This window comes from Lentzea xerophila (genome assembly GCF_051094245.1).
GTDB classification, from domain to species: Bacteria; Actinomycetota; Actinomycetes; order Mycobacteriales; family Pseudonocardiaceae; genus Lentzea; species Lentzea xerophila.
Window position 1 is genome coordinate 277,663 of record NZ_CP194934.1, and the last position, 229,393, is coordinate 507,055.

Below are 229,393 nucleotides of genomic sequence, written 5' to 3' on the forward strand. Positions count from 1 at the left end.
TGCTCCGGTGCTTTCTCGTACAACGCCAGCTCGTGCACCAGCCGCACGACCGCGTCGACGTCACGCGGTTCCACCCGCCGGATCATCACACCTCCCACGCGGGCACGTTGAGCCTGCGCACCTGCGGGTCGCCCCGCTCGTCGCCCAGCTGGCAGATGCCGGCCGGGTCCAGTCCGAAGTGGACACCCTGGTCGGGCGCCAGTCCCAGCCACGCCGCGATCAGCACGCGGCTGAAGTGCCCGTGACCCACCAGCACGACGTCGCCGCCGGGCAGGATCTTGCGCGCCTCGCCGAGCACCTTGCGGGCCCGGTCCTGCACCTCGGCGTGCGTCTCCCCGTTCGGCATCGGGTGGCTCCACACCGTCCAGCCGGGAACACGCTCGCGGATCTGCGGCGTGGTGATGCCCTCGTAGTCGCCGTAGTCCCACTCGGCGAGGTCCTCGGTCGTGCCGGCGATCTCGAGGCCGGCCAGTTTCGCCGTCCTGGTGGCCCGTTGCCGCGGACTGGTCAGCACGAGCGCGGGCGCCTGGTCCGTGCCCCTCAGCCGGGCGAGCACGGCGCCCGCGCGGCGTGCCTGCTGCTCGCCCTCGGGCGTCAGCTCGATGTCAGTGCGTCCCGTGTGCCTGCCGCTCTCGGACCACTCGGTCTGGCCGTGACGCAGCAGGTAAAGGTGGGTGCTCACCCGTTCGATCCTAAGGAGTGACGGGGAGCACGTTTGGAGCAGTCCACCATCGAGGTACTCCACCCGCCATGACCGCCGAGCACTCCGACCACGGCGCCCCTGACGAGGTAGACGCCCAAGAGATCCGCGAGGCCTTCGGGGTCCGCGTCGCCCGCATCCGCGCGGACCTGACGTCGACGTGGAACAAACTGAGCCAGAACGGACACGACACGGACACCAGAGATCGGTAGCCGTTACGGTTTTCGTCGAAACACACCGAACCGCCGAGCTATTGAGATCGTTCGAATGGCTGGACGGCGGTCCGGCGATCAGGGCCACTTAGTCCAGGGGTTCGTCCAGGGGTTCGGCAACGACAGGCGAACCCCTCCTGGTGGTGCTCACACCGACAAATCCCGGTTCGCTGGGCCGAATGGCGTAATACCCACGGCTGGTTGTCGTTTTGATTGGCGGATTTGCGGCGAAATGACGAGCGTTGTGCTGCGCGGCGCCGATAGAACGGAGTGGATCGTCCTTTTCTGAGGGGGACCCACATATGCGCCGAATAGTCGCGCTTTTGGTACCTGTTGTGCTCGCCGCGGTCATACCGGCCACATCCGCGTCGGCCGCGCCGCAACCACCGTCGTCCGTGCCGGGCTGGAGCGTCACCGGTGGCGAGATCCGGTGGACCGCTCCCGCGCCGCTGCCGGCGTCGGACGCGGGCGTCGAGTTCTGGGAGGGGGACCGGTTCCTCGGAACGGCGAGAGAGTCGGCCAACCTGCGCACCTTCACGTTGAACGCCCGGCTGGAGAACCCCGCGGCGCTCCAGGTGCGTTCGGCCGGACGCCGGTTGGACGTGGCGGAGCCCTCCGCGGCGAGCCTCGGCGTGCCGGAACTGCCCGCGCAACAGCCGCCGGCGGCCGTCGACCCCGGTGAGCCGGGGCCGTACGCCACGACCACCGGCGCGTACGCGCTCGACCCGATCACGCTGCCGGAGTACAAGGCACCGATCGAGATGGAGGCCGTCGTCGTCGCACCCGAGGGTGCGTCCGGCAAGCGGCCGCTGGTGCTGTTCCTGCACGGCAGGCACGCGACCTGCTACAGCAGGACCACCCCGAACCAGGTCACGCTGCAGTGGCCGTGCCCGGCCGGCCTGACCTCGATCCCGAGCCACCGCGGTTACCTCAAGGCGCAGCAGCTGCTGGCCTCCCAGGGCTACGTGACGGTGTCGATCTCCGCGAACGGCATCAACGCCCAGGACGCGATGACCACCGACGCGGGCGCTCAGGCTCGTTCGTCGCTGGTGCGCCACCACCTGGCGAAGTGGGCCGAATGGTCCGCTGGCCGTGGCACGCCGCCCGCCGCGGTGCGGCCCGCCGACATGTCGAAGGTGCTGCTGGTCGGCCACTCCCGTGGTGGCGAGGGCGTCAACCGCGCCGCGACCGACAGCCTCACCCCGCCGCCCGGCGACACCGGGTTCAGCGGACCGGTGCGCTGGAACATCCGCGGCGACGTGCTGATCGGTCCCACGATCTTCGGCCACAACCCGGCGCCGGACGTGCCGTCGGTGACGTTCCTGCCCGGTTGCGACGGTGACGTCTCCGACCTGCAGGGCCAGATGTTCCTCGACCAGGCGCGTGGCCTGGGCCGTGGCGCCGCGTTGCACAGCGCGCTGTACATGGTCGGCGCGAACCACAACTACTTCAACAGCGAGTGGACGCCCGGCCAGGCCGAGGCCCCCGCGAGCGACGACTTCTTTCCGGGTCAGACGCCCGACCCGGTGTGCGCGCCGGGAACCGCGACCCGCCTGACCGCCGACCAGCAGCAGGCCGCGGGTGCCACGTACGTCGCGGCGTCCGCGCGCCTGTTCCTGGCCCGCGACGAGTCCGTGCTGCCACTGCTCGACGGCTCGGGCGTGCGCGCCCCGTCCGCCGGCCCGGCCCGCGTTCTCTCGCACGCCGTCGGTGGCGACCGCAAGCCGTTCGTCGTGCCCGACGCCGCCACCTCCGTGTCGGGTGCCGCCCGCGTCTGCCAGCAGACCGCACGCGATCCCCTGGTGGCGTGCGGTGGTTCCCGCTCGCCGCACTTCGTCGGCTTCCGCTACGCCTCGTCCCAGCCCGAGCGCCTCGCGGTCGCGCTGACGTGGTCGGCCGCGGGACAGGCGGCCGAGATCAGGCCCGCCGAGCCGGTGTCGTTGCGGGGTTCTCGTGACCTGGCGCTGCGCCTGGCCGTTCCGGCCAACACCCCGGCCACCCGGTTCGGCGTGTCCGTCACCGACCACAGTGGACAGAAGCGGTCACTCGGCACGGTGTCGGTGACGGGCCTGCCCGGCAGCGAACGCACGAGTTCCCAGTGGGCGCAGGAAGTACGCGTCCCGCTGCCCGCGGGCCTGGGAGAGATCTCCGCGCTGGAACTGGTCCCCGAGTCGGCGTCGGGATCGGCGTGGCTCATCGACGCCTACGGCTGGGACAAGGGCCTCGTCCCGGTCCTGCCGGCGCGCATCGGCCGAGTCGACGTCGCCACCGCGGCGGTCGACGAGGGCGACTCCGGCACCCAGACCCACAACATCGTCGTCACGTCCGCCGGCAACGGCACCCGCGTCATCCGGCTGTTCTACAACGACGCGGCGAACAAGCCCGCGACCAGGCTCGTGACGCTGAAGCCGGGCGAGCACCGCGTCGAGGTGCCGGTGACCTTCAGCGGCAACACCAAGTGGGGCTCCGACACCCACCACCCCGTCGCGGTGCAGGCGCTCTCCAACGCCGTCGCGGGCGCGGCGGTCGGTGGCCTGCTCGTGCGCGAGGACGACCCGGCGCCCGACGTGTCGGTCACCCCGGTGGCCGGCAGCGTCACGGAGGGCGGCACGCTGAAGTGGACGCTGACCCTGTCCGAAGCCGCGGACACCAGCGTCCTGTTCCAGGCCGCCCCGATCGCACCGGCCGGTGCCGCGGAACTGTCCACAACGGACGTCGACGCCGGGTGGTTCCGGAACAACTCCGGCGAGGAGGTGCTGCCGTCGCGGCCGCTCTCCTCGACACAGCTGTACTTCTTCGTGTACTTCCCGGCTGGCCAGACCTCGCTCGAGGTGTCGGTGCCGACCGTGACCGACTCCGTTGCCGAGGAGGAGGAGCAGGTGCGGTTGAAGTTCGAGGGGCTGCGGCCCGCGGGCGTCGGGTTCGAGGTGACGGGCACGGTGGCTGACGCCGCGTAGTCCCGGTTCCGCGACCTGGTGAACGGCGCCGCTCCCCTGGGCAGGGAGCGGCGCCGTTCGGCGTTTCAGCGTGCGCGGAGACACCGTCCTGGCGGGGTAGCTGATGCGGTGTCGATCAGCGCCGGTGAGGCCGCCGACGACGCCGGAGGCGTTAGCACCTCGGGATGCCAGCTTTGACTTATATAAGTCACGGCTGGCATAGTTCGTGCTTATGCACGCGTTCGACATCCTCGGCGACCCGGTGCGCCGACGAATTCTGGAGCTGCTCGCCGACGGCGAGCGGACCTCTGGCGCGATCACCGACGTGATCCGGGCCGAGTTCGGACTCTCCCAGCCGGCTGTCTCACAGCATCTGCGCGTGCTGCGTGACAGCGGGTTCGCGTCGGTGCGGGCTGCGGGAGCTCGCCGGTTCTACGCCGTCGAGTCCGCGCCGCTGAGCGAGGTTGACGCGTGGTTGGACCGGTTTCGCCGGTTGTGGGATCAGCGCCTTGACGCTCTGGGAACCGAGCTGGCCCGGGGCAGGCGTGCAGCTCGGAGTCCAGCTGGTGAAGAGCTCTCCCCACCAGCCGAATTCAGCCCTGATCCAGACAAGACCGATTGATCAGCGAAGGGGATATGACGATGAAGGATGTACTCGACGAACTGGCCGCCGCCCGCCGGAAGATGGGCACGGCGACCCTGCCCGCCGGTGAGGCTTACACCATGGAGCTGAGGCGTCGCTACGACGCGCACCTCGACGACGTGTGGGACGCCATCACCAGCCCCGAGCGACTGAGCCGCTGGATGAAGCCAATCACCGGCGACCTGCGCCTCGGTGGGGCATTCGAGCTGGACGGCGGCGAGCACGGTGAGATCCTCCGTTGCGAGCCGCCGCGCCTGCTGCGGGTGTCCTGGATGTTCGGGCCTGGAGCCGACGAGTGGCCGGGCACGAGCGAGGTCGAGGTGCGCCTGTCTCCTGGCTCGGCCGGCGACACCGAGCTCGAACTGGTCCACGCCGCGGCCATCGGAGAGCCCATGTTTCCCACCTACGGCCCCGGTGCCGGCGGCGTCGGCTGGGACCTGCACCTCCTCACCCTCGCCAGGTTCCTGGGCGACGGCGAGGTTCTCGACCACGAGGAGTTCCGGGCATCGCCCGCCGGCCACGCGTTCCTCCGCCGCAGCGCCGCCGCCTGGGGCGAGGCCCACCTGGCCGGCGGCGGCGAACCGGACCACGTCGCGGCCGCGGTCGAGGCCACGACCGCGTTCTACGTGCCCACCGGGGACGCGTCGACCCAGGCGAGCGGGTCGACGCTGAGCTGAAGAACTGGCGGATACTGCGCAAGATCCGCTCCCCGCCGCACCTCCAAACTTGTTGCCGCAGTCCAGACCTCATGATCGCCAGCGGCTGATCAGGTTGGCAAAGGCTCACTGGCCAAACGCAGCGCAGCGTCACGACACATCTGGACGCTCACCTGACGCAGCCGCGTACTCCTCCGTGAGCAACTGGCTGAAGAGGTCTCTCGACTCGTAGTGACTCAATGCTGTGTGGTCCAGGCTCGCCAGAACCCTCCGGCATCGAGACGTCGCTGCACCGTCCTGCACGAAAACTCTCGCGACATCGCAATCTACGACGGCCGTGGCAGGCATCTTCTCGTATTCGTAGAGCGTGAAGCCGGACGAGGAAGGCAACTCCTTGCCCGCTGGAACGACGCGAAGCGCCCACGACATGTGCTTGAGCAGCTCCAGCTGATCCATCCGCGTGCGATCGTCATCGAGCTGCGCTCTAACCGCCGCTTCACTCACGTAGAACATGAATGTCGGCCGCCTTGGTGCTCGAAGGATGTCGCGACGTTCCTGCTGGGACTGGACGGCAGACCGGATCTGCTCAGGGGTTGCCCCGCACTGCAGCGTCGAGGATCTACAGGCCGCCGGGGCTCGAAAGGTGCTCGTAGATCTGACGAACACCACCAACTTGTTGCAGTTGATCAAGGCTTAGAGCAGCCGCGTTCAGAGTTTCGTTCTTCATCAAGGCGGCCTTGCGGGGCCGCCATCCAACGCCCCGTCATACCGATGAGCGGATATTCGGCGCCATTTTCAGCCGGTTCCGGCAAGACCGCAAGGTCGCGGCTTCAGGTCGATCGCGCACTGGAGCTGACTTTCTGTGACATCCTCGCGCACCCGCCAGAAGTGACGCGGGTCTGGCGGAGGCGGTGCGCCGCTGGATCGGCGACGCCCCGGTTCCGGCGCATGCCTGATCGGAGCGCTCGCGCGTACCGTGCCAGGAGGAGGCGAGGCCTGGGGAGGCGCCGGATGCGTGGACGTTATTGGCTGCTGCTGTCGTACGTCCTGCTGGCGACCGGGCTGTGGCTCTGGACAGACTACTGGCCGTGGCTGCTCTGGGCGTTCCCGATCGCGCTCGTCTTCACGTTCGTGGTCCTCATGTCCGGGTACAGCAGCGAATTCACGGTCCGGCGGCGGTGGCGCGAGATGCGGGAACTCGCAGAGCGGATTGGCGCGCGCGACGGCGAGCTGGTGTACGAGAGCTGGCGGCGGTGGGCGGCCCTCGGCCACCAAGCTTCGATGTGCCTACAGACCATCCGCTCCGGCACCGTGGCCGAGGTCCGGCGGACGCTCGCCAGCAGAATCAGGGCCGCCGGCTTCGTGCCCGACTCCACCGGGCACTGGTGGACCGGGACCGGCAAGATCATGCTCTCCACAGACGTCCGGACCGAGGAGTTCTTCCGTGTGATCCCCGAGGGCCACGTCTTCACCGAAATATGCATGCGCGAGACGCGCTAGTACTGCAACGGCCGTCAGGCAATTGGGCAGCCGCGGAGTTCGTGGCGACTGAGACGGGGCTTGGTGTGTCGTCGGCGGCGGAAGCATGACCAGGCCTAGACGTGCTCGGCAGCGTCGGCGACACGCAGGTCCGGCCCTCAGTGCGGTAACGGCATTCGGGACAAGTTTGAGACTTTGCACCAGCTGGTGACCTGACGATGTCCCGCTACGGATGAACCCGCAGGATCGCACCCGCCGCAGGTGACAAATAGCGTGGTCCGTCACAGTACTTCTCTGCCTGCTGCCACGTCACCCGCATCCGGACACAATCGCATAGGCGTTCGAATTAGGGGTCAAGTTTCATTCAGGGCGAATCGTCTTGACGGATCGACCGAGGGCTGTCCAAAGTGGACTTACTTGGGCGTCTGGAGGCCGTCGAACAACCCTCAAGGACGAAGAACGACGCTGACCGACGAAAGAGGTTCGCTGGTCAGCGTCGTTCTCAGGGCTCCGAGCTCAGCCCTGCTTGGTCTCCCAGAAGATCTTGTCGATCTGCGCGATCAGGTCCAGCAGCTGCTGGCCCGTCGCCGGGTCCATCGACCCCTTGGTGCCCGACGCACCCGCGGCCTTGGTGGCGCGGTTGAACAGGTCGTGCAGCTCCGGGTACTTCTCGAAGTGCGGCGGCTTGAAGTAGTCCGTCCACAGCACCCACAGGTGGTGCTTGACGAGCTCGCTGCGCTGTTCCTTGATCAGGACGGCGCGCTCCCGGAACTCCGGGTCCTCGTTGGCCTGGTACTTCTCCTGAACCGCCTTGACCGACTCGGCCTCGATGCGGGCCTGCGCCGGGTCGTAGACGCCGCAGGGCAGGTCGCAGTGCGCGGTGGCTTCGACGCGCGGGCGGAGAATGCGCGACACGAGTCGCATCGTTCCTCCCAGAATGGAAAACAGTGGATGCTCCGACAGGTAGGACCTTACTCCGGCGGACCGAAGGGTGATCGTTGAGACCGCGTCTCTCCACCGTGCTCGTGCAGGGTCCGTCGATGGTGCCGGCCCTGCGCCACGACGACATCGTGCTGGTCAGGTGGGGTGCGAGGCCTCGGCCGGGGCAGATCGTGCTGGTGCGGTGGGCCGGCCGGCCGGGCCAGCTCTCGGTGAAGCGTGCCTCCCACGAAGTGGACGGGGGGTGGCACGTGGTGGGAGACAACCCGTACGCGAGCACGGACTCCGGGCAGCTCGGACCTGCGGAAGTGCTCGGAGTCGTCAAAGCTCGACTATGGCCGAGGCCGGGTTTCAGGCTTTGAGGGACGCGTAGAGGGCCAGGCAGTCCTCATAGCGCGGCAGCACGCCGGCCTCGTAGGCCTCGGCCAGGGTGGGCGCCGCCGTGTCCTTCTCCGACAGCAGGAACTCGAACTCGCGCGGCCACGGCAGGTCCAGCGCCGGGTCGAGCGGCGTGAGGCCGTGTTCGCCGGACGGGGTGTAGACCGTCGAGCAGAGGTAGTTCATGGTCGTGTCGTCCTCCAGCGCGATCATCGCGTGGCCCAGGCCCTCGGCCAGGTAGACCGCGTTGCACTTCCCGGACGTCACGAGCACGGCCTCCCACTGGGCGAACGTGGGCGAGCCGACGCGGATGTCGACGATCACGTCGATGAACGAGCCGCGCGGGCAGAAGACGTACTTCGCCTGCGACGGCGGCACGTCCGCGTAGTGGATGCCGCGGATGGTCCCCGCGCGGGAGACGCTGTGGTTGGTCTGGGCGAGCCGGAGGGGGTGCCCGACCGCCTCGACGAAGGCGGCCTCCTGGTACGGCGAGGCGAACACGCCGCGGTCGTCCGGGAACGTCCGGGGAGTGAACTCGAACGCGCCGTTGATTTTCAGCGAACTCGCCTGCATCCCGTCACTCTAAGGCGTCAATTCTTCTTGACCGATCGGGTGCTTCCTGCCTGCAGAAACTGACCGGTCGGTTCAGAAAACCGGACGGACGTCTTGCTACATGCCCTCTGACCTGCGGAAAAAGTGTGATCCCCGCCGCAGACAGCGGCGCGCGACCCTGCCACACTGCCGTTCACCCGCATCACTCGGGCAGTTCTCCGACGCAACTCGTCGGAGGTCGTCGACCGAGTTTTCAGGCCCCGTGCACCCGGCGTGACAACGCTGGGCCGGTGCGCCGTTTGGTGATGAGCCCCAGTTGGGCCACTACGCCGCCCGCACCGCAGGAGGGACGCCGTGACAGCAGTGAACGAAGCCCGTACCGAGAACTCCGACCCGACGCAGCTGACGGACGAGGAGATCTTCAACGCGCACCTGGGCGGGAAGCTCGAGGTCGGCGCGACCGCCTCGCTCGCTGACCCGAAGGCGCTGTCCATCGCGTACACCCCCGGTGTCGCACGAGTGAGCAAGGCGATCGCCGAGGACGCGGGTCTCGCGGCGAAGTACACGTGGGCGCACCGCCTGGTCGTCGTCGTCAGCGACGGCACCGCGGTGCTCGGTCTCGGCGACATCGGCCCGAGCGCGTCGCTGCCCGTCATGGAGGGCAAGTCCGCGCTGTTCAAGACGTTCGGCGGCCTCGACTCCATCCCGCTCGTGCTGAACACGACGGACGTCGACGAGATCGTCGAGACGCTGGTCCGGCTGCGTCCGTCGTTCGGCGCGGTGAACCTGGAGGACGTCTCCGCCCCGCGCTGCTTCGAGTTGGAGCGCAAGCTGATCGAGGCGCTCGACTGCCCGGTCATGCACGACGACCAGCACGGCACGGCGGTCGTGTCGCTGGCCGCGCTCAACGGCGCGAACACGGTTCTCGGCAAGCGCATCGCCGACCAGCGGGTGGTCATCTCCGGTGCGGGTGCCGCGGGCATCGCGATCGCCAAGATCCTCATCGCCGCCGGTGCCGGTGACATCACGCTGCTGGACTCGCGTGGCATCGTCCGCACGGGCCGGGCCGGGCTGAACCCGGTCAAGGAGGAGATCGCGGCGGTCACGAACTCCAGCGGCCTCGAGGGCGGCATCGACGTCGCCCTGCGCGGCGCGGACGTCTTCATCGGCGTGTCGTCGTCGAAGGTGTCGGAGGACCTGATCGCGAGCATGGCGGACGACTCGATCGTCTTCGCGCTGTCGAACCCGGACCCCGAGGTGCACCCGGAGGTCGCCGCCCGGCACGCCGCGATCGTGGCGACCGGCCGCAGTGACTTCCCGAACCAGATCAACAACGTGCTCGCGTTCCCCGGCATTTTCCGCGGGGCTCTCGACTCGGGTGCGCGACGGATCACCGAAGGGATGAAACTCGCGGCCGCGGACGCCATTCTCGCCGTCGCGAAGGATGATTTGGGCCCAGACCGAATTGTTCCCTCGGCATTGGATCCGCGGGTCGGACCCGAGGTCGCGGCGGCTGTGGCCGTGGCGGCGAAGGCCGACGGAGTCGCCTGATCACACCCTTGTAATCGTCACCCTTTCGCATGTTCACGGAGACCGGAACCACGAACGTGGCTTTTCGTTAACCCGTGCAGGGGTGGGCGATGACGCTCTGAAGCGCTACCGTCCCTCTCCTCGGGTGTTCACCCGAGGAGAGGGTTCGTGTTTGCCGCCGTTCGGGTGCCGTTGTCGTGTCCACCTGAATTGCCGCGGGCGGCGAATGCGGGAGAGGGTGGGTCGGTGCCCAAGTGGGTGGGACGCGCGACGGTGGTGAACGGCCGTGCACGGACGGCTGTGAAACCTCCGATGACTCTGGACGGGCTGACCTTGCCCGATGCGCCGTCGTTGCTCGTCGACGCCAAGGGCGTCGTCATGCAGGTGAACCCCGCCGCCGTGGAGCTGGCAGCCGCGCAGGGAGCCGACGACCTCGTCGGTCACCCGCTCGGCCAACTCCTCCTCGGCAACTCGGCTGACCTGCGGTTGATGCGCGCGGACGGCGTGGAACTGCCGGTGCGCGTGGCGCGGCACGCCGTCCCGGGAACGGGCCTGCAGGCCGTCCTGCTGATCGACGTCTCCGACCTCGCCGCCGCCGCGGACGAGCTGCGCGACGAACAGCGCCGGCTGCGCAAGGTGCAGCGGGTCGCCGAGCTGGGCTCCTGGGAGTTCGACCCGCGGACCGGCCTGACCATCTGGTCGGACACGCACTACGAGCTCCTCGGCGTCGAACGCGGCGCGGTCGTCCCGGGAGCGCAGGCCGTTCTCGACGTCGTGCACCCGGACGACTACCACATGGTCGAGACCTACTGGCACGGCCGCGAGATCACCGGCGACCCGATCGACATCGAGTACCGGATCGTGCGCCCGGACGGCCAGCTGCGGTGGATCCGCGGCGTCGCCGAGGCGAGACTCGACGACGCGGGCGGCCTGGACAAGATCACCGGCTACATCCGCGACATCACCGAGGCCAAGCGCGCGGCCGCCGACCTCGCCCAGGAACGGGCGCGGCTGCTGGAGGCGCAGCGCATCGCCCGCATCGGCAGCTGGGCCTACGAGACCGGCACGCGTGACGTGCACCGCAGCGAAGTATTGCTGGAGATGTACGCCGAGCTGGGCATGACCCCGGACGACGACCTGCTCAGCGGCGTGCACCCGGACGACCGCGAGGCCGTCAAGGCGATCCGGCACTCGTTGCTGCACGCCAGCGACCGCGAACCGGTCGAGGTCGAGGTCCGCAGCGAGGTCGGCGACCGCGTCTACATGTGCCGGGCCCGCGCGGAGATCGCGCCGTCCGGCCGCATCGAGCGCTACCACGGCACCATCCAGGACGTCACCGAGGCACGGGCGCTCGAACGCCAGATGCGCGAGGACCGCCGAAGACTGGCGGACGCGCAGCAGGCCGCCCGCCTCGGCATGTGGGAGTGGAACCCGGCGACCGGCGCCGTCGTGTGGTCGGACATGCTGCGCGAGCTCTTCGGCCTGCCCGAGGAACTCGACGGCAGCTACCAGACCTACCTCGACCTGGTGCACCCCGAGGACCGCGGCTGGGTCGACGACCTGTGCCGCCAGCTGGTGGTGGACGAGGTCTCCATGCAGTTCGAGCACCGCGTCGTGCGCAGCGACGGCCAGCATCGCATCTTCCGCTGCCACGGCATGATCGTGCACGACGACCACGGCAAGCAGCTCGCCGTGGGCACCGCCCAGGACGTCACCGAACAGCGCGCGGCCGAGGCCCGCATGAAGCGGTCCTCGCAGCGCTTCACCGACCTGGTCTCCGTCACCCCGGTCGGCATCGGCCTGTTCGACGAGGGTGAGCGCCTGGTCGACGCCAACGACGCGTTGTGCGACCTGCTGGGCATGGAGCTGGAGCAGCTGCGCGGCATGACCGCCGAGCAGCTCACCCATCCCGAGGACACCTCGCCCGGCCTGCAGTGGGCCGCCGAACGCACGCAGAAGATCCCGCAGCGCATCCTCGTCCGCCCCGACGGCGAGAAGGTCTACTGCGAGCTGCACATCGCGCTGTCAGTGCAGGATGACGGCCGCCGCTTCTGGCTGATCGTGTTCCTCGACATCACCGAACGCCGCCGCGCCGCCGAGGCGTTGCGCCACCAGGCCACCCACGACGAGCTGACCGGACTCCCGAACCGCGCGCTGGTGAAGGAGATCCTCGGCAAGGTGCTCGAGGGTCCCGGCCGCTCCAAGGTCGCCGTCCTCTTCTGCGACATCGACAACTTCAAGCGCGTCAACGACTCCCTCGGCCACGACGCGGGCGACGAGCTGCTCGTGGCCCTGGCACGGCGCCTTGAAGGCGGCCTGCCGGAGGGCTGCACCGCGGCACGGTTGTCCGGCGACGAGTACGTGATCATCTCCGAGGACATCGACGCCGTGGGTGGCGTGGACGCGCTGGCCACTCGTGTCGCGTCTCTGCTTCGTACCGCCGTTCCGGTGCACGGGCAGCTGGTCCGGGTCTCGGCCTCGATCGGTGCCGCCGTGCCGAACGGCTCGCGCGCCAACGGTGCCGACCTGCTGAGGTTCGCCGACGCCGCGATGTTCGAGGCCAAGCGCGCCGGTGCGGGCCGGGTCTCGCTGGCGTCGGCGGCGCTGATCGCCTCCGCGGACCGCCAGGTGCACCTCGAGGGCCAGCTGCGTGAGGCGTTGCAGCACGACGGACTCGCGTTGCACTACCAGCCGGTCGTCGGCGTCGACGGCGCCGTGCTGACCGCCGAGGCACTGGTGCGCTGGCCGCACCCCGACCGCGGCCTGCTGCCACCGGACGTGTTCCTGCCCGTCGCCGAGCAGGGCGACCTGATGCGCGAACTCGACCGCTGGGTGCTGCGGACGGCGCTCAAGGAGGCCTCGACCTGGCCCGCGCCGGACGGCCGTCCCGTGTCCGTCGCCGTGAACCTGGCCGGCCTGGTGCCGGGCGACCCGGAGTTCGTCGACATCGTGTCGACCGCGATCATGGAGTCCGGCGTCCCGTGGGAACGGGTGGTGCTGGAACTCGTCGAGACCGCTTTCGTCGACCTGCCTTCGCGGGTCCGTCAGTCGATGGACGAACTGGTGAAGCGCGGCGTGCAGTTCGCCGTCGACGACTTCGGCACCGGCTACTCCTCGCTGGCGCGCCTGAAGGACCTGCCGGCGCAGATCATCAAGGTGGACCGGCGCTTCGTCTCCGGTGTGGGCAACGACTCCTCGGACTTCGCCGTCGCCCGCGCCGTCGTGGACATGGCGCGGGCGATGGGCCGCAAGTGCGTGGCGGAGGGCGTGGAGACCGCCACTCAGTTCCACGTGCTGCGCGGCGTCGGAGTCGACGCCTACCAGGGGTGGCTGTTCTCGCGTCCGGTGCCGCCCAAGGAGTTCCGCGCCGTGCTAGCCCTCGGACCGCTCCACATACCGCGCGCTGGCTGAGATCTCCGGCAGCAGCGCCGCGATCCGGTGCTTCGGCAGGTCGATCAACCTGAGGTCGAGATCGTCCGACGCCACTTCGGCGTTGTCGACGATCTCGGCCGCCTGCCGCTTGGTCAGCACGCCCTGCGACGCGGTGATCAACGCCTCACGCCACACGTTGCGCAGCTTGCCGTGCGCCTTCATCAGCACCTCGCGGACCGTGCGGTCGCCCAGCGACAATGTTCCGGTGAGGACCTGGTCGGCGACGACGATCGTGGTCTTGGCATCCGGGTTGTTGCGCAGGAACTTCAACTTGAACCGCGTGGCGACGAGCTCCTGGAGCTCCTTCTGCCCGGCCTCCGACGACACCGCCGGATGGTTGTTCGGGACCAGGCAGGCCAGGCGGGCCGGAGACGAGGCCAGCAGCGTGCGCAGCAACCACGGCCCCGGATCGGCCGACAGGTCGACGGCCAGCGACGCCGCGCCCTTGCCGACGGGCTCGGCCCAGCCGGCCGCACGGGGCTTCGGCGGCGGCGAGGACTCCGGCCGCGGCGCCAGGTCGGACAGGGCGGCCAGCGCCTCCTTCGACGGCCCGGACGACTCCACGGCCTGCGCGCCGTGCGTGTAGATGCGCGTGCCGCCGGTGACCGCGCGGCGGCCGGTGGGGCGGCAGACGTACAGGTCGGCGGCGGACCCGATGGCCTGGGCGCCGTCGAAGCGGTGGAACGCGGGCAGGATCGCCTCGAACACGAGCCCGAGCTTCTGCAGTTCCTGCTGCACCTTCAGCCCCAGCGCGGGCGTGCGGTCGGAGAACCCGTAGGCCAGCAACAGCCGGCCCGCGGCGATGTCCTCCAACGCCTCCACCGCGCGCCCGGCGAAGAGACCCATGCCCTCCGGCGTGTAGGGCGGGTCGCTGAAGACGAGGTCGAACGATTCGAGCACGGACGACGGCAGGCCGAAACGCATGTCGCAGTGCAACGTCCGGATGTCGAGCCCGCGAGCGGTGGCCCGTGAGTCGACGAACTCCAGCAGGCGCTCGTCGAGGTCTACCACCGTGATCGACACCCGCGGGTTGACCGCGGCGACCGCCAGTGAGGTGAGATCGTGGTCACCCAGGCACAGCAACCGCTTGCCCGCCAGGTCGTACCGCGAGTCGAGCCACACCGCGCGGTTGAGCGCGGTCTCCGCCGTCGCCTGCACGTGGTCCAACGAGGACAACGGCGGCGGGACGTCGGCGATGTCCACGAGGATCTGACGCAGCACGTCGGTGTGGTCGCGCACACCGGAAACCCCGAACTCGGAGCGGTACGACGCCACCAGACCAGGCGCGATGCGGTAACGATCGTCTGAAGACTCGGCGTCGTCACCGAGTGCCCTGAGCAGGTCCTGAACGGTGCGGCGGGGGACAGCGGGCAGGCGCACGAGCTCGGCCAGCGGGTGCCAGTCCTCGCTGAGCAGGGCCAACACTTCGCGGAGCTTGCGGGCGTGCACGCCGCGCTCCGCCACCATCTGCCGAACCTGATCGATCGTCACAAGCGGTAAACCATACGTGCCGTCACATCGTGGAACGCTGTGCCGGGGTACGCCGAACGAGTTAAGGTCTTTGGGATCTACATCCAGGGCGGCCCAATCGGGGAGGCCGTCGCGACCGGAGGGATCCGAGGGTGATCGAGTTCCGGGCCGTAACCAAGCGGTTCGAGGACGGAACCATCGCTGTGGACGAGCTCGACCTCACGGTCGAGGCGGGCACCATCACGGTGTTCGTCGGCCCCTCCGGCTGCGGCAAGACGACGTCGCTGCGCATGGTGAACCGCATGATCGACCTCACGTCGGGCACCATCCTGGTGGACGGCAAGGACGTGCTGACCGTCGACCCGCCCACGCTGCGGCGCGGCATCGGCTACGTGATCCAGCAGGCCGGGCTGTTCCCGCACCGGACGGTGCTGGACAACATCGCGACCGTGCCGCTGCTGTCCGGTTGGGACAGACGAAGGGCCCGCACCCGCGCGGCCGAGTTGCTGGAGATCGTCGGGCTCGACCCGAACTTCGGCAAACGCTACCCGGCCCAGCTCTCGGGCGGTCAGCAGCAACGCGTGGGCGTGGCCCGCGCGCTCGCGGCGGATCCGCCCGTTTTGCTGATGGACGAGCCGTTCAGTGCCGTGGACCCCGTCGTCCGCGAGGACCTGCAGAACGAACTCCTGCGCCTGCAAGCGGAACTCGACAAGACGATCGTGTTCGTCACGCATGACATCGACGAGGCGTTGAAGCTCGGCGAGCGCGTCGCGGTGTTCCAGACCGGCGGGCACCTCGCGCAGTACGCGAAGCCGACAGAGTTGCTCACCGCGCCCGCCAACGACTTCGTGGCCTCGTTCGTCGGCAGGGACCGCGGCTACCGCACCCTCACGTTCCTGCACGCCGACGTGCCCGTGCACCCCGTCGACACCGCCAAGCTCGGCGAGCGCATCACCGTCGCGGACTGGACGCTCGTCGTCGACGACGAGAACCGGCCGAAGGGCTGGTTGTCCGGTGTGGACGGTGAGGTCGAGGTCCGCGAGGCGGACCTGATCTCCGGCGGCTCGCTCTACGACGGCTCGACGTTGCGCGGCGCGCTCGACGCGGCGCTCAGTTCGCCGTCCGCGCTCGGCGTGACGATCGACGACGCCGGCGCGGTGGTGGGCGTGGTCAGGGCCGACGACGTGATCAAGGCGCTCGCGCAGGCCCGCGCGGCCGGTGAGGTCCCGAAGTGACCTGGATCTTCGCGAACTGGGAGAGGTTCTGGGAGGTCACCGAGGTGCACCTCCGGCTCTCCGTGGTGCCGGTGCTGGTCGGGTTCCTGCTCGCCATCCCGCTGGGGTGGTGGGCGAGCCGGTCGCAGACGGCGCGCGCGGTGCTCTTCCCGTTCGCCAACATCCTCTTCACGATCCCGTCCATCGCGCTGATCGTGATCACCCCGGTGCTGATCGGCGTGAAGATCCTCGACGAGATCAACGTCATCGTGCCGCTGGTGATCTACACCGTCGCGCTGATGGTGCGCTCGATCGCGGACGCGCTCTCCGCGGTGCCGGGCAACGTGGTCGCCGCCGCGAACGCGATGGGGTTCCGGCCGTTGCGCCGTTTTCTCACCGTCGACTTCCCGCTGGCGCTGCCGGTGACGATCGCGGGCCTGCGGGTCGCGACGGTGTCGAACATCAGCATGGTGAGCGTGGGCGCGCTCGTCGGGCTCGGCGGCTACGGCCAGCTCTTCACCGAGGGCTACCAGACCGACCACACCGAGAAGGTCCTCGCCGGTCTCATCGGGACGGTCGTGCTGGCGGTGCTCGCGGACGGCCTGCTGTTGCTGATCGGCCGGGTGCTCACGCCGTGGGCACGGGCGGGGAGGTGAGCTGAATGGGTGGCTGGCTCTTCGATCCCGCGCACTGGTCCGGCTCGACCGGGATCCCGGTGCGGTTGCTGGAACACCTCGGCTACACGGTGTTCACCCTGCTGATCGCCGCGGTGATCGCGATCCCGCTGGGCGCGTTCGTCGGCCACACCGGCAGGGGCGGGTTCGTGATCGTCGGACTCTCCAACGCGCTGAGGGCACTGCCGACCACGGCCGTGCTGATCCTCGTGGTGCTGTGGGCGGGTCTCGGTGACTTCCCGGTGTACGTCGCGCTGGTGCTGCTGGCGATCCCGCCGATCATGGCGGGCACGTACGCCGGAGTGCGCGCCGTCGACCCGGTGACCGTCGACGCCGCCAGGGGTGTCGGCATGCGCGAGTCGGGCGTGCTGCTCCGAGTGGAGATCCCGAACGCGCTTCCGTTGATCTACGGCGGTTTTCGCGGCGCCGCACTACAAGTGGTCGCGACCGCCACCATCGCCGCCTACACCGGCGCTGGTGGCCTCGGCAGGTTCGTCTTCGACGGACTCGCCCTGCAGGAGTTCGGACAGATGCTCGCCGGCGCGGTGCTCGTGGCACTGCTCGCCGTTCTCGTCGACCTGGGGTTCGCCGGCCTGCAACGGCTGACGGTCTCGCCAGGGCTGCGTCCAGTGGGAACCGGAGGAAGAAGAAGATGAAGCGCATCGCGACAGTCGTCGCTGCGGTCATGCTTTTGTCTGCGTGCGGCGGTGATCCGCTGACCGGAGGCGGGAACGACAACCCGGCCCCGACGGACACCATCGTCGTGGGCTCGGCGAACTTCCCGGAGTCACGCCTGCTCGCCGAGATCTATGCGGAAGCCTTGGCCCCGAAGGGCATCAAGGTCTCGAAGAAGATGAACATCGGCAACCGCGAGCTGTACTTCAAGGGCGTGCAGGACGGCTCGATCGACCTGATCCCCGAGTACACCGGCGTGCTTCTCAAGCACGTCAACAAGGAAGCGCCCGAGGTCGGCTCCGACGAGGTCTACGCGGCGCTGAAGAAGGCCCTGCCGCAGGGCCTCATCGTGCTCGACAAGGCGGAGGCCGAGGACAAGGACGCGGTCGTCGTCACCAAGCAGATCGCGGCCCAGTACAGCCTCAAGTCGCTCGACGACCTCGTGCCGTACTGCAAGGACCTGGTCTTCGGCGGCCCGCCGGAGTTCCAGAACCGCCCGGACGGCCTGGCCGGTCTGAAGGCCAAGTACAACTGCGAGTTCAAGGAGTTCAAGGCGCTCGACGTCGGCGGCCCGCTGACCGTCGCGGGCCTGAAGGACAACACGGTGCAGGCGGCCGACCTCTTCACCACGGACGCCGCCATCAAGGCCAACGAGTTCGTGGTGCTGGAAGACCCGAAGAACGTCTTCGCCGCGCAGAACGTCGTGCCGCTGATCAACGAGAAGAAGGCGACGCAGCAGGTCCGCGACATCCTCAACGCCATCTCGAAGAAGCTCGACACGAAGACCTTGCTGGAGCTGAACGAGAAGCTCGCGGCGCCGGACAAGCCGGAGCCGGAGAAGGTCGCCAAGGAGTGGCTCGCCTCCGCGGGCCTCTGACCTGACGAACGGGCGGGGCGGGCACCTCGGGTGTCCGCCCCGCTGGCTGTTCAGAGCTTCAGATCGGCCACGGGAGCGCTCAGGTCGACGGTGGTGAGCCGGTCGGTGAAGCCGAGCGAGTGGTTGATCCGTCGCATGTGTTCGTTGACGCTGTTCGTCTCGGTCTCGACGGTCCTGATGCCGGTGAGCTGGTGGAGCAGGTGCGCTTTGACTAGCCGGCCGAGGCCTTTGCCGCGATGCGCGGAAAGCACGCCGGTATACCGTTGGTGGCCAACGGACGGCCGCGAGAGAGTCCGGTGGATCACCGTTACCCCGGCGGCCTCGTCGCCGTGAAGCGCGAGTACGACCCACACGTCGACACCGGCCGCGGACAGGTCGTCCTCTTCCTTCCTCACCCTTTCCCTCGTGTAGGTGACCAGCTCGATCGAGCTGTCGCCCATGGGCTGGTCGCTCGTCGTGTTGAGCGCGTCGACGTAGGCGTCGAGCAGGTCCTCCGGAGCCCGTCCTGACCAGTGCTCCAGGCGGTAGCCGGACGGCACCTCGCCCACCTCGGGCAGCGGGCCGCCGAGCACGAGGTCCTGCAGGGTGAGCGCGCTGACGACGGTGAACCCGCGACGGGTCGCCCAACGCACGCCCTCACTTCCTCCTGGCACCCACGAGGCCTCGGCAGTGTCGCGATTCGCCAGGTGCAGGGCGTGCCGGAGCAGCGCGGATCCGATGCCCCGGCCCCGCCGCCGCTCGTCCACCACGACGTTGCCTACGACGAGATGCGCGTTGTCGGTCGACGGCAGGTATCCGTGCGCGTACCCGACGATCTGCCCGTCCTCCCGTGCGACCACCCATCGGGCCCGGCCCCAGCCGATCTCCGGTATGAGCTGCCGGCGCACCCACCCGTCGAGCTCCGGCAGCTCACGTGGCGGCGGGTAGCTCATCCACCAGGCCACCTGGAGTTCGAACAGGGCGCGCTGATCAGGTTCCGCCGCGCCGGCGAAGTCGAGTTCCTCGATGTCGATTTCCCCCATGCCCACCATGCAAGCAGGCCGTGACGCTCCGCCCAAGCACCTATCCAGACGCCGCGTGACCGCCGATCCGCACCGTCAGCTCCTCGGCCGCCTTGCGGACCTCCTTGGCCAGGTCGGGCCACGTCTGCCCGCAGGGCGTGTCGCACACGTGCCGGAACGTCAGCGTGATCGCGGCGATGGGCCGCTCGCCGTGGTCGAACACCGGCGCCGCCACCGAGGCGAACCCGGCGGTCACGAAGCCGTCCTCGACCGCCCAGCCCTGGCGGCGTTCCAGCGTCAGCAGCCGGCGCAGCGCCGGGAGGTTGTGCGGGCCGCGTCCGGTCCGGTCGACGAACGACGCGACGGACGGCAGCAGGGCTCTGACGTGCGCCGGGGGCAGGTGGGCAAGCATCGCGCGGCCCGAGGCCGTCAGGTGGGCGGGCAGGCGGACGCCGACGTCGGACACGATCGACTGGGGCTGGCGCGGTTGCTCGCGGACCAGGTACAGGGCCTCGGCGCCGTGCAGGACGCCCAGGTGCGCGACCTTCTCCATCCGGTCGGCGAGCTTGCGCAGCAACGGGCGGGCCAGCCGTTCCAGCGGGTCGTGGCGCAGGTAGGCCGACCCGAGTTCGAACGCCGCCACGCCGAGGCCGTAGCGCTTCTCCTCGGGGAAGTGGGTCGCGAAGCCCGCCTCGGTCAGTTCCGACAGCAGGTGGTAGGTCGTTGACCTGGGCAGATTCAGCTCCCGCGCCACCGATGCCGCGGAGACGGGCCCCGGTCTGCCCGCGAGCAGCCGGAGGACCGCCAGCCCTCGCCGAAGCGCGGGAACGTCACTGCTGCTGCCCACGACCGTGATTTTCCCACGTGATGCAGCCCACGCCGTTCCTCCATCAGTGCACACTCAACAGAACAGGCCTGGGCCGCGTCATAGGGGTGTGACGGTTTTGAAGGGGGTCGGGATTGACACCGAGTTTCGATGACTTCGTTGCAGAACAGGTGACCCCGTTGCTGCGCTATGCCACCGTGCTCACGTGCGACCCGCACCTGGCCCAGGACGTGGTCCAGGAAGTGCTGCTGCGTGCGCAGCAGAAGTGGGACCGCATCGGATCAGTCGACCTCCCTCACGCCTACGTCAAGCGCATGGTGACCAACGAGTACCTCTCGTGGCGCAGACGCAGGGCCGCCAAGGACGTCGCCCTCTGCATGACCACCCTGGAGTCCGTCACACCGCCCGTCGGCGACACGACGCACCACTACGACGAGCGGGAAGCAATGTTGCAGCGGATCGGGAAGCTGCCCCGCAAACAGCGGGCGGCGGTCGTGCTCCGCTACTACGAGAACTACGAGGACTCGGAGATCGCACAGATGCTCGGTTGTGCCGAGGGAACCGTGCGCAGCCACATCTCGCGTGCGCTGGCCACACTCCGCCTGGACCACACGCCGGAACCCGCTGGTGTCGGGTTGGGGCTAGGGGAGGGCCTGTCGTGAACGACACCGAACAGCTCATCAAGGACGCGCTCGGCAAACTCGCCGAACGCACCCCGCACCCAGGGCCGACGCTCAACGCCCTGCGGCGCAAGCGCAAGCAGCAGCGGAGCAACATCTTCCTGATCGCCACCGCCGGAGTGGCCGCCGTCGCCGTCCTGATCTTCGCCGGCGCCATCGCGAGTGACAGGTACACCCCGCCCAGCCCCAACGACGCGGCCGCCGCGCTCATGCCGGCGAACGGCGGCCAGAGTGTCGCGATCAAGTACACGCCGCACTGGCTGCCCCAGGGCTACGTCGAGACCTTCCGCAGCGTCGGCGACGAGACCACCCGCGTCTGGGTGCCGGAAGCGGTCAAGGAGCAGGACCCGACGCAGCAGACCGGCGAGCCGCGGGTCAGCCTGCGCAACCTCAGGGCCCTGCCGGACCTGGCCGGGTGGGTCGACACGAGCGTCCGCGGCCTGAAGGCGTGGGTGCGGACGGTCCAGGGCCAGTCGCCCGGCCCGACCACGGAAGTGGTGTGGCAGGCGCAGGACGTGCTCAGCGTGTCCGTGCGCGGGGAGACGAACAGCCAGGAGGCCGCCCTGCGCGTCGCCGACTCGGTGCGTGCCGACGCGAAGCTCAGCTACCTGGCGCCGTTCTCGCTCGACGGCAGGCCGGCGAGCGACATCTGGGGCAGCACGCTGAACCGGTGGACGGCCCAGTGGCGCTCGGAGCAGTTCGTGGTGACCCTCTCGACCAGCGCTCCGGTGCAGACGGAGGGCACGCCGGTGACCGTGCGCGGCAAGACCGGCGCGATCGTCGGTGACGGCTCGCTCGTGGTGCAGGACAGCGGGCTGTGGCTCACCGTGTCGGGTGCCGGGCAGAGCACGGACAGCCTGCTCAGCGCGGCCACGCGGGTGTCGCTGCAGCACATGGACCACCCGGACACGGACTGGATCGGCAAGGGCCTATAGCGCCCAGTCTGGGACTCCAGACACCATCGCGCGCTCCGGGGTCGCTGAGTCGGCTCCGGAGCGCTGTGATGTCTGCATGCGACAACCGGTGGAGCTGGGTCCGAAGCCTCTGACCCTCGAGGACGTTCATGCCGTCGCCCGCGACGGCGCCCCGGTGGAGATCACCGCGGCGGCCAGGGAGGCGGTCACCACCGCCCGCGGTCACATCGAACAGCTCGCCACGGCCGAACGCCCCACCTACGGCGTCTCGACCGGGTTCGGAGCGCTCGCCGTCCGGCACATCCCGCCGGACCGCCGTGCCCAGCTGCAGCGGTCGCTGATCCGCTCACACGCCGCCGGTTCGGGTCCCGAGGTCGAGCGCGAGGTCGTGCGGGCGCTGATGCTGCTACGGCTGCGCACGCTCTCGACCGGCCACACCGGCGTCCGGCTGTCCACTGTGGACGCGATGGCCGGGATGCTGAACGCCGGCATCACCCCGGTCGTGCACGAGTTCGGCTCGCTGGGCTGCTCCGGCGACCTCGCTCCGTTGTCGGCGAGCGCGCTCGCGTTGATGGGCGAGGGCATGGTCCGCAACGCACGCGGCGAGCTCGTCACCGCCGCGGAAGCACTGGGAGAAGCCGGCATCGAACCGGTGCGGCTGGCCGAGAAGGAAGGCCTCGCGCTGATCAACGGCACCGACGGCATGCTCGGCATGCTGGCGCTGGCGATCGCCGATCTCACCAGGCTGCTGGACATCGCGGACCTCACCGCCGCGATGAGCGTCGAGGCGCTGCTGGGCACCGACCGCGTCTTCGAGCCGGAGCTGCACGCGTTGCGCCCGCACCCCGGCCAGAACGTCAGCGCCGCGCGGATGCTCGCGTTCCTGCGCGACTCCGAGATCGTCGCCTCGCACCGCGGACCGGACTGCACCCGCGTGCAGGACGCGTACTCGCTGCGCTGCTCCCCGCAGGTGCACGGCGCGGCCCGCGACACCGTGGCGTACGCGGCGACGGTGGCGGACCGCGAGCTGTCGTCCGTGATCGACAACCCGGTCGTGCTGGCGGACGGGCGCGTCGAGTCCAACGGCAACTTCCACGGCGCCCCGGTCGCCTACGCGCTGGACTTCCTCGCCATCCCGCTCGCGGACGTCGCGTCCATCGCCGAGCGCCGCACCGACCGCATGCTCGACGTCTCGCGGTCGCACGGCCTGCCGCCGTTCCTCGCCGACGACCCCGGCGTCGACTCCGGCCACATGATCGCCCAGTACACCCAGGCGGCGATCGTGTCGGAGCTCAAGCGCCTGGCCGTGCCGGCGTCCGTCGACTCGATCCCGTCCTCCGCGATGCAGGAGGACCACGTGTCGATGGGCTGGTCCGCCGCCCGCAAGCTGCGCAAGGGCGTGGACGGGCTCACGACCGTGCTGGCCATCGAACTGCTCACCGCCGCACGGGCGCTCGACCTGCGCGCGCCCCTCAAGCCCGCCCCCGCGACGGCCGCCGCCGTGGCGAAGCTGCGCGAGACGGTCCCCGGACCGGGTCCCGACCGCCACCTCGCGCCCGAGATCGCCGCCGCCGAGGCCCTGATCCGAAGTGGAGCACTGTGATGACTGTTCGTGCTGATCGAGGTACGTCGCTGACCGCCAAGCAGTGGTCGACCGAGGCCGCGCTGCGGATGTTCCACAACAACCTCGACCCGGACGTCGCCGAGCGTCCCGAGGACCTCGTCGTCTACGGCGGCACCGGCAAGGCCGCGCGCGACTGGCCGTCGTTCGACGCCATCTCCCGTGAGCTCAAGAACCTGGAAGCCGACGAGACGCTACTCGTGCAGTCCGGCCGGCCGGTCGGCGTCATGCGCACGCACGAGTGGGCGCCGCGCGTGCTCATCGCGAACTCGAACCTCGTGCCGGACTGGGCGAACTGGCCCGAGTTCCGCCGCCTGGAGGCCGAGGGCCTCACGATGTACGGGCAGATGACCGCCGGTTCGTGGATCTACATCGGCACCCAGGGCATCCTGCAGGGCACGTTCGAGACGTTCGCCGCCGTCGCCACCAAGCGCTTCGGCGGGACCCTTCGCGGAACGCTCACGGTCACCGCCGGACTCGGTGGCATGGGTGGCGCGCAGCCGTTGGCCGTGACGATGAACGAAGGCGTCGCGCTGTGCATCGAGGTCGACCCGCACCGCGCCCAGCGCCGTCTGGAGACCCGCTACCTCGACGAGATCGCCTCCGACCTGGACGCCGCCATCGAGCGTTGCCTGGCCGCGAAGGCCGCCGGTGAGGCCGTGTCCGTCGGTGTCGTGGGCAACGCGGCGGAGATCCTGCCCGAACTGCTGCGCCGCGAGATCGCCGTCGACATCGTCACGGACCAGACGTCGGCGCACGACCCGTTGGCGTACCTGCCCGTCGGCGTCCCGCTGGACGAGTGGCAGGACTACGCCGCCGCGAAGCCGGAGGAGTTCACCGAGCGCGCCCGCAAGTCGATGGCCGCGCACGTCGAGGCCATGGTCGGCTTCATGGACCGCGGCGCCGAGGTCTTCGACTACGGCAACTCGATCCGCGGCGAGGCGCAGCTCGGCGGCTACGACCGCGCGTTCGCGTTCCCCGGCTTCGTGCCCGCCTACATCCGGCCGCTGTTCTGCGAGGGCAAGGGCCCGTTCCGCTGGGCCGCGCTGTCCGGTGACCCGGCCGACATCGCCGCCACGGACCGCGCGATCCTGGAGCTGTTCCCGGAGAACGAGCAGCTCGCCCGGTGGATCAAGATGGCAGGTGAGCGCGTGGAGTTCCAGGGCCTGCCTGCCCGCATCTGCTGGCTCGGCTACGGCGAGCGGCACCTCGCGGGCCTCAAGTTCAACGAGATGGTGGCGTCCGGCGAGCTGTCCGCGCCGATCGTGATCGGCCGCGACCACCTCGACTGCGGCTCGGTGGCCTCGCCGTACCGCGAGACCGAGGCGATGGCCGACGGCTCCGACGCGATCGCGGACTGGCCGTTGCTCAACGCGCTGGTCAACACGGCCTCGGGCGCCACCTGGGTGTCGATCCACCACGGCGGTGGCGTCGGCATCGGGCGCTCGATCCACGCCGGTCAGGTGACGGTGGCGGACGGGACTCCGCTGGCGGCGCAGAAGATCGAGCGCGTGCTGACCAACGACCCCGGGATGGGCGTCATCCGGCACGTGGACGCCGGGTACGACGAAGCCCGGTCGGTGGCGGCCGACAAGGGCGTGCGCATCCCGATGGAGGGCTGATGCTCGACCAGATCGCGGACGTCGGCAGGGACGCCAAGCGTGGCGGCTACTCCCGCCACGCCTACGCCAAGCCGGAGCTCGAACTGCGGCACTGGTTCGTCGAGCAGGCCGTGCGGCGCGGCCTGAACGTCGAGACCGACCGGAACGGCAACCTCTGGGCGTGGTGGGGCGAGCGCGGCGACGACGCGCTCGTCACCGGCAGCCACCTCGACTCGGTGCCCGGCGGCGGCGCGTTCGACGGGCCGCTCGGGGTGACCAGCTCCCTGCAGGCCGTGGACCTGTTGCAGGCCAAGGGCTTCAAGCCCGCGCGGCCGTTCGCCGTCACGGTCTTCGCCGAGGAGGAGGGCGGCCGGTTCGGCGTCGCCTGTCTCGGAAGCCGCCTCCTGACCGGCGCCGTCTCGCCGGAGAAGGCGCTCAACCTCAAGGACCCGGACGGCATCACGCTGGCCGAGGCCATGAAGGCCGCAGGCTACAACCCCGATCTGGTCGGCAAGGACGACCGCACCCTGAGCCGCATCGGCCAGTTCGTCGAGCTGCACGTCGAACAGGGTCGTGGCCTGACCGTGCCGGTCGGTGTCGCGAGCAGCATCCTCGCGCACGGCCGGTGGCGCTTCACGTTCTCCGGTGAGGGCAACCACGCCGGCGCGACGCTGATCGAGGACCGCCGCGACCCGATGCTCCCGGCGTCCCAACTCGTCCTCGCCGCCAGGAAGGCGGCCAGGGCCGGCGGGCGTGCCACCGTGGGGAGGCTCGTCCCCAACCCCGGTGGCACCAACGTCATCGCGTCCACTGTGGATGTCTGGCTGGACGCGCGGGACAGCGACGACGCGCGCACCCGTGCGATGGTCGCGGAGATCTCCGAGGCCGCCCACCAGGCCGCCAAGGAGGAGGGCTGCGAGCTGACGATCACCGAGGAGTCGTACGGCGACACGGTGTACTTCGACTCCAGACTCCGCGACGACATCGCGGGCACGCTCGGCGGTGTTCCGGCGCTGCCGACCGGCGCGGGCCACGACGCGGGCATTCTCGCCGCGCACGTGCCGACCGCGATGTTGTTCGTGCGCAACCCGACCGGCGTGAGCCACGCGCCGGAGGAGTTCGCCGAGCAGGCCGACGTCGACGCGGGCGTCAGGGCGCTGGCCGCGACGATCGAACACCTCGGCTCATGAACTTCTGGTGCGAGCGGGCCTGGTTGCCCGGCGGGCTCGCCGAGCGCGTGCTGATCAGGGTCGAGAACGGCAAGATCGCGAATGTGTCCACTGTGGATACGATTCCGCTGGGTGTGCGGCGGCTGCACGGCATCGTGGTGCCGGGCTTCGCGAACGCGCACTCGCATGCGTTCCACCGCGCTCTCCGGGGTCGTACGCACGACGGTGGCGGCACGTTCTGGACATGGCGCGAAGGCATGTACGCGCTGGCGTCGAAGCTCACCCCGCAGTCGTACTACCGGCTGGCCCGCGCGGCCTACGGCGAGATGGCGCTCGCGGGCGTGTCGGCCGTGGGCGAGTTCCACTACGTGCACGACCGGTCGAACGAGTTCGGGTACGCGCTGCGCGAGGCGGCGAAGGACGCGGGCATCCGGCTGACGTTGCTCGACACCTGCTACCTTGCGGGCGGGATCGACCAGCCGGTGAACGAGGTACAGCGGCGGTTCTCCGACGGCACCGCGGAGGCGTGGGCGGCCAGGGTCGCCGAGCTGAAGTCCGACGACGTGATGCGCGTCGGCGCGGCGATCCACTCCGTCCGCGCGGTGCCGCGGGCCGAGCTTTCCGTGGTGGCGCAGGCGTTTCCGGACGCGCCGCTGCACGTCCACCTCTCCGAGCAGCCCGCGGAGAACGAGGCCTGCCTCGCCGCCTACGGTCTCACGCCCACCGGGCTGCTGCACGAGGCCGGCGCGCTGTCCCCTCGCACGACGGCGGTGCACGCCACCCACCTGACGCCCGAGGACATCGCGCTCCTCGGCGGCACGGGCACGGGCGCGTGCTTCTGCCCGACCACCGAGGCGGACCTGGCCGACGGCATCGGCCCGGCCCGCGAACTGGCCGACGCGGGCAGCCCGCTGTCGTTGGGCAGCGACCAGCACGCCGTGATCGACCCGCTGCTGGAAACCCGTGCGCTGGAACACAACGAACGGCTCCGCACCGGTCAGCGCGGCCGCTTCTCCCCGGCGGAACTGCTCGGCACCGCCACCCGCCACTCCGCGATCGGCTGGGACGCCGGACGCATCGAACCCGGTGCGCCGTGCGACCTCGTGGTGATCAGCTGCTCGACCCCGCGCACCGCGGGATCGTTGCCGCAACAGGTTCTGCTGTCCGCGACGGCGTCCGATGTGGACACCGTGGTGGTCGGCGGCCGGGTGGTCGCCTCCGGTGGCGTGCACGAGACTCTGGGAGACGTCGGCAGGCTGCTGGCGGACGCGATCGAGGAGCTGTGGGAATGAGCGTGCTGATCACCGGCATCGGTGAGTTGACCACGAACAGCGAGTCCAGCGGCGACGCGCTGGTCGTCGACGGCTCGGAGATCGCCTGGGTGGGCTCGTCCGCGCACGCTCCGCCCGCGGACGAGCGGGTCGATGTCGAAGGCCGCGCCGTGCTGCCGGGCTGGGTCGACAGCCACACCCACCTGGTGTTCGCGGGCGACCGGACCGCCGAGTTCGGCGCGCGCATGGCGGGCAAGCCCTACAGCGCGGGCGGCATCGCCGTGACGGTCGGCGCGACCCGTGCCGCGACCGACGAGGAACTGGCCGCCGTCGTGCGCAGGCACGTCACCGAAGCCCTCAAGCAGGGCACGACGTTCGTCGAGACCAAGACCGGCTACGGCCTGAACGTGGTCGACGAGGTCCGCAGCGCGCGGATCGCCGCCGAGTACGCCGACGAGGTCACGTTCCTCGGCGCCCACCTCGTGCCGCCGGGCGAGGACGCCGACACCTACGTCGACTTGGTCCGCGGCGAGATGCTCGACGCCGTCGCGCCGCTCGTGCGCTGGGCGGACGTCTTCTGCGAGAAGGGCGCCTTCGACTACGACCAGTCGAAGGCCGTGCTGGAGGCCGCCCAGGCGAAGGGCCTCGGCCTGCGCGTGCACGGCAACCAGCTCGGCGAAGGACCCGGCGTGCGGCTGGCCGTGGAGCTCGGCGCCGCCTCGGTCGACCACTGCACGTACCTGTCCGCGGCGGACGTCGACGCGCTGGCGTCGTCGGACACGGTCGCCACGCTGCTCCCGGCGTGCGACCTCTCGACCCGCCAGTCGCTGCCGCCCGCCCGCGCGCTGCTGGACGCCGGTGCGACGGTCGCGCTGGCCAGCAACTGCAACCCCGGCTCGTCCTACACCTCGTCGATGGCGTTCTGCGTGACGACAGCCGTCCTGCAGATGCGGATGAGCGTCGAGGAAGCGGTCTGGGCGGCGACGGCGGGGGGCGCGCGGGCGTTGCGGAGGGACGACGTCGGCGTCATCAGTCCTGGTGCGCGCGCTGACCTCCACGTGCTGGACGCACCCTCGACCACGCATCTGGCGTACCGGCCGGGAGTCCCGTTGACCTACGCGGTGTGGCGTCGGGGCGAACGAGCCATTTGAGACACACCTCTCGTAACCCTCCGTGTGGGCCTGTTGGCGGAGGGTTCAGCGCCGTACGGTGGCACCGTGGTGGATTTCGCCGAGGCCCTGACGAAAGCCGTCGACAACAGTGGCCTCAGTCTCGAACGCATCCAGCACCACCTGGCCGCCCGCGGCATGCAGGTGAGCATCTCGACGCTCAGCTACTGGCGCCGCGGCCGCAGCCGGCCGGAACGCCCCGAGTCGCTGAAGGTCGTCGCGGCGCTGGAGGAACTGCTCGAGCTCGGTGACGGCTTCCTGACCGACCGGCTCGGCGACAAACGGCCGCGCGGGCGGTGGGTCGGGCAGTCGATGTCCCTGGAGGCGATGTGGGACTCGCGGGCCACGGACCTCGGCGAGGTGATGGCGCGGATCGACCGGCTGCAACCGACCGCCTCGACGTACCTCAGCGTGCAGGACCGGCAGGTAGTCGGGCCGGACCGCCGGGAGGTCCAGAACCACTGCACCGGCGTCGTCCAGGCGCTGGAGGACGGCGTGGACAGGTTCCTGGCCATCCAGCTCGCCGACGCCACGGACCTCGGCGTGCCGACGATCGAGGCGGGACCGCCGTGCCGGCTCGGCAGGGTGCGCAGTGAGGACTCCACCGGGTTCCTCGTCGCGGAGATCCTCTTCGACCGGATGCTCAGAGCCGGCGAGACGGCGCTGGTCGACTACACGGTCCGGATGAAGCCCGGTGCGGACAGCGAGGTCTGCGACCGGCGGTTCCTGCGGCCGGTGAACGAGTACACGCTGCAGATCGACTTCCACCCGGACGCGGTGCCGGCGCGGTGCTACGAGTTCGCCCGCCCGTCGCTGCACGAGCCGGAGACCGCTCTGCACGACCTGTGGATCGGGACGACGGCATCGACGCACATCCACGTGCGGAACTCGAAGCCCGGGATCTATGGAGTGCGGTGGGAGTGGGAGTAGGCCGCACTCCCACTCCCACCGCAAGCGCCCCCAGTGGAGATGATGCGTCCGGCCGAGCCGCATTCGGCCAGTGCATCAAGGGCGCCCAGGATGGCCGTCGCCGCTGCAGGGTGGCGGCGACGGCAGGTTTCCTAGACCTTCAGCAGCAGGTTCGGTGAACCCGTCCTGATGTCGGTCAGCTTGTTCGGCGTGGCGGCACCGACCAGGGCGTTGCGCACCTGGGCGGGCGTCGCCGCGGGGTTCGCGCTCAGGTAGAGCGCTGCCGCTCCGGCGACGTGCGGGGAGGCCATCGACGTGCCGCCCATGGACCGCGTGCCGGTGTCGCTGCTGTGCGAGGCCGAGACGATGTCGCTGCCGGGCGCCCAGATGTCGAGGCAGGAGCCGTAGTTCGACGATCCGGCCGACCAGATCGAACGCCTGTCGTTGCGGTCCGACGCACCGACGGTGATCGCCTCCGGCGTGCGGGCAGGGGTGAAGTTGCACGCGTTCTGGCCGCTGTTGCCGCCCGCCAGCACGTAGGTGAAGCCGGCGCTGATCGAGCGCTTGACGGCGTTCTCCAACGAGCTGTTCGTGCCGCCACCACCGAGGCTCATGTTGACGACGGCGGGCTTCTTGCCGTTCGCCGTCACCCAGTCGATGCCGCGGATGATGCCGTCCCACGGGCCGCTGCCGTTGCAGTCGAGCACGCGGACACCGACGACCCTGGCCTTCTTCGCGACGCCGTAGGTCCTGCCCGCGACCGTCCCCGCGACGTGCGTGCCGTGGCCGTTGCAGTCCTGCGCGACCGGGTCGTTGCTGATGAAGTCGTATCCGTCGGAAGCGCGGCCCTCGAATTCGGAATGGGATTTCCTGATTCCGGAGTCGAGAACGTACGCGGTCACGTTCGACGCGGTGTTCGGGTACGTGTACCGCTGGTTGAGCGGCAGGCTCGCCTGGTCGATCCGGTCGAGACCCCAGGTCGGGTTCGACTGGGTCTCCTGGATCGTGGCGAACGTGTTGCGCTCGACGAATTCGACGTCGGGGTCGGCCGCGAGCCTGCGCGCCTGTCGTTCCGACATCCCGGCGACGGAGAACCCGTGCAGTGCCGTGGTGTACGTGTGCCGGACAAAGCCCTGGTAGCGGGACGCCAACGCGCTGGCAGGGGTGCGCGCTCCGTCCTTCAGCACCACGATGTAACTGCCCTCGACCGCCTGTGCGCCCGCACCGGGGAGCACCGCTTCCTCAGCGATCGCGGTGGGCGTCCACATCGCCGTGGAAGCGATGCCCAATGCCGCCGCAATGGCGACATGACGCCGAAGTGCCATGAGTTCCTCCTGGCAGGGAATGAACTGGGGAACACGAAGAAACTAACCCGGCATGTGCGTCGGATAACAGGTTCGAAACTTCGGTCGGCAATACTGTCAAAACTGTGGCGAGTCTCGATTTCGGGTACGCGCCGTGGCGGATGGGCCGAGTTCGCTCACTGGCCGTAGCATTCCTCCATGCGGGAATTCGCCGAGACGCTGGCCAAGGCCGTGGAGGCGAGCGGCCTCAGTCTGGAGCGGATCCAGCACCACCTGGAACTGCGCGGCGTGCAGGTGAGCCTGTCGACGCTGAGCTACTGGCGCCGCAGCCGCAGCCGTCCCGAACGTCCCGAGTCGCTGCAGGCCGTCGCCGCCATCGAGGAGATCCTCAAACTGGCGCCGGGCGAGCTGAGCGGGAAGCTCGGCGACAAGAGGCCGCGCGGCAGGTGGACCGAGCGCGCCGCCGCGCTGGAGGGGATCTGGCAGGAAGCCGCCATCGACCTCGGCCGCGCGATCGCCCGCGTCGACCGGCTGCTGCCGTCGCCGGCGAAGTACGTCAGCGTCCGGGACCTGGCGGTGATCGGCCCGGACCGGCGCGAGATCGAGATGCGGACCAGTTCGGTGATCGAGGCGTTCGAGGACGGGGTCGACCGGATCCTCGTCGCGAGGACCGCCGACGAGACCGACCGCTCACCTGGCGAGATCCTCGCCGAGAAGTCGTGCCGCGTCGGCCGGGTGCGCAGGGACGACGACCACAAACTGATCGTCGCGGAGATCATCCTGGACCGGGTGCTGCGGGCGGGGGAGACCGCGCTCGTCGACCTGAGGTACACCTCCGATCCCGGCGCTGACAGCTGCTCGGCGGACCGCAGCTTCGTTCGCGCGCTGCGCGACTACGTCCTGGAGGTCGAGTTCCACCCCGACGCGGTGCCGGTGCGGTGCTACAGCTTCAGCCGCGCCGAACCTGGCGCCCCGGACGTGGCGACCGGCGAGCTGTGGATCGGGACCACCGCCTCCGCGCACCTCGTCGTGCGCGAGGCCCAGGCGGGCTTCGTGCACGGCATCAAGTGGGAGTGGGACTGACGTTCTCCCCGGCACACGTGACCGGCCGGAAGAGGTCGCGCGGAGGCCCTCACCGTCGAGCCGATGCCCGACGGTGAGGGGCCGCACTTCGGGTAGCGGGCCCTCACTCGCTACGCCGCGACCGCACTTCGGGGTCCCTGTTCCCTACCGCCCGATGTGCAGCAGCCTGTTGGGCGACCCGAACCGGATGTCGCGCAGGTTGGCCGTCGTCGTCGCGCCGTTCACCAGCGCGTCCCGCACCTGCAGGTGCGTCGCGTTCGGGTTCGCGCTCAGGTGCAGCGCCGCGGCGCCGGCCACGTGCGGAGCCGCCATCGACGTGCCGCCCCTGACCTCCGTGGCGTTGTCGCCGTTGCGCGACGCGGCCTGGACGCGGCCGCCGGGTGCCCAGATGTCGACGCAGCGGCCGAAGTTCGACGAGTCGGGCCAGTTGAACTGCGCGCGGGTGTCGTTGTGGTCGGTCGCGCCGACCGTGATCGCTTCGGGGAGCCGGGCCGGGGTGAAGCCGCAGGCGTCGCGGCCGGAGTTGCCCGCCGCCAGCACGTAGGTGAAGCCCGCCCTGATCGACCGGCTGATCGCGGCCTCCTCGGCGGGGTTCTCGCCCTGGGCGCCGAGGCTCATGTTGACCACCGCGGGGCGCACGCCGTTCGCGGTGACCCAGTCGATGCCGGAGAGCACGCTGTCCGCGTCGGCGAAGCCGTTGCAGCCGAGCACCTTGACCCCGACGACCTGGGCCCGCTTGGCCACGCCGAAGGTCCTGCCCGCGATCGTGCTCGCGACGTGCGTGCCGTGCCCGTTGCAGTCGTCCGCGATCGGGTCGTCGCCGATGAAGTCGTAACCGTTCGAGGCGCGTCCCTCGAATTCGGTGTGGGTGGTGCGAATTCCCGAATCGATGACGTAGGCGCGCACGTTGTCCGCCGCGCGGTTCGGATAGGTGTAGCCGCCGTCGAGCGGAAGATTGCGTTGATCGATGCGGTCGAGTCCCCAGGCCGGCCAGCGTTGCGTGTCCTGGGCGGACATCCGGAGGTTGCGCTGGACGTAGGCGATCCTCGGGTCGGCCGCCAGGCGCCTCGCCTGCTTCTCGGACATGTCCTGCACGGAGAACCCGCTGATCGCGGCGCTGTACGTCCGCTTCAGCCTGCCCTTGTACTTGGTCAGCAGGGCCTGCGGGGAGGCGCTGACGCCGTCCTTGAAGACGACGATGTAGCTGTCGGCCACCGCGTCACCGGAGCCGATGACATCCTTTTCCGCGTTGGCGGCAGGGGTGCACAGAACGGTTGTGAACAATGCCGTGGCAATGCAGAAGTTGAGTCTCATCGAGTCCTCCAGGCAAGGTTGAACGCGATGGAACGTAACTTCACGAGTGGGTGAAATGACAGTGCAGAAAATTCGGTCGGCAACACTGTCAAATCTGTGGCGACCTGGAGCAGCTCCACGTGGCACAATGCCGCGCCGCCAGGCAGGGTGGAAGTCATGGAGTACACCCAGCTCGGTCGCAGCGGCCTGTCCGTCTCCCGCCTGTGCCTCGGCACGATGAACTTCGGTCCCGAGACCTCCGAGGCCGACAGCCACGCGATCATGGACCGCGCCCACGAACACGGCCTGAACTTCTTCGACACGGCCAACGTCTACGGCTGGAAGAAGGGCGAGGGCGTCACCGAGAACATCATCGGCAACTGGTTCGCCCAGGGCGGCACCCGTCGCGAGAAGACGGTCATCGCCACCAAGCTCTACGGCAGCATGGGTGACTGGCCGAACGAGACCAAGCTGTCGGCGCTGAACATCCGCCGCGCCTGTGACGCCTCCCTGAAGCGCATGCAGACCGACTACATCGACCTCTACCAGATGCACCACGTCGACCGGGACACGCCGTGGGACGAGATCTGGGAAGCCTTCTCCGTGCTGCGCCAGCAGGGCAAGGTCATCTACTTCGGCTCGTCCAACTTCGCGGGCTGGCACATCGCCCAGGCCCAGGAGGCGGCACGGACGCGCGGGTTCCTCGGCCTGGTGTCCGAGCAGTCGATCTACAACCTGATGACCCGCTGGGTGGAGCTGGAGGTCCTGCCGGCCGCTCGGCACTACGGCCTCGGCGTGATCCCGTGGTCGCCCCTGCACGGTGGCCTGCTGGGCGGCGTGCTGCGCAAGCAGCGTGAGGGTGGCACCTCCCGCAGCTCGTCCGGACGGTCCGCGGACGCGCTGGAGCAGCACCGCGACACGATCGACGCCTACGAGAAGCTCTGCGCCGAGCTGGGTGAGAACCCGGCCAACGTCGGTCTCGCCTGGCTGCTGCACCAGGACGGCGTGACGGCGCCGATCATCGGGCCGCGCACCCAGGAACAACTGGACAACTCGTTGCGTGCCGCGGAGCTGAAGCTGGACGCGGATGTGCTGGCCAAGCTCGACGAGCTGTTCCCGGCACCGGCTCCGAACGGGTCGAAGCCGGCCCCGGAGGCCTACGCCTGGTAGCTCAGTCCTCGAAGTCGTCGTCGTCGCGCGCCAGGAAGGTGGCGAAGCGCTCGATGGGCGTCTCGAAGTCCGGGTTGGCGTCGACGAACTCCCGCAGCTTGTCGGCGAGCCACGCGAAGGTGACCTCCTCCTCGCCGCGCCGCTTCTCGAGCTCCTCGATGCCGCGATCGGTGAAGTACATGACGAAACTCCTGTAGGGGCTTAGAAAACGAGCCGCCGGACCCAAGTGGATCCGGCGGCTCGTCTCGGTCAAACGGTGATCACTCGAACGCGCGGGTGATGATCTCGCGCTGCTCGACCTCGTGCACCTTGCTCGAACCGGCCGACGGGGCGGCCATCGGGCGGCGCGACACGCGGCGGACGGTGCCGAGGTGCTCGGGCAGCAGCTCCGGCAGGGCCAGGCCGTAGAACGGCCAGGCGCCCTGGTTCGCCGGCTCCTCCTGCACCCAGCGGACGTCCTTCGCGTTCGGGTAGCGCTCCAGGGTCTCGGTCAGCTTGCGGGCCGGGACAGGGTAGAGCTGCTCGACGCGCACGATCGCCACGTCGCCGCCGCCGCGCTTCTCCCGCTCGGCGTGCAGCTCGTAGGAGATCTTGCCGCTGCACAGCAGGACCTTCGTGACCGCGTTCGTGTCCTTGATCGTCGGGTCGTCGATCACGGACTGGAAGCGGTCGCTGATGAACTCCTCCGTGCCGCTGACCGCGGCCTTGAGGCGCAGCATCGACTTCGGCGTGAACACCACGAGCGGGCGGTCGACGCCGTCGAGGGCGTGCCGGCGCAGCAGGTGGAAGTAGTTCGCCGGGGTCGACGGCACCGCGACGGTCATGGAACCCTCGGCGCACAGCTGCAGCCAGCGCTCGATGCGGCCCGACGTGTGGTCGGGGCCCTGGCCCTCGTGGCCGTGCGGCAGCAGGATCACGACGTCGGAACGCTGACCCCACTTCGCCTCACCGGACGAGATGAACTCGTCGATGATCGGCTGCGCGCCGTTGACGAAGTCGCCGAACTGCGCCTCCCACAGCACCAGCGCCTGCGGGTTCGCGACCGAGTAGCCGTACTCGAAGCCGAGCGCGGCGAACTCCGACAGCACCGAGTCGTAGACCATGAACTTGCCCTGGTCACCGGACAGGTGCTGCAGCGGCGTGTAGTCGCTGCCGGTCTTGCGGTCGATCAGGGTCGCGTGACGCTGCACGAACGTGCCGCGGCGCGAGTCCTGGCCCGCGAGGCGGACGTTGCGGCCCTCCATCGCGAGCGAGCCGAACGCGAGGAGCTCCGCGAACGCCCAGTCGATGCCGCCCTCGCGCGCCATCTTGGCGCGGCGTTCGAGCACCGGCTTGACGCGCGCGTGCGGCGTGAAGCCCTCCGGCAGGTTCACGTGGGCGTCCGCGATGTGCTCCAGCACCTCGCGGCTGATGCCCGTGGGCAGCTTCGCCGGGATCTGCTGCTCGGCCTCCACCGACGGGCTGACCGTCACCGGGTGCTTCTCGAGCTCGCGGACTTCGTTGAAGACGTGCTCCAGCTGGCTGGAGAAGTCCTGCAGCGCCTTCTCGGCCTCTTCGACCGTGATGTCGCCGCGGCCGATCAGGGACTCGGTGTAGGTCTTGCGGACCGAGCGCTTCTGGTCGATCACGTCGTACATCGCCGGCTGCGTCATCGAGGGGTCGTCGCCCTCGTTGTGGCCGCGGCGGCGGTAGCAGACCATGTCGATCACGACGTCCTTGTGGAACGCCTGGCGGTACTCGACGGCCAGCTTCGCGACCCAGTAGCAGGCCTCGGGGTCGTCGCCGTTCACGTGGAAGACCGGCGAGCCGATCATCTTCGCGACGTCGGTCGAGTACTTCGAGGACCGCGAGTGCTCCGGCGCGGTCGTGAAGCCGACCTGGTTGTTGACGACGATGTGGACCGTGCCGCCGGTGCGGTAGCCGCGCACGAGCGCCAGGTTCAGCGTCTCGGCGACGACACCCTGGCCCGCGAACGCCGCGTCACCGTGCAGGGCGACCGGCAGGACCGGGAAGAAGTCGCCGCCCTTGTCGATCAGGTCCTGCTTGGCGCGCACGATGCCCTCGAGCACCGGGTCGACGGCCTCGAGGTGCGACGGGTTCGCCGTCAGCGACACCTTGGTCTCGCCGTCGCCGAACATGCGGAAGTACTTGCCCTCGGCACCGAGGTGGTACTTCACGTCGCCGGAGCCGTGCGCCTGACCGGGGTCGAGGTTGCCCTCGAACTCGCGGAAGATCTGCGAGATCGGCTTGCCGACGATGTTCGCGAGGACGTTCAGGCGGCCGCGGTGCGGCATGCCGATGACGACCTCGTCGAGCTCGTGCTCGGCGGCCTTGTCGAGGACCGCGTCGAGCAGCGGGATGACGGTCTCGCCGCCCTCCAGCGAGAAGCGCTTCTGGCCGACGTACTTCGTCTGCAGGAACGTCTCGAACGCCTCGGCCGCGTTCAGTTTGCTGAGGATGTACTTCTGCACGGTGGCCGGCGGCTTCTCGTGCGGAACCTCGACGCGCTCCTGGATCCAGCGGCGCTCTTCGGGCTCCAGGATGTGCATGTACTCGACGCCGACGGTGCGGCAGTACGAGTTGCGCAGCACGCCCAGGATGTCGCGGAGCTTCATCCGCTCCTCGCCCGCGAAGCCGCCGACGGGGAACTCGCGGTCGAGGTCCCACAGCGTCAGGCCGTGGCTGAGCACGTCCAGGTCGGCGTGGCTGCGCTGGCGGTAGTTCAGCGGGTCCGTGTCGGCCATCAGGTGGCCGCGCGTGCGGAACGCGTCGATCAGCTCGATGACGCGCGCGGTCTTGTCGACGGCGCCCTCGGGGATGTCGGCGACCCAGCGGATCGGCTCGTAGGGCAGCCGCAGCGACGCGAAGATGTCGTCGTAGAAGCCGTCCTCGCCCAGCAGCAGCTGGTGGATGCGCTTGAGGAACTCGCCCGACTCCGCGCCCTGGATGATGCGGTGGTCGTACGTGGAGGTCAGCGTGATGATCTTGCTGACGCCCATGTCGGTCAGGGCCTGCTCGCTGGTGCCCTGGAAGTGCGCGGGGTACTCCATCGCACCGACGCCGATGATCGCGCCCTGACCGGCCTGCAGCCGCGGCACCGAGTGGTTCGTGCCGATCGTGCCGGGGTTGGTCAGCGAGATCGTCGTGCCCGAGAAGTCGTCCGCGGTCAGCGAGCCGGAGCGCGCCTTGCGGATCAGGTCCTCGTAGGCCTGCCAGAACTGCGTGAACGTCATGTTCTCGCAGCCCTTGACCGACGCGACGACCAGCGTGCGGCTGCCGTCCTTGCCGGGCAGGTCGATCGCCAGACCGAAGTTCACGTGCTCCGGCGTGACGACGAACGGCTTGCCGTCGACCTCGGCGTAGTGCCGGTTCATATTCGGGTACGCCTGCAGCGCCCGCACCACCGCGTAGCCGATGACGTGCGTGAAGGAGACCTTCCCGCCACGCGTCCGCTTCAGGTGGTTGTTGATGACGATGCGGTTGTCGGCCAGCAGCTTCGCGGGCACGGCGCGCACGCTCGTCGCGGTCGGAACGGTGAGCGACAGCTCCATGTTCTTCGCGATCGCGGCGGACGCACCGCGCAGCTGCTTCTGCTCGGGCTGCGCGCCCTGTGCGCTCTGCGTGACCGGCTTGGCCTTGGCGGCCTGCTGCGGCGCGGGCTTGCCGGTCGACGGCAGCGTGGCCGCCGGCTTCGGCTGCTGCTGCGGCTGCGCGGCAGGCTTGGAGGCGGCGGGCGCGGCCTTGCCGTTGTCCGCGGCCGGCGGCGTCACGGTCGCGGTCGTGGTGGCCGTGGAGCCACCCGCGCTGGCCGTGGCGGTACTACCGTTGCCGCCCGCACGCTTGTAGTCGGCAAAGAAGTCATGCCATGCCGGGTCTACGGATGACGGGTCCGCGAGGAACTGCTCGTACATCTCCTCGACGAGCCATTCGTTCGGCCCGAATTGTGACGCAGGACTGCTGCTGGACACGGCTGGCGCTCGCCTCTATCCATCTCGCTCTTGGTGTTGACTCATGCGGTCATCAGGCTAGTCCCCCTGGCCCGGGCCTTCACACGCTGGAGGCACCTGGCAAGGAGTGCTCTGTCACAGGATCGATCAGGACGAGCCCGTAGTCACCCGAAGTTGAGCACTTCTTGATGTGCGTCTCACTACGTCACCTCACTTTTCGGCCCTGTTGAGTGTCTGTTGGAGTGGCATACGCACTGAGCGCAGTGATCAGTTCACGATAGGTACATCCTGTGCTCCGCACGGATCGATCTTGTGCGGCCTCGTGTTCTGCCCCTGTTCAGCCCAGCTGTTCAGCCCAGTGAACGCAGGATCGAGCTCGTCATGGCCTTCACGAAGTTCTCCCTGGTCTCGTCTGACGTTCGGTCCAGCGACAGGTACGGGTTCAGGTCCTCCAGTTCGACCAGCAGGAGGTCCCCGTCCTGCGTGCGGCACGCGTCGACGCGCTGGATGCCGTGGCCGAGGTCGTTCCAGTCGATGAACTTTCGCGCGAATTCCAGATCTTCCCGGCTCGCGTCGTAGTGGGTCAGTGCCCAGCGTTGGGCGGGGTCCGGTGCGTTGAGGGCGTACTGGAAGTCGTGGTCCACGAAGTAGAACGAGACCTCGTACCGGAAATCGATCTTGGGCTGAATGAGAACGTCTTCTTCTTTGTGAGTTGAGTTCGCTTGGGTGAGGTTCTCGTGGGTGAGGTTCTCGGCTTCGACGAACTTCAGGCCGTGCGAGTCGGCGCCGGCTTTGGGTTTCACGACGTACTCGGTCGCCTGCGGGAGGCGGTCCAGGTGCGTGAGGTCGTCGATCGTGGGGATGACCGGGTAGCCCTGCTCGGTCAGGTCGATCAGGTACTGCTTGCCCGCCATGTCGGCCTTGCCGGTGAGCGGGTTGTAGACGCGTTGGCCGGTTGACTTCGCCTGCTCGCGGAAGTGGGCGTAGGCGGCTGGGTAGTCGATCACCGGGCCGCTGTTGCGGACTACGACCGTGTCGAAGCTCGCCATCAGGGGTGTGGCGTCTTCTGGGTGGGTGATGGCCAGGTCGAAGTGCTGGCGGAGTTTTGAGGTCAGGTAGATGTCCTCGTCGCAGTAGCGGCGGCCTCGGGCCGGGTAGGTCAGGTCGGAGACGTAGAGGACTGATGGGCGGGGGCTGGGCGGCATGGGGTCCTCTGGGGGTTGGGTCGGCGGGCTGGCCTGAGTCTGCGGGCTGGGTTGCGTGGGTGGGCTGGACCTGAGTGGGCGTGCTGATTTTGCGTGGGTGGGCGGGTTGGCTCGCGTGGGGCTTGCGGTGGCGGTTGCGTGGGCCGGTTGCGTGGGCCGGTTGCGTGGGCCGGTCGCGTTCCAGCGGAGGGGTCGCCTGCCGTGCGAGCGGTCACCCTGCATAGGTGGCTGGCTTGGGTGCCTTTACCGGGCCGGGTCTATTCATCGCCGCTTCGCGACGATTGCGATTGGGGCTTGACTTCGGGGCCCTTGCGAGATGCTTGATCGGCCTAAAACGGCCAGGCATAAGGAGCCCGGCCGATCTCTTCAACGGTAGCATCTCGCACCCAAAGTCAAGCCCCAATCGCGGCGGTTGCGTTATCACCGCTTGCCCAGCGGAGAATGAGGGAAGACGGCTCGCTTCGCGTCGCCACGGCTTTGCCGGGGAAGTCAGGCGGCGGCATGGAGAAGATTTCTGCGCGGCTTGCGGTTTCCGTCCATCCAGCGCGGCGGGTGGAATGTGGGTATGCCGTGCTCCATTGTCACGTCCCATTCGCTTTGGTGGATGAGCGTGTGGTGGTGACGGCACAGCAGGACGGCGTTGTCGACCGATGTCTCGCCGCCGTCCGCCCAATGGCGCACGTGGTGGCCGTCGCATTGTTTCGGTGGTCTGCCACACCCGGGAAAAGCGCAGCCGCGATCGCGGGCGACGAGTATTCGGCGGATTCCGGCGGGGAAGGAACGGGTTTTGCGGCCGATGTTCATCGGCTGGGACTTCTCGCCCAGTACCAGCGGGATGATGCCCGCGTCGCAGGCGAGCTGACGGACCTGCTCGGCCGGGACACGCTCGCCGTTTTCCAGCGTCGCCTGCCCAACCTGCTCGGCGAGCTCGTCGTAGCGGATGGTCACGGTGAGGGTGACCGGCTCGCCGCCGTGCTCGGGCAGCTGGTCCGCACGCAGCATCAGATCGACCAACTCGGCCAGCGCATCACCCTCACGCTCGGCGCGTGACCGCAGGTCCGGGCCGTCCTCGGCGGTCTCCGGACGCGGCTTGGCCAGCGGATCGAGCAACGCCTCGTACTTCGCGCCAGTGACCGCGTCCAGCAACGCCCTGATCTCCAGCTGGCCGTTCTTCCAGCGCATCACATGCTGGTTGACCTGCGGCGCGGGCTCGGGATCATGCGGCGGCGGGTCGTCCTGATACAGCCGATACGCGAGCTCCTTGCCGAACGCGCGCACCGCATTGGGCTCATGCTCACGAGCGAAGCTCACAACGGAGTCCTCAGCCTCGGCGGGCAGGGCCTTCATGACCTCGGCGACCACCGCGACATGCTCGACCGACAACACACCCTCGGCCGCAACCGACGCGGTCACGGGAAGCTCAGGGGCGAGCTCACTTCCGGTCGGAGTGATCTCGGCGCTCAGCAACCCGGCGTTCGTGACCCATTTCCTGGCTGTGGTGAGATCCCACCGAACCGCGTGCCGCAACACCTGCGGCAAATTCTTGTACCCCAGCTCGCCCGCAGCTCCTCGCCGATCCAGTTCGGCGATCTTCTGCAGGACGGTATTCTCGCGAACCCGAATCTCCGTCACCTCATCGACGAGGCTGCGCAGCAGCTCGTCAGTGGGGAGGAGTCGAGTTTCGATCACGTGTTCTACTATACCGAAAGATCACGAAACGATAACAGTCAAGCGTGAACACGATAGGGTGAAATGCCGGCCAAGCGGTCATGCACAACCAGACGCGCGATTGGGGCTTGACTTTGGTTCTAGATGCTACCGTTGAATAGATCGGCCGGGCTCCTTATGCCCGACCGTTTTAGGCCGAAGTCATCTATGAAGGAGCGGGGCCGGTCAAGTCCCCTCGCGGGGCTTGTTTTCGGGGTTTCGGCTTGCTTGTGGGCAGGCGTGTCCGGCGGTGGGGTCAATGACCGGCCGCAGGCCGCCCCCGGAGGGGGCCGGAGGGTCTTGACGCCGTCGAGGGACATGTCACGCTGTTCGAGCCGAAAACAGGCTCTGCTTGGTGTAGGGGTCGCGTTCACCGTGCCGGGGCCTGTTCCCACCACCGCCTGGGCACACCACACCAACATCAACAACGCTGCGGCTTGACATCCCTAGCAACTGGGATGTCTTCGTCATCGGCCTTGTTGGAACGTTCGCGGTATGTCCGAGCAGCACCGGTACGCCTATAGGCGCGATGCGAAGCGAGCCGGAACGGGCTGATTCTGCGCTGGGTGGCGGTGCACCCCGCGCTGGGCGATCGGGGCTTTACCTTGAGGGGGCGGGATGCTTCCCTGTCTGGGCTCGGCCGGGGCGCTTTTCTCCCCGGCTTTTGAGGCCGTGTCAGCGTCCCGCCAGAGGCTCAAGGTCAAGCCCCAATCGCGGCCCGAAATTCGTCCATGCCTGATGGACCACCTCCGCAAGGTGGCCGTTCGCATGGCAGGTGACCCCTCCGCTGGAACGCGCTCTCTCGCCCGCAAGCCGACCCGCTCGCCTGAACCGCAACCGGCCCGCGCAGCTGAACGCGGCCGGCTCGCCCGGTTCGGCGCGGCCGGGGCGCCGTCCAGCTCCGCGTTAGGCGGCTTCCGGGGTGCCATGGCGCCACAGGCGCGCGTAGGCGCCGTTGGCGGCTAAGAGGTCGGCGTGGGTGCCCTGTTCGACGATGCGGCCGCCTGACAGGACGACGATGCGGTCGGCTCGGGCCGCTGTGGCCAGGCGGTGGGCCACTACGAAGGTGGTGCGGGCTCCGGACAGGTGGTCGCTGGCTGCCAGGACTGCGGACTCGGTGGCTGGGTCGAGGGCCGCTGTGGCCTCGTCTAGCAGGAGCAGGTCTGGGTTGACCAGTTCTGCTCTGGCCAGGGCTACCAGTTGGCGTTGGCCTGCTGAGAGGTGGTTGCCGCGTTCGCCTACCGGTTGGCGGAAGCCGTTCGGGAGGGTGGCGACCATGGGGAGGGCGCCTACGGCTTGGACGGCTTGCTGGATTTCCGGTTCTTTGGCGGTGGGGCGGCCGTAGGCGACGTTGTCGGCCAGGTCGCCGCCGAAGAGGTGGGCCTCTTGGGGGACTACGCCCAGGCGTTGGCGGTAGGCGCTCAGGTCGTAGGTGCGGACGTCCACGCCGTCTACCAGGACGGTGCCTTCGGTGGCGTCGTAGAAGCGGGCTACGAGTTTGACGAGGGTCGACTTGCCCGCGCCGGTTTCGCCTACCAGGGCGACCGTTTCGCCTGGGGTTACGTGGAGGGTGACGTCGGCCAGGGCCGGGTGGTCGGCGCCCGCGTAGGTGAATGAGACGTTGCGCAGCTCCACCTCGCCTCGCAGGCGGGGTGGGACCGGGATCGGGGTTGCCGGTGGCTCGACTGAGCTGGGGGTGCGGAGGAGGTCGGCGATGCGGCGGAGGCCCACTCGGGCCTGCTGGTAGCCGTCGAAGACGCCGGAGAGTTGCTGGATCGGGCTGAAGAACAGGCCCAGGTAGAGCAGGAACGCCAGCAGGACGCCTGGGGTCAGGGTGCCGGTGGCCACGCGGTGGGCGCCTACGGCCAGGACGACCGCTTGGGCGACGCCGGAGAGCATTGCCACGAACGGGAAGTACGTGGCGATGTAGCGCTGGGCGCGCAGGCGGGTGCGGCGGTAGGCGTCGCTGCGTTCGGCGAAGGTCTCGGCCGAGTGGCGTTCCCTCGTGTACGCCTGGGAGACGCGCAGGCCCGAGACGTTTTCCTGCAGGTCGGCGTTCACGGCGCTGACGCGTTCGCGGGCTTCCGCGTACGCGGTGGAGGAGAGGCGCTGGAAGATCACCGTGGCGATCGCCAGGATCGGCAGCACCGACAGTGCGATCAGGGCCAGTGAGGCGTCGGTGAACACCAGGGCCGCGGTGATGCCCACGACGGTGACCAGGCTGATCACGGCCGTCACGAGGCCGGTCTGCAGGAACGTCGAGAGGGCGTCGACGTCCGTCGTCATCCTCGTCATGATGCGGCCGGCCATCTCGCGCTCGTAGTAGTCGAGGCCGAGGCGTTGCAGGTGGGCGTAGCTGCGGACGCGCAGCAGGTAGAGCAGGCGTTCGCCCAGGCGGGCGGCGAGCACGGTGCTGCCCGCCGTCGTCAGCCAGCCGACCACCACCAGGCCGGTGCCGAGGGCGACGGCCTGCCACAACGCCGACTCGGCGCCGCCCACCACGCCGCCGTCGATGCCCAGGCGCACCAGTGAGGGCAGGCCCATGCCCACCAGCGCGTCCAGCACGACCAGGGCGGCCACTCCGCCCAGCGCCCAGCGGACCGGGCGCAGGAGGCGGGCCAGGCGGAAGCCGGGATCGGCGGCCCTCGGGTCTTCGCCGTGCAGGACCGGGACCTCGGTGGCGGGTGGCAGCGAACGGACCTGCGCCAGCAGCTCCGGGGTGGGCGGGCCGCCCGCCAGCGCCGCCATGCCACCACCGCCACCGCCACCACCGCCGCGCCTGCCGGGCGCGGCGGGCGCGGAGGTCTTGGCCTCGGCGATCAGGCGTTCGTCCCTGTCTTCCTGGCTGAGCGACGGCCACAGCTCGCCGGTCCGCACCGGCGCGGCCGACTCGATCGCCTCACCGGGGCCCGCCAGCAGGTCGCGGTAGAGGGCGCAGCGCGCGGTCAGCTCCTCGTGCGTGCCGATGTCGACCACGCGGCCCGCGTCCAGGACCGCGATCCGGTCGGCCAGCGACAGGGTGGACCGCCGGTGCGCCACGAGCAGGGTGGTGCGATCGGCCGTCACCGAGGCCAGCGTCGCGTGGATCGCGGCCTCCGTCGCGTTGTCCACCGCGGACGTCGCGTCGTCCAGCACCAGGACGCGGGGGTCGGAGAGCAACGCGCGGGCCAGGGCGACGCGCTGGCGCTGACCGCCGGACAACGTCAGCCCGCGCTCGCCCACCACCGTGTCGTAGCCGAGCGGCAGGGCCTCGATGAAGTCGTGGGCCTCGGCGGCCTTGGCGGCGCGCTCCACCTCCTCGCGCGACGCGTCCGGGCGGCCGTACGCGATGTTCGAGAACACCGTGTCCGAGAACAGGAACGCCTCCTCGAACACCACGCCCACCGTGTGGCGCAACGACTCCAGCCGCAGCGTGCGCACGTCCGCGCCGCCGACGCGGACGGCGCCGGAGTGCACGTCGTAGAAACGCGGCAGCAGCAGCGAGACCGTCGACTTGCCGGAACCGGAGGTGCCGACCAGCGCCAGCGTCTCGCCCGGCTCCACGGAGATCGAGAAGTCCCGCAGCACCGGCTCGCTGCGGGTGTACCCGAACGTCACCCCGGAGAACGAGACCCCAAGCGGCCCGTCCGGCACCTCGGCGGGGCCGTCCGTCACGTCCGGCTGCGAGTCGATCAGCTCGTAGACCCGCTCCACACCGGCCCTGGCGAGCTGCGCGGACACCATCAGGCTGGACAGCAACCTTGTCGGCCCGACGAGATTGGCCACGTACGTCGTGAACGCGAGGAACGTGCCCAGCGTGACCTGGCCGTGCAGCGCGAGCCAGCCGCCCAGCCCCAGCACCGCGACCTGGCCGAGCAACGGCAGCGCCGTCACCGTCGCGAGGGGTTTCGACGACAGCCGGGCCGACCGCATCCGTTCCGCGAACAGGGACTTCGCGTGCTTCTCCAGCCGCGCGACCTCCCGCGCCTCCTGGCCGAAGCCCTTCACCACGCGGACACCGGTGACGGTCTCCTCGACGTGCTGCGCCAGGTCGGCCGCCCGCTGCTGCGCCGACCACGTGGCGGGGAACAGCGTCAGCCGGGTGCGCCCGGCCAGCCACGCCACCAGCGGCAGCACGATCACCGCGATGATCGTCAGCGGCACCGACAGGTAGAGCATCGCGGCCAGGGCGGCCAGCGCGAACACCACCGTGCCGACGGCCAGCGGCGCCATCATCAGCAGCGACTGCACCAGCTGCAGGTCGGTGATCGAGCGAGACACGATCTGCCCGGTCCGCAGCTCGTCCTGCTTCGCGCCGTCGAGCCGCTGCACCGCGGAGAACACGCCCAGCCGCAGGTCGTGCTGCACGCCCAGCGCCAGCCGCCCGCCCAGGTAGCGGCGCAGGAACGCCGACCCGAACGTGAGCAGCTCCAGCACGACCAGCGCGACCATCAGCGGCCACAGCCGGTCCGTGCGGCCGACCGTCGAGTCGTCGATCGCCGTCTTGAGCAGCAACGGACCCGCCGCCTGCAGACCCACGCCGACGACCGCGGCGACCACCGACAGCACCACCAGGCGGGGGTGCTGCCAGCACGCTGCGGTCAGTCGGCGGATCCAGCCCTTCGTCACGGGACCCACAGTACGGTCGGGGTCCGACAGAAAATCGTGACGTCAGTTACCGCAGGTCAGGTGATGTCCTTGCGGGTCATCAGCGCCCAGCTGCCACCGAACGCGGCGGCGACCCACCCGGCGAAGATGAGCCCCGACAGCCACCACGCCTGCGCGCCACCCGCGCCCGCGAAGGCCCGCAGCACCGCGATGCCCTCTTCGGGGACGACGCCCGCGTTGGCCATGAACAGGTCGACGACGACGGAGCCGGTGAGCCCGTTCACCGACCCGTTCGGCAGGAACCCGACGACGGTCTCCGGCGTGCCCGAGAGCCGGAGCCCGAACTGCAGCGAGTTCTCGACCACCAGGAAGTACATGATCAGCAGCACGGTCACGCCGGCGACGTTCGGGACGAGCGCGCCGAGGCCGATGCCGAACATCGTCATCAGGATCGACGACAGCACGGCGACCAGCGCCAGCATCGCCCAGCCGCCCGCGTCGGGGATCTGGCCCGCATCACTGGTGAAGACGACGCCGAGCGCGATGAACCCGATGATCGCCAGCCCGTAGATGGCGCCCCACAGCGCGTAGACCAGCAGCTTGGCCAGCATCGTGTGCATCCGCGACGGCGAGGTCAGGAACGTCGTCGTGATCGTCCGCCTGCCGATCTCACCGGAGATCGCCAGCGCACCGAAGATCAACGGGAACATCGTGGCGAGGTTGATCGACCGCCCGATGCCGAGCAGGGAGAACTTCCACTGGTCCGGCGTCACGCCGAGCGCGTCCGAGATCTGCTCCGCCTCCGAGGACGAGGTGAAGTCGACGAACGCCTGACCGATCAGGCCGGACAGCAGCCCGCCGCCCAGCGCCACCAGCACGGTCGGGATCAGCAGTCCCCACCACAGGCTGGTCGTCGTGATCTTGCGGAGCTCCGCCTGTACGAGGTTGCCCATCAGGCCCAACCACCCTGCTGTTGCTGCTGGTACGGAGCCGGCGCGTAGCCGGCGTACTGGCCACTGGTGAGCTGGAAGAAGATCCGTTCCAGGTCGACCTGCTCCTCCTGGATGCCGTAGACCGACACTCCCGCGCGCAACGCGACGTCCGCGACGTGCCGGGAATCGACCCCGGCCACGGCGAGCCGGCCGTCCGGGAGCTGTTCGATCGACTGGACGCCGTCCGCCTGCAGCGCGGTCGCGAGCGCGCCGACGTCCGACGGCTGCACGAAGACACGGCGTTGTTGTTGCTGGCGCAGGTGGTCCAACGGCCCGTAGTACATCGTCTGCCCGCGCGACACGATCACGACCTGGTCGACGGTCTGCTCGACCTCGGCCAGCAGGTGGCTCGAGATCAGCACCGTGCGGCCCATGCGCGCGTAGGACCGCAGGAAGTTGCGCAGCCACGCGATGCCCTCGGGGTCCAGGCCGTTCGCCGGCTCGTCGAGGACCAGCACCTGCGGGTCGCCGAGCAGCGCGGTGGCGACGGCCAGCCGCTGCTTCATGCCCAGCGAGAACCCCCCGACCGCGCGGTCGGCCGCGGTGCCGAGGCCGACCAGGTTCAGCACCTGGTCGGCCTGGGCGTCCGGGACGCCGATCGCCGCCCCGTAGACGCGGAGGTGGTTGCGCGCGCTCCGGCGCGGATGGAATCCCTGCGCCTCCAGTACCGCGCCCACCACGCGTCCGGGCTGGCCGAGCTGGTGGAACTGGCGTCCGTTGATCGTCGCCGTACCGCTCGTGGGCGTCACGAGACCCAGCAACATCCGGAGGGTCGTCGTCTTGCCCGCGCCGTTCGGACCGAGGAAGCCCGTCACACTGCCGGGTGACACGGTGAAGCTCAGGTTCTGCACCGCGGTCACCGAACCGAACTGCTTGGTCAGGTTCTGCACCGCGATGAGGCCGCTGCCGTCATGCATGCGGCCCATCCTGCCTGAAGGGTCAGTCCGGCAAGGCGTGCTTGGGACGAGACTCGACGGGCGCGCGGTGCACCGGCGGCGGATCGGCGGCCAGGACCGGCAGTTCGGTGGTCATCTCGGCCGGCGTCTCCTCCGGGAGGTCGATAACGCCTGATCGGGTGAACGGGTTGCGCAACGGCCGCCGCCGCTCGCGGTGCGGCACCCCCTCACCGATCAGGTGCTGGTGCGCCATGTTCCAGACCTGACACGGCCACCGGCGGCGACGCAACCAGCCGGGACACGCCCGGCACCGGCCGTCCTCGTCGGGCTGGTGCACCGTCAGCAGCAGCCGCCAGCCGTCCGCGAGGCGGTGGATCTCCGCGCGGGCCAGCGGAACCAGCGCGTCGGCCTCGCCGTGCTCGGCGACCTTGTCCAGCAGCGCCAGGCGTCGCAGCACCGCGTCGCGCAGGGTCTCGTCCATCACATCTTCGCCGTGGCCTGGTCGAGCAACGAGCCCAGCCGGCGCGTCTGGGTGGCGGACATCACAGCGGTCTCGCCCGGTGGCGTGACCAGCAGGACCCGGTCGTCCTCGACCAGCACGGTCATCGATCTGTCTCGACCGAACGGGTCGTGGCAGTGGATCCATCCCTGTGGTTCAGCCATGGAATCTCCCTTCGAGGGACACCCGACTCCGTCTTCATCGGCCGTCGGCCCTGCTCGCCGCACCGCGCACCGGTGATTTCACTCGTTTGCTGGATGGGTCGAACACGGGCAGTGGTCCACTCGGGGAAACTTTTGGATCGCGTTTCGGCGGGGGCGCTGGGCGCGACGCGCCAAGGCCCGCTATATTTGGAAGCGGCGGCCCCGCTCCCAGTGACCCCCAGGCTGGTTGAGCGCGGCCGCCCTTTAACGAGGCGGGCTCTGGCGCTCGTTGGCCTTCGGCCAACTTCGCCGGAGCCCGCAGTATTTGTCGGGGGGACGACCCCCCGAACCCCCCGAGGGCTCAGGCGCTGGCGCCTTCGCATCCGCTGGGCTCCTTCGCATCCGCTGGGCGCGTTCGCGACTCGCTGGCCACCTCCGTCGAAACCTGCTTGCGCCGCTCGCTCTCGTACGCTGTAAGGTGCTCGTACACCGTAAGGGGGACGAGATGACTTCGACGACCGAGAAGGCCGTGGTGCACCCGCACCCGCAACGCTGGGCCGTGCTCGGCGTGCTCTGCCTGTCCGTGCTGGTCGTGGTGCTGGACAACACCGTGCTGAACGTGGCGATCCCGTCGGTCTCCACCGGTCTCGGCGCGAGCACCGCGGACATCCAGTGGATGATCAACGCGTACTCGCTCGCACTGGCGGGTCTGCTGCTCACGACCGGATCGCTGAGCGACAGGTTCGGCCGCAAGCGCGCACTTCTGACGGGCCTGGCCCTGTTCGGCGTGGGCAGCGCGGTGGCGGCCTACGCGGGCTCGTCCGAGGCGTTGATCGCGGCCCGCGGCTTCATGGGCGCCGGCGCCGCGGTGCTGATGCCCGGCACGCTGGCCGTGCTGATGCAGTTGTTCGACGAGAAGGAACGCCCGAAGGCCATCGGCATCTGGGCCGCGGTCACGAGTCTCGGCTTCGCGGCGGGGCCGGTGATCGGTGGCGCGCTGATCAAGCACTTCTGGTGGGGTTCGGTGTTCCTGGTCAACGTGCCGGTGGCGATCCTCGCGATCGCGGCCGTCGCGACGCTCGTGCCGGAGTCGAAGGATCCGACCGTGCGCAGGCCCGACGTCGTCGGCTCGGTGCTGTCGATCATCGGCATGGTCTCGATCGTGTACGCGGTCATCGAGGTGCCGGAGCACGGGTTCGGTTCGGCGGAGTTCGGCGTGCCGATCGCGATCGGCCTCGTGACGATGACCGGATTCGCGTTGTGGGAACGGCACACCACCGACCCGATGCTGGACCTCGGCTTCTTCTCCGACCGCCGCTTCACCGGTGCGGTCGCGTCGGGCGTGCTGGCGGCGTTCGGCATGGCGGGCTCGCTTTTCCTGTTGACGCAACACCTCCAGGGCGTGCTGGGCTACAGCCCGCTCGAAGCCGGCCTCCGCGTGGCGCCGATGGCGATCGCGTTGATCATCACCAGCAACACCCTGGGGCAGCTGGTGATGAAGCTGGGCGCGGGCAGGGCGATGCTACTCGGCATGACGATCGTCGCGACCGGTGTCGCGTTGCTGTCGATCGGCACGACCTACCCGCCGACGCTGGCGGGTCTGATCCTGATCGGCGTGGGTGTCGGTGTGTCGCAACCGGTCGCGGTCAACGCGCTGATGGGGTCGATCCCGCCGGAACGCGCCGGCATCGCGTCCGGACTGTCCGGAACGTTGACGGAACTGGGGTCCTCGTTCGGCATCGCGGTACTGGGCGCGTTGCTCTCGGCGCGGTTCGTGGCCTCGCTGCCGGACGGCGTTCCGGGGCGGTCGCTGAGCGAGGCGCTGCACAGCGGTGCGGACGTCACGGTCGTGCGCGAGGCGTTCTCGAACGGGATGAGCGTCAGCCTGCTGATCGGTGCGGTCGCCGTGTTCCTGGGAGGTGTTGTGGCCAGCATCCTGTTGCGGCGAGCCTAGGATCGATGGTGTGGACAGCGTGTGGTTCGGCAAGCCCAGGCCCAGCAGCGGGCAGCCCCTCGGCCTGAGTCGTGAGGCGATCGTCCGCAAGGCCATGGAAATGCTGGACGAGCACGGCATGCAGAAGCTGTCCATGCGCAAGCTCGCCGCGGAACTGGGCGCGGCGCCGATGTCGCTGTACTGGCACGTGCCGACGAAGGACGCGCTGATCGAACTCTGCCTGGACGAGGTCTACGGCGAGTTCGGCCTGCCGGACCCCGACGGCGACTGGGAGACCGAGGTGCGCGGGATGATGCACAGGTTGCGTCATCTCGCGCTCAAGCACCCGTGGTGGGTCCGCGGCATCGGTGAGTTCAACACCATCGGCCCGAACGCGGTGGCGTTCGCGGACGCGATGTTCGGCCCCATGCTGCGCGCCGGCCTGTCGACGGCCACCGCGGCGCAGTCGATCTCCACGCTGTCGAGCTACGTCTTCGGGTACTCGTTCGCCGAGGTGAACTTCGTCGGCCGCGGCGGGATGGACTCGCCGCCGCCGGACCTGGCGAAGATCGCCGACCTGTACCGGGAGAAGCACCCGCGCTACGTCGCGATGCTCGACGAGAAGGAGGTGTGGTCGCTCGAAACGCAGTTCGAGTTCGGGCTGGACTGCGTGATCGACGGCATCAAGGCGCGCGTCGCCGCCCTGCGATAGGCGAAACCCCCGCAGCGTGATCGCGTGCGGGGGCCTCATTCATTCAGTTGGTCTTAGACGACGGTCTCCAGCGGCGTGTGCGTGAGGCCGGTCGCCTCGGCCACCGGGCCGTTGGTGAGCAGGCCGGCGTGGGCGTTGAGGCCCAGGGCGAGCGAACGGTCGTCCTTGAGCGCCTTCTCCCAGCCCTTGTCGGCCAGCCCGACGGCGTACGGCAGCGTCACGTTGGTCAGCGCGTAGGTCGAGGTGCGCGGGACGGCGCCCGGCATGTTCGCCACGCAGTAGAACACCGAGTTGTGGACCTCGTAGGTCGGCTCGGCGTGGGTGGTCGCGCGCGAGTCCTCGAAGCAACCGCCCTGGTCGATGGCGATGTCGACGAGCACCGAACCCGGCTTCATCTCGGCGACCAGCGCGTTCGAGACGAGCTTCGGGGCGGCGGCACCGGGGACGAGCACGGCGCCGATGACCAGGTCGGCCTCGCGGACGGCCTGCTCGATGGCGAACGAGTTCGACGCCAGCGTGCGCAGGCGGCCCTGGAACTGGGCGTCGATCTGGCGCAGGCGGTCGACGTTGGTGTCGAGGATCTGCACGTCCGCGCCCATGCCCACGGCGATCGTGGCGGCGTTGATGCCCGCCACGCCGCCGCCGATCACGACCACGCGGGCCGGGGCGACACCGGGGACGCCGCCGGGCAGCACGCCGCGGCCGCCGGAGGGCTTCATCAGCGAGAACGCGCCGACCTGCGGGGCCAGCCGGCCCGCGACCTCGGACATCGGGGCGAGCAGCGGCAGCGCGCGGTTCGGCAGCTGCACGGTCTCGTAGGCGATGGCCGTGGTGCCGGACGCGAGCAGCGCCTCGGTCAGCGGCTTGTCGGCGGCGAGGTGCAGGTACGTGAAGAGGGTCTGGCCTGCGCGGAGACGGGGATACTCCTCGGCGATCGGCTCCTTGACCTTGAGAACCAGGTCACCCTCCGACCAGACGTCGTCGGCGGTCGGGAGGACCTTGGCACCGGCGGCGAGGTACTCCTCGTCGGTGATCGCGGAGCCGAGACCGGCGCCCTGCTCGACGTACACGTCGTGCCCGCGGCTGGTCAGTTCGTGCGCACCGGCAGGGGTGAGAGCGACGCGGTACTCGTGGTTCTTGATCTCGCGGGGAACTGCGATCCGCACGATGACTCCTCCGTTCGGTGGCCTACATCTCACAATGTGGAGCAGTGGGAAGGTCATGTCACTGTGCGGGTTGCACTATCCGGACCCGGTCCGGTTGTTCACCTGGGACAGAGCAACCTGAGCCACACCTGAGTGCCGGTCGACCGTTCCGCGTTGACACTCGGCGGGGACCGCACATAGCGTTCGCCCTCGAGAACTGAAGACCGGCCGCGGCGCGTCAGCGCCAGAACCCGAGTGGGAGAGACCTCGACGCACTGGTCGGGGCGCCGAAGGGGCAAGCTCCCGCACACTCTCAGGCAGCAAGACCGCTCGGGGTAGGCAACTCTGCACGGCGGAGGGGGCGCAAGTTTCCTGACCCGTCACTGCCAGAGGAGTCGCGCCGTGGAGTTCCCCGAGAACCTGCTCTACACCGTCGAGCACGAGTGGGTCGACTGGACGCCGGGCACCCAGGACCCGCTGACCTGCGGAATCACCGAGTACGCCGCGGACGCGCTCGGCGACATCGTCTACGTCCAGCTGCCCGAGGTCGGCGCCAAGGTCGTCACCAACGCCGTCTGCGGCGAGCTGGAGTCGACCAAGTCCGTCAGCGACCTGTTCTCGCCCGTCACCGGTGAGGTGATCGAGGTCAACAGCGCCGTCGTCGACGACCCGGCGATCGTGAACAACGACCCGTACGGCGAGGGCTGGCTGTTCAGGGTCCGCGTCGAGTCGGCCGAGAACCTCCTCACCGCGGCCAAGTACGCGGAACTCACCAAAACCGACTGACATGAGCCTGACTGACCGCTCCACCACCACGAAGGACTGATCAGTGGCGATCAGCGTTTTCGACCTGTTCTCCGTCGGCATCGGACCATCCAGTTCGCACACCGTCGGCCCGATGCGCGCCGCGGCGATGTTCGTCGAGAAGCTCGGCGCACGCGCGTCCGAAGTGGACCGCGTGCACGTCGAGCTGTTCGGCTCGCTCGGCGCGACCGGCCACGGCCACGGCAGCCCGAAGGCCGTGTTCCTCGGCCTCGAGGGCAACCTGCCGGAAGAAGTCGACCCCACCGTCGCGGCCGCCCGCGTCGAGGAGATCGTCAGCACCGGACGGCTCCGGCTCGGCGGCGCACGCGAGATCGACTTCGTGCACGACCGCGACCTCGTCATGCACCGCCGCAAGTCGCTCCCGTTGCACCCCAACGGGATGCGCTTCGAGGCCTACCAGGACGGCAAGTCCGTCGAGCACGCCGTCTACTACTCGATCGGCGGCGGGTTCGTCGTCGACGAGAACGCCTCCGGCACCGACCGGATCAAGCCGGACTCGACGCCGTTGCCGCACCCGTTCCTGACCGGCGACCAGTTGCTCGCGCGCTGCCGCGAGACCGGCCTGTCGATCAGCGAGATCATGATGGCCAACGAGCTGTCGTGGCGCACGGAAGACGAGGTGCGCCAAGGACTTCTGCATATTTGGCACGTCATGCAGGAGTGCGTGGAACGCGGCTGCAACGAGCACGGCGTCCTGCCCGGCGGCCTCAAGGTCCGCCGCCGCGCCGCCGAGATGCGCAAACGGCTGGAGGGCGAGCACTTCGTCACCGACCCGCTGCGGGTCATGGACTGGGTGACGCTCTTCGCGTTGGCGGTCAACGAGGAGAACGCGGCAGGCGGCCGCGTCGTCACCGCGCCGACCAACGGCGCGGCCGGCATCGTCCCGGCGGTCCTGCACTACTACACGAAGTTCGTGCCGGGAGCCAACGACGACGGAGTGGTTCGTTTTCTCTTGACGGCCGGTGCGATCGGCGTGCTGTTCAAGGAGAACGCCTCCATCTCCGGCGCCGAGGTCGGCTGCCAGGGCGAGGTCGGCTCGGCCTGCTCGATGGCCGCCGGCGGCCTCGCCGAGGTGCTCGGCGGCACCCCGGAACAGGTCGAGAACGCGGCCGAGATCGCCATGGAGCACAACCTGGGCCTGACCTGCGACCCGATCGGCGGCCTGGTGCAGATCCCGTGCATCGAACGCAACGCGGTCGCGTCCATCAAGGCGATCACCGCGGTGCGCATGGCGTTGCGCGGCGACGGCTCGCACTTCGTGTCGCTCGACAAGGTCATCAAGACCATGCGGGACACCGGCAAGGACATGTCGGTGAAGTACAAGGAGACCGCGCGCGGCGGCCTCGCCGTCAACGTGATCGAGTGCTGACTCAGCGGGCGTCGTACGCCTGCTGCGCCTGGAGGACCTCGGGCATCCGTGCCTCCAGCAGGTGGATCAACGCGAGCAGCCGCTCGGCCGTCTCGCGCCCGAGCGGCGTGAGGCTGTAGTCGACGCGCGGTGGGTTCGTGGGCTGCGCTTCGCGGTGCACGAGCCCATCGCGCTCCAGCGCCTGCAACGTCTGGGACAGCATCTTCTCGCTGACCCCGTCGACGCGGCGGCGCAGCTCGTTGAACCGCAGCGGGCCGTCCACGAGCACGCCCATCGTCAGGCCGCCCCACCTGCCGGTGACGTGCTCCAGCGTGGGACGTGACGGGCACGCCTTCGCGAACACGTTGTACTCCATACCAGCATACTAACCGAGAGTTAGTGGGTTGATGAGGGGAGCTTTCATAAACCTCGTTTATGAAAGCTCCCCTCATCTCAAAACGGCCAGTCGGCGTTCTGGCCTGCCTCGAGCAACGGCACCATGCGAAACGTCGCGTCCGACAGGCCACCGAACTCGTGGCGGTTCGCCTTGCCGGTCGCGTACGCGGCCTGCCGGTACCCGCCCAGGTTGAACCCGTAGATCGGCACGTGCCGGGGCACGACGTCCGAGACGCCCTTCCCGTGGTACCCGGACACCGTCTGCATGTCCGAGATGATGAACACGCGGTCGTGCCCGTTGTAGGTGCGCTGCAGCGACCCGACGATGTCGGTGCCGTGCCCGACCTCGCCGATCCGCTTCAGGAACCGGTCGACCTCACGGATGACCGACGCCCCGCGCGGGACGTCGTGCCGGAACGTGCCGTCCGCGAAACCGACGACGTCGACCCGCTCGCCCTTCGCGCCCAGCGCGACACCGAAGATCGCCGCGGCCTTGGCCGGGGTGACCTTCGACTTCGCCGAGATCGTGCCGTGCGTCATCGACGCCGAGGTGTCGACGAGGATCAGCGACCGGCCGGGCAGCACCGGCAGGTTGCCGAGCGACGCCTGCAGCGCCTGGTCCAGGGCGTGACCCCAGCGCAGGCTCGGTGCCGCCTCGTACGCCGACAGGAACCGGAACGGGAACTGCCGCGAGCGGGCGACCTGGCCGGGGTCGGCCAGCCGGGTCGCGACCTGCGCCGCGACCTCGTCGGACATGCCCGCCTCGTCGAAGTTCCTGAGGTTGCGGAGCGCGGCCATGTAACCCATGGACGGCGAGAGCGCCTCCCACACCTCCTTCGTCATCGGCCCCTGCAGCCACCCCGCCACCGACTCCCACGTCATCCCCGCCCGGCGCAGCACGTCGGCCGCGTCGGGACGCGAGAAGAGCGCGCGCCGCTGCTCGACCGGCCACGCCATCAGCTCACGGCGTGCGGTGATCGTGCGCAGCTCCGCCGGGATCGCCGCGTCGGGCGAACGGCGGCGGTCCAGCACGTACTGGAAGAGCGAGCCCTGCCAGCCGGCGCCCGGCGAGGGGTGCGCGAGGTTCAGCACGTCGGCCATCCGGTAGCCGCGGGCGTCGCTGTCCCACTTGAGGACCGCGCGCTCGTCGTAGAGCCGCTTCACGGCGTCGGCGATGCCGCGCTTGATCGGCTTGGGCACGCGCCGGCCGTTCTGGCCCGTCCAGTAGGCGAGCAGCTCGCCCGGCTCGTCCGCCCGCTGCAGCACGGAGTCCACGACGGCGCGGTTGGTGACGCCCGCGCCGGACTCGGCCACCAGGCGGGCGAGGACGAACTCTGCCGCGCCGACGAGCGACGCGGTGCGCATGTTCGCCTCGCCGCGCAGCCACTTCAGCAGTCGCGCGGTCCACTCGGGATCGGCGAGCGCGGCGGCGTGCACGAGCTGGGCGAACCGGTTGTCGCGCTCGTGTCCGGATTCGTAGAAGGTGGCCTCGCCGCCCATGTTCGACACGGCGAGCAGGAACAGCTCGGACTTCGTGTCGCGGGCGTAACCGGCGCCGCCCTCGTGGGTGCGGCCGGACGGTGCCGTCGCCGTGGCGACAGGGCTGGTGCCCGCCGGACGTGCGCGAAAGATGTTGAACTTCGCCATCGGCTCTTCCCTCCTCAAGACGAAAAGAAGGGAGCCCACAAACCCCACACGTGTCCGAGATCAAGGTCGCGGAAGGTACGTTGCTGCTCTACCGATTTGAGCTACGACCGGTTTCCCGGCCGGCGAGACTCGAACCCGCAACCCGCCCATTAACAGTGGAAGTAACCCTCTGCTTCGCACCGGACACGTGTGAAGTTGTGTGCTCCCGAGATCAAACCGCCAACGGTGTTTCAGTTTTTGGAATGAAGTAACCGTTGGCTTCGCACCGGGTGCGATTTCAATACAACCACACCGCGCCAGCGATTTAGTTCCGGCCGATGTGGAGTTGTGCGTGGACGCCCGAGATCAAGTCGCGGAAGGTGACGTGCTCACCGAGGTGAGCGAAGACCGGCCGGAGCCGGTTTCAGGAGTCGAACCCGAGGAATCACCAGAAGTAACCCTCCGCTGCGCACCGGGCGCACACTCATACAACCATGCCGCGCCAGCGATTTTTCTACGGCGCCGCCTTCACGAGCCGGCGAAGCAGATAGAACAGTCCGACGGTCAGCAGGAAACCGGCGGCGCTGATCATCACGATCTGCTCCACCGTGTCGGCCTGTGCCCCCGCGAACACGTAGGCGGCACAAATCGGCGCGGTTCCGATCAGCGTGAACAACATGAAAGTCCGGAACGACACCCGTGACACGCCGGCGGACACCGACACCGTCTCCGCCATCATCGGAATGCCACGCGCGACTCCGAAGAACCACGGCCCGAACTGACGGCCCCACCGCCGCATCTCGGTCAGCTCCTCGATGGTCACCACGCGGCGCACCAGCCACGGGCCCGCGAACCGGCCCAGGGCGTACCCTGCGGCAGAGGAACCCAGGGACCCGACGACCGCGAGTGCCAGCCCCAGGGGCAGGCCGAGTGCCGTTCCCGCCAGCACGATGAGCGGAGTGGACGGTACGGGCAGCAGCACGTCCACGACGAGCAGCGCGAAGATCGCCACCGCCGCCCACACCGGGTCGATGCCACGCACCCACGTCACGACCCCGTCGAAGTCGATGAGGTCGAGTGCCTCGAACACGATCCAGCTCAGCAGCACGAAGCCGAGCACGACGGCCGGTATCCACTTCCACCGGACGCCCGTCTCATAACTCATCGGGTGATGGTCGCCCACCTCGATGCGCCGGACAATCCGCCAGTGGCGCAGGTTCCGCGAAGGGACACACATGAGTGACGATCTCGTGCCGTTCCTCGGGCACTGGGTGCTCGATCCGGCACGTTCCGCGTACACCGGCGGCACGCCTCCTCGCAGCGGCCACTACGACCTGCGCCTGGACGGCGACCGGCTGGTCGTCAGCATCGAAGGCGTGCTCGGGTCCGGTGATCCCATCCGCACCGGGTACACATTGGACCTGCGGCAGGACACGCCGATGAGCGTCGGCAAGGTCGACCGCGTGCGCACGGTCGTCGAGCCGCGCCGGTTCTGCACGATCGCCTACGCGGGCGCGCAAGCGGTTGCGCGGGCGTGGCGGATCCTCGGCCACCTCAACGAGATGACGATCGTCCAGTCCGCACCGGACCAGTTCGGCATGTGGCGTGACGACGTCTCGGTCTACCGCCGGCAGTTCTAGGAACGTGGTCGGAACACCGTGACCACGACGCGCAGGCCCAGCAGCACGGAGATGATCAGCAGGTTGTAGCCGATCACCTGGTACAGCCCGATGTCCGGCACCACCTGCGGCCCACCGGACGAACCGAGCAGCAGCACCGCCATCAGACCGGCGGTCGCGCCCAGCACCGTCAGCATCACCTGGTGCAGCAGGCCGGTGATGAACGAGCGGTCGCGCTCGTCGGCGAACAGCCGCATCGACATGCTCAGCCGGCCCTGCTCCATCGCGCCGGTGATCCGGTCGATCCGCCGCGGCAGCCGGCGCAGCATCGGCAGCACGGCCTGGAGCTCCTCGGTCATCGTCCGCTGCACGGACTCCGGGGTGAGCCGTTCGGAGATCTGCTCGGCGGCGAACGACCGCGACTCGACGACGATGTTGAAGCCCGGCGCCAGCACGGCCAGCGTGCCCTCCAGCGTCGCGAGCGCGCGGAACACCGCCGCGATCTCCGGCGGGATGCTCAGCCCGAACCGCGACACGATCAGGAACAGGTCGCCGAACATCTCCACGTCCGGCCGCATGCCCGCGCCGAGGTGCCGTGCCATGAACTGGCCGAGTGAGCGCTCCAGCCGTTGCTCGTCGATGTCCTCCGGCCGTGAGGTCAGCTCCAGCAACGCGTCCGTCAGCCCGGCCGGGTCGCCGCGGTCGATCGCCAGCAGCAGCCGTTGCAACGCCGAGCGCAACGCGGAGTCGATCCGGCCCACCGAGCCGAAGTCGAGCAGGCCGAGGCGGCCGTCGGTCAGCAGCAGCACGTTGCCGGGGTGCGGATCCGCGTGGAAGACGCCGTCGAGCATCACCTGGCGCAGCACGAACCGCAGCAACGTCCGCGCGAGTCCTTCGTCCTCGGCGGCGCCGCGCAACGTCACGCCGTCGAGCCGGTCCATGACGAGCACGCGAGACGTCGACAGGTGGACGTGCGGCAGGCCGACCGAGGAGTCCGACGCCGCCGCCACCGCCGCGATGTTGCGCGCCTCGACCTTGAAGTCGAGCTCCTCGCGCAACGCCGCCGCGAACCCGGCCGCCAGGTCCCGCACGCCCAGCGCCGAGCCCCACCGGGTGCGCTGCAGCTTCTCCGCCAGGCGCGACACGATGTCGAGGTCGCCCTCGGCCGTCGCCCGCACGTCCGGCCGCTGCACCTTGACGACGACCTCGGCGCCGGACTTGAGCACCGCCCGGTGCACCTGCGCGATCGATGCGGCGGCCAGCGGTTCCGGGTCGACCTCGCGGAACGCGTCGAGGCCCACCTCGGCGTCGAGCACCGCGCGGACCTCGTCCCATTTCGCCGCCGGCACCTTGTCCTGGAGCAGGCTCAGTTCCTCGACGAAGTCCGCCGGCAACAGGTCGGCCCTGGTGGACAGCACCTGCCCGAGCTTCACGAACGTCACGCCGGCGTCCTGCAACGCGAGCCGCAACGACCGTGAGAGGCCGGTGGAGGTCCGTTCCCGGCCGCGCAGGTAGGGCCCGAGGCCGTGCCGGAACGCGATCGCGGTGATGCGCGAGTAGCGGCGGGTCCGGGCGATCCGGCGCCGCGCCATGCCCCACCACTCGGTGGGCGGCGGGATCGAGCCGGTCGGCACGATGATCTCGGCGAACGCCAGCAGCCCGATCACCACGAGCAGCGACAGCCCGAGCTGCACCGTGATCAGCGCCGCGGACGGCTCCGTGGTCGTCTCGCCGAAGAGGTCCGACGCGATCGACATCGCCAGCACGCACACGAGCGCGGTGCGGACCAGGCCGATGCGCAGGCCGAGGATGCGGCGCGCCGCCAGGGCCATGCCCAGGACGAGCAGCAGGAACGTGACCGGGAAGCCGATCGTGTAGACGAGAAAGTCCCCCATGATCCGCAGCCTAAGCGCTGCGAGCTGAACGCCACCGGTGTTCCAGCGCGACGGCGGTGCGCTGGAACACCGGTGACGCGGTCACGGGGTCAGAAGTCGAAGACCTTGCCGGTGAACGCGCGCACGACGCACGGGTTCGAGTACACCTGCTGGAAGTCGATCTTCTTGTCGCGCCACTTGCCGCGCAACGTCGCCTTGGTCGGGTTCAGCTCCATCGTGCACATCAGGCCGGTCTCTTCCAGCTTGCGGAAGTCGCCTTCGACGGGGATGAGCTGCTCGCACGCCTGCTCGGCGTTGCGGTGCAGGCCGCCTGCTGGTTCGCAGTGCAGCTGCGTGGTGCTGAGTGTGCCCGTCTCCGGTTGCACCGACAGCACCAGGCCGGATGCGGGGAGGGGCGCTGCCAGTGGTGATGCCGCGGCCGTCCCGGGGACGAGTGGTGCGGCGAGCGCGAGGCAGGCAAACAGAAGTCGGGTCCTTGCCATGCCACCACTCTGGCGCGGCAAGGACCCGGATCTCCATTCAACTCAGCGGTAACACCAGATCGTGTAAACCGTCGTGACGGCGTGCAACTGGACGTCCGCGAGCTCCGTCCGGCCGCGCCGCGGAGCCAGGGCCGGACGTCAGACGCCCGCGAGTGCCGTCCCGGCGAGCGCCGCGGCGACCTGCTTGCCGACCGCCGCCATGCCCTTGGCGTTCGGGTGGACCGGGAACGCGGGGCTGGTCGGCAGGATGCCCTCGACCCACTTGTCCCACGGGGCCGCGCAGGTGTCGCGGCCGAGGCTGATGTCGTAAGGGTTCACGAACGTGGCACCGGCGGCCCTGGCCTGGGCGCCGAGCATTCCGTTGAGCTGTTGCTGGACGTTGTCGAGGTACGGCACGTCGCCCCGGGAGATGGGCACGACCGGCCAGCAACCACCGGACGGGGGCAGGATCCGCAGGTAGCCGACGACGACGATCTTGGCCTTGGGGGAGCGCTGCTTGATGCCGTTCAGCACCGCGGCGACCTTCGGCGCGGTCGCGGCGACCCGCTGGCCGAGGGAGTCGCCGTAGTTCGCCTTGCAGGGCGCGCCGGCCGGGTCGAGCACGCTCTGGGCGGCGCAGGTCAGGATGATGTCGGAGAAGCCGGTGTCGTTGCCCCCGATGGAGACGGTGACGAGGTCGGTGTCGGCTTTGAGGGCGGAGAACTGCGGCACGGACTGGCCGGGGATGCCGCTCTGCACGCCGGCCATGTCCTTGGTCTGCGCGCCACCGCAGGAGATGTCGGTGAAGGCGGCGATGCCGAGCTGCTTCGCGAGCACGGACGGGTAGTTCTGGGTGGACTTGAAACAGCTCAACGGGTCGAGCCGCTGCAGGGGGATGAACGGTCCGGACACGAACGAATCTCCGAGCGAGACGTAGTTCCGGTATCTCGGGGCAGCACCGGCGTGCGGGGCCAGCAAGGCGGCGATCAGGGCTGTGAGCAGGGAAATGACAGTCACTCGGCGCGTCATTGCTACCTCGTTACTGAGCAGTAGGAACGTAGGACGAAGGGTGACCGGACCATTGCGCAGTGTCAATCCCTCGACCAGGCTGGAACGATGACGGGGGTACGCAAAGTCGCCGTGGCATCCGCGGTCGGCAACACGATCGAGCTGTACGACTTCCTGCTGTACGGCACCGCTTCGGCGCTCGTGTTCGACAAGATCTTCTTCCCGCAGTTCGACTCGCGCGTCGGCGTGCTGCTCGCGTTCGCCACGTTCGGCGCGGGGTTCTTCGCGCGGCCGCTGGGCGGTGCGGTGATCGGGCACCTCGGCGACCGGGTCGGGCGCCGCTCGATGCTCGTGATCTCCCTTTCGGTCACCGGTGTGTCGACGGCCGCGATCGGCTTGTTGCCGACGTACGCGCAAGTCGGCATTCTCGCGCCGTTGCTGCTCGTGCTGCTGCGACTCGTGCAGGGCTTCTTCATGGGTGGTGAACAGGGTGGTGCGTCGCTGATGGCCGTCGAGCACGCGCCACCCGGCCGGTGGGGGTGGTACGGCAGCTGGGTGTTCATCGGGTCGCCGGTCGGGCTCGTGCTGGCGAACCTCGCGATGTACCTGTCGTCGCGCGCCTCCGGCCCGGACTTCCTGAGCTGGGGCTGGCGGTTGCCGTTCCTGTTCTCGATCGTGCTGGTCGGGATCGGGCTCTACATCCGGTTGCGCGTCTCGGAGAGCCCGCGGTTCGCTCGTGCCGAGAAGTCCCGGCTGCCGATCGCCGAGGTGCTGCGGACCCGGTGGCGCGTGGTGCTGCTGGGCGCCGGTGTGAACCTCGGCTTCACGATCTTCATCTACGTGCTGAGCGTTTTCATGATCGGGTACGGGCGGACGGCGTTGAAGATCTCCGCGGACGACCTGCTGGTGGCGACGATCGTGGGGTCGGTCGCGCAGGTCGTCGCGGTGCCGGCGTTCGCGCTGCTGTCGGACCGCGTCGGCCGGTTGCCGGTGATGTTCGGTGGAGCGGTCTTCCAGGCCGCGTTCGCGTTTCCGTTGTTCTGGCTCACGGACTCGGGCTGGTTCATGTTCGCGATGGTGCTGGGGTTCGTGGGCTCGGCGGCGTTGTTCGGCCCGTCGGCCGCGTACTTCGCCGAGCTGTTCCGGACTCGGGTGCGCTACAGCGGTGTGGCGCTGAGCTTCCAGCTCGGCGCCGTGCTGGGCGGTGGTCTCGCTCCTCTGGTCGCGCAGTCGTTGCTGCGCACCGGAACCTGGGCCATCGCGCTGTACCTGATCGCCGGCGCGGTGCTGTCCGGCGTCTGCCTGCTGGTGATCGGCTCAGCGCACGAGGCGGAGCCGGCGGGCGGCGAGTCCGATGCTCAGCCGCTGGCCCCAGCCCAGCCGTAGCGCGTCGCTCTCGATGCCGTCGCCGAACGCCACCAGCCCGTCGGACTCGACGTCGACGTGCAGGGCCTCACCGGTGATCTCGCCTTCGGTGTGCTCGATTCCGGTGCTCGGTGACGGCCACGCTTCCCGCACGAACCAGACGAGCCTGCGTTCGGCCGGGTCCGGCAGCGTCAGCGTGCTTTTCCTTTCCCGGTGGGCGGAACTGCACCAGCCCGTCGCCCCCGTGCCGCTGCCGACCAGGATGCCGGACGAGGCCTGGCGTTCGTCGCGGATGCGGTAGCGGCTGGTCTGGTGGCCGGGGTGACCGACGTAGATCTCGTTGAGCGCGTAGAGGGTCTGGCCGTCGTCCGACCGTGCCTCGACCATCGTGCGGTCTTCGGTGTTCTCGGTGCTGTGGAACAGTTCCGCGGCCTCTGCGGGGGCGTGTTTCGCGAGCACGCCCTGCTCCGGGTTGATGCCGATCACGGGCTGGCCGTCGAGGTACTTGGCGACGTTGGCGACCAGCCCGTCCTGCCCGACGATGACGACTACGTCCTCGGGCGCGAACAGGAACCGCGACAGGTCTTCCCTCTCGACCACGCCGCGGCGCCAGTCCAGCGGGATGGCGGCGCTGACCTCTCCCAGCGCTTTGCGGGCCTGTTGGTCACGGTCCACCACCTCGTCCAATGTTCTGTCGCGGGACTTCAGGAAGAACTCGACCTGGCCGCGGGTGCCATGCCGTGCCAGCAACTCTGTCAGTTCGGTGCGCCGGTGCACCAGCACGATTCGCGGCGCGAGGCTCATCGCGCGAGCCGCTGCAGGATCGGCTGGATCAGGTCCGGCGTGAGCGTGAGGCTGCCGATCTCGGGCAGGTTGCCGGCGAGTTCCTTGGCGGCCAAGGCGTAGAGCAACTCCTGAGGGACCTCCTTGTAGGCGTCGAGGCGTGCCTTCTCACCGGCGGCCTCGGCCTCGGCGAGCTTGCGGATGCCGTCGGCCTTGGCGTCGTCGGCGACGCGGCTGGCCCTGGCGTGGTCCTCCGCCTTCCTGAGCGCGTTCGCACCTCGTTGCACCACGAGGAGTTCTTCCCGCTTGGCGAGCTCGATCTGGTTCTGCAGCTCGTTCTCGCTGATCGCTCGTTCGCGTTCGACGGCGGTCGCGCGGCGCTCGTAGGTCGCCTTGTCGGCCTCCTGCTGGACGCGTTCGCGGATGGTGGTCTGGAGCGCCTTCTCCAGGTCGGCGTCCGGGCGGATGGCGACCACGCGGACGTCGATGATCTCCATGCCGATGTGCGCGGCGGTCAGGTTCTCGGCGACCTGCTGCTGCACGCGTTCGACGCCGGTGCGGATGGCGGTGTCGAGGTCGAGGGTGCCGAGGAGCTTGAGGGCGTGCTGCTGGGTGCTCTCGGTCAGGGTGTTCGCGATCTGGCTCAGCGGGTCCTGGCGCCAGACGCCGGTGTCCGGGTCGATCGAGAAGTCGATCCTGCCGGTCGCCGTCTCGGGGTCGGTGCAGCGGTAGGTGACGGTGAGCTGGACCGTGACGTCCTGGTAGTCGTGCGTCCTGGCGTGGAAGAGCATCGGCAGCTCGCGGTCGTCCACGGGCACTTCGGACAGGACGGCGGTCCTGGGGCGGAACCAGAAGCTCAGGCCCGTGCCCTCGTGGACGAGCTCGCCCTTCCTGATGTGTCTGATGTGGACCGTGGGGGCTCCCCTGAGGTGGCGGAGTCCGGGGTAGGTGCTGATGTCGGCCATGGTCTGGGCGCTCCTCGCGTCTGCTTGTCGTCGATCTGACGATAAGCCTATACTCGGTGGTGTGTACTCGCCAAGTGATTTCCCTCCCTTCGCGGTCACGGTCGATCTGGTGGTGCTGACCGTGCGGGCCGACGCGCTGTGCGCGCTGCTGGTGCGGCGCGGGGAGGTGCCGTTCAAGGGGCGGTGGGCGTTGCCGGGAGGGTTCGTGCGCGTCGCTGAGTCCGTTGACGACGCGGCTGCCCGGGAGCTGGCCGAGGAGACCGGGGTGTCCGGGCTGTTCCTGGAACAGCTCGGGACGTACGGCGAGCCTCGGCGGGATCCGCGGATGCGCGTGGTGTCCGTGGCCTACCTGGCGCTGGCGCCCGATCTGCCGGTGCCCGTGGCCGGGACCGATGCCGCCGCGGCGTCCTGGGTGCCGGTGGCCGAGGTGTCGTCGCTGGCCTTCGACCATGCGCGGATCCTGAGCGACGGGGTGGAGAGGGCTCGGGCGAAGCTCGAGTACACGCCGTTGGGGACCGAGTTCTGCCTGCCGGAGTTCACCGTCGCCGAGCTGCGGCGGGTATACGAGATCGTCTGGGGAGTCTCGCTGGACCCCCGCAACTTCCACCGGAAGGTGACGGGGGTGAGCGGCTTGCTGGAGGCGACCGGGGAGACGACCGCCAGGGACGGAGGGCGACCGGCGGCGCTGTTCCGGCGGGGGACCGCTTCGGTGTTGTCTCCGCCGCTGGTGCGCGCCGGATCACAGCCGGACTGAGTCTCCTGTGGTGGCCGACTGCTTGGCCGCCTCGATGACCTCCAGGCCCGTGACGGCGTCCTGTGGTGACACGGGCGCCTCGCCCGCGGCCACGGCGGCGTAGAAGTCCTGGTAGGCGCCCGGCTCGGTGCGGTGCGGCCGGCCGCTCAGAGTGCCCCAGCCGGACTCGGGTTCCTCGCCCCAGCCAGGACCGGCCGGGGTGTCGCCCGCCTTGAGGCGTTCCTCCTGCGGGTCCATCCCGTACTTCACGTACGCGGCGTCGTGGCCCAGGACGCGGAAGCGCGGGCCCAGGTCGGCGGCCAGCGCGCTCATCCAGAGGTGGGAGTGGACACCGCCCTCGTGGGTGAGGGAGAGGAAGACGTCGTCGTCGGCCTTGGCGCCGGGACGGACGGTGGCGATCTCGGCGTGGACGGACAGAGGACGGCCGAAGAGGGCCACCGACTGGTCCACCAGGTGGGTGCCCAGGTCGAAGAGGATGCTGCCGAGGTCGGCAGGGTCGCCCGACTCCTTCCAGGAGGACTTGATCTCGGGGCGGTAGCGCTCGAAGCGGGACTCGAACCGGTGGACCGCGCCGAGGGCGTTGGCGTCCAGGAGCTTGCGGACGGTCAGGAAGTCGCCGTCCCAGCGCCGGTTGTGGAACGGGACGAGCAGCAGGCCGCGGGAGCTCGCGATGGAGGCCAGGGCTCTGGCCTCGGCCGCGGAACCGGCGAAGGGCTTGTCCACCACCACGTTGAGGCCGTGCTCCAGGACCTGGCGGGCGTGGGTGGCGTGGAAGCGGTTCGGGGTGGTGATGACGACCAGGTCGAAGTCGCCGGTCCAGACTTCGTCCAGAGAGGACAGCAGGCGGGTCGCCGGGTAGCGGGCCGCCACCTCGGCCTGGCGCTTCGGGTTGGCGGTGACGACGGCGGAGAGTTCGAGGCCTTCCGTCGCCTCGATGAACGGGGCGTGGAAGGCCGCCCCACCGAGTCCGTAACCGACCAGAGCTGTGCGCATGACGGTCAGCCTAGGCTTTCCACCAGATGGACCGGCTGTCGCGGATCCGGACGGGTCCGGGGGAGCGCGCGGCATATCGGCCACCGCGGCGAGCGGGAGCTGGAGGCCAGGTTCGGCAGGCGGACGGGCGGTTCGAGATCGAGTCCTATGTGGACTACCGCGTGCCCGGGGCGCTCGTCACGGAACTGGTGCCCGTGCGTTCAGGTACTCGTTGAGCCGTGCGGAGGCGGCGAGCATCGCCAGGCCCTGCGCGGTGAGGCGGCGCCGCCACTCGGTCAGGGCGGCACCCAGCGTGTCGGTGCCGCCCGCCGTGCGGATCTGCTGCACCACCAACGCGATGCGCGCCAGCGGATAACCGCCGCGCCGCAACAGGTGCGCGAGCTCGGCGTCGCGGACGTCCTCGGCGCGGAACACCCGATAGCCGGTGGTTTCCCGTGCGGGCACGAGGATTCCGGCCTCCTCCCACGCGCGCAGCGTCGCCGGGGTGACCCCGAGGCGGCGGGCGAGCTCGCCGATGGTGCGCGGCTCGAGGACCGGTTCGAACTCGGTCAGGTCCTGCACGGCCCGGCTGACCGAGTCGAGGGTCTCGCGGTCGCGCAGGAGTTGCTGGTGGCCGCGGTCGATGGTCAGCAGCACGTCGTCCAGCGAGCCGGCGTGGACGAAGTTCATGATCTGTCCGGCACGGGCGTGCCCGAAAGCCGGGATCAACGCGATGAACGCGCGCAACGCGGCGGCGTGGACCTCGGTGTAGAAGCGGTACCCGGACGCGGTGCGGTCGGCGGGCGGGAGGAACCCGGACTGCTCGTAGTTGCGCACCGCCTGGGTCGAGATGCCGTGCTCGCGGGCGAGGTCAGCTGGTCGCACGGTTGAGACTTTAACCGCAGTATCCAGCCTCAACCGAACAGAAGTTTCAACAGAGCTTTCAATGTTACGGTTGAACCACATGAGCCAGGACATTCGCGAGTTCATCAGTCCCTTCACCGAGCTCTTGGCGTTCGGCGAGCCGACGCACCGGGAGCACGCCCACACCTGGATCCGCAACGAGCTGTTCGAGCAGCTGGCCGCGCTCGGCTACCGCTCGATCGCCCTGGAGACCTGCCGCGTCCGGGGACTCACCGTCGACGACTACGTCCAGGGCGGCCCCGGCGACCTCGACACGGTCATGAAGGAGGGTTTCTCCCACACGTTCGGGGAGAACTGGCCCGCCAACCGCGAGCTGGTCGCCTGGATGCGGGAGTACAACTCGGACAAGCCGGTGGAGCAGCGCCTGGCGTTCCACGGCTTCGACTTCCAGACCGAGACGGCCAGCGCGCCCAGTCCGCGCCCGTACCTCGAACACGCCCGCGACTACCTGGGCGAGGACGTCGACCTGACGACCGACGACGAGAAGTGGAGCCGCGACGAGGCCGTCCTGGACCTCACCCAGTCGCCGGGGCGGTCCGAGGAAGCGATCAGGCTGCGCGAGATCGGCACCGGCATGCTCAGGCGGCTGTATGAGCGGCGGACCACCGACGACGCCTGGACCCGCGCGGAGACGCACCTGACGGCCGGACTGAGCCTGCTGCGGTACCACCGGGAGTGCGCCGAGCCGAACCCGTTGGGCGTGCGCCTGAACCGGCTGTGCCAGATGCGGGACGGCGTGATGGCCCGCAACCTGCTGGAGATCAGGCGGATCGAGGCGTCACGGGGGCCGACGTTCGTGTTCGCGCACAACGCCCACCTGCAGCGCACCAACAGCTCGATGGAGATGGCGGGCGAGCGCGTCGAGTGGTTCTCCGCAGGCGCGCTCGTCGCTCCCATCCTCGGTGACCAGTACACCGTCATCGGCGGCACCCTCGGCCGCAACGACACGTTCGGCCTGGGCGAACCGGACAAAGCCACCCTGGAAGGTCAGCTGCAAGGCCGCTTCACGACCTGGGGCATCACCGCGGACAAGCCGGCAGGCCCGACCCGGACCGACACCAGGCTCGAGATGGGCTACTTCCCGCTCGACCAGCACCTGATGGACGGTGTGGACGCGCTGCTGCACGTCAGGGTTGGTCGTCCAGTGACGCGGTGATCCACGGCGCGACGGGCAGGTCGCGCGTCTCACACTCGATCGCCAGCTTCAGGGTCCACCGCAGGGCTTGCAGAACGACCGTCGCAAGCTCCTGCGGTTGCCCGTTGGCCAGTGCGATCTCGATCTGCTCGGAGGCCGCGTCCTCGTCGCCGTGCACCTCGGCCAGCAACGCGCGGATCGCGGTGCGCACCGGCGGGTCCGCGTCGTCGATCTGGACCTCGTTGCCCTCCTCGTCGAAGACCTGCATCTTCACCGGGGTCGCGCCGCCGGAGCCGAGCTCGCTCACCATGCTGCTGCACTCGGCGAACAGCAGGAGCACGAGCTCACGGATCTCCTCGTTGCCCTCGGGCGACCCGCTGAGGTACCCGGTCACGAGGTCGACCGCCACAGCGTCTTCCCCGGCCCTGGCGGCAGCCAGCGCCTCACCGGCCACGGCGGTCAGCCGTGACCAGCGATCTGGATCCTGTGGTGGTCTCACAGGTACTGCCTACCGCGCGGTGTCACGCGTTCGCAATGCCCCATCTTGATCAGAGTGCTACCGCGGTATGTCACTCCGCAGGTCAATGTGCGGATCAGTGAATCCACCTAGCATCGGCTCGTGTTCCGCGCGTTGTACCGGACCGTCCTCGGTCCCGACCGCACCCGAGTGCTCATCAGGTCGCTCGGGCGCTGGCGCGTCCCGGTGCACGCCGCGCTGATCATCTACGCCTTCGTCTGGGCGGTCGTCGCGAGCGCCACGTACGTGCGCCAGGAGGACTCGGACGGCTGGTGGGTCGTCATCTTCCTCGTGACGCTGGGTCCGTACGTGCTGCTGATCTGGTCTCCGCTCTACGCCTGGCGGCTCGCGGCGGCCGGGTTCTTCTTCGTGAGTGTTCTCATGGCAGGCGACGGCACGGCGCCCTTCCAGTACTGGACGGCGGCGCCGCTCCTCACCGTGGTCGCGGCGTTCTACTCGCGACCGATCGTCGTCACGGCCACGTTGATCAGCACGGTGCTGGTCGCGTTCGCCGAGCCCCAGGCAGCGGACAGGGCGCTCTACGTCCCCATCGTCACTGCGGCCGTCTACCTGTTCGGTGTGCGCGGCAGAGCCGAACGCGAGCTCGAGCAAGAACGCGATGCCAAGGCGGCTCTCGAGGAACGTGCTCGCATCGCGCGTGAGATGCACGACGTCGTGGCGCACCACATGTCGATGGTGGTGGTCAGGTGCGAGACCGCGCTCTACCGCATCGAGGGGCTGAACTCCGAAGCCGAGAAGGAGTTCGGCGAGATCGGCGAGGCCGCCAGGGAGGCCATCACCGACATGCAACGGCTGCTGGGCGTGCTCAGGACGAACGGCGAGGCGCCGGAACGCGAACCGCAGCCCGGCATCAGCCGCATACCGGAGCTGGTGAGGCCGGGAGACGAGGCTGAGGTCGACGTGGACGACGTGCCGGAGGCGGTGGGCCTCACCGCGTACCGGATCGTGCAGGAGGCACTCACGAACGCCACCAGGCACGCGCCCGGCTCGAAGGCGTCCGTCCACGTGCACCAGAACGACGGCGCGCTGGACGTCGTGGTGATCAACACCGCTGGAGGGCCGTCGATGGGCGGGGGCAGCGGGCAGGGCCTGGTGGGCATGCGCGAACGGGTCGCGGTGCACGGTGGCACGCTGACCGTGAAGGCCACCGAGAACGGCGGGTTCATGGTGCGGGCGAGAATTCCGTTGGGGGGCAAGTGATCAGGGTGGTCGTGGTCGACGACCAGGAGATGGTGCGCGAGGGGTTCTCCGCGCTGCTCGACGCGCAGGAGGACATCGAGGTCATCGGCGCGGCGGGCAACGGCGTGCAGGGCGTCGCCCTGGCGCGTACGGTCAGACCGGACGTCGTGCTGATGGACATCCGCATGCCCGAAATGGACGGACTGACGGCGACTCGGTTGCTGCTGGACGGATCGGTCGACGTCAAGGTCCTAGTGCTGACCACGTTCGACCTCGACGACTACGTCTACGAGGCGTTGCAGGCCGGCGCGAGCGGGTTCCTGCTCAAGCACGCGCCCGCCCGCGAGCTGCTCAACGCCGTGCGCGTGGTGGCCGCCGGAGAGGCGTTGCTGGCGCCGTCGATCACCAAGCGCCTGATCGAGGACTTCGTGAAGGCCCGCCGCTCCGACCGCGTCCGGCCCGCCCAGCTGGGGGTGCTGACCGAACGCGAGACCGAGATCCTCGTACTGGTCGCGCAGGGCCTGTCGAACACCGAGATCGCCGCGCGGCTGGTCCTCGCCGAGCAGACCGTCAAGACGCACGTGAGCCGCGTGCTCACCAAACTGGGTCTCCGCGACCGCGCCCAGGCCGTGATCGCGGCGTACGAGAGCGGGCTTGTAGTACCGGGGTAGCAACGGAAGAACAGCACGTCAGCGTGACGATTCGCGGCCTGTCGCCTTCCTAGCTTCGGTTCATGCGCCGAGCTGTCCTGTTCCTCCTGCTGATCGCTTTACCGTCGGCCGGGTCGCCGATCGCCGAGTGGCGTGCCGACGTCGCCCGCCGGGTCGCGATCGTCGGCGACCTCCGCACCGCGCGGGACGTCGTGATCGTCGTGCCGGGGTCCGACGTGGACGTCGACAGGTTCGACCGCACGGTCGGGAAGATGGCCGTGAACCTGTACGAGCAGGCGCGCCGTGACGACCTCGCGGTGATCGCGTGGCTCGGGTACCGGACGCCGCAGGGGCTCGGTGTGGACGCCATGACCGGGTCGCTGGCCCGGCAGGGTGCCGCCGCGCTGGCCGACTTCGTGCGGGCGCTGCGGACCGACGCGCGCATCCACGTCTTCGGCCACAGCTACGGCTCGGTCGTCGTCGGACTGGCGGCGCACGAGCTGGACGTCGCGGACATCGTGTTCACCGGAAGCCCTGGGGTGCGGGCGGAATCCGTGGCCGAGCTGGGCACCGGGGCCAAGGTGTGGGCGCTGCGGCAGGGCGGGGACTGGATGCGGTTCGTGCCCGACGTCCGGCTGTTCGACCTCGGGCACGGCACCGATCCCGCCTCGGACGGCTTCGGTGCCGCGGTGCTGCGGTTCGACGGCGGCAAGCACGACACCTACTACGAGCCGGGCAGCGAGACGCTGGACGCGCTCGTCCGGATCGCTTCGGGTGCCGGGGAGGAGCTGTGAGGAATCCTTTTGTCGACGCCGTGCGCGCGATCGCCGTCGTCACGGTCGTGCTCGGCCACTGGCTGGTGACGGCACTGGTGGACACGCCCACCGGCATGTACATCGACAGCCCTTTGAAGCATTTTCCTTCACTCACGCCGGTTTCGTGGGTCCTGCAGACTCTCGGCCTGTTCTTCTTCGTCGGCGGCTACGCGGCCGCCCACTCGCGGACTCCCTTCCTGCGCCGGCTGAAGCAGCTCGCCGTGCCGACGTCGCTGATGCTCGGCTGCTGGGCCGCCGTCCTCTTCGGACTGACGGTGCGCGGCGTCGACCAGGGAACCGCGTGGAACATCGGGTTCCTGGTCACGACCCCGCTGTGGTTCCTCGGCGTCTACCTGGCGCTGCTGGCGTTGAAACCGTTGGTGCGCAGGCTGGACGAGTACTCGTGGGGTGTGCTCGTCCCGGTTGTGCTGGTGCCGGTGCTGCCGTACGCGGTGTGGTGGGCGGCCTGGCAGCTCGGGTACTCGTTGGCGCGCAGGAGGATTCCCGGCCCGCCGCTGCTGGTGCTGGGCGTGCTCGGCTACGTGTCGCTGACGACGTTCGGCGGCTATCCGGCGGCCGCCGTGGGAATTCCGGGCGCGGTGGTCTCGAACCTGAACCCGCCGAACTACGCGACCCTCGCGCTGGCGTTCGCGCAGATCGGGCTGGTGCTCACGATCGCGCCGCTGCTCGCCCGGCTCGGCACGACGAAACCGGTGCGGTGGCTGAACAAGCGAGCGCTGGGAATCTTCCTGGCGCACCAGAGCGCGCTGGTCACCGTGACGCTGGCGCTCAGCGTGTGGGGACCGCTGCCGGGGCTCCAGCAGCCACCAGATCATCCGGGCTGGGTGTGGCAGCGACTGCTGTGGCTGCCGGTGTGCGCGGCAGTGACCTGGGGATGGCTCCGAGCACTGCGAAGCCGATCGCCACGGCGTGCAGCACCACCACGGCAGGAGCCGGGTTCAGCGCCAGCATCGGCGGAACGCACGCCAGCGCCGTGAGCAGCCACGGCAACCGCGTGTCGCAGCTGCCGGTGCGGGCGGTGTGGATCAGGTACCAGCCGAGCAGGAGGTGGATGAGGTTCTGCAGCGGGTCGACCGGCAGCAGCACCAGCACCCCATAGCCGAGGAACCCGCTCACGACGAACCCGAACACGCCGAGCACCCCGAACACCACACCCATGCCCGTCGCGAGCCGGGTGCGGTGCGACTCGTGCGACAGGCGCGGGAACCGGACCAGGCGCCGCTCGAACCGGTGGAACAGCAGGACGAGCGGAATCAGCGCGAGCACGAACCAGAACGGTGCCTGCGTCAGCCCGAGCAGGCCGACCAGCGCGCCGAGACCGGCGAGGTACGCCAGGTACACCGTCATCGGCGCGCGGCGGGCGAAGTTCACGACGTGCCAGGAACGACCGTCCAGCCACGCGCTGACCCGGCCGCGCGCCAGCAGCGCCAGGCACACCTGCGCGGTCCCGAGCACGATCGTCGAACGCGGGTAGGCGCTGACGAACACCAGAGCGGGCAGCGTGACCGCGCCGAACGCGGCCAGCGTCCTGCGGCTGAGGTTCGTCAGCGTGCCGTCCGCGTAGAAGAACCCGATCTGCTGCATCAGCAACGCGCCGACGATCAGGTTCACGTACCCGCCGGTCTTCCAGTCCGTCGACGTGCGCGCGACCTCGACGGCGAGGGTCACCAGCACGAGCACGAACGGCGTGGTGCGGCGGAAGTGTTCGTGCAGCCACGCGGCGGCGGGCGTCACGGCCACCGCGAGCAGGTAGACCCCGAGGAACCACAACGGATGCGTGATCAGCCGGCTGTACGCCTCGACCTCGACGTCCAGCAGGTTCAGTGCGGCGAACAGCACCACCCACAGCAGCACGAACGCGAGCACCGGCCGCAGCAGCCACGACGTCCGGCTCGACACCCAGCACCCGAAACCGCCCTCGTGAGCCCGCCAGCTGCGCAGGTTCGCGTGCCCGCCGGCGAAGAAGAACAGCGGCACCGCCTGCAACGCCCACAGCCACGGCGTGCCGAACCCCCTGAGGTGCGCGAGCATCGCGACGGTCTCGCCGAGCACCAGCAGCGCCAGGCTGAACAGCCGCAGGAACGTCGCGTACCGGTCCTGCTGGACGGGAGCGCCGGCGACGGGCTGTTCCTCGCGGCGCCGCCCGTGCAGGCGCGCCAGCAGGAGGAACACGACGACCGCGCTGCCGAACGCCCACGCGACCACGGGTTCGTGCCCCGGTGGCCCCCACCGCTGCCGCCACGAGTTGAACTTCAGCCCCAGCGCGTAGGTCTCGGCCACCGCGTGGCAACTCTGTTCGGAGCCACGGGGGTTCAGCCGGCACTGCGCGTGCAGGTCGGCCGTCAGCCTGTCGTCCAGCGCCTTGCGCGCCTCCGGGCCGAGTGGATCGCCCTTGTGCTCGGCATACCGCAACAGGTCGTAGCCCAGGTCGTGCGCGCGGCACGCGGTGCTGAAGTCCCACTCCGTGTCACCGGCGGGCCCGGAGCAGCCACCGCCGGCGTCGACCACCCGCAACGTCCCGTCCGGCGCCGTCACCGTCTTGGGATCGCGGCCCATGTCGCGCGCGAAGTCCGCCGGCAGGTTCACGTGGGGGTCGTGGGTCGCGGACGGCTCCACGAACGCGTGCACGGCGTTGGCCGCGGCGATCACGTCACCGTTGGCGTGGATCCCGTCGTCGCCGCTGGCCGGGCGGGAGGCGATCACCCCGCACACGAACACCGCGAGCGTGATCACCGTGAACCGGAACCAGGCCGGGAGCCGGAGGAGGAGTTTGCGCGCGCCCATTGCCGGGCAAGGTTACGGAAAGGTCTCGGCTGATCGCCAGTTCACCAGGTCAGGGGCATGCCATCCACCGATCGGTGGATTTCGGGCCAACCGCGGTGGAGGGCGGGACGAGCGGTGCGGTCGATGCCGGGCCGGCGCTCGTGACGACACGCTCGAAGTATGAAACGCCTGCTCACACCTGATCTCGCTCGCGGCAGCATGCTCGCGTTGATCGCGCTCGCGAACTCCGCCGTCTACCTCTACGGACGTCCGTACGGCGTGCGGCAGCACATCGTGGAGACGGGCCTGGCCGACCGCCTCTACAGCGCCTTCCAGGTGACGTTCGTCGACGCGCGCGCCTACCCGATGTTCGCCGCGCTCTTCGCGTACGGGGTGGCGCGGATGACCCCTCAGCGAGCCAGGTCGCGCAACCGGTGGTTGATTCTCTTCGGGTTCGTGCACGCCGTGCTGTTGTTCCCGGGGGACGTGCTGGGGCTCTACGGCCTGCTCGGGTTCGCGTTGGTCGCGCTGAGCCGGGTGAAGGACCGCACGTTGCTCGTGCTCGCCGTGGCGTGGCTGGTGCCGACCGCGGTGGTCCAGGGCGCGGCCTACTCCGGAGCGCCTCAGGCGGAACGGACGTTCTTCTGGTCGTTCGAGGAAGCGGACCCGCTCACCGCGATCGCGCTGCACCCGGTCGAATGGCTGATGACGCCGTTCGGTCTGATGGGGGTGGGCTCCGCCGCGCTGGCCGGCGTCTGGGCGGCACGGCGCAACGTCCTGGCCGAGCCCGAGTCGCACCGTCGCCTGCTGCGCCACACCGCGACGTGGGGCATCACCGCCGCGGTCCTCGGCGGGCTGCCCAGCGGTCTCGCCGTCGGGCACTTCTGGGACTCCTCCCAGCTGGGGGCGCTGGCGGCGGTGCACACCGTCACCGGTGTCGCCGGGGGACTCGGGTACGCCGCGCTGATCGCCCTGATCACCATGCGGATCAAGCGGCGCACCGCCGTGGTGAACGCCATCGCCGCGTGCGGGGAACGGTCGTTGAGCTGCTACCTGTTCCAGTCCGTCGTCTTCGTCGTCCTCCTCGTGCCGTACACGTTCGGGCTCGGCGGAACGCTGTCCTCGACCGGGGCGGCGCTGGTGGCGCTGGCGACCTGGTTGGCCTCGGTCCTGCTCGCGGACCTGCTGCGCAGGCACGACCTGCCGGGACCCGCGGAGGCGCTGTTGCGGAAACTTCGCAAACCGGAAACTGCGAAGCTGACCGCGTGAGATCGATGCGGGAGCAGGAGCACCGGTGGAACCTGGCGTGGGCGCTCGTGCCGTACGGCCTGCTGGCCGTGGCGACGGGCGTCTACCTGCTGACCAGGCCGGTGGCCGCGGTGCCGCTGGTCGTCGTGGCCGCGCTGGCGGTGTGGCACTGGTGGTTCGCCGTCTCGCACCCCGAGTGGTGGGAACGCAGGACCGGGCTGATGCTGCTCTACTTCGCCGGCCTGCTGGCCGGTGCCGGTGTGCTGCTGCGGCACGACTTCGCGTTCGCGATCTTCGTGCCGTCCTGCTACGGCCTCGCGTTCCTGGCGCTGCCCGGCTGGCTCGCCTACGCGGGCGTGGTCGTGGTGAGCGCGTTGTGGTTCGTGCCGCCGGGGACCGACGTGGGCATGAACCTGCTGGTCAACCTCGCCATCACCATCCCCATGGCGTGCCTCATCGGCTGGGTGATCCGCGCGATGGAGCGGGAGGCGATCCGGCGTCGCGAGGTCAGCGAGCGGCTGACCGTGCTGTCCGCCGAGAACGCGCGGCTGCAGGTGCTCGAGGAACGGGCGCGGGTGGCGCGGGAGATGCACGACACCGTCGCGCAGGGTCTCACCGGCATCGTGACCCAGCTGGAGGTCGCCGAGGAGCTCACGGCCGCCGGCGACCCGGTGCGCGGCCGCATCGCCACCGCGCGCAGGCTCGCCAGGGACAGCCTGGTCGAGGTGCGCCGGTCGATCGAGGCGCTGCGGCCGGGCCCGTTGCGCGACGCCAGGCTCGGCGAGGCGGTGGAACGGGCCGTGGCGGCGTGGCGCGAGGAACACGGCGTGCCGGCCACCTGCACGGTGACCGGTGACGCACGGCCGTTGCCGCCGGAGACCGAGGTGGCCGTGCTGCGGGCGGCCCAGGAGGCGCTGGCGAACGCGGGCAGGCACGCCCGCGCGGGCCGGGTGGACGTCACACTGTCCTACATGGAGGACGTCGTCGTGCTCGACGTGCTCGACGACGGTGTGGGCTTCGCACCGTCGGTGCGGGGGTTCGGGCTGACCGCGATGGAGGAACGGGTGGCGTTGCTGGGGGGAACGGTGACCGTGGAATCCGCGCCTGGCAACGGAACCGCCGTCAACGTCACGCTGGACGCCCGATGATCCGCGTGGTGGTGGTGGACGACCACCCGGTGGTGCGGGACGGGCTGCGCGGCATGCTCGGCACCCAGGACGACTTCGAGGTCGTCGGCGAGGCGGCGAGCGGAACCGAGGCGCTGACCGTGATCGCGGCGGTGCGCCCGGACGTCGCGGTGACCGACCTGCGGCTGCCGGAGCCGAGCGGAGCCGAGCTGGTGCGGTCGATCCGCTCCCGTGCGCCCAGGACGCGGGTGCTCGTGCTCACGACGCACGACACGGATGCCGACGTCCTGCCGACGATCGAGGCGGGCGCGATCGGCTACCTGCTCAAGGACGCGCCGAGGGAGGAGCTGTTCCGGGCGGTGCGCGCGGCGGCCCGCGACGAGACGGTGCTGTCGCCCTCGGTGGCCGCGCGCCTGGTCCGGCGCGTGCGCACGCCGGTCGTGCCCGCGCCGTTGAGCGGCCGGGAGCGGGAGGTGCTGTCCCTTGTCGCGCAGGGGAGCACGAACCGCGAGGTGGCCGCGGCGCTGCACATCAGCGAGGCGACGGTGAAGACGCACCTGCTGCACGTCTACGCGAAGCTGGAGGTGCCGGACCGGGCGGCGGCGGTGTCAGCTGCCCACCGGAGAGGACTTCTCTAGGAGGCCACGACGGCCGGCGTGAGCGACGCGAGCGCCATGCGCGTCAGCAGCGCGGCCATCTGGTCGCGGTCGAGGTGGGCGCTGTGCGGCGTCGAGTTGATCAGCCCGAACACCGCGTGCGCCGCCGCCCGTGCCGTCGGCTCGTCGAAGTCCGGCACGGTCCGCCGGATCGTCTCCACCCACACCTCGACGTACCGCCGCTGCAGGGCCCGGACGCGCCGGCGGTCCGGGTCGGTGAGGTTCGCGAGGTTGCGCATCTGCACGGTGATCAGCGCCGGGTCGTCCAGCGCGAAGTCCACGTGCCACCCGACCAGCTCCCGTAACGCCTCCCCGGCGCTGGACGCCGCGTCGACCCTGCTCTGCCCGCCGTCGAGCAGCCGCTCGGAGATCGAGGTCAGCATCTCGCCGAGCATCGCGTCCTTGCTGCGGAAGTGCCGGTACAGCGCGGGCCCGGAGATCCCGACGGCCGCGCCGATGTCGTCGATGCCCACGCCGTGGAAGCCGTGCCGCGCGAAGAGCTCGGCCGCGGCGTTGAGGATCTGGTCCCGACGTGAGGGTTTCTCGACCACAGGGGGAGGTTAGCAGGCGTTCACTTGTCCTCCCGTCACCCGAGAATCCGGGTGCCGCGTCGTCCGATGGGTGGAATTTCAGCAGGTACAGGTGCCAAATGTTGACTCTTGACCAATACTTCACACAGGCCTTACTCGTGGGTAACCATTGGCCCGCACTGCATCAACCCTGCGGCCCCTTCGGGAGTCTTCGATGCGTCCTGCTCACTTCCTCGCCTCGGTGGTCACCGCCGCCGCGGCCGTCATCGCGCTCGCCAACCCCGCCAGCGCGGCTCCGATCAACTACGTCGCGCTGGGCGACTCGTACGCGTCCGGTCTCGGCACCGGCAGCTACGACGGTGCCAGTGGTAGCTGCAAGCGCGGCCCCCTCGCCTATCCGGCCCTCTACGCGGCGGCGACAGCTCCCGCGAGCTTCAAGTCCGTGGCCTGTTCGGGAGCTCGAACAGGTGACGTGATCACGCAGGCGAACAGCCTCGCGACATCCACGAACCTGGTCACCGTGCAGGTCGGCGGCAACGACGCCGGCTTCACCGACGTCATCACCACTTGCACGTTCGGGTCGGACCAGGACTGCGTCAACCGGGTGAACACGGCCAAGGCCTACGCCGCGAACACGCTTCCCGGCCTGCTCGACAACGTCTACGCCACCGTCAAGGCCAAGGCCCCGTCGGCGCGCGTGGTCGTGCTCGGCTACCCGCGCATGTACAAGGTGCCGGGCTCGTGCAACGTCGGGATGAGCGACACCAAGCGGTCCGCGATCAACTCGGGCAGCGACGCCCTGCACGCCACCATCAGCGCGCGAGCGGGGGCGGCCGGGTTCAGCTACGTCGACGTGCGCGGGGTGTTCACCGGGCACGAGATCTGCTCGTCGAGCTGGTGGCTCAACAGCCTGAGCTGGCCGGTCGAGGAGTCCTACCACCCGAACCGGGCCGGTCATCGGAGCGGCTACCTGCCCGCCCTGCGGAGCGTCGTCGGCTAGGTGGTTCCGGAACGTGAGAGTGCCCGAAAGGCGCGTTGACCTGCGTTCGGGTCACTCTCGACCGGCACTGGTGGACCGCTAGGTGAGCGGGCGTTAACATGGACTTGTTAACGCCCGCTAACCTGAGGTCTGGGGAGCATGGACGCACCTGTCCTGCGCAGCGCCGCCGAGCCGTCGGACCGCTACGCCAAGGAGCACGCCGCGCTCGTCGACGAGCTGCGCGGCAAGCTCGCCACCGCCGCGCTCGGCGGCCCGGAGAAGGCACGTCAGCGCCACGTCGACCGCGGCAAACTGCTGCCGCGTGAGCGTGTGGACACGCTGGTCGACCCCGGTTCACCGTTCCTGGAGCTGTCGCCGCTGGCCGCGAACGGCATGTACGGCGACGAGGCACCGGCCGCGGGCATCATCACCGGTGTCGGGCGGGTGTCCGGCCGCGAGTGCGTGATCGTCGCGAACGACGCCACGGTCAAGGGCGGCACCTACTACCCGATCACGGTCAAGAAGCACCTGCGCGCGCAGGAAGTCGCGCTGCAGAACAACCTCCCGTGCGTCTACCTCGTCGACTCCGGCGGCGCGTTCCTGCCGAAGCAGGACGACGTGTTCCCGGACCGCGAGCACTTCGGCCGGATCTTCTACAACCAGGCCACGATGTCGGCGCGCGGGATCCCGCAGATCGCCGCCGTCCTCGGCTCGTGCACCGCCGGTGGCGCCTACGTGCCGGCGATGAGCGACGAGGCGATCATCGTCCGGAACCAGGGCACGATCTTCCTCGGCGGCCCGCCGCTGGTGAAGGCCGCGACCGGTGAAGTCGTGTCAGCTGAGGACCTCGGCGGCGGCGACCTGCACTCGCGGACCTCCGGCGTCACGGACCACCTGGCGGAGAACGACGCGCACGCGCTGCGGATGGTCCGTTCGATCATCTCGACGCTCGGGCCGCGCGCCACCAGGTCGTGGGACGTCGCGCCCGTCGAGGCTCCGGTGGTCGACAGCGACCTGTACGGCGTGGTGCCGACGGACTCGCGGACGCCCTACGACGTGCGCGAGGTGATCGCGCGGATCGTCGACGGCTCGAAGTTCCAGGAGTTCAAGAAGGAGTACGGCGCCACCCTCGTCACCGGCTTCGCGCGCATCCACGGCCACCCGGTCGGGATCGTCGCGAACAACGGCATCCTGTTCGGCGAGTCGGCGGTGAAGGGCGCGCACTTCATCCAGTTGTGCGACAAGCGTTCCATCCCGCTGGTGTTCCTGCAGAACATCACCGGCTTCATGGTCGGCCGCGAGTACGAGGCGGGCGGCATCGCCAAGCACGGCGCCAAGATGGTGACGGCGGTGGCGTGCGCCCGCGTCCCGAAGTTCACCGTGATCATCGGCGGTTCGTTCGGCGCCGGCAACTACTCGATGTGCGGCCGGGCGTACTCGCCGCGGTTCCTGTGGATGTGGCCGAACGCGCGCATCTCCGTGATGGGCGGTGAGCAGGCGGCCTCCGTGCTCGCGACGGTCCGCCGCGACCAGCTCGGCGACGAGTGGTCAGCGGAGGACGAGGAGGCGTTCAAGGCGCCGATCCGCCAGCAGTACGAGGACCAGGGCAACCCGTACTACTCGACCGCGCGGCTCTGGGACGACGGCGTTATCGACCCGCGCGACACCCGCACGGTGCTCGGACTCGCCTTGTCCAGCGCGGCGAACGCCCCCATCGACGATGTTTCCTACGGCGTCTTCCGGATGTGATCATGTTCGACAGCGTTCTGGTGGCGAACCGCGGGGAGATCGCGGTCAGGGTGATCCGCGCGTTGCGGTCGCTCGGGATCCGTTCCGTCGCCGTGTACTCCGACGCGGACGCCGAGGCGTTGCACGTCAGGCTGGCCGACGAGGCCGTGCGGATCGGCCCTGCGGCCGCCCGCGAAAGCTACCTGTCCATCGAGAAGATCGTTGCGGCCGCTCTTTCCACCGGCGCGCAGGCGATCCACCCCGGCTACGGATTCCTGGCCGAGAACACGGCGTTCGCGGCGGCCTGCGCCGACGCGGGGATCGTGTTCGTCGGCCCGCCCGCGTCGGCGATCGACGCGATGGGCGACAAGATCCGCGCGAAGCTGACGGTGTCGGCGGCGGGCGTGCCGGTCGTGCCGGGACGCACTCGCGAGGGCATGTCGGACGACGAGATCGTCGACGCGGCACTGGAGATCGGTTTTCCGGTGCTGATCAAGCCCTCCGCGGGCGGCGGCGGCAAGGGCATGCGGCTGGTGCACGAGGAACCGTTGCTGCGCGAGGCGATCGAGTCGGCACGGCGGGAGGCGCGCGGGTCGTTCGGTGACGACACGCTGCTGATCGAACGGTTCGTCACGAACCCGCGCCACATCGAGATCCAGGTCCTCGGCGACGCGCACGGCAACGTCATCCACCTCGGCGAACGCGAGTGCAGCCTCCAGCGCAGGCACCAGAAGATCATCGAGGAAGCCCCGTCGCCGTTCCTCACGCCGGAGATGCGCGAGGCGATGGGTTCCGCCGCGGTCGACGCGGCGAAGTCCGTCGGGTACGTCGGCGCGGGCACCGTCGAGTTCATTGTGGACGGTGCGTCCGGCGACTACTTCTTCATGGAGATGAACACCCGGCTGCAGGTCGAGCACCCGGTGACCGAGATGGTCACGGGCGTCGACCTCGTCGAGTGGCAGCTCCGGGTGGCGTCGGGCGAGAAGCTCGACCTGACCATCGAGCTGAACGGCCACTCGGTCGAGGCACGCGTCTACGCCGAGGACCCGTCGCGCGGCTTCCTGCCGACCGGCGGCCGTGTGCTGGCGTTGAGCGAGCCGACGGACGTCCGCGTCGATTCCGGTCTGTACGAGGGACTTGTCGTCGGTTCGGACTACGACCCGATGCTCGCCAAGGTGATCGCGCACGGCCGCACCCGCGAGGAAGCGTTGCGGCGCCTGGACCACGCGCTGGGCCGGATGGTGCTGCTCGGCGTCACGACGAACATCCCGTTCCTGCGCGCACTCCTGCGCGACGAGGACGTGCGTTCCGGCGCGCTGGACACCGGTCTGGTCGAACGGAAGTTGGACTCGCTGACCACGGCGGAGATCCCGGACGACGTGTACGTGGCGGCCGGCCTGGAGCGGTCGCTGGAACCGCGGGGCGACGACCCGTGGGACCAGCTGAGCGGCTGGCGCGTCGGTGAGCACGCGTGGACGACCTGGCGGATCAATGACGTCGACGTGCGTGTGCGCGGGGACGAAGTCGTCGTGGGCGCTGGAGAACCGGTCCGCGCGAAGGCCCGCCGGGAAGGCGCCGACCTGCTCGTCGGCTCGCGGCGGTACGCGATGGCCCGCGACGGCGACGTGCTGTGGCTGGGCCACGACGGCGCCTCGTGGGCGTTGACCGAGGCCGAGTTCCTGGTCGGCGCCGCCGGCGGCGCCGCCGCCTCCGGTGGCCCGGTGAAGTCGCCGATGCCGGGAACCGTGCTGGTCGTGCGAGCCCAGCAGGGCGAGGAAGTGACCGCCGGTCAGGCGTTGTTCGTGGTCGAGGCCATGAAGATGGAGCACACCGTGACCGCACCGGTCGACGGCGTGCTCGCCGAAGTGAACGTTCAGGCAGGCCAGCAGGTCGCACTCGACCAGGTACTGGCCCTCGTCGTCTCTCACGAGGAGTGACAGCAATGGTGGACTTCAGGCTCCCGAGCGAGTACGAGGACCTGCGCAAGACCGTCGAGGAGTTCGCTCGCGACGAGGTGGCCCCGGTCATCGGCGACTACTACGAGCGCTGCGAGTTCCCGTACCCGATCGTCGCGAAGATGGGGCAGATGGGCCTGCTCGGCCTGCCGTTCCCGGAGGAGCACGGTGGCATGGGCGGCGACTACTTCGCCCTGTGCCTGACGCTGGAGGAGCTCGCGCGCGTCGACTCGTCGGTCGCGATCACGGTGGAGGCGGCGACCTCGCTGGGCGCCATGCCCATCTACCGCTTCGGCACCGACGAGCAGAAGGCCGAATGGCTGCCGTCGCTGACGTCCGGCCAGAAGCTCGGCGCGTTCGGTCTCACCGAGCCCGGCTCCGGCTCCGACGCGGCCGCGCTGGCCACCACCGCACGCCTCGAGGGCGACGAGTGGGTCATCAACGGCACCAAGGCGTTCATCACGAACTCCGGCACGGACATCACCGGCCTGGTGACGGTCGCCGCCGTGACCGGCACGCGGCCCGACGGCCGCAAGGAGATCTCGTCGATCATCGTTCCGTCCGGCACCCCGGGCTTCACGGTGTCGAAGAAGTACTCCAAGGTCGGCTGGAGCGCCTCGGACACCCGCGAACTGTCCTTCCAGGACTGCCGGGTGCCCGCCGCGAACCTGCTCGGTGAGCGCGGCCGCGGCTTCGCCCAGTTCCTGCGCACGCTCGACGAGGGCCGCGTCGCCATCGCCGCGCTGTCGGTCGGCCTGGCCCAGGGCTGCGTGGACGAGTCGGTCCGCTACGCCCACGAGCGCGAGACGTTCGGCGCGAAGATCGGCACGTACCAGGCGATCCAGTTCAAGATCGCCGAGATGGAGGCCCGCGTCCACACGGCACGGCTGGCCTACTACGAGGCGGCGTCCCGGATGCTGCGCGGCGAGCCGTTCAAGAAGCAGGCGGCCATCGCGAAGCTCGTGTCGTCCGAGGCGGCGATGGACAACGCCCGCGACGCCACGCAGATCTTCGGCGGCTACGGCTTCATGAACGAGTACCCGGTCGGCCGCTTCTACCGCGACGCCAAGATCCTGGAGATCGGCGAGGGCACCTCCGAGGTGCAGAAGATGCTGATCGCCCGCGAGCTGGGCCTTTAGCCCGATCCGTCTAAAAAGTTCGAAACCGCCGGTCCAAATGACTGAGTCCGGCTACCGTCGTTTGCCTTCCGCACGAGTGTGAGGGTGCAGATGACAGGTAGTCGGACCGAACCCGTTTTCCCAGGTTTGCATGTTCTTCTCGAGGTCATTCACGGTCTGTGCGACCGGCCGGGGTTCTTCTACCGGAGCAAGACCGAGGAAGTGGTCGGTGACCAGCCACTTCCGCTTCTCTACCTGGAGAGCGAAGCCAGTCCGACGCCATTTCTGCACGCGCTGGAGCACAAGCTCGACGAGGGCCGTCCGGCAATACCGCACGCCTATGTCGACGTGTCCGCGGTGAGCGCGGAAGTGGACAAAAGATGGCCACCGGAAGCGCGCGAGACTCCGCCGCTGCTGCCGTTGCTGGACGTGTTGTCCCATCGGCTGTCGGAGGTCCACGTCGGCACCGAACGGCTGACGCGGTTCGACCACTACCGGCTCGTCGACTGGCTCACGAGCAAGCGGCTGCCGCGCAAGCCGGGGCGCGACGACCGCGCGAGCGTCATCGAGCTGCTGCGGCAGTGGACCGGCCGGACCGCCGAGAACGGCGAGGCGCTCAACCGGGCCGTCGACGCGTTCATCCCGAACCTTGTGACGAGGCTGGGGCTCGGGCTGGTCGCGTGGGTGGGCAGCAAGGCGGGCTTCCGGTGGCTCGGCAAGCGGGTGCCGGGACTGGCGCGCGAGTCGAAGTGGTTCATGCGCGGGCAGAACTTCGCGCTGCCCAACCACTCCATCGAGTTCCTCGGGTTCGCCGAGCGGCTCACGCTGGGCAGGCGCGAGTCGGAGAACACCGAGCAGATCAAGCTGCTGCTCGTGCACGCGTTCCTGGAGGACCTGCGGATCGCGTACCGGCGGCGCTCCCGGTTCCTGCCGCGCCGGGCCGGCTGGCGGCGCACCGCCTACATCCCCGTGCTGCTCGACGGCGTCACGGAGGACAACGGCGGCTGGGAGCTGCTGGAGCTGATCAACGACGTCCGCAACGAGACCGGCGAGCTCGACCCGCTGCTGGTGATCGCGGCGAGCTCGGTCCAGCCGGCGCTGTCGCAGCGGCTCGGGACCACGCCGGTCGCGCCGGAGGAGATCGCGGAGGCGCTGACGACGTGGCGCGAGGAGCTGCCGCGCAAACGGCAGATGCTCGCGCCGGACGCCCGCTACCTCATGATCAAACTGCCGTTCCCGAGCCCGGACCGGAAGAAGTGGAAGGGCACGCCCGCGTTCCAGGCGGCGCCGGTGCGGTGGCTCGCGCGGTCGCGGCGGCTGGAGGCGATCATCGCGGCGGTCGCCGTCGTGTTGCTGGTGCCGGGGTTCGTGACCGTGCAGAACCATATCGAGGCGAACTGCTCGATCGTCGGCTCCGCCGTCCTGCCCGGCGTGTCGACCCGGCTGATGGACGTCGACGGCAACGTCGAATGCGTGGGCTACAGCGACAACAGCAGCCAGGTGTTCGGCTCGAACGAGCGGCTGCGGTGGACGCAGCGGGCGGTGTTCGCGCAGAACGAGGAGGCGGAACGGCTGCATGAAGCCGATCCCGGCCGCCCGTTCGTCTCGCTGCTCTACTTCTCCAGCCTCACCCATCGCGACACCAACCCCGACGCCGACCACTCCAGGGCCGAGGAGCTCGAGGGCATGCTGCTCAAACAGCAGCAGCAGAACGCCAGGTCGCGCTCGGAGCCGTTGCTGCGCATCGTGATCGCGAACGGCGGCGCGATGATGGGGCGCGCGCCCGAGGTGCTGCGGGACATGCTGACCCCGTTGCTGGAGCGAGATCGGAGCATCATCGGTGTGGTCGGGCTCGACCGCAGTGTCGCGGAGACGCAGGTGGTCATCACCGAGCTCGGATCGCTGGGCATGCCCACCGTCGGCACCACGCTCACCGAGGCGTCGCTGCCGGGCCGTTCGGCGATGTACTTCCAGCTGATCCCCGGCAACGTCAGGCAGGCTGATCTCGTCCGGCGGTACGCGCAGCACGTCGGCGCGACCAACGTGACGATCTACCACCCACCGTTGGGGCAGGGTGACGTCTACCTCGACGACCTGGTCAACGTGCTGGGCAAGGAGCTGGCGAACGCGGCGGTGCTCTACCAGGCCGTCCCGTGGTCCAGGAGCCCTCAGGAACTGCCGTCGCAGTGCGTCAAGGACCACTCCAGCGAACTGGTGTTCTTCGCCGGCCGCGAGGAGGACTTCGGCGAGTTCCTGCGGGCGATCGGCAAGGACTGCTACGACAAGAACCGCCTGCCGCGCATCGTCGCCGACGACGCGATCATCCGGTTCATCGCGCAGAAGGGCAGCCGTATGCACGACTCGCTGGCCGGGATGCGCGTGTCCTACGTGAGCATGGCCGGGCTCGTGGTGCTCGCCGGCAAGGCCTGTGTGGAGGGCAAACTGGATGAGAACGCGCGCGGTGGCCTGCCGTTGTACGCGTTCTGCGCCGGTTACAGCAGGCTGGCTCAGGAGATCCAGGCTTCCCCGCTGCCTCCGGAGGACAAGCCGGCCAAGCCCTGGCCGGGTGAGCACATGGGTGTCGCCTACGACGCGGCAGGGCTCTTCCTCGACGCCGTGCGCAACGCCCAGTCGCGCCTGGCGGGTCACACCCCGCACCGCGGCGCCATCGGCGGGGAGCTTCGCGAGCTGAAGTCCCACGGCGCCACCGGACGCACTGACTTCAGCGCGTCGCGGGTGGGTGAGCGGCGGAACTTCACGATTCTAGAGATCAACGACATCCACGACTTCGAACAGCAGCCCACGTGCGTGTACCTGACCGGCGACCTGTACGGCGCGGACTCGCCGCGCCAGGCCAACGGCTGCCCGGCCTAGACCTTGGGGACGGCGCGGTCGATGATCGCGGCGAAGTCGGTGGACCTGGGGAGCGTGCCGAACGCGACTCCCCAGTCGCCGGCGAGCCGTGAGCCGAGGAACGCGTCCGCGACGGCGGGGTGCCCGTGCTTGACCAGCAGGGCACCCTGCAGGATCAGCGCCATCCTCTCGACGATCCGGCGTGCCTGTGACTCGTCCACATCGGACAGCGCGGTGCCGAGCTCGTTCAACGCCTGGTCGATCCGCTGGTCGACCCCGCTGACGTCGGCGAGGAACTCCTGCACCGACTCGGGTTCCTTCTTCATCGCGCGCAGGACGTCGAGCGCGGCGACGTTACCGGAGCCCTCCCAGATCGACATCAGCGGCGACTCGCGGAACAGCCGTGGCATCCCGCTGTCCTCGATGTACCCGTTGCCACCCAAACACTCCAACGCCTCGGCGGCGTGCACCGGACCGCGCTTGCAGACCCAGTACTTGGTGACCGCGAGCCCCAGCCGCGGCCGGTGCCGCGCGAGCCACATCGCGGTCGTGGTCGCCGCCTCGGACTCGACCGCGAGGTCCGCCAGCACGTTGCGCATGGCGGGCTGGTCGATCAGGTAGCTCCCGAACGCCTTGCGGTGCGCGGCGTGGTGCGCGGCCTGCCTGAGTCCGGCGCGCATGCCCGCGGCGCTGCCGAGGACGCAGTCCAGGCGGGTCATGTTGACCATCTCGATGATCGTCCGCACGCCGCGGCCCTCGTCGCCGATCCGGTGCGCGAACGCCTCGTCGTACTCGATCTCGGCGGAGGCGTTGGACTTGTTGCCCAGCTTGTCCTTCAGACGCTGCAGGAAGAACCGGTTGCGCGTGCCGTCCGGCAGCACCCGCGGCACGAGGAAGCACGTCAGGCCACCGGGCGCCTGCGCGAGCGTCAGGAACACGTCCGACATGGGTGCCGAGGTGAACCACTTGTGGCCGGTGAGCAGGTACCCGTCGCTGACCGGCGTCGCGACCGTGGTGTTCGCGCGGACGTCCGACCCGCCCTGCTTCTCGGTCATCGACATACCGGCGATCAGGCCCTGCTTGGACAGCGGTGGCCTGAGCCCGAAGTCGTAGGTCCGCGCGGTGAGCAGGGGTTCGTAGACCTCGGCCAGTTCGGGCGCCACGCGCAAAGCGGGCACGGCCGCGTAAGTCATCGAAATCGGACATCCGTGGCCGGCCTCGGTCTGCGACCACACGTAGAACCTGGCCGCCCTGCTGAGGTGCTCACCGTCGACATAGGCGTGCAAACCGTGCGAAACGGCGACATTCATCAGTTCGTGCCACGCAGGGTGGAACTCGACCTCGTCGATCCGGTTCCCATACCGGTCGTGCGTGTGCAGCACGGGTGGGTAGGCGTTCGCGAGCCGCCCGCGCTCCTGCCACTCGTGGCTGCCCGCGAGCCGCCCCAACGAGTGCAGTTCGGCATCGTCGACCCAGCTCAGCAGGGCCGGGTCGGCCGCGACGTCGTGACCGCTCAGCGGCGGCACCTGGTTGGTCACCTCGTGCGTAGCCATGCCCCGCACGTTACTACTCGCAAGTAACTTTGGGCAGGGTGCAGCGGCGGATCGCTGGCCCATTCGGGCTTTTGAGCGTGCCAACGGCGCGGACGAGGAATAGCGTCGTCGGCGTGAGTGACCATGGGCACAGCTCGGCCGTGGCTGCGTTGAGCGCGCAGTACGCCGCGATGCGCGAAGGTGCGCCGGTGCGGCTCGCGAAGAAGACGTCGAACCTCTTCCGGTTCCGGGCCGACCAGTCCGGCGGGCTCGACGTCGGCAGGTTCGACCGGGTCCTGTCGGTGGACCCGGGCGGACGCACCGCACAGGTGCAGGGCATGACCACCTACGAGAACCTCGTCGCCGCGACACTGCCCCACGGCTTGATGCCGCTGGTGGTGCCGCAGCTCAAAACCATCACCATCGGCGGAGCCGTGGCGGGACTCGGCATCGAGTCCACGTCCTTCCGCAACGGACTGCCGCACGAGTCCGTGCGCGAACTGGAGATCCTCACTGGCGACGGCGAGGTGGTCGTCTCCAAACCGGACGACGACCTGTTCCGCGCGTTCCCCAACTCCTACGGGACCCTCGGCTACGCGCTGCGGCTGGAGATCGAACTGGAGCCGGTGCGCCAGTACGTCCGGCTGCGGCACGTGCCGTTCGGGTCCTTCGAGGAGTGCGCCGCCGTCATCGAGGAGGTCTGCGCGGACGGCTCGGCGGACTTCGTCGACGGCACGGTCTTCTCCCGTGGCGAGATGTACCTGACGTTGGGCCACTACGCCGACATCGCGCCGTACACGTCCGACTACACCGGTAACCAGATCTACTACCGGTCCATCCAGAAACGCCGTACGGACCACCTGACGATCCACGACTACCTGTGGCGCTGGGACACCGACTGGTTCTGGTGCTCACGGGCGTTCGGCGCGCAGCACCCGGTCGTCCGTCGCATGTGGCCGAAGCGGTACCTGCGTTCGGACGTCTACCGGAAGCTGGTCGCGAAGCACCGGCGGTTGCGGCCCAGGGTCGACGTCGAGCCGGTGATCCAGGACGTGGAGATCCCCGTCGCCGGCCTGGCCGACTTCCTCGACTTCTTCGACCGCGAGATCGGCATCTCGCCGGTGTGGCTGTGCCCGGTCCGCCTGCGCGACACCACGGGCTGGCCGCTGTACCCGATGGACGCGGACACGTTGTACGTCAACGTCGGGTTCTGGTCGGAGATCCCGGTGCGTCCGGGGGAGAAGATGGGTGACCGCAACCGGCTGATCGAGCGCGAGGTGGCGCGGCTGGGCGGCCACAAGTCGCTGTACTCGGACTCGTACTACACCGAGGACGAGTTCTGGCGGCACTACAACGGTTCGCACTACCGGTCGGTGAAGGCCCGGTACGACCAGGCGAACCGCCTGCCTGATCTGTACGCCAAGTGTGTCAGGGGACGATGAATGCGGTTGGCCTCCATTTTCCAGCGCATCACAGGTGGCAGCGACGTTCGCTTCCAGGCCTACGACGGCAGTACCGCCGGGCCTTCCGCGGCGCCGGTGTCCATCGATATCAGAACGCCGGAAGCCTTGTCCTACCTGGCTTCCGCGCCCGGTGAACTGGGCCTCGCCCGCGCCTACGTGACAGGTCACCTGGAGATCCTCGGTGACGTGCACGCGGGTCTCGCCCAGCTCTCGGAGTTCTCGCTGCGAGAGCTCCCGTGGCTGCAACGGGTGGAGCTGCTCCGGTTCCTGGGACGGATCCGCCTGTCGCACAAGGTCGCTCCGCCACCACAGGAGACGCGCCTGCGCGGCCTGCGCCATTCCAAGGCCCGCGACCAGCAGGCCATCGCGCACCACTACGACGTCTCGAACCAGTTCTACGAGTGGATCCTCGGCCCGTCGATGGCCTACACCTGCGCGGTGTACCCCTCGGTGGAGTCCACTTTGGAACAGGCCCAGTTCGAGAAGCACGACCTGGTGGCGCGCAAGCTGGGGCTGAAGCCCGGCATGAAGCTGCTCGACGTCGGCTGCGGCTGGGGCGGCATGGTCATGCACGCCGCGCGCGAGTACGGCGTGCGCGCGATCGGCGTCACGCTGTCGCGCAACCAGGCGGAGTGGGCGCAGAAGGCGATCGTCGAGGCCGGCCTGTCCGACCTCGCCGAGGTGCGCCACATCGACTACCGCGACGTGCGCGAGACCAGGTTCGACGCGGTGTCGTCGATCGGCCTGACCGAGCACATCGGCAAGGCCAAGCTGCCGGCGTACTTCGCGTCGCTGTACCGGAAGCTGAAGCCGGGCGGCCGCCTGCTGAACCACTGCATCACCCGTCCGGACAACAAGCAGCGGGCGTTGTCCGGGCCGTTCATCGACCGGTACGTGTTCCCGGACGGCGAGCTGGTCGGGCCGGGGCACCTGGTGTCCCTGATGCACGACACCGGCTTCGAGGTGCGGCACGAGGAGAACATCCGTGAGCACTACGCGCTGACCCTCGCCGCCTGGGGCCGCAACCTGGAGGCGCACTGGGACGAGGCCGTGGAGGAGGTGGGCGAGGCTCGGGCTCGGGTGTGGCGGCTGTACCTGGCGGCGTCGCGGCTCGGGTTCGACCGCAACAACATCCAGCTGCACCAGGTGCTCGGGGTGAGGCTGGACGGGACGAGGTCGCACATGCCGTTGCGGCCGGACTGGCTGTCCTGATCGTTGCCGGGCCGCGGCCTTGGTCGCGGCCCTGACCTGCGGCAATTCTGTGGTGATGCCCCGATCGGGGTCGTTGGTGCCATAATGGCACCATGAAGCGGATGAACCTGAGAGATGTGCCGGACGAGGTCTACACGGCGCTGGCTGACGGCGCCGCGGCAAGCCACCAGTCGTTGAACGCCTTCGTCGTCGAGAGGTTGACCGAGGTTGCCCAGGTGCTGAACATCAGCGACTACCTCGCGACCTACGAGCCGCCAGGAGGGACAGGCGTCACGCTGGAGGATGCGACCGCGGCGGTGCGTGAGGCGCGGGACGCCTCGTGAGCCTGGCAGTGGTTGATGCGTCCGTCCTGGCGGCGTTCTACTCGGCTGACGATCCTCGACGTCAGCAGACCGTTGATCGGATGGCTGCCGGACACGCGTTGTTCGCGCCCGCACATCTCGACGTCGAGGTCGCCTCCGCTCTGCGGACGATGGCGCGGAACAGCCGGGCGCTGGCGGCATCGGCACCGTCCGCGCTACAACACCTGGCAGGCCTGCCGGTGAGGCGAATGCCGTTGGCGCCGCTGTTGTCCCGCATGTGGGAGCTGCGCGACAACATCACCCCGTACGACGCCGCGTATGTCGCGCTGGCCGAGCAGCTTCGTGCCACGCTGATCACGTGTGACGTGCGCTTGGCCTCCGCTCCAGGGGCCAAGTGCACGTTCGACGTGATCGCCTAGCTCAGCTGGTCCACGATCTGCTTCGCCTGGTTGGACGGGATCGCGCCGAACTCTGATCTTCGGCAGATCTAAAGCGTGGTCATCGGCAGATCGAAAGGCTGATCTTCGGCAGATGTGAAGTCAGCACTTCGGCAGATGTGAAGTTTCTGCTTCGGCAGATGTGCAGTCGATCAGTATCATGGAGCGGTGCGAGAAGCTGTTTGCTATGTGCCTCGACGTGCGGCGGAGCTTGTTGCGGAGGCGTTGCTGGACACCCGTGTGGTGGTGTTGAACGGTGCCCGCCAGGTCGGCAAGAGCACGCTGGCTGAGAAGATGCTTCTCCACAACGACGGAGCCGCCCGCTATCTCGACCAGGGGCCAGTGCGTGCGATGGCCGAAGCTGATCCAGGGGCCTTCGTTCGTCACGAGGGACTGTTGTTGATCGACGAGGTACAGCGCGTTCCGGACCTGTGGCTCGAGATCAAGCACGTGGTTGATCGGGATCCGCGGCCTGGGCAGTTCCTCCTCACCGGGTCGGCCAGGTTGCTGGCCCTGCGTGAGTTGCCGGACGCTCTGCCCGGCCGTTCGGAAACGGTGGAACTGTGGCCGCTTTCGCAAGGCGAGATCGATGGCACATCAGATGGTTTCGTCGACTCGGCCTTCGCGCTGGGGGCAGAACTCCGAGCCGCTCAGAGCGAGTCGCGCAAGAAGGACTACCTGGCTCGCGCGAGGCGGGGTGGTTATCCCGATGCACTGCACCGTGACAGTCCCCGCCGTCGCACCAAGTTCTTCGAGAGTTACCTCTCTGACCTGATGATGCGAGACGTGAAACAGGTCGCGGACATCGACCGGGTGAGCGACATGCGAAAACTGGTGTCGTTGCTCGCAGCGCAGACGGCCGGCTTGCTGAGCTTCAACCGGCTCGCAGGCGAACTCGGAATCAGTGCGCGAACCGTCAAGCGTTACGTGGAGATTCTGGAAACGATCTACCTGGTTCGGACGGTACCCGCCTGGTCTGCCAACGCCACAACCCGCGCGGTGGCGACTCCGAAGGTGTTCTTCGTCGACTCCGGACTGTCGGCGCACTTGGGCGCGGACGAGGGCGCACTGCTGGAGAACTTCGTACTGGGCGAACTGGCTCGTCAGCTGACGTGGTCGGAGACGCTGGCCACCCTGTACCACTATCGCGACCGCGACCAGTACGAGGTCGACGCGGTGCTGGAGGACAGAACTGGGCGAGTGATCGGCATCGAGGTCAAGGCCGCGGAAACGGTACGGGCGGAGGACTTCCGCGGCCTACGCCTCTTGCAACGCAAACTTGGTGAACGGTTCCACGCAGGTTTCGTCCTTTACAGCGGTGAGTTCTCGGGCAGCTTCGGTAACGGTATGACCTGCTTGCCGATCTCGGCGCTCTGGACCAGCTAGCTGAGCTGGTCCACGATCTGCTTCGCCTGGTTGGACGGGATCGCGAACCCGATCCCCACGCTGCCCGCCTCACCGCTGCTCGACGCCGGCGAGTAGATCGCCGAGTTGATCCCGATCAGCTCACCGGCCGCGTTCACCAGCGCGCCGCCGGAGTTGCCGGGGTTGATCGACGCGTCGGTCTGGATCGCCTGGTACGACACGGGTTGTGAGCGCCGCGTCTCACCGGGCACGGTCACCTGGCGGTCCAGGGCCGAGACGATGCCGGTCGTGACGGTGCCCTGCAGGCCCGACGGCGATCCGATGGCCATCACGGCGTCGCCGACCTTCACCGAGCCCGAGTCCGCCCACTTGATCGGCGTCAGGCCGGACACCCCGTTCGCCTGCAGCACGGCGAGGTCCGAGGCAGGGTCGGTGGAGACGACGGTGGCCGGGACCTCGCGGCCGTCGTTGAACTTGACGGTGACCTGGCCGCCGGCGGAGGCGACGACGTGGTTGTTGGTGAGGATCCTGCCGTCCGCCGAGAGGATCACGCCGGAGCCGAGGCCGTCGCCGACGTTCACCTGCACCACGGAGGGAAGCACGTTCGAGGCGACGGCGCTCCAGTCCAGTGTGGACGTGTTGGAGATCGTCTGCGCCGTGACGGTGGAGGTGGGGGTCGCGTCGGGTGAGGCGACGACCGCGCCGGTGACGCCTCCGAACAGCCCGGCGACGAGCGCCGCCGCCGTCACCATGGGGGCGGTGCGGCGCCAGAACTTCGGCGCCGGGGCAACGGCGGGCTGCGGTTCCACCAGTGACCCGCTCATCGCGGGGAAGCTCTGCTCGGTCATGACTCCACGATGGACGCCCATCATGTGAGCAACCTGTGCGAACAGCCAAAGAAAGCCTGATAAGAATTACGTGAGAAGGAGCGCCGAGACCTCCGCGGCCGGCAGCGACAGCCCGAAGTACGGTCCCTGTCCGCCCGTGACGCCCAGCTCCGCGAGCCGCGACGCCTCCGCTGGACTCCGCACCTCCTCGGCGAACAGCGGCACGCCCAGGATCGACGCCCACGTCAGCAACGCCACCGAAGCGCTCTCGTCGATCCGGTCCGCGCCGGCGTCCAGGCCGTGCACGACGCTGCCGGTGAACTTCACGCCGGTCAGCGGCAGCAGGCGCAGCCGGTCGACGCCGACGTTGCCGCCGTTCACCTGGTCCAGCACGAGACCGATGCCGTGCTCGGCGAGGATCGTCAGCTCCTCCCGTTGCACCTCGTTCAGCACCGCCGGCAGGTGTTCGTGCAGCTCGAAGCGCAGCAACGACGCGGGCAGGCCGCTGCGGTCCAGCACGCGGACGACTTCGGCGACCAGTTCGGGTTCCTGGCACAGCCGCGGCGGCAGATCGATCGACAACACCGGTGCGCGGTCGCCCAGCGCCCGGTACCACCGGCTCGCCCGCTCACACGCCTCCGCCAGCGCCCACTGCCACAGCCGGACGATCATGCCGTTGCTCGTCGCCTGGTCGATGAACACGTCCGGGCACACCATCCCGTGCTCGGGGTGGTCCCAGACGACCTTCACCTCGAGGGCGAGCACCGAACCGTCGTGCAGCGAGCGGACCGGCAGGTAGTCGACCCTGATCCGGCCCTCCTCCAGCGCACCGGGGACGGATGCGGCGAGCGCGTACTTCATCTGGTCGCTCAGGTCGCGTTCCTTGTCGTACAACGCCCACTGCGCCTTGCCGTCGCGCTTGGCCCACCCGACCGTGACGTCCGCCGCGCGCAACAGGTCGACCGCGTCACCGCCGCGCGCCGCCCGTGCCACGATGCCGACGCTCGTCGTCACGCCGATGCCGTTCCCATTGATCCAGATCGGCTCCTCCAGCCGGCTGGTGAACTCCTCGACGAGCGCGATCACGCCGGGAACGTCGTGCGGGTCCTTGATCAGGACACCGAACTCGTCCGCGCCGATGCGCGCGACCTTGCCGACCGTCTCACCGAACACCGCCCGCAGGTGCGTCGCGACGTACGTCAGCACCCGGTTGCCCGCGTCGTGCCCGAACGCGTCGTTCACGCCGCGGAACCCGTCGATGTCGACCTGGACCAGGGCGAGCGTGCCGGGGCCCTTCGACCCGGTCGCGCCTTCGAGCCAGCCGAGGAACTGCGCCCGGTTCGGCAGGCCGGTCTGCATGTCGTTGAGGCTCTGCCGCACGAGCTGCGTCTGCAACGCGCGCATCTCGTTCATGTTCTCGATCATCGTGACGAAGTACGGCGGCGCGTCCTCCTCCTCGCGCACCAGCGAGATCGCCATGTGCGCCTGGATGGTCTCGCCGTCGCTGCGGATCATCCGCTTCTCGACCCTGATGTTGTCGAAGTCGGACGCGATCAGCTGCTTCGCGAGCTCCCGCAGCCCGGCCCTGTCGTCCGGGTGCACGAGGTCGCGGCCGCTCATCGTGGCCAGGTCGGCCTGCCGGTAGTCGAGCATCGCGAGCAACGCCTCGTTGACGTCGATGAGCTCGCCCTTGAGGTCGCTCACGATGATCGCGAACGCCGAGCTGTGGAAGACGGCCCGGAACTTGGCCTCGCTCGCCCTCACCGCGGCCTCGGCCCGGCGCATCGTGTCGATCGCGGCCGTGCGGCTGATCTGCTGCTGGTCGAGGGTGTGGTCGCGCAGCCCCTCCGCGTACCCGGCGGCGAGCGCGCCGAGCTGGGCCGACGTGACCGGCGTGTGCTCACCGAGGTGCGTGAGCGTCTGCTCCAGCGTGGCCGAGGTGAAGTCGCTCCCGGCCATGGACCGGCCGACCTGCCGCGCCTCGCGCACGCCACCACTGAGCAGCTGCTCGACGTACCCGCGGAGCAGCTGCTCGAGCTGCTCGCGCGTGACGTCCGCGGCGAGGGTGGCGGAGATCGCCGCCGCCCAGCGAACGGCAGGCTCTCGGCTGTCGACCATGTTCATTCAGCTCAGCTGGCCATTCGTGGGGACCGGTGTGATCTGCCGATCGATCTTCGGGCGCCAATCGATACGCCTGCGCGACCCACTTCCGCCGGTTTCGGCCGGCGGGCGACAGCCCGTGCGGTACCACCACCGGTGTGGGTCCAGCAGGAAAGCTTACTGATCAGTCACTACTTGTCCAACCGAACCCGCTTTTCCGCCTGGGAGTAGGTGTTTCGGCCACGAATTCACTCTTTTGAACCAGCGAATCACCGTGCTGAACGGCCAGCGCGCCAATGGTCAGTGATCAGTCTCCAGATCGGACAACGGCGGGTACCCGGTCCGCGCTTCGTGGCTTCCCCGCGCACCGGTTCGACCACGTACCCGCCGAAGTCGATCGCGTCGCCGCTAGGCCGTCGCCTCCGCCGCCGAACGCCCGGCCACGCGGCCGGAGAACAGGCAGCCGCCGAGGAAGGTTCCTTCCAGGGCGCGGTATCCGTGCACGCCACCGCCACCGAACCCGGCGGCCTCACCGGCGGCGTAGAGGCCCGGCAGCACCTCGCCGGACGTGTCGAGCACCCGCGACGACAGGTCGGTGTGCAGGCCGCCCAACGTCTTGCGGGTGATCACCGACAGCCGCACGGCGATCAGCGGACCGGCCTTCGGGTCGAGCAACCGGTGCGGTTCGACGACGCGGATCAGCTTGTCCGTCAGGAAGTGCCGTGCCGAGCGGATCGCGTTGACCTGCATGTCCTTGCTCAGACCCGCGGTCACCTGGCGGTCGCGCTCGACGATCGTCTTCTCGAGTGCGGCCGCGTCGATCCGCGAGTCGCCGGTCAGCGCGTTCATGGCGCGTGCCAGGTCCGCGACGGTGCCGGCCTGGATGAACTCCTTGGACTTCTGGGCGAAGGCCTCCACCGGCGCGACGGCACCGGGCAGTGCGCGCTTGAGGACGGCCTTCGTGTCCTTGCCCGTCAGGTCCGGGTTCTGCTCGGAGCCCGACAGCGCGAACTCCTTGCCGATGATCTTCTTGTTCAGCACGAACCACGAGTGCTCGTGGCCGTTCGCGGTGATGTGCTGCAACGCTCCCAGCGCGTCGAAGCCGGGGAACAGCGGGATCGGCAGCCGCTTGCCGTCCGCGTCGAGCCACAGCGGTGACGGGCCGGGCAGGATGCGGATGCCGTGCCGCGACCACACCGGCGCGTAGTTCGCGATGCCCTCGGGGTAGTGCCACATGCGGTCGGCGTTGATGATCGCGCCGCCGGCCTTCTGCGTGATCTCCATCATGCTGCCGTCCACGAAGTCCGGCACGCCGGACAGCATGAACTTCGGCGGCTTGCCCATCCGCTCGGGCCAGTTCCTGCGCACCAGGTCGTGGTTGCCGCCGATGCCGCCGGACGTGACGATCACGGCCTGCGCGCTCAGCGAGAAGTCGCCGACGACGGTCCGGGAGCTGGGCTCGGCCCGGCCGGCCGACGACGGCTCCAGCACGTCGCCGGACACGCCGTCGCACACGCCGTTGGTGACGTTGACGCTCGTGACCTTGTGCCGGAACTTGAGCGTCACGAGTCCCTTCGCGACGGCCTCCCGCACCCGGCGCTCGAACGGCTCGACGATGCCCGGTCCGGTGCCCCACGTGACGTGGAAGCGCGGCACCGAGTTGCCGTGCCCGTCGGCCAGGTAGCCGCCGCGCTCCGCCCACTGCACGAACGGGAACCAGCGCACCCCCATGTTGTGCAGCCAGGAGCGCTTCTCCCCGGCGGCGAAGTCCACATAGGCCTCTGCCCACAGGCGTGGCCAGTGGTCGCTCTCCCGGTCGAACGCCGCCGAGCCCATCCAGTCCTGCAGCGCCAGGTCGTGCGAGTCCTTGACCCGGAGCCTGCGCTGCTCTGGGGTGTCCACCAGGAACAACCCGCCGAACGACCACCAGGCCTGGCCGCCGAGCGACGCCTCCGGCTCCTGGTCGAGGAGGATGACCTTGCGACCCGCGTCCGCGAGTTCTGCGGTCGCGGCGAGACCTGCGAGGCCCGCGCCGACGACGATGACATCCGCGTCATGTGCCATCGGGCGAGTCTAGGTCCATCGCTGGTCACAGACGAGACCTGAATCAAGTTCACTTTCTGGGGAGGATGCATGACGTTCCGACCGGTCTCCGAGGTCGGGTTCACGACCAGGACCACGCGTTTTGTGGCACCGGGCTCGGTGACGAACGGGGAGTTCGGCCTGTTCGAGTGGCGGATGGAGGCCCGTCAGCCGGGCGCCCGCCCGCACTTCCACAAGACCTTCTCCGAGTCGTTCTACGTGCTCGAAGGCGAGATCACGCTGTTCGACGGCGACGAGTGGATCAAGGGCGGCGAAGGCGACTTCCTCTACGTGCCGCCGAACCGCCCGCACGCGTTCCGCAACGACAGCGACGCGCCCGTGCGGATGCTGATCCTGTTCTCACCTGGGATCGCCCGCGAGAACTTCTTCCTGGAGGTGCGGGACGCGAAGAACCTCGGTCCGGACGAGCTGAAGGCCTTCTACGAGCGCCACGACCAGTACAACCTGCCTGGCTGAAAGTGCCGCCGACCGTCACTACCGGTGAAAGGGGGGTCTTGCCGGGTGCCGGTCGACGGCGGGTTGACCGCGGCGCGAGCACGCGACGCCTGCGGAAGGGCTTTCCGGCCTGGGGGTGCCGGATGGCCCTGGCGCGCAGCTCGAGCGCCCGCGGCCAACCACATTGTTGAACGTACAACCGGCTGGCGGTGTTCCGGTCGGCTTTGACTGTGACCAGGCTCAATTCCTTCAGGTTTCCTTCAGGTCCGGCCGGGTACGTCACCTGGCGTGACGGTTGAACTCCCGACGATCACGAGCATCGCCGAACTGGTCGGCTTCGTAGGCGACGACGTCTACGTGCGCTGGTCGAAGGGACCGGACGCGGACGCCGCGTCGACCTCGCGCGACTCGCTGACCGGCGTCGAGCTGCCGGGGCTGTCCGCGAGCCCGTTGCGGATCGAACCGTGGTGGGAGGACCGCTCCCGCGAGCTGTGGGTGGCGCGCCGGCTCTTCGACTACCGGCACCTGCGCGACCTGCGGGGTCCGGACGTCCGGGCGTGGGTGCTGCGGGGCGCCGAGGTGGGCAGGGGCCCCGACAACGAGCCCCTGGTCCGGTGCGACCAGCCGCTCGCCTGGGTCGCGGACAGCGCGCTGGAGGAGTGCGAGGAGATGGTCGACGCCCAGCACTCACGGGAGTGGGGCACGCTCGACCGTTCTAGCTCAGATCGTTGAGCTTGCGTTCCGCGGCCTTGCGGGCCTTCTCCGCGGCCGAGGTGACCCGTTTGGCGTCCTCCAGCCGTTCCGCGGCCCGGTCGAACGCCCGCTGAGCCGCCAGCTGGTCGGCCTGGGCCTCCCCGAGCGCCTGCTCGGCCTCGTCCAGCGCCTGCTGCGCCTCGGCCCGCTTGCGTTCCTGCCGCTCCCGGCGCTTGCGCGCGAGCGCGTCCTCGCCGTCGTCCGGCTCCGGTTCGGGCACCGGCAGCGCGAACCCGAACCCCGAGTACTCGAGCGCCTTGGTGAGGTGCCCCTGCCGCACCTGCTCGGCGGACTCGGGATCGGCCATCGCGGCCGTCAGCGTGTTGCGCACCTGCGTGACGGCGTCGTCCGCGAGCGGTCCCGTCAGCTCCAGCGTGCGGTAGACCAGCGCCTCCAGCAGCTCCTTGCGCTTGCGGCCGAGCTCCCGCATGGTCAGTTGCGCCGTGGAGAGGCCGAGTGCCTCGTTCAGGCCCTCGGGCGCGTCCCGGACGAGCTTGTTGACCGCCCAGGCACCCACGGTCGGCTTGCGCAGGTCGGCGATGGCCTTCGCGAGGTGCTTGTCGTCGGTCTGCTTGGCCGCGGCGTTGCGGGCCGCGGTGAACTCCTTCGGGGGCAGCCCGTAGAGCTCGTCGGCGACCGGCTTCAGGTCCATGCGCGCAAGGTAGCGCCTGAACAGTTCTCAGTCCCGCCGAACGGTGTCACTCAACGAGGCAAGGCCCTCAGACGTCTGAAGAGAAGAAGGCCATGCGCCCTGATCGGGTGAACAGGAGGGAGAAATGCACACCAGGTGGAGGTGGGTTCTGTTCGGCCTCGGTGCCGCCGTGGCCGCCGCCGGGCCGATCGCGATGGTGGACGGCCCGTGGTACGGCTACGTCTTCGGCGGCCTGTGGTTCCTGATGGGCGGCACGGTGGCGTGGCGCACGTTCAAACTGGGCACCGATGTCACCGCGCAGGGCGTCACGTCGAACGGCCTCGACCACCAGACCACCGTCGAGTGGTGCGACGTCGAGGCGGTCGAACCCCGGCGGCGCCGGAACCTGATCTTCTTCCACACCATCGCGCCGGCGCTGAAGCTCCGCCGCGGCACCACGACGCTGACCGAGCTGAGCCTGCTCTCGGTCAAAAAGGACTCGGTGCCCGAACGGACCGCGCAGTACGTGACGGAACTCCAGCAGGCACTGAGGGCTCATCGCGGCGACTGCGGCAAGTGTGGAGCGCGGCCCAAGGCCCTCGTGGCCGAGCCGGGGATCGTCCGGCGCCTGCGGTCGCGATTGCGTTCGCTATTGCGCTGAAATAACGATCAGTGCATCGTCTGCTTACGGGATCCTGTTACAGGCCACGGTCGTTCACCGTTGACGCAGTCTTGACATTCCCCTCTATCAGCCCTTGACTGGAGGGCGGTTGCTCGTTCCGTGATGGAAAAGAAACGTGCAGCACTAAAAGCGTGCCCATTCAAGCCGCTGAACAGTCCAATGTGGATCCGGAAAATACTCCGGGAAGACGATTGCCCCTCGCGAGGTGAAGAGATGTGCTTCGGAGCACTCTTTACCCCACGAAGGGCACATGCGCCGTGAAGAACTGGAGACGCCGCACCGGAACGGTCTTGCTGACCGCGGTGCTGGGCACTGCCGGGTTCGGCTTCGCCGCCACCCCTGCGATCGCGCAGAACGCTCCCCAAGAGCAGCCGGCCGCTGACAAGCAGCTGGACAAGAAGGACCGCGAGCTCGTCGACGAGGCCGCCCGCGAGGGCCGGCCGACCGTCGACCTGCTGGTCGCCGCCGAGGACGGCAAGACCGACGCCGCCGTCAACGACCTCAAGGCGCTCGGCGCCACGGTCCAGAAGACCGAGAAGGACGTCGACTACGTCAAGGTGACCATCCCGCGCGACAACGCGGAGAAGGCCGCCAAGCTCGCCTCGGTCAGCACGGTCGACGTCGACGGGCTCGTCGCGCTCGACGACCCGCGTCCGCAGGGCATGGAGAACCCGGCGCCGCAGAAGGCGCCGGACGCGAAGACCCCGCGCACCAACCCGTACATGCCGACGCAGGACACGCAGGCGGCGCAGTTCGCCGTCGCGCACCCGAAGTGGGACGGCCGCGGCACCACGATCGCCGTGATCGACTCAGGCATCGACCTGGACACGCCCGCCCTGCAGACGACCAGCACCGGTGAGCGCAAGATCATCGACTGGTACAACGCGAACGCCACGAACTCCGGCGACGGCACCTGGGTCACCATGACCAAGACCGGCCGCACCGGCAAGTTCACCGAGGGCGGCAAGGAGTACACGGCGCCGGCCACCGGCGGCCCGTACTCGTTCGGCCTCTTCCGCGAGACCGCGGGCGACCTGAACCTCGCCAGCAGCGAGACCGGCGGCGACATCAACCGCGACGGTGACCGCGTCGACTCCTTCGGTGTCATCCAGGACATCACGACGAAGGAAGTCTTCGTCGACACCGACGGTGACGGCAACTTCACCAACAACAAGCGGATGATCGACTACAAGGTCAAGCAGGACGTCGGCTTCTTCGGCACCGACAACCCCGCGACCCCGGTGATCGACCGCATCGCGTTCGTCGTGCAGACCGACCGCTCGATCTACGACAACGCGGGCACGCCGTTCGTCAACCTGGGCATCTCGGCCGCACACGGCACCCACGTCGCCGGCATCACCGCGGCGCACAAGCTGTTCGACGGCAAGATGGCCGGTGCCGCGCCCGGTGCGAAGCTGATGTCCATCAAGGCGTGCCTCACCACGCCGTCCTGCACCAGCTCCGGTCTGATCGACGGTGTCCTCTACGCCGCGCGCAACGGCGCCGACGTCGTGAACATCTCGATCGGTGGCCTCCCGGCGCTCAACGACGGCAACAACGCCCGTGCGGAGCTCTACAACCGCACGATCAACGAGTACAACGTCCAGATCTTCATCTCGGCGGGCAACTCGGGTGCGGGCGCGAACACCGTCGGCGACCCGTCGGTCGCCACGGACGCGGTGAGCGTCGGCTCCTACATCACCAGGGAGACCTGGCTCTCCAACTACGGCTCGAAGACCGCGCAGAAGCAGAACCTGCACGGCTTCTCGTCGCGCGGCCCGCGTGAGGACGGCGGCTTCAAGCCGAACATCGTCGCGCCGGGTTCGGCGATCTCCACCACGCCGCGCTGGCAGAGCCCCGGCCCGGTGGCCGGCACGTACGAGCTCCCGGCCGGTTACTCGATGTTCAACGGCACCTCGATGGCCGCCCCGCAGGCGACCGGTGCCGCCGCGCTGCTCGTGAGCGCGTTCAAGGCCACGCACGACGGCCAGCGGCCGACCAGCGCCGAGCTGCGCTACGCGATCCAGCGCAGCGCGAACTTCGTGAGCACCCTCGGTGCCTACGAGCAGGGCGCCGGTCTGTTCAACACCAACGCCGCGTGGCGGTTGCTGGACAAGCACTCCGTGCCGGACCAGGTCACCACGTCCGTTCCGGTCAACACCGTCCTCAGTGGACTGCTGGCCACCCCGAACGTCGGTGTCGGCATCCACGACCGCGAGGGCGTGACCGCGGGCCAGGAGTACACCCGCACCTACACGCTGACCCGCACCACGGGCCACGACGACGAGACGTACAAGGTCTCGTGGAAGGGCAACGACGGCACGTTCAGCGCGGCGAAGAAGGTCAGGCTGCCGCTGAACACGCCGGTGCTGTTCCCGGTCAAGGTCAAGGCGAAGTCGGCGGGCGCGCACAGCGCCGTCCTGCAGCTCGACAACCCGGAGACCCCCGGCGTCGACGTGCAGACGCTGAACACCGTGTTCGCGGCGGAGAACTTCAACGCCGCCAACAAGTTCTCGACCACCAAGTCCGGCACGATCGCGCGCAACCAGTCGACCAGCCTCTTCGTGAACGTGCCCAAGGGCACGAGCGCGTTGAAGATCGACATGGCCGCCGGTGGCGCCGAGGCGGGCAAGGGCCAGGTCCGCTTCCTGCGCTTCACCCCGCAGGGTGTGCCGCTCGACGTGACCAGCTCGACCAACTGCTACAACCCGGACGCGGGCGCCGGTTGTGCCGGCGGCACCCCCACCAGCCGCACGGTCGCGAACCCGATGGCCGGTGTGTGGGAGATCGTGGTCGAGGCGCGCCGCACCTCCGACGCCGACGTGGCGCCGTACTCGGTGACCGCGTCCGTGCTGGGCACGTCGATCAGCCCGAACCCGGACGTCATCCCGTCCGCGGCCATCGGCACCCCGATCGAGCGCAGCTACACGGTCTCGAACACGCAGGCCGTGTTCAACGGCCGTGTCGCAGGGGGCGGTGTCGGCAGCGCGAAGCAGGCACGTCCGACGATCGAGAACCTGGCGTCCCAGCAGTACCAGGTCGCGGTCGGCGCCGGCGCGTCGCGGCTCACCGCCACGATCGGCAGGACCTCCGACCAGGGCGCTGACCTCGACCTGTTCGTGTACAACTGCACGACGGGCGCCTGCGTGCTCGCCGGTCAGTCGGCGGACGCGGACTCGGAGGAGTCGGTGACGGTGACCAACCCGGCGGCCGGCGCGTGGCTCGTCGTGGTGGACGGTTACGCGGTGCCCGCGGGCACCACGGAGTACGACTACTTCGACGTCTACACCTCGGCTGCTCTCGGCACGCTGACGGTGAACGACACCAACGCCGACCGCGCCGCCGGTGCGTCGTGGAACATCACGGGCGTCATCACGCCGCTGGGCCAGCCCGGTGCCGGCCGCGTGCTGCGCGGTGAGCTCGAGGTGCGCACGGCGGACGAGAACGTCGTCGGCCGCGGTGCCGTGATCGTCCAGGCAGTCAGCTAGCAGTTCGAAGCAGTCGGCTAGTAGCTGGAAGCAACGTAGGAAGCCCCAGGGTCCACGAGATCCTGGGGCTTTCTACGGTTCAGGGAGCTTGTTGCCGAGCGGCTCGTCCAGGTCCACCCTGGACACGCCGGTGATCAGATACGCGTCCTCCACCTTGTCGACCGGCATCTCGGCGCGCAGGTAGCCGATTCTGGGATCGCGCGACTCGACGGTCGCGCCCAGCTCGGTCAGTGCCCGCTCGACCTCCTTGTCGCGTCCCGGCTGCACGGAGATCATCAGTGGCACGGTGAGGTGGCCGTCGCGCTTTGCCTGCTCGATCCGGTTCCTGTCCGGTTTGGCTGAAGACACGACTGGGACCTCCGCATACGGCACGGTTTCGATCCCGTTCGTACCACAGCCACCGAGAGCCAGCGCGCAAAACGCGACGGCGAGCGGTCTTCTCATGGGTCTAGGACGGAACGGGCTCCGCGAGCGGTTGCATGCGGGTTTCCGGCACCGCGAACATCATCACGACCACCGCGGCGACCACCACCGCACCGATCACCGCGAACGTCCAGGCCAGCCCCAGGTGCGGCCACAGCAGCGCCCCGAACAGCACGGGCACGAACCCGGCGCCGATCCGGCTGACCGTCGACGCCCACCCGAACCCGCTGGCCCGCAGGTGCGTCGGGTAGAGCTCGGGCGCGAACGCGTACAGCGCCGGGATCGTGACCTGGATCAGCATCCCGAACAGCGTGATCCACACCTTGGCCGCCCAGTCCACGTTCAGCTGCACCGCGAAGAGCGTGAGCGCGACCGCCGCGAGGGGCGCGCTGATCGCGATCACCCACTTGCGCCCGAACGCGTCCACCAGCCAGGCGCTGGCCAGCGCGGCGACGATGCCCACCGCGACGGTCAGGGTCGTGACCATGAACGCCGCGTACGTCCCGTACCCCTGCGCCTTGAGGATGCTCGGCAGCCACGTGACGGCGCCGTAGTAGAGCAGGAACACCGCGAGGAACAGCACCCACAACGCTGCCGTGCGTTTCGGGTCGTACTGCCAGATGTCCTTGAGCTGCGTGAACATCGCCTTGGCGGAGAGGCGCTGGACGTTCTGCGGCTCCGGCAGCCGCCACTGCTCCTTCGGCGCCCCGGTCCGCGCGACGAGGTCGTCGATGACCTTCTTGGCTTCTGCCGTGCGGCCCTTCGCGACCAGGAACATCGGTGACTCGGGGATCGACCGCCGGATCCAGAACAGCAGCAGCGCGGGCAGCACCATCGTGAGCATGAGGAGCCGCCAGCTGCCCAGGTCGGCGAGGTAGACCGCGGTGAGCCCGCACAGCGTCGCGCCCAGCGGCCAGAACGCGTCCATCGCCGCCAGCACCCGTCCGCGCACCTTGGCCGGGGTGAACTCGCCGACCAGCGCGTAGTCCACCGGGATGCACCCGCCGAGCCCGACGCCCGCCAGGAACCGGAACACGCAGAACGTCACGAAGTCCGGCGAGGCGGCGCCCAGGACGGTGAACAGCGAGAACATGCCGATCGTGAGGCTGAACGCCTTCTTGCGCCCGATGGTGTCCGCGATCGAGCCCCACACGAACGCGCCGACCGCCATCCCGATCAGGTTCGCCGTGCCGACCCAGCCGCGTTCACCCAGGCTGAGCCCCCACTCGGCGGCGACCAGCGGGATCAGGAACGCGTTGAGCGTGACGTCCCACGCGTCGAACAGGAACCCGAGCCCGCCGATGATGAAGATCGTCCCCTGCGCCCGCCACCGCCACGGCAGCCCCTGAACGACCTGATCTCCGGTTCTCATGTGGTCAGTCTGGTGGCATCCACTACTGCTTCGGTCCCGCAAACGCTTGCTCCCGCAGCGTCCCGTCCGCGCTCTCCCCGAACACGCGAGCGTCCGTGTGCTGGTCGCTGGCCGGCTGCTGCCGCTTGGCGCCGGTGACCGTCCGCGTCCTCACCTGCGGCAACGAGCCGCCGTGCTGGCGCTGCACCCAGTCGACGAGGTGCTCGCGCGTGAGACAGCGCAGGTCCCACAGCTTGCCGGCGTCGGCCGCGCTGACCAGCGCACGCAACCGCACGAACCCGTGCGTCGCCTCCGTCACCTGCAACACGGACACCCGCCCGTCCCACAGGTCGCTGGCCTCCAACATGGACCGCATCTCCTGCCGCATCGCCTCGACCGGCACCGTCCAGTCCAGATCCATCTCGACGGTCCCGAGCAACGCCGACTGCGTACGGGTCCAGTTCTCGAAGGGGGTCTTCAGGAAGTAGGAGGTCGGCAGCACCAGGCGCCGGTCGTCCCACAGGTGCAGCACCACGTACGTCAGCGTGATGTCCTCGACCCGTCCCCACTCGCCTTCGACCACCACGATGTCGTCGAGCCGCACCGCGTCGCTGAACGCGATCTGCAGCCCCGCGATCAGGTTGCCCAGCAACGACTGCGCGGAGAACGCCGCCACCGCACCGATGACCGCCGCGGAGGCCAGCACGGTCGACCCGACGGCCCGTGCTCCGGGGAAAGTCATCAGGATCGCGCCGACCGCCAGCACGCCGATGACGACCAGCACCAGCCGCCGGACCAGCGTGACCTGCGTGTGCACCCGCCGCGCGTGCCGGTTGTCCGTGACGTCCGTGCGGATCCGCGACAGCGAAATGTCCACAAGGGTGCTGACGAGCGCGGCCAGCAACCACGCTCCGGCGAGGATCAACGCGATGCCCAGCGCGTGCAGCACGACCGGAGCGTCGACCGGGTACACGCTGAGGCTTATCTGCGCGGCCAGCAGAGCGCCGAACACCTGGCCGGGCCGGTACATCTTGCCGCTGTGGGTGAAGCGGCGCACCAGCCGGTGGACCACCTCGACGACGAGCAGTGCGAAAGCCACAGAGCAGCCCATGACGACGAACAGCACATTTCCTCCTCCCGTATCGAGGCCGGGTACCCGGCCGCCGGGGAGGAGAACACCATGAGTCCGCTCACGAACGCCAGCGTTGCAATCCGGGTTTGAGTCGCATAGACTCAAACCATGGTCACGACAGCGGAGGCACTGGAGCTGGTGGAACGAGCCGGATCGGCCGAGGGGCTGTTCGGGCCTCGCACCGCCGATCCCGCCCAGCGCAAGCAGGCACGGCGCCTGTACCGAACGCTGGCCTCGGTGCTGCACCCTGATGTGGTCGGACCGGGCAACACGAGGGCACACGCGGCAGCGGCGATGCTGACCCGCCTGCACCACGAGTGGACGCAGAGCACGACCGTCGAGATGAGAACAGAGACCGGCGTCTACCGCATCGGGGAACCGTTCGCGGCTGGCAGCATCGCCAACCTGTACGAGGCGGACGGGCCGTACGTGGTCAAGGTGGTGCGCAACCCGGCTCTCAACCCGTTGCTGCACGGTGAGTGGCAGGCGTTGCGGGCGTTGGAGAGCTTCACCGACCAGAACCAGTGGTTGCGCCCCTTCTATCCGCGCCTGCTCGACACGTCGGGCGACGTCGCCAAGGGCTCGCGTGCCTTCACAGTGCTCGACCCGCTGCTGGACGGTTTCGTGACGCTCGCGGACGTTCGGCGCGCGTTCCCGGAAGGGCTCGACGGGCGCGACTACGCGTGGATGCATCGCAGGCTGCTCAAAGCACTGGCCGGTGCACACCAGATCGGCCTGGTGCACGGCGCCGTGACCGCCGAGAACGTCATGGTGCACCCGCGGCAGCACGGGATCGTGCTGGCCGGCTGGTCGTTCGCCGTCGAGGAAGGCCAGCGGCTCCTCGCGACCAGCCGCACTATCACCTACCCGCCGGAAGTCGAAGCAGGCGAACCGGTCACCGCGGCGACGGACGTCCACATGGCACACGCGCTGATGCTCGACCTCTTGGCGCACAACGAACATCGGCAGAAGGCCTTTGCTCGTGGATGCCTGCAGGACCGCCCGTCGCGGCGACCTGACGCCGTCGACCTGCTCGGCGAGTACGACGACCTGCTCGAAGACCTTTACGGCGCACGGGTTTTCCGCCCGTTCGTCCTTCCCAAGAAGACAGGAGCATGACGATGGGACACGGCAAGTGGGATGACAACGCCTACGCCGCGGCGAAGACCTTCCGCGCGGCCAAGGGAATCGCGGACTTCGGCTACACCGCCTCGATGAAGTCGGCACCCGCGGCGAGCTGGAAGGCCGCGCCGTCGCTCGACCCGTTCAAGGTGGCGTTCCGCGAGTGCCGCGACTCGCCCGACCACGCCGACTCGACACCGATCGCGGTGCTGTTCGACGTGACCGGGTCGATGGGCAGCGTGCCGAGAATCATGCAGGGCAAGCTCGGCAAGCTGCACGGCCTGTTGCAGCGCAAGGGATATCTCGCCGACCCGCAGCTGATGTTCGGCGGGATCGGTGACGCCGACAGCGACCGGGTTCCGCTCCAAGTCGGCCAGTTCGAGTCGGACAACCGCATGGACGAGCAGCTGCGGGACATCTTCCTCGAGGGCAACGGTGGCGGGCAGAAGAGCGAGTCCTACGAACTGGCCGCGTACTTCGTCGCGCGGCACGTGGTCACCGACGCGTGGCAGAAGCGCGGCCGCAAGGGCTACCTGTTCATCATCGGCGACGAGCTGAACAAGCCACGCCTGGAGGCCAGGCACATCCGCCGGATCATCGGTGACGACGTCAAGCAGGACATCGACCCGGTGTCGGTGTACCGCGAACTGGCCCGCAAGTGGAACGTCTACTTCATCCTCCCGAACCAGTCGTCGTACTTCAACGACGACACCATCGGTGAGCACTGGCGGACGATCCTCGGGCAGAACTTCCTCAAGCTCGACGATCCCGGCGCGGTGTGCGAGCTGATCGCCGCGACGATCGGCATGGAGGAACGCGTGGTCGACCTCGACCAGGCACTGGTGGACCTCGCCGAGATCGGCTCGGTCGCCGAGAGCAAGGCCGTCGGCAAGGCCCTGGTCGCCGTCGGTGGCGCGCGGTCGGTCGCGTCCACCGCGACTCCGCTCGGCATCGACGGTCCCGACGACGTGGCGCTGACGTGAGGGACCACGTGATCGTCGTCGGGCTGGGGTTCGGCGACGAGGGCAAGGGAGCGGTGGTCGACGCGCTGTGCGCCGACGGGCCGGTGTCGGTGGTGGTGCGGTTCAACGGGGGAGCGCAGGCCGCGCACAACGTGGTCGTCGACGGGCGGCACCACACGTTCAGCCAGTTCGGGTCCGGCACGCTCGCGGGCGTGCCGACCTGGCTCTCCCGCTACGTGCTGGTCGAACCGATCGCGCTGGCGACCGAGTCACGCGAACTGGAGGCCCTCGGCGTCGCCGACCCGCTGTCGCTGATGTCGATCGACGCTCAAGCACTGCTCACGACGCCGTTCCACGTGGCCGCGAACCGGGCCAGGGAGAGGGCCAGGGGCGGCGACCGGCACGGGTCGTGCGGCAAGGGGATCGGCGAAACAGCCTGGTACGGGCTGCTCGCCGGGGCAAGCGAGGGGGACGTGGTCGAGGGGCAACGGGTGCTCGGCGAGCCGGGCCCCGCCCCGACCGTCGGCGACTGCCTGAACCCCGCGGTGCTGCGCACGAAACTGGACGCGCTCGCAAGGTTCTACGAGCCGTTGATCGGCGACGGCCCGGACGTCGGCGAACTGGTCGGGCTCTACGGCGCGTTCGCGGACGCCGTCCGCATCACCGAGGGCCACGAAGGACTGCTCGACGCAGGCCGAGTCGTCTTCGAGGGCGCGCAGGGCGTCCTGCTCGACGAGACCTACGGCTTCCACCCGCACACCACCTGGTCCACGGTCGTGCCGCGCAACGCCCGGGAACTGCTGCAAGGACGTCCGGCCCGCGTGATCGGCGTGACCAGGACCTACCAGACGCGCCACGGCGCCGGTCCGCTGCCGACCGAGGACCAGGCCGTCCTCGAGCGCTTCCCGGAGCCGCACAACGGCACAGGGGAGTTCCAGGGCGCCTGGCGGGCCGGGCACCTGGACGCCGCGTTGCTGCGCTATTCCGTCGATTGCTGTGGGGGTATCGACGGGCTGGCCGTGACGCACCTGGACGCTGACGGCCTGAAGGTCGCCACCGGGTCGACCCTGGAGGACATGCCCGACCCCGTCGCGTACCTGGAGGACCTGCTCGATGTCGACGTGCTCGTCACCGGCGCGGGGCCGGCCAGGGCGGACTACGCGGTGCGGGACAATCCACGACATGATCGAGTCGACGTTGGTCTCGGTGGACGTGATCGCGCTCCGGTTTGATCCGGACGCACGCGCGGTGCTCGTGGGGGTGGCCCCGCGCGCACAGGAGCCGTTCGCGGGCGAGTTGGCGCTACCCGGTGTCCTGCTGGGCAAGGGCGAGCGGCTGCGCGAGGCGACCACCAGAGCCGTCACGGGAAAGCTGGGCCTGGCCGAGGAGTCCGTGACGGCGACCGGCCAGCTCGCCACGTTCGACGAGCCGTCGCGTGACCCGCGCGGCCCGACCCTCTCGATCGCCCTGTGGGCCACGATCGCCCGCCCGACCGGCGATCCGGCCGTCTGGGCACGTCTCGACGACGTGCCCGCGCTGGCCTTCGACCACGACCGGATCGTCGCCGACTGCCGGCCGCTGCTCGCGGACAAGCTGTGGCGCGACGTGCCGTTCACCGCCGGTCTGCTCGGACGTGAGTTCACCACGGCCCAGGCGCTCGACGTGACCGAGTCCCTGACCGGCGATCGTCCCTACCCGGCCAACCTGGGCCGCACGATGGATCGCGTGCCCGGACTGGAACGCACCAGCCAGCACGCTTCGGCGCTGCCCCAAGGTGGCCGGCCACCGCTGGTGTGGAGATGGACGGGCTAGCTCGGCAGCTCCGGCTCGAAGAGCCAGCGGGTCAGCAGGTCCCGATGTCCGGCCAGCGCCAGGAAGTCCTCGGTCGTCACCACGCCGTGCCGGTGGCGCGCACACCACTCCCGCAGCAGCGCGAAGAACGAGTCGTCGCCCATCTCACCGCGCAGGGCGTGCAACGTCAGCGCCCCGCGCTTGTAGACCCTGTCGTCGAACCAGTCGGCCCGCGCGGGCCGTCCGATCACGATGTCCTGGGGCAGGCGCCGCAACAGATCCCGCGCCCCCGCCGCACAGGCCTCCGCCGACCGGCCGCCGGAAGCCTCGGACCACAGCCACTCCGAATAGCAGGCGAAACCCTCGTTCAGCCAGATGTGCTCCCACGCGGCAATGCCCACGGAGTTGCCGAACCACTGGTGCGCCAGCTCGTGCGCGACCAGCCGCTCCGCACCCCGCCGCCCGTCCACGTGGTTGGCGCCGAACGTCGACAACCCTTGCGCCTCAACGGGAACGTCGAGCTCGTCGTCGGTCACCACGACCGAGTACCTCGCGAACGGGTAGGGCCCGAACAGCGACGAGAACAGCTCGATCATGGCGTCCTGGCGGCCGAAGTCGTGCGCGACGAGCCTGCGCAACCGCGCCGGCGCCCACACGTCCGGCAGGGCCTCGACGTACTGTCCGATCTGGACGGTCGCCAGGTACGTGGCCATCGGCGCGGCCATCGAGTACGTCCACCGGGTGGTGCTGCCGGAGATCTTGCCGTCCACCAGCACCCCGTTGCACACCACCGTGTACGGCGAGGGCGCCGTCACTTCCAGGTGGTAGGACGCCTTCGACGACGGTTCGTCCAGGCACGGGAACCACGACGGCGCGCCGATGGGCTGCGAGGCCACCAGGGAACCGTCCGTCAGCTGGTCCCAGCCGAGGTCGCCCCACTCGGGCGTCGAGATCGGCACCGGCATGCCCGAGTAGCGGACCTCGACCGTGAAGGCGCCGCGCACGGCCGCGCGCACGTTCAGGACGCCACCGGCGTGCCCGTAGCGCGCGGGCTTGCCGTTCACCAGCACCTTCGAGATCCGCAGCGATCCGAAGGACAGCGAGAACGACGACAGCGGAGAAGCGCAGGAAGCCTGCAGCACCGCGCGTCCCGAGAGGCGCGCGGAGTGCGGCTTGTAGTCAAGCTCTAACGCGTAATGGTGTACGGAGAAGCTCATGTCCACGCGGAGATCGGGTTGCCCAGCCAACGGGTTCCCGACGGTACATCCTCTCCGCGCATGACGAGCGAGGCGGGTCCGATCGTGGTGTGGGCACCGATGGACGCGCCGGGCAGCACGATGCCGTGCGGGCCCAAAGTGGACCCCGCGCCGAGTTCCACCCGGTCCATGCGCAGGATCCGGTCGTGGAACAGGTGCGTCTGCACGACGCAGCCGCGGTTCACCGTCGCGCCGGCACCCAGTGAGACCAGGTCGGCCTCGGGCAGCCAGTACGACTCGCACCACACGCCACGCCCGACCGACGCGCCCAGCGACCGCAACCAGACGTTCATCACCGGCGTGCCACCGGAGAACCCGATCAGCCACGGCACCGCGAGCACCTCGACGAACGTGTCCGCCAGCTCGTTGCGCCACACGAACGCCGACCACAGCGGGTACTCACGCACCTTGAAACGGCCCACGAGCACCCACTTGGCCACGACGGCCACCAGGCACGCGGCGACACCGGCGCCCAGCAGCACGACGCCGGACCACCAGAGCCCGAACTCCTTCAGCGCGAACAGCACCAGCACGACGAGCGCGACGTTCAGCATCACCGGGACGAACCGGCACAGCTCGACCAGCGACCGCGCCCACATCAGGTGCTTCGGCGGGTCGAACGTGCGCGACTGGTCGGACACCTCGGCCGCGCGCGGCAGCTTCATCGGCGGCATGCCCAGGTACGACGACCCGGCCTTGGCCCGCTTCGGCGCCGCCGACAGCACGCCGACGAGCCCGCCCTTCGGGACGTTGCGGCCGGGTGCGGTCATGCCCGAGTTGCCCAGGAACGCCCGCTTGCCGACGCGGGCGTTCGCGATCCGCAGCCAGCCACCGCCGAGCTCGTAGGACGCGACCATCGTGTCGTCGGCCAGGAACGCGCCGTCGCCGACACGGGTCATCTTCGGCAGCGCGACCACGGTGGACGCCTCGACGCCGCGACCGACCTTCATGCCGAGCAGCCGCAGCCACACCGGCGTGAACAGCGAGGCGTACAGCGGGAACAGGGCCGAGCGCGCGTTGCTCATCAACCGCTCGGTCGTCCACGCCTGCCACGCGACGCGGCTGTGCACGGGGTAGTGGCCCTCGCGCATGCCGATGCCGAGCAGCCGCACCGAAACCAGGATCAACAGCGCGTAGGTGCCGAACCAGATCGCGGAGGCGGCCGGAACGTCCCACAGCGCCGACGTCAGCGTCACCGGCTGCCGCAGCACGTACAGCAGGGCCGGAGCCGCCGCCAGCAGTGGCAGCGCGGCCAGCAGGCCGGACGAGACGCCGTACATGAAGTTCCAGAAGCGCGAGCGCGGCGGGCGGCGTGACGGGAACGAGCGCGCCGCCTTGCCTTCGCGGGTGGCGGGCACACCGGACCACCGCTGCCCGGTCGGCACGGACCCGGCGACGCCCGAACCGGGCGCCACCTCGGCCCGCTTGCCGATCCGCGCACCGGGGAACAGCGTGCTGCGCGCGCCCACGGTGGCGCCCGCGCCGATCCGGATGCGCCCGATGCGCAGCCGGTCGCCGTCCAGCCACCAGCCGGACAGGTCGACCTCGGGCTCGACGGCGGCGCCGCGCCCGACCTTCAGCATGCCCGTGACCGGCGGCAGCGAGTGCAGGTCGGCACCGGTGCCGATCTTCGCGCCCAACGCCCGCGCGTAGTGCGTGACCCACGAGCCGGACAGCTCGGTGGCACGCGACATCTGCGCCAGCATCTCGGCGGTCCACAGCCGCAGGTGCACGTTGCCGCCGCGCGGGTACTCGCCGGGCTTCACGCCGCGCAGCAGCACCCGCGCGCCACCGGCGGAGATCGCCAGGCGTCCGGCGGGGCTGAGGAAGACCACGAACCCGGCGGCGACCCACCACCACGACACGGACGCCCAGCCCAGCACGTTCGACAACGCCGTCAGCGCCACGACCCACCGCGCGCCGGCGATGGTCAGCAGCGGGATCATCAGCAGCGTCTGGACGACGCCGGTCCAGCGCGGCGTCGGCGCGACCTCGTGCACCTCGGCCGTCTCGCCGTAGGACTCCAGGCGCCGCGCCAGCTTGTACAGCGTCGGGTTCTGGTAGATGTCCGACACCGACGTGCTCGGGTACCGCGTGCGCACCAGCGAGACCAGCTGTGCGGCGCCCAGCGAGCTACCGCCGGACGCGAAGAAGTTCGCGCCCTCGGAGGCGGGCCCGGAACCGAGCACGGCGGCCCACTGCTCCGCGAGCCAGCCCTCGAGACCCGAGAACACCACCCCCGCGGTGTCCATCGACGCGAGCGGCCACGGCAGCGCGGCACGGTCGACCTTGCCGGACGTGCGCGTCGGCAGCGTGTCGACCACCGCGATCAACGGCACCAGCGCGGCGGGCAGCTCGGCACGCAACTGCTCGACGGCCGCTTCCTGGTCGAACTCACCGTCGGTCACCACGTAGCCGACGAGGATCTGGTTGCCGCCCCGCGTCGTGCGCACGGCGGCCGCGGCGCCGGCGATACCGGGCAGCGACGCCAGCGCCGCGTCCACCTCGCCGAGCTCGATCCGGCGGCCACCGAGCTTGATCTGCTCGTCCGCGCGGCCGAGGAAGACGAGGCCCTCCGGCTCGGCGCGGACCATGTCACCGCTGCGGTACGCGCGGTCCCAGCCCATCGACGGCAGCGGCGCGTACTTCTCGGCGTCCTTGGCGACGTCCAGGTAGCGCGCCAGGCCGACGCCGCCGATCACCAGTTCGCCGGACTCGCCCATCGGGACGACCTCACCGGCCGCGTCGACGACGACGAGTTCCCAGCCGTCCAGCGGCAGGCCGATGCGCACGGGGCCGTCGCCGGTCATCCGGGCGGCGCAGGCGACGACGGTCGCTTCGGTCGGTCCGTAGGTGTTCCAGACCTCGCGGCCGGGCACGGCGAGCCGTTCGGCCAGCTCGGGCGGGCAGGCCTCGCCGCCGAAGATCAGCAGCCGCACGTCGTCCAGCGCCTCGACCGGCCACAGCGCGGCCAGCGTCGGAACGGTGGAGACGACGGTGATCTCCTGCTCGACCAGCCACGGGCCGAGGTCCATGCCGGTGCGCACGAGCGAGCGCGGCGCGGGCACCAGGCAGGCGCCGTGGCGCCACGCGAGCCACATCTCCTCGCAGGAGGCGTCGAACGCGACCGAAAGTCCCGCCAGCACCCGGTCGTCCGGGCCGATCGGCTCGTCGGGCAGGAACAGCCGCGCCTCGGCGTCCACGAACGCGGCGGCACTGCGGTGCGTGACCGCGACGCCCTTGGGCTTGCCGGTGGAACCGGACGTGAAGATGATCCACGCGTCGTTGTCCAGACCGGGTTCGCCGGGTACGCCGAGCGTGGTGCCGTGCCGCACCAGGGATCGCCCCTCGCCGAGCACGGCACTCACTTGCGCCTCACCGAAAACGAGCTCGGCGCGCTCGTCCGGGTCCTCGAAGTCGACCGGCACGTACGCCGCGCCCGCCGCGAGGGTCGCCAGGATCGAGACGTAGAGGTCGACGGTCCCGGACGGCACGCGAATGCCGACCCGGTCGCCGACCCCGACACCTTCGGCGGCGAGCTTTTCGGAGAGTTCCAGTACTTCCGAGATCAGCGCGCGGTAAGTGAGCGCGGTGGTGCCGTCGTCGACGGCCAGCGCGGACGGGTGCTCCTCGGCACTCGCGCGCAGGATGTCCAGGAGGGTGCGCGGGGTGGGCGCCTCGCCTGCGGTGAACATCGATCGAAGGACAACGGGTTCAGCCGCAATGGTCACTTGAGCGTCACTTCTCACCCTCTCGGCAAACTTGCGGACCTGCCACTTTACCTGACAGTTGACGGACTACCGCTCTCCGGAGTAGGTGTACTCACAGGTGACCTCAGTCACCGCAACACTTTCGAGTGACTTCTTTGCGTTGTGCCGGGCCAGGTTCCACTCGCGCCAGTCCTGCTCGACGTCGCGATTCTTCAACCACCGCAAGGCACACGAGCGTTCCGGCTCGGGCAGTCGCACGAGCGCGGGCACCGCGTCCTCCGACAACCGCGACAGGTAGGTCGTGTCGATCTTCTTCGTCGCCTCGAACCGCGACACGTTGTAGTCCGCCACCATCCGTTCGGGGTTCAGCACCACCACCGCGAGGAAGAACGCCGCCCCGGTGCCGACGATCGCCTTGGGCAACCAGTTGGCGCGCAACGAAATGCCGCTCGCGATCACCATCAGGTACACCACCGCGAGCCACACCTCGCACGACAGGACGAGCAACCGCAGCACCGTCCACCCGTACGCCTGCTGGTAGAACCACATGCGGCTCAAGGCACTCGCGACGATGACAAGTGTGAGAACAGCCAGCGACCCGAGCAGGATCCGCAGCCACAACTGTTCGCGCGCCGTCTTCTTGGCGGCGAACCGCGCGACACCGGCGATTACGCCGAGCGTGAGGATGGCGACCCACAACAGCTGCCAGAAGCCGGACCGCGCGTACTCGGCGAACGTGACACCCGCCGTCTTCATCACGTAAGCCTCGCCACCGAACAGAACCGCGAGCTGCGTTCCCACGAACCCGGTGAACAGCACCACAAGCACACCGACCGGCAGCCCGTAGTCCTTGAGCCGCAACGTGCCGGGCGTGCCCTCGGCGTCCTCGTTGATCGACGGCGGCGCCGCCACGAGGTAACACGCGCCCAGCGCACCGGCCGCGGCGACGACCCCGAAGAACCCCATCCGCACGAAGCTGCCGATCTCGAGGTCCGGCACCAGACTCTCGAGGAAGTCGTTGAACCCCTTGTCCGCCCCGGCCAGCAGCGACCCGAAGACCACCAGCAACACCACCGCCACACCGACGGACACGAACGGCCGGATCCCGATCGGCCCCCGCCTGCTGAGCCCCCTGGCGACCCACGGAATCGACCGCAACCCGCCCAGCCCGACCCCGACAGCGCCGAACACGAGCCCGCGCACGGTCCGCCCGCCGCCCATCGCGATCGAGCCGCACAACATCGACGCCAGCACGCACAGCGGGAAGACCCACTCGGCGGCCCGCAGGAACCCCATCGCCAGGAACGCCAGCGCGCCCACCAGCCACAGCGCCCGCTCGACGGACGGCTTCCCCGCGTAGACCAGCACCCCGCCGACGCCGAACAGCCCGGCCAGGAACCAGCCGATGCCGTTGTTCGGCGGGGCGAGGAACGCCCCGGCCAGGCCCGCGACGAGACCCGCGATGAGCACTCTGGCCGGTGCGCCGGTCTTGGGCGGCGTCCACCAGGGCATGAACGGGACGCCGGCGCCGGTGACGACCACGGCTGGGGCGGGATGAGGTACGCCCTGCCACGGGGAGGGTGGGGGGAGGGTGGCGGTGGCGACCTGCGCTGGTCGGGGTGCCTGCGCAGCCTCCGTGGGCTTCGGTTCCTCCTTCACCTCGACGGGCTTCTCCTCCGCGATCTCAACGGGCTTCTCGTCCGAGCCCTTCTCCTCGGGGTCCGGCGAGCCCCCAGCACCCGCCGGTTCCCCACCCCCGGACGTGGGTCGATGCCCGACCTTCCGGAAGTTTCGGTACCTGCGCCGCGCGGCGGCCTGCCCCTGCGGCGACTCAGGCGAGTCGCCGGAAGACGTCGAGTCAGTCGAGTCAGTCATTTCTCTCTCCCAAGCCCGAAAACGGGCGTGCTTCACCGCCACACCAACCAAAGAGCGGTGCGAACCAGAAAGTCAGCCAGAAAAGCTCAGCGAGGCAAGGTCACCCGGATGCAGGACCCGGGCTCCACCACCGCGATGGTCCCGCCGTGCAGATCCACCACCCACCGGGCGATGGCGAGCCCGAGCCCGGTCCCGCCACCGCCCGCCCTCTCCCCTCGGGTGAACCTCTCGAAGATCCGCGACCGGTCGGCCGGTGCGATCCCCGGCCCCTCGTCCCGCACCTCCAGCACCACGGAACCCGCCACGGCATACCCGGACACGGACACCAATCCCCCGGTGGGTCCGTGCCGGGCGGCGTTGTCCACCAGGTTGACCAGCACCTGGTGCAGCCGCTCCCCGTCGGCGAAGACCGTCAGGTCCCCCGGCACGTCGATCGAGAACGACGCGGCGGGAGCCGCGACGGCCGCCTCGGCCACCACGTCGGCCACCAGCGACGACACCGGCAGCGTCTCGCGGTTCAGCGACAGGACCCCGGCGTCGATCTTCGACAGGTCCAGCAGCTCGGTGACCAGCCGCCCCAGCCGCTCGGTCTGCGCGAGAGCGGTCCGCATGGTCGCGGCATCGGCGACCGCCACCCCGTCCACCACGTTCTCCAGCACGGCCTGCAGGGCCGAGATCGGGGTCCGCAGCTCGTGCGACACGTTCGCGATCAGCTCACGTCGTTGCTGGTCGGCGGCGGCGAGGTCGGCGGCCATCACCGTGAACGCCTCCGCGAGCTGCCCGACCTCGTCCGACGACGTGGCCCGCACCGACCGCGAGTAGTCCCCGGACGCCATCGACCGCGCCGCCGACGTCATCTGGCGCAACGGTGACGTCATGCCGTGCGCCAGCAACTGCGAGGTCAGGAGTCCCAGGACCAGCGCGATCAGGGTGGTCCGCGGCGGCAGCCAGCCGGTCACGTAGCGGAAGTACGCGAACGACACACACCCCGACACCACGATGACGATCCCGAGCTTGAGCTTGATCGACCGCACCGAGTCCAACGGACGCGGCAGCATGTCCACGAGCTCCAGCAGACGCCTCACCGGGACACCTTCTTCTGAGGATCCTTCTTTTGGGGAACCTCCAGCGCGTACCCCACCCCGTGCACGGTCCTGATCAGGTCGGCCCCGAGCTTGCGCCGCAGCGCCTTCACGTGGCTGTCGACCGTCCGCGACGACGCCCCCTCGTGCCACCCGCACGCCTCCGCCAGCAACCGCTCCCGCGCCTGGACGGCGGACGGCCGTTCGGCGAGGAACACCAGCAGGTCGTACTCGGTGGGCGTCAGGTGGGCCTCGACGCCCGCCCGCGACACCCGGCGTGAGGCCAGGTCGATCAGCAGGTCGCCGAGTTCCAGCGACTGCGACGACACGGCCCGTGACACTCGTCGCAGCAGCACGTGCACCCGTGCGGCGAGCTCACGCATCGAGAACGGCTTGGTCAGGTAGTCGTCGGCCCCCACGGCGAGCCCGACCAGCAGGTCGGTCTCGTCCCCCCGCGCGGTCAGCATCAGCACCGGCACCGACCGGGACGCCTGGATCCGCCGGCACACCTCGAGCCCGTCGAACCCCGGCAGCATCACGTCGAGAACCACGAGGTCAGGCAGGAACGACGCCGCCTGAGCCACCCCGGACGGCCCGTCATGAGCCACCGACACCTCGAACCCCTCTGCCCGCAGCCGCGCGGCCACGGACTCGGCGATCGTGATGTCGTCCTCCACGACGAGCACCCGGCGCTGACCTGTCATGGCGGCGACTTTATGGGTATGTCGTGGAGGACGCCGGGACAAGTTGTGAAGATCGTGTGCAGAAGCTCGATGTAGGTTCGCGGCATGAACGTCCTCGAAGCGGTCCTGGAAAGGATCACCTACGCCAACGAGGACAACGGCTACACCGTCGCGAAGGTCGACACCGGCCGCGGCGACCTGGTCACGGTCGTCGGCGCCCTCCTCGGCGCGCAGCCGGGGGAGTCGATCCGGATGCTCGGCCACTGGGGCTCGCACCCGCAGTACGGCAAGCAGTTCCACGTCGACGACTACACGACGATCCTGCCCGCGACGATCCAGGGCATCCGCCGCTACCTCGGCTCCGGCCTGATCAAGGGCATCGGCCCGGTGCTCGCGGACAAGATCGTCACCCACTTCGGCGTCGACGCGCTGGACGTCATCGAGAACTCCCCCGAGCGCCTGATCGAGGTCCCGAAGCTCGGCCCGAAGCGCACCAAGCTCATCGCGGACGCCTGGGAGGAGCAGAAGGCCATCAAGGAGGTCATGGTCTTCCTCCAGGGCGTCGGCGTCTCCACGAGCCTCGCCGTCCGCGTCTACAAGCAGTACGCGGACAAGGCCATCGAGGTCGTGCGGGAGGAGCCCTACCGGCTCGCCAGTGACGTCTGGGGCATCGGCTTCAAGACCGCGGACGTGATCGCGAAGGCCGTCGGCATCCCGCACGACAGTCCGCAACGCGTCAAGGCGGGCCTGCAGTTCACACTCTCCGAGGCGACCACGAACGGCAACTGCTACCTGCCGGAACAGGCCCTCATCGCGGAGGCGATCAAGATCCTCCAGGTCGACACCGGCCTGGTCATCGACTGCCTCGCCGAGCTCGTCGAGGAGGAGGGCGTCGTCCGCGAGGAGCTCCCGGACGACGAGATCGCCATCTACCTGGTCCCGTTCCACCGCGCGGAGATCTCGCTGGCGGCGCAGCTCAAACGCCTGCTGCACAGCGACAACGACCGCATGCCGAGCTTCGGAGGCGTCGACTGGGACAAGGCCTTCGCCTGGCTCGGCACGGAGCTCGAACAACACCAGGCGGAAGCCGTGAAACTCGCGCTGACGCAGAAGGTCGCGGTCCTGACCGGCGGCCCCGGCTGCGGCAAGAGCTTCACCGTCCGCTCGATCGTCCGCCTCGCGCAGGCGAAACGGGCCAAGATCGTCCTGGCCGCGCCCACCGGACGGGCGGCGAAGCGCCTCACCGAGCTGACCGGCCACGAGGCCCGCACCGTCCACCGCCTGCTGGAGCTGCGGCCGGGCGGCGACGCGGCGTACGACCGCGACCACCCGCTCGACGCGGACCTGGTCGTCGTGGACGAGGCGTCGATGCTGGACCTGTTGCTGGCCAACAAACTCGTGAAGGCCGTCCCGCCCGGCGCGCACCTGTTGCTGGTCGGCGACGTCGACCAGCTGCCGTCCGTCGGCGCGGGCGAGGTGCTCAGGGACGTGCTGGCGCAGGGCAGCCCGATCCCGAACGTCCGCCTCACCCACATCTTCCGCCAGGCGCAGGAGTCCGGCGTCGTCACGAACGCGCACCGCATCAACAGCGGCGACTACCCGATCGTCCAGGGACTGCCGGACTTCTTCCTGTTCAGCACCGACGAGGCCGAAGAGGCGGCGACGGTGACCGTCGACGTCGTCGCCAACCGCATCCCGCGCAAGTTCCGGTTCGACCCGCGCAAGGACATCCAGGTCCTCGCCCCGATGCACCGCGGACCGGCGGGCGCCGGCGCGCTCAACACCGTCCTGCAGGAGGCTTTGACGCCGTCACGCGACAACCTGCCCGAGAAGCGCTTCGGCGGCAGGGTGTTCAAGCTCGGCGACAAGGTCACCCAGATCCGCAACAACTACGACAAGGGCCGCAACGGCGTCTTCAACGGCACGCTGGGTGTCGTGATCGCGCTGGACCCGGTCGAGCAGAAGCTCACGATCCGCACCGACGAGGACGAGGAAGTCGACTACGAGTTCTCCGAGCTGGACGAGCTCAGCCACGCCTACGCCATGACGATCCACCGCTCGCAGGGCAGCGAGTACCCGTGCGTGGTCATCCCGGTCACGACCAGCGCGTGGATGATGTTGCAGCGCAACCTGCTCTACACGGCCGTCACGCGCGCCAAGAAGCTCGTCGTGCTGGTGGGCTCGAAGCGCGCGATCGGCCAGGCCGTCCGAACGGTCGGGGCGGGCCGCCGCCACACGGCCCTGGCCCACCGGCTCAGGACCGCACAGACGTCAGGTGGTCGGTGATCAGCCCCGCCCATGGCGCCGCGGACTCCAGCGCGATCGCGTGCCCGCACGGGATGTCGGTGTACTTCGAGCCGGGCACGAGGTCCGAGACCTCCTTGGCCAGCTGACGTGACAGCAGCTGGTCGCCGGACGCGCCGATCACCAGCGTCGGCGCGGTGACGCGCGGCAGCACGGCGGTCAGGTCGGTCCTCAGGAGCAGGTCGAGGTGCGCGGACGAGCCGGCCGGCACGCTCGCGCCGATCAGTTCGGCGAAGCCCGCCGCCTGCGCCGGGGTCAGCCTGGCCAGGTACTCCTCGCCGCACATCACCGAGAGGACGAACCGCGACAACACCTCGCGCGACCCGTCCAGGAGCGACTTCCAGCGGTCGATCCTGACCCTCGTCGCGGCGTCGACCTTCGCGAACGGCGAGCTCAGCACCAGCCCGCGCACGCGCTCCGGGTGCCGGACGGCCGCCGTGACGGCGACCGCGCAGCCCATCGAGTAACCGCAGACGTGGAACGACTCGTGCCCAGAGCGCACCGCGATCTCCACGAGGTCGTCGGCGAGCGCCTCCAGGTCGAGCGCACCCGCGGCCTTCGGCGACGCGCCGGAGCCCGGCAGGTCCGGCGCGATGACGGTGAAGTGCCGGGAGAGGGTCGCGAGGACCGGCCCGAAGTTGGCCTGGACGCTGCCTCCCGCGCCGTGCACGAGCAGCAGGGCCGGGCCTGCGCCCCTGGTGACGGTGGACAGGCCGGCCATCTTCGAACCCCCGAGTTTCGTCAGTCCAGGCTGCGGACGATGGTCGGCTCCAGACCGTCGTCGTCCGCGAGGGAACCACGCCAGGGAAAGTACAGGTGGTCCGGCAACCCGCGGTAGGAGATCTCAGCGACACCGTCGTTGTAGAGATGGTCCATGGCTTGCGCTCCCGTTTCTTCCCGAGCCCGGTGAGTGTCGTCCTCGCTGTTCGTCGAGTCGGTTTCGGCCTGCCAGCACAATAACCGCTGCGATGCTGAGTGAAATCCTATTGATTTTCGTCACAACGCGCCAAGTGGCGTGTTTCGGCGTCCCAAGGACCGGACGGTAATCATCCGGTCGGTCGAACGGACTGGCGGGACTCATCCGGACGGCCGATCATCGTCGATCATGCGCACCGCCGTCGCCCTGCTCGCCTGCCTGGCCGTCCTGCTCAGCCCCGCGCCGGCCCCCGCGGACGGGCCGCGCGCGACATACGTGCTGCGTGTGCCCGCCCCGCTGGGCGATTCCGCCCAACGGCTCCTGGGCCTCGGCTACGACGTCCTGGAGCAGCGCGACGGCGAGGACCTGTTCGTCATCGGCGACGCCCGGACGTCCGCAGAGCTCCGCGCCGACGGTTTCGCGTCCACTGTTGAGACGGCGATGCCTCCGTCTCAATGGGCGCCCCGTTCTGTCGGCGACACCACCTATTACGGCGGCTATCGGACCGTCACCGCCCACCTCGCGCATCTCGACCAGATCTCGGCGGACCATCCCGGACTCGCGACAGTCGTCGACTACGGCGACTCCTGGCGCAAGACCCAGGGCAACGGCGGATACGACCTGAAAGCACTCTGCATCACGAAGAAAAGCGCGGGCGACTGCGCATTGACGCCCGCCGCACCGAAACCGCGGCTGTTCGTGATGGGCCAGCTGCACGCCCGTGAGATCACCACCGGCGACATGGCGTGGCGGTTCATCGACGACCTGGTCGGCTCCGCTGACCTCACCGCCATGCTCGCCGACCTGGAGGTCTGGGTCGTCCCGATCGCCAACCCCGACGGCGTCGAGATCGTCGAGTCCGGCGGCGACACGCCGGTCCTGCAGCGCAAGAACGCCAACGGCACCTGCACCTCCGGCAGGCGTGGCGTCGACCTCAACCGCAACGCCGGCTCGCACTGGGGTGAGGCCGGCTCGTCCACCGACGAATGCAGCGAGACCTACCGCGGCCCGCGCGCCGACTCCGAGGTCGAGGTCCAGGCGCTGGAGTCGTTGTGGCGCAAGCTCTACCGCGACACCCGTCCGCCCGGCGACACCGCTGCCGCCACCACCGACACCACCGGCGCCGTGATCTCCATGCACAGCTACGGCGACTACGTGCTCTTCCCGTGGGGCTGGAGCACGCAGAAGACCGGCAACGACGCCGCCCTGCGCAGGATGGCCCAGGACATGGCCGCACTGTCCGGGTTCACCTCCGGCCAGCCGGGTGAGGTGCTCTACAACGCGTCCGGCGCCACGGACGACTGGGTGTACGACGACCTGGGCGTGCCGAGCTTCGTGTGGGAGATCGGCGCGAGCACCGGCGAGTGCGGCGGCTTCCTGCCGCCGTTCTCCTGCCAGCAGGAAGTGCACTGGCCGAAAGTGCGTTCCATGCTCGTTTCGGCCATGAAGGCGGCGCACCAGCCCTACTGACGGTTGAACGGGACCAGGGCAACCCCTAGGGAACGTATGCGACTGAAGGAGGATGCGGTCGGACACCGTGCCCGATTAGCTGGGGGCATGGGGATTCGATTGGTAGCAGCAGTAACCGCGACGAGCCTGCTGACGCTGACGACCGCGGGCACCGCCTCGGCGGACACGTCGAGCGTCGACCGCGAAGTCGTCCAGCAGGCTCTGGACCAGCTCACGCAGGGCGGGGGAGCCCTCGGCGTGCAGGTCAGGATCACGGACGGGCGGCAGCGTCTCACGGCCCGGTCCGGCAAGGCGCAGCTCGACAGCAACCGGCCGGTGCCGCTCGACGGCAGGTTCCGCGTCGGCAGCATCACCAAGACGTTCGTGTCCACGGTCGTGCTGCAGCTGGCCGGCGAGGGGAAGGTCGACCTGGACGCCACGGTCGTCCGCTACCTGCCCGGTTCGGTCGACAGCCGCATCACCGTCCGTCAGGTCCTGCAGCACACGAGCGGCCTGTTCAACTACACCGCCGGGTTGCCGCTGAGCCCGGAGGAGTTCGAGAAGATCCGCTACAAGCACTGGTCGCCGCAGGAGCTCCTAGCGATCTCGACGAGCAAGCCGCTCGACTTCGAGCCAGGCACGCAGTGGAACTACTCCAACACCAACTACGTCGTCGCCGGCCTGCTGATCGAGAAGCTCACGGGCAAGCCGTACGAGAAGGCGGTCTCGCAGCGGATCCTGAAGCCGTTGCGCCTCAACGACACCGAGGTGCCCGGCGACAAGGTGGGCATCAGCGGCCCGCACGCGCACGGCTACTGGAGCGTGAACGGGCAGCCGTCCGACATCACCCGGATCAACCCGTCGGTCGCCTGGGCGGCCGGTGAGATGATCTCCACGACCCGCGACCTGGACATGTTCGCCACGGCGCTGGCGAGCGGCAGGCTGCTCAAGCCCGCGCAGCAGCAGGAGATCAGCAGGACGACGGCCGTCAGCCCGTCCTACGGCCTTGGCCTGCAGGTGGACACCCTCCCGTGCGGCACCAAGGTGTGGGGCCACGGCGGCGGCATCCCCGGCTACTCCTCGCAGCTGCTGACCACGCCGGACACCAAGAAGCGCTTCGAGCTCAGCGCCACCAGCGCGCCGGTCGCCGGCGACCCCGGTGAGGCCTTCAACAAGCTCCTCACCGAGGTCTTCTGCTGATTCCGGGCAAACGAAAGGGGAGCTGGGCTGTCCCAGCTCCCCTCCCGGCGTTGTGAAGGACTACCCGAGGGCGTTCTTCATCGCGGTGATCAACTCTCCGTTCGCGGTGTCACCCGTGAGCTCCCAGAAGAACGCGCCGCCGAGACCCTGGCCGCGTGCCCACTGGATCTTGCTGGTGATCGTCTGCGGGGTGTCGTAGCTCCACCACTGGCCGTTGCAGAACGCGTAGGCCGTGCCGGCGATGGTGCCGGTGGCGGGGCACTTGTTCTTCAGGACCTTGTAGTCCTCGATGCCCGCCTCGAACGTGCCAGGAGCCGGACCCGTCGCCGTGCCACCCGGCGCCGCCTGCGTCACGCCCTGCCAGCCGCGGCCGTAGAAGCCGATGCCGAGCAGGAGCTTGCTGGCCGGAATACCCTTGCCGCGCAGCTTGCTGATCGCGGCCTCGGAGTTGAAGCCGGCGGTCGGAATGCCGTTGTACGACGTCAGCGGGGAGTGCGGAGCCGTCGGGCCCTGAGCCGCCCACGCACCGAAGTAGTCGTACGTCATGACGTTGAACCAGTCCTGGTACGGCGCCGCGCCGCCGTAGTCGGCCGCGTCGATCTTGCCGCCGTTGGAGCCGTCAGCGGTGATCGCCGAGGTGACGAGGTAGTTCGGACCGAACCGCTCGCGCAGCTTCTGCATCATGTTCTTGTACGCCGCGAAGCCACTGGTGTCGCACGACAGACCACACGCGTTCGGGTACTCCCAGTCGATGTCGATGCCATCGAACAGGCTCGCCCAGCGCGGGTCCTCGAGCAGGCTGTAGCAGGAGTCGACGAACGCCTGCAGGTTCCTCGACGCCTCACCGAAACCACCGGACCAGGTCCAGCCACCGAACGAGTAGAGCACCTTGAGGTGCGGGTACTTCTTCTTGAGCTTCATCAGCTGGTTGAAGTTGCCGCGCACCGGCTGGTCCCACGTGTCGGCGACGCCGTCCACGCTCTCCGCCGCCGTCATCGCCTTGTCGATGGCGGGGTAGGCCTCACCGATGGTGCACTTGCCGCCGGTCACGTTGCCGAACGCGTAGTTGATGTGCGTGAGCTTCGACGCCGAACCCGAGGTGTCGATGTTCTTCACCTGGTAGTTGCGCGCCGGGTACACACCCCACTCCGCGAAGTAGCCCAGGTTGATCTTCCCGGGAGGCGGCGGCGGACCGGTCGTCGTCGTAGTAGTGGTCGTAGTGGTCGTGGTGGTGGTCGACGTCGTGGTCGTCGTGGTCGGGTTCGTCCCGCCCGCGTCGCACGAGGCGCCGTTGAGCTTGCAGTTGGTCGGCGCACCGAACGTGCCGCTGTACGCGCCGTTGAAGCCGAAGCTCGCCGACCCGCCGACACCGATGGAGCCGTTCCAGGTGTTCTTGACCGTGACGGTCTGACCGCTCGTCGTGTAGGAACCGTCCCACAGCGACGTGACGCGGTGGTTGGCCGGGAGCGTGAACTCGACAGTCCACGACGTCAGGGCCGCCGCGCTGTTGTTGGTGATCGTGTACTTGCCCTCGAAGCCCGTTCCCCAGTCCGAACCCTTGGAGAACGTGGCGGAAACGCCACCGGCGCCGCTGGCAGCGGGCACGACGACGATTCCGAGGACCATCGCGGCGACGGCCGCGAAGAGAGCAGCTAGATGCCATCGGAACTTGGACATCGGTCTCCTCAGTCGCAGGGGTACCGGAACGATGTGGTTTAGACCACTCGAAGGTCAAGGTCTAGACCTCTGCCGTCACTCGAATGGAGCAGCCTGGAAACGGTTCCGGGCTCTTCGCTGTCCGATTTTGTCTACTTGGTTAACCATTGGAGGGGTTCCGAGACGACAGCCCTTCGGGTTGAGTTTCGGCCGGGCGACTGCACAAAGAGGACGGTCGGCCCTAATTTCGTTCCATGCCAAAGCGTTTCTCCACGGCGCGCGGGCGTGAGTTCGGCGATGCGGTACGAGCCGCACTGGCCGCCACGGGTATGTCCGCGCGCGTCATCTGCGAGAAGATCGACTGGGACCCCGGCAAGCTCTCCGACCTGCTCAACGGCAAGGGCGGCTGTTCGGAGGTCGACCTGGCCGTGCTGCTCGGGTTCTGCCGCACGCCGCCGGAAGAGCGCGAGCACCTGATGCGGATCTTCCGGCAGACCGACATGAAGGACTGGTGGCAGAACCACGCCGACCAGCGACCATTCGAGCTGCGCACCTTCCTGGAACACCTGAGGAAGGCCAAGGAGTACGTGTGCTGGATGCCGTTGTTGATCCCAGGCTTGCTCCAACTGCCTGAGTACACCCGGCCGCTGTGCCTGGCGTCGGCGACGTTCCCACAGGATCAGCTCGAAACGCGGATCGCCTCTCGGATGGCGATGCAGGAGGTCTTCCGGCAGCGGCTCGCCTGCACGTTCTACATCCACCAGCAGGCGCTGCTGTTGCCAGTCGGCGGTGAAAACGTGTTGCGTGCCCAGCTGCACCACCTCCTGCAGATGCTCGTGCGTCCATACATCGACATCCGAATCGTTCCCACCTCGGTGGGTGCACATGCCGGGCTTGCCGGAGGCTTCGAGCTGATGAGGTTCGACAGGTTCGAGCCCGTCGTCTTCCTGGAGAGCGAGAACGCGAGTTTTATCGTCGAACGGAAGGACTCTGTCGACGACTACGAGAAGGTCGTCAAGGCGCTCGATCGGGCGGCCCTGGATGCGGGAGAATCCCAACGGAGGATCTCCAAGCTCGCGACCTGAGGAGCCATCGTGTGGCGTAAGAGCAGCTACAGCGCGAACCAAAACAACTGCGTTGAGGTCGGCCGTGGCGTCGGCATCCGCGACAGCAAGGCTCCCGCGACGCACCTCCCGTTCAGCGCTTCCGCCTGGTCGGCGTTCCTGCGCACCGTCAAGGCGGGGTGAGTCAACCGATCGCCCGCTCCGCACCCCAGGCCGCGACGTCCTCCCGGCTCCGCAACCCCAGCTTGTCCCGCAACCGCTGCAACCGCGACGCGACCGTCCGCAGCGACACGTTCAGCCGGTTCGCGATCTGCTGGTTCGTCAGCCCGGAAGCGAGCAGCGCGATCATCCGCCGCTCGTGGTCGTCCAACGAGTCGTCGGTGCGGTCCAGCCACACCTCGTCCTGGACGAACGCCTCGGTCTCGGCGGCGGTCAACGGTGCGAAAGCCGCCTCAGCGCGCGCGACAGGGAGCATCAGCCGTGCGGCGCGCATGGCCCCAGCGACCTTCTCCGCCCAGAACGGGTTCGGCACGACACCCACGGACCGTCGTAACGCGCGTCCGGTCGCCTCGAGTCGTAGCGCTCGCTCGGCCTGACCGCGCATCGAGGCGACCACGGCCAGCCCTTCCAGCGCGTCGGGTGCGGTCAGCGGGTTGATCCCCTCCATCCGCAGCGCTTCCTGGAAGGCGTGTACCGCCTCGTCGAGGTCGTCCTGCACCAACGCCACGGCACCGCGTGCGTTCAGAGCGGAGGCGATGCGCGCGGGGACGCCCGACGCGCGCGAGATCCGCAACGCGTTCATGACGTTCTTCTCGGCGCGTTCGTGCTTGCCCAGCGGTAGCGCCGTGCGCGCCAGATCGACCAGGCACGTTGCACGGGCCAGCGGCTCTCCCAGCAGTTCCGCGACGCGCAGGCACTCGGTGTTGTTCTTGTCCGATGCCTCCCACTCGCCGGAGGACCGCTGCACCGCCGCCAGCGTGCTGCGGCTGCTCATCACCAGTGCCGGCTGGCCGATGTCCCGCACCAGCCGTGAAGCCTCGCTCGACAGCTCCACGGCCTCGGCGTGGTCACCCTGCTCGGCCGCGAACCGGGCCGCGTGGTTCAGCGCCACGCACCGGTAGTCGTCCCGAGTGGACGGTCGTCGCAGCGCGTCCCGCAGCATCACGCGGGCCTGGCCGAGCCGCCCGCTCCTGGCGGCGCAGTCCGCCAGTGCCGCGGTGAGCAGCAGCAGGCGTTCGTCGGAGCGGTCCGCCGCCCATTCGACCGTCCCGAGCAGGCTGTCGACGTGGTTGTCGAGCTTCTGCTGCACCTCCGCCGGCACCGACAGCGGCGCGGTGATCAGCACGTCCGACAGGTCCGTGAACCACCGGGCCAGGGCCTCGTAGGCGATGTCCGACTCGCCGGCCGCCACGAGTTTCTCCCTGGCGTGCAACCGGATCGACTCCAGTTGCCGGAACCGGGAGGTGCCCGGCATGGCCGTCAGCAACGACTTCGCCTGCAACCGCGACAGCACGTCCAGCACCGGTTCGGCGGAGCGTTCCGACGAACAGACCTCGGTGGCGGCGGCCAGGTCGAAACCGCCGTCGAACACCGACAGCCGCCGGAGCGCGAACTGCTCGTCCGGTTGCAGCAGCCGGTAGCTCCAGTCGATGGCCTCACGCAACGAACTCTGGCGCGACGGCGACTTCCGGCAGCCCAGGGTGAGCAGTTCGAGCGGCTCGTCCATGCGGTCGCAGATGTCCGTCACCGGCAACACCTGCACCCACCGCGCCGCCAGCTCGATCGCGAGCGGCATTCCCTCCAGCCGTGCGCACAGCAACGCGGCCGCGGCGGTGTTCTCCGCGGTCAGCCGGAAGTCGGGCTTGCGCTCTCGCGCGCGTTCCACGAACAGCTTCACGGCCTCCGAGCGTGGCGCCGCGGTCGTGACGAGGTCCCGATCCGTCGAGGGAACAGGCAGGCCTTCGACGTGGAAGCTGACCTCGCCGGTGATCCACAGCGCTTCCCGCGACGTCGCGAGCACCCGGACGCCGGGGCAGCGGTTCAGCAGCACGTCGGTGAGCTCGGCGCACGTGTCGAGGAGGTGTTCGCAGTTGTCGAGGACCACGACCACCTTCATGTTGACGAGCGTCTCGATGACGGTGTCGCGCAACGGCTCGTCGGGCTGGACGGTCACTCCGAGCGCGTCGGCGAGGGCGGGCATGACGTCTCGCGGAGTCGTGATCTCGCCGAGCTCGACGAGCAGCACCCGGTCCGTCCGGCCGCGCCGCAACCGTCCGGCGGCCTCCAGCGCGAGCCTCGTCTTGCCCGCGCCCGCACTGCCCACGAGCGTGACCAGACGATGCCGGCGCAGCAGTTGGTCGAGCTTCGACAGCTCCTGCTGGCGGCCGACGAACGTGTCGCGTGCGGCGGGCAGGTTCGAGAGCACGCGCAGGTTCTGCCTGGTGGCGGGCGTTGCGGTGGAAACGGTGACACGGCGGCGATACGCGCGTTGGCGGCAGGCGTTGGAGCAGTAGGACCTGCGTTGCTCGGAGGTGGCGGGAGGCAGCGTGCCGTCGCACAGAGCGCAACGTCCGGTGCTGGTCATGAGTCCCTCTCCTCGAGCCGTAACGACAGGCCGGACCTGTCTCGGTCCGGCGTTCGCGCAGGTCGCGCATAGTGACTTGGCCTGTGCAACCCGTTACACGTCTGTGTGCGTGAGACGGTTCGCAACGCGTTCGTTATGCCTGCCTTCCCGTGTTCCTCGTTCGGCCACAAACTGGTGACTGGTCCGGTCTGACAGGGAGTGCGCATGACGTTGACGACGAGCACCTCGTGGGCGAGCGCAGGTCTGCAACTGGTGGACAAGCCGCGCACGATCACCGTTGGCATCGCCGACGACGCGGTGCTGATCCGCACGGGAGCCCGCGGCGTGCTGGAACGAGCCGGCGGGGTCGTGGTGGTCGGCGAGGCCGGCGACGGCGGCGGCGCGTTGGAACTCGCCCGGCGCCAACGCCCGCAGGTGTTGCTGATGGACGCCTCGATGCCCGGCATGGAGGGGCTCGCGGCGGTGCGCCTGGTGCGCCGGCACGTACCGGGAACCCAAGTGATCATGCTGTGCACCCCGCAGACCGAGGAGCTGCTCTTCCCGGCGTTGCGCGCCGGCGCGGCGGGGTTCCTCTTCAAGAACGGCGACCCCGACGCCCTGGTGAAGGCCGTCCGCGCGGTCGCCGCCGGCGAGGCGATCCTCTCGCCGTCCGCGACGCGTGCGCTGATCGACCACTTCACCGGCGCCGACTCCGAACGCCGCGACGCCGCCCGCAGCCGCATCGGCCTGCTCACCCGGCGCGAGCAGGAAGTGCTCGTGTACCTGGCGCAGGGCATGGCGAACGCGCGCATCGCAAGGCTCATGTACCTCTCGGAAGGGGCGATCAAGGCCCACGTCAGCCGACTGCTGACGAAACTCCGGTGCGACAACCGCGTCCAGGCCGCTCTCATCGCACGCGACGCCGCCCTTCCCTGCTGAAGCTGACAACTGCTGCAACGGCGCTGCGGCCAGCCTAGCCACGGATTTTCGTGCCGCGAAGCAGGTCACCCGGTTGGCCCCGTCCAGAATGATGTCGCTTTCCCGCCAGCGTCTCGGTTGGATTCGGGGCATGCTCGGGTTCATGCTGCTGGACACGTTCTCGGAACGCCTGCCCTTTCGGGCGCCTCTTTGTCCCGACAACCTGTTCGGCCACCTCATCGCCACCGCCGTACCAGGGGTGGAGGAGTGGCGTGACGGTGTCTACCGGCGGACCTTGCGGCTCCCTTCCGGTTTCGGAATCGCCGCGTTACAACCGTTCCCGGATCACGTCGCGTGCACTCTGGAACTCTCCGATGCTCGCGATTTGGTCAGTGCTCTAGACCTTTGCCGATTTATGCTCGACCTCGACGCAGACCCGTCGGTGGTCGACGGCGCGTTGTCCGCCGACCCGCTTTTGGCACCGCTGGTCTCCGCCGCGCCCGGACGCCGTGTCCCGCGCACGGTGGACGGCGCGGAATTCGCCATCCGCGCCGTGCTGGGCCAACAGGTCTCCACGAAGGCCGCACGCACCCACGCCGCACGCCTCGTGTCCCGTTACGGCACACCCGTGGGAGACCTGTACCTGTTTCCCCTGGAGTTCGACCCTTCCGCGCTGGCCATGCCGGAGTCTCGTCGGCGGACCATGGCAGCTCTGCTCGACGCACTCCAGTCCGGTTTGGACCTGTCACCGACCGCGGACCGAACCGTTGCGCGCGAACGGCTTTCGTCGCTGCCCGGCTTCGGCCCGTGGACGGTGGAGTCGATCATGATGCGCGCGCTGGGCGACCCGGACGCGTTCCTGCCGACCGACCTCGGCATCCGGTTGGCGGCCGAGGCCCTGGGCCTGCCGACGACACCCGCGGCCCTGCTCAGGCGCTCGGAGGCGTGGCGGCCCTGGCGCGCTTACGCGGTCCAGCACCTGTGGGCGACCGGTGATCACGAGGTGAACCGGATCCCGGCCTGATCCGGGCGCGCTCGCGGTGCCGGATCCCGTGGGGTGCTCGCGGTGCCGGATCCCGTGGGGTGCTCGCGGTGCCGGATCGGTGGAGTGCTTACCGCGCCGGATCCCGTGGGGTGCTCGCGAAGCCCGACCCGCCGGCCGTTCACAACGTGCTGATCCACGGGCCGTTCACAACGTGCTGACCCGCCTGCCGCTCACGGCGTGCTGACCGGCCGCCCCCGCTGCACGCTCGCATACATCCCCGCCGCCGACCCGTCCCTCACGAAGCCGGGCAACGGCGGCGGATCCTGCGCGAACCCCCGCAGATCCTCGAAGACCTCGAGCGCCGTCGCGGGCCGGCCGCCAGGCTCCTTGGCCAGCAACCGTTGCACCACCGGGTCGAGCGCGCCCGCCACCCGCGGCGGGGCCTCCTTGACGTGCTTGTCGAACACCGCGTACGCCGTCGGCCCGGTGAACAGCTGCTCGCCGGTCAACATCTCGTGCAGCACGCACCCCAGCGCGTACAGGTCGCTGCGTGGCTCGGCGATTCCGCGCTGGATCTGCTCGGGCGCCATGTACGAGGGCGTACCGAGGACCTGCCCGGCGCGGCTGAACGGCGCGACGTCGCTCTCCCGCAGCAGCGCGAGGCCGAAGTCCAGCACCTTGACCGCGCCGTCCGGGCACAGCATCAGGTTGGTGGGCTTGAGGTCGCGGTGGCAGATGCCGCGTTCGTGCGCGGCGGCCAGGACCGCGGCGGTCTGCGCGGCGATGTTCGCGGCCCACGCCTGGGGCAGCGGACCGAACTCGCCGACCAGGTCGGCGATCGTCACGCCGTCGACGAACTGCATGACCTGGAACAGGCGCTGCTCGTACGTCCCGAAGTCGTAGAGCACCGGCACGCCGGGGTGCTCCAGCTTGGCCACGATCCTCGCTTCGCGCGCGAACCGCTGCTGCACCTCGTCGTCGCTGCCCGGCAGCCGCAGGAGCTTGACCGCCACCCGCCGGTCCAGGCGCAGGTCGCGCCCCTTGTGCACGGCGCCCATGCCACCCCGCCCCAGCGGCAGGTCGTCGATCTCATAACGGTCGGCGATCAGCACCGGGAAAGCCTAACCGCCACTACCTGTTCGCTGGTCACGCGCGCTTCCTCGTACGCGAGGCGACCGTAACAGCGTTTCAGGACATCCCGATCGGGTGAATTTCGCCCGCTGACGCCGGCCTGATCTGCCCGCTCAGGAGCCCATTGTAGCCCAAACGGACCAGCGCGGCGGCGTCTTCCAGGCCGGCTTCGAGTGCCTTGAGCTGCGCGAATGCCTGTCCGTAGCGGCGTTGCTCGTCGATCGGCAGCGACGGCACCTGCGTCCGGCGCACGTCGAGGCGGGTCGAGCCGGTCGGGGTGCGGGCGAAGGCGGCGCGCAGCACGCCTTCGAGGAAGTCCGGGTCGACCTTGCGCGGGTCGATCTCGTACGTCGCGCCGGTGGGGGAGGTGACGGCGTGCTTGCCGGGCGCCGCGCGGACCAGTTCGCCGATCGTGGTCATCGGGGGAGCGGCCTGTTCGCACAGTTCGGGCAACGGGCTCAGCTCGAACGTCGGCTGTGCCGCGAGGTAGGCGGACGCGTCGGTGCCGCTGCGGCGGGACGGGCTGAGGTCGACGTCGTCGTCGAGCAGGTCGATGACCCGCGTGTTCGGCTCGACGGGGCCGGGCGCCCGCAGCAGGGCGATGTGTTCGGGGGCGCGGCCGATCGGATTGCGCAGCAACCACAGGTCGCGGCCCGGCTGCACGGTCATCACCGCGCGGAGGGCGCCGGCGCGCAGCAGGTTGCCCCGGATTCGCTTGCCCGGCCTGCGTGACGCCGCCGCCGACGGCAGCAGCACCGCGACCAGGCCGCCCGGCTTCGCGAGCGAAAGGCAGTGCTGCAACCACGCCAGCTCCGGTTCGCCGCGGGGTGGCAGCCCGTAGGTCCACCGGGCGTCGCCGACCAGTTCCTCGTGGCCCCACGCCCGGTCGTGCCACGGCGGATCGCACACCACGGCGTCGGCCTTCTCCTGGACACCGTTGTGCCGCAACGAATCCCCGGTGTAGATCTGCGCGGTGGGCATCCGGCGCCGCGCGATCACCGCGGACACCGGGTCGAGCTCCTGCCCGATCTTGTTCCGTGCCTTGGAGGCCTTCAACAGGCTTCCGGTCCCGCAGGCCGGGTCGATCACCGTGTCGCCGTCGGTCGTGGCCAGCACGATGTCGACGACCTCGGGCGGAGTGGGGTTCAACAGCCGCGAATGCGCCTCGAGGTAGCGCTCGTGCAGGAACTCGAAGGTGTCGGGATCGGCCTCGACCGCGGCCAGCGCCTCGCCGAGCTTCAGGTCGTCGACGGCACGCAGCCGGGTCCAGAGGCGTTCGGCGGGGGAGACGAGGAACGGCTTGCCGTTGCGCCGCAGCCATGCCTCGACGTCGCGCAGCAGGTACAACGGACTGGAGGCCGTCCCGCTCACCGGTGCCGGGAAGTCCTCGAACCGCCGCCGCCAGTTCGACACGGCCGCCCGCCCCACATCGGCGAGGCGCGCTATGTCGCCGGCGTTGACCGTCTCATCCATGTTCACAACCGTATTGCTTGTGAACTGACTTCACAACTGATCTACTGGAGACATGACACACGAGCTGCGCATCGCCGTGGCGACCGATCCTGGGCTCGTCCGCGAGCACAACGAGGACTCGGTCTACGTCCGCGCGGACCTGCAGGCCGTGGCGGACGGCATGGGTGGCCACGAGCACGGTGAAGTGGCCAGCGCGCTCGCGGTGAACGTCCTCGCCGAGTGGCAGGGCGACCTGGGTCCGACGGTGGCCGAGATCGCGCGCAGGCTCGACGCCGAGACGCCGCAGGGCGCCGGCACCACGCTGACCGCGATGCGCTGGGAGGGCCTCGCCTTCCAGCTGGCGCACATCGGCGACTCGCGCGCGTACCTGCTCCGGGAAGGCGAGCTCCGCCAGATCTCCCACGACCACACCATGGTCCAGGCGCTCGTCGACGCCGGCCGGATGACGCCGGAGGAGGCCGCGAACCACCCGCGCCGCGCGTACGTGCTGCGCGCGCTGCAGTCCGGGAACTCGCACGAGCCCGACCTGTCCTGGCACCAGGCCAAGGTCGAGGACCGCTACCTGCTCTGCAGCGACGGCCTGACGGACTACACGGACCTCGGGGAGGTCCACGAGGTTCTGCTGTCCACTGAGGACGGGACCGAGGCGGCCTGGCAGCTGGTGGCGCTCGCGAACGGCAACGGCGGCCCGGACAACGTCACCTGCGTGATCATCGACGTCGTGCGCAAGAAGTGGTGGCAGCGCTAGCTGATGGAAGCGGCCCCCGGCACGATCGTGCCGAGGGCCGCGGCTGGTGCGAGGTACTACAGGTTGGCCGGCATGCCCGACTCGTCGGCGGCCGCCGTCGAGGAACCGCTGAGCAGGTCCTTGACGATCTTGTTGGCCTCCTTGACGGCCGGCGTGATCATCTTGATCTTCACCTTGCCGTTGCTGAGCTTGCCGCCGACCTCGAACGTCTTGTCCTCACCGGGCAGCGGAAGCGCCTGGCAGCCCGTGAACTGCTTGCGCGGGGTCGCGCCGGTCTGGAAGAAGAAGACGATCGGGTCGTCGACGCAGTCCGTGTTGTAGGGGAACAGGCCGTGCGAGCCCTCGTTGTCGACGCTGATCAGCTTGGCCTTCGGCAGAGCCTTCGTCGTGGCGAGGCCGCCCTCGTAGGCGGTGGCGGCGTCGAGCTCGGACTGCGCGACCAGCAGACGCGGGAACGTCTTCTTGTCCGGCTTCGGCATCGCGTTCTTGGTCGGCCAGTACGCGCACAGCGGGGTGCTCATGAACGGCGCGATGAACGGCGCGTTCACGGTCAGGTCGGCGAGCCAGTAGTTCCAGTAGTGCAGGTTCTGGTTCCACTGACCGTCCTGGCAGCGGATCGCCTCGAACGTCGCGTCCCAGGTCTCGACCTCGGCGGCGGCGGTCGTGGACTTCACCGCGACGCGCTCCTTCTTGGCGATCGCGGCGAGCGCGTTGGCCTTGGCCTTCGCGATGAACGCCTTGTTCTCGTCGTTGAGGCCCTTGGTGGCCAGCATCTTCGAGACGAGCTGCTCGACCTTCTCCGAGTCCGTGCCGGTGGCCGGGGTGCCGATCACCGCGGACACCGCGGCGGCGGCGGTCGGGTACTGGCTCGTGTCGTACATGGCCGGGATCACGAACCACGCGACGAAGAGCTGCCCGATGAACTCACGGGTGCCGCCGGCCTTCTCCCAGTTGCGGCGGATCTCCATCGGGTCGGTGCCCTGGCCGTACTCGGCGTCGTTGCGCGCCATGTACGGCAGCAGCGCCTCCTGGAACTGGCGGTCGCGGGTGCGCGGCTGCAGGTCCCAGGTGTTCTCGAGCGTCGACTGCGAGGCGTCGACGGCCGAGTCGAGCAGGAAGCGGTGCGCCTTGCTGGGGAACGTGGCGGCGTACCAGGTGCCGAGCCACGTGCCGTAGGAGTAGCCGATGTAGCTCATCTTCTTCTCGCCGAGCAGGACACGGATGAAGTCCATGTCGTAGGTGGTCTGCTCGGTGGTGATGAACTGGGTCAGCGGGTTCTCGAGGCAGCCGTCGACCTTCGCCTTGTTCAGCACGTTGACGTCGGTGCTGTTCGGGACGGTGTAGCTGCAGGTGAGCGGCGTGGAAAGGCCGACACCGCGCGGGTCGAAGCCGATGAAGTCGTACTGACCGGCGAGAACCGGGGTGCGCAGGGCCATCGCCGCGCCCCACGGCAGGCCGGAGCCGCCGGGGCCACCGGGGTTGACCAGCGCGATGCCCTGACGGCTGGTGCCCTTGTGCGCGGTCTCGGTCTTGGAGACGCGGATGCCGATCGTGTTGCCGTCGGCCGGGTTGTGCCAGTCGCGCGGGACCTGGATGGTCGCGCACGCGAGGCCCTTGACGGTCTTGAACCTCTTGACGGTCTCCTCGGCCACACCGGGGAAGGTGCACTCCTCCCAGGTCACCGTCTGCGTGGCGAGAGCGCCCGCGAGCTTGGCCGTGTCCGGGTCCTGCTTTGCTGCCGCGCTCGCCGCCGGCGTGAGCACGATGCTCGTGGCGACCAAAGCCCCTGTCACCGCGGCGATGCCGCCTCTGAAGTACTTCCGCACTGTGTGGATCCCTTCCTGCCCCCGCACGACCGAGAGAGGCCGCGCATGCAACAGAGGAGAAGGGGAAAAGCCGTCCGTTAACACTCCTGGGTGATGGCAGAAAGTCGCCATGTCTGGAAACCGTCACCAATGGTGCGCACAAAGTGATGAACTATGTTGTGCTCGGTAACTATGGGTGACTAAAGCCACCCGCGCCGTGATGCCTGCACCCCGAGCTGAAACCGGGTCTGGGCACCCAGCAACTGCTGCAGCCGGCTCACCCGCCGGTGGACCGTCCGTTCGCTGACACCCAGCTCGCGCGCGATCGACTCGTCCGTCAGGCCTGCGCTGAGCAGCGCCATCAACCTGCGGGTCGCGGTCGTCGGCTCTTCCTGCGTGCCCTGCTGACCGCCGGGCGTGATCGACACGGCCATCCGCCAGAACGCCTCGAACAACTCGACCAACGCACTCAGTAGCACGGACGGGTGAATGAGCAGTGCCACGACGTTCCCGCCGTTGACCGTCGGCACGGCGATCAACGCCCGGTCCGCGTCGGCGATCACGAGCTTGAGCGGCACACCGGGGAACGTCCGCGCCTGCTCGCCCACCGCGATGCTCCCCTGCACCGACGCGAACCCCAGCGCGGTCTGCAGCAGCGACGACTCGTACACGACCCGGTACGCGACGCCGCGGGCGAGCGCTGGCGGCTGAGCAGGACTCGCCTCCGGCTGCGGGCTCAGGTACGAACCGGGGTCGAGCGCCCGGATCTGCGTCTTGGCCTGGCTCTGCATCTCCTCGAAGGCGCTGATCACCTCGTCCGCGTCCTTGAGGACCTCGACGAAGTCGACCTCCTTCGCGCCGTGCTCGGCATAGGCGGCGGCCAGGACCTCGGCGGTCTCCCTGGCCCTGGCGGCCGCGGCCTCGTGCCCGGACGCGATCGCCGCCAGCGCCGAACGGGGCGGCCGCACTTCGTTGTTCCTGATCAGCCCGAACCGTTCGAGCTCCTCGTGCGCCGCGCCGGGTTCCGCGTGGTCTCCGCGCAGCATCGCCAGGTACAGCTTCTCGGCCTCTGGCGACAGCCCCTCGTGCACGCGATCCCCCTCGGTGGTTCTGAACCGAAGGTACCTGGCCAGACAGAACGAACACGGGTCAGGCGAAGCGGCGCATCGCCCCGAGGAACAAGGCGTCGAACGCCCGGTCGGGCAACACCTTGCGCGCGAACAGGATCGGCCGCGCCCCGAATCCCGACGCATACCGCGTCCGCGGCCTTCTCGCTTCGGCCGCCCGCACGATGACGTCCGCGATGACCTTCGGCTCACTGCCGCGATCGGTCTGCTCGAACAACTTGGCCAACTGCCTGACCTGCCCCGCGTAGGCACCGCCGCCAGACGTCTTCCGCAGGTTCTCGACCGCGATCCCGCCCCACTCGGTCTTGATCCCGCCCGGCTGGATCACCACGACATCGATCCCGAACGGCTTGAGCTCGAGCCTGAGCGAGTCGCTCAACCCCTCGACCGCGAACTTCGTGGAGTGGTACCAGGCTCCCAGCGGTTCGTAGATCCGCCCGCCGATCGACGACACGTTCACGATCCGCCCGCGCCCCGTCTCCCGCATGTGCGGCGCCACCAGCTGAACCAGCCGCGCCAGCCCGAACACGTTGACCTCGAACTGGTACCGCGCCTCGTCCAGCGGCACGTCCTCGACAGCCCCGTACGACCCGTACCCGGCGTTGTTCACGAGCAGGTCGATCCGCCCGGCCTCCGCGATGATCTTCTTGACACCCTCGGCCATCGACTCGTCGCTGGTGACGTCCATCGCCAGCACCCGGACCCCCTTGGCGGCCAGGCCCGCCATCCGCTCCACCCGGCGCGCCGCCGCGTACACCGTGTAGCCGGCCTTGGGTAGCTCCTCCGCGGTGGACTCGCCGATCCCCGACGAGGCGCCCGTGACCAGTGCGACCTTCATGACCCACTCCTTGACTGACCGGTTGGTTGGACTAACTAACCGTTTGGTTGCTAAATCCAGGCAACCAGGTTGGCGCGGAGTTGTCAACTAACCGGTTAGTTGTCTCCGGGCAAGCTAACCAACCGGTTGGTTCGGGTCGGGTGGCGGTCGGGGAGGCGACCGACCGGTTGGTTGCAACGGGCGAGGTGACCAACCGGTTGGTTAGGATATGGGGTGTGGCGAGGGACAAGGAAGCGACCAAGGCCAACCTGCTCGAGGCGGCGCTAGACGAGTTCGCCCAGCACGGCATCGCCGGCGGGCGGGTGGACCGCATCGCGGCCAAGGCCGGGTGCAACAAGGCGATGATCTACGCCTACTTCGGCAGCAAGGAGGGGCTGTTCGACGAGCTGCTGAGGATCCAGATCGACAGCATGATCAAGTCGGTCCCCATCACGCCCGACGACCTGCCGGGCTACGCGGGCCGGCTGTTCGAGTCCTACCAGGAGCGTCCGCAACTGCTCAGGCTCGCGGCCTACCACCGGCTCGAGAACGGCTTCGAGGCCATCCCGGAGGCCGAGGCCGAGGCCTACCGGCACAAGATCGAGGCCGTCGCGCAGGCGCAGCTGGAGGGCAGGATCTCGGCCGAGTTCAACGCCACCGACCTGCTGGACCTGGTCGTGCACATGTCGATCCTGGCGTTCAGCACCCCGAACGCGACCCGCGAACTCGTCGAACGCTCGGTCAGGCGGCTGATCGCCGAGTAGCCGCGGTCCGCTGATCGCCAGGCAGCCGCGATCCGTCGCCGTTCTGTGACGAGGGCCGGCGCAGCAGGTAGGTGTCGATGATCCACCCCTTGCGTTCGCGTGCCTCGGCGCGCACCGCGCGGGTCTCGGCGGCCACGTCCCCGACCGGCCCCGACACATCGCCGAGCAGCCGCGGCCCGCTGATCGCCGAGCAGCCGTGCCCCGCCCAGACACATCGCCGAGTAGCCCCGCGGCCCGCTGACCGCCGAACAGCGGCGGCCCGCCGCCGCTCTACGACGAGGGCCGGCGCAGCAGGTAGGTGTCCATGATCCACCCCTTGCGCTCGCGAGCCTCGGCGCGCACCGCGCGGATCTCGGCGGCCACGTCCCCGACCCGCCCCGACACCAGGATCTCGTCCGGCATCCCCAGATAGGCGCCCCAGTAGATCCATGTGTCCGGATCCACGCCCTCGAACGCGTAGGACGCGTCCAGCATCACGGCCACATCGTCCACATCGGACGGCCATCCGGCCGAGAGCCGCCGCCCGGTCGTGATCTGCACGGGCTTGCCGACCTGGTTCAGCGAGACGCGGTGCCCGGCGGTCAGCGCCGCCACCGACGTCACGCCCGGGATGACCTCCACCGCGAACGACTCGCCGCGGGCCAGCAGGTCGTCGAGGATCGCCAGAGTCGAGTCGTACAGCGACGGGTCGCCCCACACCAGGAAGGCGCCGACCTCGTCCTCGCCCAGTTCCGAGAGCAGCGAGAGGCACACGTCGGCGCGGTCGCGGCGCCAGGCCTCGATCGTCGCCGCGTAGTCGGACGGGTTGCGGTCGCGTTCCGGGTCCCGGCCCTCGACCCAGCGGTACGGGCGCGTCACGTGCGCCGCCAGAATCGACGCGCGCAGGTCGACGAGTTCCTGTTTCACGGAACCCTTGTCCAGCACGAAGTACACGTCGACCGTCTGCAGCGCCTTGACAGCCTGCACCGTCAGGTGGTCGGGGTTGCCCGCGCCGATGCCGATGACCAGGATCTTTCGCACCGGCCCACACTAACTACACGGGGCGCTCGTCGATGAGCCGAACGGTCTTCCCTGTGCGGGGATTCACCTCCAGCGCCGGCACCCATTCCACCGCGAGCGGTGCCACGACGCCGCGTGCCACCTGGAGCTCGAAGCGAGGGCTGATCACGTACACCTGGTCCCGGACGGCGGAGAAGTCCTGGCCGGAGCCGGCGATCCGCAGCACCAGCTGGTCGCGGGCGTCCACGCGGCGGATCACGACCTGGACGCCGGTGTGGACGATCCCGGCGCGGTCGACGGCGGCCCGCAGGTGGTCGAGGTGCAACGTCACGGGTCCCACCCGCGCGCCCTCGTCGGAACGGCCGAGCAGGCGGAAGATGCCGTCCTCCACGTCCACCCACTCGGCCAGGTCGCCGACGGGGTAGCGGATCATCGGCTGCAGCCGCCGCGTGAGGTCGGTCTGCAGCAACCGGCCCGGCCGGCCGGCGCAGGTGATCGGCTCGCCGGTCTCGACGTCGACGATCTCCAGCACCGAGCTGTCCACGAAGGAGCGGAACACCCGCGGGTCGTCCGAGCCGAGCACCGCCGTGCCGATGATTCCCCCGTCCACGCTGCCGTAGACGAACGACCGGAACTCGGCGCCCGGAAACGCAGCGGCCAGCAACGCGCGTTGGTCGTCGTACAGCGCCTCACCGCTGAACAGGATCAGGCGCACCAACGGCAGCGAGCCGACAGACGAGACGACGTGCTCGGCCAGGCGGCACAACGTCGTCGGGAAGCCCGCCACGACGGTGGCGTCGAAGTCCTGCATCGTGGTCAGCGTGAACTCGGCGGGAGCGCTGCCGGTGATCGGCAGCTGCACCAGGTCGATGGGTGACCGCTGTAGGGCGTTCAAGGCGAAGATGAAGCTGGAGTACAGCTCGCCGGCGGCGAACAGGTTCGCGATCCGGTCGCCGTGCCGCAGCCCTGTCGCCGGCAGCGTTTCCGCATATGTGCGGCACATCGCGTCCCACTCCTCGTTGGAGTAGAAGGAGACGCGGGGAGCCTTGGTGGTGCCGCCGGTCTTGAAGACCAGGCCGTCGGTGTGCGCCCTGGTCAGCACCTGGTTGTCGCGGATGGTGTTCGCGGCCCAGAACGCGGCCTGGTCGATCACCGGCAGATCTGCCAGCGACGACGAGTCGATGCCGTGGTACAGCTCCTTGTAGAACGGGGAGTGCGTGCGGGCGTAGCAGATGAGGTCGAGGACGGACATCGGTCACACGCTCCTGCTGCTGCGCCGGTCGACGACCGCGATCAACTTGCCGCTGCTGCGAGTGCGCAGGAAGTCCGCGAGCGGAACGTTCTCGACGCGTACGGTCAGCAGCCCGTCCTTCTCCACGGCCTCCGCGACCTCGGCATAGCGGGAGAGCAGCGTGCTGTGGCCGGCGGCGGGTTCGGGTGCGCGGCCGCGCTCCAGGCGTATGACCAGCTCTTCGCCGGAGGCGTTCTCGTTGAGCTCGATCTGCAGCGCGCCGGCGTAGCCGAACTCGTCCTCCAGGATCGTGAGGAACCGCCGGTAGTTCAACGTCTGCGCGGCGGCCCGGAACACGTCGCCGGTGCGTCCCAGCAGCTCGAACCGCGGCGTCTGGCGGCCGCACGGGCAGTCGCCGGGCACCCATCGGCCGAGGTCGCCGATCTCGTAGCGCTCCAACCGCTGGCCACGCCGCGTGTGCGTGGTGAAGACCAGCCTGCCGGGCTCGCCCGACGGCACGGGCCGGTCCGTCTCGGGGTCAAGGATTTCCAGCGTGTGCAGGCCGGTGAACAGGTGGTGCACCTTGCCGGACGACGCCTGGCACTGGTAGCCGACGGGACCCGCGTCGACGGTCGCGTAGGCCGCCGAGCGGATGATCTCGACGCCGAACTCGTCGCGCAGCCGTGCGATGGCCTGCGCGCCGAAGTGCTCACCCGCGTAGAAGATCTTGCGAATGCCGCCGTACTCCTTGAGCAGCGGGCCGTGCTCGGCGAAGAGCCGTTGCACGAACGAGGGCGCGGTCAGCAGTGTGTCGACGCGGTTGTCCACAATGGCCTGCGCGATCGCGTCGAGGTGGTCCCACTCGCCGCCCATCGGGAACTGCACGGCGTTCATCCGCTCCAGCGCGGAGAAGAAGCTGACGAAGCTCGCGTACATGTGCCCGTTGAAGAACAGGTTCATGATCCGGTCGCGCCGCGGGTCGAGTCCGGTGGCGAGTAACGCCTCGGCGCCGACCCACATCTGCTCGTCCCAGTCCGCCCACGTGTAGGCGGACAGCTTGGGAGCGCCGGAGCTGCCGCCGCTGCGGAAGTACACGTCCGCCGGGCGGTCCTGCAGCGTCTCGAAGTCGGACTTCGGGGTCACCGGCACGGCGGGGGCCGGGAGCTGCCGCGACTCGGTCAGGTCGTCCAGCGCTGCGTCCGTGGTGAACCTGTCGTCGAGCTGCGCGGAGACCCGGTTGCTGTAGCGCTGCAACGCGTAGACGCCGTCGTGCGGCTCGCCGCTGTAGCCGCCGAGCATCGAGCCCGGCGTGGTGATCCGCTGCACGCCGGCCGACACGAACGAACGTGCCAGCGCGGCGGTGTCGGGCCGGTCCGCCGCGAGCCCGACGGTCTGCAGGTAGCGGCGCATCGGCCGCAGCACGGACGTGATTTGCTTGCGCGGCAACGGCTTCACCCACACGGTCCGGTAGAGCGGCGAGGTGCGGGGATCGAACCGCACGTCCGCCAGCACGCGCCAGTTCTGGCCGGTGTGCACCTTCGTGAACCCGAGGTGCTGCTCCAGCCGCGCGACTTCGACGGTGTTAGTGATCTCCGCCCATTCGGCCTGGGACGGCTCGCGGGTCGGCGGACCGGTCTGCTCCAGCGCGGCCGCCAGGCGCTCGGCGAACGCGAAGACCTGCGCCGGGTCCTCGGTGTCGAGGTAGACCATCTGCGGGCTGGAACAGGCCTGCTGCTCCAACCGGCACACATCCGCGGCCAGCGCGCGCAGAGTGTCCACATCGGACCACGCAGCGCTCGTCAGGTACGCGAACGACAGCTTCGGGCCCCAGTCGACCACCCGCGTGCCGGGCCGGACCAGCTCGGTGACGCCGGTGATCGCCTCCTCACCGCCCCAGACCGCGACGGCGTCGGCCGCGCCGAGCACGCGTGACATCCAGTCGGCGCGCGACGAGGAGAAGTGCAGCACGACGAGCCGGGCGGCGATCTGGCCGGTCCGGTCCGCGGCGGCCAGTGCGGCGAGCACCCCGGCGGTGAACCCCGAGTCGTCCGACGCGACCTTGACGACGTTGAGGTTGCCCGAGAGCAGGCCCTCCACCGCGCTCAGCACGCCGGCCGCGGGCGCGTTACCCGCGGTCACGTGGGCGAGCAGGCCGAGCGGTACCCAGGCCTCGTAGACGGGCGTGCGGAAGTCGAACCGGACCATGCGCGCCGGGTCGAGGCCGCCCAGTTCGCGCTGGAGCTTGCGCTCCAGGGCGGGCCGGCTCAACGCGTGCCGCAGCGCGTCCAGCGTCTCGTCGACCTCGGTCTCGTCCAGACCCCATGCGACCAGCGACGCGCGGTGCTCGTCCAGGTCCAGCTCCTCGGCGGCCGCGAGCACCACGAGCGGGTTCAGCCGCGGGCCGGTGATCACCTGCTGGGTGCGGTCCTCCAGGATGTCGAGCCGCACCTCGACAGCCTCGTCGCCAACCCATTCGCCTTGCCAGAAGTGCCTCATGACTTGCCTTTCAAAAGCTCTGCCGCGGCGATCGCGCAGGAACGGTTGCGGGAGACGCCGGCGCGGCCGAGGATCTCGAACCACGGGGTCTCGTTGCCGCAACCGCACTCCTCAGGTGCGTGCAGCGCGGCGAGGTCGCCCATCAGCACGCTCTGCGCGGGCGCCGAGGTGATGTACGGGGAGACGAACTGGATGTAGCCGGATTCGCCGTAGGGCAACGGTTCCAGCGTCCGGACATCGCGGACCAGGGCACGCGACCAGGTCGGCACGTGCAGGTTGTGGTGCGCGCACTCGACGTACGGCACGGAGTGCTCGACCGAACCGTAGCTGTCGCGGATCCGCACGTCCTGGATGCCGAGCATCTCGGTGACCTTCGAACGCAGCTCGGCCTTCGGGATCTGCCTGTCCGCGTTGCCCTTCCAGCCGCCGCCGAACCACACCATCGAGCGCTCGTTCAGCCGCAACGGCTCGACCCCCAGCGCGCGCATGCGGTCGAGGGTGAAGCTCAGGAACGCCGGGAACCCGAAGATCCGCACCGGCTTGCCGCTGTCCGCGAACCGCCGCAGCGCGCGGATGCTGCCGAACGCGTCGAACTCGTGACCGGTCCCGGTGTGCGCCAGGCCGTAGTCCACGGACTCCACGGGCGCGAAGTCGGTCATGAACTGCCCGGTGAACGAGCTGCCGAGCTTGACCGACGGCGTCGGCTGGTTGAGGTTGATCAGGTAGTGCGCGGGCTGCGAGTCGATGAACCCGTTGTGGTCGTAGATCCGCGCGACCATCCGCCGGCCGGCATGCAACGTCCAGGCGTCCCAGAACATCTGCGACTTCTGCCCGGTCGTGCCGGACGACGTGGCGTGCACGACGACCTCGTTCCGCGGCACCGACAGCACCTCGTGCGCCTTGAAGAAGTTGGCGTGCACGAACGGCTGGTCGGTGATGTCCTTGAGCGGCTTGCCGTTCCACAGGCTGCGGAAGAACTCGTTGTGCTGGGCGTGCCAGCGGTTCGACTCGTTCATGGCTTCCAGGAACAGGTCCTGGTCGCTGTGGTCGTACGGCGCCGCGATGTCGCACAGCGCCTGGACGGCGCCGAGCGAGGGGTCCGGCACCGTCGCTGGACCGAGGTGGGGGTTCATGCCCGGAAGACTCCGTTGGTGTTGAGGAACTTCTGCGTCCACAGCTCGATGTACTGCTCGGTGAAGGGCCGGAACGCCTCGTCGATCGCGAGCCCGCGGAAGTCGGGCGGCTGCGGCGTGTGCACCATGACCACGTAGTCGTGGTACACCTCGCCGTCCTTGCGCATCGCGGGGTACAGCGCCACCGGCAGGAAACCGAACGCCAGCAACGCACTCAGCTCGTCGAACTCGTGCAACGGCACCAGCGTCTCGACGTGCGGCGCGCCCAGGCCGGCCAGCGTGTCGATCACGCCGCCGAGGTGCGGGAGGAGCGCCTGGGGGCTGGGCGTGGCGCCGAAGATCGTGCAGTAACCGTCGTGCCGGTTGAGGTGGCCGTAGATCTGGTACTCGCCGTGCTCGTCGGCCAGCAGCACGTTCGGCCGGTGCAACGGGTAGAACCGGCGCGCCGGGTCGTTGATGCTCCGCTCGAAGTGCCGCTGCACGAACTGCGGCGCCTCGATGACCTCCAGGCGCGAGCGCCCGCCCGCGGCGAACTCGGTGTCCTCGACGAACTCCGGCAGCGTCGGCAGCCCGGCCAGGGCGTGCGTCGCCGTGACGAGCTTCTCGAGGCTCTTCGGCACCTTGTGTACCGCGGCACGCCGGTCGAGGACGCCGTCGCGGTGCTTGGCCAGCAACGTCATCGTCTCGCGCTGGGCGTGCTGGAAGAGGTTCGGCACGAGCCCGAGTGGGTGGAACCCGTTGCGCAGGCACACCCGCTGCGGCGCGAGGTGGACCGTCCGCGCGGTGCCGTAGACCGAGTCGACCTCGCCGCTCGCGAGCATCCGGCCGGTGATCTGCCCGACCGCGTGGTGCGCGATGCCGCCGCCCTGCGCGGCGGGGTCCACGACGAGCCCGGCGATCTTGCCGAGCCGGTCCTGTGCCTCGACGTGGCCGGTGATCGAGGCCAGGACCTGGCCTCGCTCGCGCCACACCAGCCACGTGGTGTGCGCGGCCTCGATCTCCGCCGCCATGACGCCGGGGTCGGTGCCCATCGCGATGGGGTAGTTCGCGCCGTGAGCCCGCCGGTAGAGCCTGAGCAGATCGTCGATGTCGTCGAGTCGAGCCGGCTCGAACTCGGGTGCCACTAGCTGTGCCTCCTTGGAACCGCGCACCCGGTCGGGCGCACGCGGAACAGGCCGGCGCACTGAGTCGGCGAGCGCTCGTGACCGGCTTCTAGCTGATTTCGGGGTTGACCTGAAACAGGTTACTGGCCAGTACAGCCGCCGTTCAGGTGAGGGAAGCGCTGGACCTGCGCAATTGATTCCTGAGGGCGAGCGGGATCACACGAACTATCAAGTCCGCCTCAACGGGAATGGCCGGCATTACGGCGTCTGGCCCAGTCTGGGCTGGTGAAGACCTGGTCGACGCTGTGAGGGAAATCGCGTTCCCGGTTTTTTCTCGCTGTCATGTGTCAATGAAAACGCAAGTAGTCGCCGTTTCAACGAAACGGCGACTACTTGGAAAGAAATTCACTACCGGGCCAGCACGTGCAGAATCCTCACCGGCTTCTTGGGTGCGCCGTCCAGCAGTCCGTCCGGCTGCGGCACGATCCCGGCCTTCACGATCCGGTCGAGCGTGTCCATGCCGTGGGTGACGTGGCCCATCACCGTGTACTTGGGCTGGATGTTGGCGAACGAGTGCACGATGAAGAACTCGCTGCCGTTGGTGCCCGGCCCCTGGTTGCCGTACGCGATCGTGCCGCGCGGATAGGTCTCGGTGCCGGTCACCTCGTCGGCGAACCGGTAGCCGGGCCCGCCCTCCTCGGCCCGGTAGATGTCGCCGCACTGCAGCACGCCCAGGCGCGTGGTGTCGGTCAGCCGCCAGCACTGGGTCATCGTGTAGAACCAGCTCCGCGCCAGGTGCGCGAAGTTCTCCACGCCGCACGGGGCGTTGGCGCGGTCGAGGTCGGCCAGGACCACGCCGTAGTTCGTCACGATGGTGACCTTCACCGTGCCCTTCGCGGGCACGACCGCGCTGGGCGGCGACACCGGGCGGGCCGCCGGGTTCTCGGGTGTCGGGATGAACTCGCACTTCGCGGTCGGCACGGCTTCCGGTGCGGCAGCGGCGACCGGAGCCAGTACCACCATCATCAACACAGCGAGCAGTAGCCTCATGCGGACCGACCGTAGTCGCCAGGACGTCAGACGGGAACGCTTTCCCGCTGCTCGACCGCGGGACGGCGGCGGGCCGGCTTGCGTTCCAGCCACCACTGCGAGATCAGCAACGGGACGGTCCACCCCGCCCACGTCGAGATCCCGGCGATCGTGTTCGGCAGGTCGGCCTCCGGCACCCGGTCCGCGAACAGCAGGAACGCGGCCACGCCCCAGATCCGGTTCGTGATGATCGAGATCGTCAGCACGAAGCTGCGGATCATCCACTTGCGGTGGTCGCGGAACTGGCGTTGCCTCGCCGCGCGCCACGCCAGCCACGTGAAGGTCAGCCACAGCACGGCCAGCAGCACGTTGCTCACCTGCGCGACCGGGCCGAACGGGGTCATCCAGCCGATGACCAGTCCCGCCAGGCCGGAGGGCAGCACCCCGGCGAACACGTAGACACGGCCGATACGGCGGTGCAGTGCCGGGAAGCGGCCACGGAACCACGGCCAAATCTGCACCACACAGGTGACGATGGCGATCGAGGCGCAGACGACGTGCACGACGAGCAGGGGGTAGTGCGGTCCCCAGTCCGACTGCACGCGTGACTGCAGACGATCACCGGTCAGATACGGCGGCAGTGAGAAGGCCACGAAGGCCACCACCACGAACGCCAAGGGGCCCACCCAGGGCTTGCGCAACCACGTCATGGCGCCACGATGACCACACCCGCTGACCGCTCGCGCACCGTTCGCTGACGTCCCCGTTGTCCTGCGGTTCTGACACCTCGCTGACACTTGACGGGGTGTAGCTGTCAGATCGCTGTGAGCGCACTACAGCACTGTCAGCGCCATGAAGTCGACAGCCCTGATCGCCGCGGCCGCGTTCACGCTCCTGATGGCGCCGGACGCGCAGGCCGCGTCCTGTAGCGGAACCGGGTGCAACGGCAAGGACCCGGTGGCCGCCGGATGCAGCAGCGGCACCACCACCGCCGACACCGCGCCCATGTACACGGGCGGCACCGCAGAGCTGCGCTGGTCGCCGTCGTGCCGGACGAACTGGGTGCGGATCTCCAACTACTCCGGCGGCGACTCGGCTCTGCGCATCACCGTGTGGTCGAGCAACGGCCACGTCGGCTTCGTCGCGCCGGGAACGCCCGGCAACCACTGGGGAAACATGGTCTACGCGCCCGGCTGCGCCCGCGGCGAGGTGCTCTACGTCGACGCCAACGGCGTCCACCGCACCGCCCGGCTCGCGTCGAGCGCTTGCTGAGGGGGCGCGCCGTGACCGGCTACATCACCGACTGACCTTCCTGCACCTGCACCACCATCGCAAAACCATTGAGGGAGAAGCATGTTCAGCAAGATCGCCAGCGCGCTCGGCGCGGCCGTGATCGTCGGCGGCGCGATGCTCGGTCTCAGCGCGCCCGCACAGGCCGAGTCGGCGCCGGGGTGTGGCCCCGTGACGCAGATCGGCTCCACCGCGTACATCACCAGCGGTGGCACCAACATCGGCTCCGTCAAGCAGTTCAAGGGCTGTGGCAAGAACTGGGCCTACACCTACGTGTGGGCGGGCTTCCGCTCCACGCACTCCAACTGGGACGTCTGCGTCTCGGTCGCCACCGGTTCGAGCGCGCCGTACACGCTCGAGGGCCTGAAGTGCTACGGCAACAAGGCCGACAACTGGTCGTCGGGCACGGACACGCTGAGCGTGTGCACCCACGCCGTCGGCAACATCAAGTGGAGCGGCAACACGCCGACCGCCAGGACCAGCATCCGTTGCTGATCAGGAAGAAGACCGTTCTCACGGCGGTCTCGGCCCTGACCGTGCCGGCGCCTCTCACGAGCGCCGGCATGGTCGGTTCCTCCAGCTACACCAGCGGTTCCGAGCACTGCGGCTGATTCCGGCCTCCGAGATTCCCTCAAGAAGAAGGGTTCACGGTGTTAAAGAGATTGACGTTCGTCGCGCTGGCAGGTGCTCTGCTCAGCGTGCTCTTCGGTACGGCCCCGGCCTCCGCGGCGACGGCGCGTAACGGTGTGTGCGAGTCCGGCGAGTTCTGCCTGTACTTCAACAGCGACCAGCAGGGCTCGGTTTCCGACTTCAACACCTCCATCTCGGACTACGGCGACAGCCAGCCGAGCTGCTACGACTTCAAGAGCGCCGGCAACGGCCAGGGCGTCTGCGTGAAGAACAACGCCGCCGCCGTCTGGAACCGCATGGGCAGCACGGTCACCGTGTTCTTCAACAGCGGGTACGGCGGCACCAGCCAGGCGATCGGCGCCGGTGCCAAGGCCAACCTCAAGACCGGGCTGAAGAACGAGAACGCGTCCCACCGGATCGGTTCGCCTGCGGCGGCCCGCGACGGCGTCTGCAACGACGACGAGTTCTGCCTGTACTACAACAGCGACCAGGCCGGCTCGGTGTCCGACTTCGCCACCTCCGTCTCCAACTACGGTGACAGCCAGCCGAGCTGCTACGAGTTCAAGGGCGCCGGCAACGGTCAGGGCGTCTGCGTGAAGAACAACGCGGCCTCGGTCTGGAACCGCACCAGCAAGCCCGTCACCGTGTACTTCAACAGCGGCTACGGCGGCACGAACCAGACGATCGCGGCGGGTGGCAAGGCCAACCTCAAGGCGGGCCTGAAGAACGAGAACGCCTCCCACCGGATCGGCGACAGCGGTGGCGGCGACCCCGACCCGGACCCGGGCGACCCCGGGCCGTACCCGACCCCGCCGGACAACCCGCACCCGTCGCAGGCCACCCGCGCGCCGGACATCACCGCTCGCACGGCGTTCGTGCGCACGCAGATCGCCGAGCTGACCGGTGAGCGCCAGTGCTACGTGGGCGACTACCGGCCGGGCGAGCCGTCGACCAGCAACCACAACACCGGCAACGCGCTGGACTGCACCATCTCGAACGCCATCGGCCAGTACCCGAGCTCCGCCCAGGAGGCGCAGGGCTGGAAGCTCGCCAACTGGCTGCGGCAGCACGCCTCCAGGCTCGACGTCCGCTACGTGATCTGGGACGGCAAGATCTGGAGCGTGGCCCGCTCGTCCGAGGGCTGGCGCACCTACACCGCCGGTGGTGGTGTGACGGGTGGTCACTACGACCACGTCCACGTCTCGATCCAGAACCCTTACGGCGACTGATCAGCTAACTGATCAGGCTGTCCAACAGGTTGTCCCTGCGCAGACCGGGTGTGCCGAGCAGTTCGGCCGCCCGGTCCGCGTGCTTCTCCCGGCCTGCCTTGGCGAGCACGAGGTGCGCGACACCCTCGCCGTAACGGTCACCGCGGGCGCTGGTGATCTCCAGGCACCGCTCGGCGTCCTTTGTGGCCTCTTCAGGCTTTCCCGCGGCCAGCAGCACTTCCGCGCGGCACAGCAGCGCCTGCCACTCGTCGTTGTGCTCGCCCGTCATCCGGCACAGCTCGATGCACTCGCTCAGCGCGGCCTCGGCCTCGCTCAGCCGGCCGAGCTTGAACAACGCCTGTCCCTGCGAGGCCAGCGCATACGCCGTTCCGGCCGCGTCGCCGTGGTTCCGGGCGTGTCCGAGGCTTTCGGCGGCGGCGTCGAGCGCCTGGTCGTACCGGCCGGCGACCTGGTGCACCTGAGCCAGCGCGGACAGCGGAACCCGGTGCGCGCCGGCCGGTCCGTACTCCGCGGTGAGCTTGATCGCCTGCGCGAGGGTCGTCGCGGCCTGCTCCAGTTCGCCCAGCTCCCGTTGGATCGTGCCGATGCCGGCGAGCGCGCGGCCCTGTCCGAACGGGTCGTCGGCGCGCGCCCGCAGCACCTCCTCCAGCTGGGCGCGGGCGGTCTCGAACGAGCCGATCCTGCGGTTCGCGGCCGACCGCACCAGAAGCGCCGTCTGCATCGCGGCGGAGGTGCCGATCGTGCGCGCGGCCTGGTCCGCGATCTGGCCCAGTTCGACCAGGTCCGCCACTCTGTCCTGTTTGAACAGATGCGGGTAGAGCATGTGCGCGATCGCCAGGGCGTGGTCGGCCAACGCCGGTTCGGCCACGCTGGATCTGGCCGCCGCCAGCAGGTTCTCGGCCTCGTCGGTCAGCCACCGCAACGGTTCGTCGACGTCCTGCTCGGTCGCGGAGTACGTGAGCGCGCCGAAAGCGTGTGGCCGCAGCTTCTTCAGCGCCGCCGCGAGGGTCTCGCGGTAGTACGTCAACGCGCGGGCGAGCGCTTCCTGTCTCTCGTCGTTCACCTGCTCGGCGCCGAACAACCGCAACAGGTCGTGCACCCGGTACCGCTCCGGCCCGCACGGCTCCACGAGTTTGGCGTCCACCAACGGGTCCAGCGCGCGGTCCACGTCGTCCTGCCCGAGCAACGCCTGCGCGGCCTGCTCGCCGACCGTCGGCACGTTCAGGCCGCACAGCAACGTGAACGCCCTGGTCGAGGACGGGCTCAGGCCTTCGAAGCTCAGCTGGAAGCTCGACCTCACCCCGAGATCGTCGAAGTTCAGCTCGTCGAGCCGGTGGCGCTGGTCCGCGAGCCGCTTCGCGAGCGTCGCGGTCGTCCAGTCCGGCCTTGACCGCAACCGCGCGGCCGCGATCGTGAGGGCCAGCGGCAGGTGGTCGCAGGCCTTCGCGACCTGCTTCGCCGCGGCGCTGTCGTCGCCCAGCAACCGCAGCGCGTCGGCTTCCGGCAGGGGGTCGAGCCGGACGTGCCGGGCGCCGAGCGTGGCGAGCATCCGGCGGCTGGTGATCAGCACGGCGGAACCGGGTTCGCCGGGCAGCAGCGGGCCGACCTGCGCCGCGTCCACCGCGTTGTCGAGCAGGACCAGCACATTGCGCCTGGCCAGCGTCGACCGGTAGAGCGCGGCGGCCTCGGAGGTGTCGGTGGGCACGGCGAGCGGCGGGGTGCCGAGCGCGCGCAGGAACCGCCTGATCACCTCGGCGGGCGAGAGCGGCGCACGGCCCGGCGTGGCGCCGTGCAGGTCGGCGTACAACTGTCCGTCCGGGAAACGTTCCGCCATCGCGTGCGCCGCGGCCGTGGCGAGCGCGCTCTTGCCCTGCCCACCCGGTCCGTGCACGGCGATCACGGTGTCCGCCGAGCCGGTGATCAGCTCGATCTCCGCGCGCCGCCCCACGAACGGATCGGGCCGCGCGGGCAGCTCGCGCGGAACGGCGGGGAGGTCGCCCCGCAGGATCGCGGCGTGCAGGTCCTTCAACTCCTGGCCGGGATCGAGCCCGAGCTCCTCGGCGAGCTGCCGCCGGCCCTCGTCGTAGGTCCTGAGCGCGTCCGCCTGCCGCCCGCTGCGGTGCAGGGCGACCATGAGCGCGCCCCGCAGCCGTTCCCTGGTCGGGTGGTCGGTGACGTACCCGGTCAGCTCGCCGATCACCTCGTGGTGCCGGCCTTCCCTGATCGCCTTGTCGACGCGGCGCTCGATCGCCCCGAGCCGCTCCTCCTCCAACTGGTGCGCGAGCTGGGTGTTGGTGGTCAGCTCGGCCAGCGCCGGTCCGCGCCAGAGGGCCAGCGCCTCGTCGGGGTCGTGGGCCTCGCGGAAGAGCTGCAGGTCGAGCGAGCGGTCCGGGATGTCGAGCCGGTACCCCTGCCGCGACCACCCCAGCGTCACCCCGGGAAGGTCCCTGAGCGCCCTCCTGAGCTGCGAGACGTGCACCTGCACGGCCTTGCGCGCGCTGGCGGGAGGATCGCCGTCCCACAGGATCGACATCAGGTGGTCGACGCTGACGGTCCGGCCGGCGTGCAGGAGCAGCAGCACCAGGACCTGACGGGGCTGGCCTGCGGGAATGCGCACGTTCCGCTGCCCGTGCGTGACGAGCAGCGGCCCAAGCACCCCGAACCGAACGCCGTCCACGCGCTCACGATAGTCCGTTGATCTCCGTGCTCACCGCGTCGATAACGTTCTACTGATCACCACGTTCTGTCCTAATGTCCGTCCGCCGCATACGAGCAACGGTCAACGACGAACGTCGAAGTTGTTGGCGAACGTGTCCTTGGTACCGGAAGGTGTGCGAATCCGCGTCACGCAGGGATAAGTCATGCAAAAATCGTTCGGGGAGCACCTGTGGGCGAGGAACGGTTACACACGGAAAACAGAACGGTGATTTGCGGTGGCGTCCGTATTAGTGGGTCACCTAATTGGAGTAACGGCGGTGCCGCGATGATCCCGAGTCGGGCATCATCACCTGGCTGGACCAAGTCGTAGATCGAGGGGTCTCGTGTGACCATCTTCCGTGCCGGCCGGACCGGAGCGTGGTGGATGTATCTGGTGGCAGGTCACCTGCTGCTGGGCGTCTACTACCTGATTCCGGTCAGCCCTGCGGGGACAACGGGGCAAACGGTACGAGTGGTGCTCTACTGCACGATCAGCGCCTCGGCCGCCATCGCGACATTCGCCGGTGTCAAGCACAACCGCCCCCAATGGAGGCGGCCATGGGTGTTCCTCGCACTGAGCCAGGTCGTTTACGCGATCGCCGACCTGACGTTCTACGCATCGCACTACATCTTCGAGTACACGGTTTACCCCTCGTACGCGGACATCTTCTACCTGGGCCATTACCCGTTGATGGTGGCGGGTGTGATCCTGCTGATCCGCCGCCGCACCCCCGGCCTCGACCTGCCGAGCCTGCTCGACGCCGCGGTGCTCGCGGTCGTCGCGGGCATGGCGTCGTGGCTCTACGTGATCGGCCCGCAGGCGCGGCTCACGTCGCCGGTGCTGATGAAGATCGCGTCGCTGGGCTACCCGATGATGGACCTCGCGCTCTTCGTGGTGGCGCTGCGCCTGATCTTCGGCGCCGGGCCGCGGCCGCGCGCGTTCATCCTGCTGACGTGCAACCTGCTGGGCATCCTGACCGCGGACACCATCTACGTGCTGCAGCGCCTCGACGGCAGCTACCACGCGGGCAACTTCCTCGACGCCATCTGGCTCTCGGCCAACCTGTTCATCGGCGCGGCCGCGCTGCACCCGACGATGGCGCGGCTCGTCGACCGCGCGCACGTCAAGGATGTCGGCCTGAGCCGCGGCCGGATCATCGCGCTGTCGTCGGCCGCCCTCGCCGCGCCGGTGCTGATGCTCGTGCACGACGTGGGCGAGTCGACGCAGGACGTCCTGGTGATCGCGGCGGGCAGCGCGTTGCTGTCGTTGCTGATCATCGCGCGGCTCACGGGGCTCGTCGCGGACCAGCGCAAGCTCGCGATCACCGACAGCCTCACCGGCCTGCACACCCGCCGGTTCTTCGAAGCCCAGCTACCGCTGGAGATCGCTCGCGCGCGGCGCAGCCAGGGCTCGGTCGCGGTGTTCATCATCGACGTCGACCGCTTCAAGTCGATCAACGACAACTACGGCCACCCCGCGGGCGACGACGTGCTGATCGAGGTCGCGGCACGGCTGCGCGCCGCCTCCCGGTCCGGTGAGGTGCTCGCGCGCTACGGCGGCGAGGAGTTCGCTCTGCTCGTGCCGGACGCGGGCCCCGGCCGGCTGTCCGTGATCGCGAACCGGCTGCGTGAACGCGTTGCGGAGAAACCGTTTCCGGTCAACGCGGGCAACGACGACATCCCGCTGTTCGTCACGGTGTCCGTCGGCTCGGCGAGCTTCCCGACGCACGGCGACGGTCCCGACGACATCGTGGTGATCGCGGACCGCGCGCTGTACGCGGCGAAAGCGGCGGGGCGCAACAGGATCGCGGTCGGCCCCGAGCCGTTGCCCGCGGTCGACCCGGACACCGACGGCGCGATGGCGGAGTTCCTCTGCCAGGTCGCCGACCGGGTGGACGGATGGCTGCACCGCTACGACCACAGCCGGTCGGTGTCGCGCTGGGCCGGTGTGGCCGCGGGCGAGTTCGGGCTCGACGCGCCGACGATCAGGGTCGCGCAGCTCTCCGGTCGCCTGCACGACATCGGCAAGATCATCATTCCCGAGGTGGTGCTGACCAAGCCCGGCGCGCTGACGGAGGAGGAGTGGCGGTTGCTGCGCCAGCACCCCGACTTCGGCTACCGGCTCGCGCGGATGGTGCCGGGGTTCGCGGGCGTGGCGCACGTGATCAGGCAGCAGCACGAGCGCTACGACGGTGCCGGGTATCCGGACGGGTTGCGCGGCGCGGACATCCGTGCGGAGGCGAGGATCCTGTCCGTCTGCGTGGCGTGGGCCGCGATGAGGTCGAACCGTCCACATCAGACCGCCCTGGACGAGAACCGCGCGCGGCGCGAGCTGTGGGCCGGGCGCGGCCAGCAGTTCGATCCGGACGTCGTGGACCTCTTCCTCGACCTGCACGCGCAGGGCACCATCGGAACGCTGCGTCCGTCCGGACTGTCCGTTCAGGAGACGGGGTTCCCGGCCGACTTCCGGCAGTGATCGCCGCGCGACTCCACCGGCGTGATCCCGCACGCGCACTTCGATCCGTCCCGACGGCCGCGCGTGCACGTCGGATAACTGGAAGACTTCCCTTGTACGTCCGACTACAGGGGGAAGGACGCTGTATGTATCGCAAGTCGTTGGTATCACTCGTCGTCCTGGCGACGGTCGCGGCGGGGATCGCCCCTGCCGCAGCGAGTCCAGGTTCTCGTCCAGTGCGCTCGTGTGCCGATCTGGTGCGGTCGTTCGACGTTCCGGACGCGCGCACGCGTGTCGCGTCGGCGGTGGTCGTCACCGGTGCCACGGAGTTCTGCGACGTGCGCGGCACGATCGAGCCGAACATCGGCTTCCAGCTGAAGCTGCCGACCCGCGGCTATCAGGGGCGCTATCTCCAGTACGGATGTGGCGGGTTCTGCGGGATCATCGACGACCCGGACTTCCCGGACGGCTGCGGACCGGCGTTCGGTGACGCCGCGGTGGCGGCGACGGACGACGGCCACCAGGTCTCGCCGCCGGGCAACGGGTTCGACACGACCTGGGCGGCCGACGACCAGGCGGCGCGCGACGACTACTTCTTCCGCGCGCCACACGCGTTGTCGAAGGTGTCCAAACACATCATCTCGGTGTTCTACGGCAAGGCGCCCTCGAAGTCGTACTTCAACGGCTGCTCCAACGGCGGGCGCGAAGGACTGCTGCTGGCCCAGCGCTACCCGCACGACTTCGACGGCATCATCGCGGCGGCACCGGCGGCCTACTACACCGCGCTGATCGGCTACCAGGCGTGGATCGCCCGGAACACCATCCCGAACGACAAGATCTTCCTGTTGCACAGCGCGGTGATGAAGGCCTGCGACGGCCTGGACGGCCTGGTGGACGGGCAGATCGACGACCCGCGCCTGTGCCAGTTCGATCCAGGGACCCTGGCGGGTCAGCTGACCGGCGACGAGATCGCGCGGGTCCGCCGGCTCTACGCCGGTCCGTCCGACGGCGGTGTGCGGCTCTACCCCGGCGGCCAGGCCTACGGCTCGGAGATCTCCTGGACGTTCTGGCTCAACCCGAGCCCGGAGCTCGGCAGGGGAATCGCCGCCGAGCTCGCGGACAACGGGTTGAGGCACCTCGTCTACCCGATCGGCCGGCCCCACTCGTCGCTGGAGGAGTTCGAGTTCACCATGCGCGAGTTCCGGCGGCTGGTGCCGGAGACCGTGAAGGCGAACGCGCTGTCGCTCGACCTGCGCCCGTTCCAGCGCTCCGGCGGCAAGCTGATCCTCTGGCACGGTGCGGGAGACCAGGGCATCCCGTTCGAGGGCACGCTCGACTACTGGCAGCGCCTGACGGGCGGACGTGCGCAGGACTGGGCCCGGCTGTTCGTCGTGCCGTCGATGTGGCACTGCGCCGGCGGTGACACCCTGACCGAGTTCGACCCGTTCCGCTCACTCGTGTCGTGGGTCGAGGGCGGCCAGGCGCCGTTCCGCGTCGTCGCCACCGGGCGGGACCAGGACGGCAACGTCGTGCGCACCCGGCCGGTTTTCCCGTACCCGTTGCGGGCCGAGTACTCCGGCTCCGGTTCCGTGGACGACGCCGCGAACTTCGTTCCAGCGCCGGGGTTCGGGTTCTCCGACCGGATCAGGTGGGTCGGTGAGGATCTCTACCACCGGCCCGGACCCGTCGCGCCCTAACGGAACTTGTGCACGGCAGCGGTGATGGCCCGGTCCATGCTGTTGCCCTCCATGATGACGTGGCCGGCGTCGTTCAGGATGACCAGTTCGGCGTCGGGCCACCTCTTCGCGACCTCCCACGCGGTGTGCAGCGGCCCGCCGAAGTCGTTGCGGCCGTGGATCAGGATGCCGGGGATGCCCTTCAGCCTGTCGAGGTTATCGAAGATGTAGCCGGGCTCGAGGAACGCCTCGTTGCCCCAGTAGTGGGTCACGGTCCGGGCGAGCCGGTAGCGGGTGACCGGGTCTTCGTACCTCGTGCCGGCGAAGTCGTTGTCGCCACCGGTGATCGTGGCGAGGTCCCACTTGTTCCAGTCCCAGGCGGCCTTCTTCCGGACGGCCGGATCCGGTGAGTTGAGGAGTCTGTTGTAGGCCAGGGCCAGGTTGCCGTCGCGGTCCTGTTCGGGGACGCCGTCGCGGAACGCCTCGAAGTAGTCGGGGAAGAACATGCCCAGGCCGCGGGTGATCCACGCGTGTTCTTCCGGGCGTGAGGTGGTGACGGCGGGGATGATGATCTCGCTGACGCGGTCCGGGTGCTGGATGGCGTAGGCGAGGATCAGGGTGGAGCCCCAGGATCCGCCGATCAGCAGCCACCTGTCGATGCCGAGGTGCTCGCGGAGTTTCTCGGCGTCGTCGATCAGGTGCTGGGTGGTGTTGTGCGCCATGCTGGTGGCGGGGTCCGCGGCCGACGGCGTGCTCCTGCCCGCGCCGCGCTGGTCCCACAGGATCAGGTTCCAGTGGTCCGGGTCGAAGTCCTCACGCCATCGCGGGGACGAGCCGGAGCCAGGGCCGCCGTGGAAGACGACCGCTGGTTTGCCGCTGGGGTTTCCGCTGGCCTCCCAGTGGATTCGCTGACCGTCTCCGACTTCGAGCATGCCTTGGGCGTAGGGCTCCACCTGTGGGTACATGGTGGGGAGGTTATTGGGCGTGATGTTGGGGTGCCGAGCGAGTTTCGGGGGCTGGTGGGTGCGGATACGCCGACACGTCCACTGCCTCGTGGCGGTGGACGTGCACGCGATGTCCTGGTGCGTCAGGACTTCTGCTTGGCACTGATCTGGTCGAGCACCTCGGTCTGCGACACGATGATCTTGCCAGCCAGGGCTTTCGAGCCGATGTGCTCGCCCTTGGCCTGGGCGTCCTTCGCCATGTCGACGCCGCTGCGGAGGTGGCGGGAGAGGGTGGCGAGGAAGAGGTCGTCGAACTGCTTACCCTGCGCGGCTTTCAGGGTTTCGACGTCCTTGACGGTCATCATGCCCGCCATCTTGTGGGTGGCGTTCGCGTCGTCGCCGGGGACCTGGATGTTCCAGCTTCGCAGGTAGGTGGCCATCTGTTCGATCTCGCCCGCTTCGGCGGTGGCGATCTTGTCCGCCACGTCGACCACGAACTGGTCCTTGGACCGTTCCATGGCGACCTTCGCGATGTCGATCGTCTGGCGGTGATGGGGGATCATCCGCAAGGAGAACGTCGCGTCCGCCTCGTTGGCCGATGGTTCGCCGGAGTTGCCTCCGCCGACCGATGAACAGCCCGTCAGCGCCAGCAGCCCTAGCACGATGATGAGCAGACGCGCTCGCATGAAGCCTCCCGTCTCGGTTCCCTGCCGAGGGATACGGGCGGCCGTTCTGTCCGGTTCAGCGAAAGTTCCGGAACCTCAGCGGTCAGCTCAGCCTGTTGAGCGCCTCCACCACGCCGAAGACCACGTCGGGGTGGCCCAGCGGGAGTGGCGCCGCGATGCGGTCGTCCGGGCTGTCGTGGCTGCGGACCACGACCTGGGCGAACGGGTCGTCCACCTCGACCTCCGGGTCCACCAGCAGGACCGAGCGGACCAGGTCTTCGTGCTGGCGTACGAGATCGACCACCTCCGCCGCGATCGGGCCGCTCGTGACCACGTCGAGCACGGGCTTGACGTCGTCGCGGTGCCTGGTCAGCACCGCGTCCACTGTGGACTTCCAACTCGGGGCGGCGGGAACGCGCAGCCACACGATGCGCATCCTGTCCGTCAGGTCGCGCCAGGTGGCGGGAATCTCGTTGTGCACCGCCTCTCCGGCTGGATCGATTACGAGCACGGTCGGTGCTCCTGTCGGTCCATCGGCGACGACGCCGGGGCCGGCGGCCCTGCTGGGCTGGTCGAAATCACGCATGCCGGGGGTTACCCAGTTCCCGGCGGTTCTCACCAGTGAGCTGTTCGGCCTGGTTCAGTGGCCCGAATGGCGGCGGACAAGACCAGTCGGGCACGTGGACCTGGTGGCAGGAACCAGTTCTGCGTTCGCATCGTGATCACTTGACCACTTTCCGAAAGTCGGTTTATGGTCCAGACCACACCGAAACTGGATCGGTGAGCGCCATCTGGAGCGCTCCCGGTTCCCACCCCCTGCCAACGGATCCACCCACCTGGGACGATCCAAGGAGTTCGGACGATGAATCTCACCCGTAAAGCGGCGCTCGTCATGGCTGCCGTCCCTGCCATCATCTTCATCACGCCGGTCGGTTCGGCGAGCGCGCACGGTTACGTGTCGTCGCCGCCGAGTCGTGCGGCGCAGTGTGCGACGGGGACCGTGCAGAACTGCGGTGCCCCCACCTGGGAGCCGCAGAGCGCCGAGGGCCCCAAGGGCATGATGAACTGCAACGGCAGTCGCGGCGACTTCGAGGTGCTGAACAACGACAACTTCGGCTGGAAGGTGACCAACACCGGCACCAGCCTGTCGGTCAACTGGACGTTCACCGCCCGGCACAAGACGCGTGACTACGAGTACTACATCAACGGCACGCGCGTCGCGTACGTCAACGGCAACAACGCGGCACCGGTCGACCCGGTGCGGCACACCGTCAACCTGAGCGGGTTCTCCGGCCGGCAGAAGATCTTCGCGATCTGGAACATCGCCGACACGGGCGCCGCGTTCTACTCCTGCATCGACGTCAACATCACCGGTGGCGGCGGCACTCAGCCCCCGACCACGACGAACCCGCCGACCACGACCCCACCGACCACGAACCCGCCCACGTCGAACCCGCCGACCACCCAGCCTCCCGCCGGTGGCACCTGGGCGGCGAACACGTCGTACGCGACCGGCGCGTCCGTGACCTACGGCGGCTCCACCTACCGGTGCCGGCAGGGCCACACCTCGCTGACCGGCTGGGAGCCGCCGAACGTGGCCGCGCTGTGGGAGAAGATCTGATCCGATGAAGCGCCTGGTGATCGCGATCGCCGTGCTGGCGCTGGCGGGGTGTGGCGGAGAGGCCGTCGTGCCGGAGGGCCGGCAGGCCCACGGGCACGGCGCGTCCTCCGCCGCACCACCCGTTCCGGCCGCCAGTGCGAGGTTCAACGACGCGGACGTGCAGTTCGTGCAGATGATGGTGGACCACCTGCAGCTCGGTATCAGCCTCTCGCAGGTGGCGATGGCGAAGGCGACCAGGCAGGAGGCGAAGGACCTCGCGGGCGCGATCGACGTGACCCAGCGCGAGGAGCTCTCCATGCTCAAGTCGTGGCTGAAGCTCTGGGGCAAGCAGGAAGGGGGCGGTGCGGACCTGCACGCCGCTCACGGCGGCCAGCCGTTGCTCGACGACAAGGTCATCAACGACACCAAGGACAAGAGCGGTTCCGAGTTCGACATGTCCTTCATGAACCTGATGACCGGGCACCAGGGCGCCGCGGTGCAGATGGCCCTCGCGGAGAAGAAGGACGGCATGAACCCGGAGACCACGGCCTACGCCGAACGCGTGGTCACCTCCCGGCAGGGCCAGATCTCGCAGATGCTGAAGATCATCAGCGAACCGTAGGCGTTCGGTCAGCGGCCCGGCGTTGCATCCCGTGCATGGACGTACTCATCTCGGGAGCGGGCATCGCCGGGCCCGCGCTCGCATTCTGGTTGGCACGGTTCGGCTTCTCCCCGGTCGTGGTGGAACGGTCGCCGGCACTGCGCGGCGGCGGTCAGGCCGTGGACTTCCGTGGCGAGGCACACCTGTCGGTGCTGAGGCGGATGGGCCTGCTGGACGCGGTGCTGGCCGAGCGGACCACGCCACGCGACATGGTGTTCCGCGGTCTCGACGGACGCGAGCGCGCACGGCTGCCCGGGTCGTTCACCGCGGGCGACGTGGAGATCCGCCGTGGCGATTTGTCGCGGCTGCTCCACGAGCTGAGCGCGCCCGGCACCGAGTACGTGTTCGGCGACTGGATCACCTCGCTGCACGACGACGGGAACGGCGTGGACGTCACGTTCGCGCACGGGCCTTCGCGGCGGTTCGACTTCGTGATCGGCGCCGACGGGATGCGGTCCGGCGTGCGGCGGCTGGTCTTCCCGTCGTACCGGCCGAAGTTCCAGGGCTACTACTTCGCGATCTGGGACGCCGAGGGCGACGACCACGACATGACGTGCTCACCGGGCGTGCTGAGCTCGCCGGGGTGGCTGATGTACAAGTCCTCGGTGCCGCCCGAGCTGATGCCGGAGTCGTTGGTGGCGCCGGGAATCTACTTCGACTCGATCAGCCGGGTGCGGATGCCGGCGGTGAGCTCGGGGCGCGTCACGCTGATCGGCGACGCCGGGTACGGGTCCACGCTGGGTGGCATGGGTACCGGGCTCGCGGTCGTGTCGGCCTACGTGCTGGCGGGGGAGATGGCGGCGGGAGGCGACGCCTTCGCCCGCTACGAAGCCCTGATCGGGCCGTACGCCCGCGGCTGCCAGGGCAATCCGGGGCCGTTCCTCGCGCCGGGCAGCAGGCTCGGGATGTGGCTGAGGGACCGGATGTTCGGGCTGCTGCCGAAGATGCCGATGGTCGCGCGGATGGACCTGAAGGCCGCCACCGCGATCAAGCTTCCGGAGTACGCACCAGTTCGGTGAACACCTCCTCCACCTGCTGCCTGGCCGCCGCGTGCAGCCAGCCGAACCCGAGCTCGCCCCTGGCTTCCCGCAGCAACCGCTCGGCCCGTGCCTGGTCACCTCTGCGGTGCGCGATCCTGGCGAGTCCGGTGTTCGCGAGGGCCCTGGTGGCGGCCAGACCCGCCGTCGTCGCCATCTCCAGCGCCTGGAGGTAGTCGCGTTCGGCTGCGTCCTGGTCGATGTCGAGCAACCTGTCCGCGCGCCGGCCCCGCAGCTCGGCCAGCTCCTCGATGGCGCCCAGCTCCGCCACGACCCGGAGGGCCTCGTCGGTCAGGGCCAGCGCCTCGCGCGGGTCCTCGGTGAGGGTGGCCAGCACGTCCAGGACCTGGGCCGCGCCCCAGCGTTCGCCCAGGTCCTGGAACTGCCGCAACGCCTCGCGGGACTGCTCGATCGCCCGCGCGCGGTCACCGCGCGCGGCATAGCCGGTGTAGGAGTTGCTGAAGCCGACGAGGCCCTGGATCCACGGGTCGTCGCTGTGCTCGATCTCGTCCTGCAACGGGGTGCGCGGGGCCGTGGGGTCCGGCGGGCCGGTCAGCATCGCCCAGGCGATGAGCACGAACGGCTGGGTGATCGGGCCCCTGAGCTGTGCGAGCACGTCCTGCACGCGTTCCGGGTCGGCCAGTGCCAGCAGGATCGCGTACTGCTCGCTGATCTCCTCGTCGACGACGGAGAGGAGTTTCCTTGCCACGCCTTGGACTTCGGTGCGGCTGCCCTTCAGGTACCAGTACCAGGCGAGGTCGCTGACGAGCCGCAGCGCCCGCTCCGGCTCGTGCTCGGTCGTCCACTCGACGGCCTGCATCAGGTTCGCGTGTTCGCCGTTGAGCCGCGTCAGCCACTGGACCTGGTTCCGCTGCCGCAGTTCGGGGTCCGCGCGCCGGGCCAGAGCGTGGAAGTACGCGGCATGGGCGGCGTCGACACGCTTGTGTTCCGAGCAGAACTCGCGGATGGTCTCCAGCATCCGGTAACGACCGTCGGAGGCCTCCACCAGGGACTTGTCCACCAACGCGTCCAGCACTTCGAGGTCGTGGCCGCAGACCTGTTCCACGGCGTCGAGTGTCGCCCCGCCGCTGAACGTGGCGAGGCACGCGGCCAGGTCGCGTTCGTCGGGGGACAGCAGGTTCCAGCTCCACTCCACGACGGCACGCAGGGTCTGGTGGCGCGGTGCGGCGGCGCGGTTTCCCTTGGTGAGCAAGCGGAACCGGTCGTTGAGGCGGTCCGCGATCTCGCGCGCGGTCAACGTCCGGGTGCGTGCGGCGGCCAGTTCGATCGCCAGCGGGAGGCCGTCCAGTTCCCGGCAGATGTCGGCGGTGTGCCGGTCGCGCACGAACGCCGGGTTGACCAGGCGGGCGCGGTCGGTGAACAGGTCCACGCTCTGCTCGGGGTCGAGCGGCGGCACCGGGCACAGCGTCTCGCCGGTGATGCCGAGCGCCTCCCGGCTGGTGGCGAGGATCCGCAGGGATGGGCACGTGCTGAGCAGATGCCCGGCCAGCTGGGCGGCCTGGACGATCAGGTGCTCGCAGTTGTCCAGGACCAGCAGGGCCGAGCGTTCGCGCAGGGCCAGCGTCAGCCGGTCCTCCGGCTCCAGCACGGTCTCCTTGAGGCCCAACGCCTGCAACGTGGCCGCCGCGACGTCCTTCGCCGGTGCCAGGTCCACGAAGATCGCGCCGGGACCGGCCGCCTGCAGCGCGAGCCTGGTCTTGCCCGCGCCGCCGGGGCCGGTGAGCGTGACGAGGCGGGAGGACAGTGCCGCGATCCGCCGCAGTTCCTCCTGCCTGCCGACGAAACTGGTCAGCTGGGCCGGCGGTTCGCGGTGGGTCTGGCCGCGCAGGATCCGCAGGTGGACGGCGCGCAGTTCCGGTGACGGGTCCGTGCCCAGCTCGTCGGCCAGCAGGGAGCGCGCGTCCTCGAACGCCTGCAACGCCTCGGCCTGGCGGCCCTGCTGGTGCAACGCCTGCATGAGGTAGCCGCGCAGGCGTTCGTCCAGCGGGCTCTGCCGGACGAGGTCCTCGATCTCCCGCACGTCGGCCTTGCCGAGCCGGATCCGCGCGGCGACCAGCGAACCCGAGGCGGCCGACCGCCGTTGCTCCAGCCGGGTCGCGTGGTCCGCCAGCGCGACGTCGGCGAGCGCCGGGCCACGCCACAGCTGAAGTGCCTCGGACAGAAGGGATTCCGCCGCCTTCGGGGCACCGTCCTCCAGCGCCTTCTCGCCGTCCGAGGCGAGAGCGGCGAACCGGTGGGCGTCGACCTGCGCGGCGGGCAGCACCAGGCGATACCCGGCCGGGTGGAACTCGATCAGCGACGCGTCACCGAGCGCCCGGCGCAGCCGCGAGACCTGGCCCTGCAGGGCGTTCGCGGCGTCCGACGGCGGCTCGGAGCCGTAGAGCTCGTCGACCAACCGGTCGAGCGGAACGATCTCACCCACCCGGACCGCCAGCGCCGCGAGCAGGGTGCGCGGACGCGGGCCACCCACCGCGATCTTGCCGTCCGGGGAGTGCGCCTCAACGGGCCCGAGTATGCCGACGTGCACGGGGTCAGCGTACGAAGCGGCCGGGACTCGTACCCAGGACCCGGCGAAAATGGCGGGTCAGATGTGACTGGTCGTGGAACCCGGCCAATACCGCCGCCTCCGCCGCGGACCGTCCCTCGACCAGGTACCCGCGGGCGAGATCCACCCGGCGCCCGGTCAGGTACCGGTGCGGAGGCAGCCCGAACCGGCGGCTGAACGCCCGCACGAGGTGCGTCGGACTCGTCTGCAGCTCCTGGGCGGCGTCGCTCAGCGTGATCCCGTCCGGCAGCGAGGCGTCCAGCAGCTGCCGCAACCGGTCGGCCAGCGTCGGGTCGGCGTGAACGGCGGGCGCGGTGCCCGCGAAGTGGTGGGTGAGCCGCTCGGTGATCAACGCCAGGCGGCTCGACGCCTCGAACGGCTCGTCCAGCGCCAGGTGCAGCTGGTGCACCCGGTGCCGCAGCAGCGGGTCGACCAGCATCGGGGTGTCGACGGCCTTGCCGATCAGGTCGGCCGGCAACACCGAGTCGTCCAGGTACAGCACCCGCTTGTGGAACCCGGCCGGGTGAGCGGACCGGCCGTCGTGCGGCACGTGCGGCGGCAACAGCGTGACGCCGGAAACGAGCGCGCCGTGCTCATGACGGTCCAGTTCGTACCGCACGGCACCCGTGTCGAGCAGCATCAACGTCCACGCGTCGTGCGTGTGCGCCGGGTAGACGTGCGTGGTGAAGGAGGCGTGGAAGACCTCCTTCACGCCCGCCACTGCGGGCTTCCACGCGGCGACGCTCATGTCAGAAACGTACAAGACGCGACACCCGCACACCCGCGATCGTGGGTCCATGTTCGACACCAAGATCGCTGTGCTGCTGCGGGACGACCTGGCCGGATGGCAGGCGCTGAACGTCACCGCCTTCCTCGTCAGCGGGCTGCCCGAAACGCTGCGGGGTGAGCCCTACATCGACGCCGACGACATCGAGTACCTGCCGATGTTCGGCCAGCCCGTCGTGGTGCTGCAGGGCGACAAGGACCTGGTCAAGAAGGCCCACGAACGCGCCCTCGCCCGCGACCAGGCCATCACGATCTTCACCGCGGACCTGTTCGCCACCGGCAACGACGAGGACAACCGGGCCGCCGTCCGCAAGGTGCACACGCAGGACCTCGACCTCGTCGGCATCGCGGTGCACGGCCAGAAGAACGCCGTCGACAAGATCGTCAAGGGTGCCCGGATGCACCCCTGACGACCGAATTGGCCCAGAGAATCGGCGCTATCTTGGCCCATACCTAGGGCCAATCGGCGCCTTACGTTCAACGGTGTGACCAGGCGACTCGCGTACGCGCAACTGACGAGCTCGATCGGCGACGGCGGCTTCCTCGTCGTCTCCGCTCTCTACTTCACGCAGGTCGTCGGCCTGAGCGCGGCCAGGGCCGGGCTCGCGCTGACCCTCGCGTGGGGCGTCGGAGCCGTCGCCGGAGTCGCCCTGGGCCACCTCGCCGACCGGCTGGGGCCACGCACCACCGCCGTCGTGCTCGCCACCGCGACGGCCACCAGCATCGCGATCCTGCTCTTCACCCGGAACTTCGCCGCGTTCGCGCTGGTCATGTGTCTGTACGCGAGCTTCCAGAGTGGACTGCAGGCGTCCCGGCAGGCACTCCTCGCCGGGCTGACCACACCGCAGGAACGCACACGGGCTCGTGCGCGCATCCAGTCCACGGCGAACGCGGGCATCGCGATCGGCGCGGCGGCCGGCGGGTTCGCGCTGCACCTCGGCACCGAAGCCGCCTACACGGCCGTGTTCGTGCTCGACGTGCTGAGCTTCCTGGCAGCGGCAGCCATCCTGAGCACCCTGCCGGAGACCGTGATGACCAGGGCGAAGGGCAGGTTCGACGTCCTCAGGGACCGCCCGTACGCGCTGATCACGCTGATCAACGCCGTGATGCTGCTCTACCTGCCGCTGCTGAGCCTGATCATTCCGCTGTGGATCGTGCAGCGGACCGAGGCGCCGACCTGGCTCGCGGCCGCGTTGCTGGTGCTCAACACCGCGGCCGTCGTGCTGTTCCAGGTCCGGATCGCCCGCAGGGCGGACGGGCTCACCAAGGCCTCGGCCCTCGTGCGGCACGCCGGACTGGTCATGCTCGCGTCCTGCGCGGTGTTCGCGGTGACGGCGTTCAGCTTCGGCGCCTGGCCCGCGGCGGCGTTGTTGATCGCGGCCGCCGCGTTGCAGGTGCTCGGCGAGATGATGCTCGCCTCCGGGGCGTGGGAGATCAGCTTCTCCCTCGCGCCCGCCGACCGGCAGGGCCAGTACCAGGGTTTCTTCGCGACCGGAACGGCCGTCGCGCGCATGGTCGGCCCCGCCCTGCTCACCACCGTCGTGCTGGGCTGGGGCGCGGTCGGCTGGCTCGTCGTCGGCGGGCTGTTCGTCGTCGCCGGTTACGCGATGGGGCCCGCGGTGCGCTGGGCCCGTGAGAAGAACTCCACCAGTTCCGGCGCCACGACCGCCGACTTGTACATGTGCGTCTGACCGGGCAGCGTCCGGTACTCGGTGTCCGGTCCCAGCACCTCCGCGACGTTCTTCATGGCGTTGCGGAGGTACTCGGGGCTCTTGCCGCCGTCCATGGCGAGCGTCGGCACCTTGACGTTCCAGCGGCCGGTGGGCAGGGGCGTGCCGCGGCCGTCGTCGCCCAGGATCGTCAGGTCCCACGGCAGCGTGTGCGCGACCGGCTTGAGCTTCCTCCACACCGGGGTCAGCTTCATGATCGCGACACCGAAACCGGGTGTGCCGACCATCTTCATGAACTTCGAGAGCATGCCGGAGCGGTCGTCGCGCGCGAGCATGTCGTTCATCTGCCGCACGATGTCCGCGGGCCGCGGCTCGTACGTGCCGTCCACGACGAACGGTGCTTCGTACAGGGCGAGCCGCGTGATGCCGGGCAGCCGTGACGCGGCCTCCATCGCGAGCACCGCGCCCGAGGACACGCCGAACACGAACGCGCTGCCGCCGGCCTCCTTGATGACCGCGTCGATGTCCTCGACCTCGCGCTCGAGCGACCACGGCGTCGCGCCGTCACCGGTCTCGCCGCGGCCGCGCCGGTCGTAGGTGTAGACGGTGAAGTTCTTGTCCAGCACGGACGCGAGCTCCGTGGTCGGGCCGAACATGCGGTGGCACATGGCGCCGTCGACGAGGAGCAGCGCCGGGCCGGAGCCGGTGATCGAGTAGGCGATCTCGGTGCCGTCCGCGGAGGTCGTGAAGCGCGTCATTTCTGCTCTCCCAGGGTCGTGTCGAGGAAGTCCTGCCAGTCCTGTTCGGACTCGTCGCCGGAGAAGTCGTGGTGTGCGGCGATCATCGGGCCGTGGAAGCCGCGCAGGAACCGGTACATCCCGGCGCCGGTGCGCAGGCCGAGCGTGTGGTCGTTGCGGTGGTACTCGACGGCGTCCGGGAGCTTCCCGGGCAGCGTCGCGTCCAGCTTCTTCCAGGCCGCGTCCCAGTCGGAGACCATCGGCCCGAAGACCGTGAGCGGACGGGCCGTGCGGCCGGGGAAGTACGTCAGGTATTCGAGCAACGTGCGGCGGAACAGCGCGCCGCCCAGCGTCATCGCCTCGAACTCGTCGGCCCAGTCGTCGCCGGGCAGGAAGCCGCTCGTCACCATCCGCAGCACGGTGCTGCCGTGGTCGCGGCCCTCGACGAGGAACTCGTAGGCGACGAACCGGCCGTCGGGCGCCTTGCCGGTGTCGTACGCGAAGTGCCGCAGGGGCTCCGACGCGGTGATGTCACTCGTCGGCCCGTACCCGCCGAAGGCCATCTTGACCTGGCCGTTCGCCACCTCGTTGCGGCCCATGAACCACGAGTCGATGCCCGGCCCTGTCGCGATGGCCGTCCAGACGTCCTCGACGGACGCCGGCACCTCGATGTCGTCGGTGCTCGTGAACTCGTGGCCCATCAGCTCTCCCTGTTCTGTCAGCGGATGGTCTCATCCTGCTACCGACGATTCACTTCGTCAAGACAGTAGTTCTGGTCTTGACAAAAAAAGTTGTCGGTGGTTCCGTTCTGGCCACACCGAACCACTGGAGGAACCCATGTCCCGCGTCGTCTGTGGCGTCGTCGCCGGTCCGCTCTACCTCGTCGTCGGGTACGCCCAGGCGTTCACCCGCGAGGGCTTCGACCTCTCCCGGCACCCGTTCAGCATGCTCAGCCTCGGCTCGCCCGGCTGGATCCAGATCGCGAACTTCGTCGTCAGCGGCGCGCTGTTCCTGGTGGCGGCGACGGGCATGGCGCGGCACACGAGGTGGGGAGCGAGGCTGATCGGCCTGATGGGGGCAGGGATGATCCTCGGCGGGGTGTTCGTCGCCGACCCGGCCATGGGCTTCCCGGCCGGCGCGCCCGACGGCCCGCCCGCGGCGATGTCGTGGCACGGTGCGCTGCACGCGGCGGCGTTCGGACTCGTGATGATCGGCTGGATCGGGGCGTGCTTCGTCTTCGCGCGTAGGCTCGGGGGATGGCTGGCGGTGATGAGCGGCCTGACGGGCGTGCTCCTGATGGTGCCGATGGCGTTCCTGGGCAACCCCGGCGGGACGGTACTGCTCTACGTGGTCGCGACGATCGGCTGGGTCTGGACCTCGGTCGTGTCCCTGAGGCTGAGCCGGCCTGCCTTCTCGAGCTGATCTGCCCGGAGTGCGGGCGCGTCACCACCGACGAGTACGCGCCCGGATGTGAGGCCTGCCGTCAGACGAGCTGATGCGCGTGCATCTTGCTGATGTCGTAGGAGACACCGCAGAACGTGCACTGCAGCCCGTACCGGCTGCGGATCGTGAACAGCGGGATGAAGAAGACGGTCGGCTTCGTGTAGCGCCGGAACAGGTTGTGCGCGGACTGGTGGTGGCAGTGCCCGCACACCAGCGTCAGCATCCTGAGCTGCTCGATCGTCGTGCGCCAGCCGAAAATGACCATCTGCGCTCCCCTGGTCGGTTGTCCTTCTGACGTCTGGGGTGCCCCTTGAGTTGCGGCCGGACCCCCGAATTCAGAAGGTGGACAGGTGGACACCCTGCTGCGGCCCTGGAACCTCGACGACGCACCGGTCGTGCTGGCCACCGCCCGCGAACCGATGATGGACCGCCAGTTCACCTTCCCGGTCGACTCGCTGCCCGCCGCGCAGGAGTGGATCGTGCTGCTCGCCGACCGTCGCGACGAGGACACCGCCTACTCCTTCGCCGTCCTGCACGAGGGTGTGCCGGTGGGCAACGTCGCCGTGTCGAGTGTGGAGCGCCGTCACCTGACCGGGTGGGTCTCCTACTGGATCCGGGAGGAGGCCAGGGGCAAGGGTCTCGCGACCCTGGCCTGCCGGGCGGTCAGCGAGTTCGCGTTCACCGAGCTCGGCCTGTTCCGCCTGGAACTCGCCCACCGCCTGGACAACCCCGCCTCCTGCCGGGTCGCGCTGGGGGCGGGTTTCCTCGTGGAGGGTGTCGAACGGGCCCGGTTGCTCTACGACGGCGTCCGCCACGACACCGAGACCCACGCGCGCCTCGCCACCGACTGAGGTTCACGCCGCGACCGGCTGGGTAGCCGGGAGTGCATGAGCGACGTGCAGGACGAGCTGCTGCGTACGTTGACCAAAGTCGCCAACGCTCTGCGCAGCGCGGAGATCCCCTTCGCGCTGACGGGTGGCTGCGCCGGGTATGCCCGGGGCGGCCCCGCGAGTGAACACGATGTCGATCTTCTTGTCCGTGAGCAGGACGCCACCGAGGCCGTGCGGGTCCTCGTCCAGCGCGGTCTGCGCGCCGCGGAACCACCGGAGGACTGGCTGCTGAAGGTCTACGACGGCGACTCGCTGGTGGACCTGCTCTTCCGGCCGAACGAACGGCCCGTCACCGACGAGGTCCTCGCGATGGCCGAGGAGATGCCGGTCGGATCCGTGATGCTACCGGTCATGCCGGCGACGTTCGTGCTGACCAGCAAGTTGCTCGTGCTGGACGGGCACCGGTGCGACTTCAGCGAGCTCCTGCCGTTCGCCCGTGCGCTCAGAGAACAGGTCGACTGGGAGCACGTGCGCGAGGAGACAAAGCACTCGCCGTACGCCGAAGCGTTCCTGGTGCTGATCGAACGCCTGGACATCATCGGGAGGGGTCATGAGTTCCGAGCAGTACCTGGCGGCAAATCTGCGTAGGGCGGTGGCGGAGGACCCGCGGACGGCCGAGCTCGGCGTGCGGATCACCGTGCGCGGCGACCACGTGATGCTCTCCGGTGACGTGGCGTGCGCGGACCGCCGCGCGGCGCTGGAGGAGGTCCTGCGGGAGGCCGCGCCCGAACTGACGATCTTCAACGACGTGCGCGTGACACCTGCGGGCGAGCCCGAGGGTGAGGAGGACCTGCGATGATCCGAGTCGCCGCAGTCGGGGACATCCACCTCGGCGAGGACATGCGCGGCCACCTCCGGCCCGCTCTGGAGAAGGTCGGCGAGCACGCCGACATCCTGTTGCTGGCGGGTGACCTCACCCGGCACGGCACGGTCACCGAGGCGGAGGTCGTCGCCGACGAGTTCGCGGACCTGCCGGTGCCCGTCGTCGCCGTGCTGGGCAACCACGACCACCACGACGACAAGCCGCTCGAGGTCACCAAGACGCTGCAGGACAAGGGCATCCACGTGCTGGAGGGCACGACGTTCACCCATCGGGCGAACGGCTGCTCGATCGGTATCGCGGGCGTGAAGGGGTTCGGCGGCGGGTTCGCCGGCAAGTGCGGGAGCGCGTTCGGCGAGCGTGAGATGAAGGCGTTCATCCAGCACACCTGCGACATCGCGGAGAACCTGGAGCAGGCACTGTCCGAACTGGACACCGACGTCAAGGTCGCGCTGACGCACTACGCGCCCGTGCCGGACACGCTGCGCGGCGAGCCGCCGGAGATCTACCCGTTCCTCGGCTCGTACCTGCTCGGCGAGGCGATCGACGCCACCGGCACGAACCTCGCCGTGCACGGCCACGCGCACTTCGGCACCGAGCAGGGCATGACGCCGGGCGGGGTGCGGGTCCGCAACGTCGCACAGCCGATCATCCGGTCCGCGTACACGGTCTACGTCCTGGAAGGGCACGCCTGATGACCGTCGGGGACTACGTCGTCCAGCGCCTGCGCGACTGGGGTGTGAAGCAGGTGTTCGCCTATCCCGGTGACGGCATCAACGGGATCGTGGCGGCGTTCGGCAAGGCGGACAACGACCCGAAGTTCGTCCAGACGCGGCACGAGGAGATGGCCGCGTTCGCCGCCGTCGGCTTCGCGAAGTTCAGCGACGAGGTCGGCGTGTGCCTGGCGACGTCCGGGCCCGGCGCGATCCACCTGCTCAACGGCCTGTACGACGCGAAGCTCGACCACGTGCCGGTCGTCGCGATCGTCGGCCAGACCGCCCGCACCGCGATGGGCGGGAGCTACCAGCAGGAAGTCGACCTGCACTCGCTGTTCCGCGACGTCGCCTCGTACCTGGTCGACGTGACGGTGCCCGAGCAGCTGCCGAACGCGCTCGACCGGGCGATGCGCACCGCCCAGGCCGACCGCGCGCCGGCCGTGCTGATCATCCCGAACGACGTGCAGGAGCAGGAGTACTCGCCGCCGAAGCACGAGTTCAAGTACATCCCGTCGAGCCCGCCGTCCCGCCCGTCGTCGTCCGTCGTGCCGGCCTTCGACGAGGTCCAGCGCGCGGCCGAGGTGCTGAACTCGGGCGAGAAGGTCGCGATCCTGATCGGGCAGGGCGCTCGCGGTGCCGCCGCCGAGGTCCGTGAGGTCGCCGAAGTGCTCGGTGCCGGTGTCGCGAAGGCGTTGCTGGGCAAGGACGTGCTGCCGGACGACCTGCCGTTCGTGACCGGGTCGATCGGACTGCTCGGCACGCGACCCTCGTACGAGATGATGCGCGACTGCGACCGGCTGCTGATCGTCGGCTCGAACTTCCCGTACTCGCAGTTCCTGCCGAAGTTCGGTGCCGCGCGGGGCGTGCAGATCGACGTCGACGGCCGGGCGATCGGCATGCGCTACCCGACCGAGGTCAACCTCGTCGGTGACGCGCGGGAGACGTTGCGCGCGCTGATCCCCTTGCTGGAGCGCAAGAACGACCGTTCGTGGCGCGAGACGATCGAGTCGAACGTCGAGCGCTGGTGGGAGGTCTTGGAACGGCAGGCCCAGGTGCCAGCCGATCCGATCAACCCGATGCTGATCGTCTCGGAACTGTCGAAACGCCTGCCCGCCAACGCGATCGTCACCGCGGACTCCGGATCCGCGACGAACTGGTACGCGCGGCTGCTGCGGATCCGCGGCAACGTGCGCTCCTCGTTGTCCGGCACGCTCGCCACGATGGGCTGCGCGGTCCCGTACGCGCTGGGTGCTGCCTTCGCCCAGCCGGACAGGCCGTTGATCGCGTTGGTCGGTGACGGCGCGATGCAGATGAACGGTATGGCGGAGTTGCTGACGCTGCGGCGGTACGGCATCCGCTGCGTCGTGTGCGTGTTCCACAACAACGACCTCAACCAGGTCACGTGGGAACTGCGCGCGATGGGCGGTGCGCCGAAGTTCGAGGAGTCCCAGACGCTCCCGGAGATCTCGTACGCGACCTTCGCGCGTTCGATCGGACTGCAAGGCATCGAGGTCGACGACCCCGCCCAGCTTGGCACGGCGTGGGAGACGGCACTCGCGTTCGACGGCTCGACCGTGCTCGACGTGCGCTGCGACCCGAACGTGCCGCCGATCCCGCCGCACGCGACGTTCGAGCAGATCAAGGACATGACCGAGGCCGTGTTGCGCGGTGACCCGGACGCCTGGGAGCTGATGGCGCGCGGCCTCAAGACCAAGATCCAGGAGTTGCTGCCGTGAAACTGGGCTATTTCCTTTCCTCGGAAGAACACGGGCCGCGCGAGCTGGTCCGGAACGCTCGGATGGCCGAGGAGCACGGGTTCGAGTCGTTGTGGATCTCCGACCACTACCACCCCTGGAACGACGAACAGGGCCAGTCGCCGTTCGTGTGGGGCACGATCGGCGCGCTGTCCGAGACCGTGACGCTGCCGATCACCACGGCCGTGACCTGCCCGACCGTCCGCATCCACCCGGCGGTCATCGCGCAGGCCGCCGCCACCGCCGCCGTCCAGACCGAGGGCAGGTTCGTGCTCGGCGTCGGCAGCGGCGAGGCGCTCAACGAGCACGTGCTGGGCGACCGCTGGCCGTCCGCGGACGTGCGGCTCGAGATGCTGGAGGAGGCGATCGGCCTCATCCGCACGCTGCACCAGGGCGACGAGGTCACCCACCAGGGCAAGTACTACACCGTCGAGAACGCCCGGATCTACACCGTTCCCGAACGGCCGGTGCCGATCTACGTGTCCGCGTTCGGCCCCAAGGCCGTCAAGCTCGCCGCCCGCTGCGGCGACGGGTACGTCAGCGTCGGCCCGTCCGGTGAGCTGGTGGAGAAGTACCGCGCCGACGGCGGTCGCGGACCGGCGCAGAGCGGCCTGAAGGTCTGCTACGCCAAGTCCGAGGACGAGGCCGTGGCCACCGCGCACCGGTTGTGGCCCAACGACGGCCTGCCCGGTGAGCTCGCGCAGGTGCTGCCGACACCGAAGCACTTCGAGCAGGCCTCGGAGCTCGTGACGCCGGAGATGATCCGGTCGGCGATGCCGTGCGGCCCGGACCCCGAGCAGTACGCGGAGAAGATCAAGGAGTTCGCCGACGCCGGGTTCGACGAGGTCCACGTGCAGCAGATCGGGCCGGGCCAGCAGGAGTTCTTCGAGTTCTGGGCCAAGGAAGTCGTGCCGTTGATCGATGTTTAGCCGCAGGTGCGCGCGGGGCACCCCGTCCTATGAGGAGATTCCTGCGTGAGAACGGCCTGACGCTCGTTTTCACCGGGTTGTTCCTCGCGGCGCTGGTCGGTCAGTTCTTCGCCGGCCACGCCGACTTCAACGAGCGTCAGGCCGCGCTGGGTCAACCGTTGCTGACCCTCGGGGCGTACCTGTACTCCGCCGACTTCCTGGTCGACGTCACGGAGAACTGGCAGTCCGAGTACCTGCAGTTCTTCCTGTATGTCTGGGTGACCGTCTGGCTGATCCAGAAAGGCTCTCCCGAGTCCAAGCCGACGGACAAGGCCGGCCCGGAAAGCGACAAGGACCAGCGGCTGGGCCGGTACACGAGCGAGTCGTCGCCGAAGTGGGCGCGCGCGGGCGGCTGGCGCACGGAGCTGTACTCGAAGTCGCTCGGGCTCGCGATGCTGGCGCTGTTCCTGTTCTCCTGGGCGATGCAGTGGGTCGCCGGCTGGTACGCCAACAACTCCGACCCGCTGGCCGAGCAGATGAACCTGGGCCAGTACTTCTTCAGCGCCGACTTCTGGAACCGGTCGCTGCAGAACTGGCAGTCCGAGTTCCTGGCGATCGCGTCGATGGCGATTCTCAGCGTCTACCTGCGTCAGCGCGGCTCGCCCGAGTCGAAGCCGGTCGGCGCCGAGCACGCGGTCAGCGACGAGTCGGGCTGAGTCCGGGCGAGGTACCACCGACCCGCGGGCCGGTGGTACTCGTGGCAGCGCGACCACCTTCTCGGGCCGTCGCCACCGCCCTACGCGAGGATCTCGCCGACCGTGCCGGCACCCACGGTCCTGCCGCCCTCGCGAATCGCGAAGCCCAGCCCGGTGTCCATCGCCACCGCCTTGCCCAGCTCCACCGTGACCTCGACGGTGTCACCCGGCAGGGCCGGCGTCCTGTCGAGCTCCACCACGCCGACGACGTCGCCGGTGCGGAAGTGGAACTGCGGGCGGTAGTTCGACGCGATACCCGTGTGCCTGCCGCCCTCGGCGTGTGAAAGCAGGTACACGGACGCGCGGAACCGGGTGTGCGGCGCGACGCTGCCCGGCAGGGCCAGCACCTGGCCGCGCCGGACCTCACCGCGCTTGACGCCGCGCAACAGGATCGCGGCGTTGTCTCCCGCCTGGGCCTGCCGCATCGGCTTGCCGAACGTCTCGATGCCGGTGGCGACCGAGGTCACCGCCTCACCGAGACCGACCACCTCGACCGCGTCGCCGAGGCCGAGCACGCCGCGTTCCACCGCCCCGGTCACGACGGTGCCGCGACCGGTGATGGTCAGGACGTTCTCGATCGGCATCAGGAAGGCACCGTCGAGGTCACGCGTCGGCACCGGCACATGCGAGTCCACGGCGTCGAGCAACGACACCACCGACCGCACCCACACCGGGTCACCCTGCAGCGCGCGCAGGCCGGACACCCGCACGACCGGCGTGGCGTCGCCGTCGAAGCCGTACTGGGAGAGCAGGTCGCGGATCTCCAGCTCCACCAGGTCGAGCAGCTCCGGGTCGTTCACCGCGTCGGCCTTGTTCAGCGCCACCACCACGTGCGGCACGCCCACCCGGCGCGCCAGCACCACGTGCTCCCGCGTCTGCGGCATCGTGCCGTCCTCCGCGGACACCACGAGGATCGCGCCGTCCAGCTGCGCCGCACCCGTGATCATGTTCTTCACGTAGTCGGCGTGACCGGGCATGTCGACGTGCGCGTAGTGCCGCGTGGGCGTCTCGTACTCGACGTGCGCGATGTTGATCGTGATGCCGCGGGCCAGCTCCTCCGGCGCACGGTCGATGCGGTCGAACGCCGTGAAGGTGGTGCCCGAAGGGTCCATTTCGGACAGAACCTTGGTGATGGCCGCGGTGAGCGTGGTCTTGCCGTGGTCGACGTGGCCCATGGTGCCGATGTTGAGGTGTGGCTTGGCGCGCACGAACTCTTGCTTCATTGCCCTGTTCCCTCGGGAAGTACAGCTGGGGCTCAGAACCGATGAACCGCTACCACCCTCCTCCAGCGGTCCTGAAGGATGGACTGGAGAAGGGTCAGAGTCGGGCGCCGGCCAGCTGTGCCGCGACATCGGCTAGGGCAACGGCGAGCGCGCCCGCAGGAACACCTGCGAACGTGTTGTGCTCAGCCGTCAGGAACATGCGGTGATCGTCGCAGGGCGGTTAGTTCGCTGTCACCCGATTTTCCGCGAGCCGGACCAACGCCCGCGCGGCCGGGCTGAGCGGACCTCTGGTGCGCCAGGCGAAAGCGAGCCGGCTGCACGGTGACGGGTCGGTGATCCGCACGGCGTGCAGGTCCGAGACCATCGACAGCGCCAGGATCGCCGGCCCCAATCCGCGCTGCGCCAGGGCGATCACCATCGGCGGGGCGGAGGCCTCGAACGCGATGCGCGGCCGCCGAGGGCCGCACGCCTCGTCCAACGCTCCGCGCAACCCCGTGCCGGGCGGCAGGCTGATCAACCCTCGCTCCAGCAACTCATCCACGGACACGGATTCCCTGCCGTACCAGGGATCCGCGGGAGCGACCGCGGCCACGATCGGTTCGTCGGCGAGCACTCGCACCGACAACCCCTCAGGCGCCGAACCGGCGTACCCGATCAACGCGAAATCCAGTTGTCCGTCCACAAGGGACGAGATCAGTGCGTCGGAGCCGGCCTCCGACAAAGTGATCTCCACACCGGGATGCGCGGAGTGGAAAGCGGACAGCAGCTCGGGCAGGTCCACGATTCCGCAGGACACGACCATTCCCACGCGCACGACCCCGCGCACCAGCCCCGCCATCTCCTCGACGGTCCGCCGAGCCGACTCCACCGATCCCAGGGCCGCCCGTGCCAACGGCAGCACCGCCGCACCCACGTCGGTCACCGTGACCGTGCGCCCCGACCGGTCCAGCAGGTCGTGCCCGAGCTCCCGCTCCAGCCGCCGGATCTGCGCGCTGACACCGGGCTGCGCCACGTGCACCCGTTCCGCGGCCCGAGTGAACGACCCCTCTTCGGCGACCGCGACGAAGTACTCGAGCTGCCGAAGTTCCATAACCAACGATTATAGACTCGAGCACAACTAGATCTTGGACATATAACACCAGCTCAACCAGGCTGAAGACATGCAGATCTTCCGCCCCGGTGACACCGGTTACGACGAGGAACGCAGCGGCTTCCAGACCGGACTCCGCCACGACCCGCAGGTGGTCTTCGCCGTGGAGAACGTCCAGGACGTCGAGGAGGCCGTGCGGTACGCCGAGTCCCACGGCCACGAGTACGCGATCCAGACCACCGGCCACGGCCTCACCACGACCACCACCGGCGTCCTCATCTCGACCAGGCGGATGAACACCGTCGAGATCGACCCGAGGACCCGCACCTCCAGGGTCGGCGCAGGCGCGGTCTGGCGGCAGGTGGTCGAGCAGGCCGCTCCGCACGGCCTCGCCCCGCTGAGCGGCGACGCGAGCGACGTCGGCGTGGTCGGGTACACCCTCGGTGGCGGGTTCAGCGTGCTGGCCAGGGAGTTCGGCTTAGCGAGCGAGCGCGTCCGCAGGACGGAGCAGGTCGGCGACGTCGTCACCGCGCTGGAGTTCGAGCTCCTGCCCGTCAGCGAGGTCCACGCGGGCGAGATGTTCTTCGACGTGCGGCACGCGGAAGCGGTCTTCGAGGCGTTCCACGCGTGGGACCTGCCGGACCACGTCACGCCGTCGCTCACCACCCTCGGTGACGTCGTGCGCGTGACCTTCGCCGGCACGAAACCGTTCGACGTCGACCACCTCCGCGTCGCGCCCAGGGTGAAGGAGCAGTTCGGGAGGAAGCCCTTCGCGCAAGCCGCCGGCGCACCGCTGCCGCCGCACAGCTACCAGGGCGACAACGTCCTGCTGAGCGACCTGCCGCTGGACGCCCTCCACCGGGCCGGGGAGGTGGCGGCGCACTCCAGCGTGCCGATCTTCCTCAGCGTCCTGCCGCTCGGCGGTGCGCTCGAGGCCGGAGCGAGCCACCTGATCAAGCTGATCTCGCCTCGGCTCGGCGTCGAGGAGCAGCACGAAGAAGTCTTCGACCAGGTGCGGTCCTTCGTCGTCGGACGGTCGCGGAACTTCCGGTACGCCGTGGGCTGAACGGCGAGAAGTGGCAAGGACGGCAGCCGGTTCCGGGCGAGTGTGATCATCACGGCCGCGCGGGCGTCACCGACTGCCTGGCGAAGGGCGGGCGCGGCACCGGGCTGGTCGCTGCCGTCCTCCTGTCGGGGGTGGAATAGGTTGTGGTGGTGAAGCAACGGCCGTAACGTCGAAGATGTAGCCGGGTTCAGAAGCGTGCTCGGAGTCCGAGTCTCGTGCGCTTCGGCCACCGGGGAGTGCTGGTGAACGAAGATCAGGTTCAGGAGTCACCGCTGCTGACGGTGCGTGCCGCGGATGTCGCCGGAGTAGTGGTCGTCGCGGTGGAGGGTGAGATCGACGCGGACACAGCCGACGACGTGCTGGCCGCGCTCCGTGCCGGGGTCGACTCGGACGGCCCGGCCCTGGTCGCCGACCTCAGCAGGGTGAGCTTCTTCGGTTCGACCGGCATCTCGACGTTGATCACGGCTCACGAGTTCGCCGACGAACGTGGCAAGCAGCTGCACGTCGTAGCGCCGCAACGCGCCGTGAGGAGGCCGTTGGAGGTCACGGGAGTGGCCGACGTCCTCCTGCTGCACAACTCCGTCGACGAGGCGTTGTCCGCGCTGAAACCGGTGCCTACCGAGTAGGCACCGGCTCCGGTCCCGTCAGCCCGCGAGCTCGACGAGCTTCGGCACGACGTCACCGGGGTGCGGCATGGCGGCGATCTCCGCGGCGATGGCGGCGTTCGCCTCCTGTACGTCGGCGTCGTCGAGCAGCTTGCGCACGGTCTCCTGCACCGCGTCCGAAGTGAACTGCTCGCCGACGAGCTGGTCACCCAGCCGGGTGGTCGCGACGATCTCGCCGTTGCGGAAGTGGTCGGCGCCCTGCGGCAGCACGAGCTGAGGCACGGCGTTCGTCATCGCGGCGACCGTGGTGCCGGCACCGCCGTGGTGCACGACGAGATCTGCGTGCGCGAGCAGATCCGCCTGGGGCACCCACGGGAGCACGTGCACGTTGCCCGGCACGTCGGTCAGCACGGCCGGGTCGACCTGCGGCCCGGTCGCGACGAGCACCTCGGCGTCCACCCCGGACAGGCCGGTGATCGCCGTCCGGAGCACCTCCGGGTTCGAGAACGCGGTGCCGAACGTCAGGTAGACCAGCGGCTTCGCATGGTCGGCGACCCAATCGGGAAATTCACCCGGTTCGGCGAACGGGACCGGTCGCAGCGGAATTCGATCGACGTCCGAAAGAAAGTCCAGATCCTGCAAAGATGGCGGGAAGACGTCGAGATAAGGCGATCCGAGTCCGTAATGCTGCCCATTCGGCAAGCTGATGCCGAGTTCCTCGACGTAGCTCAGGAAGAGATCACTCATGGCCTCCGGGACCAGCGTGTCGTCCATCTTGCCGAACCCGTGGCACACCGCCGGAATGCCCGCTCGCATGGCCGCGAGGCCCGCGCCGGCGTTGATGATCTCGAAGACGACCAGGTCGGGCTTGTCCCGCTCGAGCACCGGCTCCAGGTCGCTCACGAAGGCCCTGGGCAGCACTGATGCGAACGCGTCGACGGCGGTCTGCCGCAGCATGTCCCGCCGGAACGCCCCGGTGCCGTGCAGTTCGTTCGCCTGGCGGAAAGCGTCCCAGATGCTGATGCCCGCGTCGACCACGGTGAGACCCAGCTTTTCCACGGTCGCGTGGAATCCGGAGTCGACGGCGTAGAGGACGTCATGTCCCTGCTCGCGGGCGGCGACCGCGAGCGGAAGTATCGGGTAAACGTGTCCGTGTGAGCCTAGGCTCGAGAAGAGAATGCGCACCCGGCCAGATTAGGTGCTCCGCTATTGCGCCGGGGTCGATCTCACGAACTGCGGCCGCGCAGCAGGAGACTTTCCCACCGCTCGGCTACCTCGGTGGGCGAGGGCATCGCGGCGATCTCGGCGCTCACCTCACCCGCGGCCCGTTGCAGCTTCGAGTCCTCGATCAGCCGCGTCAGCAGGTCCGGCGTGACGTCCCGTGGTTCGGCCCCCAGCCCGGCCCCGCGCGCGGTGATCAACGTCGCGTGCACGGTCCGGTCGCCGGGCCCAGGCTCGACCAGCTGCGGCACTCCCGCCGCGAGCGCGCCGAGCAACGTCCCCGCGCCACCGTGGTGCACGATCCCGTCGCAGAACGGCAGCACGCGCGGAATCGGCACCCAGCCGACCGTCCTGACGTTGTCCGGCAGTCCCTCCGTCCGGTCCGGACGGACCAGCACGAACTCGGCGTCGACCCGCCCGGCCGCCCTGACCACCGCCGCCATCATCCTGCCGGCGCCGGGACCGGCCACGGTGCTCCTGCTGACGAGGATGCGCGGCCTGCCCGCGGGTTCGGCGAGCCACCCCGGCACCTCGCCGTCGCCGCTGTAGGGGACGAACCGCATCGGCCGTCCGCCCAGGAACTGCGCGAGCGATGCCGGTGCCGTGCGCAGAACCGTTGCGGGAGAACGCACCTCGGCCTTCATCCGCGCGCCGACGGCGGCCGTCAGGTCCAGCCCGTCGAACAACGACACGTCGTGCACGATCGCGGGCACGCCGAGCGCCGACCCGGCGGCGGCCAGCGGTTCGTGCACCACGACGTCCGGCCGCCATCTGTCGGCGAGCGCCCGCAGCGGCGCGGTCATCGCGTCGCCGACGGTGCCGAACAGCCGTGACACGAAGTCGAGCCCGCCGACGCCCCGCATCTCCCTCTTGGCCACCAGCGGGTGCCTGAGCATGATGCGCAGCGCGATCGGTCCGAAGCGGACGTTCGCGGGCACGACGCCCTCGACGTCCAGGCCGGAGTCGCGGACCCGCAGCGCCTCGCCGCCGGTGGCGACCACGACGTCGTGCCCGGCGTCACGCAGGGCCAGCGCCAGCGGCATCAACGGAAAGACGTGACCGAGCAACGGCGCGGCAACCACGAGAACACGCATAAATCCAGGTTACGGATCGATCAGCCGGTGCACGGCGTCCTCGACCGTCCGCCGCCGCACCACGTGGTCGGCGTCGCCGGGAACCCCCGACCACATCGACGCGACCGCGAGCACCAGCCGCAACACCTGCTCGGCGGAGAACCGCGACGACACCAGCCCCGAGGCCTGCGCCGACCGGATCGCCTCGACGTCGGCCACCCGGTCGCAGGACGCGCGCCGCTCCAGCCGCTGCCAGGTCGCCAGCCGGGCGAGCTCGGGGTGCCGGTGCTGCAGGTCGTACAGCCGGCCCGCGTAACCGGGCAGGTCACGGGCGTCGAACCGCACCGCCGCCGCGTCCACCACCTCCGACTGCACGGCGTCGAACAGCTCGTCCTTGCCGCCGTAGTAGGTGTAGGCGAGGCCCGCGGAACACCGGGCGATGCGGGCGATGCGTTCCATCCGCGCCCCGGCGATCCCGTAGGCGGCGAACTCGACGAACGCGGCGTCCAGCAACCGGCGGCGGGTCCGTTCCCGATCGCGGCGTGCCATGGGATCAGGCTATGGCGAAGGGGCCGCACCCCTGAAGGGTGCGGCCCCCGGACGGAGCAGTCACGAGCCAACCTTGCTACCGGCCCGGACGGAGCAGTCACTTGGCCATGTCGAACCAGTTGAAGCCCTCGACCATGTGACGGTTGGTGTCGCTGACGTAGCGCGGGCCGTCGAGCTCCCAGCGCGTCACCCAGCGGTAGGTGCCCGGCTCCAGCGACTCGTCCGCGCGGGTGTTCTCGTCGTCCTTGACCGGGACGTACTCCTTGAAGGTCCTCTTGGCCAGGGTGACGTCGAGCGACTCGTAGGCGGACTGGGTGTAGAGGTAGGCGCCCTGGCCGCTGTCCAGCGCACGGCCGGGGTCGGCCAGCTTCAGCTTGATCGTGTTGCCGCCGAACGAGCCGGTCGCGGACACGACCGTGACGATGTGGCCACCGCCGCGTTGCAGTGAACCGGCCGTCGGGCCCGCCTTGTAGCGGCCGTAGACCAGCTGCAGCGGGCCCTCGTTGAGCTTCTTCGCGAGGTCACCGGCGAAGTCCGGGTGGTCGTTGGTGCTCACCACGCCCGTGGACGTGGTCCAGCCGGCGTCGCGGGCGGGCTTGGTGGCGATGTCCCAGGCCTTGCGCAGGTTGGTGAGGTTGGTGCCGTCGCTGGTGTACTTCGCGTCGACGCCGATGCGCCCGATCGAGTTGGTGATGACGCTGAAGTCGGCCGGGTCCTTCGGGTTGAGGTTGCCGACCTTGGTGGTCAGCCAGCCGACCGGGGCGTCCTTCTCGTGACCCCAGTAGTGCAGGACGTTGTAGAGCGACGCGGGGCCGCAGTAGGCGCCGCCGTTGTTCTCCAGGCCGGCGCGGTGCTGATCCACATCGCTGACGCCGCACTTCTTGACGTGGAAGTCGGGGCCGGCGAGGTCCGACGCGCCGACGCACGGGGGCGGCGTGCCGATGATCGGGTCCGCGGCGGCGGTGGCGGGAGCGACGACGGCGGTGAGAGCGGCGGCGGCGAGCAGAGCGTTGCGGATCATTCCGGTTTCCCCTTCGAGATCTTGTGTTTCCCCTGCGGTGACACAAGATTCGCCGAGGAGGACCCCCAAGGGCATGAGGGGCGATCCCTCAACCTCCGTGCGGAAAAGATGGGTGTATCAGGGACACCCCCACGTCGCTCCGTCTCAGGCGAGGACGCGAGCGAGGTCGCGGCGACCCGCGATTCCGAGCTTCGTGTAGATCCGGCCGAGGTGGTTCTCGACGGTCTTGGGCGTCACGAACAGCTCCTGCGCGATCTCCCGGTTCGCCCGGCCCGTGGCCGCCAGGTCGGCCACCCGCCGTTCGGATGCCGTCAGCCCCTCCGCGCCCAGCACGATCTGCCGCCGTGGCCGGTCGCCCAGCGCCTCCAACGCCTCGGCCGCGCGCGTCCGCAGCGTCGTCGAGCCGCACGCCGAAGCCAGGTCGATCGCCTTGTGCAACGGCTCCCGCGCGTCCGTCCGCCGTCTCGCCACCCGCAGCGCCTCGCCCAGGTCGACCAGCGAGCGGGCGAGCTCCAGCCGGGCCGGCGACTCCTCCAGCACCGCCACCGACTCGGTCAGCAGCTCCAGCCGTGACTCCGGGGAGGCGTGGGAGAGCAACCGCAGAGCCGCTCCGACCTCGGTCGCCGCGCCCCACCTGCGAGCCACTTCGAGCTGTTCGGCCGCCAGTTCCAGAGCGAGCTCGTGCTGGCCCAGTTGCAAGGCGGCCCTCGCCGCCGGCGCGCGCCACGGGATCGTCGGTGGGTCGACGTGCACCTGGTGCATCGCGTCACGCTGGCGGTATGCCTCGGTCATCGCGCGCCGGGCGTCGCCCTCGGCCAGCGCGATCAACGCGCGCACCTCGTGCAGCCAGATCATCGGCATGGTCCGCCGCGCGCCCGCGTGGGCCGCGTCGAACGCCGAGGCGAACGCGGCGGCAGCGGCGACGTCACCCCGTTCGAGTGCCGCGTAGACGGCGAAGTGCGTCGAGGTCGCGCGCAGGCTGATCACCTCGGACACCGGGTCCTCGTGCGCCACGGCGGCCAGCGCGCCCTCGGCCTCCGCCTCGACGAGCCGCATGTCGCCGACCCGCCAGTTCAGGAACAGCGACGCGTTCGCCACCATCGCGAACTCGATCGGCGACCCGTGCGCCCTGACCTTGAGCCGCGCCCGTTCGATCTCGTGCCGCGCCGTGTCGACGCCGTCGGCGGCCATCAGCGCGAGCAACGCCACCAGCCACGCCACCATCGCGTCCGTGCTGCCCGTCGCGTCGTCGAGGTACGCGCCGTTCGCGAGCGCGCGCGTCGCCGTCGCGGCCACCTCGTCGTGCGGCCACACCTCGTAGCGGCCCATCTGCGCGAGCAGGCCGAGCAACGTGCGTTCGTCCGGGGTGCTGCCCGCCAGGCTCGCGTAGCCGCTGAGGTGCGCCGACGCGGTCTGCCGCTGGTCGGGCAGGAACGACCGGAACACCGCCAGCCGTGCCTCCAGGTGCAGTCGTGACTCGCCGTCCGGGCGGGCCGCGATGGCCTCGGTCAGCTCGGCGATCGCCGCCGCCGGACCCTCGACCGCCGCCGTCGCCGAGGCGGCCGCCGCCACCAGTTCCGCGTCCGGCAGCCCCTGAGCCGCCGCCTTCAGGTGCCGGTGCGCGGCCACCGCGTCGCCGGTCCGCAGCAACGCCCGGCCCAGCTCGGCGCGCAGCCCGGCGTCGTCGGGCCTCTCGTCGACCGCCCGTGCGAGGTGTGCCGCGGCGGTCCGCGCGTCACCGCCCGAGAGCAACGTCGCCGCGGCCTTCCGCAACACCTCGGCGGCGTTCGGCAATGTCCCTTTGGGAGCGTGCACGAGATGTGCGGCGACCCGGTCCGCGGAGGCGTGCGACTCCCACAACGACTTCGCGGCGCGCGCGTGCAGCGAGGCACGCGCGATCGGTCCGAGACCGGTCAGCACCGCTTCGCGCACAACGGGATGCACGAAATCCAGGTGCTCGCCGGTCACGACGACGTTCGCCGCCGTCAACGCCTCGACCGCAGCCGGGAGATCGGTGACCTCGGCCAGTTCCGCCGCCTGCCACGGATCCGCGTGCGTGCCGAGCACCGCGATGGCGCCGGCGAGCGCCACGGCGTGAGCGGGCAGCCGGCCGAGCGTGGCGCGGAAGACCGTGCTCGGCCCGAGCGTGCCGACCTTCTCCGCCGTCGACGCCTCGTCGAGCGGCAGCCCGAGCGCCGCGAGCTCGTCCACCAGCACGCCGGACAGGAACGGGTTCCCGCCGCTGGCCGCGTGCAGGGCGGTGATCACCTCGGGGTGCCCGCCGACGAGCGCGCTGAGCGCCTCCGTGGTCAGCGGACGCGGCAGCAGCCGGTCGGCGGACACGCTGAGCTGGGCGAGCGGCCCGAAGTTGTCCAGCGGCGGCCTGGTCGCGACGACCAGCGTGATCGGCAGGTCCGCGATCCGGCGCGAGAGGTAGACGAGGAACTGCAGCGACGAGTGGTCCGCCCAGTGCGCGTCGTCCACGGTGATCAGCAGCGGGCGGGTGGAGGAGAGGTCCACCGCGACCCACCACAACGAGTGCAGCGTGCGAGCCAGCTCGGCCTCGCTCGGGTCGAGCGCGGCGTCGTCCAGGGCCTTGAGCGCCGCCCCGGACGGCCCGGCCAGGATCTTCTCGCGGATCTCACCGGAGTACCGCGACACCGACCGTTCGACCATCTGCCGGACGACGCCCCACGCCATGGCGCTCTCCAGGGCGTCGCCGACAGCTTGGAGCCTGCCGAAACCACGGTCCTTGGCCAGCTCGCGGCACTCGTGCACGAGCCTGGTCTTGCCGATCCCGGCACGGCCCTCGATGACGACGACGCGACCCTCACCACGGGTGGCTGCGTCCAGAGCCTCGCGAATGTGCGCGATCTCGGAGTCACGTTCAAGTGGTTCGCGCACGAATTGATCGTAGCGGCCGTTTCGCGCGCTACATGCAGATCATCGGCGGCGCAGAAGAGCGACTTGATGCTCCATTGGGGTGATCGTCAGCGAACGCAGCCCTCGCCCTGGGGCGCGTTGCCGCTGAACTGGGTCTCGATGAACTGCTTCGCCTGCCCGGGGGCGACCACGAAGCCCTCGCCGTTCCCGACCTCGACGGGGTCGCCGACAGGCAGGGTCGCCGCGCTGACCTCCACCGGTCCCTGGAACCGCTCGGCGAACTCCAGCACGTCCCACCCCGCGTCGACCTTGATCGTCGTGCTGATCTCACGGGCGAGCGCGGGAGCGTTGTCCTTGGTGATCTTGGCGGCGAGTCCGGTGAGGAACGCCTGGTGCCGCCTGGTCCGGTCCAGGTCACCGCCGGGCAGGGCGAAGCGCTGGCGCAGGAACGCGAGCGCCTGGTCGCCCGCAAGCGTTTGCTTGCCCGCCGGGAAGCGGGCGCCGGTGACCTGGTCGTGCGTGGCCGCGATCAGGCAGACCTCGACGCCGCCGACGGCCTGCGCGATCTTGCCGAACTCGGACATCCTGATCGCGGCGTAGTGGTCGACCTTCGTCACGGTCAGCCCCTCGACGGCGTCGATCAGTTTCTCCGGGGACTTCAGGTACATGCCGTTGATCTTCTCGTCGCCGACGGCGATGTCCCGTGGCAGCGAGACCGCGCTGACCGATCCGTCCGCGTCGAAGCGCGCCAGCACGATCGCGTCCGCGCGGTCGTGGTCGTCGGTGCCGAGGAGCAGCACGTTCTGCGCGTCCGGTGCGACGGACACCGCGGGCGCGGCCTCGGTCTTCTTGATCGTCGTCGGGACGATGACGGCAGCCGCCGCGGCAGCCGCGGTCAACGTGGCGACGCCGACGATCAGCCCCAGCGGCTTGCGGCGCTTCTTGGCGTTGTACAGGCCGGCCAGCACGGTCCCGGAGTCGACGCGTTCGTCGGCCTCGGCGGCGATGGCCTGGCGGATCAGGTCGTTCATGAGTGCACCCCCAGGGTGGCGGACCGGGCGAGTTCGTGGGCACGCAACGTCTGTAGCGCGCGAGAGAGTTGGCTGCGCACGGTGGATTCCGCGCAGCCAAGCACCTGTGCGATCTCCGCGTCGCTGCAGTCCTCGTAGAACCGCAGCACCAACGCGGCGCGTTGCTTGCGTGGCAGGACGGCGATCCGTGCGCGCATGGCGTCGCGTTCGGCGTGCGCGTCGGCCGGATCGGCCATCGACGGCACGTGCCTGGCGAGCTCACTGCGCTCCACGGCGATCTCTCGTGCCGCCTTGCGGTGCCGCCACGACAGGTAGTCGTTGGTCACCATGCGCTTCACGTAGAGATAGGGCGCATCCATCCCGCCGATGCGTTCCCACTTGCCCTGCGCGCGTAGCAGCACGTTCTGCACGATGTCCTGCGCCAGGTGTTTGTCGCAGGTGATCGCGGTCGCGTAACCCAACAGCCGATCGAGCCGATCGGCGACGAACTGGTCGAACCCCACGCCGCCCCCTTCTTTCGTCCAGTGGTGGCTTGCGTCCTGGGAAACCCCCTCGCTACCGCCGTTCGCTGCATCCGGTTTTGTGGTCCGGCCCACAGATGTCTCGGTTTGGGCGGATTTTGGCTGTGAAGCCTTTTCATGTTCACGCCCATGGTCGAGCCTTCACCCCATGCGCATCATCCCTGTGCTCGCGCTGTTGTCGCTGCTGCTCGTCCCCGTCGACGCGGCCGCCGCACCCAACGGCAACTACTACCTGCAAAGCGCCGTGACCGGCCAGAACGCCGCCGTGTCCGGCTCCTCCGTCGTCCAGCACCGCCCCAAGGGCAACGAGGACCGCCAGCAGTTCTCCTGGAACGGCAGCACGTTGTCCGAGGGCGGCCAATGCCTCGGCCGCGCCGGCGACGCCGCCCAGATGGTCAGCTGCTCGAGTGCCGACGCCCAGTGGGTCGCGACGCTCGACGACCAGGACAGATACCGCTTCAAGGACCCCGGCGCCGACCGCTACCTGATCGCGTCCGGCACCGACCAGATCCGCGTCGGCACCGGCAGCGACACGTGGTTCCTGACCCCGGTCAACCCGGTCCGCGTCCAGGTCCCGGCCGACCCGCGCCTGGACGAGATGACGTTCCTGACCTCGCACAACGCCTACGCGAACGGCGTCGACGGCGGCTTCACCTTCGGCAACATCGCCCCGAACCAGTCCCGCGGCATCGTGCAGCAGCTGAACGACGGCGTCCGCGGCTTCATGCTCGACATCCACCAGACCCCCGACGGCGCGATCCTCTGCCACAACAGCTGCACGCTCGTCAGCAGGCCCGTCGCCCTGAACGTGGACCTCCAGCGCATCGTCGACTTCCTGAAGTCACGCCCCACCGAGATCGTCACGGTGTTCCTGGAGGACTACGTCTCCGCCGACGTCCTGCGCTCCGAACTGGCCCGCGTCAACGGCCTCGGGGACGTCCTGTTCCGCGCCGAGGGCGTCCGCGAGCACGGCTGGCCGACGTTGTCGCAGATGAGGGCCAGCGGCAAGCGCCTGCTCATCTTCACCGACCACGGCAGGGACGGCCGCGAGAACTCCGGCGTGCTGTACCAGCGCGACTGGACCGTCGAGAACTACTGGTCCATGGGCGCGGGCGTCGGTGCCTCCGACTGGTCCTGCTACTCCCGCTGGGGCGAGAAGCCGCTCACCGCGACGGAACCGAACTTCCGCCCGTTGTTCGTCATGAACCACTTCCGCGACGTCCCGATCCAGGGCACCGTCGCCACCGACAACTCGAAGGCCGTCAGCCGCGCCCAGCGCTTCTGCGAACCCGCGGCCCGCAAGACCCCGAACTACCTGGCCGTCGACTTCTACCACCTGAACACGCCGGTGCTCCCGGCCGAACGCCACCCGTCCGGCGCGGGTTCGGTATCGCTCGCCGCCACCCCGACGCTCTGCCTGGACAACAACGCCGGCGGCACCGCCAACGGCAACCCGGTGCAGATCTGGACGTGCAACAACTCCTACGCCCAGAAGTGGCGCGTCGTCGCGGACGGCACCATCGCCATCTCCGGCAAGTGCCTCGACGTCGACAACGGCGGCACCGCCAACGGCACGCTCGTCCAGCTGTGGCAGTGCAACGGCACCGGCGCGCAGCAGTGGCGCGTGCGGTCCGACGGGTCCGTTCGGAACCCGCAGTCGGGGCTGTGCCTGGACAACCCCGGCGCGTCGACGACGCCCGGCACCCGCCTGAACATCTGGACCTGCAACGGTTCCGGTGCCCAGGCCTGGAAGTTCCACTAGGGCTTGCGGGCGAGTCCCACGTAGACGTCCTGCGGGCCGCTGTCTCCGGCCGGGCCGGGTTCCGGGTGCCACCTCGGCGCCGGGACGACGCCCGGCTGGAGGACCTCCATGCCGGCGAACATGGGCTCGAACTCGGCGAGCGAACGGAAGTACATCGGGTCGCGGCTGTGCTTCATGGCCTCGACGACACCGTCCATCTCCTCCGGCTTGAAGTCGGCCGTGAGGTGCGAGAGCGTGATCAGGGTGCCGGGCGGCATGGCGTCGCGGTAGCGGGCGACGATGCCGGCCGGGTCCTTCTCGTCCGGGACGAAGTGCAGCACGGCGACCATGAGCAGGCCGACGGGCTGGGAGAAGTCGATCAGGCTCTGGACGACCGGGTCGGACAGCACGTCCTGCGGCCGGCACATGTCCGCCTGCACGACGCCCGCGTTGTCGTTGCCCTCCAGGATGAGCTGGCTGTGCGAGACCGCCACCTCGTCGTGGTCCACGTAGACCACGCGTGCGTCCGGGTTCTTTTGGTGCACGATCTCGTGCACGTTGCCGACCGTCGGGATGCCCGAGCCCAGGTCGAGGAACTGCGTGATGCCGTGCTCCATCATCCGCAGGACCGCGCGGCGCATGAACGAGCGGTTCGACGACGCGATGGCGCGGCCGTCGCGCAGGATCCGCAGCACCTTCTCGCCGACCACGCGGTCCGACGCGAAGTTGTGGCCACCTCCCAGCAGGAAGTCGTAGACCCTTGCCGCGCTGGGCACGTCCGTGTTGATTCCCGCGGGCACCCAAGAGAATGGCTCGGCCATGCCGGAGAACTTACTCGACCGCGTGCACGCGTTGTATCCGCCCGGATCGGGCAAAAGCTGTCAGCCACAGCGCGCGAAACGGACCGAGATGTGCTCTGCCAGCGTGGATGCGCCCGCACGCCGGGCTTCCTGGTCGAGCCACCGCAGTTGGTCGTCGGCGCGTGCCGAGCGCAGGTTCGCCGCCGTCGTCACGGCCTGCCTGGCGAACTCGGCGGCGGTGTCCGGGTCGCCGAGCGCGAGGTGGTTGCGGGCCAGGGCGGTCAACGCGATCGTGCGGGCACGGGCGCGTTCAACGCCATAAGCGCCAACCTTTGCCGTCAGTGAGGCGATGGCCTCCTGCGGATCGTCCAGCGACTGGCGGTCGGCCCACGAGTTGTGTGCGGCCACGAAACCGAGCTGGAACGCCTTCAGTGCGTCGTCAGGTGCGTTGTGGTGCAGGAACATCCGGCCGGCGCGCGTCAGCACGGAGGCGATCAGCGCCTCGTTCTCGGCCTGTCGTGCGAGCGTCAACGCGCGGGAGAAGTGCGGTAGCGCGACGCCGGGCAGCCCGCTGTCGAACGCCGTCCAGCCCGCCAGCTCGTGGACCTCGGCGACGGCCGTCCAGATCTCCTCGTCGCCGACGACGATCATCGGTTCCACGGCGGTGAGGTGCTCCAGTACCGAGGTGTGGCAGGCGATTCCGCCGTACTGCTGGTCCAGCGCGCGCAACGCCTGCGTGCGCGTCCTGATCACCGCCGGCTCGATGCGGTTCGACGGCATCCCGGACGGCAGCCAGTCGAAGGTCGGCGCGCCGACCATGATCCGGGCCGTGTGCTCCAGGAACCGTTGCCGCGCCTGGAAGTTCTCCTCGATCAGCTCTTCGGCCTCGGTGAACCCGTCGGCCACCGCGACCTGGCACCAGTGCGTGGCTTCGACGGTCTCGCCGAGCGCGAACAGCACTCGTGCCAGGCGCACGGCCGCATCACCGAGGTGCTGGTCGGCGGCGACCCGGAAGTGCACGGCGGCCTCGCGCAGGTGCCCGGCCCGTTCCGCGGCCTCACCGAGGCGGTACAGCCGCTCGACCGCCTCGTCGAACTCGAACTGGGCCAGCAGGTCACTCATCACTGCCTCCGAGGATCCGCCGCAGCTCGGCCCGGCCGCGGGTGAGGTGCGTGCGCACGGTCGACTCGCCGACCACGAGGACCGCCGCGATCTCGCTGACCGAGTAGCCGAGGAGGTGGTGCAGCGCCACGACTTCGCGGTGCCTGGGGGAGAGCTCGCGCAGCGCCGAGTGCACCGCCTCCACCTCGTGCACCTGCTCGGCCACCTCGTGCACCTGCACGGCGACCAGCGGCGTTTCGTGCTGGTGCCGCTGCTGCCACCGCCGCATGAGCCGTATCGCGACCTTCAGCACCCACGCCTCGGGCTTGTCGTACGCGTGGATGTCGTTCCAACGGTGTTGCGCGATCACCAACGCGTCCTGCGCGATGTCCTCGACCGCGCGCGTGTCGCCGGTGAGTGCCGTCAGCGTCCTGGTCACCACGGGCAGGCAGGCGCGGAAGAACTCGGCGAAGCCCCGATCCGGCTCCGGTGTGCTCAACGGCCTCCCCTTCAGCGTCCGCCGGTGTCGTTCATCGCCCTGGGGCGACCTTCACCGGTTACAGGCGCTGAAGCCAGGAAAGGCTGAGTGCGACGCGTGAATTCACCCGTTCAGGGCAGGAGGTGGCGGAAGGCGGCGACGAGCAGCATGCGTTGCTGGTCGACGTCGAGGCCTTCGTCGAGTTCGTCGTCCTGGTGCAGCTCCTTGGTGTGGTACGGGCCGCGCACACCGAACGACTCGACGCGCACCGCGATGTCCACCACGTCCGAGGCCAGTTCCACAATGGACTCGTCGTTCGGGATCGGCTGGTTCTGCTGGTACAGCTCGTAGGAGAACCGCATCCCGATCGAGCCGTCGAACGTGGCCTGCTCGGTCGGCAGCCGCAGCGCGTCGAACACCGCCCGGTACAGCGTGGCACCGGTGAGGTGCAACGGGGTCATGACCACGTGTGTGGTGCCGAGGTCGTGGCTGCGCACGGAGATCGCGGCGGTCGGGCCGTCCGCGGTCGGCGGCACGGGCTGCGGGAACACCGGTAGCTCCGACTTGCGGTCCGCGCGCCAGGTCGCGACGAGGCGGTCGGCGGCGTCTATCAGGTCGATGTGCTTGCGCGGCGCGAGCAGCGGCGGCAGTGGTTCCTCGTCGAGCCGCACGATGAACAGGAACGCGCGCCGGCGCGTCATCTCCAGGCTGAACGCCGCCGTCCACTCCTTGGCGACCCACTCGCGGTGCGGGGTGTTCGCCGACCACAGCAGGACGTAGTAGTCGGAGGTGGCCAGCGCCTCGTCGACGGCGGTGACCGCGTTGTCGCCGGATGCGATCTCGTTCTCGTCGAGGTAGGCGTTGACGTTGCGCGCTTCCAGTTCGGCACGGAGCTGCTCAGCTTGCGGGCGATCCTTGCCGGCGAACGACAGGAACACCTTGGGACGGGTTTCGAGCGGCACGGGTTCTCCGTTCTTCCTGAGTCTTCTGCGCAGCGGGCCAGCTGTGGTCTGAACGCCCGCGTCGCCGTGCAGGGACCAGCACGCCCAGTCGGCCGGGTGCCGGTCGGCGACCTCTTTCAAAGCGCGTTGTAAGGCGCGATCCCGGGGCAGCGTGGCGAGATTGCGATCGAACGCGTCCAGCACCTTCCTGGCGGCCCGGTCCTCGGCCTGCCAGCGTGCGGCGACGACCGCTGCCGCGCCGGCGGTGATGGCCGCGCGGACGAAACCGGCCCGCTGCCCGCCGCCCCGTTGCTGGGTCATGCCGGACTCGCAGGCGCCGAGCACGACCGTGCCGAACGCGCTTAAGTCCAGCTGTCCCAACGCTTCCACGGACATCCGTTCGTCACCGAACTGCAGCCACGACTGGTCGGGGTCCATGTGGTCATGCGCGCCGTGGGCGTCGATGCGGATGCGTTGGAAGCGGCATTCTTCAACAGTGCGGTGCAGCTCCGAGGCTTTCGTCAAGATCGCCGTCTGATCGCCTCTTTGCCTGCGGGACCGGCGTCGCAGCGCCGGCAGGGCGGACAGGCACGGCAGGCTGGACAGCGCGTGGCCGACGCCGAGATAGCGGCCCGTGCCGGGCACGGGCAGCCCGGCGAGCGGGACGTCGGCGAGCACGTCCCCCGCCACGACGGCGATCCGGGTGACCTTCGGCGGCAGGGCCTCGACGACGTCGTCCAGCGCGATCAGGCCGGTCAGCTCGACGAGCAGCGCGCCGAGGATCGCCGCGTCGTACTTGGGTTTCCACGCCTTGAGCCGGCGGATCGTGTCGGTGAGGTCGCCGATGTGGACGTCAGTCGTCACGTGGGTGATCTGGCGGCCGATGATCACGTGGTGCAGCTGGTCCGGAGTGGCGTGCATCATCCACACGACCTGGTCACGGGGCAGGTGCCTGGTGGTCCTGCGCAGCCAGCGCCGGGCCGCGGGGAGGTCGGTGAACCCCGGGAGGTCGCGCGGCTCGGGCAGGATCGTGGCGCCCCGGGCCGCCTCGACGGCGATCACCAGCCCCGGCAACGCTTTCCGGCCTTCGCGCCGGACGCGGCGGACCGCGGCGAGAACGCGGCCGTCGTGTTCGTCGGGGGTGGCGCGCAGCATCCGGAGGGTGAGACTGGGGCTGTCCTGGTGGTCGGCGAGGTCCTCTTCGACGTGGTGGGACGCCGTCCACTGTTGTGCGGCACGGTCTTCGTCGCCGGCGTCGGCGTAGGTGTCGCCGAGTTTGCGCAGTGCCAGCGCTTTGAGCTCGGGGTGGTCCGACCGGCCCGCGACCTGGAAGTGCTGGGCGGCCTGCTCCAGCCGGCCCTGGGCGTGGGCGAGCTCGGCGGCGGTCAGGTGCCACAACGGGGAGTTTCCCTCGCCCAGCATGCCTTCCGCCTTGACCAGCTCGTCCTCGGCGATCAGGCGGCGTACGTGGCTCAGGCGGCGTTCCGGGCTGAGCGCCCGCGTCGCGTCCGGGAGCTTCGCGATCACGTCCGGTCCCGCCGCCGCGGCGAGCAGCGGGAAGAGCTTGCGCGCCGCGCCCGCCTGCCGGGTCATCACCAGCAGGACCGTCAGTTCGTACAGGACCGCGTACCGCAGCGCGGGCTCGATCTGGTAGCCGGTGACGCACCTCGTCATCAGCGCAAGTGCTTCCTCGTAACGGACTTCCCGCCGGAGCGCGGCGGCCCGTTGCAGGTACGCGGCCGGGGTGCGGGGCGATCGTCCCCTGACCCGGAAGACGCGGGTGCTCCTGCGAACGTCCAGCAGCAGCCGGTCCCGGCCGATGTGCTCGAGGTACTCAGGGCGGCCGGCGCGGCGGAAGTGGCGCTCGGCGGCGTCGAGCTCGCTCTCGGCGGTGGGGTGGTCGTAGCGGTCCGCGGCGGCCAGCGCGGCGACCCGCGCGAGCCGGGCCTGCTCCAGTTCGGTGAGCTTCAGCTTCCGCAGCGCCCGCACGTCCTGCTCCGCGGCGACGTGATCCGTGGCGGCGCTGTGGATCTGCGCCCGCAGGACGCGCAACCCGGCGTCGTTGTTCATGGTCAGGTACTCGTCGCAGCGCTGCGCGGCCCTGCCGATCGCGCCGAGGTTGAGCAGCGTGCTGCAGTGGTCGTGGGCGACGACCGGACTGAGCGTCGCGGCCTTCCGGTACGCGAGGTCGACGCCGAGCGCGTTGCCGCGCAGTGCGGCGGACCGAGCGGCCTTGACGGCATCCGCGAGGGGTGAACCGGGTTCTATGTGCATCAAGTCTCCGCAGCCGCAACGAGCACGACCCCGGCCAACGCGTCAAGAAGCGTTCGTGGGCGCATGGACGATCCTCCGTGCGTCGCAGGTTAACGATCCAGACGGCCCACAGATCGTTTGTCCACTTTCTGTCAACGAACTGCCTAAACGATCTTGTCGGTGCTCCTCGGCACACTGGATCCACCACCGATCCGAGGAGACCGCCATGTGCTGGGACTGCGACCACCCCGCCGACCGAATGGAAGAACACCTGGCCACCCTGCGCCGCTGCATCGACGCGCGAGGCTGGGCAGTCCAGGCGGTGGAACGAGACCGTGCCCACCCACCCTGGGCCTACACCGTCGGCCTGACCCTGCGCGGCCTCCCGGAACTGGTCGTGACGGGCATGGCGGTCCTGGAAGCGGGCCGCCTGCTCGACGACACGGCCGAGCACCTGGCCCACAGCTGCGTCCCTCTGCCGGGTCAACGCATCACCCTGCCCGGCGGCCTGGAGCTGGAGGTCGTCCGCGTCGCACGGCCGTGGGCCCACCTGCTGGTGTCCGCGCGGCTGTTCGGTGAGGGCATCGAGGCCCTGCAGCTCGTGCACGCCGACGAGACTGGGCGCTGGCCTTGGGACCGCTCCTACGAGGGGGTGGTCGGCGGGCAGCCCGTGCTGGGAGTGAGAGCGGGGCCGCCGGGCGGGTGAGCCGGGTGCCCCGTGTGGCTTGGCTGTGCGGGCCGCTTGGGAGGGTGAGCCACGCCGTCCGGCTCGCCCGCCCAGCCAAGCCACCCGCCATCCGGCTCACCGGGGTGGGCAACCAGTTCCGCGAGCCGGTTCAGTCACCCGCGTGGGCTCCCCCGTGGGTTCCCCGTGCGCCTACCTCACCGAGCGGCCGATGCGCTCGCCCAGCCTCCGCAGGTGCCGCACCAGCTCATCAGGCCCGTGCACCGTGAACTCGCACCCCAGCAGGGTGAGGCGAAACGCGAGGTAGTCCACCGTGTCCTCGACGCTGTGCCACGCGCACGAGTCGTCGTCGATGGCCGTCAGGTCGCCGGCGAAGTCCGCCAGCCGTGCCCGTGCCAGGTCGACAGGCAGTCGCAGGGTGGCACGGACCCGAAAAGTCGGTGCCGTGTCGTACATCTTCTGCGTCACGTACGCCGTCGCGTCCCCGCCGGGCGGCACGCGGGGCGCGAACCGGGCCCCGGTCGCCAGTGCCGAGGAGACGCGGTCCAGCCGGAAGATCCGCCAGTCGTCCCTTTCCAGGTCGAAAGCGAGGAGGTACCAGCGCCGGTCGAGCGCTACCAACTGAATGGGCTCCACGTACCGCTTCGAGACGACGTTCTCCTGCGCCACGTAGGCGAACCGCACCCGTTCGCGAGCGGCGACCGCGCCGGCGACCACGGTCAGCTGGGCCGGGTCGACCAACGTGGCGTACGAGGCCGAGGCGGGCGCGGTGGCCGACGTCAGCGACGAGACCCGGCGGGCGAGCCGAGGCGGTAGCACCTGCTGCAGCTTCGCCAGTGCGCGCAGGGAGGCCTCGGCGATGCCCGCCACGGGTTGCCGGGCCGCGGTGCGCAACCCGACCGCGATGGCGACGGCCTCCTCGTCATCGAACAGCAACGGCGGCATCGCCGTGCCCGCGACGAGCCGGTACCCGCCGAGCACACCCATCGTGGCCTCGACGGGATACCCGAGGTCCCGCAACCGGTCGACGTCCCGCCGCACGGTCCGCGTGGTGACGCTCAGCCGGTCCGCGAGCTCACTGCCGGGCCACTCACGGGGCGTCTGCAGCAACGACAGCAGACGCAACAACCGGGCCGCATCGCTCATGCCGCAAACCTAGGCCAAAACTAGGACCGAATCAGTCCTACATGCGGCATACGTTCGCTCCAACGAGCAGAAGGAGCGACCGATGAACGTCGCTCCAACGAGCACAAGGAGTCCGATGAACATCGTGCCCGAGGGCTACCACACCGTGACGCCGTGGCTGATCACCCGAGGCCACACGGCCGAGCTGATCGACTTCATCGTGGCGGTGTTCGACGCGACCGACCTGGGCCGCGTGGGCGAGGCGCCGGAGATCGGCCACGCCGAGGTCCGCATAGGCGACTCGGCGGTGATGCTGTTCGACGCGCCGCACTGGCCGCCCACGCCGGGTTTCCTGCGCCTCTACGTCGCCGACGACGCGGCCACGCTCGACAAGGCGACGCGGCACGGGGCAAGGGTCGTCACCGAGCCCACCGAGCTGTTCTGGGGCGACCGGGTCAGCCGGTTCGCCGACCCGTTCGGCAACCTGTGGTGGATCCACCAGCGAGTCGCGGAGCCCAGCGCGGAGGAGATGGAGGCCAGGATGCAGGATCCGGCGTTCGCCAAGGCCATGGCCTACGTGCAGAGCGTGGACTTCACCCCGGCGAGGTGAGCCGGTTTCCGCGTCATCAAAGGGCGCGGGTGCGCTCGAGGTGAGCCGGCGGGTGAACTTCGCGACGGGAGGCGACCCGGCCTCCCGTGCCACCGAAGCGCGCCTCCGCCCGACGAGCCCGCCCCACCGGAAACGCGCCTCCGCCCGACCCGAACCCGCCCGTGGCGGGCCTGCCAGACGACGCGAGCCGGTCCGACGCGAGCCGGTCCGACGCGAGCCGGTCCGACGCGAGCCGGTCCGACGCGAGCCCGCCCGACCCGAGCCCGCCCGACCCGGAGCCCGCCCGACCCGAGCCCGCCCGACCCGAGCCCGCCCCACAAAGCCTCACTCCGCAGCAGTGACCCGATCCCGCTCGTCCGCCGTCAGCGTCGGCTCCGCAGAAACCTCGCCCCGGGGCCCACGCATAGTCGCCAGCACCACCCTGGGGCTGACCAAATTGGCCATCGGCGCGGACAACGTGAACGCGTCGATGAACGCCCGAGTCACCGCGGCCTCGGTGGTCGCCGTGCGCACCAGGCGGTCCACGTAGCGCTGCAGCACCCGCCCGGCCAGCGGCAGCGGCTTGCCGACCGCCCCGGGATACAGGATGTCCTGGTTGGTGGCCATCGACCAGGCCCCGTCGACCACCTTGCCGATGCCGCGCTGGATCTGGTGCGCGCCGTGCCCCGACCGCATTCCGGCGTCCAGCGCCTGCGCGCTCTGCGCCGCGATCGACATCCCGTGCCCGTAGACGGGGTTGTAGGTCGCCACCGAGTCGCCCAGCGCCAGGAGGCCGGCGGGCCACGACTTCAAGCGCTCGAAGAACATCCGCCGGTTCGCGGTGCTGTGCGATCCGTACACCGGCGACAGCGGTTCGGCCGACGCGATCAGTTCGCCGACCACCGGGTTGCGCACCGACCGCGCGAAGGACACGAACGCCGACTCGTCGGTGGTGGGCTCGCCGCCGCGCGTCCCGGACAGCGTGACCAGCCACCGTCCGTCCTCGATGGGCAGCAACGTGGCCGTGCATCCCGGATGCGGATCGCGCGGGTTCGCCTGCACGTTCACGATCGGGAAACCGGAGGCGGCGGTCGGGGGCGCGCGGAAGATCCTTGTCGCGTAAGCAAGTCCGGAGTCGACGCTCTCGGAGTGCACGGCGGGCAACCCCAGGTCGGTCAGCCAGGCGGGGAGCCGCGAGCCTCGGCCGGTCGTGTCCACGACCAGGTTCGCCTCCAGCTTGATCTGCTCGTGCGAGATCCGGTCCTGCACCAGCACACCGGAAACGGCGTGCCGGTCACCGAGCAACGACACCGGCTCGGTGCCGGTCAGCACGGAGATCTTGTTGTCCCGCAACGCCTGGCTGCGCACGACCCAGTCCAGCAGCCCGCGACTGCACGAGACGATGAACTGCATCTCGGGGAACCGCGGCACCCATCCCTGAGCGCTCAACGACACCAGGTCGTTCGGCACGCCGATCCGGTGCGCTCCGGCGGCGAACAGTGCGTCCAAAGTGCCCGGCAGCAACGACTCGATCGCCCGTGCGCCACCGGCCATGAGCAGGTGGGCGTGCCGAGCCTGGGGCACGCCGGAGCGCGGGCCAGGGCCGTCCGGCAGCTTGTCGCGCTCCACGACGGTGACCTCGTCCATGTGCCGGACGAGGACGGACGCCGCGAGCATGCCCGCGAGGCCTCCGCCTAAGACAACGGCGTGTGTGGGTGCCATCTAGTCCAGTCCCCCTGCTGCTTGCATACGTGCCGCGTCGGCGACGGCGGCGTCGACGATCGGGGAGTGCTGGTACGCGCGCGAGATCCGCACCCACCTGTCGTGCTCGGCGGCGAGGTCGGTGCCGTCGGCGATCTCGCGGAGGGGACGGCGCTCCGGTGCGCGCGAACGCCCGCTGGACGAGCCCGCGGCCCGCAGCTGGGCGGCCTCCACGACGGCGGCCGTCTCGTCCTTGGAGAGCGCTGCCTGGTGCGCGAGGGAGGTCGCCGCCTCGCCGACGGCCAGGTCGAAGTACGGCGTGAGCGCCCAGCGCCAGTCGTTGAGCTCGATGATCTGCCGGCGCACGCGGTGGTGCGGGTTGAGGAACTTGCCCGGCGCCACCAGAACGATGCCGGGGTTCACGTGCGTCAGCGCGCGGTGCAGCGGCCGCAACGCGAAGTACGTCCGCCAGCGCCGCAGCCACAGCGAGGGCGACGGGCGGCGCGGCCCGAAGACCGGCAGCGCCATCGCGATCACCAGCGGGAAGATCGACAGCGACGCCATCAGCGGCGCGGTCAGGCTCAGCACGTCGAAGGTGCGCTCACCGGCCCAGTTCATCAGCAGCACGAACAGCTTGATGACCGCGAACGCCATCGGGAACAGCGCCGCGGCGCAGTACCAGCGCAGTCCGCGCGCGAGCCACGGCCGTGCGGAGATCGCCTCGTCCCGCGCGCCCTGCCAGCAGTGGTACGCCTGCCCGCCGCAGCCGACCCCGGTGGCCACGAAGTAGATGAACAGGAACACCGCCACCGTCGGCTGCGTGGCGTAGTACGTGTCGAAGTCGACCTGGCGTTCTTCCCCGACCTCGGACTTGAAGAACAGCACGACCATCGCCGCGACGATCGAGCCGTAGCTGATCAGGATCAGCCGGACCCGTTGCCACGCCTGGGCCGCCGGATAACGCCAGTACAGCACCAGCGCGAACGCCGCGCCGGCGAAGCAGACCACGAGGCTGTAGACGAGCAACGCGGCGAAGTTCGGGATGCCGCTGACCAAGTTGATCCACGTGATGTTCGCCGGCGCCGCGAAGAGCACCGCGAACGCCGAGAAGAACACCGTGGAGATCAGCGCGACGACACGGGGACTGCCCCAGCTCGACCGCAGCGCCCGGATCTTGTACGCGAGCAGGAGCAGACCGACGACGCCGCACGAGAGGTAGATCAGGTTAAAGATCGCCACGACGCACCCAGCGGGATCTTCCCTCGAGCGACTCGGCCACCCGGCGCACGTGCGCGGGCTCCTCGGTGGCGGCCGTGTCGGCCCACACCCGGTGTTCCGTCAGGCGCTCCAGCAGGTGGTCGGCGAGGTTCTCGGCCTCGCGCTCCTCGTCCTCGGTGAGTGTCGTCCGGCCGGCGATGATCTTGGCCATCCTCGGCAGCAGGTGCGGTGCGAGCTTGCGCAGGCCCTCGTCACGGCTCAGCGCGACGGGCTGGTGCTGGAGCAGAACGTGCGCGAACTCGTGCAGCAGCACGTGCAGGCGGTGGTACCAGGACGGTGAGTCGGCGCAGATGACGAGGTATGTGCCGTTCTCGAGCAACGCGGTCGCGCCGCTGAGGCAGACCGCGTTCGTGATGGCGGCGAAGCGGACGTCGACGGGACGCCCGAGCCGTTCGCTCATCAGCTCGCAGACCCGGCGGCTCGCGTCCCGGTGCGTGGCGTCGGGCGGCAGGTCGAGGTCCCGGGCGACCTCGTCGACCAGCTTGCGCAGTTTCCTGCGGTTCACCCGTCGCCTCCTCTCGATGTCGTCTGCAGCGGCCCAGGCTGAGATCCTCACGCAGTGGCCGCCATCAAGTGTGGTCCGCGGACGTACGGCGGCTGTTCAACGGGAACGACCACCCCTCACCGACCTCGAGTGCCTGCCGGAACCCTTCTACCGCAGCGGCCCTGGCCTGTGGGGACAGTTGGCCCGTACGTTCGGCCAGACGGGTGACGAATTCGACGACACCGAGCTCGCGCAGCGCCAGGAAGTCCGTGAGCTCCGAGTCGACGCGCGCCGCGAGGTCGTTGTCGAAGAAGTACGCGGGATCGGCGCCGAAGTGGTCGGCCAGGCCGAGGATGTGCTTGAGCCGCGGGTTGCCGCTGGCGTTGCTCAGCAGCTCGCGGACGTAGCTCGCGGAGATGCTGCCGAACTGGCCGGACGAGCTGATCGCGGCCGCGACCTCCTCCGGCGACCAGGGGCCGCGGTCCGGCGGGTGCACGGCCTCGAGGAGCGTGCTCAACGCGGTCGCGCGCCAGCCGGGCTGCTCTCCGGGGTGCAGTTCGCGGCGGCCACCGAGGAACACCGCGGGGTGCACGCCGAGCGCGCCGGCGAGGTCGACGATGGCCTGGCAGGTCGGGTTGTCCTTCACGCCGAGCCGCAGCTGCGAGATGTAGCCGTGGCCGATGTCGCCGCCCCGTGACCTGACCGCGGCGGAGAGCGCTACGTTGGTCACCTTGCCCCGGCCGTCGGGCGGGTTGTTGCACAGCTCGTTGAGGACCTCGGCGAACGGCCTCACGCCACACCTCCGCTGGAGCGACCTGGGGGCCAGCGATCATTCCACTGCTGTGGAACCCAGCGAGCATATGGCATCACAGGGGTTGAATCCACCTGTGTGTAGCCCTATGATCACACTCCGCCGCTTGCACTGTTGTGTCGCGTTTGATCCGAACGACGCCACTCCAGTTGAAAGCGGCAGTTGGGGCCAGTTGGAGCTGATGTCTGGGGGGACTCATGGCGACTGTGCGGATGGGGCTGCCGGTGGACCACGGTTCTCTGCGCCTGCACGACGAGAGCGCTCCCTCGAGGTGCGGTTCGTGCGCACAACCCGTTGGCGCGTGGGCAACCGACCGCTTGACGGGCCTGTTGGGACGCTGGGGCTGGGACGACCAGGCGCCCGCGGCGCACCGCCGCGCGCAACGCCGGTGGGAGTACGTCTCGCTGCTCATGGTCGACCTCGACCGTTTCAAGAGGATCAACGACGAGTACGGCCACCCGGCCGGTGACACCGTGCTGACCGACGTCGCCGCGGTGCTGGCGGCTCACACGCGCCCGACAGACCTCGTGTGCCGGTACGGAGGCGACGAGTTCCTCGTGCTGCTCCCGCGCACCACGGGCGGCGAAGCGGCCAGGATCGCCGAACGAATCCTGCGTGGCATCAGCGCGTTGCAGACCGAGATCACCACGAACGACGGCTATCACCTCACCCTGAACGGCCAGACGGCGTCCATCGGCGTCGCGTCCCACGTGCCCAGCGCCGACGGCACGCTCATCGACCTGCTCCGCGACACCGACGCCGCACTGCAGCGGGCCAAGCGCAACGGTCGTGCCCGCGTCCAGATGCACGACCAGAGCACCTTCGCGGCCGACCGCACCGCCGACGCCTCGGCCCTGCACCACCTGGTCGCGTTGCAGGACCTGATGAGCGCCGACCAGCTGCCCCAGGTCCTGGTCACGCTGTCCGACGGCGCCAAGGCCGCGGAGGACCTGGTCTCCGCACTCGGCCCGAAGGTCCTCATGACCCTGGACCGCCTGCAGCGCAACGGTTTCGTGCTCCGCCGGGCGGCCCGCTACGAACTCACGGCCGCCGCGCGCGAGTGGTTCACGGACGTGCTGCCCGCCGTGGCGGCGTGGACGAACCGCCACCACGGCCTGGTCCACTAACCCTCAGGCGGTCGACCCGACTCCCTCGATCCGGCCGTCGCGGAAGGCGTCCACGAACAGCCGGTGGTCCTCGCGCGTCTGCTGGGCGTAGCCGAGGGCGAACTCGACGATCGAGTCGATGAAGGCCTCCGTGCGGTCGCCGATGGCCGTGGCGATGGCCTCCTCGCACTGGAACGCGACGAGGGTCTGCGCGGAGTCCTCGTCGGCGACGCAGTGCATCTTGGCGGTGGCGCGGCCCAGGTAGTCGAGGACCGGCAGCATGTCGGCGGGCTCGGTGAGGTCCGACCAGTCGAGGTCGGCCTCGTAGGGCGAGAGCTCGGAGACGACGTAGCCGACGCCGCCGATCCGGGTGTGGCCGAGCCACGGGTCGGCGTGGGCCTGCAGGGCCCGCTGTGACACGGCGGTGCGGTGGCCGTGGTCGGTGAAGTACTCGCGGATGCGGGCGTCGGGGACGATGCGGCTGGGCGCGGCGACGCTGGCCTGCTTCATCGACAGCACGACGTCGTTCTCCAACGCCTGCGAGCGGCCTTCCACCAGGATGTTGTAGGCGTGCAGGCCGGCCGAGCCGATGCCGAAACCGCTGCGCCCCACCACGTCCTTGACGGCGTAGGTGCGGCTCGACGCGCGCTTGCCCGTCGGGATCGTGTCCAAATAGGACTGGAAGGCCTGCTCGACCGAGTCGCGCACCTCGGCGGGCAGCTCGTGGATGCCTTCGCGGTCGCGGCGGAACCGGCGTTCGTAGTCGACGATGACGGTCTTCTCGTCCAGCAGGCCGATCCTGGTGGCGAGGCGGGCTCGTTGCAGGACGCGGTGCAGCGTGCCCTCGGTGTTGTCGAGGCGGAGGCTGAACAGTTCGTCGCCCGGGCGGTCGGCGAAGGCGCGGACCTGGGCCACGTAGGCCGCGACGTAGGTGCGGATCAGGTCGGTGATCACGCTGTCCGGGAATGCTTTGCGCCACCCGAGCAGGGCCATCGAGGCGGCGAACCGGCGGACGTCCCACGTGAACGAGCCCAGGTAGGCCTCGTCGAAGTCGTTGACGTCGAACACCAGCGTGCCCGCGGAGTCCATGTAGGTGCCGAAGTTCTGCGCGTGCAGGTCGCCCTGAATCCAGATGCGGCCGGTGCGCTCGTCGGCCCACTCGTCGGGCAGTTCGGCCATGTCGGCGTAGAACAGGCAGGCGCTGCCCCGGTAGAACGTGAACGGTTCGGCGGCCATCTTGCGGAACTTGTGCCGGAACGCTACGGGGTCCGCCGACATCAGTCCGGCGAAGGCCTCCTCGAGCACGCTCACGATGCGGTCGCCGCGATCGGTCATGGTGACCCCTTCCGTCTCGCACTAGAAGACGCGGATCCCGGCACGGGGATGCGCGCGACTCGCCGTGCGCTTGCAAATTTCGTTCCTGAAGCCGGCCCCGGAACTCAACAAACCGGGCAAGCGGCGCATTGAGGAGGTCGACGCGAGGTCTGCCGGGTGGCCGGCCCGCGCGAACACAACCGATCTTGGGGGATCACGATGTCCAGCAGACCCGCCGGTCGAGCCCTGCTCAGACTCGGTGCGCTGACCACAGCGGCGGTGCTCGTCTTCAGCGGTGTGGCGCTCGCCCAGGAGGCCGATCCGCCGGCCCCGGTGTCCACGTCGGTGTCGCCGCCACCGACCGAGACACAGCAGACGACCGAACCGCCGACCACCACGGTCGAAACCAGCGAACCACCGACCACCACCGAACCACCGACGACCACCACCGAACCGCCGGCCACGACAGTCGAGACCACCGCGCCGCCGAGCACGACCACCGAAACAGCCGAGGCACCCAAAGCGGCAGCCGAGACCGGCAACGTCAGCGTCACGGTGTTCGTCGACGCCAACCACAACGGCTTGATCGACGCCGGCGAGGCGCTGCGGGACTCACTGGTCTCCCTCTGGAGGAGCGACTCCGCCGACGACCACCGCAAGTTCACCGATGCGTCCGGCAAGGTGCTGTTCACCGGTGTCCCGGCCGGCACGTACGGGCTGCACTTCGAACCACCACCCGGCTGGGCCGTCTACTTCAAGCCCGGCGAGAACCAGATCACCGTCGAGGCGAACAGGACGGTGACGCGGACGGCCGTCGCCGAGCGGTACTTCCAGGACCGCCTCACCGCGACCCTGGCGCTGGACCGGCAGACCTACGCCTACCCGGCCACCGTCCGGACCACGGTCACCCTGACCAACACCGGCGACTACCCGATCACGAACCTCCAGGCGGACTGCGACCGCAACACCCACCAGGGCAACAACCTCGGCGCCGGACCCGAGTGGGACGTCCTGCGCGGCGCCGGCGTGACGCTCGCGGCGGGCGAACAGCGGACGATCGTGATCAGCGAACCGCTGCCCGAGCGCGCGAGGGACGTCGGTGAGGTGGAACTTTCGTGCGTCTTCGCGCAGAACGTCGCCGACAACTACGGCGTGTGGGTCCTCGAACGCGTGCAGGTCACCGGCGGCAAGGGCGCGAAGACGATGCACCTCGTCGACGGCAGCGGGTCGCCGATCAGCGGCACGAAGATCACCCTGCTGGACCGGGACAGCGGCGCCGAGGTCGTCAGCGCCGAGAGCGGCACCGACGGCAAGGTCGTCTTCGCGGACGTGCCGGTCGGCCGGTACCACGCCGTGTCGTCCCCGCCGTGGGCGTTCAACCGGGGCGGCTCCCCGCAGGACGTGCACGTCTTCCACCCCGGTTCCACCACCACCTACCCGATGGTCCCGGCGCCGACGTCCACCGCGTCGTTGCGGACGACGATCGAGTTCGACAAACCGAACTACCTGTCGTACGAGACCATGCAGATCAAGTTCACGATCACCAACGTCGGTACGGAGGCCGCCCAGAAGGTGCGCCTGCCGTGGAAGTTGATCGGGAACCCGATGTGGGACCCGACGGACTACGGCCCCATCTCACCCAGCGCGCCCGGCCTGACCGTGGAGCCGGGCGAGACGAAGACGGTGGTCGCCCAGAGCCCGATCAGCGACTGGCGGGCCGAACCGTTCACGCTGAAGCTGGAGCACTACCTCGACTACACGGGCCGCAAGGACAACAAGGACGACTGGTTCTCCGGCAGTACGGTGATCACCTCCGTCGAGGGTGACATCCGAGGCGTTCTGTACGGCGACCGGAACCACAACGGCGTGCAGGATCCCGGTGAGGCACTGGCCGGGGCCAAGGTCACGATCGGCCGGCGGCTCCCGGCGTTGCAGGCGACCCGCACGACGGACGCCGAGGGCCGTTTCCTGTTCGAGGACGCTCCAGCCGGTCGCTGGACCGTGAGCTACGAGGCCGACGGCTGGACGGTGTCCGACGAGTCGGTGCGCAGCGTGTTCCTGACACCGGCCGGGGTCGACCTCTCGGTGCGCGCCGAGGGCGCGATCGCCTCCGTCCTCACCCCGAAGATGGCCTTCGACAAGGCCTCCTACCAGCCGGGGGAGTCGGCCGGGGTCACCGTCACGCTGACCAACTCCGGCGACCGCCCGCTCACCGGGGTGAAGGCGGCCTGCACCGTCTACGACGAGAGCTACCTCGGCACGGGACCGGAGTGGGGCGAGCTCGACCCGACGGCCGCGGGCGTCACCGTGGGTGCCGGTGAGACGAGGACGTTCACCGTCGTCGAGCAGGTTCCGCAAGGGGCGCAACGGATCGGCGAGGTGCAGACCTACTGCCGGTTCGGCCCGGAGGCCGACCGCGAGCCCGGCCTCCCGTCGGCGCGGGCCTGGGCGAGCGTGCCGGGTGCGTCCGCCGCGGTGAACATCGTGCTCTACCACGACAAGAACGAGAACTTCCGTGTCGAGCCCGGTGAGCCGGTCCCGAACGTCAAGGTCGTGCTGCGCACCTGGTTCGGCGGCACGGACGCGGGCGAGGGGGTGTCGGACTCGAACGGCGAGGTGAAGATCCCGAACGTGCCCGCGGGGCCGTACAAGCTGTCGATCCTCGGGCAGTGGAACTTCCTCTACCCGGACCAGGGCGAGGTCAAGGTGCTCGGCGGCAGCGAGGGGCAGCGGCAGATCCTCGTCGTGCCGGACGCCACCAAGGACCCGTGGCCGCCCGCACCTGGTGAACCGGGGAAGCCTGGTGAACCGGGCAACCCCGGCGGCGCGGCGCCGCAGCCGTCCGCCGAGGTGGTGCTCGCCAGGACGGGCTCGTCGGTGCTCGGCCTGGGCCTGGTCGGCGCGCTGCTGGTGGCGTTCGGTGCCGGCGCCCGCAGAGCGAGCAGGAATCGAGAAGCCCAGCCCTGACGTCACGCCTAGCGTCGAAGGCATGTGCTTCATGTTCGGTGCGAGCAAGGAACAGGTGCGTCGCATGGTCGGTCCTGTCGACGAGGCGAGGCACGACGAGGAGCTGACCGAGGGCGTGCTGGTCAGCGCGGCCGAAGACCGGTCGCACAACTAGGGATCGCGTTCATGCCCGGCACAGGACTGCCGGGCATGAACGGATCAAGACCTCACGCCCGGCATTCCAGGAGCGTTTGCGCCGTCCCGCCGCCGTAAGCGCTCGGGTCCACTGTGGAGCAGTGCGCGGAGATCCACTCCTGGCGGCCGTTGTCGTCACGGCCGCCAGGACCGCCGCCCATCCGGTCCCCGCCGCTGAGCACGAACTTCAGCTTCCCCTCGGTGACCCAGGTCCGCAGCTGGTCGACCGACGGCGCGTCGTCGGAGCCGGAGAACCCGCCCATGCCGATCACGACCTCGTCGGAGCCCATGATGTAGGGCGACGCGGCCTGGGCCGGCCCGGCGACGGCCAGCGTGATCTCGGCGCCGCCGCTGTTCTCCTTGGCGTACCGCAGGATCCGCTTCTGCTCGTCGGTGAGCTCACCCCGGCCGCCTCCGGGAGGACCGCCCTGCATCGGCTGCCGGTTCCCGCGGGCGTTCGGCGGCGGCTGCCCGTTCGTGAAGATCTCGAAACCGCCGCCACCTCGTTCGGCTGGTCCGGCGGCGGCCATCCCACCGTTGGAGCTCGCCGTCACGGCGGTGGCGGCCGACCACACGGCGGGCGTCAGCAGCACCGCGACCAGCGCGGCCACCAGCCCGGTCCGGCGCAGACCCGCCAGCAGCACGGCGATGGCCACCGCGGCGACGCCGAGCACCGCCCACCGCGTCCAGCCGTGGAACGACGTGTCACGGGAGACCACGACGATCGCCCACGCCGCTGTGATCGCGACCGACAGTGGCAGCAGGAACCGCACGAAGCTCCTGGCACGCCAGAACATCACCAGCCCAGCGGCGCTGATGGCGGCGACCGCGGGGGCGAGCATCGTCGTGTAGTACGGGTGGAAGATGCCCTGCGCGAAGCTGAAGACGGCGGCCGTGACCAGCAGCCAGCTGCCCCACAGGAACCAGCCAGCGCGTTCGGCTCGGTCACCGGGAACCTTGCGGCGCCAGCGCAGCACACCCGCGACGGCCACCACGGACAGGACCAACAGGCACAACGGCAACAGCCAGGAGATCTGTCCGCCCACCGAAGCGTCGAACATGCGCGTGACACCCGGCTCTCCGCCGAACATCGCGCCGCCACGGGGACCGGCGAACTCCATCTCCGGCGGCTGGCTTCCGCCACCCCGGTTGCCGCTGCCGCCGAACACCCGGCCCAGGCCGTTATAGCCGATGATCAGGTCCCACGCGCCGCCGTCCGTGCTGCCACCGATGTACGGCTTGGAGCCCGGCCACCACGCGTGCAGCGCCACCCACCAGAACGACGACACCACCAGCACCGCACCGGCCGCCAGCAGGTCGAGGACCCGCCGCCGCACCGGCGCGCCCGATCCCACCAGGTACGCGAGCGCGAAGCCTGGCACCACGATCCACGCCTGCAGCATCTTGGTGAGGAACCCGCAGCCGATGAAGAACGCGCACCACAGCAACCACTTCGTCCGCGGACCGCTCCGCGCGGACCGAACCGACCGCGTGAAGGCGTAGGCGGCCGCGACGAGCAGCAACACGAGCAACGTGTCGGGGTTGTTGTCGCGGTTGATCGCCACGGTGATCGGCGTCAGCGCGAAGATCAGGGCCGCGAGCAGCGCGACCTTCTCGTCCGCCCAGAGACGAACGGTGCGGTGCAACAGGAACACCGCGGCGACGCCCTCGACCACCTGCGGCAGCAGCACCGCCCAGCCGTGGAAGCCGAACACGGCCACGGCGGCAGCCTGCGGCCACAGCGCCATCGGCGGCTTGTCGACGGTCACCACGCCGGCCGGGTCGAACGAGCCGAACAGGAAGTTGGTGAACGACGTCGACATCGACTTCGCGGCGGCCGCGTAGTACGAGTTCCCGACCTGGCCCGCGCCGATCGCCCACACGTAGAGCGCTCCCGCCAGCACGCAGATCGCCACGAGAGCCCAAGCGGGCCAACGAGAACTGGGCGGGGAGTCGGTCGTGTCGCCCGGAGGGGCTGCCACGTCGGCAACGGCGGTCATCCCTGGTCCTTTCGGTCGTCGCGGCGGAACACCCAGCTCCGCAACAGGAAGAAGCGCCCCACCGTGCCCAGCACCGACGAACCGAGCAGCACCGCCAGTTCGAGAGCACGGGCAGGGTCGGGCGAGACCGCGTGCAACACGAGCAACGCGGCCGAGGTGAACGCGTAGTACAGCCCGAACACCACGAAGCCCTGCAGATGCGTCTTGCCACGGGCGGTGTGGCGGGCGGTGAAGGTGAAGCGCCGGTTGGCCTCGGTGTTGAACAGCGTCGTGATCACCAGCGCGGCGAGGTTCGCCACCAGCACCGGCCACCACAGCCGGAAGACGCCGTACAGGGCCAGGTTCGCGAGGGTCGAGATCAGGCCGACCACCGCGAACGACAGCACCTGCCAGGAGAGCCCGCCCTCGCTGCGGCTCAGCACGGCGTCCGGGTGGATGGCCTTCGGTCGCGGCCGCCGGGGAAGCCCGTTCACGAGCGCGGTGCCGTTGGCCTTGGCTCGTGCGACCCGGATCAACCCCTTGACGTCGTCGATCGCGGTGCCCACGACGTCGACCCGGCTGTCCACGTCCTCGACCCAGTCGACCGGCACCTCGTGCACGCGCAGACCGTTGTGCTCGGCCAGAAGCAGCAGTTCGGTGTCGAAGAACCAGGCCTCGTCGCGGGCCTGGCCGAGCAACGGCCGGACGACCTCGGTGCGAGCGGCCTTGAAGCCGCACTGGGCATCGCTGAACCGGGCACCGTGCGTCAGCCTGATCAACGCGTTGTAGGCGCGCGAGACCAGTTCTCGCCGCGGTCCGCGCACCGTCCGTGAACCCGGTGCGAGCCGCGAGCCGATCGCCAGGTCCGAGTGCCCGTTGAGCAGCGGTGCGACCAGCGGCAGCAACCCGTCCAGCCCGGTCGACAGGTCGACGTCCATGTAGACGACGACGGCCGCCTCGCTCGCACCCCACGACTCCCTGAGCGCCAGCCCGCGGCCCTTGCGGTCGAGGTGGTGCACGCGCACCCGCTCGTACTTGCGGCTGAGGCTTTGCGCGACCTCCAACGTGTCGTCCGTGCTCGCGTTGTCGACGACCACGATCGACCAGTCGAACGGGAACTGCTCGCTCAGGAACCCGTGCAACACCTCGACGCAACCGGGCAGCGCGCGTTCCTCGTTGTAGACGGGGATCATGATGTCCACCGTCCCCGTGGCCTGTGCGGTGCTCACCGCCATGTCCTCTCCGTTCCACTGTGGACACGGCTGTGCCCGCTGTGGAACCGAGCCTGCTGACGCCGTCGTGAGAACGTCCTTGGCTTCTGCTGAGAGAATCGTGAGAGCGGCGATGCACAGCTGGCTCACAGCCTCGCGCCCTACCGTCTTCCGCATGAGACTGCTCGTGGTGGACGACGACCCGGACGTCCGGGACAGTCTGCGGCGCAGCCTCGAGTTCGAGGGCTACGAGGTCATGACCGCCGCGGACGGTGCCGAGGCGTTGCGCCTCGTGGACCGCGCCGACCTGGCCATCCTCGACCTGATGATGCCGAACGTCGACGGCTCGGAGGCCTGCCGCCGGTTGCGCGCGGCCGGTGAACGCCTGCCCGTGCTGATGCTCACCGCCCGCGACGCGCTGGGCGACAAGGTCACCGGCCTGGACGCCGGAGCCGACGACTACCTGGTCAAACCGTTCGCGCTGGAGGAGCTGCTGGCCCGCGTCCGGGCGCTGCTCAAGCAGAACCGGCGCCGCGCGACTCCACAGGCGGCACTCCAGTTCGCCGACCTGCGGCTCGACCTGCACGCCCACGAGGCCGTGCGCGGCGACGCCCGGCTCGACCTGACCCCGACCGAGTTCGACCTCCTGGCGGTCTTCCTGGGCGACCCGGAACGGTTGCTGACCAAGCAGCACCTCAAGCACGCGGTGTGGGGCAAGGACCAGGGCACGAACCTCCTCGACGTGTACATCGGCTACCTGCGCCGCAAGACCGAGGCCGGTGGCCGCCCCCGGCTGCTGCACACCGTGCGCGGCATGGGTTTCATCCTGCGCGAGTCGCCGTGAGCCGCCCGGTGTTGCTGCGCAGCAAGCTGGCGTTGATCACCGCGTTCGTCGTGGCGGTCGCGATCGCCGGCATCAGCGTCGTCACCTGGCTCGCCACCGAGCACAACCTGCGCTCGCAGCTCGACAGGTCGATGCGGGCGAGCCTGCCGCCGCGGATCGAGATCCGGTGCGACCAGAACCTGCCCACCGCGGGACTGCGGCAGGTCCTGCAGGGCATCCAGACCCTGAGCCGCGACGGCCACGGCTGCGCACCGCCCGGCGTCGACCCCGTCGTGACCGGCGCCGGCGACTTCGTGACGACGACGACGTTCCGCGACGGCGTGACCGAGTCCGGCACCGAGGCACGCGTTCTCCTGCAACCGCTCGGCGGCGGCCAGGTGCTGATCCTCAGCCGCAGCCTCGCCGAGATCGACAGCACGCTGACCACGCTCGCGGGTGTCCTCATGGGCGTGTCGGTCTTCGGGGCGCTGCTGGTGGCCGCGGGCGGCCTGTGGCTGACCCGCCGCGCCCTGGCCCCGATGGAACGCCTCACCGAGGCCGTCGAGCACATCGCGCGCACCGAGGACCTCACGACCCCGGTCATCGTCTCCGGCAACGACGAGGTCGGCCGCCTGGGCCGCGCCTTCACCTCGATGACCGCCGCACTGGCCGAGTCCCGGCGACGGCAGCGAAACCTGGTGAACGACGCCGCGCACGAGCTGCGCACCCCGTTGACCAGCCTGCGCACCAACATCGACCTGCTGGTCCGCAGCGAACAAACGGGCCGCGCACTGCCTCAGCGCCGTGAGGTCCTCGATCGGCTGCAGGCCCAGAGCCAGGAGTTCGGCGACCTCGTCACGGAACTCGTCGTGCTGGCCCGCGACGAGCGCGAACTGGCCAGCGACCCGGTCGACGTGTCCACCGTGATCGACCGAGCCGTCGACCGCGCCCGCAGCCGCGCCCGTGACCACCTCTTCGACGTCGACCGCGCCGAGTGGTCGATCGTCGGCGACGCGACCGCGCTGGAACGCAGCGTGCTCAACCTGCTCGACAACGCCGTGAAGTTCTCGCCGCCGAGCTCCGTCGTCACCGTCCGCTCGAAACCGGGCTGGCTCACCGTCAGCGACGAGGGCCCGGGAGTGCCGGTCGAGCACCGGCGCTCGGCGTTCGAGCGGTTCTGGCGCGCCCCCGACGCTCGTGGCCTGCCCGGATCCGGCCTGGGACTGGCCATCGTCTCGGACGTCGTGACCGTGCACGGCGGGTCCGTGCGGTTCGTGCCACGGCCGCGCGGTGCCTCCGTTCGTGTCGATCTGCCCGAATTCCGTTGAGCGGCAGACGATCGACGGGTGGTTCGGACGGGTGGCTCTGCACCACGGTGGTGGCATGGACCGCAGACACCGGCGCCCTGCCCTGCTCATCACCGCGATCCTCTCGGTCGCGATGTTCACCGCCGGCAACTCCGCCGCAGCCCCGCCCGACGAGCCGTCGCACCACTGGCAGTACGACCACTGGCCGCAGCAGCAGCCGTGGCAGCAGTCGGGGGACTCCGCCCGCGTGTTCGCGCAGGCCGGGTTCCCGGGCCCGATCGACCCGCAGAACTGGGTCAACCCCGACCACATGACGTGGGAGCGGGACTACAAGAAGATCCCCGGCACGAACTGGGCCGACCCGTCGGTCAAGGGCTCGCTGCGCAACTTCAGGGGCGCGCTGGTCCTGCTGGACTACCCGAACCAGCCGTTCGTCGTGACGCAGCCGAAGAACTCCACGGTGTTCGGCAACCCGAGCGCGGAGGCGAGCAACGTCCCGCGCGCCGAGGTCGGGCAGTTCTACGAGGACTTCCTCAACAAGCCGAACGGCCTGAACCGCGGCCACACCGTGCACGAGTACTGGATGGAGACCTCCGGCGGGCGCTACGGCGTCGAGCTGAAGGCGTTCGGCCCCTACACGATGCCGGGCAAGGACCACGAGTACGCCATGGAGTTCCAGGGCGGAACCGATTGCCCGGCAGGCGACTCGTGCAACCGCAACATCCGCACGGACGGCCGCGCCGCGTGGGTCGCGGACGTCGGCGCGGAGGTGCCCGCGGGCTACGACTTCATCTACTACCTGTCGGCGGGCCAGGACGAGTCCGGCACGTGGCAGGAGTTCGGGATGATGAAGTTCCGCACCAAGGAGGACGTCACCGACGCCTTCGGCCCGCCGGACCCCGCGCTGCCGAACTACTCGCGCACCCGGTACGTCGACTGGACCTCGTGGGCCGCGGGCTCGTCGATCTGGCCCAACGCGGGCGGCGGCTCGTCCACCCAGGCCGAGAGCTCCGGCCAGGGCGTGTACGCGCACGAGCTGAGCCACATCCTCGGGATCGGCGACAACTACAACAACCCGTACGGCAACCCGCCACGCCGTGACTACAGCGGCCCGTGGGACATGCTGTCGCGCGGCTCGTTCAACGGCCCCGGCGGCCCGCACTCCCGCTGGACGATCCCGGCCACCGGCGGCGGATCGCTCGGCGCGCAGCAGACGTTCCGCAACAGGATCAAGCTCGGCATCGTCGACGAGCAGAACGTCCTGCGCCTGTCGCGGGAGGCACTGGCCGGGTCCGGCACGGTCATCGCGAAGATCACCGCACGCGAGGTCAACCCCGGCGCCACCGGCCTGACCGGCATCAACCTCGCCCTGGGCACCGGCGACAAGTCCCCGTCCTGCAACGTGTCCACCGACCCGTTCTGCGACGGCGGCGGCTACAACAACTACACGCTCGAGGTCGTCGACCGGATGGGCGCCGACTCGTTCACCCCGGACTCCGGCGTCATGCTGGCCAAGACCAAGAACGCCGACGCCGCACCGTTCACGTGGGTGATCGACGCCAACCCGCAGGACATCGGCATGACCGACTACGTCCTGCCCGACGGCACCAAGGTCCCGATCACGATCGGCGACTACCGCCAGCTGTCCGACGCCCTGTTCCACGCGGGCACGAACTCGGGCAGCGAGTACGAGTTCGTCGACACCGCCAACCGCCTGCACTTCTACGTGCTGGACCTGCAGCGCGACGCCCGCGGTGTGCTGTCCTACACGGTCGCGGTCCGGTCGCTGGACGGCGCGGGACCGCAGCAGCGCGGCGTGCGGGTCACCCCGACCGCCGCCCGTGCCGACTCGTCGGGCGTGGCGACGTGCCGCTTCCCGTTGACCAACACCGGCCGCACGGCACCTCCTGCCGGGCAGCACCCGGAGCCCGTCGACCAGTACCTCGACGGTGACGTGTACCGCGTGACGGCGACGGCGGCGAACGGCTGGACCGTCTCGGTGCCCAACGCGCTGGCCACGGCCAAGTTCGGTGGCCGCGCCGACGTTCCCGTGCACGCTCAGCGCAACGAGGGCCCGATCATGTCCAAGGTGACCCTCACCGCGGTGTCGGAGAGCAACCCGGCGAAGACCGCGACCGCCACCTGCACGGTGGTCGGCCGCTAGCGGTACCGGCTCCGGGCCGGCCTGTGCCGGCCCGGAGCTTCCCGGCGCTGCTGTCCTTGCGGCGCAACGGGTCCGGACGTCAGCATCACGAAGAGTGCCAGCAGCACAATGGTTCCGCACGCCACCCACGTCAGCGTCCTGACCACGGGAACCGGTGCGATCACCCCGATGCTGAACAGCAGTAACGGCATCCCGAGCGCGTAGCCGATCCCGGCCGCGAACGTGCGCCCGGACCCGTTGACGAGCAACGGGACCGCGGCGATTCCGCCCAGCACCGCGAACGCCAGCCAGGCGTACGTCATCCCGGCGTGCAGGGCGATCGTGACGTCCATGCCGCCCTTCGCGCGAATCGCGGCCTCCGCCTCGGCCTGGTGGCTGAACCCCACGGTGGCCCGTGTGCCCGCGGCCACGGCGGTGAGCACCAACGACGCGCCGAGGATCGTACGACCGCGCCGGACCGGATCGACTCGTTTCCTGGTGTCCACGTACCTCAGTCTGTTGGCAACCGCGGGCAACAGCCCACCGCAAACGCCCAAGTGCACTCGGTGGTGGTACGGGACTACGGGTTCATGGCTGTGCTCAGCCAGGCGGCGGCGAGTTCGGCATTCAGCGGACTCGCCGGGCCTGGCCGGCCGTCGCCCGGTCCTGCCGGCGCGGTCGAGACGTCGTGGTGGTGGCGGAGCGCTGACCACGACAGGTGGGCAGGGTTTCCGCCCACCACCGCAACGCTTCGTCCTCGTCGCGGAAGATGTCCAGGGCGTCGCCGAGCAGTTCGGCACCGACGATCGCGCGCGAGATCGTGCTGTCGTCGACCAGCACGTGCCGCCGCTGCACCCGGCCGCCCGGACAGGCGCCGGCGACGAGGTCGAACCAGTCGTCGCCGTTCTCGAACATCGCCGTGACACCCCAGTCGTCAGGGGCGAGCGAGGGAAGCTTGGTGGCGGAACGGATCGTGCCACCGAGCGCGGTTCGCAGCGTCGCCACGACCTGCTCGCGGGACGGCGGAGAGCAGTCGCGCGCGACGAGCCCGAGGCGCCGTGCGGCTTCGAGCCCGGTGCCGGTGAGAGAGGCAGCGCCGCCAATCCCCGGCAGATCCGGGCCGGTCAGCAGGAGTACGTCCCAATCGCTGCGCAGCAAACGGTATGCGGTCGTCAAGCCTGCGACACCCGCGCCAATGACAAGCGCTCGTCTGGTGAGCATGACCCAGTCCCTTCCAACGAGGAAACAGTCACGCCGACCAGACTTCCCGGCACACCTGTCGCCCAGAGTAGGTGGCAGGTGTGCCGGGCGGAAGCTCTGACGCGACTTTTGCGCCGACCGGCAGCGCGTGGCCGGCGCGCACCGCGGGAGAGCAGTCCGAAAGGCCGGATCACACCCAGTCACCACCGGATGCCCCTGCGGAGTGAGTCGGAGGACACAGGGCATCAGCAACGCGTAAAGGAACGCGTCAAGGGCGTCAAAGTGTCGTCAGCCGTCCTGATTCACGAGTGAGCGCGATGCACGCTGACGGGTGTCAAGGCCACATCGTTGTCGGGAAGGGAGCGCGCAATGGCCGACCTGGCCTACGCGTTGCTGTTGATCGGGGTTTTCCTGGTGCTCGCGCTGACCGTGCGCGGACTGGAGAGGCTGTGAGCGGCACCGGTCTGGTCGCGAACGCCGTCGGTGGCGTCCTCGCGCTGTCGTTGATCGTCTACTTGTTCATCGCTCTCATCCGGCCGGAGAAGTTCTGATGTCACCCACCGTGGCCGGCCTGCTGCAGGCCGGCCTCCTCGTCCTGGCGTTGGCGGTGGTCTACCGGCCTCTCGGTGACTACATGGCGCGCGTCTACAGCGCCACCGGACACTCCAAAGTGGAGCGGGTGATCTACCGGCTGGGCCGGGTGAACCCGGAGGCCGGGCAGAAGTGGAGCACCTACGCCTACGGCGTGCTCGGGTTCTCGTTCGCCGGCGTCGTCCTTCTGTATGTCATGCAACGGATCCAGCCGCTTCTGCCGTTCAGTTTCGACCGGGGCAGCGTGCCGTCCGGCATGGCGTTCAACACCGCGGTCAGCTTCGTGACGAACACGAACTGGCAGTCCTACGTCCCGGAGACCGTCCTGGGCCACACGGTCCAGATGGCCGGTCTGACCGTGCAGAACTTCGTCTCCGCCGCGGTCGGCCTGTCGGTCGCGGTGGCGTTGGTGCGCGGGTTCGTGCGTCATCAGACCGACCGGCTCGGCAACTTCTGGGTCGACCTCACCCGCGGCGTGATCCGGATCCTGCTGCCGATCGCGTTCATCTTCGCGATCGTGCTGATCGCGCTCGGCGTGACGATGTCACTGAAGTCCGGTGTGGACGTCGACGGCCAGATCGTCGCGAACGCACCCGTTGCCAGCCAGGAGGTGATCAAGGAGCTCGGCACCAACGGCGGCGGCGTCCTCAACGCGAACTCGTCGCATCCCTTCGAGAACCCGAACTCCTGGACGAACCTGATCGAGATCTTCCTGCTGCTCGTGATCCCGGTGTCGCTGACCCGCACGTTCGGGAAGCTGGTCGGCGAGAAGAAGCAGGGTTACGTGCTGCTCGGCGTGATGGGCCTGATCTGGACCGCGATGCTGACGGTGATCTGGGTCGCCGAGGAGAACGGCCTGCGCCCCCTGGAGGGCAAGGAACTGCGGTTCGGCGTTGCGGCGTCGGCGTTGTTCGCGAACTCCACGACCAGCACGTCGACCGGTGCGGTCAACTCGATGCACGACAGCTTCACCGGACTCGGTGGCGGCGGCGCGCTGCTGAACATGCTGTTCGGGGAGATGACGCCGGGCGGTGTCGGCACCGGTCTGTACAGCATCCTGGTGATGGCGATCATCGCGATGTTCCTGGCGGGCCTGATGGTCGGCCGCACGCCGGAGTACCTCGGCAAGAAGCTGGGGCGCAAGGAGGTCACGGCCGCGGCGGTGTCGATTCTCGCGATGCCGACCGTGTTGCTGATCGGTGCCGGGATCGCGGCGATCCTGCCGAGCACGCAGGCGGCGTTGAACAACCCCGGCTCGCATGGCCTGTCAGAGATCCTTTACGCCTACGCGTCGGCGTCGAACAACAACGGCAGCGCGTTCGCCGGCATCACGGTGACCAACGACTGGTTCCAGTCGTCCCTGGGTGTCTGCATGGCGCTCGGCCGGTTCATCCCGATCGTCGCGGTGCTCGCGCTCGCCGGTTCCCTGGCGGCGCAGAAGAAGGTACCGGTGACGGCGGGCACGCTGCCCACGACCGGGCCGCTGTTCGCGACGTTGCTCGGCGGCAGCATCGTGCTCGTGGCCGCGCTGACGTTCGTTCCCGCCCTTGCTCTCGGTCCCATCGCGGAGGCACTGCTGTGACCAGCACACTTCAGCGGACTCCTGAGGAGATCCGCGACCGGCGCGCGGAGAACCCGGGCCACCAGGTCGGTGCCGGCGTCTTCGACCCGAAGCAGCTGCTGACGTCGTTCCCGGACGCGCTGCGCAAGTTCGACCCGCGCTACCAGCTGCGCAACCCGGTCATGTTCGTCGTCTGGGCGGGCTCGCTGCTGGTGACGGTCTTCGCGATCACGGACCCGAGCGTGTTCACCGTCGCCGTGGCACTGTGGCTGTGGTTCACCGTGCTGTTCGCGAACCTCGCCGAGGCCGTCGCGGAGGGCAGGGGCAAGGCGCAGGCGGAGTCGCTCAGGAAGACCAAGGAGGACGCCGTCGCGCGCCGTCTCGCCGAGGACGGTTCCGAACACCGGGTTCCCGGCACGGATCTCCGGATCAGCGACCTGGTCGTCGTGGAGGCGGGGGAGGTCATCCCCGGCGACGGCGACGTCGTCGAGGGCATCGCCACGGTCGACGAGTCGGCGATCACGGGTGAGTCAGCGCCGGTGATCCGGGAGTCCGGCGGCGACCGGTGTGCCGTCACCGGCGGTACCACCGTGCTGTCGGACCGGGTGGTCGTGCGGATCACCACGAAACCCGGTGAGTCCTTTGTGGACCGGATGATCGCGCTCGTCGAGGGCGCGGAGCGGCAGAAGACGCCGAACGAGATCGCGCTGACGATCCTGCTGTCCACGCTGACGATCATCTTCCTGCTCGCGGTGGTGGCGCTGCAGCCGTTCGCGATCTACTCGGGCGGCGAGCAGTCCGTCGTCGTGCTGACGGCGCTCCTGGTCTGCCTGATCCCGACGACGATCGGCGCGCTGCTGTCCGCGATCGGCATCGCGGGCATGGACCGCCTGGTGCAGCGCAACGTGCTCGCGACGTCCGGCAAGGCGGTCGAGGCCGCGGGCGACATCGACACGTTGCTGCTGGACAAGACCGGCACCATCACGTGGGGCAACCGCCGCGCCACCGAGTTCATCCCGGCCAACGGCACCGACGAGCGCAGGCTCGCCGAGGCCTGCCGCCTGTCCAGCCTCGCCGACGGCACGCCGGAAGGCCGCAGCGTCGTCGAGCTGTGCGTGGCGAAGTACGGCCTGCCGGCGGAACCGGCCGACGCGGAGAAGGCCGGCGAGTTCGTGCCGTTCACGGCGCAGACCCGGATGAGCGGCATCGACCTGGACGGCCGCAGCATCCGCAAGGGCGCCGCCAGCGCGTTCACCATCTCCGAAGAGGTGCACCGCATCGTCGACCAGATCAGCGCGGACGGCGGCACGCCGCTCGTCGTCACCGAGAACGATGAGGTTCTCGGGGTGATCCGGCTCAGTGACGTCGTGAAGCCCGGTATGAAAGAACGCTTCGCGGCGCTGCGGGCGATGGGCATCCGCACGGTGATGGTCACGGGCGACAACCCGTTGACGGCCAAGGCGATCGCGGGTGAGGCGGGTGTGGACGACTTCCTCGCCGAGGCCAAGCCCGAGGACAAGATGGCCCTCATCCGCAAGGAGCAGGAGGGCGGCCGGCTCGTCGCGATGACCGGTGACGGCACCAACGACGCGCCCGCGCTGGCGCAGTCGGACGTCGGTGTCGCGATGAACACCGGCACGTCGGCCGCGAAGGAGGCCGGCAACATGGTCGACCTCGACTCGGACCCGACCAAGCTGATCGAGATCGTGGAGATCGGCAAGCAGCTGCTGATCACCCGCGGTGCGCTCACCACCTTCAGCGTCGCCAACGACCTCGCGAAGTACTTCGCGATCCTCCCGGCGATGTTCGCGGCGATCTACCCGGCGCTGGGCCGGCTCGACATCATGCGGCTGGCCACGCCGCAGTCGGCGATCCTGTCGGCGGTGATCTTCAACGCGCTGGTCATCGTGGCGCTGATCCCGTTGGCGCTCAAGGGTGTCCGCTACCGGCCGTCCAGTGCCTCCGCGTTGCTGCGGCGCAACCTGCTGATCTACGGCCTCGGCGGCATCGTGACGCCGTTCGCCGGGATCTGGCTGATCGACCTGCTCGTGCGACTCATCCCCGGGATCGGCTGACATGGACAACTTCGTCAAGCAAGCGTGGGCGGGCCTGCGGATCCTGCTGGTACTCACCGTGCTCACCGGGGTGCTCTACCCGGCCGCGGTGTGGGGCGTCTCGCGGCTCCCCGGCCTGCACGGCAACGCGGAGGCGGCCGGCACGACCCTGGTCGCCGTGCCGCGTGAAGGCGACCGGTACTTCGCGCCGCGTCCGTCCGCCGCGACGCTGCCCGCCTCGGGCGGCTCGAACAAGGGCGAGCTCAACGAGGACTACGACAAGGTCGTCGCCGAACGCCGCACCGCCGTGGCGCGACGCGAGGGCGTGGCCGAGGACCAGGTGCCGCAGGACGCGGTCACCGCGTCGGCGTCCGGCCTGGATCCGCACATCAGTCAGGAGTACGCCGCCATCCAGGTGCCCAGGGTCGCGCGGGCCAGCGGCCTGTCCGTGGAGAAGGTGCGGGAACTGGTCGCCGGCAGCACGGGCGGGACGTTCACCACGACCGTGAATGTGACGGCGCTCAACCGTGCCATCGACGCAGCCCTCTGAGCAGCGCCGCGGCGAGCTGCGGATCTACCTCGGTGCCGCTCCCGGTGTCGGCAAGACCTTCGCCATGCTCGGCGAAGCTCACCGGCGCCGGGAGCGCGGCACCGACGTGGTCGTCGGCCTCGTCGAGACGCACGGACGGGAGAAGACCCGGACCCTGCTCGACGGCCTGGACATCCTGCCGCGCAAAGAGATCCACCACCGCGGTGTCGGCTTCACCGAGATGGACGTCGATGCGTTGCTGACCCGTGCGCCCGAGGTCGCGGTGGTCGACGAGCTCGCGCACACCAACGTTCCGGGCTCGCGCAACGAGAAGCGCTGGCAGGACGTCGAGGAGCTGCTCGACGCCGGCATCGACGTGCTGTCCACGGTCAACGTCCAGCACCTCGAGTCGCTCAACGACGTCGTCGAGCGGATCACCGGTGTCCGGCAACGGGAAACCATGCCGGACGAGGTGGTCCGCCGCGCCGACCAGGTCGAGCTGGTCGACATCACGCCGGAAGCCCTGCGCAGGCGGCTAGCGCACGGCAACGTCTACGCCGCGCACAAGATCGATGCCGCGCTCGGCAACTACTTCCGCGTGGGCAACCTGACGGCGCTGCGCGAGCTGGCGCTGCTTTGGGTCGCCGACCAGGTCGACGTCGCGTTGCAGCGTTATCGGCACGAGCAGCGGATCACCGACACCTGGGAGACCCGCGAACGGGTCGTCGCCGCGATCACGGGAGGACCGGAGAGCGAGACGCTCATCCGCCGCGCCCGGCGCATCGCGCTGAGGGCGGGAGCCGAACTGCTCGTCGTGCACGTGATGCGCGGTGACGGGCTCACCGGCGCGTCTCCGGAGGTCGTCACGAAGTGCCGCAAGGTCGGCGAGGACCTCGGCGCGACGTTCCACTCGGTGGTCGGCGACGACGTGCCGACCGCGCTGCTGGAGTTCGCCCGTGGCGTCAACGCCACGCAGCTCGTGCTCGGCACCTCCCGGCGGTCGCGGCTGGCCCGCGCGTTCGACGAGGGCATCGGGGCCGCCGTGATCCACGACTCGGGCCCGATCGACGTGCACATGGTCACCCACGACGCGGCACGTCGGGGCCTGCGCTGGAAGATCGGCCGCAACGCGCTCGGCCGCGCCCGGCAGCTCGCGGGCTGGGCCACGGCGGTCGTGCTACCCGCGCTGGTCACCCTGCTCGGCATGTCCTGGCGCGAGGAGATCGACTACTCCACCGACCTGGTCGCGTTCCTGCTCGTCACGTGCGTGGCCGCGCTGGTCGGCGGGCTCGGGCCCGCGCTGTTCTGCGCGTTCCTCGGCGCGGGCCTGCTCAACTTCTTCTTCACCGAGCGTTACTACAGCCTCGCCGTGAACACGCCGGAGAACCTGATCACGCTCGTGGCCATGGTGATCGTCGCGACGGTCGTGGCGTTGGTCGTGGACCGCGCGGCACGGCTGGGGGAGCAGGGCGCCCGTGCGCGCACCGAGGCCGCGCTGCTGGCCTCGTACTCCCGCACCGTGCTCACCAGCCCGGTCCCGCTGGCCCGGCTGCTGGCGAAGATCCGGGAGAACTTCGGCCTGGAGTCGGTGGCGCTGCTGGAACGCCGGGGCGGCACCTGGGAACGCGTGGCGTGCGTGGGCCCGCGGCCGTGCGACGAGCCGGACGACGCCGACGCCGACATCGCCGTCACCTCCGACATTCATCTGGCGCTGCGCGGCCGTACCCTGCCGGCGAGCGACCAGCGGGTGCTGGAGGCTGCGGCGGGGCAGGCGCTGATGGCGTTGCGGCAACAGCGGATGGCGGCGGAGACAGCCGACGCCCAGCGCAGGGTCGAGACGACCGAACTGCGCACCGCGCTGCTCTCCGCCGTCGGGCATGATCTGCGCACTCCGCTGACGTCCATCAAGGCCGCGATCGGCAGCTTGCGCGACCATGACCTGCGACTGTCCGAAGAGGACACGGAGGAGCTCATGGCCACGGTCGAGGAATCCGCCGACCGGCTCAACGGCCTGGTGGACAACCTGCTCGACTCCTCGCGGCTCGCGACCGGATCGGTGGCTCCGATCATCCGCCCGGTGGGCTACTACGAGGTCGTGGCCAGGGCACTGTCCGGTGTGGACGAGCGGGGCACGGTCTCGGTCGACGTCCGCGAGGACCTACCGCTGGTGCTGGCCGACATCGGGCTGCTCGAACGCGTCGTCGCCAACATCATCGACAACGCGTTGCGGCACGGCCGCATGTCGCCCCGGCGACCGGTCGACGTCGACGGTGACGGCCAGGTCAGGTCGGACGAACCGGAGGTCGCGGTCAGGGCCAGCGCCCATGGTGACCGGGTCGAGCTGCGCGTGGTCGACCACGGCCCCGGCCTGCCGAAGAAGGCGGTCAAGAGGATCTTCACGCCGTTCCAGCGGCTCGGCGACCGCGACGCGGCACCCGGTGCCGGGCTCGGGCTCAGTGTGGCGAAGGGGTTCACCGAGGCGATGGGTGGCGAGATCAGCGCGGAGGACACGCCGGGTGGCGGGCTGACGGTCGTCGTTTCCCTCCAGGCGGCTGGGTCGTTGCCGGTGAGGGAGGAGCAGTGGCCATGACCTCGGTTCTGGTGGTCGACGACGAGCCGCAGATCGTGAGGGCGCTGCGGATCAACCTCAGCGCCCGCGGGTACGAGGTGATGACCGCGTACGACGGGAAGTCCGCGCTGAGTGTCGCGGTGGAGGGCAAACCCGACGTCGTGGTGCTGGACCTCGGGCTGCCGGACATCGACGGCGTGGACGTGATCGCGGGTTTGCGCGGCTGGTCCGCGATGCCGATCATCGTGCTGTCCGCGCGCACCGACTCCTCGGCCAAGGTCGAGGCGCTGGACGCCGGTGCCGACGACTACGTCACCAAACCGTTCGGCATGGACGAGCTCCTCGCGCGGCTGCGGGCCGCCGTGCGCAGGAAGACCGTGCTGGCGGTGGAGGAACCGATCGTGCGGACGTCGACCTTCACCGTCGACCTCACCGTCAAACGGGTCCATCGCGACGACAGCGAGGTGCACCTGACGCCGACCGAGTGGGGACTGCTGGAGATCCTCGCCCGCAACCCCGGCAAGCTGGTGTCGCAGAAGCAGTTGCTGGCGGAGGTGTGGGGACCGGCGTACGTCGACGAGTCGCAGTACCTGCGGGTGTACCTGGCGCAGCTGCGGCGCAAGCTGGAGCCGGACCCCGCGCGTCCCCGGCACCTGATCACCGAACCCGGGATGGGATATCGGTTCCAGCTCTGAAGGGACAGCGTCCACGAGCGTCGATCTTCCAGCTCGGCCTGCCGTGCTCAGCGGGGCAGCCGGACGGTGAACGTCGAGCCGACGCCTTCCGTGCTGGCGGCGGTGATCGTGCCGCCGTGCGCGGTGACGATCTCCTTGGTGATGGCGAGGCCGAGGCCGCGGCCGCCGGTGCCGCGTCGCCGCGCCGCGTCGGCGCGCCAGAACCTGTCGAAGACGTGCGGCAGGTCCTGTGCGGAGATGCCGGTGCCGGTGTCGGCGACCGTGATCACGGCCTCGTCGCCGTAGGAGTAGGTGCTGAGCACGACCGAGCCGCCCGGCTGGGTGGCGCGCACCGCGTTGGTGAGGAGGTTGCCGATGACCTGGCGGAACCGGTCCGGGTCGACGGTGACGAGCACCGGTTGTGGTGCGTCCACGTCGATGCGCACGCCGGTCGCCGCGGCGTGCGCGTTGCGGGCGGAGTGCAGCAGTTCGGCGAGGTCGACGCGGCTCGGGTAGTAGACGAGGTCGCCGGACTCGGCCAGCGCCAGTTCCTGCAGGTCCGCGATGAGTCGTTGCTGCAGCAGGGCTTCCTCGTGCAGCGAACGGAACAGCTCGTCGTCGGCGGGCAGCACGCCGTCCTGGACGGCCTCCAGGTAGCCGCGGATGTTCGCGATCGGGGTGCGCAGCTCGTGCGCGATGTCGGCGATCATGTTGTGCTGCTGGCGTTTGCTGCGCTGCAACGACTCGGCCATGCGGTTGAAGGAACGGCTGAGCTGGGTCAGCTCGTCACCGCCGTGCTCGGGGACGCGTTCGTCCAGCGCCCCCTCGCCGAGCCGGCCGGACGCGGTGACCAGGGCGTCGATCGGCCGCACGACGCGACGGCTGATCAGCAACGACGCCACCGCGACCACCAACGCCACCAGGCCCGCCGCGACGAGCGCCGGACCGGGGGAGATGATCGGTTGTGACGGCTTCTGGTCGGCGTTGCCGATCATCACCTGCACCGGGGGTGGCGTGATCGCGGCGAGTTCAGCCGCGTACCAGCGCTGCAGGCAGTCATGGTCTTGCGCACACGGCTTGGAGAGCGGTTCGTGTGGCGGCTGCACCAGTGAGGGGCAGGACTTGATCCCCGCTGTCACCGCCTCGATTCTGTACTGACCCAGCTCGTCGGTGCTGATGCGGACGTCACGGTTGTGGTCGGCAGCGCACCGCGCCGCGTACATTTCGCCACGGTAGCGCAGTGGCATGGTGCGGATGATGTCCCCGTACTTGGCGAGCGTGTGTCCCTCCAGTCGCAGCTTCGGCCGGGTCTCGGCGAGCAGGGTGAAGCGTGGCGTGGTGTCGCCTTCGCTCGGTGCGCTGTCCGCGAGCATGAGGCCGTCGGTGGTGGTGACGCGCACCCGTTGACCGGCTTTCGCCGCCCACCCGGCGACCTGGGTGCCCGAGTCGGTCCAGTTCCCGCGCAGCAGACCGTGCAGGACGATCGAGTCGACCGCGCGGTCGATGTCGAGCAGGGCAGGTGGCGCGAGTTCGGCGGCCTGCTCGCTGGTCTGCTGGAACGCCAGCCAGGCGGTGGCGCCCGCCGTGCTCAGCGCGACCGCGACGGTGAGCAGGAAGACCCTGGTGCGGAAGCTGGGGCGCCTCATCGCGGATCGGCGAACCGATAGCCCCGGCCGGGCACGGTCAGCACGTAGCGCGGTTCGGCCGGATCGGGCTCGATCTTGCGGCGCAGGTTCATGATGTGGGCGTCGACGGTGCGTTCCTGGACGTGGTGGTCGAAGCCGAACGCGCGCTCCAGCAGCTGGCCGCGGCTGAACGCGCGGCCCGGTTCGGCGGCGAGCACCCGCAGGAACTCGAACTCCCTGGCGGTGAGCGTGATCTGCGTGCCGGCGATGCGGACCTCGAACCGGTCGGGGTCGATCTCCACGTCGTCGACCTGGATCTTCGCGGACGGTTCGCGGGTCGCGCGGGACCGTCTGAGCAGCGCCCGCACCCGAGCCGCCAGCTCTCTCGGGCTGTACGGCTTGGTCATGTAGTCGTCGGCGCCGAGGTCCATGCCGAGCAACAGGTCCGGTTCGGTCGAGCGGGCCGTGAGCATCAGGATCGGCACGTCGGACTCGGCGCGCAGCACGCGGCACACGTCGAGTCCGTCGACCTCGGGCAGCATCAGGTCGAGCACCACCAGGTCGGGGTTGCGGGACCGGCTCAGGTCGATCGCCACCCGGCCGTCCGCCGCCACGAGGACGCTGTGACCTTCACGTTCCAGGTAGGCCCGAATCAGGTGGGACTGCTTCGGGTCGTCCTCGGCGACCAGGATGCGGGCGTTCACGGTGGCCATGGTGCCCGATCCGGGCCGTCGCGGCAGTGAAGGAGTGATGAAGGACCGCTCCGCTTGCCGTGAAGCCGCCTGATCGCATGGTTCTCTGCTCGGTTCTTCAGAGGTTCTTCATCGATGTCTTCGCAAGGTCGGTGTCACTACCGTCCAGAGGAGACGTTCATGCTCCGTCCACTTCTCATCGCCGTGCTCACGGGTGCCGTGGCCGCCGCGTCGGTCGTCGCGCTCGAGTCGCCCTCGCAGCCGCCGCCCCAGGAGCAGGAGCAGCCGAGTCCGAGGCCACAGGCGGCGCCATCGCACACGACCGTCGCGGGCACCTCGGTACCGCCTGAGGGGCCGTCCGCGGCCGCCGTGCACGTCGAGGTCGACGGCCAGTGGTCGTGGGCGTTGCGCAACATGGAGACGGGCGAGCTCATGGGCGCGGGTTCGTTGCGCAACACCACGGAGTCGATGATCAAGGCCTGGCTCGCGGTGGACTACGTGGCGGCGAAGGGGTCGGTCGTCTCCAGCACCGACGAGCTCCTGATCGACAAGATGATCCGGTCCAGCAACGACAACGCCGCCCAAACGCTCTACCTCCGGCTCGGTGCGGACGCCTCGGTGCGGCGGATGATCACGACGTGCGGCTTGCGGACCACGTCGGTGCACGCGGGCTGGTGGTCGTTGACGACGATGCCCGCGTCCGACGCGACGTTGCTGGGTGCGTGTGTGGCACGTGGACCCGGCATGAGTCCTGAGTGGAGGGACAAGCTGCTGGACAAGATGCGGAATCTCAGTCCCGGTAACGGGTTCGGGATCGCCGAAGCGCCGGCGTTCAAGGGCCGGCAGGTCGCGGTGAAGAACGGCTGGACGTTGCACGGCACGACGTGGGCGGTCAACTGCCTGGGAATCTGGGACCAGTGGGTGCTCGCGGTGATGATCCGGTATCACGACCGCGGTGACGAGCACCTCTACGGCGCGGGGGTGTGTTCCACCATTGCGCAGCAGCTGTTCGCGTCGGTGTGAGCAGCGGCGCCCATTGGTGCTGTCGCTAGAACTCCGCTTCGGCCACGTGGGTGACGTCGTCTGGAACGAGAGCGTCGACGCAGGCGACGAGATCGTGCAGCAGCCGGTCCTGCTGCGCTGCGGAGAACGGCGTGAGCATCCGCTGTTCGACGGCTCGCACGGCAGTGCTGGCGGCCCGTAGCTGCGCGCGGCCGGCCGGGGTGAGCTGACTGGGCAGGGCCCGGCCGTGGGGCGCGGTCGCCGGGCGGTCGATCAGTCCGCGGTCCTGCAGCCCGCGCAGCACGAGGTTCATCGACTGGCGGGTGACGAACACGGCTCGCGCCAGCTCCGCGTTCGACAGCCCCGGTCGCTGGGAGAGCACTTCCAGGCAGGAGTACTGCGGCACGGTCAGGTCCAGCGGCCGCAGCGCGGCGTCCATGGCGGTGCGCAGCGCGCTGGCCGCTCGTTTCAACGTGTAGCCCACCGCCCTGTCCAGGGGGCCGACCTGCTCGGCTTGACTCATGTCAGCATCATGACATACGTTCCAGATGTCAGCACATTGACATCTAGGTGGAGGACGACATGACCGTGACCGGACCCGACTTCCTCGCTCTGCAGGTGCGCGACCTCGACCGTGCGGCCGAGTTCTACGAGACCCACCTCGGGCTGCGCAGACTGCCCGTCAGCCCACCCGGAGCGGTCGTGTTCGGCACCGCGCCGATCCCGTTCGCCGTGCGGGAGCCCGTTCCCGGGACGGACCTGGACGCCGCGCACCCACATCCGGGACTGGGGGTCGCGCTGTGGTTGCACTCCGACGACGCGCAAGCGCTGCACGACCGGTTGGCCGGCGCCGGCATCCCGATCGTCACCGCACCGTTCGACGGGCCGTTCGGCCGCACGTTCGTCTTCGCCGACCCGGACGGCTACGTGATCACCATCCACGACAAGGCCTGACCTGAAGGGGCCGGCGCGCCCCAGCCCGACGACGGACGACCCAGGAGCGCGAAAGTCATGAGTCCCAAGGAAACCACCATCACCGTGACCGCCGGTCCCGACCAGGTCACGCTGGTGAACGTGTTCACCGTCGCACCGGCGCGGCAGGACGAGCTCGTCGCAGCGCTGGACAAAGCGTCCGACGAGGTCTTCGCGGCCCTGCCGGGCTTCATCTCCGCGAACCTGCACGCCAGCCTGGACGGGACCCGCGTCGTCAACTACGCGCAGTGGAGCAGCGAGCAGGCCTACCGCGACGCGTTGCAACGTCCCGAGGTCCGTGACCACATCAGCGAAGCCGCCGCGCTCGCGGACAAGTGGGACCCGACGCTGGCCCGCGTGCGGGCGATCCACCACCCCCGGGAAGCACGGCCGTGACCGCCGACGAGCACCTGCGCGGGCGCACGGCACTGATCACCGGCGGCAGCAGGGGCATCGGCGAAGCCACCGCCAGGGCACTGGCCTCGATGGGCGCGACGGTCGTCGTGACCTACCGCGACGGCCGCACCACCGCCGAGGACCTGGCCGCCCGGCTGCGCACCGAGCACGACGTCGCGGCCCACGCCGTCAGGTTCGACCTGACGGTGTCCGAACGGGAGCCCGGCGGCGCCTGCGAACTGCTCGACACCGTCGGGCAGATCGCCGGATACGTCGACATCCTGGTCGCCAACGCCG

Annotated in this window: 199 protein-coding genes, 1 pseudogene and 1 riboswitch (2 of these 201 running past the window's edge); of the genes and pseudogenes, 103 read left to right on the forward strand and 97 right to left on the reverse strand. The window is 69.4% G+C overall.

Translation table 11 applies throughout. The annotated features are described in order from the left end of the window. Positions 1–86, reverse strand: partial view of a GNAT family N-acetyltransferase gene (locus ACRSBM_RS01490; RefSeq protein WP_434438847.1) — the start only. Its footprint begins 388 nt before the window's first position; only the first 86 of its 474 coding nucleotides appear in the window; it begins with the start codon at positions 84–86; the stop codon falls past the left edge of the window. Continuing rightward, complete coding sequence (locus tag ACRSBM_RS01495) at positions 86–682, reverse strand: histidine phosphatase family protein (protein ID WP_434438849.1); 597 nt, start codon at positions 680–682, stop codon at positions 86–88. The genes ACRSBM_RS01490 and ACRSBM_RS01495 overlap by 1 nt, the downstream gene beginning before the upstream one ends. 68 nt (positions 683–750) lie before the next feature. On the opposite strand from ACRSBM_RS01495, the gene ACRSBM_RS01500 reads away from it, so the two are divergent. The 4 genes from ACRSBM_RS01500 to ACRSBM_RS01515 all read left to right on the forward strand — a co-directional run bounded on the left by ACRSBM_RS01500 (position 751) and on the right by ACRSBM_RS01515 (position 5,168). After that, positions 751–912 carry a hypothetical protein gene (locus tag ACRSBM_RS01500; protein WP_434438851.1) on the forward strand — a complete coding sequence of 54 codons (162 nt, stop codon included), beginning with the start codon at positions 751–753 and terminating at the stop codon, positions 910–912. A 302-nt stretch (positions 913–1,214) separates the two neighbouring features. Next, positions 1,215–3,869, forward strand: a complete 2,655-nt coding sequence (locus ACRSBM_RS01505; protein ID WP_434438852.1) for an alpha/beta hydrolase family protein — start codon at positions 1,215–1,217, stop codon at positions 3,867–3,869. A 211-nt stretch (positions 3,870–4,080) separates the two neighbouring features. Then, on the forward strand, positions 4,081–4,470 hold the full coding sequence (locus tag ACRSBM_RS01510; protein WP_434438854.1) for an ArsR/SmtB family transcription factor: 390 nt from the start codon (positions 4,081–4,083) through the stop codon (positions 4,468–4,470). Between the two features lie 20 nt (positions 4,471–4,490). Continuing rightward, positions 4,491–5,168 carry an SRPBCC family protein gene (locus ACRSBM_RS01515; RefSeq protein WP_434438856.1) on the forward strand — a complete coding sequence of 226 codons (678 nt, stop codon included), beginning with the start codon at positions 4,491–4,493 and terminating at the stop codon, positions 5,166–5,168. Positions 5,169–5,297: 129 nt separating this feature from the next. Here ACRSBM_RS01515 and ACRSBM_RS01520 read toward each other — a convergent pair whose 3' ends face one another. After that, on the reverse strand, positions 5,298–5,816 hold the full coding sequence (locus tag ACRSBM_RS01520) for a Scr1 family TA system antitoxin-like transcriptional regulator (protein WP_434452922.1): 519 nt from the start codon (positions 5,814–5,816) through the stop codon (positions 5,298–5,300). A gap of 342 nt (positions 5,817–6,158) precedes the next feature. Between ACRSBM_RS01520 and ACRSBM_RS01525 the strand changes: the two genes are divergently transcribed. Beyond that, positions 6,159–6,647, forward strand: coding sequence for a hypothetical protein (locus tag ACRSBM_RS01525; RefSeq protein WP_434438857.1), 489 nt, complete (start codon positions 6,159–6,161; stop codon positions 6,645–6,647). Between the two features lie 495 nt (positions 6,648–7,142). On the opposite strand, the gene sodN is transcribed toward ACRSBM_RS01525, so the two are convergent. Next, a complete protein-coding gene (gene sodN, locus ACRSBM_RS01530) occupies positions 7,143–7,550 on the reverse strand; it encodes a superoxide dismutase, Ni (protein ID WP_065916284.1) in 408 nt (135 codons plus the stop codon). A gap of 74 nt (positions 7,551–7,624) precedes the next feature. Here sodN and ACRSBM_RS01535 point away from each other — a divergent pair, with 74 nt between their 5' ends. Continuing rightward, on the forward strand, positions 7,625–7,927 hold the full coding sequence (locus ACRSBM_RS01535; protein ID WP_434438859.1) for a S24 family peptidase: 303 nt from the start codon (positions 7,625–7,627) through the stop codon (positions 7,925–7,927). Here ACRSBM_RS01535 and ACRSBM_RS01540 read toward each other — a convergent pair. Next, positions 7,917–8,516: a dTDP-4-dehydrorhamnose 3,5-epimerase family protein gene (locus tag ACRSBM_RS01540; RefSeq protein ID WP_434438861.1), complete on the reverse strand. Its 600-nt coding sequence runs from the start codon at positions 8,514–8,516 to the stop codon at positions 7,917–7,919. The genes ACRSBM_RS01535 and ACRSBM_RS01540 overlap by 11 nt on opposite strands. A 333-nt stretch (positions 8,517–8,849) precedes the next feature. On the opposite strand from ACRSBM_RS01540, the gene ACRSBM_RS01545 reads away from it, so the two are divergent. Continuing rightward, positions 8,850–10,046 (forward strand): NAD(P)-dependent malic enzyme, encoded by a 1,197-nt coding sequence (locus ACRSBM_RS01545; protein WP_434438863.1) that lies wholly within the window; start codon positions 8,850–8,852, stop codon positions 10,044–10,046. Positions 10,047–10,337: 291 nt separating this feature from the next. Further along, positions 10,338–13,436, forward strand: coding sequence for an EAL domain-containing protein (locus ACRSBM_RS01550; protein ID WP_434438865.1), 3,099 nt, complete (start codon positions 10,338–10,340; stop codon positions 13,434–13,436). Here ACRSBM_RS01550 and ACRSBM_RS01555 read toward each other — a convergent pair. Continuing rightward, positions 13,398–14,924, reverse strand: coding sequence for a bis-aminopropyl spermidine synthase family protein (locus tag ACRSBM_RS01555; RefSeq protein WP_434452924.1), 1,527 nt, complete (start codon positions 14,922–14,924; stop codon positions 13,398–13,400). The genes ACRSBM_RS01550 and ACRSBM_RS01555 overlap by 39 nt on opposite strands. A gap of 155 nt (positions 14,925–15,079) precedes the next feature. Here ACRSBM_RS01555 and ACRSBM_RS01560 point away from each other — a divergent pair, with 155 nt between their 5' ends. From ACRSBM_RS01560 to ACRSBM_RS01575, 4 genes are read left to right on the forward strand one after another with little or no spacing between them, the layout of a single operon-like run. Next, entirely contained in the window at positions 15,080–16,162 is a 1,083-nt protein-coding gene (locus tag ACRSBM_RS01560; protein ID WP_434438866.1) for an ABC transporter ATP-binding protein, read from the forward strand. Next, positions 16,159–16,797 carry an ABC transporter permease gene (locus ACRSBM_RS01565; RefSeq protein ID WP_434438868.1) on the forward strand — a complete coding sequence of 213 codons (639 nt, stop codon included), beginning with the start codon at positions 16,159–16,161 and terminating at the stop codon, positions 16,795–16,797. Before ACRSBM_RS01560 ends, ACRSBM_RS01565 begins: the two co-directional genes overlap by 4 nt. A gap of 5 nt (positions 16,798–16,802) precedes the next feature. Then, a complete protein-coding gene (locus ACRSBM_RS01570; protein WP_434438870.1) occupies positions 16,803–17,471 on the forward strand; it encodes an ABC transporter permease in 669 nt (222 codons plus the stop codon). Continuing rightward, the gene (locus tag ACRSBM_RS01575; protein WP_434438872.1) at positions 17,468–18,367 is read left to right on the forward strand and encodes a glycine betaine ABC transporter substrate-binding protein; all 900 of its coding nucleotides are present in this window, start codon (positions 17,468–17,470) and stop codon (positions 18,365–18,367) included. Before ACRSBM_RS01570 ends, ACRSBM_RS01575 begins: the two co-directional genes overlap by 4 nt. 50 nt (positions 18,368–18,417) lie before the next feature. On the opposite strand, the gene ACRSBM_RS01580 is transcribed toward ACRSBM_RS01575, so the two are convergent. Together ACRSBM_RS01580 and ACRSBM_RS01585 are read right to left on the reverse strand one after the other, a co-directional pair. Further along, entirely contained in the window at positions 18,418–19,389 is a 972-nt protein-coding gene (locus ACRSBM_RS01580; RefSeq protein ID WP_434438874.1) for a GNAT family N-acetyltransferase, read from the reverse strand. A 40-nt stretch (positions 19,390–19,429) separates the two neighbouring features. After that, a complete protein-coding gene (locus ACRSBM_RS01585; protein WP_434438876.1) occupies positions 19,430–20,215 on the reverse strand; it encodes an IclR family transcriptional regulator in 786 nt (261 codons plus the stop codon). A 113-nt stretch (positions 20,216–20,328) separates the two neighbouring features. Here ACRSBM_RS01585 and ACRSBM_RS01590 point away from each other — a divergent pair, with 113 nt between their 5' ends. From ACRSBM_RS01590 to ACRSBM_RS01625, 8 genes are all read left to right on the forward strand, one after another. Then, complete coding sequence (locus tag ACRSBM_RS01590) at positions 20,329–20,856, forward strand: SigE family RNA polymerase sigma factor (RefSeq protein WP_434438878.1); 528 nt, start codon at positions 20,329–20,331, stop codon at positions 20,854–20,856. Continuing rightward, complete coding sequence (locus ACRSBM_RS01595; protein WP_434438880.1) at positions 20,853–21,809, forward strand: hypothetical protein; 957 nt, start codon at positions 20,853–20,855, stop codon at positions 21,807–21,809. The genes ACRSBM_RS01590 and ACRSBM_RS01595 overlap by 4 nt, the downstream gene beginning before the upstream one ends. 76 nt (positions 21,810–21,885) lie before the next feature. Further along, positions 21,886–23,391 carry a histidine ammonia-lyase gene (gene hutH, locus ACRSBM_RS01600; protein ID WP_434438881.1) on the forward strand — a complete coding sequence of 502 codons (1,506 nt, stop codon included), beginning with the start codon at positions 21,886–21,888 and terminating at the stop codon, positions 23,389–23,391. Next, complete coding sequence (hutU, locus tag ACRSBM_RS01605; RefSeq protein ID WP_434438883.1) at positions 23,391–25,031, forward strand: urocanate hydratase; 1,641 nt, start codon at positions 23,391–23,393, stop codon at positions 25,029–25,031. The genes hutH and hutU overlap by 1 nt, the downstream gene beginning before the upstream one ends. Beyond that, positions 25,031–26,200: an allantoate amidohydrolase gene (locus ACRSBM_RS01610; protein ID WP_434438885.1), complete on the forward strand. Its 1,170-nt coding sequence runs from the start codon at positions 25,031–25,033 to the stop codon at positions 26,198–26,200. The genes hutU and ACRSBM_RS01610 overlap by 1 nt, the downstream gene beginning before the upstream one ends. Next, a complete protein-coding gene (locus ACRSBM_RS01615; RefSeq protein WP_434438887.1) occupies positions 26,197–27,471 on the forward strand; it encodes a formimidoylglutamate deiminase in 1,275 nt (424 codons plus the stop codon). The genes ACRSBM_RS01610 and ACRSBM_RS01615 overlap by 4 nt, the downstream gene beginning before the upstream one ends. Then, positions 27,468–28,601: an imidazolonepropionase gene (gene hutI / locus ACRSBM_RS01620; RefSeq protein ID WP_434438889.1), complete on the forward strand. Its 1,134-nt coding sequence runs from the start codon at positions 27,468–27,470 to the stop codon at positions 28,599–28,601. Before ACRSBM_RS01615 ends, hutI begins: the two co-directional genes overlap by 4 nt. A 66-nt stretch (positions 28,602–28,667) precedes the next feature. Next, positions 28,668–29,549: a hypothetical protein gene (locus tag ACRSBM_RS01625; RefSeq protein WP_434438891.1), complete on the forward strand. Its 882-nt coding sequence runs from the start codon at positions 28,668–28,670 to the stop codon at positions 29,547–29,549. A 131-nt stretch (positions 29,550–29,680) separates the two neighbouring features. On the opposite strand, the gene ACRSBM_RS01630 is transcribed toward ACRSBM_RS01625, so the two are convergent. Beyond that, a complete protein-coding gene (locus ACRSBM_RS01630; RefSeq protein ID WP_434438893.1) occupies positions 29,681–30,853 on the reverse strand; it encodes a S8 family peptidase in 1,173 nt (390 codons plus the stop codon). A gap of 177 nt (positions 30,854–31,030) precedes the next feature. Here ACRSBM_RS01630 and ACRSBM_RS01635 point away from each other — a divergent pair, with 177 nt between their 5' ends. Then, positions 31,031–31,915: a hypothetical protein gene (locus ACRSBM_RS01635; protein WP_434438894.1), complete on the forward strand. Its 885-nt coding sequence runs from the start codon at positions 31,031–31,033 to the stop codon at positions 31,913–31,915. 144 nt (positions 31,916–32,059) lie between these two features. Here ACRSBM_RS01635 and ACRSBM_RS01640 read toward each other — a convergent pair whose 3' ends face one another. Further along, a complete protein-coding gene (locus tag ACRSBM_RS01640; protein WP_434438895.1) occupies positions 32,060–33,229 on the reverse strand; it encodes a S8 family peptidase in 1,170 nt (389 codons plus the stop codon). 156 nt (positions 33,230–33,385) lie between these two features. On the opposite strand from ACRSBM_RS01640, the gene ACRSBM_RS01645 reads away from it, so the two are divergent. Then, entirely contained in the window at positions 33,386–34,378 is a 993-nt protein-coding gene (locus tag ACRSBM_RS01645; RefSeq protein WP_434438896.1) for an aldo/keto reductase, read from the forward strand. Position 34,379: 1 nt separating this feature from the next. Here the strand turns inward: ACRSBM_RS01645 and ACRSBM_RS01650 are convergent, their stop codons facing one another. From ACRSBM_RS01650 to ACRSBM_RS01690, 9 genes are all read right to left on the reverse strand, one after another. Continuing rightward, positions 34,380–34,559, reverse strand: a complete 180-nt coding sequence (locus tag ACRSBM_RS01650) for a DUF6104 family protein (protein ID WP_434438898.1) — start codon at positions 34,557–34,559, stop codon at positions 34,380–34,382. A gap of 79 nt (positions 34,560–34,638) precedes the next feature. Next, the gene (locus ACRSBM_RS01655; protein WP_434438899.1) at positions 34,639–38,346 is read right to left on the reverse strand and encodes a multifunctional oxoglutarate decarboxylase/oxoglutarate dehydrogenase thiamine pyrophosphate-binding subunit/dihydrolipoyllysine-residue succinyltransferase subunit; all 3,708 of its coding nucleotides are present in this window, start codon (positions 38,344–38,346) and stop codon (positions 34,639–34,641) included. A gap of 329 nt (positions 38,347–38,675) precedes the next feature. Next, positions 38,676–39,530, reverse strand: a complete 855-nt coding sequence (locus ACRSBM_RS01660) for a hypothetical protein (protein WP_434438900.1) — start codon at positions 39,528–39,530, stop codon at positions 38,676–38,678. 489 nt (positions 39,531–40,019) lie between these two features. Beyond that, complete coding sequence (locus ACRSBM_RS01665; RefSeq protein WP_434438901.1) at positions 40,020–41,219, reverse strand: DUF222 domain-containing protein; 1,200 nt, start codon at positions 41,217–41,219, stop codon at positions 40,020–40,022. A gap of 924 nt (positions 41,220–42,143) precedes the next feature. Then, complete coding sequence (locus ACRSBM_RS01670; protein WP_434438903.1) at positions 42,144–45,854, reverse strand: ABC transporter ATP-binding protein; 3,711 nt, start codon at positions 45,852–45,854, stop codon at positions 42,144–42,146. A 47-nt stretch (positions 45,855–45,901) separates the two neighbouring features. Then, on the reverse strand, positions 45,902–46,777 hold the full coding sequence (locus ACRSBM_RS01675) for a hypothetical protein (protein WP_434438906.1): 876 nt from the start codon (positions 46,775–46,777) through the stop codon (positions 45,902–45,904). Beyond that, positions 46,777–47,733 (reverse strand): ABC transporter ATP-binding protein, encoded by a 957-nt coding sequence (locus ACRSBM_RS01680; RefSeq protein WP_434438907.1) that lies wholly within the window; start codon positions 47,731–47,733, stop codon positions 46,777–46,779. Before ACRSBM_RS01680 ends, ACRSBM_RS01675 begins: the two co-directional genes overlap by 1 nt. Before the next feature lie 22 nt (positions 47,734–47,755). After that, positions 47,756–48,193, reverse strand: coding sequence for a hypothetical protein (locus tag ACRSBM_RS01685; protein WP_434438908.1), 438 nt, complete (start codon positions 48,191–48,193; stop codon positions 47,756–47,758). Beyond that, a complete protein-coding gene (locus ACRSBM_RS01690; RefSeq protein WP_434438910.1) occupies positions 48,193–48,375 on the reverse strand; it encodes a hypothetical protein in 183 nt (60 codons plus the stop codon). Before ACRSBM_RS01690 ends, ACRSBM_RS01685 begins: the two co-directional genes overlap by 1 nt. Before the next feature lie 484 nt (positions 48,376–48,859). On the opposite strand from ACRSBM_RS01690, the gene ACRSBM_RS01695 reads away from it, so the two are divergent. Both ACRSBM_RS01695 and ACRSBM_RS01700 read left to right on the forward strand, forming a co-directional pair. Beyond that, positions 48,860–50,308 (forward strand): MFS transporter, encoded by a 1,449-nt coding sequence (locus ACRSBM_RS01695; protein ID WP_434438911.1) that lies wholly within the window; start codon positions 48,860–48,862, stop codon positions 50,306–50,308. A 10-nt stretch (positions 50,309–50,318) separates the two neighbouring features. Next, positions 50,319–50,999, forward strand: a complete 681-nt coding sequence (locus ACRSBM_RS01700) for a TetR/AcrR family transcriptional regulator (RefSeq protein WP_434438913.1) — start codon at positions 50,319–50,321, stop codon at positions 50,997–50,999. A gap of 53 nt (positions 51,000–51,052) precedes the next feature. On the opposite strand, the gene ald is transcribed toward ACRSBM_RS01700, so the two are convergent. After that, positions 51,053–52,165: an alanine dehydrogenase gene (gene ald / locus ACRSBM_RS01705; RefSeq protein ID WP_434438915.1), complete on the reverse strand. Its 1,113-nt coding sequence runs from the start codon at positions 52,163–52,165 to the stop codon at positions 51,053–51,055. Between the two features lie 225 nt (positions 52,166–52,390). Beyond that, positions 52,391–52,483, forward strand: a riboswitch (glycine riboswitch). A gap of 63 nt (positions 52,484–52,546) precedes the next feature. Between ald and gcvH the strand changes: the two genes are divergently transcribed. Then, complete coding sequence (gene gcvH, locus ACRSBM_RS01710; RefSeq protein ID WP_434438917.1) at positions 52,547–52,930, forward strand: glycine cleavage system protein GcvH; 384 nt, start codon at positions 52,547–52,549, stop codon at positions 52,928–52,930. A gap of 43 nt (positions 52,931–52,973) precedes the next feature. Next, positions 52,974–54,338, forward strand: coding sequence for an L-serine ammonia-lyase (locus ACRSBM_RS01715; protein WP_434438919.1), 1,365 nt, complete (start codon positions 52,974–52,976; stop codon positions 54,336–54,338). 1 nt (position 54,339) lies between these two features. On the opposite strand, the gene ACRSBM_RS01720 is transcribed toward ACRSBM_RS01715, so the two are convergent. From ACRSBM_RS01720 to ACRSBM_RS01730, 3 genes are all read right to left on the reverse strand, one after another. Then, complete coding sequence (locus ACRSBM_RS01720) at positions 54,340–54,693, reverse strand: winged helix-turn-helix transcriptional regulator (RefSeq protein ID WP_434438920.1); 354 nt, start codon at positions 54,691–54,693, stop codon at positions 54,340–54,342. Between the two features lie 77 nt (positions 54,694–54,770). Further along, on the reverse strand, positions 54,771–56,360 hold the full coding sequence (locus ACRSBM_RS01725) for a TROVE domain-containing protein (RefSeq protein ID WP_434438922.1): 1,590 nt from the start codon (positions 56,358–56,360) through the stop codon (positions 54,771–54,773). A gap of 493 nt (positions 56,361–56,853) precedes the next feature. Next, a complete protein-coding gene (locus tag ACRSBM_RS01730; protein WP_434438924.1) occupies positions 56,854–57,504 on the reverse strand; it encodes a TVP38/TMEM64 family protein in 651 nt (216 codons plus the stop codon). A 70-nt stretch (positions 57,505–57,574) separates the two neighbouring features. Between ACRSBM_RS01730 and ACRSBM_RS01735 the strand changes: the two genes are divergently transcribed. Beyond that, positions 57,575–57,979, forward strand: a complete 405-nt coding sequence (locus ACRSBM_RS01735) for a hypothetical protein (RefSeq protein ID WP_434438926.1) — start codon at positions 57,575–57,577, stop codon at positions 57,977–57,979. Here the strand turns inward: ACRSBM_RS01735 and ACRSBM_RS01740 are convergent. From ACRSBM_RS01740 to ACRSBM_RS01750, 3 genes are all read right to left on the reverse strand, one after another. Continuing rightward, positions 57,976–59,853, reverse strand: a complete 1,878-nt coding sequence (locus ACRSBM_RS01740) for an ABC1 kinase family protein (protein WP_434438928.1) — start codon at positions 59,851–59,853, stop codon at positions 57,976–57,978. The two genes, ACRSBM_RS01735 and ACRSBM_RS01740, sit on opposite strands and share 4 nt — an antisense overlap. Positions 59,854–59,942: 89 nt before the next feature. Then, a complete protein-coding gene (locus ACRSBM_RS01745; RefSeq protein WP_434438930.1) occupies positions 59,943–60,335 on the reverse strand; it encodes an SSI family serine proteinase inhibitor in 393 nt (130 codons plus the stop codon). 138 nt (positions 60,336–60,473) lie between these two features. After that, positions 60,474–61,331 carry an SGNH/GDSL hydrolase family protein gene (locus ACRSBM_RS01750; protein WP_434438932.1) on the reverse strand — a complete coding sequence of 286 codons (858 nt, stop codon included), beginning with the start codon at positions 61,329–61,331 and terminating at the stop codon, positions 60,474–60,476. Positions 61,332–61,430: 99 nt separating this feature from the next. On the opposite strand from ACRSBM_RS01750, the gene ACRSBM_RS01755 reads away from it, so the two are divergent. Further along, positions 61,431–62,708 (forward strand): MFS transporter, encoded by a 1,278-nt coding sequence (locus ACRSBM_RS01755; protein WP_434438934.1) that lies wholly within the window; start codon positions 61,431–61,433, stop codon positions 62,706–62,708. On the opposite strand, the gene ACRSBM_RS01760 is transcribed toward ACRSBM_RS01755, so the two are convergent. Further along, positions 62,640–63,491: a hypothetical protein gene (locus ACRSBM_RS01760; protein WP_434438937.1), complete on the reverse strand. Its 852-nt coding sequence runs from the start codon at positions 63,489–63,491 to the stop codon at positions 62,640–62,642. The two genes, ACRSBM_RS01755 and ACRSBM_RS01760, sit on opposite strands and share 69 nt — an antisense overlap. Next, a complete protein-coding gene (locus ACRSBM_RS01765) occupies positions 63,488–64,435 on the reverse strand; it encodes an SPFH domain-containing protein (protein ID WP_434438939.1) in 948 nt (315 codons plus the stop codon). Before ACRSBM_RS01765 ends, ACRSBM_RS01760 begins: the two co-directional genes overlap by 4 nt. Before the next feature lie 61 nt (positions 64,436–64,496). Between ACRSBM_RS01765 and ACRSBM_RS01770 the strand changes: the two genes are divergently transcribed. After that, positions 64,497–65,189, forward strand: a complete 693-nt coding sequence (locus ACRSBM_RS01770; RefSeq protein ID WP_434438941.1) for an NUDIX hydrolase — start codon at positions 64,497–64,499, stop codon at positions 65,187–65,189. On the opposite strand, the gene ACRSBM_RS01775 is transcribed toward ACRSBM_RS01770, so the two are convergent. Continuing rightward, entirely contained in the window at positions 65,175–66,182 is a 1,008-nt protein-coding gene (locus ACRSBM_RS01775; RefSeq protein WP_434438943.1) for a Gfo/Idh/MocA family protein, read from the reverse strand. The two genes, ACRSBM_RS01770 and ACRSBM_RS01775, sit on opposite strands and share 15 nt — an antisense overlap. Before the next feature lie 177 nt (positions 66,183–66,359). Further along, the gene (locus tag ACRSBM_RS01780; protein WP_434438944.1) at positions 66,360–67,046 is read right to left on the reverse strand and encodes a TioE family transcriptional regulator; all 687 of its coding nucleotides are present in this window, start codon (positions 67,044–67,046) and stop codon (positions 66,360–66,362) included. Positions 67,047–67,125: 79 nt separating this feature from the next. Here ACRSBM_RS01780 and ACRSBM_RS01785 point away from each other — a divergent pair, with 79 nt between their 5' ends. Continuing rightward, positions 67,126–68,241 (forward strand): erythromycin esterase family protein, encoded by a 1,116-nt coding sequence (locus ACRSBM_RS01785; protein WP_434438946.1) that lies wholly within the window; start codon positions 67,126–67,128, stop codon positions 68,239–68,241. Here ACRSBM_RS01785 and ACRSBM_RS01790 read toward each other — a convergent pair. Further along, positions 68,213–68,719, reverse strand: a complete 507-nt coding sequence (locus ACRSBM_RS01790) for a hypothetical protein (RefSeq protein ID WP_434438948.1) — start codon at positions 68,717–68,719, stop codon at positions 68,213–68,215. The two genes, ACRSBM_RS01785 and ACRSBM_RS01790, sit on opposite strands and share 29 nt — an antisense overlap. Before the next feature lie 120 nt (positions 68,720–68,839). Between ACRSBM_RS01790 and ACRSBM_RS01795 the strand changes: the two genes are divergently transcribed. From ACRSBM_RS01795 to ACRSBM_RS01810, 4 genes are all read left to right on the forward strand, one after another. Continuing rightward, positions 68,840–69,958 carry a sensor histidine kinase gene (locus ACRSBM_RS01795; protein ID WP_434438950.1) on the forward strand — a complete coding sequence of 373 codons (1,119 nt, stop codon included), beginning with the start codon at positions 68,840–68,842 and terminating at the stop codon, positions 69,956–69,958. After that, positions 69,955–70,608, forward strand: a complete 654-nt coding sequence (locus ACRSBM_RS01800) for a response regulator (RefSeq protein WP_434438952.1) — start codon at positions 69,955–69,957, stop codon at positions 70,606–70,608. The genes ACRSBM_RS01795 and ACRSBM_RS01800 overlap by 4 nt, the downstream gene beginning before the upstream one ends. 62 nt (positions 70,609–70,670) lie before the next feature. Beyond that, a complete protein-coding gene (locus tag ACRSBM_RS01805; protein WP_434438954.1) occupies positions 70,671–71,381 on the forward strand; it encodes an alpha/beta hydrolase in 711 nt (236 codons plus the stop codon). After that, on the forward strand, positions 71,378–72,400 hold the full coding sequence (locus ACRSBM_RS01810; protein WP_434438956.1) for an acyltransferase family protein: 1,023 nt from the start codon (positions 71,378–71,380) through the stop codon (positions 72,398–72,400). The genes ACRSBM_RS01805 and ACRSBM_RS01810 overlap by 4 nt, the downstream gene beginning before the upstream one ends. Positions 72,401–73,697: 1,297 nt before the next feature. Here ACRSBM_RS01810 and ACRSBM_RS01815 read toward each other — a convergent pair. Then, a pseudogene (locus tag ACRSBM_RS01815) lies at positions 73,698–74,207 on the reverse strand (phospholipase A2); the annotation flags it as partial. Positions 74,208–74,366: 159 nt separating this feature from the next. Between ACRSBM_RS01815 and ACRSBM_RS01820 the strand changes: the two are divergent. The 3 genes from ACRSBM_RS01820 to ACRSBM_RS01830 are packed head-to-tail and all read left to right on the forward strand — an operon-like array spanning position 74,367 to position 77,199. Then, the gene (locus tag ACRSBM_RS01820) at positions 74,367–75,455 is read left to right on the forward strand and encodes a DUF418 domain-containing protein (protein ID WP_434438958.1); all 1,089 of its coding nucleotides are present in this window, start codon (positions 74,367–74,369) and stop codon (positions 75,453–75,455) included. Positions 75,456–75,460: 5 nt separating this feature from the next. Continuing rightward, positions 75,461–76,582: a sensor histidine kinase gene (locus tag ACRSBM_RS01825; protein WP_434452926.1), complete on the forward strand. Its 1,122-nt coding sequence runs from the start codon at positions 75,461–75,463 to the stop codon at positions 76,580–76,582. Continuing rightward, positions 76,579–77,199: a response regulator gene (locus tag ACRSBM_RS01830; RefSeq protein WP_434438960.1), complete on the forward strand. Its 621-nt coding sequence runs from the start codon at positions 76,579–76,581 to the stop codon at positions 77,197–77,199. The genes ACRSBM_RS01825 and ACRSBM_RS01830 overlap by 4 nt, the downstream gene beginning before the upstream one ends. On the opposite strand, the gene ACRSBM_RS01835 is transcribed toward ACRSBM_RS01830, so the two are convergent. Beyond that, a complete protein-coding gene (locus ACRSBM_RS01835; protein WP_434438962.1) occupies positions 77,196–77,768 on the reverse strand; it encodes an SACE_7040 family transcriptional regulator in 573 nt (190 codons plus the stop codon). The two genes, ACRSBM_RS01830 and ACRSBM_RS01835, sit on opposite strands and share 4 nt — an antisense overlap. A 193-nt stretch (positions 77,769–77,961) precedes the next feature. Between ACRSBM_RS01835 and ACRSBM_RS01840 the strand changes: the two genes are divergently transcribed. From ACRSBM_RS01840 to ACRSBM_RS01860, 5 genes are all read left to right on the forward strand, one after another. Next, entirely contained in the window at positions 77,962–78,747 is a 786-nt protein-coding gene (locus tag ACRSBM_RS01840) for an SGNH/GDSL hydrolase family protein (RefSeq protein WP_434438964.1), read from the forward strand. Positions 78,748–78,885: 138 nt separating this feature from the next. Continuing rightward, the gene (locus tag ACRSBM_RS01845; protein ID WP_434438966.1) at positions 78,886–80,475 is read left to right on the forward strand and encodes a carboxyl transferase domain-containing protein; all 1,590 of its coding nucleotides are present in this window, start codon (positions 78,886–78,888) and stop codon (positions 80,473–80,475) included. Positions 80,476–80,477: 2 nt separating this feature from the next. Then, a complete protein-coding gene (locus ACRSBM_RS01850; RefSeq protein ID WP_434438968.1) occupies positions 80,478–82,391 on the forward strand; it encodes an acetyl/propionyl/methylcrotonyl-CoA carboxylase subunit alpha in 1,914 nt (637 codons plus the stop codon). A 5-nt stretch (positions 82,392–82,396) separates the two neighbouring features. Beyond that, the gene (locus ACRSBM_RS01855) at positions 82,397–83,548 is read left to right on the forward strand and encodes an acyl-CoA dehydrogenase family protein (RefSeq protein WP_434438970.1); all 1,152 of its coding nucleotides are present in this window, start codon (positions 82,397–82,399) and stop codon (positions 83,546–83,548) included. 126 nt (positions 83,549–83,674) lie between these two features. Further along, positions 83,675–86,401: a hypothetical protein gene (locus tag ACRSBM_RS01860; RefSeq protein ID WP_434438972.1), complete on the forward strand. Its 2,727-nt coding sequence runs from the start codon at positions 83,675–83,677 to the stop codon at positions 86,399–86,401. Here ACRSBM_RS01860 and ACRSBM_RS01865 read toward each other — a convergent pair. Then, positions 86,398–87,933, reverse strand: a complete 1,536-nt coding sequence (locus ACRSBM_RS01865) for an acyl-CoA dehydrogenase family protein (RefSeq protein WP_434438974.1) — start codon at positions 87,931–87,933, stop codon at positions 86,398–86,400. The two genes, ACRSBM_RS01860 and ACRSBM_RS01865, sit on opposite strands and share 4 nt — an antisense overlap. Before the next feature lie 113 nt (positions 87,934–88,046). Between ACRSBM_RS01865 and ACRSBM_RS01870 the strand changes: the two genes are divergently transcribed. The 5 genes from ACRSBM_RS01870 (at position 88,047) to ACRSBM_RS01890 (ending at position 92,712) form a co-directional block, all read left to right on the forward strand. Next, positions 88,047–89,354: an FAD-binding oxidoreductase gene (locus ACRSBM_RS01870; protein ID WP_434438976.1), complete on the forward strand. Its 1,308-nt coding sequence runs from the start codon at positions 88,047–88,049 to the stop codon at positions 89,352–89,354. Continuing rightward, on the forward strand, positions 89,355–90,587 hold the full coding sequence (locus ACRSBM_RS01875; RefSeq protein WP_434438978.1) for a class I SAM-dependent methyltransferase: 1,233 nt from the start codon (positions 89,355–89,357) through the stop codon (positions 90,585–90,587). Positions 90,588–90,688: 101 nt separating this feature from the next. Then, positions 90,689–90,910: a hypothetical protein gene (locus ACRSBM_RS01880; protein WP_434438980.1), complete on the forward strand. Its 222-nt coding sequence runs from the start codon at positions 90,689–90,691 to the stop codon at positions 90,908–90,910. A gap of 8 nt (positions 90,911–90,918) precedes the next feature. Then, positions 90,919–91,308: a type II toxin-antitoxin system VapC family toxin gene (locus ACRSBM_RS01885; RefSeq protein ID WP_434452928.1), complete on the forward strand. Its 390-nt coding sequence runs from the start codon at positions 90,919–90,921 to the stop codon at positions 91,306–91,308. 186 nt (positions 91,309–91,494) lie between these two features. Further along, the gene (locus ACRSBM_RS01890) at positions 91,495–92,712 is read left to right on the forward strand and encodes an ATP-binding protein (RefSeq protein WP_434438982.1); all 1,218 of its coding nucleotides are present in this window, start codon (positions 91,495–91,497) and stop codon (positions 92,710–92,712) included. Here the strand turns inward: ACRSBM_RS01890 and ACRSBM_RS01895 are convergent. The 3 genes from ACRSBM_RS01895 to ACRSBM_RS01905 form a co-directional block, all read right to left on the reverse strand. After that, positions 92,709–93,539 (reverse strand): S1C family serine protease, encoded by an 831-nt coding sequence (locus tag ACRSBM_RS01895; RefSeq protein ID WP_434438984.1) that lies wholly within the window; start codon positions 93,537–93,539, stop codon positions 92,709–92,711. The genes ACRSBM_RS01890 and ACRSBM_RS01895 overlap by 4 nt on opposite strands. A gap of 66 nt (positions 93,540–93,605) precedes the next feature. Then, complete coding sequence (locus ACRSBM_RS01900) at positions 93,606–95,636, reverse strand: putative bifunctional diguanylate cyclase/phosphodiesterase (protein ID WP_434438986.1); 2,031 nt, start codon at positions 95,634–95,636, stop codon at positions 93,606–93,608. 390 nt (positions 95,637–96,026) lie between these two features. Continuing rightward, positions 96,027–97,682, reverse strand: coding sequence for an FAD-binding dehydrogenase (locus tag ACRSBM_RS01905; protein ID WP_434438988.1), 1,656 nt, complete (start codon positions 97,680–97,682; stop codon positions 96,027–96,029). Positions 97,683–97,751: 69 nt separating this feature from the next. Between ACRSBM_RS01905 and ACRSBM_RS01910 the strand changes: the two genes are divergently transcribed. Continuing rightward, positions 97,752–98,177, forward strand: a complete 426-nt coding sequence (locus tag ACRSBM_RS01910; protein ID WP_434438990.1) for a cupin domain-containing protein — start codon at positions 97,752–97,754, stop codon at positions 98,175–98,177. A 267-nt stretch (positions 98,178–98,444) separates the two neighbouring features. Further along, positions 98,445–98,888, forward strand: a complete 444-nt coding sequence (locus tag ACRSBM_RS01915; protein WP_434438992.1) for a DUF6098 family protein — start codon at positions 98,445–98,447, stop codon at positions 98,886–98,888. Here the strand turns inward: ACRSBM_RS01915 and ACRSBM_RS01920 are convergent. Then, on the reverse strand, positions 98,872–99,561 hold the full coding sequence (locus tag ACRSBM_RS01920) for a hypothetical protein (protein WP_434438994.1): 690 nt from the start codon (positions 99,559–99,561) through the stop codon (positions 98,872–98,874). The two genes, ACRSBM_RS01915 and ACRSBM_RS01920, sit on opposite strands and share 17 nt — an antisense overlap. Positions 99,562–99,685: 124 nt before the next feature. Between ACRSBM_RS01920 and ACRSBM_RS01925 the strand changes: the two genes are divergently transcribed. Continuing rightward, positions 99,686–100,201 carry a hypothetical protein gene (locus tag ACRSBM_RS01925; RefSeq protein WP_434438996.1) on the forward strand — a complete coding sequence of 172 codons (516 nt, stop codon included), beginning with the start codon at positions 99,686–99,688 and terminating at the stop codon, positions 100,199–100,201. 278 nt (positions 100,202–100,479) lie between these two features. Further along, positions 100,480–103,710: a S8 family serine peptidase gene (locus ACRSBM_RS01930; protein WP_434438998.1), complete on the forward strand. Its 3,231-nt coding sequence runs from the start codon at positions 100,480–100,482 to the stop codon at positions 103,708–103,710. Between the two features lie 72 nt (positions 103,711–103,782). Here ACRSBM_RS01930 and ACRSBM_RS01935 read toward each other — a convergent pair whose 3' ends face one another. The 3 genes from ACRSBM_RS01935 to ACRSBM_RS01945 all read right to left on the reverse strand — a co-directional run bounded on the left by ACRSBM_RS01935 (position 103,783) and on the right by ACRSBM_RS01945 (position 106,610). Then, positions 103,783–104,058, reverse strand: a complete 276-nt coding sequence (locus ACRSBM_RS01935; protein WP_434439001.1) for a hypothetical protein — start codon at positions 104,056–104,058, stop codon at positions 103,783–103,785. Between the two features lie 100 nt (positions 104,059–104,158). Further along, on the reverse strand, positions 104,159–105,505 hold the full coding sequence (locus ACRSBM_RS01940; protein WP_434439004.1) for an MFS transporter: 1,347 nt from the start codon (positions 105,503–105,505) through the stop codon (positions 104,159–104,161). Between the two features lie 22 nt (positions 105,506–105,527). Then, positions 105,528–106,610, reverse strand: a complete 1,083-nt coding sequence (locus ACRSBM_RS01945) for a mechanosensitive ion channel family protein (RefSeq protein WP_434439007.1) — start codon at positions 106,608–106,610, stop codon at positions 105,528–105,530. 114 nt (positions 106,611–106,724) lie between these two features. Here ACRSBM_RS01945 and ACRSBM_RS01950 point away from each other — a divergent pair, with 114 nt between their 5' ends. From ACRSBM_RS01950 to ACRSBM_RS01965, 4 genes are read left to right on the forward strand one after another with little or no spacing between them, the layout of a single operon-like run. Beyond that, positions 106,725–107,735, forward strand: a complete 1,011-nt coding sequence (locus tag ACRSBM_RS01950; RefSeq protein WP_434439010.1) for an adenylate cyclase — start codon at positions 106,725–106,727, stop codon at positions 107,733–107,735. Further along, complete coding sequence (locus ACRSBM_RS01955) at positions 107,732–108,721, forward strand: hypothetical protein (RefSeq protein ID WP_434439012.1); 990 nt, start codon at positions 107,732–107,734, stop codon at positions 108,719–108,721. The genes ACRSBM_RS01950 and ACRSBM_RS01955 overlap by 4 nt, the downstream gene beginning before the upstream one ends. Next, a complete protein-coding gene (locus ACRSBM_RS01960) occupies positions 108,718–109,932 on the forward strand; it encodes an adenylosuccinate synthetase (protein WP_434439015.1) in 1,215 nt (404 codons plus the stop codon). Before ACRSBM_RS01955 ends, ACRSBM_RS01960 begins: the two co-directional genes overlap by 4 nt. After that, entirely contained in the window at positions 109,883–110,512 is a 630-nt protein-coding gene (locus ACRSBM_RS01965; RefSeq protein ID WP_434439017.1) for an NUDIX hydrolase, read from the forward strand. Before ACRSBM_RS01960 ends, ACRSBM_RS01965 begins: the two co-directional genes overlap by 50 nt. On the opposite strand, the gene ACRSBM_RS01970 is transcribed toward ACRSBM_RS01965, so the two are convergent. From ACRSBM_RS01970 to ACRSBM_RS01990, 5 genes are all read right to left on the reverse strand, one after another. Beyond that, on the reverse strand, positions 110,509–111,708 hold the full coding sequence (locus tag ACRSBM_RS01970; protein WP_434439019.1) for a M1 family metallopeptidase: 1,200 nt from the start codon (positions 111,706–111,708) through the stop codon (positions 110,509–110,511). The two genes, ACRSBM_RS01965 and ACRSBM_RS01970, sit on opposite strands and share 4 nt — an antisense overlap. After that, positions 111,705–115,442, reverse strand: coding sequence for a Pls/PosA family non-ribosomal peptide synthetase (locus ACRSBM_RS01975; protein ID WP_434439022.1), 3,738 nt, complete (start codon positions 115,440–115,442; stop codon positions 111,705–111,707). The genes ACRSBM_RS01970 and ACRSBM_RS01975 overlap by 4 nt, the downstream gene beginning before the upstream one ends. Positions 115,443–115,544: 102 nt before the next feature. Next, complete coding sequence (locus ACRSBM_RS01980) at positions 115,545–117,332, reverse strand: DUF4153 domain-containing protein (RefSeq protein ID WP_434439024.1); 1,788 nt, start codon at positions 117,330–117,332, stop codon at positions 115,545–115,547. An 86-nt stretch (positions 117,333–117,418) separates the two neighbouring features. Beyond that, entirely contained in the window at positions 117,419–118,390 is a 972-nt protein-coding gene (locus ACRSBM_RS01985; RefSeq protein WP_434452930.1) for a HAMP domain-containing sensor histidine kinase, read from the reverse strand. Positions 118,391–118,413: 23 nt separating this feature from the next. Further along, a complete protein-coding gene (locus ACRSBM_RS01990; protein WP_434439026.1) occupies positions 118,414–119,118 on the reverse strand; it encodes a response regulator transcription factor in 705 nt (234 codons plus the stop codon). Positions 119,119–119,202: 84 nt separating this feature from the next. On the opposite strand from ACRSBM_RS01990, the gene recD2 reads away from it, so the two are divergent. Then, on the forward strand, positions 119,203–121,383 hold the full coding sequence (recD2, locus tag ACRSBM_RS01995; protein ID WP_434439028.1) for an SF1B family DNA helicase RecD2: 2,181 nt from the start codon (positions 119,203–119,205) through the stop codon (positions 121,381–121,383). Here recD2 and ACRSBM_RS02000 read toward each other — a convergent pair. Together ACRSBM_RS02000 and ACRSBM_RS02005 are read right to left on the reverse strand one after the other, a co-directional pair. Next, entirely contained in the window at positions 121,352–122,122 is a 771-nt protein-coding gene (locus ACRSBM_RS02000; RefSeq protein WP_434439030.1) for an alpha/beta fold hydrolase, read from the reverse strand. The genes recD2 and ACRSBM_RS02000 overlap by 32 nt on opposite strands. A gap of 20 nt (positions 122,123–122,142) precedes the next feature. Continuing rightward, positions 122,143–122,277, reverse strand: coding sequence for a hypothetical protein (locus ACRSBM_RS02005; RefSeq protein ID WP_434439032.1), 135 nt, complete (start codon positions 122,275–122,277; stop codon positions 122,143–122,145). Positions 122,278–122,506: 229 nt separating this feature from the next. On the opposite strand from ACRSBM_RS02005, the gene ACRSBM_RS02010 reads away from it, so the two are divergent. Then, positions 122,507–123,787 (forward strand): M14 family zinc carboxypeptidase, encoded by a 1,281-nt coding sequence (locus tag ACRSBM_RS02010; RefSeq protein WP_434439034.1) that lies wholly within the window; start codon positions 122,507–122,509, stop codon positions 123,785–123,787. An 87-nt stretch (positions 123,788–123,874) separates the two neighbouring features. Continuing rightward, complete coding sequence (locus ACRSBM_RS02015) at positions 123,875–124,966, forward strand: serine hydrolase domain-containing protein (protein WP_434439036.1); 1,092 nt, start codon at positions 123,875–123,877, stop codon at positions 124,964–124,966. Between the two features lie 60 nt (positions 124,967–125,026). Here the strand turns inward: ACRSBM_RS02015 and ACRSBM_RS02020 are convergent, their stop codons facing one another. Then, complete coding sequence (locus ACRSBM_RS02020) at positions 125,027–126,643, reverse strand: glycosyl hydrolase family 18 protein (RefSeq protein WP_434439038.1); 1,617 nt, start codon at positions 126,641–126,643, stop codon at positions 125,027–125,029. A gap of 233 nt (positions 126,644–126,876) precedes the next feature. On the opposite strand from ACRSBM_RS02020, the gene ACRSBM_RS02025 reads away from it, so the two are divergent. After that, positions 126,877–127,707 (forward strand): helix-turn-helix domain-containing protein, encoded by an 831-nt coding sequence (locus tag ACRSBM_RS02025; protein WP_434439040.1) that lies wholly within the window; start codon positions 126,877–126,879, stop codon positions 127,705–127,707. Between the two features lie 9 nt (positions 127,708–127,716). Then, positions 127,717–127,869, forward strand: a complete 153-nt coding sequence (locus tag ACRSBM_RS02030) for a DUF397 domain-containing protein (RefSeq protein WP_434439043.1) — start codon at positions 127,717–127,719, stop codon at positions 127,867–127,869. Position 127,870: 1 nt separating this feature from the next. Here the strand turns inward: ACRSBM_RS02030 and ACRSBM_RS02035 are convergent, their stop codons facing one another. Beyond that, positions 127,871–130,270: an ATP-binding protein gene (locus ACRSBM_RS02035; protein ID WP_434439045.1), complete on the reverse strand. Its 2,400-nt coding sequence runs from the start codon at positions 130,268–130,270 to the stop codon at positions 127,871–127,873. 204 nt (positions 130,271–130,474) lie between these two features. Here ACRSBM_RS02035 and ACRSBM_RS02040 point away from each other — a divergent pair, with 204 nt between their 5' ends. Together ACRSBM_RS02040 and ACRSBM_RS02045 are read left to right on the forward strand one after the other, a co-directional pair. After that, positions 130,475–131,188, forward strand: a complete 714-nt coding sequence (locus ACRSBM_RS02040) for a response regulator (protein WP_434439048.1) — start codon at positions 130,475–130,477, stop codon at positions 131,186–131,188. Between the two features lie 130 nt (positions 131,189–131,318). Next, positions 131,319–132,191 (forward strand): DNA-3-methyladenine glycosylase family protein, encoded by an 873-nt coding sequence (locus tag ACRSBM_RS02045; protein ID WP_434439051.1) that lies wholly within the window; start codon positions 131,319–131,321, stop codon positions 132,189–132,191. Between the two features lie 191 nt (positions 132,192–132,382). Here ACRSBM_RS02045 and ACRSBM_RS02050 read toward each other — a convergent pair whose 3' ends face one another. Together ACRSBM_RS02050 and ACRSBM_RS02055 are read right to left on the reverse strand one after the other, a co-directional pair. Next, positions 132,383–133,264, reverse strand: coding sequence for a serine/threonine-protein kinase (locus ACRSBM_RS02050; protein WP_434439053.1), 882 nt, complete (start codon positions 133,262–133,264; stop codon positions 132,383–132,385). A gap of 76 nt (positions 133,265–133,340) precedes the next feature. Continuing rightward, the gene (locus tag ACRSBM_RS02055; protein WP_434439056.1) at positions 133,341–134,756 is read right to left on the reverse strand and encodes an N-6 DNA methylase; all 1,416 of its coding nucleotides are present in this window, start codon (positions 134,754–134,756) and stop codon (positions 133,341–133,343) included. Positions 134,757–134,808: 52 nt separating this feature from the next. On the opposite strand from ACRSBM_RS02055, the gene ACRSBM_RS02060 reads away from it, so the two are divergent. Next, positions 134,809–135,504 carry a PP2C family protein-serine/threonine phosphatase gene (locus tag ACRSBM_RS02060; RefSeq protein ID WP_434439059.1) on the forward strand — a complete coding sequence of 232 codons (696 nt, stop codon included), beginning with the start codon at positions 134,809–134,811 and terminating at the stop codon, positions 135,502–135,504. Positions 135,505–135,560: 56 nt separating this feature from the next. Here the strand turns inward: ACRSBM_RS02060 and ACRSBM_RS02065 are convergent, their stop codons facing one another. The 3 genes from ACRSBM_RS02065 to ACRSBM_RS02075 all read right to left on the reverse strand — a co-directional run bounded on the left by ACRSBM_RS02065 (position 135,561) and on the right by ACRSBM_RS02075 (position 139,274). Continuing rightward, a complete protein-coding gene (locus ACRSBM_RS02065) occupies positions 135,561–137,330 on the reverse strand; it encodes an alpha/beta hydrolase (protein WP_434439061.1) in 1,770 nt (589 codons plus the stop codon). A gap of 179 nt (positions 137,331–137,509) precedes the next feature. After that, on the reverse strand, positions 137,510–138,400 hold the full coding sequence (locus tag ACRSBM_RS02070; RefSeq protein ID WP_434439063.1) for a helix-turn-helix transcriptional regulator: 891 nt from the start codon (positions 138,398–138,400) through the stop codon (positions 137,510–137,512). Between the two features lie 58 nt (positions 138,401–138,458). Next, positions 138,459–139,274 carry an oxidoreductase gene (locus tag ACRSBM_RS02075; protein ID WP_434439065.1) on the reverse strand — a complete coding sequence of 272 codons (816 nt, stop codon included), beginning with the start codon at positions 139,272–139,274 and terminating at the stop codon, positions 138,459–138,461. Between the two features lie 215 nt (positions 139,275–139,489). On the opposite strand from ACRSBM_RS02075, the gene ACRSBM_RS02080 reads away from it, so the two are divergent. Beyond that, entirely contained in the window at positions 139,490–140,017 is a 528-nt protein-coding gene (locus tag ACRSBM_RS02080; RefSeq protein WP_434439067.1) for a TetR family transcriptional regulator, read from the forward strand. Positions 140,018–140,287: 270 nt separating this feature from the next. Here ACRSBM_RS02080 and cobF read toward each other — a convergent pair whose 3' ends face one another. From cobF to ACRSBM_RS02115, 7 genes are all read right to left on the reverse strand, one after another. After that, a complete protein-coding gene (cobF, locus tag ACRSBM_RS02085; protein WP_434439070.1) occupies positions 140,288–141,037 on the reverse strand; it encodes a precorrin-6A synthase (deacetylating) in 750 nt (249 codons plus the stop codon). A gap of 13 nt (positions 141,038–141,050) precedes the next feature. After that, positions 141,051–142,268 (reverse strand): phenylacetate--CoA ligase family protein, encoded by a 1,218-nt coding sequence (locus tag ACRSBM_RS02090; protein ID WP_434439073.1) that lies wholly within the window; start codon positions 142,266–142,268, stop codon positions 141,051–141,053. Between the two features lie 3 nt (positions 142,269–142,271). Beyond that, positions 142,272–144,695, reverse strand: coding sequence for an acyl-CoA reductase (locus ACRSBM_RS02095; RefSeq protein WP_434439075.1), 2,424 nt, complete (start codon positions 144,693–144,695; stop codon positions 142,272–142,274). Between the two features lie 44 nt (positions 144,696–144,739). After that, positions 144,740–145,876, reverse strand: coding sequence for a hypothetical protein (locus ACRSBM_RS02100; protein WP_434439078.1), 1,137 nt, complete (start codon positions 145,874–145,876; stop codon positions 144,740–144,742). Further along, complete coding sequence (locus ACRSBM_RS02105) at positions 145,873–147,000, reverse strand: GNAT family N-acetyltransferase (RefSeq protein WP_434439080.1); 1,128 nt, start codon at positions 146,998–147,000, stop codon at positions 145,873–145,875. The genes ACRSBM_RS02100 and ACRSBM_RS02105 overlap by 4 nt, the downstream gene beginning before the upstream one ends. 387 nt (positions 147,001–147,387) lie before the next feature. Further along, positions 147,388–148,029 carry a peptidylprolyl isomerase gene (locus ACRSBM_RS02110; protein WP_434439083.1) on the reverse strand — a complete coding sequence of 214 codons (642 nt, stop codon included), beginning with the start codon at positions 148,027–148,029 and terminating at the stop codon, positions 147,388–147,390. A 26-nt stretch (positions 148,030–148,055) separates the two neighbouring features. Further along, a complete protein-coding gene (locus tag ACRSBM_RS02115; RefSeq protein WP_434439085.1) occupies positions 148,056–148,718 on the reverse strand; it encodes a DUF2306 domain-containing protein in 663 nt (220 codons plus the stop codon). Between the two features lie 142 nt (positions 148,719–148,860). On the opposite strand from ACRSBM_RS02115, the gene ACRSBM_RS02120 reads away from it, so the two are divergent. The 3 genes from ACRSBM_RS02120 (at position 148,861) to ACRSBM_RS02130 (ending at position 151,157) form a co-directional block, all read left to right on the forward strand. Beyond that, positions 148,861–149,280 carry a DUF2690 domain-containing protein gene (locus tag ACRSBM_RS02120; RefSeq protein ID WP_434439088.1) on the forward strand — a complete coding sequence of 140 codons (420 nt, stop codon included), beginning with the start codon at positions 148,861–148,863 and terminating at the stop codon, positions 149,278–149,280. An 81-nt stretch (positions 149,281–149,361) separates the two neighbouring features. Next, complete coding sequence (locus tag ACRSBM_RS02125) at positions 149,362–149,793, forward strand: hypothetical protein (RefSeq protein WP_434439091.1); 432 nt, start codon at positions 149,362–149,364, stop codon at positions 149,791–149,793. A 155-nt stretch (positions 149,794–149,948) separates the two neighbouring features. Then, entirely contained in the window at positions 149,949–151,157 is a 1,209-nt protein-coding gene (locus tag ACRSBM_RS02130; RefSeq protein ID WP_434439093.1) for a peptidase inhibitor family I36 protein, read from the forward strand. Between the two features lie 4 nt (positions 151,158–151,161). Here the strand turns inward: ACRSBM_RS02130 and ACRSBM_RS02135 are convergent, their stop codons facing one another. Then, a complete protein-coding gene (locus ACRSBM_RS02135; RefSeq protein ID WP_434439096.1) occupies positions 151,162–153,834 on the reverse strand; it encodes a BTAD domain-containing putative transcriptional regulator in 2,673 nt (890 codons plus the stop codon). Between the two features lie 366 nt (positions 153,835–154,200). Between ACRSBM_RS02135 and ACRSBM_RS02140 the strand changes: the two genes are divergently transcribed. Together ACRSBM_RS02140 and ACRSBM_RS02145 are read left to right on the forward strand one after the other, a co-directional pair. Next, positions 154,201–156,330 (forward strand): bifunctional diguanylate cyclase/phosphohydrolase, encoded by a 2,130-nt coding sequence (locus ACRSBM_RS02140; RefSeq protein WP_434439098.1) that lies wholly within the window; start codon positions 154,201–154,203, stop codon positions 156,328–156,330. Between the two features lie 215 nt (positions 156,331–156,545). Further along, positions 156,546–158,006: a tannase/feruloyl esterase family alpha/beta hydrolase gene (locus ACRSBM_RS02145; protein ID WP_434439102.1), complete on the forward strand. Its 1,461-nt coding sequence runs from the start codon at positions 156,546–156,548 to the stop codon at positions 158,004–158,006. On the opposite strand, the gene pip is transcribed toward ACRSBM_RS02145, so the two are convergent. From pip to ACRSBM_RS02160, 3 genes are all read right to left on the reverse strand, one after another. Continuing rightward, complete coding sequence (pip, locus tag ACRSBM_RS02150; RefSeq protein ID WP_434439105.1) at positions 158,003–158,950, reverse strand: prolyl aminopeptidase; 948 nt, start codon at positions 158,948–158,950, stop codon at positions 158,003–158,005. The genes ACRSBM_RS02145 and pip overlap by 4 nt on opposite strands. 122 nt (positions 158,951–159,072) lie before the next feature. Beyond that, positions 159,073–159,615 carry a DUF305 domain-containing protein gene (locus tag ACRSBM_RS02155; protein ID WP_434439107.1) on the reverse strand — a complete coding sequence of 181 codons (543 nt, stop codon included), beginning with the start codon at positions 159,613–159,615 and terminating at the stop codon, positions 159,073–159,075. An 82-nt stretch (positions 159,616–159,697) separates the two neighbouring features. Further along, positions 159,698–160,180: a hypothetical protein gene (locus ACRSBM_RS02160; RefSeq protein WP_434439110.1), complete on the reverse strand. Its 483-nt coding sequence runs from the start codon at positions 160,178–160,180 to the stop codon at positions 159,698–159,700. 276 nt (positions 160,181–160,456) lie between these two features. On the opposite strand from ACRSBM_RS02160, the gene ACRSBM_RS02165 reads away from it, so the two are divergent. From ACRSBM_RS02165 to ACRSBM_RS02175, 3 genes are read left to right on the forward strand one after another with little or no spacing between them, the layout of a single operon-like run. Beyond that, positions 160,457–161,215, forward strand: a complete 759-nt coding sequence (locus ACRSBM_RS02165; RefSeq protein ID WP_434439113.1) for a lytic polysaccharide monooxygenase — start codon at positions 160,457–160,459, stop codon at positions 161,213–161,215. Between the two features lie 4 nt (positions 161,216–161,219). Further along, positions 161,220–161,816 carry a DUF305 domain-containing protein gene (locus ACRSBM_RS02170; RefSeq protein WP_434439115.1) on the forward strand — a complete coding sequence of 199 codons (597 nt, stop codon included), beginning with the start codon at positions 161,220–161,222 and terminating at the stop codon, positions 161,814–161,816. Between the two features lie 35 nt (positions 161,817–161,851). Beyond that, entirely contained in the window at positions 161,852–162,874 is a 1,023-nt protein-coding gene (locus tag ACRSBM_RS02175; RefSeq protein WP_434439118.1) for an FAD-dependent monooxygenase, read from the forward strand. On the opposite strand, the gene ACRSBM_RS02180 is transcribed toward ACRSBM_RS02175, so the two are convergent. Continuing rightward, positions 162,843–165,440, reverse strand: coding sequence for a BTAD domain-containing putative transcriptional regulator (locus ACRSBM_RS02180; RefSeq protein ID WP_434439121.1), 2,598 nt, complete (start codon positions 165,438–165,440; stop codon positions 162,843–162,845). The genes ACRSBM_RS02175 and ACRSBM_RS02180 overlap by 32 nt on opposite strands. Positions 165,441–165,444: 4 nt before the next feature. Beyond that, positions 165,445–166,206 carry an AraC family transcriptional regulator gene (locus ACRSBM_RS02185; protein WP_434439123.1) on the reverse strand — a complete coding sequence of 254 codons (762 nt, stop codon included), beginning with the start codon at positions 166,204–166,206 and terminating at the stop codon, positions 165,445–165,447. Between the two features lie 49 nt (positions 166,207–166,255). Here ACRSBM_RS02185 and ACRSBM_RS02190 point away from each other — a divergent pair, with 49 nt between their 5' ends. Next, complete coding sequence (locus ACRSBM_RS02190; protein WP_434439125.1) at positions 166,256–166,654, forward strand: DUF2000 family protein; 399 nt, start codon at positions 166,256–166,258, stop codon at positions 166,652–166,654. A 75-nt stretch (positions 166,655–166,729) separates the two neighbouring features. Continuing rightward, positions 166,730–167,935, forward strand: coding sequence for an MFS transporter (locus tag ACRSBM_RS02195; RefSeq protein WP_434439128.1), 1,206 nt, complete (start codon positions 166,730–166,732; stop codon positions 167,933–167,935). On the opposite strand, the gene ACRSBM_RS02200 is transcribed toward ACRSBM_RS02195, so the two are convergent. Together ACRSBM_RS02200 and ACRSBM_RS02205 are read right to left on the reverse strand one after the other, a co-directional pair. Then, complete coding sequence (locus tag ACRSBM_RS02200) at positions 167,845–168,672, reverse strand: alpha/beta fold hydrolase (protein WP_434439131.1); 828 nt, start codon at positions 168,670–168,672, stop codon at positions 167,845–167,847. The two genes, ACRSBM_RS02195 and ACRSBM_RS02200, sit on opposite strands and share 91 nt — an antisense overlap. Next, a complete protein-coding gene (locus tag ACRSBM_RS02205) occupies positions 168,669–169,352 on the reverse strand; it encodes an SRPBCC family protein (protein WP_434439134.1) in 684 nt (227 codons plus the stop codon). The genes ACRSBM_RS02200 and ACRSBM_RS02205 overlap by 4 nt, the downstream gene beginning before the upstream one ends. 136 nt (positions 169,353–169,488) lie before the next feature. Between ACRSBM_RS02205 and ACRSBM_RS02210 the strand changes: the two genes are divergently transcribed. Then, entirely contained in the window at positions 169,489–170,073 is a 585-nt protein-coding gene (locus tag ACRSBM_RS02210; RefSeq protein ID WP_434439137.1) for a DUF998 domain-containing protein, read from the forward strand. A gap of 61 nt (positions 170,074–170,134) precedes the next feature. On the opposite strand, the gene ACRSBM_RS02215 is transcribed toward ACRSBM_RS02210, so the two are convergent. After that, complete coding sequence (locus ACRSBM_RS02215; protein ID WP_434439139.1) at positions 170,135–170,359, reverse strand: zinc-ribbon domain-containing protein; 225 nt, start codon at positions 170,357–170,359, stop codon at positions 170,135–170,137. 85 nt (positions 170,360–170,444) lie between these two features. Between ACRSBM_RS02215 and ACRSBM_RS02220 the strand changes: the two genes are divergently transcribed. Genes ACRSBM_RS02220 through ACRSBM_RS02250 form a run of 7 tightly spaced genes read left to right on the forward strand, consistent with a single transcriptional unit; the run spans position 170,445 to position 175,898 of the window. Beyond that, positions 170,445–170,945 carry a GNAT family N-acetyltransferase gene (locus ACRSBM_RS02220; protein ID WP_434439142.1) on the forward strand — a complete coding sequence of 167 codons (501 nt, stop codon included), beginning with the start codon at positions 170,445–170,447 and terminating at the stop codon, positions 170,943–170,945. Between the two features lie 36 nt (positions 170,946–170,981). Then, positions 170,982–171,572, forward strand: a complete 591-nt coding sequence (locus ACRSBM_RS02225; protein WP_434439143.1) for a nucleotidyltransferase domain-containing protein — start codon at positions 170,982–170,984, stop codon at positions 171,570–171,572. After that, the gene (locus ACRSBM_RS02230) at positions 171,535–171,783 is read left to right on the forward strand and encodes a BON domain-containing protein (protein ID WP_434439146.1); all 249 of its coding nucleotides are present in this window, start codon (positions 171,535–171,537) and stop codon (positions 171,781–171,783) included. The genes ACRSBM_RS02225 and ACRSBM_RS02230 overlap by 38 nt, the downstream gene beginning before the upstream one ends. Next, positions 171,780–172,499, forward strand: a complete 720-nt coding sequence (locus ACRSBM_RS02235; protein ID WP_434439148.1) for a metallophosphoesterase family protein — start codon at positions 171,780–171,782, stop codon at positions 172,497–172,499. The genes ACRSBM_RS02230 and ACRSBM_RS02235 overlap by 4 nt, the downstream gene beginning before the upstream one ends. After that, on the forward strand, positions 172,499–174,256 hold the full coding sequence (locus tag ACRSBM_RS02240) for a thiamine pyrophosphate-requiring protein (protein WP_434439151.1): 1,758 nt from the start codon (positions 172,499–172,501) through the stop codon (positions 174,254–174,256). Before ACRSBM_RS02235 ends, ACRSBM_RS02240 begins: the two co-directional genes overlap by 1 nt. Next, entirely contained in the window at positions 174,253–175,203 is a 951-nt protein-coding gene (locus ACRSBM_RS02245) for a TIGR03557 family F420-dependent LLM class oxidoreductase (RefSeq protein ID WP_434439154.1), read from the forward strand. Before ACRSBM_RS02240 ends, ACRSBM_RS02245 begins: the two co-directional genes overlap by 4 nt. Before the next feature lie 29 nt (positions 175,204–175,232). Continuing rightward, on the forward strand, positions 175,233–175,898 hold the full coding sequence (locus ACRSBM_RS02250) for a DUF6766 family protein (protein WP_434439157.1): 666 nt from the start codon (positions 175,233–175,235) through the stop codon (positions 175,896–175,898). Between the two features lie 80 nt (positions 175,899–175,978). Here ACRSBM_RS02250 and tuf read toward each other — a convergent pair whose 3' ends face one another. Further along, positions 175,979–177,160 carry an elongation factor Tu gene (gene tuf / locus ACRSBM_RS02255; protein WP_434439159.1) on the reverse strand — a complete coding sequence of 394 codons (1,182 nt, stop codon included), beginning with the start codon at positions 177,158–177,160 and terminating at the stop codon, positions 175,979–175,981. Between the two features lie 220 nt (positions 177,161–177,380). Beyond that, on the reverse strand, positions 177,381–178,250 hold the full coding sequence (locus tag ACRSBM_RS02260) for a LysR family transcriptional regulator (protein ID WP_434439162.1): 870 nt from the start codon (positions 178,248–178,250) through the stop codon (positions 177,381–177,383). A gap of 70 nt (positions 178,251–178,320) precedes the next feature. Here ACRSBM_RS02260 and ACRSBM_RS02265 point away from each other — a divergent pair, with 70 nt between their 5' ends. After that, positions 178,321–179,316 (forward strand): FAD-binding oxidoreductase, encoded by a 996-nt coding sequence (locus ACRSBM_RS02265; RefSeq protein WP_434439164.1) that lies wholly within the window; start codon positions 178,321–178,323, stop codon positions 179,314–179,316. 242 nt (positions 179,317–179,558) lie between these two features. Then, positions 179,559–179,942, forward strand: coding sequence for an STAS domain-containing protein (locus ACRSBM_RS02270; RefSeq protein ID WP_434439166.1), 384 nt, complete (start codon positions 179,559–179,561; stop codon positions 179,940–179,942). Between the two features lie 18 nt (positions 179,943–179,960). Here ACRSBM_RS02270 and ACRSBM_RS02275 read toward each other — a convergent pair whose 3' ends face one another. The 7 genes from ACRSBM_RS02275 to ACRSBM_RS02305 all read right to left on the reverse strand — a co-directional run bounded on the left by ACRSBM_RS02275 (position 179,961) and on the right by ACRSBM_RS02305 (position 188,202). Then, complete coding sequence (locus ACRSBM_RS02275) at positions 179,961–181,106, reverse strand: glycosyltransferase (RefSeq protein ID WP_434439169.1); 1,146 nt, start codon at positions 181,104–181,106, stop codon at positions 179,961–179,963. A gap of 41 nt (positions 181,107–181,147) precedes the next feature. Continuing rightward, positions 181,148–182,236 carry a nucleotide disphospho-sugar-binding domain-containing protein gene (locus tag ACRSBM_RS02280; RefSeq protein WP_434439170.1) on the reverse strand — a complete coding sequence of 363 codons (1,089 nt, stop codon included), beginning with the start codon at positions 182,234–182,236 and terminating at the stop codon, positions 181,148–181,150. Positions 182,237–182,245: 9 nt separating this feature from the next. Next, complete coding sequence (locus tag ACRSBM_RS02285) at positions 182,246–182,764, reverse strand: TetR family transcriptional regulator (RefSeq protein WP_434439173.1); 519 nt, start codon at positions 182,762–182,764, stop codon at positions 182,246–182,248. A 97-nt stretch (positions 182,765–182,861) separates the two neighbouring features. After that, the gene (locus tag ACRSBM_RS02290; RefSeq protein WP_434439174.1) at positions 182,862–183,785 is read right to left on the reverse strand and encodes a hypothetical protein; all 924 of its coding nucleotides are present in this window, start codon (positions 183,783–183,785) and stop codon (positions 182,862–182,864) included. 144 nt (positions 183,786–183,929) lie between these two features. Further along, positions 183,930–186,689 carry a helix-turn-helix transcriptional regulator gene (locus tag ACRSBM_RS02295; RefSeq protein WP_434439175.1) on the reverse strand — a complete coding sequence of 920 codons (2,760 nt, stop codon included), beginning with the start codon at positions 186,687–186,689 and terminating at the stop codon, positions 183,930–183,932. Between the two features lie 86 nt (positions 186,690–186,775). Then, complete coding sequence (locus ACRSBM_RS02300) at positions 186,776–187,699, reverse strand: LCP family protein (RefSeq protein WP_434439177.1); 924 nt, start codon at positions 187,697–187,699, stop codon at positions 186,776–186,778. Then, positions 187,696–188,202 (reverse strand): SigE family RNA polymerase sigma factor, encoded by a 507-nt coding sequence (locus tag ACRSBM_RS02305; protein WP_434439178.1) that lies wholly within the window; start codon positions 188,200–188,202, stop codon positions 187,696–187,698. Before ACRSBM_RS02305 ends, ACRSBM_RS02300 begins: the two co-directional genes overlap by 4 nt. A 166-nt stretch (positions 188,203–188,368) precedes the next feature. On the opposite strand from ACRSBM_RS02305, the gene ACRSBM_RS02310 reads away from it, so the two are divergent. After that, complete coding sequence (locus ACRSBM_RS02310; RefSeq protein ID WP_434439181.1) at positions 188,369–189,982, forward strand: ricin-type beta-trefoil lectin domain protein; 1,614 nt, start codon at positions 188,369–188,371, stop codon at positions 189,980–189,982. Here ACRSBM_RS02310 and ACRSBM_RS02315 read toward each other — a convergent pair. From ACRSBM_RS02315 to ACRSBM_RS02330, 4 genes are all read right to left on the reverse strand, one after another. After that, positions 189,979–190,782, reverse strand: a complete 804-nt coding sequence (locus ACRSBM_RS02315) for an SAM-dependent methyltransferase (protein ID WP_434439183.1) — start codon at positions 190,780–190,782, stop codon at positions 189,979–189,981. The genes ACRSBM_RS02310 and ACRSBM_RS02315 overlap by 4 nt on opposite strands. Before the next feature lie 60 nt (positions 190,783–190,842). Further along, the gene (locus tag ACRSBM_RS02320) at positions 190,843–191,883 is read right to left on the reverse strand and encodes a hypothetical protein (protein WP_434439185.1); all 1,041 of its coding nucleotides are present in this window, start codon (positions 191,881–191,883) and stop codon (positions 190,843–190,845) included. Further along, positions 191,876–192,361, reverse strand: coding sequence for an RNA polymerase sigma factor (locus ACRSBM_RS02325; RefSeq protein ID WP_434439187.1), 486 nt, complete (start codon positions 192,359–192,361; stop codon positions 191,876–191,878). Before ACRSBM_RS02325 ends, ACRSBM_RS02320 begins: the two co-directional genes overlap by 8 nt. Positions 192,362–192,471: 110 nt before the next feature. Further along, entirely contained in the window at positions 192,472–195,555 is a 3,084-nt protein-coding gene (locus ACRSBM_RS02330) for a TIR domain-containing protein (protein WP_434439189.1), read from the reverse strand. A 205-nt stretch (positions 195,556–195,760) separates the two neighbouring features. Between ACRSBM_RS02330 and ACRSBM_RS02335 the strand changes: the two genes are divergently transcribed. Beyond that, positions 195,761–196,240, forward strand: coding sequence for a DUF4262 domain-containing protein (locus ACRSBM_RS02335; protein WP_434439190.1), 480 nt, complete (start codon positions 195,761–195,763; stop codon positions 196,238–196,240). A 171-nt stretch (positions 196,241–196,411) separates the two neighbouring features. On the opposite strand, the gene ACRSBM_RS02340 is transcribed toward ACRSBM_RS02335, so the two are convergent. Beyond that, a complete protein-coding gene (locus tag ACRSBM_RS02340) occupies positions 196,412–197,365 on the reverse strand; it encodes a helix-turn-helix transcriptional regulator (protein WP_434439193.1) in 954 nt (317 codons plus the stop codon). A gap of 115 nt (positions 197,366–197,480) precedes the next feature. Here ACRSBM_RS02340 and ACRSBM_RS02345 point away from each other — a divergent pair, with 115 nt between their 5' ends. After that, complete coding sequence (locus tag ACRSBM_RS02345; protein WP_434439195.1) at positions 197,481–197,954, forward strand: VOC family protein; 474 nt, start codon at positions 197,481–197,483, stop codon at positions 197,952–197,954. Between the two features lie 324 nt (positions 197,955–198,278). Here ACRSBM_RS02345 and ACRSBM_RS02350 read toward each other — a convergent pair whose 3' ends face one another. The 4 genes from ACRSBM_RS02350 to ACRSBM_RS02365 form a co-directional block, all read right to left on the reverse strand. After that, on the reverse strand, positions 198,279–199,655 hold the full coding sequence (locus ACRSBM_RS02350; RefSeq protein ID WP_434439197.1) for an NAD(P)/FAD-dependent oxidoreductase: 1,377 nt from the start codon (positions 199,653–199,655) through the stop codon (positions 198,279–198,281). Continuing rightward, positions 199,656–200,873: an MAB_1171c family putative transporter gene (locus ACRSBM_RS02355; RefSeq protein ID WP_434439199.1), complete on the reverse strand. Its 1,218-nt coding sequence runs from the start codon at positions 200,871–200,873 to the stop codon at positions 199,656–199,658. Then, positions 200,860–201,417 carry a hypothetical protein gene (locus ACRSBM_RS02360; protein ID WP_434439202.1) on the reverse strand — a complete coding sequence of 186 codons (558 nt, stop codon included), beginning with the start codon at positions 201,415–201,417 and terminating at the stop codon, positions 200,860–200,862. Before ACRSBM_RS02360 ends, ACRSBM_RS02355 begins: the two co-directional genes overlap by 14 nt. Before the next feature lie 64 nt (positions 201,418–201,481). Further along, positions 201,482–202,189 carry a hypothetical protein gene (locus tag ACRSBM_RS02365; RefSeq protein ID WP_434439203.1) on the reverse strand — a complete coding sequence of 236 codons (708 nt, stop codon included), beginning with the start codon at positions 202,187–202,189 and terminating at the stop codon, positions 201,482–201,484. 335 nt (positions 202,190–202,524) lie between these two features. On the opposite strand from ACRSBM_RS02365, the gene ACRSBM_RS02370 reads away from it, so the two are divergent. Next, positions 202,525–203,334, forward strand: a complete 810-nt coding sequence (locus tag ACRSBM_RS02370; protein WP_434439205.1) for a GGDEF domain-containing protein — start codon at positions 202,525–202,527, stop codon at positions 203,332–203,334. A gap of 3 nt (positions 203,335–203,337) precedes the next feature. Here ACRSBM_RS02370 and ACRSBM_RS02375 read toward each other — a convergent pair whose 3' ends face one another. Beyond that, on the reverse strand, positions 203,338–204,648 hold the full coding sequence (locus tag ACRSBM_RS02375; RefSeq protein ID WP_434439207.1) for a DUF2252 domain-containing protein: 1,311 nt from the start codon (positions 204,646–204,648) through the stop codon (positions 203,338–203,340). Positions 204,649–204,846: 198 nt separating this feature from the next. On the opposite strand from ACRSBM_RS02375, the gene ACRSBM_RS02380 reads away from it, so the two are divergent. Both ACRSBM_RS02380 and ACRSBM_RS02385 read left to right on the forward strand, forming a co-directional pair. Next, positions 204,847–207,594, forward strand: a complete 2,748-nt coding sequence (locus tag ACRSBM_RS02380) for an SdrD B-like domain-containing protein (RefSeq protein ID WP_434439209.1) — start codon at positions 204,847–204,849, stop codon at positions 207,592–207,594. Positions 207,595–207,616: 22 nt separating this feature from the next. Beyond that, on the forward strand, positions 207,617–207,748 hold the full coding sequence (locus ACRSBM_RS02385; protein ID WP_434439211.1) for a hypothetical protein: 132 nt from the start codon (positions 207,617–207,619) through the stop codon (positions 207,746–207,748). A gap of 52 nt (positions 207,749–207,800) precedes the next feature. Here ACRSBM_RS02385 and ACRSBM_RS02390 read toward each other — a convergent pair whose 3' ends face one another. Together ACRSBM_RS02390 and ACRSBM_RS02395 are read right to left on the reverse strand one after the other, a co-directional pair. Further along, on the reverse strand, positions 207,801–209,768 hold the full coding sequence (locus tag ACRSBM_RS02390; protein ID WP_434439214.1) for an ArnT family glycosyltransferase: 1,968 nt from the start codon (positions 209,766–209,768) through the stop codon (positions 207,801–207,803). Beyond that, a complete protein-coding gene (locus tag ACRSBM_RS02395) occupies positions 209,765–210,982 on the reverse strand; it encodes a glycosyltransferase (protein WP_434439217.1) in 1,218 nt (405 codons plus the stop codon). Before ACRSBM_RS02395 ends, ACRSBM_RS02390 begins: the two co-directional genes overlap by 4 nt. Before the next feature lie 151 nt (positions 210,983–211,133). On the opposite strand from ACRSBM_RS02395, the gene ACRSBM_RS02400 reads away from it, so the two are divergent. The 3 genes from ACRSBM_RS02400 to ACRSBM_RS02410 are packed head-to-tail and all read left to right on the forward strand — an operon-like array spanning position 211,134 to position 215,252. Then, on the forward strand, positions 211,134–211,802 hold the full coding sequence (locus ACRSBM_RS02400) for a response regulator transcription factor (RefSeq protein ID WP_434439219.1): 669 nt from the start codon (positions 211,134–211,136) through the stop codon (positions 211,800–211,802). After that, positions 211,799–213,109 (forward strand): HAMP domain-containing sensor histidine kinase, encoded by a 1,311-nt coding sequence (locus tag ACRSBM_RS02405; RefSeq protein WP_434439222.1) that lies wholly within the window; start codon positions 211,799–211,801, stop codon positions 213,107–213,109. The genes ACRSBM_RS02400 and ACRSBM_RS02405 overlap by 4 nt, the downstream gene beginning before the upstream one ends. Before the next feature lie 55 nt (positions 213,110–213,164). Continuing rightward, entirely contained in the window at positions 213,165–215,252 is a 2,088-nt protein-coding gene (locus ACRSBM_RS02410) for a M6 family metalloprotease domain-containing protein (protein WP_434439225.1), read from the forward strand. On the opposite strand, the gene ACRSBM_RS02415 is transcribed toward ACRSBM_RS02410, so the two are convergent. Then, the gene (locus tag ACRSBM_RS02415; RefSeq protein WP_434439227.1) at positions 215,249–215,737 is read right to left on the reverse strand and encodes a hypothetical protein; all 489 of its coding nucleotides are present in this window, start codon (positions 215,735–215,737) and stop codon (positions 215,249–215,251) included. The two genes, ACRSBM_RS02410 and ACRSBM_RS02415, sit on opposite strands and share 4 nt — an antisense overlap. A 121-nt stretch (positions 215,738–215,858) precedes the next feature. After that, a complete protein-coding gene (locus tag ACRSBM_RS02420) occupies positions 215,859–216,407 on the reverse strand; it encodes a hypothetical protein (protein ID WP_434439230.1) in 549 nt (182 codons plus the stop codon). Between the two features lie 473 nt (positions 216,408–216,880). Here ACRSBM_RS02420 and kdpF point away from each other — a divergent pair, with 473 nt between their 5' ends. The 6 genes from kdpF to ACRSBM_RS02450 are packed head-to-tail and all read left to right on the forward strand — an operon-like array spanning position 216,881 to position 224,430. Further along, the gene (kdpF, locus tag ACRSBM_RS02425) at positions 216,881–216,982 is read left to right on the forward strand and encodes a K(+)-transporting ATPase subunit F (RefSeq protein ID WP_434439233.1); all 102 of its coding nucleotides are present in this window, start codon (positions 216,881–216,883) and stop codon (positions 216,980–216,982) included. Beyond that, positions 216,982–218,604 (forward strand): potassium-transporting ATPase subunit KdpA, encoded by a 1,623-nt coding sequence (kdpA, locus tag ACRSBM_RS02430; protein WP_434439235.1) that lies wholly within the window; start codon positions 216,982–216,984, stop codon positions 218,602–218,604. The genes kdpF and kdpA overlap by 1 nt, the downstream gene beginning before the upstream one ends. Next, a complete protein-coding gene (gene kdpB / locus ACRSBM_RS02435) occupies positions 218,601–220,658 on the forward strand; it encodes a potassium-transporting ATPase subunit KdpB (RefSeq protein ID WP_434439236.1) in 2,058 nt (685 codons plus the stop codon). The genes kdpA and kdpB overlap by 4 nt, the downstream gene beginning before the upstream one ends. A 1-nt stretch (position 220,659) precedes the next feature. Then, entirely contained in the window at positions 220,660–221,187 is a 528-nt protein-coding gene (locus tag ACRSBM_RS02440; RefSeq protein ID WP_434439237.1) for a potassium-transporting ATPase subunit C, read from the forward strand. Further along, positions 221,165–223,756, forward strand: coding sequence for a DUF4118 domain-containing protein (locus ACRSBM_RS02445; protein ID WP_434439239.1), 2,592 nt, complete (start codon positions 221,165–221,167; stop codon positions 223,754–223,756). Before ACRSBM_RS02440 ends, ACRSBM_RS02445 begins: the two co-directional genes overlap by 23 nt. Next, positions 223,753–224,430: a response regulator gene (locus tag ACRSBM_RS02450; RefSeq protein WP_434439241.1), complete on the forward strand. Its 678-nt coding sequence runs from the start codon at positions 223,753–223,755 to the stop codon at positions 224,428–224,430. The genes ACRSBM_RS02445 and ACRSBM_RS02450 overlap by 4 nt, the downstream gene beginning before the upstream one ends. A 47-nt stretch (positions 224,431–224,477) precedes the next feature. On the opposite strand, the gene ACRSBM_RS02455 is transcribed toward ACRSBM_RS02450, so the two are convergent. Together ACRSBM_RS02455 and ACRSBM_RS02460 are read right to left on the reverse strand one after the other, a co-directional pair. Further along, entirely contained in the window at positions 224,478–226,055 is a 1,578-nt protein-coding gene (locus tag ACRSBM_RS02455; RefSeq protein ID WP_434439242.1) for a sensor histidine kinase, read from the reverse strand. Then, the gene (locus ACRSBM_RS02460; protein ID WP_434439245.1) at positions 226,052–226,738 is read right to left on the reverse strand and encodes a response regulator transcription factor; all 687 of its coding nucleotides are present in this window, start codon (positions 226,736–226,738) and stop codon (positions 226,052–226,054) included. The genes ACRSBM_RS02455 and ACRSBM_RS02460 overlap by 4 nt, the downstream gene beginning before the upstream one ends. 168 nt (positions 226,739–226,906) lie before the next feature. On the opposite strand from ACRSBM_RS02460, the gene ACRSBM_RS02465 reads away from it, so the two are divergent. After that, positions 226,907–227,749, forward strand: coding sequence for a serine hydrolase (locus ACRSBM_RS02465; protein ID WP_434439248.1), 843 nt, complete (start codon positions 226,907–226,909; stop codon positions 227,747–227,749). Between the two features lie 25 nt (positions 227,750–227,774). Here ACRSBM_RS02465 and ACRSBM_RS02470 read toward each other — a convergent pair whose 3' ends face one another. Next, positions 227,775–228,251 (reverse strand): MarR family winged helix-turn-helix transcriptional regulator, encoded by a 477-nt coding sequence (locus tag ACRSBM_RS02470; RefSeq protein WP_434439250.1) that lies wholly within the window; start codon positions 228,249–228,251, stop codon positions 227,775–227,777. Between the two features lie 59 nt (positions 228,252–228,310). On the opposite strand from ACRSBM_RS02470, the gene ACRSBM_RS02475 reads away from it, so the two are divergent. The 3 genes in view from ACRSBM_RS02475 to ACRSBM_RS02485 are tightly spaced (at most 57 nt apart) and all read left to right on the forward strand, a layout consistent with a single transcriptional unit that may run on beyond the window. Further along, positions 228,311–228,682: a VOC family protein gene (locus ACRSBM_RS02475; RefSeq protein ID WP_434439253.1), complete on the forward strand. Its 372-nt coding sequence runs from the start codon at positions 228,311–228,313 to the stop codon at positions 228,680–228,682. 57 nt (positions 228,683–228,739) lie between these two features. After that, on the forward strand, positions 228,740–229,096 hold the full coding sequence (locus ACRSBM_RS02480; RefSeq protein ID WP_434439255.1) for an antibiotic biosynthesis monooxygenase family protein: 357 nt from the start codon (positions 228,740–228,742) through the stop codon (positions 229,094–229,096). Next, positions 229,093–229,393, forward strand: partial view of an SDR family NAD(P)-dependent oxidoreductase gene (locus ACRSBM_RS02485; RefSeq protein WP_434439258.1) — the start only. The gene runs 524 nt beyond the window's last position; only the first 301 of its 825 coding nucleotides appear in the window; it begins with the start codon at positions 229,093–229,095; its stop codon lies off the right edge, out of view. Before ACRSBM_RS02480 ends, ACRSBM_RS02485 begins: the two co-directional genes overlap by 4 nt.

Excerpts from the sequence above, each read along its gene's own strand:
- sodN (WP_065916284.1), bottom strand. The coding sequence starts at position 7,550 with ATGCGACTCGTGTCGCGCATTCTCCGCCCGCGCGTCGAAGCCACCGCG.
- hutI (WP_434438889.1), top strand. The coding sequence starts at position 27,468 with ATGAGCGTGCTGATCACCGGCATCGGTGAGTTGACCACGAACAGCGAG.
- ACRSBM_RS02260 (WP_434439162.1), bottom strand. The coding sequence starts at position 178,250 with ATGGAACTTCGGCAGCTCGAGTACTTCGTCGCGGTCGCCGAAGAGGGG.
- ACRSBM_RS02005 (WP_434439032.1), bottom strand. The coding sequence starts at position 122,277 with ATGGACCATCTCTACAACGACGGTGTCGCTGAGATCTCCTACCGCGGG.
- ACRSBM_RS02110 (WP_434439083.1), bottom strand. The coding sequence starts at position 148,029 with ATGAGGCTACTGCTCGCTGTGTTGATGATGGTGGTACTGGCTCCGGTC.
- ACRSBM_RS01980 (WP_434439024.1), bottom strand. The coding sequence starts at position 117,332 with ATGACTGACTCGACTGACTCGACGTCTTCCGGCGACTCGCCTGAGTCG.
- ACRSBM_RS02170 (WP_434439115.1), top strand. The coding sequence starts at position 161,220 with ATGAAGCGCCTGGTGATCGCGATCGCCGTGCTGGCGCTGGCGGGGTGT.
- ACRSBM_RS01825 (WP_434452926.1), top strand. The coding sequence starts at position 75,461 with ATGCGGGAGCAGGAGCACCGGTGGAACCTGGCGTGGGCGCTCGTGCCG.
- ACRSBM_RS01845 (WP_434438966.1), top strand. The coding sequence starts at position 78,886 with ATGGACGCACCTGTCCTGCGCAGCGCCGCCGAGCCGTCGGACCGCTAC.
- ACRSBM_RS02045 (WP_434439051.1), top strand. The coding sequence starts at position 131,319 with ATGCTCGGGTTCATGCTGCTGGACACGTTCTCGGAACGCCTGCCCTTT.
- ACRSBM_RS02230 (WP_434439146.1), top strand. The coding sequence starts at position 171,535 with ATGAGTTCCGAGCAGTACCTGGCGGCAAATCTGCGTAGGGCGGTGGCG.
- ACRSBM_RS01690 (WP_434438910.1), bottom strand. The coding sequence starts at position 48,375 with ATGGCTGAACCACAGGGATGGATCCACTGCCACGACCCGTTCGGTCGA.
- ACRSBM_RS01650 (WP_434438898.1), bottom strand. The coding sequence starts at position 34,559 with ATGTACTTCACCGATCGCGGCATCGAGGAGCTCGAGAAGCGGCGCGGC.
- ACRSBM_RS02115 (WP_434439085.1), bottom strand. The coding sequence starts at position 148,718 with ATGACGTGGTTGCGCAAGCCCTGGGTGGGCCCCTTGGCGTTCGTGGTG.
- ACRSBM_RS01575 (WP_434438872.1), top strand. The coding sequence starts at position 17,468 with ATGAAGCGCATCGCGACAGTCGTCGCTGCGGTCATGCTTTTGTCTGCG.
- ACRSBM_RS01645 (WP_434438896.1), top strand. The coding sequence starts at position 33,386 with ATGGAGTACACCCAGCTCGGTCGCAGCGGCCTGTCCGTCTCCCGCCTG.
- ACRSBM_RS01965 (WP_434439017.1), top strand. The coding sequence starts at position 109,883 with ATGATCGAGTCGACGTTGGTCTCGGTGGACGTGATCGCGCTCCGGTTT.
- ACRSBM_RS02215 (WP_434439139.1), bottom strand. The coding sequence starts at position 170,359 with ATGGTCATTTTCGGCTGGCGCACGACGATCGAGCAGCTCAGGATGCTG.
- ACRSBM_RS01745 (WP_434438930.1), bottom strand. The coding sequence starts at position 60,335 with ATGGCAAGGACCCGACTTCTGTTTGCCTGCCTCGCGCTCGCCGCACCA.
- ACRSBM_RS02160 (WP_434439110.1), bottom strand. The coding sequence starts at position 160,180 with ATGCGTGATTTCGACCAGCCCAGCAGGGCCGCCGGCCCCGGCGTCGTC.
- ACRSBM_RS01850 (WP_434438968.1), top strand. The coding sequence starts at position 80,478 with ATGTTCGACAGCGTTCTGGTGGCGAACCGCGGGGAGATCGCGGTCAGG.
- ACRSBM_RS01525 (WP_434438857.1), top strand. The coding sequence starts at position 6,159 with ATGCGTGGACGTTATTGGCTGCTGCTGTCGTACGTCCTGCTGGCGACC.
- ACRSBM_RS01855 (WP_434438970.1), top strand. The coding sequence starts at position 82,397 with ATGGTGGACTTCAGGCTCCCGAGCGAGTACGAGGACCTGCGCAAGACC.
- ACRSBM_RS02185 (WP_434439123.1), bottom strand. The coding sequence starts at position 166,206 with ATGAGCGTCGCCGCGTGGAAGCCCGCAGTGGCGGGCGTGAAGGAGGTC.
- ACRSBM_RS02330 (WP_434439189.1), bottom strand. The coding sequence starts at position 195,555 with ATGCACATAGAACCCGGTTCACCCCTCGCGGATGCCGTCAAGGCCGCT.
- ACRSBM_RS01505 (WP_434438852.1), top strand. The coding sequence starts at position 1,215 with ATGCGCCGAATAGTCGCGCTTTTGGTACCTGTTGTGCTCGCCGCGGTC.
- ACRSBM_RS01580 (WP_434438874.1), bottom strand. The coding sequence starts at position 19,389 with ATGGGGGAAATCGACATCGAGGAACTCGACTTCGCCGGCGCGGCGGAA.
- ACRSBM_RS02125 (WP_434439091.1), top strand. The coding sequence starts at position 149,362 with ATGTTCAGCAAGATCGCCAGCGCGCTCGGCGCGGCCGTGATCGTCGGC.
- ACRSBM_RS01895 (WP_434438984.1), bottom strand. The coding sequence starts at position 93,539 with ATGACCGAGCAGAGCTTCCCCGCGATGAGCGGGTCACTGGTGGAACCG.
- ACRSBM_RS01785 (WP_434438946.1), top strand. The coding sequence starts at position 67,126 with ATGAGCCAGGACATTCGCGAGTTCATCAGTCCCTTCACCGAGCTCTTG.
- ACRSBM_RS02165 (WP_434439113.1), top strand. The coding sequence starts at position 160,457 with ATGAATCTCACCCGTAAAGCGGCGCTCGTCATGGCTGCCGTCCCTGCC.
- ACRSBM_RS01765 (WP_434438939.1), bottom strand. The coding sequence starts at position 64,435 with ATGGCCGACATCAGCACCTACCCCGGACTCCGCCACCTCAGGGGAGCC.
- ACRSBM_RS02465 (WP_434439248.1), top strand. The coding sequence starts at position 226,907 with ATGCTCCGTCCACTTCTCATCGCCGTGCTCACGGGTGCCGTGGCCGCC.
- ACRSBM_RS02010 (WP_434439034.1), top strand. The coding sequence starts at position 122,507 with ATGCGCACCGCCGTCGCCCTGCTCGCCTGCCTGGCCGTCCTGCTCAGC.
- ACRSBM_RS02440 (WP_434439237.1), top strand. The coding sequence starts at position 220,660 with ATGGACAACTTCGTCAAGCAAGCGTGGGCGGGCCTGCGGATCCTGCTG.
- ACRSBM_RS01510 (WP_434438854.1), top strand. The coding sequence starts at position 4,081 with ATGCACGCGTTCGACATCCTCGGCGACCCGGTGCGCCGACGAATTCTG.
- ACRSBM_RS01515 (WP_434438856.1), top strand. The coding sequence starts at position 4,491 with ATGAAGGATGTACTCGACGAACTGGCCGCCGCCCGCCGGAAGATGGGC.
- ACRSBM_RS02340 (WP_434439193.1), bottom strand. The coding sequence starts at position 197,365 with ATGAGCGATGCGGCCCGGTTGTTGCGTCTGCTGTCGTTGCTGCAGACG.
- ACRSBM_RS01865 (WP_434438974.1), bottom strand. The coding sequence starts at position 87,933 with ATGGCTACGCACGAGGTGACCAACCAGGTGCCGCCGCTGAGCGGTCAC.
- ACRSBM_RS02395 (WP_434439217.1), bottom strand. The coding sequence starts at position 210,982 with ATGGCGGTGAGCACCGCACAGGCCACGGGGACGGTGGACATCATGATC.
- ACRSBM_RS02380 (WP_434439209.1), top strand. The coding sequence starts at position 204,847 with ATGTCCAGCAGACCCGCCGGTCGAGCCCTGCTCAGACTCGGTGCGCTG.
- ACRSBM_RS01610 (WP_434438885.1), top strand. The coding sequence starts at position 25,031 with ATGCTCGACCAGATCGCGGACGTCGGCAGGGACGCCAAGCGTGGCGGC.
- ACRSBM_RS02470 (WP_434439250.1), bottom strand. The coding sequence starts at position 228,251 with ATGAGTCAAGCCGAGCAGGTCGGCCCCCTGGACAGGGCGGTGGGCTAC.
- ACRSBM_RS01550 (WP_434438865.1), top strand. The coding sequence starts at position 10,338 with ATGACTCTGGACGGGCTGACCTTGCCCGATGCGCCGTCGTTGCTCGTC.
- ACRSBM_RS02315 (WP_434439183.1), bottom strand. The coding sequence starts at position 190,782 with ATGGCCGAGCCATTCTCTTGGGTGCCCGCGGGAATCAACACGGACGTG.
- ACRSBM_RS02400 (WP_434439219.1), top strand. The coding sequence starts at position 211,134 with ATGAGACTGCTCGTGGTGGACGACGACCCGGACGTCCGGGACAGTCTG.
- ACRSBM_RS02075 (WP_434439065.1), bottom strand. The coding sequence starts at position 139,274 with ATGAAGGTCGCACTGGTCACGGGCGCCTCGTCGGGGATCGGCGAGTCC.
- ACRSBM_RS01880 (WP_434438980.1), top strand. The coding sequence starts at position 90,689 with ATGAACCTGAGAGATGTGCCGGACGAGGTCTACACGGCGCTGGCTGAC.
- ACRSBM_RS01725 (WP_434438922.1), bottom strand. The coding sequence starts at position 56,360 with ATGGCGAAGTTCAACATCTTTCGCGCACGTCCGGCGGGCACCAGCCCT.
- ACRSBM_RS01910 (WP_434438990.1), top strand. The coding sequence starts at position 97,752 with ATGACGTTCCGACCGGTCTCCGAGGTCGGGTTCACGACCAGGACCACG.
- ACRSBM_RS02310 (WP_434439181.1), top strand. The coding sequence starts at position 188,369 with ATGCGCATCATCCCTGTGCTCGCGCTGTTGTCGCTGCTGCTCGTCCCC.
- ACRSBM_RS02350 (WP_434439197.1), bottom strand. The coding sequence starts at position 199,655 with ATGGCACCCACACACGCCGTTGTCTTAGGCGGAGGCCTCGCGGGCATG.
- ACRSBM_RS02035 (WP_434439045.1), bottom strand. The coding sequence starts at position 130,270 with ATGACCAGCACCGGACGTTGCGCTCTGTGCGACGGCACGCTGCCTCCC.
- ACRSBM_RS01640 (WP_434438895.1), bottom strand. The coding sequence starts at position 33,229 with ATGAGACTCAACTTCTGCATTGCCACGGCATTGTTCACAACCGTTCTG.
- ACRSBM_RS02090 (WP_434439073.1), bottom strand. The coding sequence starts at position 142,268 with ATGTCCGTCCTCGACCTCATCTGCTACGCCCGCACGCACTCCCCGTTC.
- ACRSBM_RS01615 (WP_434438887.1), top strand. The coding sequence starts at position 26,197 with ATGAACTTCTGGTGCGAGCGGGCCTGGTTGCCCGGCGGGCTCGCCGAG.
- ACRSBM_RS02300 (WP_434439177.1), bottom strand. The coding sequence starts at position 187,699 with ATGAACGACCTGATCCGCCAGGCCATCGCCGCCGAGGCCGACGAACGC.
- ACRSBM_RS01985 (WP_434452930.1), bottom strand. The coding sequence starts at position 118,390 with ATGCTGCCGCGTCCGTTGGACTCGGTGCGGTCGATCAAGCTCAAGCTC.
- ACRSBM_RS02455 (WP_434439242.1), bottom strand. The coding sequence starts at position 226,055 with ATGAGGCGCCCCAGCTTCCGCACCAGGGTCTTCCTGCTCACCGTCGCG.
- ACRSBM_RS02385 (WP_434439211.1), top strand. The coding sequence starts at position 207,617 with ATGTGCTTCATGTTCGGTGCGAGCAAGGAACAGGTGCGTCGCATGGTC.
- ACRSBM_RS02055 (WP_434439056.1), bottom strand. The coding sequence starts at position 134,756 with ATGGATGAGACGGTCAACGCCGGCGACATAGCGCGCCTCGCCGATGTG.
- ACRSBM_RS01970 (WP_434439019.1), bottom strand. The coding sequence starts at position 111,708 with ATGAGCTTCTCCGTACACCATTACGCGTTAGAGCTTGACTACAAGCCG.
- ACRSBM_RS02250 (WP_434439157.1), top strand. The coding sequence starts at position 175,233 with ATGAGGAGATTCCTGCGTGAGAACGGCCTGACGCTCGTTTTCACCGGG.
- ACRSBM_RS02225 (WP_434439143.1), top strand. The coding sequence starts at position 170,982 with ATGAGCGACGTGCAGGACGAGCTGCTGCGTACGTTGACCAAAGTCGCC.
- ACRSBM_RS01925 (WP_434438996.1), top strand. The coding sequence starts at position 99,686 with ATGCACACCAGGTGGAGGTGGGTTCTGTTCGGCCTCGGTGCCGCCGTG.
- ACRSBM_RS02265 (WP_434439164.1), top strand. The coding sequence starts at position 178,321 with ATGCAGATCTTCCGCCCCGGTGACACCGGTTACGACGAGGAACGCAGC.
- ACRSBM_RS01900 (WP_434438986.1), bottom strand. The coding sequence starts at position 95,636 with ATGGTCGACAGCCGAGAGCCTGCCGTTCGCTGGGCGGCGGCGATCTCC.
- ACRSBM_RS02280 (WP_434439170.1), bottom strand. The coding sequence starts at position 182,236 with ATGCGTGTTCTCGTGGTTGCCGCGCCGTTGCTCGGTCACGTCTTTCCG.
- ACRSBM_RS02290 (WP_434439174.1), bottom strand. The coding sequence starts at position 183,785 with ATGATCCGCAACGCTCTGCTCGCCGCCGCCGCTCTCACCGCCGTCGTC.
- ACRSBM_RS02025 (WP_434439040.1), top strand. The coding sequence starts at position 126,877 with ATGCCAAAGCGTTTCTCCACGGCGCGCGGGCGTGAGTTCGGCGATGCG.
- ACRSBM_RS01735 (WP_434438926.1), top strand. The coding sequence starts at position 57,575 with ATGAGTGACGATCTCGTGCCGTTCCTCGGGCACTGGGTGCTCGATCCG.
- ACRSBM_RS02240 (WP_434439151.1), top strand. The coding sequence starts at position 172,499 with ATGACCGTCGGGGACTACGTCGTCCAGCGCCTGCGCGACTGGGGTGTG.
- ACRSBM_RS01740 (WP_434438928.1), bottom strand. The coding sequence starts at position 59,853 with ATGGGGGACTTTCTCGTCTACACGATCGGCTTCCCGGTCACGTTCCTG.
- ACRSBM_RS01830 (WP_434438960.1), top strand. The coding sequence starts at position 76,579 with ATGATCCGCGTGGTGGTGGTGGACGACCACCCGGTGGTGCGGGACGGG.
- hutU (WP_434438883.1), top strand. The coding sequence starts at position 23,391 with ATGACTGTTCGTGCTGATCGAGGTACGTCGCTGACCGCCAAGCAGTGG.
- ACRSBM_RS02015 (WP_434439036.1), top strand. The coding sequence starts at position 123,875 with ATGGGGATTCGATTGGTAGCAGCAGTAACCGCGACGAGCCTGCTGACG.
- ACRSBM_RS02235 (WP_434439148.1), top strand. The coding sequence starts at position 171,780 with ATGATCCGAGTCGCCGCAGTCGGGGACATCCACCTCGGCGAGGACATG.
- ACRSBM_RS01540 (WP_434438861.1), bottom strand. The coding sequence starts at position 8,516 with ATGCAGGCGAGTTCGCTGAAAATCAACGGCGCGTTCGAGTTCACTCCC.
- ACRSBM_RS01675 (WP_434438906.1), bottom strand. The coding sequence starts at position 46,777 with ATGGGCAACCTCGTACAGGCGGAGCTCCGCAAGATCACGACGACCAGC.
- ACRSBM_RS02100 (WP_434439078.1), bottom strand. The coding sequence starts at position 145,876 with ATGAACCCCCACCTCGGTCCAGCGACGGTGCCGGACCCCTCGCTCGGC.
- ACRSBM_RS02410 (WP_434439225.1), top strand. The coding sequence starts at position 213,165 with ATGGACCGCAGACACCGGCGCCCTGCCCTGCTCATCACCGCGATCCTC.
- ACRSBM_RS01555 (WP_434452924.1), bottom strand. The coding sequence starts at position 14,924 with ATGGTGGCGGAGCGCGGCGTGCACGCCCGCAAGCTCCGCGAAGTGTTG.
- ACRSBM_RS01875 (WP_434438978.1), top strand. The coding sequence starts at position 89,355 with ATGCGGTTGGCCTCCATTTTCCAGCGCATCACAGGTGGCAGCGACGTT.
- ACRSBM_RS02320 (WP_434439185.1), bottom strand. The coding sequence starts at position 191,883 with ATGAGTGACCTGCTGGCCCAGTTCGAGTTCGACGAGGCGGTCGAGCGG.
- ACRSBM_RS02335 (WP_434439190.1), top strand. The coding sequence starts at position 195,761 with ATGTGCTGGGACTGCGACCACCCCGCCGACCGAATGGAAGAACACCTG.
- ACRSBM_RS01950 (WP_434439010.1), top strand. The coding sequence starts at position 106,725 with ATGGTCACGACAGCGGAGGCACTGGAGCTGGTGGAACGAGCCGGATCG.
- kdpA (WP_434439235.1), top strand. The coding sequence starts at position 216,982 with ATGTCACCCACCGTGGCCGGCCTGCTGCAGGCCGGCCTCCTCGTCCTG.
- ACRSBM_RS01680 (WP_434438907.1), bottom strand. The coding sequence starts at position 47,733 with ATGCATGACGGCAGCGGCCTCATCGCGGTGCAGAACCTGACCAAGCAG.
- ACRSBM_RS02000 (WP_434439030.1), bottom strand. The coding sequence starts at position 122,122 with ATGGCCGGCCTGTCCACCGTCACCAGGGGCGCAGGCCCGGCCCTGCTG.
- ACRSBM_RS02175 (WP_434439118.1), top strand. The coding sequence starts at position 161,852 with ATGGACGTACTCATCTCGGGAGCGGGCATCGCCGGGCCCGCGCTCGCA.
- ACRSBM_RS01730 (WP_434438924.1), bottom strand. The coding sequence starts at position 57,504 with ATGAGTTATGAGACGGGCGTCCGGTGGAAGTGGATACCGGCCGTCGTG.
- ACRSBM_RS02155 (WP_434439107.1), bottom strand. The coding sequence starts at position 159,615 with ATGCGAGCGCGTCTGCTCATCATCGTGCTAGGGCTGCTGGCGCTGACG.
- ACRSBM_RS01905 (WP_434438988.1), bottom strand. The coding sequence starts at position 97,682 with ATGGCACATGACGCGGATGTCATCGTCGTCGGCGCGGGCCTCGCAGGT.
- ACRSBM_RS01775 (WP_434438943.1), bottom strand. The coding sequence starts at position 66,182 with ATGCGCACAGCTCTGGTCGGTTACGGACTCGGTGGGGCGGCCTTCCAC.
- ACRSBM_RS01755 (WP_434438934.1), top strand. The coding sequence starts at position 61,431 with ATGACGGGGGTACGCAAAGTCGCCGTGGCATCCGCGGTCGGCAACACG.
- ACRSBM_RS01500 (WP_434438851.1), top strand. The coding sequence starts at position 751 with ATGACCGCCGAGCACTCCGACCACGGCGCCCCTGACGAGGTAGACGCC.
- ACRSBM_RS01695 (WP_434438911.1), top strand. The coding sequence starts at position 48,860 with ATGACTTCGACGACCGAGAAGGCCGTGGTGCACCCGCACCCGCAACGC.
- ACRSBM_RS02210 (WP_434439137.1), top strand. The coding sequence starts at position 169,489 with ATGTCCCGCGTCGTCTGTGGCGTCGTCGCCGGTCCGCTCTACCTCGTC.
- ACRSBM_RS01720 (WP_434438920.1), bottom strand. The coding sequence starts at position 54,693 with ATGGAGTACAACGTGTTCGCGAAGGCGTGCCCGTCACGTCCCACGCTG.
- ACRSBM_RS01685 (WP_434438908.1), bottom strand. The coding sequence starts at position 48,193 with ATGGACGAGACCCTGCGCGACGCGGTGCTGCGACGCCTGGCGCTGCTG.
- ACRSBM_RS01820 (WP_434438958.1), top strand. The coding sequence starts at position 74,367 with ATGAAACGCCTGCTCACACCTGATCTCGCTCGCGGCAGCATGCTCGCG.
- pip (WP_434439105.1), bottom strand. The coding sequence starts at position 158,950 with ATGTACCCACAGGTGGAGCCCTACGCCCAAGGCATGCTCGAAGTCGGA.
- ACRSBM_RS01940 (WP_434439004.1), bottom strand. The coding sequence starts at position 105,505 with ATGAGAACCGGAGATCAGGTCGTTCAGGGGCTGCCGTGGCGGTGGCGG.
- ACRSBM_RS02375 (WP_434439207.1), bottom strand. The coding sequence starts at position 204,648 with ATGACCGATCGCGGCGACCGCATCGTGAGCGTGCTCGAGGAGGCCTTC.
- ACRSBM_RS02020 (WP_434439038.1), bottom strand. The coding sequence starts at position 126,643 with ATGTCCAAGTTCCGATGGCATCTAGCTGCTCTCTTCGCGGCCGTCGCC.
- ACRSBM_RS02285 (WP_434439173.1), bottom strand. The coding sequence starts at position 182,764 with ATGGCACGCCGCGATCGGGAACGGACCCGCCGCCGGTTGCTGGACGCC.
- ACRSBM_RS02390 (WP_434439214.1), bottom strand. The coding sequence starts at position 209,768 with ATGACCGCCGTTGCCGACGTGGCAGCCCCTCCGGGCGACACGACCGAC.
- hutH (WP_434438881.1), top strand. The coding sequence starts at position 21,886 with ATGCGACAACCGGTGGAGCTGGGTCCGAAGCCTCTGACCCTCGAGGAC.
- ACRSBM_RS01760 (WP_434438937.1), bottom strand. The coding sequence starts at position 63,491 with ATGAGCCTCGCGCCGCGAATCGTGCTGGTGCACCGGCGCACCGAACTG.
- ACRSBM_RS01990 (WP_434439026.1), bottom strand. The coding sequence starts at position 119,118 with ATGACAGGTCAGCGCCGGGTGCTCGTCGTGGAGGACGACATCACGATC.
- ACRSBM_RS01630 (WP_434438893.1), bottom strand. The coding sequence starts at position 30,853 with ATGGCACTTCGGCGTCATGTCGCCATTGCGGCGGCATTGGGCATCGCT.
- ACRSBM_RS02200 (WP_434439131.1), bottom strand. The coding sequence starts at position 168,672 with ATGACGCGCTTCACGACCTCCGCGGACGGCACCGAGATCGCCTACTCG.
- ACRSBM_RS02205 (WP_434439134.1), bottom strand. The coding sequence starts at position 169,352 with ATGGGCCACGAGTTCACGAGCACCGACGACATCGAGGTGCCGGCGTCC.
- ACRSBM_RS01660 (WP_434438900.1), bottom strand. The coding sequence starts at position 39,530 with ATGCCGCCCAGCCCCCGCCCATCAGTCCTCTACGTCTCCGACCTGACC.
- ACRSBM_RS01955 (WP_434439012.1), top strand. The coding sequence starts at position 107,732 with ATGACGATGGGACACGGCAAGTGGGATGACAACGCCTACGCCGCGGCG.
- ACRSBM_RS02120 (WP_434439088.1), top strand. The coding sequence starts at position 148,861 with ATGAAGTCGACAGCCCTGATCGCCGCGGCCGCGTTCACGCTCCTGATG.
- ACRSBM_RS02060 (WP_434439059.1), top strand. The coding sequence starts at position 134,809 with ATGACACACGAGCTGCGCATCGCCGTGGCGACCGATCCTGGGCTCGTC.
- ACRSBM_RS01805 (WP_434438954.1), top strand. The coding sequence starts at position 70,671 with ATGCGCCGAGCTGTCCTGTTCCTCCTGCTGATCGCTTTACCGTCGGCC.
- ACRSBM_RS01975 (WP_434439022.1), bottom strand. The coding sequence starts at position 115,442 with ATGTTCACCGCAGGCGAGGCGCCCACCCCGCGCACCCTCCTGGACATC.
- ACRSBM_RS01635 (WP_434438894.1), top strand. The coding sequence starts at position 31,031 with ATGCGGGAATTCGCCGAGACGCTGGCCAAGGCCGTGGAGGCGAGCGGC.
- ACRSBM_RS01920 (WP_434438994.1), bottom strand. The coding sequence starts at position 99,561 with ATGGACCTGAAGCCGGTCGCCGACGAGCTCTACGGGCTGCCCCCGAAG.
- ACRSBM_RS02480 (WP_434439255.1), top strand. The coding sequence starts at position 228,740 with ATGAGTCCCAAGGAAACCACCATCACCGTGACCGCCGGTCCCGACCAG.
- ACRSBM_RS01840 (WP_434438964.1), top strand. The coding sequence starts at position 77,962 with ATGCGTCCTGCTCACTTCCTCGCCTCGGTGGTCACCGCCGCCGCGGCC.
- ACRSBM_RS02345 (WP_434439195.1), top strand. The coding sequence starts at position 197,481 with ATGAACATCGTGCCCGAGGGCTACCACACCGTGACGCCGTGGCTGATC.
- ACRSBM_RS02190 (WP_434439125.1), top strand. The coding sequence starts at position 166,256 with ATGTTCGACACCAAGATCGCTGTGCTGCTGCGGGACGACCTGGCCGGA.
- ACRSBM_RS02450 (WP_434439241.1), top strand. The coding sequence starts at position 223,753 with ATGACCTCGGTTCTGGTGGTCGACGACGAGCCGCAGATCGTGAGGGCG.
- ACRSBM_RS02040 (WP_434439048.1), top strand. The coding sequence starts at position 130,475 with ATGACGTTGACGACGAGCACCTCGTGGGCGAGCGCAGGTCTGCAACTG.
- ACRSBM_RS02475 (WP_434439253.1), top strand. The coding sequence starts at position 228,311 with ATGACCGTGACCGGACCCGACTTCCTCGCTCTGCAGGTGCGCGACCTC.
- ACRSBM_RS01570 (WP_434438870.1), top strand. The coding sequence starts at position 16,803 with ATGGGTGGCTGGCTCTTCGATCCCGCGCACTGGTCCGGCTCGACCGGG.
- recD2 (WP_434439028.1), top strand. The coding sequence starts at position 119,203 with ATGAACGTCCTCGAAGCGGTCCTGGAAAGGATCACCTACGCCAACGAG.
- tuf (WP_434439159.1), bottom strand. The coding sequence starts at position 177,160 with ATGAAGCAAGAGTTCGTGCGCGCCAAGCCACACCTCAACATCGGCACC.